The organism is Streptomyces sp. GL_141 (assembly GCF_057834385.1).
Map to the genome: position 1 here is coordinate 6,750,068 of NZ_CM174402.1, position 224,846 is coordinate 6,974,913.

At 72.4% G+C, this 224,846-nt stretch carries 210 protein-coding genes, 8 tRNA genes and 3 pseudogenes (2 of these 221 running past the window's edge); 135 read left to right on the plus strand and 86 right to left on the minus strand.

The window, feature by feature from the left end; all coding sequences use genetic code 11:
- Nucleotides 1–164, plus strand: the 3' portion of a protein-coding gene (adhE, locus tag AC3IX6_RS29985; protein WP_489366264.1) for a bifunctional acetaldehyde-CoA/alcohol dehydrogenase. The gene continues 2,473 nt to the left of window position 1, outside the view; 164 of the gene's 2,637 nt are visible here — the last part of the coding sequence; its start codon lies off the left edge, out of view; its stop codon occupies nt 162–164.
- Nucleotides 165–313: 149 nt separating this feature from the next.
- Here adhE and AC3IX6_RS29990 read toward each other — a convergent pair whose 3' ends face one another.
- On the minus strand, nt 314–871 hold the full coding sequence (locus AC3IX6_RS29990) for a TetR/AcrR family transcriptional regulator (RefSeq protein ID WP_489371602.1): 558 nt from the start codon (nt 869–871) through the stop codon (nt 314–316).
- Nucleotides 872–1,096: 225 nt separating this feature from the next.
- Between AC3IX6_RS29990 and AC3IX6_RS29995 the strand changes: the two genes are divergently transcribed.
- The 7 genes from AC3IX6_RS29995 (at nt 1,097) to AC3IX6_RS30025 (ending at nt 9,617) form a co-directional block, all read left to right on the plus strand.
- Nucleotides 1,097–2,494, plus strand: coding sequence for a purine-cytosine permease family protein (locus AC3IX6_RS29995; RefSeq protein WP_489366265.1), 1,398 nt, complete (start codon nt 1,097–1,099; stop codon nt 2,492–2,494).
- Nucleotides 2,495–2,757: 263 nt separating this feature from the next.
- Nucleotides 2,758–4,410: an amidohydrolase gene (locus AC3IX6_RS30000; protein WP_489366266.1), complete on the plus strand. Its 1,653-nt coding sequence runs from the start codon at nt 2,758–2,760 to the stop codon at nt 4,408–4,410.
- Nucleotides 4,411–4,457: 47 nt separating this feature from the next.
- Nucleotides 4,458–4,817 carry a hypothetical protein gene (locus tag AC3IX6_RS30005; RefSeq protein ID WP_489366268.1) on the plus strand — a complete coding sequence of 120 codons (360 nt, stop codon included), beginning with the start codon at nt 4,458–4,460 and terminating at the stop codon, nt 4,815–4,817.
- Between the two features lie 206 nt (nt 4,818–5,023).
- A complete protein-coding gene (locus AC3IX6_RS30010) occupies nt 5,024–5,467 on the plus strand; it encodes a phosphatase PAP2 family protein (RefSeq protein WP_489366269.1) in 444 nt (147 codons plus the stop codon).
- Between the two features lie 114 nt (nt 5,468–5,581).
- On the plus strand, nt 5,582–7,048 hold the full coding sequence (locus AC3IX6_RS30015; RefSeq protein WP_489366271.1) for a hypothetical protein: 1,467 nt from the start codon (nt 5,582–5,584) through the stop codon (nt 7,046–7,048).
- A gap of 59 nt (nt 7,049–7,107) precedes the next feature.
- Nucleotides 7,108–8,370, plus strand: coding sequence for an AAA family ATPase (locus AC3IX6_RS30020; RefSeq protein WP_489366272.1), 1,263 nt, complete (start codon nt 7,108–7,110; stop codon nt 8,368–8,370).
- Nucleotides 8,367–9,617: a vWA domain-containing protein gene (locus AC3IX6_RS30025; protein ID WP_489366274.1), complete on the plus strand. Its 1,251-nt coding sequence runs from the start codon at nt 8,367–8,369 to the stop codon at nt 9,615–9,617. Before AC3IX6_RS30020 ends, AC3IX6_RS30025 begins: the two co-directional genes overlap by 4 nt.
- A 97-nt stretch (nt 9,618–9,714) precedes the next feature.
- On the opposite strand, the gene AC3IX6_RS30030 is transcribed toward AC3IX6_RS30025, so the two are convergent.
- Genes AC3IX6_RS30030 through AC3IX6_RS30040 form a run of 3 tightly spaced genes read right to left on the minus strand, consistent with a single transcriptional unit; the run spans nt 9,715 to nt 12,675 of the window.
- On the minus strand, nt 9,715–10,899 hold the full coding sequence (locus AC3IX6_RS30030) for an AAA family ATPase (RefSeq protein WP_489366276.1): 1,185 nt from the start codon (nt 10,897–10,899) through the stop codon (nt 9,715–9,717).
- Between the two features lie 10 nt (nt 10,900–10,909).
- Nucleotides 10,910–11,575 carry an acetate uptake transporter gene (locus AC3IX6_RS30035; RefSeq protein WP_489366278.1) on the minus strand — a complete coding sequence of 222 codons (666 nt, stop codon included), beginning with the start codon at nt 11,573–11,575 and terminating at the stop codon, nt 10,910–10,912.
- Nucleotides 11,572–12,675, minus strand: a complete 1,104-nt coding sequence (locus AC3IX6_RS30040) for an ABC-2 transporter permease (RefSeq protein WP_489366279.1) — start codon at nt 12,673–12,675, stop codon at nt 11,572–11,574. Before AC3IX6_RS30040 ends, AC3IX6_RS30035 begins: the two co-directional genes overlap by 4 nt.
- A gap of 267 nt (nt 12,676–12,942) precedes the next feature.
- Here AC3IX6_RS30040 and AC3IX6_RS30045 point away from each other — a divergent pair, with 267 nt between their 5' ends.
- Nucleotides 12,943–13,803, plus strand: a complete 861-nt coding sequence (locus tag AC3IX6_RS30045) for an esterase/lipase family protein (protein ID WP_489366281.1) — start codon at nt 12,943–12,945, stop codon at nt 13,801–13,803.
- Between the two features lie 42 nt (nt 13,804–13,845).
- Here the strand turns inward: AC3IX6_RS30045 and AC3IX6_RS30050 are convergent, their stop codons facing one another.
- From AC3IX6_RS30050 to AC3IX6_RS30060, 3 genes are all read right to left on the minus strand, one after another.
- The gene (locus AC3IX6_RS30050) at nt 13,846–14,874 is read right to left on the minus strand and encodes a lytic polysaccharide monooxygenase auxiliary activity family 9 protein (protein WP_489366283.1); all 1,029 of its coding nucleotides are present in this window, start codon (nt 14,872–14,874) and stop codon (nt 13,846–13,848) included.
- A 240-nt stretch (nt 14,875–15,114) separates the two neighbouring features.
- Nucleotides 15,115–15,597 (minus strand): ribonuclease FAU-1 family protein, encoded by a 483-nt coding sequence (locus tag AC3IX6_RS30055; protein ID WP_489366285.1) that lies wholly within the window; start codon nt 15,595–15,597, stop codon nt 15,115–15,117.
- A gap of 36 nt (nt 15,598–15,633) precedes the next feature.
- Entirely contained in the window at nt 15,634–16,581 is a 948-nt protein-coding gene (locus AC3IX6_RS30060) for a GNAT family N-acetyltransferase (RefSeq protein WP_489366287.1), read from the minus strand.
- A 72-nt stretch (nt 16,582–16,653) separates the two neighbouring features.
- Here AC3IX6_RS30060 and AC3IX6_RS30065 point away from each other — a divergent pair, with 72 nt between their 5' ends.
- Entirely contained in the window at nt 16,654–17,046 is a 393-nt protein-coding gene (locus tag AC3IX6_RS30065; RefSeq protein ID WP_489366289.1) for a GntR family transcriptional regulator, read from the plus strand.
- 257 nt (nt 17,047–17,303) lie between these two features.
- Here the strand turns inward: AC3IX6_RS30065 and AC3IX6_RS30070 are convergent, their stop codons facing one another.
- Together AC3IX6_RS30070 and AC3IX6_RS30075 are read right to left on the minus strand one after the other, a co-directional pair.
- Nucleotides 17,304–17,846, minus strand: coding sequence for a heme-binding beta-barrel domain-containing protein (locus AC3IX6_RS30070; RefSeq protein WP_489366291.1), 543 nt, complete (start codon nt 17,844–17,846; stop codon nt 17,304–17,306).
- 150 nt (nt 17,847–17,996) lie between these two features.
- Nucleotides 17,997–19,097 carry a DUF5925 domain-containing protein gene (locus tag AC3IX6_RS30075; protein ID WP_489366293.1) on the minus strand — a complete coding sequence of 367 codons (1,101 nt, stop codon included), beginning with the start codon at nt 19,095–19,097 and terminating at the stop codon, nt 17,997–17,999.
- Nucleotides 19,098–19,315: 218 nt separating this feature from the next.
- Here AC3IX6_RS30075 and AC3IX6_RS30080 point away from each other — a divergent pair, with 218 nt between their 5' ends.
- Nucleotides 19,316–20,116 carry an SGNH/GDSL hydrolase family protein gene (locus AC3IX6_RS30080; RefSeq protein WP_489371603.1) on the plus strand — a complete coding sequence of 267 codons (801 nt, stop codon included), beginning with the start codon at nt 19,316–19,318 and terminating at the stop codon, nt 20,114–20,116.
- Between the two features lie 64 nt (nt 20,117–20,180).
- Here the strand turns inward: AC3IX6_RS30080 and AC3IX6_RS30085 are convergent, their stop codons facing one another.
- Nucleotides 20,181–21,878: a serine/threonine-protein kinase gene (locus AC3IX6_RS30085; RefSeq protein ID WP_489366295.1), complete on the minus strand. Its 1,698-nt coding sequence runs from the start codon at nt 21,876–21,878 to the stop codon at nt 20,181–20,183.
- 287 nt (nt 21,879–22,165) lie between these two features.
- On the opposite strand from AC3IX6_RS30085, the gene AC3IX6_RS30090 reads away from it, so the two are divergent.
- Nucleotides 22,166–22,435, plus strand: coding sequence for a hypothetical protein (locus tag AC3IX6_RS30090; RefSeq protein ID WP_030720225.1), 270 nt, complete (start codon nt 22,166–22,168; stop codon nt 22,433–22,435).
- 75 nt (nt 22,436–22,510) lie between these two features.
- On the opposite strand, the gene AC3IX6_RS30095 is transcribed toward AC3IX6_RS30090, so the two are convergent.
- On the minus strand, nt 22,511–23,722 hold the full coding sequence (locus AC3IX6_RS30095) for a CaiB/BaiF CoA transferase family protein (protein ID WP_489366297.1): 1,212 nt from the start codon (nt 23,720–23,722) through the stop codon (nt 22,511–22,513).
- Nucleotides 23,723–23,848: 126 nt separating this feature from the next.
- Here AC3IX6_RS30095 and AC3IX6_RS30100 point away from each other — a divergent pair, with 126 nt between their 5' ends.
- Nucleotides 23,849–24,799, plus strand: a complete 951-nt coding sequence (locus AC3IX6_RS30100; protein ID WP_489366298.1) for a hypothetical protein — start codon at nt 23,849–23,851, stop codon at nt 24,797–24,799.
- 121 nt (nt 24,800–24,920) lie between these two features.
- Here the strand turns inward: AC3IX6_RS30100 and AC3IX6_RS30105 are convergent.
- Together AC3IX6_RS30105 and AC3IX6_RS30110 are read right to left on the minus strand one after the other, a co-directional pair.
- Nucleotides 24,921–26,019, minus strand: a pseudogene (locus tag AC3IX6_RS30105) (barstar family protein).
- 156 nt (nt 26,020–26,175) lie between these two features.
- Entirely contained in the window at nt 26,176–27,312 is a 1,137-nt protein-coding gene (locus AC3IX6_RS30110; protein WP_489371604.1) for a type ISP restriction/modification enzyme, read from the minus strand.
- Between the two features lie 170 nt (nt 27,313–27,482).
- Between AC3IX6_RS30110 and AC3IX6_RS30115 the strand changes: the two genes are divergently transcribed.
- Complete coding sequence (locus AC3IX6_RS30115) at nt 27,483–27,644, plus strand: hypothetical protein (RefSeq protein ID WP_385373620.1); 162 nt, start codon at nt 27,483–27,485, stop codon at nt 27,642–27,644.
- A 27-nt stretch (nt 27,645–27,671) separates the two neighbouring features.
- On the opposite strand, the gene AC3IX6_RS30120 is transcribed toward AC3IX6_RS30115, so the two are convergent.
- Both AC3IX6_RS30120 and hmgA read right to left on the minus strand, forming a co-directional pair.
- Entirely contained in the window at nt 27,672–28,472 is an 801-nt protein-coding gene (locus tag AC3IX6_RS30120) for a GntR family transcriptional regulator (protein WP_489366299.1), read from the minus strand.
- A gap of 10 nt (nt 28,473–28,482) precedes the next feature.
- The gene (gene hmgA, locus AC3IX6_RS30125; protein WP_489366301.1) at nt 28,483–29,805 is read right to left on the minus strand and encodes a homogentisate 1,2-dioxygenase; all 1,323 of its coding nucleotides are present in this window, start codon (nt 29,803–29,805) and stop codon (nt 28,483–28,485) included.
- Nucleotides 29,806–30,089: 284 nt separating this feature from the next.
- Between hmgA and AC3IX6_RS30130 the strand changes: the two genes are divergently transcribed.
- The 4 genes from AC3IX6_RS30130 (at nt 30,090) to AC3IX6_RS30145 (ending at nt 35,385) form a co-directional block, all read left to right on the plus strand.
- Nucleotides 30,090–32,231 carry a right-handed parallel beta-helix repeat-containing protein gene (locus AC3IX6_RS30130; RefSeq protein ID WP_489366303.1) on the plus strand — a complete coding sequence of 714 codons (2,142 nt, stop codon included), beginning with the start codon at nt 30,090–30,092 and terminating at the stop codon, nt 32,229–32,231.
- 92 nt (nt 32,232–32,323) lie between these two features.
- A complete protein-coding gene (locus AC3IX6_RS30135) occupies nt 32,324–33,166 on the plus strand; it encodes a cupredoxin domain-containing protein (protein ID WP_489371605.1) in 843 nt (280 codons plus the stop codon).
- Nucleotides 33,167–33,329: 163 nt separating this feature from the next.
- A complete protein-coding gene (locus AC3IX6_RS30140; RefSeq protein ID WP_489371606.1) occupies nt 33,330–34,715 on the plus strand; it encodes a hypothetical protein in 1,386 nt (461 codons plus the stop codon).
- 49 nt (nt 34,716–34,764) lie between these two features.
- Entirely contained in the window at nt 34,765–35,385 is a 621-nt protein-coding gene (locus tag AC3IX6_RS30145; protein WP_489371607.1) for a TetR/AcrR family transcriptional regulator, read from the plus strand.
- 85 nt (nt 35,386–35,470) lie between these two features.
- Here the strand turns inward: AC3IX6_RS30145 and AC3IX6_RS30150 are convergent, their stop codons facing one another.
- Nucleotides 35,471–36,904 (minus strand): AMP-binding protein, encoded by a 1,434-nt coding sequence (locus AC3IX6_RS30150; RefSeq protein WP_489366304.1) that lies wholly within the window; start codon nt 36,902–36,904, stop codon nt 35,471–35,473.
- A gap of 387 nt (nt 36,905–37,291) precedes the next feature.
- On the opposite strand from AC3IX6_RS30150, the gene AC3IX6_RS30155 reads away from it, so the two are divergent.
- From AC3IX6_RS30155 to AC3IX6_RS30170, 4 genes are all read left to right on the plus strand, one after another.
- A complete protein-coding gene (locus tag AC3IX6_RS30155; RefSeq protein ID WP_489366306.1) occupies nt 37,292–39,622 on the plus strand; it encodes a molybdopterin oxidoreductase family protein in 2,331 nt (776 codons plus the stop codon).
- Nucleotides 39,623–39,695: 73 nt separating this feature from the next.
- The gene (locus AC3IX6_RS30160) at nt 39,696–41,126 is read left to right on the plus strand and encodes a CitMHS family transporter (RefSeq protein ID WP_489366307.1); all 1,431 of its coding nucleotides are present in this window, start codon (nt 39,696–39,698) and stop codon (nt 41,124–41,126) included.
- A gap of 135 nt (nt 41,127–41,261) precedes the next feature.
- Nucleotides 41,262–42,674 (plus strand): aldehyde dehydrogenase family protein, encoded by a 1,413-nt coding sequence (locus AC3IX6_RS30165; protein ID WP_489366308.1) that lies wholly within the window; start codon nt 41,262–41,264, stop codon nt 42,672–42,674.
- Between the two features lie 76 nt (nt 42,675–42,750).
- A complete protein-coding gene (locus tag AC3IX6_RS30170; protein WP_489366310.1) occupies nt 42,751–43,830 on the plus strand; it encodes a zinc-binding dehydrogenase in 1,080 nt (359 codons plus the stop codon).
- A gap of 153 nt (nt 43,831–43,983) precedes the next feature.
- Here AC3IX6_RS30170 and AC3IX6_RS30175 read toward each other — a convergent pair whose 3' ends face one another.
- Entirely contained in the window at nt 43,984–44,631 is a 648-nt protein-coding gene (locus tag AC3IX6_RS30175) for a TetR/AcrR family transcriptional regulator (RefSeq protein ID WP_489366311.1), read from the minus strand.
- A gap of 80 nt (nt 44,632–44,711) precedes the next feature.
- Here AC3IX6_RS30175 and AC3IX6_RS30180 point away from each other — a divergent pair, with 80 nt between their 5' ends.
- From AC3IX6_RS30180 to AC3IX6_RS30190, 3 genes are all read left to right on the plus strand, one after another.
- On the plus strand, nt 44,712–45,863 hold the full coding sequence (locus AC3IX6_RS30180) for an acyl-CoA dehydrogenase family protein (RefSeq protein WP_489366312.1): 1,152 nt from the start codon (nt 44,712–44,714) through the stop codon (nt 45,861–45,863).
- Nucleotides 45,864–45,955: 92 nt separating this feature from the next.
- Nucleotides 45,956–46,267 carry a YiaA/YiaB family inner membrane protein gene (locus tag AC3IX6_RS30185; RefSeq protein ID WP_243333905.1) on the plus strand — a complete coding sequence of 104 codons (312 nt, stop codon included), beginning with the start codon at nt 45,956–45,958 and terminating at the stop codon, nt 46,265–46,267.
- 63 nt (nt 46,268–46,330) lie between these two features.
- A complete protein-coding gene (locus tag AC3IX6_RS30190) occupies nt 46,331–46,978 on the plus strand; it encodes a TetR/AcrR family transcriptional regulator (RefSeq protein WP_489366313.1) in 648 nt (215 codons plus the stop codon).
- Here the strand turns inward: AC3IX6_RS30190 and AC3IX6_RS30195 are convergent.
- Complete coding sequence (locus AC3IX6_RS30195; RefSeq protein ID WP_250740308.1) at nt 46,969–47,430, minus strand: MaoC family dehydratase; 462 nt, start codon at nt 47,428–47,430, stop codon at nt 46,969–46,971. The genes AC3IX6_RS30190 and AC3IX6_RS30195 overlap by 10 nt on opposite strands.
- 123 nt (nt 47,431–47,553) lie before the next feature.
- Here AC3IX6_RS30195 and soxR point away from each other — a divergent pair, with 123 nt between their 5' ends.
- The gene (soxR, locus tag AC3IX6_RS30200) at nt 47,554–48,000 is read left to right on the plus strand and encodes a redox-sensitive transcriptional activator SoxR (protein WP_450908440.1); all 447 of its coding nucleotides are present in this window, start codon (nt 47,554–47,556) and stop codon (nt 47,998–48,000) included.
- Here soxR and AC3IX6_RS30205 read toward each other — a convergent pair.
- The 4 genes from AC3IX6_RS30205 to AC3IX6_RS30220 form a co-directional block, all read right to left on the minus strand.
- Complete coding sequence (locus AC3IX6_RS30205) at nt 47,978–48,856, minus strand: 3-keto-5-aminohexanoate cleavage protein (protein ID WP_489366316.1); 879 nt, start codon at nt 48,854–48,856, stop codon at nt 47,978–47,980. The genes soxR and AC3IX6_RS30205 overlap by 23 nt on opposite strands.
- Before the next feature lie 35 nt (nt 48,857–48,891).
- Nucleotides 48,892–49,560 carry a hypothetical protein gene (locus tag AC3IX6_RS30210; RefSeq protein ID WP_489366318.1) on the minus strand — a complete coding sequence of 223 codons (669 nt, stop codon included), beginning with the start codon at nt 49,558–49,560 and terminating at the stop codon, nt 48,892–48,894.
- Nucleotides 49,561–49,712: 152 nt separating this feature from the next.
- Nucleotides 49,713–51,071 (minus strand): serine-threonine protein kinase, encoded by a 1,359-nt coding sequence (locus AC3IX6_RS30215; RefSeq protein ID WP_489366320.1) that lies wholly within the window; start codon nt 51,069–51,071, stop codon nt 49,713–49,715.
- A gap of 81 nt (nt 51,072–51,152) precedes the next feature.
- Nucleotides 51,153–52,517 (minus strand): exo-beta-N-acetylmuramidase NamZ family protein, encoded by a 1,365-nt coding sequence (locus AC3IX6_RS30220; protein ID WP_489366322.1) that lies wholly within the window; start codon nt 52,515–52,517, stop codon nt 51,153–51,155.
- A gap of 132 nt (nt 52,518–52,649) precedes the next feature.
- Between AC3IX6_RS30220 and AC3IX6_RS30225 the strand changes: the two genes are divergently transcribed.
- The 3 genes from AC3IX6_RS30225 to AC3IX6_RS30235 all read left to right on the plus strand — a co-directional run bounded on the left by AC3IX6_RS30225 (nt 52,650) and on the right by AC3IX6_RS30235 (nt 55,810).
- Nucleotides 52,650–53,414, plus strand: a complete 765-nt coding sequence (locus tag AC3IX6_RS30225) for an SDR family oxidoreductase (protein WP_489366324.1) — start codon at nt 52,650–52,652, stop codon at nt 53,412–53,414.
- Between the two features lie 101 nt (nt 53,415–53,515).
- A complete protein-coding gene (locus AC3IX6_RS30230) occupies nt 53,516–55,138 on the plus strand; it encodes a class I adenylate-forming enzyme family protein (RefSeq protein ID WP_489371608.1) in 1,623 nt (540 codons plus the stop codon).
- Nucleotides 55,139–55,201: 63 nt separating this feature from the next.
- Complete coding sequence (locus AC3IX6_RS30235; protein ID WP_250740316.1) at nt 55,202–55,810, plus strand: TetR/AcrR family transcriptional regulator; 609 nt, start codon at nt 55,202–55,204, stop codon at nt 55,808–55,810.
- Here the strand turns inward: AC3IX6_RS30235 and AC3IX6_RS30240 are convergent.
- Nucleotides 55,749–56,921 (minus strand): alkene reductase, encoded by a 1,173-nt coding sequence (locus tag AC3IX6_RS30240; RefSeq protein ID WP_489366326.1) that lies wholly within the window; start codon nt 56,919–56,921, stop codon nt 55,749–55,751. The genes AC3IX6_RS30235 and AC3IX6_RS30240 overlap by 62 nt on opposite strands.
- Nucleotides 56,922–56,983: 62 nt before the next feature.
- Here AC3IX6_RS30240 and AC3IX6_RS30245 point away from each other — a divergent pair, with 62 nt between their 5' ends.
- Nucleotides 56,984–57,382 (plus strand): MerR family transcriptional regulator, encoded by a 399-nt coding sequence (locus AC3IX6_RS30245; protein ID WP_489366328.1) that lies wholly within the window; start codon nt 56,984–56,986, stop codon nt 57,380–57,382.
- On the opposite strand, the gene AC3IX6_RS30250 is transcribed toward AC3IX6_RS30245, so the two are convergent.
- The 8 genes from AC3IX6_RS30250 to AC3IX6_RS30285 all read right to left on the minus strand — a co-directional run bounded on the left by AC3IX6_RS30250 (nt 57,379) and on the right by AC3IX6_RS30285 (nt 63,341).
- Nucleotides 57,379–58,002: an acetate uptake transporter gene (locus AC3IX6_RS30250; protein ID WP_489366329.1), complete on the minus strand. Its 624-nt coding sequence runs from the start codon at nt 58,000–58,002 to the stop codon at nt 57,379–57,381. The genes AC3IX6_RS30245 and AC3IX6_RS30250 overlap by 4 nt on opposite strands.
- A 143-nt stretch (nt 58,003–58,145) precedes the next feature.
- On the minus strand, nt 58,146–59,384 hold the full coding sequence (locus AC3IX6_RS30255; protein ID WP_489366330.1) for an acyl-CoA dehydrogenase family protein: 1,239 nt from the start codon (nt 59,382–59,384) through the stop codon (nt 58,146–58,148).
- Between the two features lie 10 nt (nt 59,385–59,394).
- Nucleotides 59,395–60,492, minus strand: a complete 1,098-nt coding sequence (locus AC3IX6_RS30260; RefSeq protein ID WP_489366332.1) for a phosphotransferase family protein — start codon at nt 60,490–60,492, stop codon at nt 59,395–59,397.
- Nucleotides 60,493–60,632: 140 nt separating this feature from the next.
- Nucleotides 60,633–61,544 carry an MBL fold metallo-hydrolase gene (locus AC3IX6_RS30265; RefSeq protein WP_489366334.1) on the minus strand — a complete coding sequence of 304 codons (912 nt, stop codon included), beginning with the start codon at nt 61,542–61,544 and terminating at the stop codon, nt 60,633–60,635.
- Between the two features lie 110 nt (nt 61,545–61,654).
- Complete coding sequence (locus AC3IX6_RS30270; protein WP_489366336.1) at nt 61,655–61,957, minus strand: hypothetical protein; 303 nt, start codon at nt 61,955–61,957, stop codon at nt 61,655–61,657.
- A gap of 92 nt (nt 61,958–62,049) precedes the next feature.
- Nucleotides 62,050–62,391 (minus strand): DUF202 domain-containing protein, encoded by a 342-nt coding sequence (locus AC3IX6_RS30275; RefSeq protein ID WP_489366338.1) that lies wholly within the window; start codon nt 62,389–62,391, stop codon nt 62,050–62,052.
- Entirely contained in the window at nt 62,388–62,786 is a 399-nt protein-coding gene (locus AC3IX6_RS30280) for a YidH family protein (RefSeq protein WP_489366340.1), read from the minus strand. The genes AC3IX6_RS30275 and AC3IX6_RS30280 overlap by 4 nt, the downstream gene beginning before the upstream one ends.
- Before the next feature lie 9 nt (nt 62,787–62,795).
- Nucleotides 62,796–63,341 carry an NUDIX hydrolase gene (locus tag AC3IX6_RS30285; RefSeq protein WP_489366341.1) on the minus strand — a complete coding sequence of 182 codons (546 nt, stop codon included), beginning with the start codon at nt 63,339–63,341 and terminating at the stop codon, nt 62,796–62,798.
- An 82-nt stretch (nt 63,342–63,423) separates the two neighbouring features.
- Between AC3IX6_RS30285 and AC3IX6_RS30290 the strand changes: the two genes are divergently transcribed.
- Nucleotides 63,424–65,079, plus strand: coding sequence for an FAD-binding dehydrogenase (locus tag AC3IX6_RS30290; RefSeq protein ID WP_489366343.1), 1,656 nt, complete (start codon nt 63,424–63,426; stop codon nt 65,077–65,079).
- 19 nt (nt 65,080–65,098) lie between these two features.
- Here AC3IX6_RS30290 and AC3IX6_RS30295 read toward each other — a convergent pair whose 3' ends face one another.
- Nucleotides 65,099–65,524 (minus strand): ASCH domain-containing protein, encoded by a 426-nt coding sequence (locus AC3IX6_RS30295; RefSeq protein ID WP_489366345.1) that lies wholly within the window; start codon nt 65,522–65,524, stop codon nt 65,099–65,101.
- Between the two features lie 228 nt (nt 65,525–65,752).
- Here AC3IX6_RS30295 and AC3IX6_RS30300 point away from each other — a divergent pair, with 228 nt between their 5' ends.
- Both AC3IX6_RS30300 and AC3IX6_RS30305 read left to right on the plus strand, forming a co-directional pair.
- Nucleotides 65,753–66,700, plus strand: a complete 948-nt coding sequence (locus tag AC3IX6_RS30300; RefSeq protein ID WP_489366346.1) for a hypothetical protein — start codon at nt 65,753–65,755, stop codon at nt 66,698–66,700.
- 136 nt (nt 66,701–66,836) lie between these two features.
- Complete coding sequence (locus AC3IX6_RS30305; protein ID WP_489366348.1) at nt 66,837–68,408, plus strand: APC family permease; 1,572 nt, start codon at nt 66,837–66,839, stop codon at nt 68,406–68,408.
- 66 nt (nt 68,409–68,474) lie between these two features.
- Here AC3IX6_RS30305 and AC3IX6_RS30310 read toward each other — a convergent pair whose 3' ends face one another.
- Both AC3IX6_RS30310 and AC3IX6_RS30315 read right to left on the minus strand, forming a co-directional pair.
- Nucleotides 68,475–68,834 (minus strand): zinc ribbon domain-containing protein YjdM, encoded by a 360-nt coding sequence (locus AC3IX6_RS30310; RefSeq protein WP_489366350.1) that lies wholly within the window; start codon nt 68,832–68,834, stop codon nt 68,475–68,477.
- 91 nt (nt 68,835–68,925) lie between these two features.
- Nucleotides 68,926–69,013: transfer RNA gene (locus tag AC3IX6_RS30315), tRNA-Leu, on the minus strand.
- A gap of 168 nt (nt 69,014–69,181) precedes the next feature.
- Between AC3IX6_RS30315 and AC3IX6_RS30320 the strand changes: the two genes are divergently transcribed.
- The 4 genes and pseudogenes from AC3IX6_RS30320 (at nt 69,182) to AC3IX6_RS30335 (ending at nt 71,912) form a co-directional block, all read left to right on the plus strand.
- Nucleotides 69,182–70,507, plus strand: coding sequence for a M20/M25/M40 family metallo-hydrolase (locus AC3IX6_RS30320; protein WP_489366351.1), 1,326 nt, complete (start codon nt 69,182–69,184; stop codon nt 70,505–70,507).
- 169 nt (nt 70,508–70,676) lie between these two features.
- Nucleotides 70,677–70,910 carry a chaplin ChpH gene (chpH, locus tag AC3IX6_RS30325; RefSeq protein ID WP_243333973.1) on the plus strand — a complete coding sequence of 78 codons (234 nt, stop codon included), beginning with the start codon at nt 70,677–70,679 and terminating at the stop codon, nt 70,908–70,910.
- A gap of 222 nt (nt 70,911–71,132) precedes the next feature.
- Nucleotides 71,133–71,324: pseudogene (locus AC3IX6_RS30330) on the plus strand (chaplin); the annotation flags it as partial.
- A 417-nt stretch (nt 71,325–71,741) separates the two neighbouring features.
- Nucleotides 71,742–71,912, plus strand: a complete 171-nt coding sequence (locus AC3IX6_RS30335; protein WP_489371727.1) for a hypothetical protein — start codon at nt 71,742–71,744, stop codon at nt 71,910–71,912.
- Nucleotides 71,913–71,950: 38 nt separating this feature from the next.
- Here the strand turns inward: AC3IX6_RS30335 and AC3IX6_RS30340 are convergent, their stop codons facing one another.
- A complete protein-coding gene (locus AC3IX6_RS30340) occupies nt 71,951–72,139 on the minus strand; it encodes a DUF5703 family protein (RefSeq protein ID WP_243333977.1) in 189 nt (62 codons plus the stop codon).
- A 47-nt stretch (nt 72,140–72,186) separates the two neighbouring features.
- Here AC3IX6_RS30340 and AC3IX6_RS30345 point away from each other — a divergent pair, with 47 nt between their 5' ends.
- The gene (locus AC3IX6_RS30345) at nt 72,187–72,882 is read left to right on the plus strand and encodes a hypothetical protein (protein ID WP_489366354.1); all 696 of its coding nucleotides are present in this window, start codon (nt 72,187–72,189) and stop codon (nt 72,880–72,882) included.
- Nucleotides 72,883–72,960: 78 nt separating this feature from the next.
- On the opposite strand, the gene AC3IX6_RS30350 is transcribed toward AC3IX6_RS30345, so the two are convergent.
- A complete protein-coding gene (locus AC3IX6_RS30350; RefSeq protein WP_489366356.1) occupies nt 72,961–75,315 on the minus strand; it encodes a helix-hairpin-helix domain-containing protein in 2,355 nt (784 codons plus the stop codon).
- Nucleotides 75,312–76,304 (minus strand): aldo/keto reductase, encoded by a 993-nt coding sequence (locus tag AC3IX6_RS30355; protein ID WP_489366357.1) that lies wholly within the window; start codon nt 76,302–76,304, stop codon nt 75,312–75,314. Before AC3IX6_RS30355 ends, AC3IX6_RS30350 begins: the two co-directional genes overlap by 4 nt.
- Before the next feature lie 100 nt (nt 76,305–76,404).
- Between AC3IX6_RS30355 and AC3IX6_RS30360 the strand changes: the two genes are divergently transcribed.
- Nucleotides 76,405–77,454 carry an LLM class F420-dependent oxidoreductase gene (locus tag AC3IX6_RS30360; protein ID WP_489366359.1) on the plus strand — a complete coding sequence of 350 codons (1,050 nt, stop codon included), beginning with the start codon at nt 76,405–76,407 and terminating at the stop codon, nt 77,452–77,454.
- 248 nt (nt 77,455–77,702) lie between these two features.
- Complete coding sequence (locus tag AC3IX6_RS30365) at nt 77,703–78,491, plus strand: ferritin-like domain-containing protein (protein ID WP_489366361.1); 789 nt, start codon at nt 77,703–77,705, stop codon at nt 78,489–78,491.
- Nucleotides 78,492–78,507: 16 nt separating this feature from the next.
- Here AC3IX6_RS30365 and AC3IX6_RS30370 read toward each other — a convergent pair whose 3' ends face one another.
- Both AC3IX6_RS30370 and corA read right to left on the minus strand, forming a co-directional pair.
- Nucleotides 78,508–79,422: an IS982 family transposase gene (locus tag AC3IX6_RS30370; protein ID WP_489366363.1), complete on the minus strand. Its 915-nt coding sequence runs from the start codon at nt 79,420–79,422 to the stop codon at nt 78,508–78,510.
- Nucleotides 79,423–79,534: 112 nt separating this feature from the next.
- Entirely contained in the window at nt 79,535–80,518 is a 984-nt protein-coding gene (gene corA / locus AC3IX6_RS30375; RefSeq protein ID WP_489366365.1) for a magnesium/cobalt transporter CorA, read from the minus strand.
- A gap of 62 nt (nt 80,519–80,580) precedes the next feature.
- Between corA and AC3IX6_RS30380 the strand changes: the two genes are divergently transcribed.
- The 4 genes from AC3IX6_RS30380 (at nt 80,581) to mshC (ending at nt 84,129) form a co-directional block, all read left to right on the plus strand.
- The gene (locus AC3IX6_RS30380) at nt 80,581–81,303 is read left to right on the plus strand and encodes a histidine phosphatase family protein (RefSeq protein ID WP_489366367.1); all 723 of its coding nucleotides are present in this window, start codon (nt 80,581–80,583) and stop codon (nt 81,301–81,303) included.
- 77 nt (nt 81,304–81,380) lie between these two features.
- Nucleotides 81,381–81,971, plus strand: a complete 591-nt coding sequence (locus tag AC3IX6_RS30385) for a DUF3090 domain-containing protein (RefSeq protein WP_243333987.1) — start codon at nt 81,381–81,383, stop codon at nt 81,969–81,971.
- Nucleotides 81,968–82,780, plus strand: a complete 813-nt coding sequence (locus AC3IX6_RS30390; RefSeq protein WP_489366369.1) for an SCO1664 family protein — start codon at nt 81,968–81,970, stop codon at nt 82,778–82,780. Before AC3IX6_RS30385 ends, AC3IX6_RS30390 begins: the two co-directional genes overlap by 4 nt.
- A gap of 119 nt (nt 82,781–82,899) precedes the next feature.
- Nucleotides 82,900–84,129: a cysteine--1-D-myo-inosityl 2-amino-2-deoxy-alpha-D-glucopyranoside ligase gene (gene mshC / locus AC3IX6_RS30395; RefSeq protein WP_489366371.1), complete on the plus strand. Its 1,230-nt coding sequence runs from the start codon at nt 82,900–82,902 to the stop codon at nt 84,127–84,129.
- 140 nt (nt 84,130–84,269) lie between these two features.
- Here mshC and AC3IX6_RS30400 read toward each other — a convergent pair whose 3' ends face one another.
- The 5 genes from AC3IX6_RS30400 to AC3IX6_RS30420 form a co-directional block, all read right to left on the minus strand.
- Nucleotides 84,270–85,277, minus strand: coding sequence for a PAC2 family protein (locus AC3IX6_RS30400; protein ID WP_489366373.1), 1,008 nt, complete (start codon nt 85,275–85,277; stop codon nt 84,270–84,272).
- Nucleotides 85,278–85,404: 127 nt separating this feature from the next.
- A complete protein-coding gene (locus AC3IX6_RS30405; RefSeq protein ID WP_389688273.1) occupies nt 85,405–87,012 on the minus strand; it encodes a glycerol-3-phosphate dehydrogenase/oxidase in 1,608 nt (535 codons plus the stop codon).
- Nucleotides 87,013–87,057: 45 nt separating this feature from the next.
- Complete coding sequence (gene glpK, locus AC3IX6_RS30410) at nt 87,058–88,584, minus strand: glycerol kinase GlpK (RefSeq protein ID WP_489366375.1); 1,527 nt, start codon at nt 88,582–88,584, stop codon at nt 87,058–87,060.
- A gap of 78 nt (nt 88,585–88,662) precedes the next feature.
- The gene (locus AC3IX6_RS30415) at nt 88,663–89,445 is read right to left on the minus strand and encodes an MIP/aquaporin family protein (protein ID WP_266910116.1); all 783 of its coding nucleotides are present in this window, start codon (nt 89,443–89,445) and stop codon (nt 88,663–88,665) included.
- Between the two features lie 352 nt (nt 89,446–89,797).
- Nucleotides 89,798–90,565: an IclR family transcriptional regulator gene (locus tag AC3IX6_RS30420; RefSeq protein WP_489366378.1), complete on the minus strand. Its 768-nt coding sequence runs from the start codon at nt 90,563–90,565 to the stop codon at nt 89,798–89,800.
- A 263-nt stretch (nt 90,566–90,828) separates the two neighbouring features.
- On the opposite strand from AC3IX6_RS30420, the gene metH reads away from it, so the two are divergent.
- The 4 genes from metH (at nt 90,829) to AC3IX6_RS30440 (ending at nt 98,949) form a co-directional block, all read left to right on the plus strand.
- Nucleotides 90,829–94,338, plus strand: a complete 3,510-nt coding sequence (metH, locus tag AC3IX6_RS30425) for a methionine synthase (RefSeq protein WP_489366380.1) — start codon at nt 90,829–90,831, stop codon at nt 94,336–94,338.
- Nucleotides 94,339–94,502: 164 nt separating this feature from the next.
- Nucleotides 94,503–95,204 (plus strand): HAD family hydrolase, encoded by a 702-nt coding sequence (locus AC3IX6_RS30430; protein ID WP_489366382.1) that lies wholly within the window; start codon nt 94,503–94,505, stop codon nt 95,202–95,204.
- A 482-nt stretch (nt 95,205–95,686) separates the two neighbouring features.
- Nucleotides 95,687–97,291: an ABC transporter substrate-binding protein gene (locus AC3IX6_RS30435; RefSeq protein WP_489366384.1), complete on the plus strand. Its 1,605-nt coding sequence runs from the start codon at nt 95,687–95,689 to the stop codon at nt 97,289–97,291.
- Nucleotides 97,292–97,368: 77 nt separating this feature from the next.
- On the plus strand, nt 97,369–98,949 hold the full coding sequence (locus tag AC3IX6_RS30440) for an ABC transporter substrate-binding protein (RefSeq protein ID WP_489366386.1): 1,581 nt from the start codon (nt 97,369–97,371) through the stop codon (nt 98,947–98,949).
- A 92-nt stretch (nt 98,950–99,041) separates the two neighbouring features.
- Here the strand turns inward: AC3IX6_RS30440 and AC3IX6_RS30445 are convergent, their stop codons facing one another.
- On the minus strand, nt 99,042–99,716 hold the full coding sequence (locus AC3IX6_RS30445) for a response regulator (protein WP_254384765.1): 675 nt from the start codon (nt 99,714–99,716) through the stop codon (nt 99,042–99,044).
- 75 nt (nt 99,717–99,791) lie between these two features.
- The gene (locus tag AC3IX6_RS30450) at nt 99,792–100,721 is read right to left on the minus strand and encodes a RecB family exonuclease (protein WP_489366388.1); all 930 of its coding nucleotides are present in this window, start codon (nt 100,719–100,721) and stop codon (nt 99,792–99,794) included.
- 176 nt (nt 100,722–100,897) lie between these two features.
- On the opposite strand from AC3IX6_RS30450, the gene AC3IX6_RS30455 reads away from it, so the two are divergent.
- The 3 genes from AC3IX6_RS30455 (at nt 100,898) to AC3IX6_RS30465 (ending at nt 103,950) form a co-directional block, all read left to right on the plus strand.
- On the plus strand, nt 100,898–102,097 hold the full coding sequence (locus AC3IX6_RS30455; RefSeq protein ID WP_489366390.1) for a site-2 protease family protein: 1,200 nt from the start codon (nt 100,898–100,900) through the stop codon (nt 102,095–102,097).
- 18 nt (nt 102,098–102,115) lie between these two features.
- Nucleotides 102,116–103,075, plus strand: coding sequence for a tRNA (adenine-N1)-methyltransferase (locus AC3IX6_RS30460; RefSeq protein WP_489366392.1), 960 nt, complete (start codon nt 102,116–102,118; stop codon nt 103,073–103,075).
- A gap of 248 nt (nt 103,076–103,323) precedes the next feature.
- Nucleotides 103,324–103,950 carry a hypothetical protein gene (locus AC3IX6_RS30465; RefSeq protein ID WP_489366394.1) on the plus strand — a complete coding sequence of 209 codons (627 nt, stop codon included), beginning with the start codon at nt 103,324–103,326 and terminating at the stop codon, nt 103,948–103,950.
- A gap of 4 nt (nt 103,951–103,954) precedes the next feature.
- Here AC3IX6_RS30465 and AC3IX6_RS30470 read toward each other — a convergent pair whose 3' ends face one another.
- Nucleotides 103,955–104,287, minus strand: coding sequence for a ferredoxin (locus AC3IX6_RS30470; protein ID WP_489366396.1), 333 nt, complete (start codon nt 104,285–104,287; stop codon nt 103,955–103,957).
- A gap of 264 nt (nt 104,288–104,551) precedes the next feature.
- Here AC3IX6_RS30470 and arc point away from each other — a divergent pair, with 264 nt between their 5' ends.
- The 6 genes from arc (at nt 104,552) to prcA (ending at nt 110,723) form a co-directional block, all read left to right on the plus strand.
- Complete coding sequence (gene arc / locus AC3IX6_RS30475; RefSeq protein ID WP_250740357.1) at nt 104,552–106,318, plus strand: proteasome ATPase; 1,767 nt, start codon at nt 104,552–104,554, stop codon at nt 106,316–106,318.
- A gap of 251 nt (nt 106,319–106,569) precedes the next feature.
- Nucleotides 106,570–108,081 (plus strand): depupylase/deamidase Dop, encoded by a 1,512-nt coding sequence (gene dop / locus AC3IX6_RS30480; RefSeq protein ID WP_250740358.1) that lies wholly within the window; start codon nt 106,570–106,572, stop codon nt 108,079–108,081.
- 193 nt (nt 108,082–108,274) lie between these two features.
- Nucleotides 108,275–108,487, plus strand: coding sequence for a ubiquitin-like protein Pup (locus AC3IX6_RS30485; protein WP_489366398.1), 213 nt, complete (start codon nt 108,275–108,277; stop codon nt 108,485–108,487).
- A 37-nt stretch (nt 108,488–108,524) separates the two neighbouring features.
- The gene (locus AC3IX6_RS30490) at nt 108,525–109,124 is read left to right on the plus strand and encodes an endonuclease VII domain-containing protein (protein WP_489366400.1); all 600 of its coding nucleotides are present in this window, start codon (nt 108,525–108,527) and stop codon (nt 109,122–109,124) included.
- The gene (gene prcB / locus AC3IX6_RS30495; protein ID WP_489366402.1) at nt 109,076–109,915 is read left to right on the plus strand and encodes a proteasome subunit beta; all 840 of its coding nucleotides are present in this window, start codon (nt 109,076–109,078) and stop codon (nt 109,913–109,915) included. Before AC3IX6_RS30490 ends, prcB begins: the two co-directional genes overlap by 49 nt.
- 43 nt (nt 109,916–109,958) lie before the next feature.
- Nucleotides 109,959–110,723, plus strand: a complete 765-nt coding sequence (prcA, locus tag AC3IX6_RS30500; protein WP_254384775.1) for a proteasome subunit alpha — start codon at nt 109,959–109,961, stop codon at nt 110,721–110,723.
- A 67-nt stretch (nt 110,724–110,790) separates the two neighbouring features.
- Here prcA and AC3IX6_RS30505 read toward each other — a convergent pair whose 3' ends face one another.
- On the minus strand, nt 110,791–111,792 hold the full coding sequence (locus AC3IX6_RS30505; RefSeq protein ID WP_489366404.1) for a LacI family DNA-binding transcriptional regulator: 1,002 nt from the start codon (nt 111,790–111,792) through the stop codon (nt 110,791–110,793).
- 149 nt (nt 111,793–111,941) lie between these two features.
- On the opposite strand from AC3IX6_RS30505, the gene AC3IX6_RS30510 reads away from it, so the two are divergent.
- From AC3IX6_RS30510 to AC3IX6_RS30570, 13 genes are all read left to right on the plus strand, one after another.
- The gene (locus AC3IX6_RS30510) at nt 111,942–113,240 is read left to right on the plus strand and encodes an MFS transporter (RefSeq protein ID WP_489366406.1); all 1,299 of its coding nucleotides are present in this window, start codon (nt 111,942–111,944) and stop codon (nt 113,238–113,240) included.
- A 136-nt stretch (nt 113,241–113,376) separates the two neighbouring features.
- The gene (gene pafA, locus AC3IX6_RS30515; RefSeq protein WP_250740364.1) at nt 113,377–114,738 is read left to right on the plus strand and encodes a Pup--protein ligase; all 1,362 of its coding nucleotides are present in this window, start codon (nt 113,377–113,379) and stop codon (nt 114,736–114,738) included.
- Nucleotides 114,739–114,864: 126 nt separating this feature from the next.
- Complete coding sequence (locus AC3IX6_RS30520) at nt 114,865–115,806, plus strand: FKBP-type peptidyl-prolyl cis-trans isomerase (RefSeq protein WP_489366408.1); 942 nt, start codon at nt 114,865–114,867, stop codon at nt 115,804–115,806.
- A 48-nt stretch (nt 115,807–115,854) separates the two neighbouring features.
- Complete coding sequence (locus tag AC3IX6_RS30525) at nt 115,855–116,241, plus strand: FKBP-type peptidyl-prolyl cis-trans isomerase (protein ID WP_489366410.1); 387 nt, start codon at nt 115,855–115,857, stop codon at nt 116,239–116,241.
- Nucleotides 116,242–116,400: 159 nt separating this feature from the next.
- On the plus strand, nt 116,401–117,363 hold the full coding sequence (locus AC3IX6_RS30530; protein WP_489366412.1) for a helix-turn-helix transcriptional regulator: 963 nt from the start codon (nt 116,401–116,403) through the stop codon (nt 117,361–117,363).
- Nucleotides 117,364–117,432: 69 nt separating this feature from the next.
- Nucleotides 117,433–118,440 carry a helix-turn-helix transcriptional regulator gene (locus AC3IX6_RS30535; protein ID WP_489366414.1) on the plus strand — a complete coding sequence of 336 codons (1,008 nt, stop codon included), beginning with the start codon at nt 117,433–117,435 and terminating at the stop codon, nt 118,438–118,440.
- Nucleotides 118,437–118,676: a hypothetical protein gene (locus tag AC3IX6_RS30540; protein ID WP_489371609.1), complete on the plus strand. Its 240-nt coding sequence runs from the start codon at nt 118,437–118,439 to the stop codon at nt 118,674–118,676. The genes AC3IX6_RS30535 and AC3IX6_RS30540 overlap by 4 nt, the downstream gene beginning before the upstream one ends.
- Before the next feature lie 26 nt (nt 118,677–118,702).
- Complete coding sequence (locus tag AC3IX6_RS30545; protein ID WP_489366415.1) at nt 118,703–118,903, plus strand: hypothetical protein; 201 nt, start codon at nt 118,703–118,705, stop codon at nt 118,901–118,903.
- A 170-nt stretch (nt 118,904–119,073) separates the two neighbouring features.
- On the plus strand, nt 119,074–119,373 hold the full coding sequence (tatA, locus tag AC3IX6_RS30550) for a Sec-independent protein translocase subunit TatA (protein ID WP_266910162.1): 300 nt from the start codon (nt 119,074–119,076) through the stop codon (nt 119,371–119,373).
- A 61-nt stretch (nt 119,374–119,434) separates the two neighbouring features.
- A complete protein-coding gene (gene tatC, locus AC3IX6_RS30555) occupies nt 119,435–120,400 on the plus strand; it encodes a twin-arginine translocase subunit TatC (protein WP_489366416.1) in 966 nt (321 codons plus the stop codon).
- A gap of 37 nt (nt 120,401–120,437) precedes the next feature.
- Nucleotides 120,438–121,352: a diacylglycerol kinase gene (locus tag AC3IX6_RS30560; protein ID WP_489366418.1), complete on the plus strand. Its 915-nt coding sequence runs from the start codon at nt 120,438–120,440 to the stop codon at nt 121,350–121,352.
- A 65-nt stretch (nt 121,353–121,417) separates the two neighbouring features.
- Nucleotides 121,418–124,258 carry a DEAD/DEAH box helicase gene (locus AC3IX6_RS30565; RefSeq protein WP_489366420.1) on the plus strand — a complete coding sequence of 947 codons (2,841 nt, stop codon included), beginning with the start codon at nt 121,418–121,420 and terminating at the stop codon, nt 124,256–124,258.
- A gap of 90 nt (nt 124,259–124,348) precedes the next feature.
- Nucleotides 124,349–125,002, plus strand: coding sequence for a TetR/AcrR family transcriptional regulator (locus tag AC3IX6_RS30570; protein ID WP_489366422.1), 654 nt, complete (start codon nt 124,349–124,351; stop codon nt 125,000–125,002).
- Here AC3IX6_RS30570 and AC3IX6_RS30575 read toward each other — a convergent pair.
- From AC3IX6_RS30575 to AC3IX6_RS30590, 4 genes are all read right to left on the minus strand, one after another.
- Nucleotides 124,999–125,970 (minus strand): RluA family pseudouridine synthase, encoded by a 972-nt coding sequence (locus AC3IX6_RS30575; RefSeq protein WP_489366424.1) that lies wholly within the window; start codon nt 125,968–125,970, stop codon nt 124,999–125,001. The genes AC3IX6_RS30570 and AC3IX6_RS30575 overlap by 4 nt on opposite strands.
- Before the next feature lie 69 nt (nt 125,971–126,039).
- Complete coding sequence (locus AC3IX6_RS30580; RefSeq protein ID WP_489366426.1) at nt 126,040–127,602, minus strand: serine hydrolase; 1,563 nt, start codon at nt 127,600–127,602, stop codon at nt 126,040–126,042.
- Between the two features lie 157 nt (nt 127,603–127,759).
- The gene (locus AC3IX6_RS30585) at nt 127,760–128,608 is read right to left on the minus strand and encodes a siderophore-interacting protein (RefSeq protein WP_489366427.1); all 849 of its coding nucleotides are present in this window, start codon (nt 128,606–128,608) and stop codon (nt 127,760–127,762) included.
- A 61-nt stretch (nt 128,609–128,669) separates the two neighbouring features.
- Complete coding sequence (locus AC3IX6_RS30590; RefSeq protein WP_489371610.1) at nt 128,670–129,575, minus strand: 5'-3' exonuclease; 906 nt, start codon at nt 129,573–129,575, stop codon at nt 128,670–128,672.
- A 193-nt stretch (nt 129,576–129,768) separates the two neighbouring features.
- Between AC3IX6_RS30590 and AC3IX6_RS30595 the strand changes: the two genes are divergently transcribed.
- Together AC3IX6_RS30595 and AC3IX6_RS30600 are read left to right on the plus strand one after the other, a co-directional pair.
- Complete coding sequence (locus AC3IX6_RS30595) at nt 129,769–130,434, plus strand: helix-turn-helix domain-containing protein (protein ID WP_489366429.1); 666 nt, start codon at nt 129,769–129,771, stop codon at nt 130,432–130,434.
- Between the two features lie 4 nt (nt 130,435–130,438).
- Entirely contained in the window at nt 130,439–131,158 is a 720-nt protein-coding gene (locus tag AC3IX6_RS30600) for a helical backbone metal receptor (RefSeq protein ID WP_489366431.1), read from the plus strand.
- Nucleotides 131,159–131,184: 26 nt separating this feature from the next.
- Here the strand turns inward: AC3IX6_RS30600 and AC3IX6_RS30605 are convergent, their stop codons facing one another.
- Complete coding sequence (locus tag AC3IX6_RS30605) at nt 131,185–132,330, minus strand: TDT family transporter (protein ID WP_489366433.1); 1,146 nt, start codon at nt 132,328–132,330, stop codon at nt 131,185–131,187.
- A gap of 70 nt (nt 132,331–132,400) precedes the next feature.
- On the opposite strand from AC3IX6_RS30605, the gene AC3IX6_RS30610 reads away from it, so the two are divergent.
- The gene (locus AC3IX6_RS30610) at nt 132,401–133,342 is read left to right on the plus strand and encodes a LysR family transcriptional regulator (RefSeq protein WP_489366435.1); all 942 of its coding nucleotides are present in this window, start codon (nt 132,401–132,403) and stop codon (nt 133,340–133,342) included.
- Nucleotides 133,343–134,303: 961 nt separating this feature from the next.
- On the opposite strand, the gene AC3IX6_RS30615 is transcribed toward AC3IX6_RS30610, so the two are convergent.
- The 3 genes from AC3IX6_RS30615 to AC3IX6_RS30625 form a co-directional block, all read right to left on the minus strand.
- The gene (locus AC3IX6_RS30615) at nt 134,304–134,999 is read right to left on the minus strand and encodes a gamma-glutamyl-gamma-aminobutyrate hydrolase family protein (protein WP_489366437.1); all 696 of its coding nucleotides are present in this window, start codon (nt 134,997–134,999) and stop codon (nt 134,304–134,306) included.
- A 38-nt stretch (nt 135,000–135,037) separates the two neighbouring features.
- On the minus strand, nt 135,038–136,522 hold the full coding sequence (eat, locus tag AC3IX6_RS30620) for an ethanolamine permease (protein WP_489366438.1): 1,485 nt from the start codon (nt 136,520–136,522) through the stop codon (nt 135,038–135,040).
- Between the two features lie 137 nt (nt 136,523–136,659).
- Nucleotides 136,660–137,406, minus strand: coding sequence for a FadR/GntR family transcriptional regulator (locus AC3IX6_RS30625; protein WP_489366440.1), 747 nt, complete (start codon nt 137,404–137,406; stop codon nt 136,660–136,662).
- 77 nt (nt 137,407–137,483) lie between these two features.
- Between AC3IX6_RS30625 and AC3IX6_RS30630 the strand changes: the two genes are divergently transcribed.
- From AC3IX6_RS30630 to AC3IX6_RS30650, 5 genes are all read left to right on the plus strand, one after another.
- Nucleotides 137,484–138,863: a glutamine synthetase family protein gene (locus AC3IX6_RS30630; protein ID WP_489366442.1), complete on the plus strand. Its 1,380-nt coding sequence runs from the start codon at nt 137,484–137,486 to the stop codon at nt 138,861–138,863.
- Between the two features lie 139 nt (nt 138,864–139,002).
- Entirely contained in the window at nt 139,003–140,367 is a 1,365-nt protein-coding gene (locus tag AC3IX6_RS30635) for an aldehyde dehydrogenase family protein (RefSeq protein ID WP_489366444.1), read from the plus strand.
- 5 nt (nt 140,368–140,372) lie between these two features.
- Nucleotides 140,373–141,167 (plus strand): 3-oxoacyl-ACP reductase, encoded by a 795-nt coding sequence (locus tag AC3IX6_RS30640; protein ID WP_243334068.1) that lies wholly within the window; start codon nt 140,373–140,375, stop codon nt 141,165–141,167.
- Between the two features lie 124 nt (nt 141,168–141,291).
- The gene (locus tag AC3IX6_RS30645; RefSeq protein WP_489366446.1) at nt 141,292–142,596 is read left to right on the plus strand and encodes a haloacid dehalogenase-like hydrolase; all 1,305 of its coding nucleotides are present in this window, start codon (nt 141,292–141,294) and stop codon (nt 142,594–142,596) included.
- A gap of 104 nt (nt 142,597–142,700) precedes the next feature.
- Nucleotides 142,701–143,615, plus strand: coding sequence for an IS982 family transposase (locus AC3IX6_RS30650; protein WP_489363493.1), 915 nt, complete (start codon nt 142,701–142,703; stop codon nt 143,613–143,615).
- 18 nt (nt 143,616–143,633) lie between these two features.
- On the opposite strand, the gene AC3IX6_RS30655 is transcribed toward AC3IX6_RS30650, so the two are convergent.
- A complete protein-coding gene (locus AC3IX6_RS30655; protein ID WP_489366448.1) occupies nt 143,634–144,836 on the minus strand; it encodes an amino acid deaminase/aldolase in 1,203 nt (400 codons plus the stop codon).
- 251 nt (nt 144,837–145,087) lie between these two features.
- Between AC3IX6_RS30655 and AC3IX6_RS30660 the strand changes: the two genes are divergently transcribed.
- The 3 genes from AC3IX6_RS30660 to AC3IX6_RS30670 are packed head-to-tail and all read left to right on the plus strand — an operon-like array spanning nt 145,088 to nt 147,918.
- A complete protein-coding gene (locus tag AC3IX6_RS30660) occupies nt 145,088–145,984 on the plus strand; it encodes a hypothetical protein (RefSeq protein ID WP_489366449.1) in 897 nt (298 codons plus the stop codon).
- The gene (mycP, locus tag AC3IX6_RS30665) at nt 145,981–147,165 is read left to right on the plus strand and encodes a type VII secretion-associated serine protease mycosin (protein WP_489366450.1); all 1,185 of its coding nucleotides are present in this window, start codon (nt 145,981–145,983) and stop codon (nt 147,163–147,165) included. Before AC3IX6_RS30660 ends, mycP begins: the two co-directional genes overlap by 4 nt.
- 12 nt (nt 147,166–147,177) lie before the next feature.
- Nucleotides 147,178–147,918, plus strand: a complete 741-nt coding sequence (locus tag AC3IX6_RS30670; protein ID WP_250740390.1) for an SseB family protein — start codon at nt 147,178–147,180, stop codon at nt 147,916–147,918.
- Between the two features lie 78 nt (nt 147,919–147,996).
- On the opposite strand, the gene AC3IX6_RS30675 is transcribed toward AC3IX6_RS30670, so the two are convergent.
- Entirely contained in the window at nt 147,997–148,389 is a 393-nt protein-coding gene (locus tag AC3IX6_RS30675) for a DUF1844 domain-containing protein (protein WP_489366452.1), read from the minus strand.
- Nucleotides 148,390–148,712: 323 nt separating this feature from the next.
- On the opposite strand from AC3IX6_RS30675, the gene infC reads away from it, so the two are divergent.
- The 9 genes from infC (at nt 148,713) to AC3IX6_RS30720 (ending at nt 158,997) form a co-directional block, all read left to right on the plus strand.
- The gene (gene infC, locus AC3IX6_RS30680; RefSeq protein ID WP_489371611.1) at nt 148,713–149,495 is read left to right on the plus strand and encodes a translation initiation factor IF-3; all 783 of its coding nucleotides are present in this window, start codon (nt 148,713–148,715) and stop codon (nt 149,493–149,495) included.
- Nucleotides 149,496–149,599: 104 nt separating this feature from the next.
- Nucleotides 149,600–149,794: a 50S ribosomal protein L35 gene (gene rpmI, locus AC3IX6_RS30685; RefSeq protein WP_030157249.1), complete on the plus strand. Its 195-nt coding sequence runs from the start codon at nt 149,600–149,602 to the stop codon at nt 149,792–149,794.
- 103 nt (nt 149,795–149,897) lie between these two features.
- Entirely contained in the window at nt 149,898–150,284 is a 387-nt protein-coding gene (rplT, locus tag AC3IX6_RS30690; RefSeq protein ID WP_214948116.1) for a 50S ribosomal protein L20, read from the plus strand.
- A gap of 118 nt (nt 150,285–150,402) precedes the next feature.
- Nucleotides 150,403–151,263 carry a TrmH family RNA methyltransferase gene (locus AC3IX6_RS30695; RefSeq protein ID WP_489366455.1) on the plus strand — a complete coding sequence of 287 codons (861 nt, stop codon included), beginning with the start codon at nt 150,403–150,405 and terminating at the stop codon, nt 151,261–151,263.
- A 56-nt stretch (nt 151,264–151,319) separates the two neighbouring features.
- Nucleotides 151,320–152,609: a sensor histidine kinase gene (locus AC3IX6_RS30700; protein ID WP_489366457.1), complete on the plus strand. Its 1,290-nt coding sequence runs from the start codon at nt 151,320–151,322 to the stop codon at nt 152,607–152,609.
- A gap of 151 nt (nt 152,610–152,760) precedes the next feature.
- Nucleotides 152,761–153,888 (plus strand): phenylalanine--tRNA ligase subunit alpha, encoded by a 1,128-nt coding sequence (gene pheS, locus AC3IX6_RS30705; protein ID WP_266959094.1) that lies wholly within the window; start codon nt 152,761–152,763, stop codon nt 153,886–153,888.
- On the plus strand, nt 153,888–156,416 hold the full coding sequence (gene pheT / locus AC3IX6_RS30710; protein WP_489366458.1) for a phenylalanine--tRNA ligase subunit beta: 2,529 nt from the start codon (nt 153,888–153,890) through the stop codon (nt 156,414–156,416). Before pheS ends, pheT begins: the two co-directional genes overlap by 1 nt.
- A 612-nt stretch (nt 156,417–157,028) precedes the next feature.
- Nucleotides 157,029–158,366, plus strand: a complete 1,338-nt coding sequence (locus AC3IX6_RS30715) for an NsdA family TPR-like regulatory protein (protein ID WP_489366460.1) — start codon at nt 157,029–157,031, stop codon at nt 158,364–158,366.
- A gap of 109 nt (nt 158,367–158,475) precedes the next feature.
- Complete coding sequence (locus AC3IX6_RS30720) at nt 158,476–158,997, plus strand: NUDIX hydrolase (protein WP_383944901.1); 522 nt, start codon at nt 158,476–158,478, stop codon at nt 158,995–158,997.
- A gap of 24 nt (nt 158,998–159,021) precedes the next feature.
- Here AC3IX6_RS30720 and AC3IX6_RS30725 read toward each other — a convergent pair whose 3' ends face one another.
- Entirely contained in the window at nt 159,022–159,918 is an 897-nt protein-coding gene (locus AC3IX6_RS30725) for a 3-hydroxybutyryl-CoA dehydrogenase (RefSeq protein WP_243334100.1), read from the minus strand.
- A gap of 151 nt (nt 159,919–160,069) precedes the next feature.
- Here AC3IX6_RS30725 and AC3IX6_RS30730 point away from each other — a divergent pair, with 151 nt between their 5' ends.
- Nucleotides 160,070–161,326 carry a glycoside hydrolase family 10-like protein gene (locus tag AC3IX6_RS30730; protein ID WP_489366462.1) on the plus strand — a complete coding sequence of 419 codons (1,257 nt, stop codon included), beginning with the start codon at nt 160,070–160,072 and terminating at the stop codon, nt 161,324–161,326.
- Between the two features lie 36 nt (nt 161,327–161,362).
- Here AC3IX6_RS30730 and AC3IX6_RS30735 read toward each other — a convergent pair whose 3' ends face one another.
- Nucleotides 161,363–161,560 (minus strand): DUF1918 domain-containing protein, encoded by a 198-nt coding sequence (locus AC3IX6_RS30735; RefSeq protein ID WP_250744647.1) that lies wholly within the window; start codon nt 161,558–161,560, stop codon nt 161,363–161,365.
- Nucleotides 161,561–161,600: 40 nt separating this feature from the next.
- Complete coding sequence (locus AC3IX6_RS30740) at nt 161,601–162,545, minus strand: DMT family transporter (protein ID WP_489366464.1); 945 nt, start codon at nt 162,543–162,545, stop codon at nt 161,601–161,603.
- Between AC3IX6_RS30740 and AC3IX6_RS30745 the strand changes: the two genes are divergently transcribed.
- The 3 genes from AC3IX6_RS30745 to AC3IX6_RS30755 are packed head-to-tail and all read left to right on the plus strand — an operon-like array spanning nt 162,544 to nt 165,407.
- Nucleotides 162,544–163,977, plus strand: coding sequence for an aminotransferase-like domain-containing protein (locus AC3IX6_RS30745; protein ID WP_489366466.1), 1,434 nt, complete (start codon nt 162,544–162,546; stop codon nt 163,975–163,977). The genes AC3IX6_RS30740 and AC3IX6_RS30745 overlap by 2 nt on opposite strands.
- Before the next feature lie 31 nt (nt 163,978–164,008).
- Complete coding sequence (locus AC3IX6_RS30750) at nt 164,009–164,584, plus strand: histidine phosphatase family protein (RefSeq protein ID WP_382974388.1); 576 nt, start codon at nt 164,009–164,011, stop codon at nt 164,582–164,584.
- 49 nt (nt 164,585–164,633) lie between these two features.
- Nucleotides 164,634–165,407: an N-acetyltransferase gene (locus tag AC3IX6_RS30755; RefSeq protein ID WP_489366468.1), complete on the plus strand. Its 774-nt coding sequence runs from the start codon at nt 164,634–164,636 to the stop codon at nt 165,405–165,407.
- On the opposite strand, the gene AC3IX6_RS30760 is transcribed toward AC3IX6_RS30755, so the two are convergent.
- Nucleotides 165,404–165,985, minus strand: coding sequence for a chitin binding peritrophin-A domain-containing protein (locus tag AC3IX6_RS30760; RefSeq protein WP_489366470.1), 582 nt, complete (start codon nt 165,983–165,985; stop codon nt 165,404–165,406). The two genes, AC3IX6_RS30755 and AC3IX6_RS30760, sit on opposite strands and share 4 nt — an antisense overlap.
- Nucleotides 165,986–166,138: 153 nt before the next feature.
- On the opposite strand from AC3IX6_RS30760, the gene AC3IX6_RS30765 reads away from it, so the two are divergent.
- Nucleotides 166,139–166,597 (plus strand): hypothetical protein, encoded by a 459-nt coding sequence (locus AC3IX6_RS30765; protein ID WP_489366472.1) that lies wholly within the window; start codon nt 166,139–166,141, stop codon nt 166,595–166,597.
- Nucleotides 166,598–166,779: 182 nt separating this feature from the next.
- Here the strand turns inward: AC3IX6_RS30765 and AC3IX6_RS30770 are convergent, their stop codons facing one another.
- Nucleotides 166,780–167,559, minus strand: coding sequence for a LysR family substrate-binding domain-containing protein (locus AC3IX6_RS30770; RefSeq protein WP_489366474.1), 780 nt, complete (start codon nt 167,557–167,559; stop codon nt 166,780–166,782).
- A 37-nt stretch (nt 167,560–167,596) separates the two neighbouring features.
- Here AC3IX6_RS30770 and AC3IX6_RS30775 point away from each other — a divergent pair, with 37 nt between their 5' ends.
- The 3 genes from AC3IX6_RS30775 (at nt 167,597) to AC3IX6_RS30785 (ending at nt 168,975) form a co-directional block, all read left to right on the plus strand.
- Nucleotides 167,597–168,031 (plus strand): DUF5997 family protein, encoded by a 435-nt coding sequence (locus tag AC3IX6_RS30775; protein WP_489366476.1) that lies wholly within the window; start codon nt 167,597–167,599, stop codon nt 168,029–168,031.
- 86 nt (nt 168,032–168,117) lie between these two features.
- Nucleotides 168,118–168,549: a helix-turn-helix domain-containing protein gene (locus AC3IX6_RS30780; protein ID WP_250744656.1), complete on the plus strand. Its 432-nt coding sequence runs from the start codon at nt 168,118–168,120 to the stop codon at nt 168,547–168,549.
- A 9-nt stretch (nt 168,550–168,558) separates the two neighbouring features.
- Nucleotides 168,559–168,975 carry a VOC family protein gene (locus AC3IX6_RS30785; protein ID WP_489366478.1) on the plus strand — a complete coding sequence of 139 codons (417 nt, stop codon included), beginning with the start codon at nt 168,559–168,561 and terminating at the stop codon, nt 168,973–168,975.
- An 83-nt stretch (nt 168,976–169,058) separates the two neighbouring features.
- On the opposite strand, the gene AC3IX6_RS30790 is transcribed toward AC3IX6_RS30785, so the two are convergent.
- Complete coding sequence (locus tag AC3IX6_RS30790; protein ID WP_489366480.1) at nt 169,059–169,778, minus strand: DUF6215 domain-containing protein; 720 nt, start codon at nt 169,776–169,778, stop codon at nt 169,059–169,061.
- A 158-nt stretch (nt 169,779–169,936) separates the two neighbouring features.
- Between AC3IX6_RS30790 and argC the strand changes: the two genes are divergently transcribed.
- The 5 genes from argC (at nt 169,937) to AC3IX6_RS30815 (ending at nt 174,931) form a co-directional block, all read left to right on the plus strand.
- Complete coding sequence (gene argC / locus AC3IX6_RS30795; protein WP_382974406.1) at nt 169,937–170,965, plus strand: N-acetyl-gamma-glutamyl-phosphate reductase; 1,029 nt, start codon at nt 169,937–169,939, stop codon at nt 170,963–170,965.
- 88 nt (nt 170,966–171,053) lie between these two features.
- Nucleotides 171,054–172,226, plus strand: a complete 1,173-nt coding sequence (gene argJ, locus AC3IX6_RS30800; protein ID WP_489366482.1) for a bifunctional glutamate N-acetyltransferase/amino-acid acetyltransferase ArgJ — start codon at nt 171,054–171,056, stop codon at nt 172,224–172,226.
- Nucleotides 172,223–173,176 carry an acetylglutamate kinase gene (argB, locus tag AC3IX6_RS30805; protein WP_489366484.1) on the plus strand — a complete coding sequence of 318 codons (954 nt, stop codon included), beginning with the start codon at nt 172,223–172,225 and terminating at the stop codon, nt 173,174–173,176. Before argJ ends, argB begins: the two co-directional genes overlap by 4 nt.
- Nucleotides 173,173–174,372: an acetylornithine transaminase gene (locus AC3IX6_RS30810; RefSeq protein ID WP_489366486.1), complete on the plus strand. Its 1,200-nt coding sequence runs from the start codon at nt 173,173–173,175 to the stop codon at nt 174,370–174,372. The genes argB and AC3IX6_RS30810 overlap by 4 nt, the downstream gene beginning before the upstream one ends.
- Nucleotides 174,373–174,394: 22 nt before the next feature.
- On the plus strand, nt 174,395–174,931 hold the full coding sequence (locus tag AC3IX6_RS30815; protein WP_489366487.1) for an arginine repressor: 537 nt from the start codon (nt 174,395–174,397) through the stop codon (nt 174,929–174,931).
- A 7-nt stretch (nt 174,932–174,938) separates the two neighbouring features.
- Here AC3IX6_RS30815 and AC3IX6_RS30820 read toward each other — a convergent pair whose 3' ends face one another.
- The 3 genes from AC3IX6_RS30820 to AC3IX6_RS30830 are packed head-to-tail and all read right to left on the minus strand — an operon-like array spanning nt 174,939 to nt 177,857.
- Entirely contained in the window at nt 174,939–175,634 is a 696-nt protein-coding gene (locus tag AC3IX6_RS30820) for a L,D-transpeptidase family protein (protein WP_489371612.1), read from the minus strand.
- A gap of 6 nt (nt 175,635–175,640) precedes the next feature.
- Entirely contained in the window at nt 175,641–176,222 is a 582-nt protein-coding gene (locus tag AC3IX6_RS30825; protein ID WP_489366489.1) for a pyridoxamine 5'-phosphate oxidase family protein, read from the minus strand.
- A 54-nt stretch (nt 176,223–176,276) separates the two neighbouring features.
- On the minus strand, nt 176,277–177,857 hold the full coding sequence (locus tag AC3IX6_RS30830) for a hypothetical protein (protein ID WP_489366491.1): 1,581 nt from the start codon (nt 177,855–177,857) through the stop codon (nt 176,277–176,279).
- 174 nt (nt 177,858–178,031) lie between these two features.
- On the opposite strand from AC3IX6_RS30830, the gene AC3IX6_RS30835 reads away from it, so the two are divergent.
- Nucleotides 178,032–179,225 carry an argininosuccinate synthase gene (locus AC3IX6_RS30835; protein WP_489366492.1) on the plus strand — a complete coding sequence of 398 codons (1,194 nt, stop codon included), beginning with the start codon at nt 178,032–178,034 and terminating at the stop codon, nt 179,223–179,225.
- Between the two features lie 123 nt (nt 179,226–179,348).
- The gene (gene argH, locus AC3IX6_RS30840) at nt 179,349–180,779 is read left to right on the plus strand and encodes an argininosuccinate lyase (protein ID WP_489366494.1); all 1,431 of its coding nucleotides are present in this window, start codon (nt 179,349–179,351) and stop codon (nt 180,777–180,779) included.
- A 62-nt stretch (nt 180,780–180,841) separates the two neighbouring features.
- Here the strand turns inward: argH and AC3IX6_RS30845 are convergent, their stop codons facing one another.
- The 3 genes from AC3IX6_RS30845 to AC3IX6_RS30855 form a co-directional block, all read right to left on the minus strand.
- Nucleotides 180,842–181,264: a hypothetical protein gene (locus AC3IX6_RS30845; protein WP_489366496.1), complete on the minus strand. Its 423-nt coding sequence runs from the start codon at nt 181,262–181,264 to the stop codon at nt 180,842–180,844.
- Between the two features lie 696 nt (nt 181,265–181,960).
- A complete protein-coding gene (locus AC3IX6_RS30850) occupies nt 181,961–182,425 on the minus strand; it encodes a YxiG-like protein (RefSeq protein ID WP_489366497.1) in 465 nt (154 codons plus the stop codon).
- Between the two features lie 89 nt (nt 182,426–182,514).
- The gene (locus tag AC3IX6_RS30855; protein ID WP_489366499.1) at nt 182,515–183,030 is read right to left on the minus strand and encodes an HAD domain-containing protein; all 516 of its coding nucleotides are present in this window, start codon (nt 183,028–183,030) and stop codon (nt 182,515–182,517) included.
- Nucleotides 183,031–183,127: 97 nt separating this feature from the next.
- Between AC3IX6_RS30855 and AC3IX6_RS30860 the strand changes: the two genes are divergently transcribed.
- The 3 genes from AC3IX6_RS30860 (at nt 183,128) to AC3IX6_RS30870 (ending at nt 186,768) form a co-directional block, all read left to right on the plus strand.
- Nucleotides 183,128–183,679: a TetR/AcrR family transcriptional regulator gene (locus AC3IX6_RS30860; RefSeq protein WP_489366501.1), complete on the plus strand. Its 552-nt coding sequence runs from the start codon at nt 183,128–183,130 to the stop codon at nt 183,677–183,679.
- Entirely contained in the window at nt 183,676–185,220 is a 1,545-nt protein-coding gene (locus AC3IX6_RS30865; protein ID WP_489366502.1) for an MFS transporter, read from the plus strand. Before AC3IX6_RS30860 ends, AC3IX6_RS30865 begins: the two co-directional genes overlap by 4 nt.
- A gap of 69 nt (nt 185,221–185,289) precedes the next feature.
- Complete coding sequence (locus AC3IX6_RS30870) at nt 185,290–186,768, plus strand: membrane-associated oxidoreductase (protein WP_489366503.1); 1,479 nt, start codon at nt 185,290–185,292, stop codon at nt 186,766–186,768.
- Between the two features lie 8 nt (nt 186,769–186,776).
- Here AC3IX6_RS30870 and AC3IX6_RS30875 read toward each other — a convergent pair whose 3' ends face one another.
- Nucleotides 186,777–187,406 carry a lysophospholipid acyltransferase family protein gene (locus AC3IX6_RS30875; protein ID WP_250744673.1) on the minus strand — a complete coding sequence of 210 codons (630 nt, stop codon included), beginning with the start codon at nt 187,404–187,406 and terminating at the stop codon, nt 186,777–186,779.
- Nucleotides 187,407–187,711: 305 nt separating this feature from the next.
- On the opposite strand from AC3IX6_RS30875, the gene AC3IX6_RS30880 reads away from it, so the two are divergent.
- From AC3IX6_RS30880 to AC3IX6_RS30890, 3 genes are all read left to right on the plus strand, one after another.
- Nucleotides 187,712–188,899, plus strand: coding sequence for a glycerophosphodiester phosphodiesterase (locus AC3IX6_RS30880; protein ID WP_489366505.1), 1,188 nt, complete (start codon nt 187,712–187,714; stop codon nt 188,897–188,899).
- An 87-nt stretch (nt 188,900–188,986) separates the two neighbouring features.
- Nucleotides 188,987–189,544, plus strand: a complete 558-nt coding sequence (locus AC3IX6_RS30885) for a sigma-70 family RNA polymerase sigma factor (RefSeq protein ID WP_489371613.1) — start codon at nt 188,987–188,989, stop codon at nt 189,542–189,544.
- A 37-nt stretch (nt 189,545–189,581) separates the two neighbouring features.
- Entirely contained in the window at nt 189,582–190,088 is a 507-nt protein-coding gene (locus AC3IX6_RS30890; RefSeq protein WP_489366506.1) for a GNAT family N-acetyltransferase, read from the plus strand.
- 69 nt (nt 190,089–190,157) lie between these two features.
- Here the strand turns inward: AC3IX6_RS30890 and AC3IX6_RS30895 are convergent, their stop codons facing one another.
- Entirely contained in the window at nt 190,158–190,592 is a 435-nt protein-coding gene (locus AC3IX6_RS30895) for a hypothetical protein (RefSeq protein ID WP_489366508.1), read from the minus strand.
- A complete protein-coding gene (locus AC3IX6_RS30900) occupies nt 190,585–190,953 on the minus strand; it encodes a hypothetical protein (protein WP_489366509.1) in 369 nt (122 codons plus the stop codon). Before AC3IX6_RS30900 ends, AC3IX6_RS30895 begins: the two co-directional genes overlap by 8 nt.
- 68 nt (nt 190,954–191,021) lie before the next feature.
- Here AC3IX6_RS30900 and AC3IX6_RS30905 point away from each other — a divergent pair, with 68 nt between their 5' ends.
- The 9 genes and pseudogenes from AC3IX6_RS30905 to AC3IX6_RS30945 all read left to right on the plus strand — a co-directional run bounded on the left by AC3IX6_RS30905 (nt 191,022) and on the right by AC3IX6_RS30945 (nt 203,324).
- Nucleotides 191,022–191,696 (plus strand): HAD-IA family hydrolase, encoded by a 675-nt coding sequence (locus tag AC3IX6_RS30905; protein ID WP_489366511.1) that lies wholly within the window; start codon nt 191,022–191,024, stop codon nt 191,694–191,696.
- 374 nt (nt 191,697–192,070) lie between these two features.
- Nucleotides 192,071–193,168 (plus strand): methionine ABC transporter ATP-binding protein, encoded by a 1,098-nt coding sequence (locus AC3IX6_RS30910; RefSeq protein WP_489366513.1) that lies wholly within the window; start codon nt 192,071–192,073, stop codon nt 193,166–193,168.
- Nucleotides 193,165–193,833: a methionine ABC transporter permease gene (locus AC3IX6_RS30915; protein ID WP_489366514.1), complete on the plus strand. Its 669-nt coding sequence runs from the start codon at nt 193,165–193,167 to the stop codon at nt 193,831–193,833. Before AC3IX6_RS30910 ends, AC3IX6_RS30915 begins: the two co-directional genes overlap by 4 nt.
- Before the next feature lie 102 nt (nt 193,834–193,935).
- Entirely contained in the window at nt 193,936–194,799 is an 864-nt protein-coding gene (locus AC3IX6_RS30920) for a MetQ/NlpA family ABC transporter substrate-binding protein (RefSeq protein WP_489366515.1), read from the plus strand.
- Between the two features lie 242 nt (nt 194,800–195,041).
- Nucleotides 195,042–195,677 (plus strand): annotated as a pseudogene (locus AC3IX6_RS30925) (GNAT family N-acetyltransferase); the annotation flags it as partial.
- 283 nt (nt 195,678–195,960) lie between these two features.
- Complete coding sequence (gene cbiE / locus AC3IX6_RS30930) at nt 195,961–197,178, plus strand: precorrin-6y C5,15-methyltransferase (decarboxylating) subunit CbiE (protein ID WP_489366517.1); 1,218 nt, start codon at nt 195,961–195,963, stop codon at nt 197,176–197,178.
- A 228-nt stretch (nt 197,179–197,406) separates the two neighbouring features.
- Complete coding sequence (gene cobT / locus AC3IX6_RS30935) at nt 197,407–200,682, plus strand: nicotinate-nucleotide--dimethylbenzimidazole phosphoribosyltransferase (RefSeq protein WP_489366519.1); 3,276 nt, start codon at nt 197,407–197,409, stop codon at nt 200,680–200,682.
- A 541-nt stretch (nt 200,683–201,223) separates the two neighbouring features.
- Nucleotides 201,224–202,444 (plus strand): uroporphyrinogen-III C-methyltransferase, encoded by a 1,221-nt coding sequence (gene cobA, locus AC3IX6_RS30940; protein ID WP_489366521.1) that lies wholly within the window; start codon nt 201,224–201,226, stop codon nt 202,442–202,444.
- Between the two features lie 67 nt (nt 202,445–202,511).
- Nucleotides 202,512–203,324 carry a TrmH family RNA methyltransferase gene (locus AC3IX6_RS30945; protein WP_489366523.1) on the plus strand — a complete coding sequence of 271 codons (813 nt, stop codon included), beginning with the start codon at nt 202,512–202,514 and terminating at the stop codon, nt 203,322–203,324.
- A gap of 8 nt (nt 203,325–203,332) precedes the next feature.
- Here the strand turns inward: AC3IX6_RS30945 and AC3IX6_RS30950 are convergent, their stop codons facing one another.
- Entirely contained in the window at nt 203,333–204,571 is a 1,239-nt protein-coding gene (locus tag AC3IX6_RS30950) for a serine/threonine-protein kinase (RefSeq protein WP_489366525.1), read from the minus strand.
- Between the two features lie 552 nt (nt 204,572–205,123).
- Here AC3IX6_RS30950 and AC3IX6_RS30955 point away from each other — a divergent pair.
- The 3 genes from AC3IX6_RS30955 to AC3IX6_RS30965 all read left to right on the plus strand — a co-directional run bounded on the left by AC3IX6_RS30955 (nt 205,124) and on the right by AC3IX6_RS30965 (nt 207,347).
- Nucleotides 205,124–205,309: a hypothetical protein gene (locus AC3IX6_RS30955; protein WP_489366527.1), complete on the plus strand. Its 186-nt coding sequence runs from the start codon at nt 205,124–205,126 to the stop codon at nt 205,307–205,309.
- A gap of 377 nt (nt 205,310–205,686) precedes the next feature.
- The gene (locus AC3IX6_RS30960; RefSeq protein ID WP_489366529.1) at nt 205,687–206,967 is read left to right on the plus strand and encodes a phosphotransferase family protein; all 1,281 of its coding nucleotides are present in this window, start codon (nt 205,687–205,689) and stop codon (nt 206,965–206,967) included.
- 65 nt (nt 206,968–207,032) lie between these two features.
- A complete protein-coding gene (locus AC3IX6_RS30965; protein ID WP_389688447.1) occupies nt 207,033–207,347 on the plus strand; it encodes a TFIIB-type zinc ribbon-containing protein in 315 nt (104 codons plus the stop codon).
- Between the two features lie 124 nt (nt 207,348–207,471).
- Here AC3IX6_RS30965 and AC3IX6_RS30970 read toward each other — a convergent pair.
- The 5 genes from AC3IX6_RS30970 to AC3IX6_RS30990 all read right to left on the minus strand — a co-directional run bounded on the left by AC3IX6_RS30970 (nt 207,472) and on the right by AC3IX6_RS30990 (nt 207,956).
- Nucleotides 207,472–207,546, minus strand: a tRNA-Val gene (locus tag AC3IX6_RS30970).
- A gap of 54 nt (nt 207,547–207,600) precedes the next feature.
- A tRNA-Val gene (locus AC3IX6_RS30975) sits at nt 207,601–207,672 on the minus strand.
- 19 nt (nt 207,673–207,691) lie between these two features.
- Nucleotides 207,692–207,763: transfer RNA gene (locus tag AC3IX6_RS30980), tRNA-Val, on the minus strand.
- Nucleotide 207,764: 1 nt separating this feature from the next.
- Nucleotides 207,765–207,838: transfer RNA gene (locus AC3IX6_RS30985), tRNA-Cys, on the minus strand.
- A gap of 45 nt (nt 207,839–207,883) precedes the next feature.
- Nucleotides 207,884–207,956: transfer RNA gene (locus AC3IX6_RS30990), tRNA-Gly, on the minus strand.
- Between the two features lie 180 nt (nt 207,957–208,136).
- On the opposite strand from AC3IX6_RS30990, the gene AC3IX6_RS30995 reads away from it, so the two are divergent.
- The 3 genes from AC3IX6_RS30995 to AC3IX6_RS31005 are packed head-to-tail and all read left to right on the plus strand — an operon-like array spanning nt 208,137 to nt 211,008.
- Complete coding sequence (locus tag AC3IX6_RS30995; RefSeq protein ID WP_489366531.1) at nt 208,137–209,303, plus strand: chorismate-binding protein; 1,167 nt, start codon at nt 208,137–208,139, stop codon at nt 209,301–209,303.
- Nucleotides 209,300–210,127 carry an aminotransferase class IV gene (locus tag AC3IX6_RS31000; RefSeq protein ID WP_489366533.1) on the plus strand — a complete coding sequence of 276 codons (828 nt, stop codon included), beginning with the start codon at nt 209,300–209,302 and terminating at the stop codon, nt 210,125–210,127. Before AC3IX6_RS30995 ends, AC3IX6_RS31000 begins: the two co-directional genes overlap by 4 nt.
- 56 nt (nt 210,128–210,183) lie before the next feature.
- Complete coding sequence (locus AC3IX6_RS31005) at nt 210,184–211,008, plus strand: GNAT family N-acetyltransferase (RefSeq protein ID WP_489366534.1); 825 nt, start codon at nt 210,184–210,186, stop codon at nt 211,006–211,008.
- A gap of 175 nt (nt 211,009–211,183) precedes the next feature.
- Here AC3IX6_RS31005 and AC3IX6_RS31010 read toward each other — a convergent pair whose 3' ends face one another.
- Entirely contained in the window at nt 211,184–211,684 is a 501-nt protein-coding gene (locus AC3IX6_RS31010) for a DsbA family protein (RefSeq protein ID WP_489366536.1), read from the minus strand.
- A 200-nt stretch (nt 211,685–211,884) separates the two neighbouring features.
- Here AC3IX6_RS31010 and AC3IX6_RS31015 point away from each other — a divergent pair, with 200 nt between their 5' ends.
- Nucleotides 211,885–212,328: a hypothetical protein gene (locus AC3IX6_RS31015; protein WP_489366538.1), complete on the plus strand. Its 444-nt coding sequence runs from the start codon at nt 211,885–211,887 to the stop codon at nt 212,326–212,328.
- 286 nt (nt 212,329–212,614) lie between these two features.
- Here AC3IX6_RS31015 and AC3IX6_RS31020 read toward each other — a convergent pair whose 3' ends face one another.
- Together AC3IX6_RS31020 and AC3IX6_RS31025 are read right to left on the minus strand one after the other, a co-directional pair.
- The gene (locus AC3IX6_RS31020; RefSeq protein ID WP_489366539.1) at nt 212,615–213,241 is read right to left on the minus strand and encodes a CGNR zinc finger domain-containing protein; all 627 of its coding nucleotides are present in this window, start codon (nt 213,239–213,241) and stop codon (nt 212,615–212,617) included.
- A 230-nt stretch (nt 213,242–213,471) separates the two neighbouring features.
- Nucleotides 213,472–213,885 carry an SsgA family sporulation/cell division regulator gene (locus AC3IX6_RS31025; protein ID WP_030011909.1) on the minus strand — a complete coding sequence of 138 codons (414 nt, stop codon included), beginning with the start codon at nt 213,883–213,885 and terminating at the stop codon, nt 213,472–213,474.
- A 177-nt stretch (nt 213,886–214,062) separates the two neighbouring features.
- Between AC3IX6_RS31025 and AC3IX6_RS31030 the strand changes: the two genes are divergently transcribed.
- Both AC3IX6_RS31030 and AC3IX6_RS31035 read left to right on the plus strand, forming a co-directional pair.
- A complete protein-coding gene (locus AC3IX6_RS31030; protein WP_489366543.1) occupies nt 214,063–214,572 on the plus strand; it encodes a TIGR02611 family protein in 510 nt (169 codons plus the stop codon).
- Between the two features lie 58 nt (nt 214,573–214,630).
- Nucleotides 214,631–214,702: transfer RNA gene (locus AC3IX6_RS31035), tRNA-Val, on the plus strand.
- Between the two features lie 84 nt (nt 214,703–214,786).
- On the opposite strand, the gene AC3IX6_RS31040 is transcribed toward AC3IX6_RS31035, so the two are convergent.
- The gene (locus AC3IX6_RS31040; RefSeq protein WP_489366545.1) at nt 214,787–217,273 is read right to left on the minus strand and encodes an SCO7613 C-terminal domain-containing membrane protein; all 2,487 of its coding nucleotides are present in this window, start codon (nt 217,271–217,273) and stop codon (nt 214,787–214,789) included.
- Between the two features lie 113 nt (nt 217,274–217,386).
- Between AC3IX6_RS31040 and AC3IX6_RS31045 the strand changes: the two genes are divergently transcribed.
- Both AC3IX6_RS31045 and AC3IX6_RS31050 read left to right on the plus strand, forming a co-directional pair.
- A complete protein-coding gene (locus AC3IX6_RS31045) occupies nt 217,387–217,932 on the plus strand; it encodes an SRPBCC family protein (protein ID WP_489366547.1) in 546 nt (181 codons plus the stop codon).
- Nucleotides 217,933–217,970: 38 nt separating this feature from the next.
- Nucleotides 217,971–218,042: transfer RNA gene (locus AC3IX6_RS31050), tRNA-Val, on the plus strand.
- A 115-nt stretch (nt 218,043–218,157) separates the two neighbouring features.
- Here AC3IX6_RS31050 and AC3IX6_RS31055 read toward each other — a convergent pair.
- The gene (locus AC3IX6_RS31055) at nt 218,158–218,883 is read right to left on the minus strand and encodes a 3'-5' exonuclease (RefSeq protein ID WP_489366548.1); all 726 of its coding nucleotides are present in this window, start codon (nt 218,881–218,883) and stop codon (nt 218,158–218,160) included.
- Nucleotides 218,884–219,139: 256 nt separating this feature from the next.
- On the opposite strand from AC3IX6_RS31055, the gene AC3IX6_RS31060 reads away from it, so the two are divergent.
- Together AC3IX6_RS31060 and AC3IX6_RS31065 are read left to right on the plus strand one after the other, a co-directional pair.
- Complete coding sequence (locus AC3IX6_RS31060) at nt 219,140–219,730, plus strand: DUF4365 domain-containing protein (RefSeq protein WP_489366549.1); 591 nt, start codon at nt 219,140–219,142, stop codon at nt 219,728–219,730.
- On the plus strand, nt 219,730–220,956 hold the full coding sequence (locus AC3IX6_RS31065; protein ID WP_489366551.1) for a hypothetical protein: 1,227 nt from the start codon (nt 219,730–219,732) through the stop codon (nt 220,954–220,956). Before AC3IX6_RS31060 ends, AC3IX6_RS31065 begins: the two co-directional genes overlap by 1 nt.
- A gap of 51 nt (nt 220,957–221,007) precedes the next feature.
- On the opposite strand, the gene AC3IX6_RS31070 is transcribed toward AC3IX6_RS31065, so the two are convergent.
- Nucleotides 221,008–221,481, minus strand: coding sequence for a GNAT family N-acetyltransferase (locus tag AC3IX6_RS31070; RefSeq protein WP_489366552.1), 474 nt, complete (start codon nt 221,479–221,481; stop codon nt 221,008–221,010).
- Between the two features lie 173 nt (nt 221,482–221,654).
- On the opposite strand from AC3IX6_RS31070, the gene thrS reads away from it, so the two are divergent.
- On the plus strand, nt 221,655–223,631 hold the full coding sequence (gene thrS / locus AC3IX6_RS31075) for a threonine--tRNA ligase (protein WP_327307667.1): 1,977 nt from the start codon (nt 221,655–221,657) through the stop codon (nt 223,629–223,631).
- A 64-nt stretch (nt 223,632–223,695) separates the two neighbouring features.
- Here thrS and AC3IX6_RS31080 read toward each other — a convergent pair whose 3' ends face one another.
- Nucleotides 223,696–224,361: a potassium channel family protein gene (locus AC3IX6_RS31080; protein WP_489366554.1), complete on the minus strand. Its 666-nt coding sequence runs from the start codon at nt 224,359–224,361 to the stop codon at nt 223,696–223,698.
- A 67-nt stretch (nt 224,362–224,428) separates the two neighbouring features.
- Between AC3IX6_RS31080 and AC3IX6_RS31085 the strand changes: the two genes are divergently transcribed.
- Nucleotides 224,429–224,846 carry the 5' portion of an HIT family protein gene (locus AC3IX6_RS31085; protein ID WP_489366555.1) on the plus strand. 143 nt of this gene lie beyond the right edge of the window, so the window shows 418 of its 561 coding nt (coding positions 1–418); it begins with the start codon at nt 224,429–224,431; its stop codon lies off the right edge, out of view.

The following is a 224,846-nucleotide window of genomic DNA, read 5'->3' on the forward strand; positions in this document are numbered from 1 at the left end:
TCGAGGCCCTGCCGACCCAGGCCATGAACGCCTACGCCGACCAGTGCGCCCCCGCCAACCCGCGGATGCCGATGATCGACGACCTGAAGCAGCTGATGCGCCAGGCGTACTACGGCAACGCCGAGGGCGCCCCGGCCAAGAAGGCCGCCGCCAAGAAGAAGTGACCCTGAGGGGAGCAACCCTTCTTCTTCCTGAGAACCTCCGCTAAGGAGCGGAAAAGCCCGCCCGGGACGCTAAGGCCCGGGCGGGCTTTCCACATGTCCGGGCGGGCCCGGGCGTGGGGGATCAGGTGTGCGGGATCAGGCGTGCGGGATCAGGTGTGCGGGATCAGCAGGGCCGCGGCCGAGCGGGCGCGCTCCAGGGAGGTGGCCCGGTCGGCACCGCGCTCGCCCAGCACCACCCGGGTGCTCAGCCCGTCCAGCAGCGCCAGCAGCTCCGAGGCCCGGGCGGGGACGTCCAGGCCGGCGGCGAAGCGGCCCTGTTCCACCCCCTTGGCGAGGAGCGCCTCCAGGTCCCGCTGCCAGCCGTCGTCGATCTCCTGCTGGGCGGCGCGCAGCGGCTCGTTCGAGGGGATGCGGGCCCACAGCTCGATCCAGAGCGTCCAGCGCGGATCGCGCGGGCCGCGGGGCAGGTAGAGCTCCAGGAAGAGCGCGAGCTTGCGGTGTGCGGTGACCCGGCGGCCCAGCAATCGGGCGCGCTCCGCGGCCAGTTGCTGCTCGCTCCAGTTCAGGGCGGCCAGCAGCAGCCGGTCCTTGCTGCCGAAGTAGTACAGGATGTGGCCGCCGCTGGTGCCGAGCCGTTCGGCGAGCGCGGACATGGTGAGCGTCGCCAGCCCGTCCTCGGCGATCGCCGTCATGGCCTCTTCCAGCATCCGCTCCTGGGCGATCTGCCCGTCGCGCCGCCGTGCCGCTCCCGCCGCTCCTGCCACCCGTGCCGCCTTCCCGATCTTCGTGGGCCGACCTTATCCCGGACAGGGTCTTGACGGGGTCCGGGTCGGGAGCGCATCTTGAATGCCATTCAAGAACTTAGAACGCCGTTCAAGGTCCGTTCACGGTTCGTGGTTCACGGCTCACCGCCGAAGGTCAGGGGCAGACGCATGGCACAGCAGGAGACGACGGCCGACGTCGACGAGGTCTTCAGAGTCGAGACGCACGGCATCGACCCCATCCCCGACGCCGAGCGGCACGGCGGGGCCAAGGACCTGTTCTGGCTCTGGTTCGGTTCGAACCTGACCTTCACCTACGTGATCAACGGAGCCCTCGCCGTCGCCTTCGGCCTCAGCTTCTGGCAGGCCACCGCCGTGGTCGTGATCAGCGGACTGTCCTTCTTCGCGATCAGCGCCGCCGGCCTCAGCGGCATCCGCACCGGCACCGCCACCCTGGTCATCTCCCGGGCCGCCTTCGGCGTACGGGGCAACTGGCCGGCGGGCGTCCTCAACTGGGTGGTGAGCATCGGCTACACCATCGTCAACACCGTCGTCGGCACCCTGGCGCTGGAGGTCTTCTTCGCCGAGATCGGCCTCGGCGAGGGCACCCTGGTCCGGGCCGCCGCGCTCGGCATCACCCTCGCGCTCACCTTCGCCGTCGCCATGTGGGGGCACGCCACGGTGCAGTTCGCCGAGCGCTGGATGGCCTACGTCCTGGCCGTCGGCTTCGGCGCCCTGCTGGTCTTCGTCCTGCCCGGCACCGAGACCACCGCCCCGGCCGACGCCCTGGCCCCGGGCCTGTCCGGCTGGAGCCTGGCCTTCGTCGTGATGCTCGCCGGGCCGTTCTCGTACCTGCCGATGCCCGCCGACTACACCCGCTACCTGCCCCGCACCACCTCGCTGAAGTCGATCACCTGGATGGGTGCGCTCGGCGGGTTCGTCTCCTCCGTCGCCCTCGGGATCGCCGGCGTGGCCGCCGCAACCCAGACCGACATGACCGACGCCGTCGCCGGGGCCGAGAGCCTGCTGCCCGGCTGGTTCCAGCCGCTGTTCCTGGCCCTGGTCCTCGGCGGCTCCGTCACCAACTCGATCATCACGCTCTACTCCTCCAGCCTGAACCTCCAGGTCCTCGGCATCCCGTGGAGCCGGGCCCGGGCCATCGTGGTCAGCGCCGCCGTGACCGCCGCCGGATCGCTCGCCGCGCTCTTCCTCACCGACTTCACCACCTCGCTGCTCTCCTTCCTCTCCCTCCTGATCATCGTGTTCGCCCCCTGGGGCGGCGTCTTCCTCGCCGACATGCTGCTGCGCCGCTGTCGCTACGACTCCGACGCGCTGCACGCCGGGAGCGAGGGCGCCTACTGGTACCGCTCCGGCTACCACCCGGCCGGCATGACCGCCCTGCTCGCCGGCATGGCCTTCGCCGCCCTGACCTGCGACTCCGCGCTCTGGACCGGGCCGCTCGTGGCCCCGCTCGGCGGCGCCGACCTCACCCTGCTCGGCTCGGTCGTCGCCGGGCTCACGTACTGGGCCCTCGCCCGGCGGACGCCCGCCTACGTCCCGGCCGCCTGAGGGCTGCCTGAGGTCGCCTGAGGGCCGGCTCGGGCACCTCCCTGCGTCCCTCGGGCACCTCCCGGCCTCTCCCGGGTTCTGCCGGCACCTCCCCGGCCTCTCCCGGGGCCTGCCGGCACCTACCACGGTCCCTCCCGGGGCCTCCCGCCTCTCCTCCGGTCCTCCCCGGCTCCTCCGGTCCTCCCCGGCTCCTCCGGCCGCCCGAGGCTCCGCCTCCCGGCCGACCGTCTCCCCGTATCCCCTCTGCACAGGAGCACCACCCCATGTCGTACGCCGCCCCCGCCGATCTGCTCCTCACCGGAGCCCGCATCCACACCGTCGACCCCGAGCTGCCCGAGGCCGAAGCCCTCGCCGTGCGGGGCGGGCGGATCGTCTGGGTCGGCCCGGACGCGGAGGCCGCCGACTGGGCGGGCCCGGACACCGAGCGGATCGACGCGGGCGGCCGGCTCGTCCTGCCGGGATTCATCGACGCACACAACCACGTCCGGCTCGGCTCCGACGACGCGTGCGTGCAGCTCGCCGGGGTGCGGACGCTCGAAGCGATCCTCGACCGGATCGGCGCGTGGCGGGAGGCCAACCCCGAGGCCGAGTGGATCGAGGCCGAGGCCTTCGACTACTCCGCGATCCCCGGCGGCCGCATGCCCACCGCCGCCGACCTGGACCCGGTCACCGGGGACACCCCCGCGATCGTGCTCTCGTACGACGTCCACACGGCCTGGCTGAACACGGCGGCCATGCACCGGCTCGGCGTCGCGAAGGACCGTACCGACCTGCCCTTCGGGACGGCCGCCGTGGACCCGGAGACCGGTGAACCCACCGGGTTCGTCAAGGACTTCGCCATCAAGGGGCTCTCCCGCGACGGCCACCGCGCGCTGCGCGACCTGGGCGTGCCGTGGGCCTCCCCGGACCGCCAGTACGGGCGCCTCGCCAAGAGCCTCGACGACGCGATCCGCTTCGGCATCACCACCGTCGTGGAACCGCAGAACTCCCTCGACGACCTGGAACTGTACGACCGGGCGCGCGCCGAGGGCCGGCTGCGCTCGCGGATCGTCGCCGCGCTGTTCCACCCGCGCGGTACGACCGAGGAGGACCTCGACCTCTTCGAGGCGGCGGCCAAGGTGCACGCCGGAGACCGCTTCCGGGTGGGCCCCCTCAAGCTCTACATCGACGACGTGGTGGAACCGCGCACGGCCGCGCTGCTGGAGCCGTACACCGGCTGCGGAGCGCACCGGGGCGAGACCTTCTACCCCGCGGAGGAGTTCGCGGAGCTCCTCGCCCGGCTGGACGCGCGCGGGTTCCAGTGCTTCGTCCACGCCACCGGCGACCGGGGCATTCGTACGGTCCTCGACGCCGTCGAGCACGCACGGGCGGTGAACGGCCCGCGCGACGCCCGCCACCAGGTGGTGCACGTGGAATGCCTGGACCCCGAGGACGTACCGCGCTTCGCGGAGCTCGGCGTGGTCGCCTGCATGCAGCCCCGGCACTGCGCCCCGGAGATCGCCGGGCCGGGCCAGGACTGGGCGGAGAACGTGGGGGAGGACCGCTGGCACAAGGCGTGGCCGATGCGGAGCCTCGCCGAGGCGGGCGCCGTCCTGGCCTTCTCCAGCGACTGGAACGTCGCCGAGATGGACCCGATGGTCGGCATCTACACGGCCCTGACCCGGCGCCCGCTGGCCGGCGGCGAGCCCTGGCAGGAGCAGGAGACGGTGGACGCCCGGACGGCGGTGTACGGCTACACGATGGGCTCCGCGTACGCCAACTTCCTTGAAGAGGACCGGGGTTCCCTCACGGTCGGCAAGGCGGCCGACTTCGTGATCCTCTCCCGGGACATCCTCGCGGTGGCCCCGGAACAGATCCCCGGCACGGTGGCCGAAACCGTGGTGGTCGCGGGCGAGGTGGTCCACCGGGCCGGGTAGGTTGGCGGAACTTTTCGCCGTGGGCCCGGGAGACCGTATGGACGTACGTGCGCAGGGCCGTGAGCCGCGGGGTGGAGCGGCGGGCGGCGGCGGCCGACGCCGGCGCCGCGGTGGCCGTCCCCTGCCAGGCCCGCTGGCGGCAGGGGGCGCGTCGGCGGTTCTTCGGGGGCGGGAAGCTCGTCACCGGCGCGGACGGCGTCGGCGCGAGCTTCAAAGCGCCGCTGCGCCCGGCGGTCGTGCTGGCCGTTGGGGGCCCGGCGGTTGTTCGGGAGAGCTGGCGGCCGGGGCTGCGGGTGCTGGAGTACCGGGCCCCGGACGGGCGGCGGATCGACTTCCAGGTGTACGAAGGCGAGGCCGGCCGGGCTGCCCGGATCCTCGGAATCCCCGACCCGGCGGACTGGGTCTGACGGCTCGGGTCGCCGCCGGCCCAGCCCCGCCCCCGGCCGTCGTGCGTAACGCGATCATGACGGGCGCACTACAGGCCTGTGGCTGAACAGGCCTTACGGACAACGGGTGTCGTGGGGTGCGGCGACCGGTGGCCAGCTTCGGTGCATGGCCATGAGAGCTCCCGGGCCGACCAAGCGGCGTGCGATCGACTTCATGCACGTCGCCGGTGCGCTGTGTCGGTGAGGGCCCCGTCCGGCCCGTCCGGTCCTTCCGCCCCGAAGTCGTCGGCTACGCGTACACCCGCTGGCGCCCGGTCACCGCGATCCGCACCGGCGCCATCGCCCCCGACCGGACCTGGACCCCGCTCCACGCGACCCCGGCCCACCCGGACTACCCCAGCGGCCACACCACCTCCTCCGGCGCCGCCGAGGTGATCCTGGACGCCCTCGCGGACCCCCGTACGGCCCCCTTCGCCCTCACCAGCCCGACGGCTCCCGGCGTCCAGCGGACCTGCACCAGCTGGGAGCAGCTGACCCGCGAGAACGTCGACGCCCGCATCTTCTCGGGCATCCACACCCGCTCCGCCGACGAGGCGGGCGTGACCCTCGGCAAGGCGGTCGGCCGCCATGCCCTGCACCGCGCGGGCACCCTGCTCGCCCCGCTGGGCTGAGCCGACCGGTCATGAAATACCTGGCGGGCCCGGGGGAGGGGGCGTTAGTCTCGCCGCGATGACGACTTCCCGTACACAGAGATCGGGGGTCCCGTCCGCGCAAGGTGAGTGCTGATGCTCACTCAGACCGCGAACGGGGCTCCTTCCCGCCCTTCCTACTGGCTGCGCGTGCGCGAGTTCGCCGTGCCGCCCTCCATGATCGAGACCGCGACCGCCCGCCGCTCCGCCGGAGACTGGGCGGGGGCGTGCGCCGCGGCCGCCGTCGACGTGGACTTCGACCTGCGCGTCCTGGCGCGCACCCACGGCCGCGACCTCGCGGCCCGGATCCGGGCCGACCTCCGCCACCTGGCTCCCGACCTGCTGCGCTGGCACCTGCCGAGGATCGCCCCGGACGGACTGCTGCGCCCCGGGCTGACCATCGCGCTGGCCCGGTACGGGGACGCGGGGCCCGGCGGGGCACGCCCGGTCCACCTCGTGGCCCGTACTCCACCGGCCTGGGCGGAGTACGGGCAGCGGATCAGCCTCGCCCTGTGGGACGCGGCCCGCTCCGAGGACGCCGCCCGCCGCCGTCCGGGGGCCGGTCGGCATCCCCATCCCCATGCGCACCCGCATCCGCGGTTCCGCCTCGATCTGCACCGCCACCTGTGGGACGCCCGCCGTAGCGACGAGCTCCGCTCCAGGTCCGGGGCCGACCGGCCGCCCGCCGGTGCGGGGCCCGCGGTGGATCCCGCGGTGGATCCCGTCCTGCCGGGAGCGCTGCCCCCGGTGCCCGGCTGCGCCGTCGACCGGTGGGTGGCCGAAGCGGGCCTCGTGCTCCGTGCCGAGGGACGCTCCGGCGGCACGGTCACCGTGCGACTCGGGTCCCGGCACCGGCTGTACGTGCACCTGCGCGGGGACGGAGGCGGAGACGGGGACGGCGTCGGCGATGGTGCCGGGCGGATCTCCGCAGCCGCGTCCGTGGTTGCGGGCGCCCCCGCCCCGCCGGCGCTGCCCGACGCGGCGACGTGGGTGCTGCCCGACCTGGAGCTGCTCCGTACCGGGGCGATCGACGCCGACCGGCTGCACCCCCTGGTCGGCCGGGCCCTCGTACCGGACTGGTCGCCGCCGCGGCCCGCCGGAGCCGCGGACCGGGCGGGGGGACCGCGCCTGGTGGACTGCCGGGGTGCCCGGCACCGGATCGGCCTGGTCGACGGGGTGCTGGCCCCGCTGGACCACGACCCGGCCGAGATCCGCCGCGAGGAGCTGCTGGTCGCGCTGACCGGTACGCCGCTGCCCTGTCTGCGGGCCATCGACGAGGCGCACCGCCGCCCGGACTCCCTCTCCGGCGTCCGTGAACGCCTCGACCACGGCGACACCGCCGGCGCCCTGGCCGTCGTAGAGGGACTGCTCGGTCCCGGAGCGCTGCTGCGCGACGGCCCGCTGCGGGACGAACTGGAGGCGGCCGCGCTCCGGCGGGTCACCTACGGACTCTTCCGGGCGGGCCTGGCCGAACCGGCCGCCGTTCGCGCCCAGGCCGGCTACCGCTCTCCCCGTCCGCGCCGCACCGAGCGCTCGCATCCGCGGCAGGCCACCCGCCGCTGACCCGGCGCCCTGTAGTACCCCCTTCCCCCTTCCCGCCACACACCCAAAGGTGATTCCGCATGCGCTCCTACGCCCAGACCGCCCCGCCCGCCACCGCCACCGCCCCCGCCGGTACCGGCCAACTCGACGTCGCCGCAGGTCTGCTGGCCCTGCTGCGCGATACGGCGACCGAACCGCGCCCCGACGTCCAGCTGGAGGCCCTGACCCTGGCCGTGGCCGCCGACCTGCCCGTCCTCCTGTGGGGTGAGCCGGGGATCGGCAAGACCGCGGCCCTGACGCAGCTCGCCGCATCCCTGGACCTGCCGCTGACCACCGTCATCGCCAGCGTGCACGAGCCGTCCGACTTCTCCGGCCTGCCCATCGTCGGGGACGACCCCGCGGAGCAGGGCGTGCCGATGGCCCCGCCGGACTGGGCGGTGCGCCTCGTACGGGCCGGCCGGGGGCTGCTGTTCCTCGACGAGCTGTCCACCGCACCGCCGGCCGTGCAGGCGGCCCTGCTCCGCCTGGTACTGGAGCGGAGGATCGGCTCCCTGCGGCTGCCGCCCGAGGTCCGGATCGTGGCCGCCGCCAACCCCCGGTCCTCCGCGGCGGACGGCTGGGAGCTGAGCCCGCCGCTGGCCAACCGCTTCGTCCACCTCCAGTGGACGCACGACCAGGACGTGGTGGTACGCGGCCTCGGCGGGACCTGGCCCCGCGCCACCCTGCCCCGGCTCGACCCCGAACGGCTCCCGGAAGCCGTGGACTTCGCCCGCCGAGCGGTGTGCGGGCTGCTCGCCGCCCGGCCCAAGCTCGTCCACCTGCTGCCCTCGGGCGAAACCCGCCGGGGCGGCCCCTGGCCCTCCCCCCGGAGCTGGGAGATGACGCTCTGCCTGATCGCCTTCGCGACCGCGGCCGGCTCCTCCCGGGAGGTACTGTCCCTGCTGGTCAGGGGAACCGTGGGAGACGGTCCCGGACTGGAACTGCTGGCGAGCCTGGACCGGTTGGACCTCCCGGACCCGGAGTCCCTGCTCGCCGACCCGGCGGGAGCCGTCCTGCCCGAGCGCGGGGACCTGCGCCAAGCCGTCCTCGACGGTGTGGTCGAGGCGGTGCGGGGGCGCCCGGAGAAGTCCCGCTGGGACGCGGCGTGGGCGCTCCTGGCCCGGGCACTGGAAACCGGCGCACCGGATCTGGTGGTCGTCCCCGCGAGCACGCTCGCCGCGCTGCGCCGCGCGGACTGGGAGGTCCCGGAGGCGATCGACCGGCTCGCCGGAGCCGTGGCCCTGTCCCGGCGCGCCGACCGGGCGGCCGCCCGGTCGGGCGCACCCGTCAAGGCCGGCCGATGACGCCCGTGACCCCCGCACCGCCGGTGGCCCTGGACCTGGACAAGCTGTACGCCGCCCGGCTGCACGCCGTACGCGTGCGGCCGTACCTGGCCACGGCGCTGTTCGCGCTGCGCGTCGTGGAATCGCGCCGGGTGCCGACGATGGCCGTGGACCCGCACTGGCGGTGCTACGCCTCGCCGGGCTTCGTCGAGCGGACCTCCGTGGAGGAACTCGCAGCGGTCTGGGTGCACGAGGTGTCCCACCTGCTGCGCGACCACCACGGGCGCGGGGACCGGGTCGCGCGGGAGCGCGGGCTGACCGGCCCGGGGGAGCGGCTGCGGATGAACATCGCGGCCGACTTCGAGATCAACGACGACGCGTACGGCGACGGGCTGCTCCGGCCCGAGGGCGCTGTCCAGCCGGCGGCCGTGGGGCTGCCGGAGGGGCAGCTCATGGAGGAGTACCTGACGCAGTTCGGGCTCGGGCCGCACACGCAGCACATGGCCTGGCTGGACTGCGGGAGCGGCGCCGACGGGCTGGAACGGGAGTGGGACCTCGGCGCGGACGGCGCGGACGGTCTCAGCGAGCAGGAACGGGACGCGGTCCGGTTCCGGGTGGCGCAGGGCATCACCGGCCGGCCGGGAAGCGGGTCGCGGGGATGGAAACGCTGGGCGGAGGAGGCGTTCCACCCGCCGCAACCGTGGCGGGCGCTGTTGGGGGCGGCCGTCCGGTCGGCGACCTCCGGCTCCGGCGCGGGCGACGACTACACGTACAGCCGGCCCTCGCGGCGTTCGGCCGGGGTGCCGGGAGCCGTGCTGCCGAGCCTGCGGCGCAGGCCGCCCCGCGTCAGCGTGGTCATCGACACCTCCGGCTCCGTCAGCGACACCGAACTGGGCAGCGCGCTCCTGGAAGTCACCGCGATCTCCCGCGCGGTGGGCGGCCGCCGGGACCTGGTCACGGTGGTGCCGTGCGACGCGTCCGCCCGGATCGCCCACCCCCTGTGCCGCGCCGAGGGGATCCCCCTGCTGGGCGGCGGGGGCACGGATCTGCGGACGGGCTTCGCCACGGCGCTGCGGTCGACGCCCCGTCCGGACGTGATCGTGGTCCTGACCGACGGCCAGACGCCCTGGCCGGACGAGCGGCCGCCGTGCCGCACGGTGGTGGGGCTGTTCGCCCGGGTCGGGTCGGGCGGATCGTGGGACGAGGAGGACCCCGACTACGTGCCGGACCTGCCGCCCGAATGGGCCCGGGTGGTGGACATCGGCTGAGGTCGGGGACGTGTCCGGACGCCGGGGACAGGCCCTAGGCCGTCTCTTTCGGATCTTGCCGGGCGGCGCGGGCCAGGCAAGATCCGAAAGAGACGGCCTAGCGCTTGGGCCAGTACCAGAGGGGTTCGTCCAGGGGGCCCTCGCGGTCCGCCACCTCGGTCTGGCCGAAGTCCTTGAGCAGGGTGATGGTCCGCAGGTCCACGCGGTGGCGGTGGACGCCCGACGCCAGCGCCTGCGCCAGGGGAGCGGCGTGGGTGACCACCACCGTCTGGGTGGTCCGGGCCACCGTCAGGATCAGGTCCGCGAGCGGGCCCAGCAGGTCGGGGTGGAGGCTGGTCTCCGGCTCGTTGAGCACCATCAGGGCGGGCGGGCGCGGGGTCAGCAGGGCGGCCGTCCACAGCAGGTAGCGCAGCGTCCCGTCGGAGAGTTCCGCCGCGCCCAGCGGGCGCAGCAACCCGTGCTGGTGCAGCTCCAGTTCGAAGCGGCCGTCCCGTTCCGCGACCGCCACGCCGCTGCCCGGGAAGGCCGCCTCGACGGCCGCGTCCAGCGCCGCGTGGTCGCCGGTCTCCCGGATCGTCTGGAGCGCGGCCGGCAGGTCGGAGCCGTCCGCGGCGAGTACCGGCGTACGGGTTCCGACGCGCGGGGTGCGGGCCGGCGCCTCGGCGTCCGTGCGGACGTGGTCGTAGAACCGCCAGGAGCGGATCAGTTCGCGCAGGGCCAGCAGGTCGGGGGCCAGTTGCGGGTCCGCGAGCTCGCTGAGCATGGAGTCGTACGGGCGCAGGGCGCCCTGGGTGCGGTGCCAGCCGCCGTCCGCGGTACGGGTGCGCACGGCGGGCCCGGCGCGGTCCGAGAGCAGGGCGGCGGGGCGCAGCACCGGCCCGGCCCAGGTGCACTCCCGTTTGATCTCGGGGTCCAGTCCGAAGAGCGAGCCGGCGACCGGCGCGGGGTGGCCGAAGTCCACCGCGTAGCCGAACTCGTCCCCGGCGAAGCCGAGCCGCAGGCTCACCGGTTCCGAGCGCACGGTCGGCTCGACCGCGTACCGGCCCTCGCGCACCGCCCGCCCGATCTTCTCCGGGCCGGCCCACAGGGTGGAGGGCAGACCGCCCTCCCGGGCCAGCGCCGCGATGGCGCCGCCCCGTGCGGAGTCCGCCAGCAGCCGCAGGGACCGGTACAGGCTGGACTTGCCCGTGCCGTTGGCGCCCGTCACCACGGTGAGCCGGCCGAGGGGGACGATGAGCTTGCGCAGGGAGCGGTAGTTCTCCACCGCGAGCGTCGTGATCACGGGGTGTGCCTCATGCCTCCGGGTGCTCCTCGGGGGCGAGGAAGCGGCCCATCGGCAGCACCTGGCGGCCCCAGGTGCTCGCCATGATCTGTCCGGCGAGCAGGTACGTGGCTCCGAGCGCGGCCAGCAGTCCGCTCCAGCCGGTGATCCGGTTCCAGATCACCGAGCCGGTGAACCCGCTGACCGTCATGGCCACGAAGACCACCAGCACGCACGTGAAGGTGGACAGCAGCACCAGGTGGATCCGCCAGCTGCCGATCCACAGCACGAACACCACGAACACCCACGGCAGCGTGAACAGCCCGCTCACGTCCCCGCGCAGCGCCGGATCGGTGGCCGGCAGCACCCACTGGAGCAGACAGGCCTTCGCCATCCAGAACAGGCCGAAGCCGCCGAAGACGGTGGCGTGCCAGGTGTCGCCGCGCTGCGCCTGGAAGAGCCCGGCCAGCAGCTGGGCGAGCCCGCCGATGAAGAAGCCCACCAGCGGCAGCACGGAGTGGCCGAGCTTCTCGGGGAAGATGCCCGCGTCGATGCCGGTGGCGATGGTGGTGACGACGATGAAGCCGGTGAGGCCGAGGGCGCCCAGCTGCGCCTGCGCGCTGGGCTCCATCCGCTTGACGGAGACGGCCTGTTCGGCCGGGCCCTGGCGGTTGCGGACGTGGATGGGATTGTTCATCGCACGGCTTCCCGTTCCGGCAGGGCGTCCGGACCCTCGGGGAGCCCGCTGCCCACCGCGGCTCCCGCCTTGCCCTTGCGGCCCGCCGCACAGGCCAGCGTGATCGCGGAGCCGAGCACCGCCCAGCCGCTCAGGACCAGCAGCGGCCCGGTGATGTCATTGCCCTTGAAGTACGCGATCGAGCGCGCGGCGTACGTGCCCGCGCCCGGCGGCAGCCACGGGCCGATGGCCTTCCAGAACGGCGGCAGCAGCGGGTACGGGTACGCGCCGCCGGCGCTCGGGTTGCCGAGCACCACCACCAGCAGGATCGCCAGGCCGATGCCGACCACGCCCGCGAGGCCCTGGAAGGCCAGGGTGATCGCGCCGACGGCGAAGACGACGAGGGTGCCGAGCCCCCACAGGGCCCAGATGCTGCCGGGCAGCGCCCCCAGGATCGGGTCGGCGATCACCGCGCCGAGCAGCCCGGCCGCGATGGAGTACGCCAGCAGGGCGCCGAGCCGGATGATGGCGCGGTGGACGTTCGCGGGCCGGGCGCCCGCGCTGATCGCGAGGATCGCGGCGCACAGGTAGCCGCCCACGCACCAGCCGACGACCAGGTAGAACGAGCTCAGCCCGCGCCCGTCCTGGGCGGCCGCCGGAGCCACGTCCACGACGCGGACGGTGCGCCCCTGGGTCTTCTCGACGACGCCGACGACCTCTTCGATGGCCTGCGAGAGGGAGGCTCCGGCGCCGCTCGCGACCAGCAGCCTGTCGGTCGTGCCGGCCGGGTCGATGATCAGCGCGCCGTCCACGTCCCGGTTCTGGATCTGCCGCAGCGCCGTCGCCTCGTCCTGCACGGCACGGGGGTCGAGCGGCTTGCCGGGCAGCGCGGAGAGCTGTTTCGCCGTCTGCTCGGCGATCGGCCGGGCGGGCGCGGCCACGGCGATCGGGATCTCGCTGGGCTTGGGGTGATGGAAGGCCCCGACGTACGAGGTGATGAAGGCGAGCTGGAGCGCCAGTACGCCCAGGACCAGGAGAGCGGCCCGGGTGGTGACGGCGTCCTTGATCTCGGCGAGGAAACCGCCGGACTGCCCTGGGTCTGCGTGGGTGGGCTGGGTCATGTCTCACACGCTCGGCGTACCGGGCGTCCGGCGCAGCAGGGGAGGGCCGAATGGATGACGGCCATCGGGGTGGGCCACCAGGACGCCGCGAGGACGCCACCAGGGCGCGCCGCGGATTTTTTACCGCCGCGTAACTTCCCAGTTTTGCTACTCGCCCGTAATTTAGCGGCTGCAGCACCACCTTGTGATCCGGATCACGGGATGCACCCCCACGTACTTCCCGCGCCATCCCTCGTTACTCCCCTTGAGTCGCAAGGAGATCACACGATGCTGCCCTGGAGACGCCTGCTCCGCCCGCTGGCCGTCCTCACCCTGACCGCCGCCGCGCTCGTCGCCCCCACCCAAGCGGCCCAGGCCGCCTCGGCGCCGAGCAGCGGCTGGAACAACTGGTCGTGCAAACCGTCCGCCGCCCACCCCCGGCCCGTCGTCCTGGTCCACGGAACCTTCGGGAACTCCGTCGACAACTGGCTCGGCTTCGCCCCGTACCTCGTCCACCGGGGCTACTGCGTCTACTCCCTCGACTACGGGCAACTGCCCGGCGTCCCCTTCTTCAACGGGCTCGGCCCCATCGAGCAGTCCGCCGGACAGCTCGACACCTTCGTGGACAAGGTCCTCGCCTCCACCGGTGCCGCCGAGACCGACATCGTCGGCCACTCCCAGGGCGGCATGATGCCGCGCTACTACCTGAAGTTCCTCGGCGGCGCCGCCAAGGTCAACGCCCTGGTCGGACTCGCCCCCGACAACCACGGGACGACCCTGCTCGGCCTCACCAAGCTCCTCCCGTACTTCCCCGGGGCCGGGGACCTGATCAGCGAGGCCACCCCGGGCCTCGCCGACCAGATCGCCGGATCGCCCTTCCTGAACAAGCTGAACGAGGGCGGGGACACCGTCCCCGGAGTCGCGTACACGGTGATCGCCACCCGCTACGACGAGGTGGTGACCCCGTACCGGAGCCAGTTCCTCAGCGGGCCGAACGTCCGCAACGTGCTGCTCCAGGACCTGTGCCCCGTGGACCTCTCGGAGCACGTGGCCATCGGGCTCACCGACCGGATCGCCTGGCACGAGGCGGAGAACGCCCTCGACCCGGCGCACGCCGACCGGACCACCTGCGCGTCGGTCTTCTCCTGACGGCAGGGGCGGGCGGCCCCGGAGGGCCGCCCGCCCGGTTCATCAGCGGCCGTGGCGGCCCGGGGTCGCACGGCGGCGGGCCAGCCCGAACAGCACGGCCGCGCCGACGGCCAGGACACCGGCTCCGGCGATCGCGATCGCCGGAGTGGCGGCGCTGCCGCCCGTCTCGGCGAGGTTGTTCCCGCTCTTCGAGGGGATCGGGGACGGGGCGCCGCCGTTCGTCTTCGGGTCGTTGTCCCCGTGCCCGTGGTGCTCCACCGTGGACTTGTCGGCGCCTTCGGAGATCTGCTGGTCGGTGGGGGCCGAAGGCCGCTGCGAGGGCTCCTGCGAGGGCTCCTGCGACGGCTGCTGCGAGGGCGTGGCACCCGGCTTCGCACTCGGCTTGGAGCTCGGCTTCGTGCTCGGCGTGGTGCCCGGCTTGCCGCCCGTACCGCCGTTGTCCTTCCCGAAGACCACGTCCGAGCAGGTGTAGAAGGCCTCGGGGCTGTCCGAACGCTGCCAGACGCTGTAGATCAGGTGCCGGCCGGTCTTGTTCGGGACGGTGCCGGAGAAGACGTAGTCGCCGCTCTGCATCCCCGGGTCGGTGACCTTCGCGAAGGGCGCCGCCTCCAGGTCGGACCACTTCAGCGGCTTCGACGGGTCGTAGCCGTCCTTCGTCACGTACAGCTCGAAGGAGCCCTTGTGCGGGGCGGTCCCCTTGTAGCGGAAGGTGTGCGCGCCCGCCGCCATCGGGCTCGCCGGCCAGTCGGCGCGCGCCAGGTCCAGCCCCCTGTACTTGTCGTTGCCCGCCGAGCAGAGCTGTCCGTCCGGGATCAGCGCCTTGCTCTGACCGGCCGCGTTGGCGATGTTGACCGCGTTCCAGTCGTAGAACGCCTGCGCCCCGCTCGCCGCTACCGCCGCCTTGCAGGCCGCGGACTTCGGGGACTCCGGACCCTCCGCGTAGCACGCCGCCACCCGGCTGACCGGGTCCGTCATCGAACCGTGGGCGGCCGCCGGGGCGACGGCGTACGCGGCCACCGCGAGCGGGGCGATTCCGGCTGCGATGCGGGCGGCGGTACGGCGTGCGGGCATGGTGGATCTCCTCTGGGCACGGCACAGGGCTGCGCGAGTCGTGGGTGCGCCGGAGGACCGGGGCTGTGCGGCGCCGCCCCTCACGGGTTCGCGGCGCCGCCTCCGGCCCTCCCTGGCCCAGCCAAACTAACCGCCCGGAAGCCGGGTTCCACCGGGTTCGGGGCCCAGGAGGCGATCCTTAGGGCCCCGTTAAGGAGCCACTAAGCGGGGCCTACAGAAAGCACCCCGGCGGGCCCGGGGTCAGGCCAGCAGGGCGGACAGGCCGGCCGTCGAACGGGCCTGGGCGTCCAGGGCGTCGAGGGCCAGGAGTGCCTGGGCGGCCGCTTCGGGATCGGTGTCGGCGAGCCCGCTCTCGGCGAACTCGTCCTCGTCGAGCCGGAGCACCGCGCTCCCGTCGGCCGATACCCACAGGTCGAGGTCCAGGTCCTCGATCAGGATCACCCCGTCCCGCACCGACGCCGGGCGGGTGACGTCGCAGTACCAGCCCTTGAGGACGCCCTCGCCCGTCCGCACCTCCTTGACCGCGTACCAGCGGTCGCGCCAGAAGTGCTCGGTGAACACGTCGCCCGGCTCGAAGCGGACGAAGCCGAAGTCGCGCACCCCGGGGGCCGCCCAGGGGGCCCGTACGGTGATCCGGGTGCCCGTGTCGGCCACCAGGTCGGCCGGGTAACGGATCTTCGTACGGCCCGCCTTCGTGAGGGTGACGGTCAACTGCTCGGTCATCGGGGTGTCTCCGGTTCCTTGTTTCTCTGGTTTCGTTCAATGGTCCGATGTCGGGAGCCGCTTGGCGAAGCGGGTCTCCGTCGCGCAGACCTCGTACCCGAGCCGGCTGTTGATCGCGAGCATCGGGGCGTTGGCGGTGTCGTTCCCGGTGAAGGCCTCCGTGTAGCCCGCCGCGCGGGCCCGCAGCAGCGAGTCGACCTTGGCGAGCCGGGCCAGTCCCAGGCCGCGGAACGCGCGCAGGGTGCCCGTCATCGCGGAGGAGTAGCGGGTGGCTCCGTCGGTGTGGGCGGCGGTGAAGGCCGCCACCTTGCCGTCGACCAGGACCACGGTGGTGAGGTCCGGATCGAGGTAGGGGTGGTTCCAGGTGTGCCGCAGCCAGTCCTCGTAGTCGTCGAAGTCCTGCGGTACGTCGCCCGGTTCGTCGGAGCTCGCCGCCGCGTCGGCCTCGAAGAGCGGCCGCGGATCGGCGGCGAAGTCCGAAGCCGTGCGCAGTTCGGTCCCGGCCGGCAGGCTCCCGGGGAGGGCGGGGATCGCGGTCGCGACGAGGTCCAGGCGCAGGAAGTGCGCGGAGCGGGAGGCGCGGTAGCCGCGGCGTTCGGCGAAGGCGCGGTGCGGGGGCTCGTCGAGGACCCAGGCGTACGCGTCCTTCGCGCGCTCGGCCCCCAGGTGCTCCTCGGCCGCGCCGAGCAGGGCGGCCCCGGCGCCGAGGCCGCGGTGGGCGGGGTCGACGTAGGCGTTGACGAAGCCCTGGCCCGGTTCGGGGCTGTCGTAGACGATGCCGACCTGGGCGGTGCCGACGACGAGGCCGTCGGCGTTCTCGGCGACGAGGAGCCGGTAGCGCTTGTCGGGGTGGGCGGAGGCCACCTCGAAGGCCACTCCGAGGGCGGTGCTGATCATGAAGGGGAGGGCTGAGCGGCGCACCCGTACGACGGACTCGGCGTCGGTCGGGTCGGTGGGGCGCAGATCCCGGATGGTTGTGATCACGTGGGCGACGGTAGGGGCGCAGGGAGGTCCCGCGCCTGCGAATTTCCCGGCGGATGGGGGACAATCGGCCGCGTGACCTCGACTTCTCCGCACCTGAAGATCCGCATCGACGGCGCGGCGGGCGCCGCCGCCCCCTACGAGCAGCTGCGCTCCCAGATCGCCTCCGGGGCGCGGACGGGCCGGCTGCCGGCCGGGTTCAAACTGCCCACGGTCCGCGGGCTCGCGGAGGACCTGGGGCTGGCGGCGAACACGGTCGCGAAGGCGTACCGGGCGCTGGAGTCGGACGGCGTGATCGAGACGCGCGGCCGCAACGGCACGTTCGTCGCGGCGTCCGGTGACGCTCCCGCCCGGGAGGCGGCCACCGCCGCGCAGGCCTACGCGGAGCGGGCGCGGCGCCTCGGCCTCACCTTCGACGAGGCGACCGCGGCGGCGCTGGACGCGCTGCGCGCGCGGTACGCGGACTGACGCACCCGGACCCGCTCGGCCACGGTCGGCCCGCTCTGCCGCGGTCGGCCCGGTCGGCACCACCGGCCGGCGGCCCTGTCAGGCGGCGTCCCTGTCCGACGCCGCCCCTGTCCGACGCGGCCCTTGTCCGACGCCGCCCCTGTCCGACGCGGCCCTTGTCCGACGCCGCCCCTGTCCGACGCGGCCCTTGTCCGGGGCCGCACCTGTTCGACGCGGCCCTTGTCCGGGGCCGCACCTGTTCGAAGTCGCCCCGCCGGTCAGTCCTTGCGCGGGAACAGCCGGGCCTGCAGGTGGTGCTGCATGGGCTGGCCCACCGCGGCCATCTCCTGCACGATCGTCAGCCCGCCCTCCTGGAGCGCGTACCGGCGCCGCATGCCGGTGACCTCCTTGGCCCGCGGGGTCAGCCCCACCGTGTCGGTGGCCATCTCGATCTCCGTACCGGAGATCCGGCCGACGTACGTCTCGACGATGCCCGTCGGGTGGGCGAGGGTGACCTCGACGGAGGCGTCCGGGAGGATGCGCCACCATCCGGTCTCGCGGCCCGCGGGGCGCACGGCCGTACCGGAGTCGTCGATCAGCCACGCGCGGGACTCGTAGACGAGGAAGGGCCGGCCGTCGTGGCTGAAGCTGATCTCCTGCTCGTACCGGAACCCGTGCTCCAGGGTCGGGTACTCGCCGCTGCCCCGGCCGTGCCAGCGTCCGATGAGGCCGAGCACCGGCTGGAGCTGCGGGTGCGGCTCGGGGCCCTCGCCGAGGACGTGGCTGTCGGGGAAGGGATTCTCCTGCGCCGGTTCGAGCACGGTGCGTTCTCCTGTTCGTGGGTCCCCCGGAGGTGCGGACGGCCGGTGGGGGCCTTCGGCCGCGCCCCATTGTCCTCGCCGTGCGCGGCGGACCCGTGCGCGCCCCGCGCGGTGGGACCCGCGGGTCGGGGGCCGACGAACGGGCCGCGGCTACAGGTACATCCCCGCCTCCGTGTCGTGGCCCTGCGGCGGCAGCAGCGCGGCGGGTCCGGACGCGCCGCGGCGCAGCGCGTAGAGCTCCGCCAGCGTCGCGCCCTCGCGGGAGATGCCCTCGTCGGTGCCGAGCCAGTCCACCGCCTCGCGGTGCGTCAGCCGGCCGATCTCGATGCGGGCCAGGCACCGCCCCGGCCGGACCACCGCCGGGTGGAGCCGCTCCAGATCCTCGTTGGTCGTGACGCCCACCAGGACGTTGCGGCCCTGGCCGAGGAGGCCGTCGGTGAGGTTCAGCAGCCGTGACAGCGCCTGCCCGGCGGTGTGCCGGGCCTCGCCGCGGATCAACTCGTCGCAGTCCTCCAGCAGCAGCAGCCGCCAGCGGCTCTTCGCCGTGCCCTCGTCCTCGCCGATCGCGATGTCCATCAGGTAGCCGATGTCGTTGAACAGCCGCTCCGGGTCCAGTACGCAGTCCACCTGGCACCAGTCCCGCCAGGACCGGGCGAGCGTGCGCAGGGCGGAGGTCTTCCCGGTGCCCGGAGGGCCGTGCAGCAGGAGCAGCCGGCCGGCGATGTCGTCGGGGGTGACCTTCATCAGCCGGTCCATCGCCCCGGCCACCGGCGCCGTGTAGTTGGGCCGCACCTCCTCCCAGGTGCCGGCCGCGATCTGACGGGTCGTGCGGTAGGGGCCGCGGCGCGGGGAGACGTACCAGAAGCCCATCGCGACGTTCTCGGGCTGCGGTTCGGGCTCGTCCTGCGCGCCCTCCGTGGCCTCGCCGAGCACCCCGGCGGCGAGTTCCTCGCTGACCGCCGTCACCGTGACGTCCGCACCCCGGCTCCAGCGGGAGACGAGCATGGTCCAGCCCTCGCCCTCGGCGAGCGTCGCGCTGCGGTCGCTGTCGCGGGCGGAGCGCAACACCGTGGCCCCGGACGGCAGCAGGGTCACGCCCGGCTTGACCCGGTCGATCGACACGCTGTGCGAGTGGGGCTGCTCGCCGGACGCGAAGCGGCCGAGGAACAGCGCGTCGACGACGTCCGACGGGGAGTCGCTGTCGTCGACGTTGAGCCGGATCGGCAGCGCGTCCTGAGGGTTGGCTGGCATGGCGCCCATGATCCGGCACGAACTGGCCTCATGCACCCGTGTTTCGCTGGATCGGGTGGCGGGATTCCCTCTTCAAACGCCGTGCGGGTGAAGATTCGCGCCGCATGTCCGCCCCGAACATTCTTGGCATGGACACTTCCAGCCGACCTCGGTTCCTTGTACCACGGACTCAGGAGTAACTCCGGAGTAACCCCCCACAAGGAGCCGCACACATGAGCATGAGAATGCCTCGTTTCGCCGCCTTGGCCTCTGCCCTGTTACTCGCCGCGGGCGCGGCCCTGTTCGGAGCCGGTCAGGCGACCGCCGCCGCCGACTTCGGCTACGTCGCCCTCGGCGACTCCTACTCCTCCGGCGTCGGCGCCGGCAACTACGACAGCGCCAGCGGGAACTGCAAGCGCACCACCCGCGCCTACCCGGCCCTCTGGGCCGCCGCACACGCCCCCCAGACCTTCTCCTTCGCCGCCTGCTCGGGCGCTCGTACGGGTGATGTGATGAGCGGCCAGCTCACACCGCTGAACGCGGGCACCGACCTCGTCAGCATCACCATCGGCGGCAACGACGCGGGATTCTCCGACGTCATGACCACCTGTGTGCTCCAGTCCGAAGCCACGTGCGTCAGCCGGGTCAACCAGGCCAAGGCGTACGTCGACTCCACCCTCCCCGGCCAGCTCGACCAGGTCTACAACGCGATCCACAGCCGGTCCCCGGGCGCCCGCGTGGTCGTCCTCGGCTATCCCCGCTTCTACAAGCTGAACGGCACCTGCGTGGCCGGGCTGTCGGAGGGCGAGCGCACGGCCATCAACGGCGCCTCCGACTACCTCAACGCCGCCATCGCCAAACGCGCCGCCAACCACGGCTTCGCCTTCGCCTCGGTCGCCGGCGCCTTCACCGGGCACGAGATCTGCTCCAGCAGTTCGTGGCTGCACAGCGTCAACTGGCTGAACATCGGCGAGTCCTACCACCCGACCGCCGCCGGACAGTCCGGCGGCTACCTGCCCGTCTTCACCAACGCGGCCTGACGCGTCACCGGCCGACACGTCGCGGCCTGACGCGTCACGGGCTGGCGCGTCGCGGACCGGTGCGTCACGGGCTGGCCGTCGGACCCGGGTTCGGTGACGGGGAAGCGGTCGGTCCGGACGTGCCACCGGACGTCCCGGGGGAGGAGGCCCCGCCCGTCGGGGTCTCCTCCTCGCACGTCACCGAGAACTCCAGCCAGGCCGAAGCCGTCTCCGACGGCGCCCGGATCTCCAGCCGCACCGCGTCCTCGAAGGTCGCGTCCGGGTCGTGCGTCAGCTCCGTGTGGTCCAGCCGTACGCTCCCCGGCCCGCCCGCCGGGTACGCGAGGGTCCGCCAGCCGGGGCCCGAGGTCTGCCCGCTGCGCGTGGCCCACCGGTACTCCACCACCGCCGGGGTCCGGTCCACCGCCACGGTGGCGGTGAAGGCGGGCGCCTCGGTGGCGGGCGCCGGGCACTCGCCGCGATAGGAGTCCCGGACGGCCTGGACGGCGGACAGGGTGATCCCCGGCGGCGGCGTCGCCGAAGGGGAGGGCGAGGGGGAGGCGGAGGGTGACGGGGACGCGCTCGGCGAAGGGGTCGGAGAAGGCGGAGCGCTCTGCGTGAGGGTCGGGGCCGTCGTCGCTCCGGCACCGCCGTCCCCGCCCGTGCCGCGGTCCTTCAGCAGCAGCCATCCCAGCAGGATCACCACCGCGAGCAGCACCACGATCCCGCCGCCCAGCACCAGCCCGGCCCCGTTCCCGCCGGTCCCCCCGTCCTCCGGGGGAAGCGTCCGCGCCGACCCGGTACCGGGTGCGGGCAGCGGCGGGGTGGGGTGGCCGAACCGGTGCTGCACCACGGAGGTCGGGTCGTCCGGCCCCGCCGTCGGAGCCGTCGCGGGGCCGGACACCGGCCCGCCGGAGGCGCGTACGGTCCCTCCCGCGCCGATGATGCGCAGCATCCGGGCCGCCTCGGCCGCGGACAGCCGCCGCTCGGGATCCTTGACCAGCAGCCCCTCCAGGACGGGCGTCAGCGGCCCGGCCCGCCGCGGCGCCGGGAACTCCTCGTCCACGACCGCCCGCAGCGTGGCCACCGGGGACTCCCGGTGGAAGGGCGAGACCCCCTCCACGGCCAGGTACAGCATCACGCCGAGCGCCCACAGGTCCGAGCCGGGACCCGGCTCGCACCCCAACGCCCGCTCGGGCGGCAGGAATTCGGGAGACCCGACCACCTCGCCCGTCATGGTGATGGCGGTGGAGCCCTCCAGGCTCGCGATCCCGAAGTCGCCGAGCACCACCCGGCCGTCGTTGGCGATCAGCACGTTGCCCGGTTTGACGTCCCGGTGCAGCACCCCCGCCTCGTGTGCGGAGCGCAGCGCCGCCAGGACCTGTTCGCCGATGTGCGCGGTCCGCTGCGGGGTGAGCGGCCCGTCGCCCTCCAGGACCTCCGCGAGCGAGAGTCCCCGTACGATCTCCATCACGATCCAGGGCCGGCCGTCCTCGGTGGCCACGTCGTAGACGGTGACCACGCCCCGGTGCGAGACGCGGGCCGCGGCCCAGGCCTCCCGCTCCAGGCGCCGGTACATCCGGGCCACCTCGGCCTCGTCCATCCCGGCCGGAGCGCGCACTTCCTTGACGGCGACCTCGCGGCCCAGGACCTCGTCCCGGGCCCGCCACACCATGCCCATCCCGCCGCGGCCGAGCGGGCCCAGCAGGCGGTAGCGTCCGGCGATGACACGGTCGCCGGCGCCGTCCCCGTTCGCCGTGGACTCAGTCACCGAAAGCCTCATTCACGCGCGCCCCCAAGAGCGTTACCGGACGATCACTCCAAGTTAGCGCAGAGCGCGCGCCGTGGCTCCGGTCGCGACAGGAGTCACGCAGTTGGTGCCGATGCGGTTCCAGGTCCCCCGAACCGCGCCGGATTTCGCGGAGAGTGACGATCGACTCCGCTGAGTAATCGTCAACTCCCGCTCGCCACACGGGCAATTCACACCACCGGGATACCCGCGCACGACGTGGGGACGATAGGGTTACCCTGCCCGGTGGGCCGGGTGCCCTCATACGGGTGGGGAGAGACATGGAACAGATAGCAATGCGCAGCAGGCCGCCTCGCGTGCCTGCCATCACATGCGGCAGTGGTGCGACCAGTTCGCGCCTCGACCGCCACCTCGCCGTGCTGGGCGGTCCCGCCGTCCCGCACCGCGAGACCGCCGAGGCGACGCTGCTCATGCGCGAGCTCACCTCGCGCGACCACACGCACCGGCTGCGGAGCCGGAGCGCGCGCGTCTCGCTCTTCGCGCCACTGCGGAGACTGCGGCGCACCCTCTTCGGCAGCCGCCGTTCGTAACCGTCCGGTCTCCAGGGGGCGTTACCGCCCCCGCAGTGCCGCCGCTTCGTACCCGGCCTGATCAACCCTGCCCAGTCAGCGAACCACACCGTCCCGGCGCAATGCCGTGATCTGTTCGCCCGTCATCCCCAGGGCGTGCAGAAGGGCTTCGGTGTGTTCGCCGAGCGCGGGCACCGCACCCATGTGCGGTGCCGCGCCGCCGGGCAGCCCGATCGGCGGCAGCAGGGCCCGCAGCGGGCCCGCGGGCGAGCCCACCTCCCGCCAGCGGTCCCGGGCCTCCAGCTGCGGGTGCGCGGCGAGCTGCGCCACCGAGTTCAGCCGTGCGCAGGCGATGCCCGCGGCCTCCAGCCGCTCGATCGCCGCGTCCGCGCCGAGCCGGCCCAGCGCTTCGGCGACCACCGCGTCGGTCTTCTCCCGGTTCGCGGTCCGCGCGGAGTTCGTCGCGAACCCCGGATCCTCGGCCAACTCCGGCCGCTCCAGCAGCTGTTCGGCCAGCCGCCGCCATTCCCGGTCGTTCTGCACCGACAGCAGCACCCGGTCCCCGTCCGCCGTCGTGTAGGCGTCGTAGGGCGCGATCACCGCGTGCGCGAGGCCCGTCCGCACCGGCTGTTCCCCGCCGTGCATCGTGTGGTGCAGCGGATGCCCCATCCACTCGGCGAGCGCGTCGAGCATCGACACCTCCACCCTGCCGCCGCGCCCGGTGATCCCGCGCCGCAGCAGGGCGGCGAGCACGCCCGAGAAGGCGTACATGGCGGCCGCGATGTCCGCCGCCGGGATCCCCGCCTTGACCGGCTGCTCCGGGGTGCCGGTCACCGAGACCAGGCCGGCCTCGCACTGGACGAGCATGTCGTAGGCGCGCTTGTGGGCGTACGGACCTTCGGGCCCGTAGCCGGACACGTCCACCGCGACCAGCCGGGGGTAGCGGGCGCACAGCGCGGCCGAGTCCAGCCCGAGCCGGGCGGCGGCCCCCTGGGCGAGGTTCTGCACGAACACGTCGGCGCCGTCGAGCAGCCGGTGCAGGACCTCCCGGCCGCGCGGGTCCTTGAGGTCGAGCGCGATCGACTCCTTCCCCCGGTTGGCCCACACGAAATGCGAGGCGAGCCCGTGCGCGGCCGTGTCGTAGCCGCGGGCGAAGTCCCCGCCGTCGGGCCGCTCGACCTTGATCACCCGGGCGCCGAGGTCGGCGAGCTGACGGGTGGCGAAGGGCGCGGAGACGGCCTGCTCGACGGAGACGACAGTGATGCCGTCGAGGGGGAGCGGGTCGCTGGGGTGCGTGTCGGGTTCCATGACCGTCTGCCTACCGGCCCGGAGGGGGATCTGTCATCACACAGGGTGTCGACATCCCACATTTGTGATGGTTCGTCTGCATATGGTGTGGCGCGTCGTTCACCGACTCGCACCGAAGGGTTGCCCATGAGACGCCCGACCGCCCTCGATACCCGTTCCCCGATCCGGCGGGCGGCGGTCGTGGTGATAGCTCTGGTCGCCGGCCTCGCGCTGGGGGCCGCTCCGGCGCCCGCCGCGGGCCTCGCCCCGACGCCGCTGAACGTGTCCGTCTCCCACACCAACGGGAACGTGACGAGCCTCGCGGCGGACTGCACGAGCGGACCGCTCACCGAGACGCGGCGCGTCACCGGCAGCCAGTCGGTGTCCGCCGGGCAGTTCTCCTCGCTGCCCGGCCAGCTCGCCTTCGACCTCCCGGTCAGCGTCGGAGGCACCCAGGCGGCGCTGCGGGGCGACGACGGACGGGTCACGCTGACCAACGCGCGCGGCACCCTGACCCTGGCCCTGAGCAGTGGAAGCTGCGCCGCGCCGACCATGACCTACTCCGGGACCACCATCAGCGGGGCCGGCACCTGGACGGTCGTCTCCGACACCACGCCGGGCAACTCCTACCGCCAGGCCACCGCTTCGGGCACGTTCAGCATCGGCGCGGGGATCTCCGTCGGCGCCGGCCGGCCGTGGACGCTGACCCTGACGGGCTCGGTCGACCCCCTCCAGCCCGCGATCGCGGTGACCCACCGTGCCTTCTGGGGAGGCCCGTTCAACTACCTCTCCCGGACCCTGAGCGTGGAGTACCGGATCCGGAACACGGGACCCGGGGACGCCTTCGGGGTGGTCCTGAACGACGCGGCCACCAGCTCCCCCGGGGTGACCCGGACCGGCCCGGTGCCGCAAGCGGTGGGCGCGGTGCCCGCGGGCTCCGAGCGGAGCGTCGTGGTCCGCTACCGGGTGTGCGGCATCGCCGCGATCGGCTGCCGGTTCGCCGCCGACGTCCAGCTGACCGTGGCGGACGCCCTCGACGCCGGCGGCCCCGCGGCGTTCCCGCGGACCGTCCAGGTGCCGGTCGTCCCGGTTCCGTGACGGTGTGGGCCCGCTGCCCTGCCGACACCCCACCCCGTCCCCGACCCGGGCGCAGCCTGTTCAGCCGTCCGGCGGTCGGGGGCGGGGGGTGGGGCCGGGTGACCGGGTGACCGGGTGGAGCTCACGCCGGCGTGACGTGCATGCCGCCCCCGGACAGGACGTCGAGGACCTCGGAGAACAGGTCGTAGGGCCGGCCGTCCGGGGTCAGGGTCTGGGACAGGTGCTCGCGTGCGGTTGCGGCGTTCCGCCAGAGCAGGGTGGCGGGGGCGGTGAAGCCGAACGTGTCGCCAAGGCAGTCGTCCAGGGCGTCCAGGCCGCCGCCGAAATAGCCGCCCGGCCCGTTCACGGCCTCGCCGAGCGCCAGGTAGAGGCCCGCTTCATCGGTGATGTGGTGGCCGTCGAGTTCGTATGCGTGCCCGGCCGGCCGGGCATGGTGTGTGCGTAGGCAGGCTCGCTCTCGTACGAGTTCGAGCCAGGCCCCGCGGAGTCGGGTGTCGAGGTCGCTCCAGGTGCCCTGGGTGTCCGGCGGTCCGGGAAGCCATCGCTCCCAGACGGGCCGGGCGTGGTCGGAAAGCGGCGTGAAGAGCTCTCCGTCGAGCTCCAGGTCGATCAGATCCGCCCCGTAGAGAGGAGGGGTGCCAGGCGCTGACTCGGGTCCACAGCAGGCGTTGGGAGAGCGGCTCGCCCTGGTCGTCTCGTATCTCGAGGGCGGTTTCCCCCAGGTCCAGCGCCCGCCGGGTGCCCTTCATCAGCGCCGCCCGCAGCTGATCACCCGGCTCGAATCCCCGCAGGACGAGCGGGGGCGCCGCCTGCTCATGCGGCAGGACGCGGGCGAAGTCCTGGCACGAGCCCAGCCACCGGTGCCCGTCGTGCACGCGGACGTGACCCGTATGCCCCTCCGGCGGACCTTCGTAGTCGTCCAGACCCGTGAGTACGAGACCGTCCGCCCCGGCGAGCTGCCCCAGGCTCTCCGCGTCCTCCAGCAGCCAGGGCCCGAGTGCCTCGTCGTCCGGTACCAGCCAGACCCGGCTGCCGACCCAGCCACGTACTTCAGCTCGGTCCGGTACCCAGTCGAGCATTCCGTACGTCCCGCGCCGGGGGGTCCCGAACAGGCCCTCCGCCTCGACGCAGACGCCCCAGGCGTGGCCGTGCTCTGTTCCGGTCAGCGTGTACCGCATGCGCCCGCGATGGTTCTCGTCCTCATGCACGGGGGGAATCATGCCCCGACCATGCTCCGACGCCGAAGTCGGGCGTTCCCCCGTCTCGCCGCCGTTGAGGTGTGGGTCCGGGCAGAGCCCGGGGAACGGTGGAAGGGCGGGGGGACTTTGCCCCGCAGGGCTGCCCGCCCACTGCACCGCACGTGAGGGATCCGGGGGTCAGAGGAGGGCGAACTGGCCGCCCGGGCCCTCCTCCTGGTGGTCCAGGACCGAGGCCGGTCGGCGGGTCCAGTCCGGGGGCGGCAGCACGCCGCCCGCGCGCAGCTCGGTGGTGGTCAGCGCCGGGCCCAGTTCGAACGCCGCCCGCTCCGGCTCCAGTTCGGCCAGCAGGGCCAGGGTCGTCACCAGGGCCAGTAGCTCCGAGGTCCAGCCCTGCGGCCACTCCGCCGGACCCACCGCGTCCAGCCCCTCGGCCTCCGGGTCCCGGTGCGCGAGCCGGGCGGCGAACCAGGACTCCAGGACGCGGACGCCCTGGACCTCGTACTCCCACGCCCCGGCCGGTACGGGCGACACGGCCCCGGTGTCCCCGACGGTCAGCGTCTCGCTCTCAGGGTCGTACGAGAGCCCGCGCGGCCACGCCGGCAGCGCCGAGCGGACGTACGGCCGGCGCCCGCCGGGCAGCCGGGGCGCCTCGCCGCCGCGGGCCCCGCGCAGCCGGACGGAGAGCAGCCGGTGGCCCAGCTCCAGCCCGGCCCGCCAGCGCGTGGCGTCGGCGGTGAGGGGGACCTCGTACCCCCGGGGGCCGGGGCGGCCGGCGGCGAGGATCCAGCAGAGCACGTCCTCGGGGGTGACCCAGGTGCCGTACCGCTCGCCGAGCAGGTGCTGCAGCCCGGGGGCGAGATTGGGCTCGGCGCCGCCCGGGCGGCGGTGGAGCGGGCGGATCCGGCCGAGCCGGCCGGCCGGGAGGTGCGCGGTGACCAGCAGCGCCCCCGGCTGCGCGGGCTCCACGGCGAACAGCTGGTGCTCGTCCAGCACCCGCCACAGCTCCGGGCGGGCCAGGTCGATGAGCCGCTGGTCGGGCAGCAGCCACTGTTCGTCGAACGGCTCGCGCAGGATCCGTACGGGGTCGGGGCGGGGTCCGGGTGTGTCCGCGAAGCGGGCCGTGGAACCGGCGCGCTGACCCGGCAGCGCCGCCGCACCGGCGCCGGTGGTCCGCGCCCGGGTCGGGCGGAACAACCGCTCGCGCTCGGAGCCCTCGGCGGCGGCCAGGGCGGCCCACCGGGCGCGCAGGGTCGCCGGATCGGGGGCCGCGACCCAGGCCCGGCCCAGGCGCAGGGAGCCCACGGCCCAGGGCATCAGATCGTTCAGCAGCGGGTCCCGCGGGGATGCGTCAGCGCTCACCCGGCCGATGGTAGCGACGCCACCCGGTGACCGGGCCGCGTCCAGGCCGGAGAGTTAGGCTCCCTATGTAGGGATCTGCCCGGATCCGGACGGAGCCGGGCCCGCCAGACGACCCGGAGGCGGACATGAGCCAGTACGACGAGTACTCGACCCCGTCGCAGGCCGAGGGGGAGCGGCTCGACGAGGACCTGGACGAGAAGCAGAAGAAGCTCCGCCACGTCCAGACGCAGCGGACCACGCCGTCCCAGGCGGAGGGCGAGCGCGGAACGGAGGACGATCAGAAGTAGACGCGACCGGGGCGGTCAGTGTGCGGGTCAGTGTGCGTCGACGGTCACCGTGAAGGAGAAGCGGTCCCCGCGGTACCGGATCCGCGCCACGTCGACCACCCGGCCGGAGCCGTCGTAGGTGACGCCCGTGTAGTGCAGGATCGGGCTCAGCAACGGCACTTGGAGCAGTTCGGCCGTGAGGGGGTCGGCGAGCCGTGCCTCCACGGTGTCGGTGATCCGGCTGATGTCCACCTTCACGATGTCCCGCAGCACCTTCGTCATCGGCCAACGCTCCAGGTCCGCAAGGTCGATGGAGTCGGCCAGCTCCGGACGCACCGCGTTCTCCGCCCAGTTGGTCGGCTCACCGCTCTCGCTGTCGTGCCGCAGCCTGCGGTACGTGACCACCTCGGCGGTGTCCGGGAAGTGCTCCAGCAGCTCCCCGGGCACCGCCGTCCGCTCGTGCCCGAGGATCGTCGTACGGTCGCCCGACTGCTGCGCCACGATCGCGTCGACCGAGCCGAGCAGCTGGACCGGCGCCCCGCGCAGCGCCGTCGGCTCGATGAAGGTCCCGCGCCGCCGGTGGCGGCTGATGAGCCCCTCGGTCTCCAGTTCCTTGAGCGCCTGCCGCATGGTCAGCACGCTCACCCCGTAGTGCTCGGCGAGCTGCTCCTCGGTGGGCAGGCGCAGCGAGGCGTCCGCCGTGCGCCCGAGTATCGAGGCGCGCAGCGACTGGGAGACCTGGTACCAGAGCGGCAGCTTCCGGTTCAGTACCAGCGAGTCGGGGGCGAAGGCGGTCACGGGTGGTTCTCCGTAGGACGGTGTGGGCGCGGCGGCGGCGCCGCGCGGCATGCTCGTGATGTTAGGCGCGGAAGTGGCGCTCCAGCCCCTGCCAGACGTCGTCGTATCCGCCCTGGAGGTGGTCCGCGCCGGCCGCCTGGGCGGTGGCGGTGATCGGCCAGCGGGTCTCGAACATGAAGGCCAGGCCGTCGTCGATCTTCTGCGGCTTCAGCTCGGCGGCGCTCGCCCGGTCGAAGGTCTCCCGGTCGGGGCCGTGCGCGGACATCATGTTGTGCAGCGAGCCGCCGCCGGGCACGAACCCTTCCGCCTTGGCGTCGTAGGCGCCGTCGATCAGCCCCATGTACTCGCTCATGACGTTGCGGTGGAAGTACGGCGGGCGGAAGGTGTCCTCGCCGACCAGCCAGCGCGGCGCGAAGACCACGAAGTCCACGCCCGCCAGGCCCGCCGTGTCGGAGGGCGAGGTCAGCACCGTGAAGATGGACGGGTCGGGGTGGTCGTAGCTGATGGAGCCGAGGACGTTGAAGCTGCGCAGGTCGTAGACGTACGGGACGTGCGTGCCGTGCCAGGCGACCACGTCGAGCGGGGAGTGGTCGTAGGTGGCGGTCCAGAGGTTGCCGCAGAACTTGTTCACCACCTCGGTCGGACGCTCGGCGTCCTCGTACGAGGCCACCGGCGCACGGAAATCGCGGGCGGCGGCGAGCCCGTTGGCGCCGATGGGGCCCAGGTCGGGGAGCTCGAAGGGGCGGCCGTAGTTCTCGCAGACGTACCCGCGGGCGGTCTCGTCCTGGAGCTCCACGCGGAAGCGGACCCCGCGCGGGATCAGCGCCATCTCGCCCGGTCGGGCGCTCAGCAGGCCGAACTCGGTGCGCAGCAGCAGACCGCCGCGCTCGGGGACGATCAGCAGCTCGCCGTCGGAGTCGCTGAACACCCGGTCGGTCATGGAGGCGTTCGCGGAGTAGAGGTGGATGGCCATGCCGGAGCGCTGGGTGGCGTCGCCGTTGCCGCCAAGGGTCCACAGGCCCGCCAGGAAGTCCGTACCCGGGGCCGGGTCGGGCAGCGGGTTCCAGCGGAGCCGGTTCGGGTCGGCCGGGGCCTCCGTGAAGGGCGCGGAGCGCAGGGCGCCGTTGCCGGTCCGGGTGAAGGGCGGGTGCGCGGCCGAGGGGCGGATCCGGTAGAGCCAGGAGCGGCGGTTGTGGGAGCGCGGCTCGGTGAACGCGCTGCCGCTGAGCTGCTCCGCGTAGAGGCCGAGGGGGGAGCGCTGGGGCGAGTTCCGCCCGATGGGGAGCGCGCCGGGCACGGCCTCGGAGCTGTGCTCGTTGCCGAAGCCGGTGAGGTACTCCAGCCCCTCCGCCGTCTTCCTGGCCTGCTCGCTGCCGCCGCTCATTGCACGCTCCCGGTCTGCCGTAGGAATCCTATGCCTGACAGTAGGATTCCTGGGCTCGTGCGTCAACGGAGGATTCCGATCAGTCGGCCGGTAGGCCGCCGACGGGTGGCTGACAGATGGCTGACAGGTGGCCGATCGTCGGGTGCGGGGTGGGGTGGGAGGGGGGCTGGTGTGGGGGTTCGGGGTACGCGTGGCGCGTGGGGCGGGTCACGAATTGGCTTGTCGCGGTCCTATTCCTGCGCGAGGGGATCCGAAAAGGTGAACATTCCTCTACTCTCACGCGCATGTCGTGGACCCGCAGGTTTCCTGCCGTGCCGGCGGCGCTCCTCGCCGCCCTCCTAGCGCTTCTGTCCCTCCTCGTCGCCGCGCCCGTCGCGAGCGCGCACGAGGAACGCCCCGTCGAGTTCCCCGACGGCACCGGCTCCGTCCCCGCCTACCGTGCGGGCGAGCCCGACCTGATCGTCTGCAAGACCGACCGGCCCGCCTTCGAGCGCCGGATATCCGCCTTCCCCGACACCCTCAAGCAGCGCAACCTCGCCCTCTACGAACGCTGCGAGAAGAGCGGCTTCCGCGACCTCCAGGCGGCGGTCGACGCCGTGGACCGCCCGGGCATGAACATCGCGATCCTCCCCGGCCTCTACGAGGAGGAGCCCTCGCTCTCCGAGCCGACCGGGGAGTGCGCCTCGCTCAAGGCGCCCAACTCCTCGCTCGGCTACCAGATCCTGACGTACGAGCAGCAGGTGGCTTGCCGCCACAACCAGAACCTCGTCGCCATCCTCGGCAAGACCGGCCTCCAGATCGAAGGCACGGGGGCCTCCCGCCAGGACGTGGTCATCGACGCCAAGTACCACAAGCTGAACGCGATCCGCGCGGACAAGTCCAACGGCATCTACTTCCGCAACTTCACCGCCCAGCGCACCACCTTCAACTCGCTGTACGTCCTGGCGGCCGACGGCTTCGTCATCGACGACGTGCTGACCCGCTGGAACGACGAGTACGGCTTCCTGACCTTCGCCAGTGACCACGGGCTGTACAAGAACTGCGAGTCCTACGGCAACGGCGACTCCGGCATCTACCCCGGCAGCGCCTCCGACATCAACGAGGGCCGCGGCTACGACGTCCCCCGCTACTCCATCGAGATCACCGGCTGCCGCAGCCACCACAACATGGTCGGCTACTCCGGCACCGCGGGCGACTCGGTGTGGGTGCACGACAACGAGTTCGACCAGAACATGGGCGGCGCCTCGATGGACAGCGCCTTCCCCGGCCACCCCGGCCTCCCGCAGAACCATGCCTTCTTCGAACGCAACCTGATCCACGACAACAATGCCGACTACTACCACTACGTCGCGGACGGCACCTGCGCCAAACCGCCCGCCGAGCGCGGCTACGAGCAGGGGGTGGTCTGCCCGCAGATCTCCATGCCCCCCGGCACCGGCATCATCACCGCCGGCGGCAACTGGAACCTCTACGAGAACAACTGGGTGTACGGGCACCAGCGCGCGGGCTTCTTCCTCTCGGCCGTGCCCGCCTTCATCCGCGGCGAGGAGGAGCTGTCCAAGCAGACCGACACCTCCCACCACAACCGCTACGCCGGCAACATCCTGGGCAAGGACAAGTCCGGCGCCTCCCGCCCCAACGGCATGGACGTGTGGTGGGACGGCCAGGGCCGGGGCAACTGCTGGCAGCAGGGCCCGGACGGCTCCACCCCGGGCACGCTCCCGCAGTGCGGTGAGCGCCGCGGCGCGGTCTCCGGTGCCTCGGCCCGGCTGGCCGGCGAACCGGTGAAGCTGGCCCAGCTCCTGGTCTGCGCCGACTACAGCGTCCAGGCGCGCAAGCTTCCGGCCGGCTGCGACTGGTATGGATCCCGGGGCCTCCAGCGGGTGGAGACCCAGCTCGCCCTCGCCGTCGCGGCGGTCCTCCTCCTGGTCGGCGGCCTGCTGTGGTGGCGCCGCCTGCGCGGCTCACGCCTCGCCGGGGTGGCCGCCCTGCTCGGCCTCGCGGGCCTGGCCCTGGACGTGGCCGGCTCCACGATGGGCCTGATCGGCACCTTCGTCCCGGCGCTGGCCCTGCTCTGCCTCGGCCTGTGGTGGACCGGCACCGGCCTCGCCCTGCGCCCCACCCGGCCCTGGCTGGCCCGCCTGACCCTGCTGCTGGGCGCGCTCACCCTCCTCGACGCCTTCGACAAGGCCGTCCTGATGATCCCGTGGATCCCGCTCAGCCCCGCCTGGATACGGTCCCTCGCCGCGGTGGTCTGGATCCTCTGGGCCGTCATCGCCGCCGCCCGCCCGGGCGGCACCCCGGCCCGCCCGGCAGGCCCGGGCGAAGACCCGGCAGGCGACCGGGTCCCCGTCCCCGCGGGCCCGGCCCCGACCCGCAGCGCGGAAGCCGAGGGCGGCGCCGCGGCCGGGGGAGACCAGCCGTGACGGGCCACCCGGGCGACCCGGGCGACTCGGGCGACCGCCCCGAACGGCGGACCTGGTGCGACGTCTGCGGTACGCCGCCGCGCCGGTCCCGCCTGTCCCGCCGGACGGGCCGCACGGCGGCACTGCTCGCCCTGGCCCTGCTCCTGGCCGGTGGCGCGGCGACGGGCTGCGGGGGACGGGCCACCACCCACCACAAGCCCGGCACCACCCACGAGCAGGCCTCCGGGAAGGTCGGCACCCTGCTCACCGCGGACGACGGCGCGGGCCACCGGCTCCGCGAGGTCCCGGCCGAGGGCGCGCCGGAGGTCCGGCTCACCGCCCGGCCGGACTCCGAGGACGGCTGGAACCTCCAACTGGCCCTGACGAACTTCCACTTCACCCCCGACAGCGCCGGCGGCGCCGCCCTCCCGGGTGCCGGCCACGCCCATCTGGAGCTGGACGGCCGCAAACTGGCGCGCCTGTACGGCCCTTGGTTCCACCTGCCCGCCGCGCAGGTACCGGCGGGCGGCCCGCACACCCTGACCGTCCGCCTCTACGCGGACGACCACACGGCCTGGGCGGTGGCGGGCAAGCCGGTCGAAGCGACCCTCCAACTCGCCTCCGGATCAGGCCAGTCCACCCACCCGCACTCCCCGGCCGCGCCGTCTCCCACACCACCGGAGGCGGAGCAGGCCGACCGTACGGTGACCATCGCCGTACGGGACGGCAAGGTCAGCCCGGCCCCGGGCCGGGTGGAGGTCACGCGCGGCGAACGCGTGGCCCTACGGGTCACCAGCGACCGCGCCGACACCCTGCACGTCCACGGCTTCGACAAGGAACTCACCCTGCCGGCAGGCCAGGAGGCCACCCTGATCCTGACGGCCGACCGCACGGGCCTCTTCGAGGTCGAGACCCACGAGTCCGACCTCGTCCTGACCCAACTCCTCGTCCGATGACCCCCTCACCCTCCCCCTCACCGCGCCTCGCGGCGCCGACCCCGGTCCTGACCCCGGCGGGCCCGCGGTGACCGGGCTCGTCCCGGCGGCGCTCGTGGTGCGGGCGGCCGTGTCCGCGGACGCGGCCCCGTACGGGGCCGCCGGTGGCGGGTCCGGCCGGGGCGTGGTCCTTCGCCCGGCCGATCCGCTCACCGCGCTCGCGCACGGCATCGGCTCGCAGCACGATCTGCCGATCTCTCCCTTCTACGCCTTCGCCGGTGCCTTCACCGCGCTCTTCGTCTCCTTCCTCGCGCTGGGTCTCCTCTGGTCGGCCTCCCGCTTCCGCGGCGACCGCTCCGGTCTGGCCCTGCCCGCCGGGCTCCAGCGGGTCGCCGACGCGCCGGCCACCCGCACCGCCCTGCGCGGGCTCGGCCTCGCGGCCGCGCTCGCCGTCCTCCTGTACCTCCTCCTCGGCCCCGACGGCCCCGCCCGCAACCCCGCTCCCGGCGCCGTCTACGTGCTGCTCTGGGTCGGCCTCGTCCCCGCCTCCCTCCTCCTCGGTCCCGTCTGGCGCCTCCTCAACCCGCTCCGTGCCGTGCACCGGCTGCTCGCCCGGCTGTGGGTCAAGCTCCGTACGGCCCGCCCCCAGGCCGCAGTCGCCGCCGGCGCCGTCGCGTCCGCCGCGCGCTCCTCCCGGAGCCCGCGCCCCGCCCCCCGGCCGCCCCGTCCGCTCCCCGCCCGGCTGGGGCAATGGCCGGCCGCCGCCGGGCTCTTCGCCTTCACCTGGCTCGAACTCGTCTCTCCCGATCCCGCCTCCACCACCACCCTCCTGATCGCCCTGACCGGCTACGCCGCCGTCCAGCTCCTGCTCGCCGCCCGCTACGGCGAACGCTGGTTCGCCGACGGAGACGCCTTCGAGGTGTACTCCGCCCTCCTGGCCCGGCTCTCCCCCCTCGGCCGCCGCAGCGACGGCCGCCTCGTCCTCCGTAACCCCTTCCACGGACTCGACGCGACGCCCGAGCGGCCCGGACTCGTCGCCACCGTCTGCGTCCTGCTCGGATCCACCGCTTACGACGGCTTCTCCGACAACCCCTCGTGGATCAACGCGATCCAGACCTCCCCCCTCGGCCGCACCCCGGCCGCCACCCTCGGACTCGTCGGCGCCATCGCCCTCGTCGCCGCCCTCTACTGCCTCTGCGCGGCGGTCACCCGCCTGGTCTGCGGCCCGCACCCCCGCCCGCTGACCGCCTTCGCGCACTCACTCGTACCGATCGCCCTCGGCTATCTCATCGCCCACTACTTCTCACTCCTTGTCATCGAAGGACCACGCACGGTCATCATGGCATTGGGCACTGACAACGCCCCGGAACCCTTGTCCCCCTTGGGTCCCGGCGGTCTCGCAGCCCTTCAGGTGATCGCCGTCGTGACCGGCCACGTCCTCGGAGTGATCGCCGCGCACGACCGCTCCGTACGCCTCTTCCCGCCCGCGAAAGCCATCGCCGGGCAACTGCCGCTGCTCGCGCTGATGATCACGTACACGGTGGGCGGCCTCAGCCTGCTGCTGAACTGAGGCGGCCGAACCGGTACCGCCGCCCACCCGTGACCCCAGGAGCGGCATGATGGACCCCGTGCCCCCAGCCCACCCCCTGCGCCGGACGCCGATCCAGCAGCGCAGCGCCGACCGCCTCGCCCGGATCCTCGACGCCTGCGCGGAGCTCCTTGACGAGACCGGGTACGAGAACCTCAGCACCCGGGCCGTGGCCCTGCGGGCCGGCGTGCCGATCGGTTCGGTCTACCGGTTCTTCGGCAACAAGCGGGCCATGGCCATCGCCCTGGCCCACCGCAACCTCGACCGTTACGCCGACGGCATCGAGCAGCGCCTCGCGGACCTCCCGGACACCGACTGGCGTCCCGTCGTCGACGCGGTGCTGGACGAGTACCTGGTCATGAAGCGCAGCGTGCCCGGCTTCGCCCTCGTCGACTTCGGGGTGCCCGCGCCCCCGTCCGAGGGGCCGGCCTCCGACCCCAACCACCTGGTCGCCGTCCGCCTCACCGAACTGCTCGGCGCCCACCTCGCCCTCACTCCGGACGCCGCCCTGGAACGGGCCGTCCTGGTCGCGGTCGAGGCCACCGACGCCCTGATCCAGCTGGCCTTCCGCAACGACCCGGCCGGCGACCCCGACATCGTCGCCGAGACCCGCGCGATGATGCAGGCCTACCTCGCGCGCGTCCTGGACTGACGAGGCGGGACGGGGCGGGACGCGGCGGGGCGGATCCGCGCTCGTCGGACGAGGCCACGGCGGCGGCCCCGTACCGCCCCGCCCGTCACGGCCCGGCCGGGGACGGGGATTCCTCCTGGCCGAGCGCCCGCGCGGCGTCTTCGAGGCGGCCGGTCACCACGAGGTTGCCGTCCGGCGTGCGCCGTGCGAGGACGCCGGTGCGCAGGTAGCCGTCGGGGGTGAAGGAGCGCGCGTTGAGGCCGGGGGACCGGAAGTAGCCGCGGGCGGTGTAGGGGCCGCGGGCCAGGAGTTCGCCCGGTTCGCCGTCCGGGAGCTCCTTGCCGTCGGCGTCGACGACACGGACCTGATCGTCGGGGGAGAGCGGGCGGCCCTGCGTCGTGAGCGCGGTCGCGTCCGGATCGTCGGGCCGGGTGAGGGTGAGCAACCCCTCGGACGCGGCGAAGACCTGCTGGAGGCGGCAGTCCCACGCGGCGGCCACCCGTTCGGCGGTCGCGCGGTCCAGGGGCGGGGTGCTGCCGCCGATCTGTACGAGGCGCAGGCTGCTCACGTCGGCCCCTGCCCCTGCCCCTGCCCCGTCCCCGTCCCCCACCGCGGGACGCGCGTCGAGCCAGAGCCGGGCCGCGGCCGGCGTCAGCGCCGCGACGGTGACCCGCTCGCGCTCGACGGCCGCCAGGCACGCGGCGGGTTCCTGGTCCTCGACCAGGACGACGGTGCCGCCGACGGTCAGCGTGCCGATGATGCCGGGGCCGCCGAAGGCGAGGTTGAGGTCGGACGGCAGCGCGCCGAGGTACACGTCGTCCTGGGTGAGCGACACCAGCTCGGCCGCGGCCCGCGCCTGGTAGGCGTAGTCGTTGTGGGTGCGCGGAACCAGCCGGGGCGCCTCGCCGGGGCCGCCGGCGAGCAGGAAGAACGCCACCTGGCCGGCGCTCAGCGCGAGCGCCGGTTCGGCCGGCGAGTCGAGGGAGTGCAGCGGGAAGTAGTGGCAGCCCGCCGTGTCGGTGGTGAAACCGCCGTACGGGTCCGAGGTGCCCGGCGGCTCGAAGGTGAACACCCGGCGCAGGAAGGGTCCCCGGGCCGCGATGCCGGCGGCCATCGCCGTGTGGTCGAAGCCCTGGTAGGTCGCGGGGCCGACGTAGCCGGTGGCCTCGGAGACCTGGACCACGTGGGACACCTCGGCCGCCCGGTGCGAGATCGGGCAGAGCACGGGAACCGCACCGGCACGCATCAGGGCGAACACGGTGACGACGAGCTCGGGAATGGCGGGCAGCTGGACGAGGACCCGCTGCCCGGGCCGCAGGCCGCGCAGCCGGAGCCCGGCGGCCATCCGGCCTACGCGGCGGTTCAGGGCCGCGTACGTGAGGCGGGTGTCGCCGTGGGCGAGCGCGGTCCGCGGTCCGTACTGAACGGCCCAGCCGCGCAACAGGTTGTCCAGCGTATTGCCCCGCCAGTGGCCGGACGCCCAGTAGTAGTCGACGAATTCCTCGGGCCAGGGCGTACAACCGTCGAGCGTGGATGTCATCCGGCAATCCAAACCGCCCCTCCCCACAGGGGCAATGTGCTTTCCCGACCAAGGGCGCCGAAATGCGTCAGCAGAAGGACCAATGGGCGCCGCTGACCAGGCAGAACGGTCGCGGCGGCCGGGGTCGGCGCGCATGTGCCGCGGGGTGGCGGGGGCATTCACGGCGTGTCCGGCTTCGTGCGGCGCGCCCCGGTGCGCACCGGCCCGCGCATTCCTCGAAGGCGGCCCCGGGCCCGGCCTTGCCCCGCGCGAGCGGCCCCGGCCCCCGATTCCGTGTGCCGCGGACCCTCCCCAGCGTGCCTACCGGTCGGTATGCTCGGTGCCGCTCGCGCGGGTCCGGCGCCCGCGCCCGCGTCCGTGCCGCAGCCTGCTGCCCCTGGAGGGCCCATGCCCCGCACCGCCCTGCGCATCTGCCCCCTCTGTGAAGCCACTTGCGGCCTCACCCTCACCATCGAAGGCACCACCGTCACCGGGGCCAGAGGGGACCGCGACGACGTGTTCAGTCGTGGGTTCATCTGCCCCAAGGGCGCCGCCTTCGGCGGCCTCGATGCCGACCCCGACCGGCTGCGCACCCCCCTCGTGCGACGCGACGGCCGGCTCCGCGAGGCCACCTGGGAGGAGGCCTTCCAGGCCATCGCCGACGCGGTCCCCGCCCTCGTGCGGGCGTACGGTCCCCAGTCCGTCGGCGTCGTCCTCGGCAACCCGAACGTCCACACCATGGCCGGCCAGCTCTACCCGCCCCTGCTCCTCAAGGCCCTCGGCACCCGCAACCTCTTCACCGCCAGCACCCTCGACCAGATGCCCAAACACGTCTCCAGCGGCCTGCTCTTCGGGGATCCCTTCGCCATCCCCGTCCCGGACCTCGACCGCACGGACTTCCTGCTGCTCCTGGGGGCGAACCCGGTCGAGTCCAACGGCTCCCTGTGCACCGCACCCGACTTCCCCGGCAGGCTCAAGGCGCTGCGCGCCCGGGGCGGCACCCTCGTCGTCGTCGACCCGCGCCGCACCCGCACCGCCAAGCTCGCCGACCGCCACCTCGCGCCGCGCCCCGGCAGCGACGCGCTGCTGCTCGCCGCCCTGGCCCACACCCTGCTCGCCGAGGAGCTGACCGATCCGGGCGTGCTCGCGGAACACACGCAGGGAATCGGGGAACTCACCGAAGCGCTCGGGAGTTTCACCCCCGAGGCCGTGGCCCCCGCATGCGACCTCACGGCCGAGGAGATCCGCACGCTCGCCCGCGATCTCGCGGCCGCGCCGACCGCTGCCGTCTACGGGCGGATCGGCAGCTGCACCGTGGAGTACGGCACGCTCGCCAGCTGGCTCGTCGACGTGCTGAACATCCTCACCGGCAATCTCGACCGCCCGGGCGGAGCCCTGTTCCCGCTGTCCGCGACCGACCGCGCACCCCGGCCGGCCGGACCCGGCAAGGGCTTCAGCCTCGGCCGCTGGCACAGCCGGGTCAGCGGCCACCCCGAGGCCAAGGCCGAACTCCCGCTGTCCGCGCTGGCGGAGGAGATCGACACCCCCGGGGAGGGCCGGATCCGGGCCCTCGTCTCCATCGCGGCGAACCCCGTGCTGTCCGCCCCCGACGGCCGGCGCCTCGACGCGGCCCTGGCCGGGCTCGACTTCATGGTCAGCATCGACCCCTACCTCAACGAGACCTCGCGCCACGCCCACGTCGTCCTGCCGCCCGCACCGCCCTCGCAGAGCGCCCACTTCGACTTCTCCTTCAACACCTTCGCCATCCGCAACCAGGTCCGCTACTCACCGCCCGCCGTCCCGCTCGAAGACGGGCGCATGGACGAGTGCGAGATCCAGGCCCGTCTCGTGCTCGCCGTCTCCGGCATGCACGGAACCGACCCGGTCGCCGTCGACGACCTGGCCATCGGGGCCACCCTCGCCCGGGAGTGCGCCGACCCGGACTCCCCCCTGCGCGGACAGGATCCGGCGCACCTCGCCGGGCTGCTCGCGGGCGGCAACGGCCCCGAGCGCCGCCTCGACCTGATGCTCCGGCTCGGACCCTACGGAGACCGGTTCGCCGCGGCCGCGGACCTCCCCGGGAGCGCCGCTACGGGAACCCGCGCGGGCGCGCCCGACGGCGCGGCCGCCCCCGGCCCGGCCCCTGCCGCACCCACGACCGCCGCGACGCCCGGCGGCGGCCTCGGGCTGGAGCGACTGCGCGCCCATCCGCACGGAATCGACCTGGGCCCCCTGCGCCCCCGGCTCCCCGGGTTGCTGAGGACGCGCAGCGGCAGGATCGAGCTCCTCCCGGACCCGATCGCGGCCGAACTCCCCAGGCTGCGCGGGACGCTCACCGACCGCCCCGCCGCCCTGGTGCTCGTGGGCCGCCGCCACCTGCGGTCCAACAACAGCTGGCTGCACAACGTCCCGGCCCTCGCCGGAGGTTCCAACCGCTGCACCCTCCAGGTCCACCCGGACGACGCCGCCCGGCTCGGCCTCACCGACGGCCGACCGGCCCGGATCACCGCCGACGGCGGCAGCCTGGAGGTTCCCGTGGAGATCACCGACACCCTCCGTACCGGAGTCGTGAGCCTCCCGCACGGCTGGGGCCACGACCGCCCCGGCACCCGGATGTCGGTGGCCGCGGCGGAGCCCGGAGTCAACGTCAACCAGCTCCTCGACGGCAGCCGGCTCGACCCGCTCTCCGGCACGGCCGTGCTCAACGGCTTCCCCGTCGAACTGACACCCATCCCCTGAGCTGGGGTTTTGCTCGTATTGCTCACGCTCGGACGTCTTGTTGGCCCCAGGAGGAGGCACCTAGGTTCCCCCCATGCTGACCTTCCTCGGCTTCGCCATGATCGCGACCTTCCTGGTCCTCATCATGCTGAAGAAAATGTCGCCCATCGCGGCGCTCGTCCTCATCCCCGCGCTCTTCTGCGTGTTCGCCGGACAGGGCGCGCAGCTCGGCGGCTACGTCATCGACGGAGTCGGCAAGCTCGCGCCGACCGCCGCCATGCTGATGTTCGCCATCGTCTACTTCGGCGTGATGATCGACGTCGGCCTCTTCGACCCGATCGTCCGCGGCATCCTGCGCTTCTGCAGGGCCGACCCGATGCGCGTCGTGGTCGGCACCGCCGTCCTCGCCGCCATCGTCTCGCTCGACGGCGACGGCTCGACCACCTTCATGATCACCGTTTCGGCGATGTACCCGCTCTACAAGCGCCTCGGGATGAGCCTGGTGGTCATGACCGGAGTCGCGGCCACCGCCAACGGCGTCATGAACACCCTGCCCTGGGGCGGCCCCACGGCCCGCGCCGCCACCGCGCTCAAGCTCGACGCCGCCGACATCTTCGTACCGATGATCCCCGCCCTCGCGGTGGGCCTGCTCTTCGTCTTCGTCCTGGCCTACGTCCTCGGCCTCAAGGAACGCCGCCGCCTCGGCCTGCTGACCCTCCCCGGCGACACCCAGCGCTCGGCGGAGCCGGCCGAGGAACTCCTGGTCACGGCCGGTACCGGCCCGGCCGCTGCCGGGAGCACCGAGACTTCCGTCCCCTCCGCCCGCTCCACGGGAACCGCCCCGCAGGCCTCCGCCGGGGACACCACCCCCGCCGAGGGCGGCTTCCAGGGCCTCGACCCGCACCGTCCGACCCTGCGTCCCCGCCTCTACTGGTTCAACGCGGGCCTCACCGTCGCCCTGCTCACCGCCATGATCATGGAACTGCTCCCGATCCCGGTGCTGTTCCTCCTCGGCGCCGCCCTCGCCCTCACCGTCAACTTCCCCCACATGCCCGACCAGAAGGCCCGGATCGCCGCCCACGCCGAGAACGTCCTGAACGTCGCCGGCATGGTCTTCGCCGCCGCCGTCTTCACCGGCGTCCTCACCGGCACCGGCATGGTCAAGCACATGGCCGACTGGCTCGTCGGCGCCATCCCCGAAGGCATGGGCCCGCACATGGCCCTGGTCACCGGCCTGCTCAGCCTCCCCCTCACCTACTTCATGTCCAACGACGGCTTCTACTTCGGCGTCCTGCCGGTCCTCGCCGAGGCCGGCGCCGCCCACGGGGTCTCCCCGCTCGAAATCGCCCGCGCTTCCCTGGTCGGGCAGGCCCTGCACATGTCGAGCCCGCTCGTTCCGGCCGTCTACGTCCTCGTGGGCATGGCCAAGGTCGAGTTCGGCGACCACACCCGGTTCACCGTGAAATGGGCGGCCCTGACCTCCCTGGTGGTCCTGGCGGCAGGGATGCTTTTCGGCATCATCTGACCCCGTCCGCCCCTGGCGACACAAAACTACCGGCGCTAGTTTGTAGGGTGTTGGCGACGCCAGATCCACAGCGGCTCCACAACAGGTCGACAGGTCTACAGGTCCACGCGCCCGCGCGTGCTCGGGAGGATTGCCATGAAGGCCCATGACGGGATGTACATCGGCGGCGAGTGGCGGGCCGCCCTCGGCCACGGCCGCATCGAGGTCCTGAACCCGGCCGACGAGCGGCCCATCGCCTCGGTCCCGGCCGGAACGCCCGAGGACGTGGACGCGGCCGTACGCGCGGCCCGCGCGGCCTTCCCGGCCTGGGCGGCCACGGCTCCGGCCGAGCGGGCGGCCCTCATCGGGGCCCTGCGCGACGTGCTGGTCGCCCGCAAGGGGGAGATAGCCGAGACCATCACCGCCGAGCTCGGCTCGCCGCTCGGCTTCTCGGAGATGGTCCACGTCGGGGCGCCGATCGCCGTGGCCTCTTCCTACGCCGAACTCGGGGCCTCGTACGCCTTCGAGGAGCGGATCGGGAACTCGACCGTGCTGCTGGAGCCGGTCGGCGTCGTCGGGGCGATCACTCCCTGGAACTACCCCCTGCACCAGATCGTTGCCAAGGTGGCACCCGCTCTCGCCGCAGGCTGCACCATCGTCCTCAAGCCCGCCGAGGACACCCCGCTGACCGCACAGCTCTTCGCCGAAGCCGTGCACGAGGCGGGGATCCCCGCCGGGGTCTTCAACCTGGTGACCGGCACCGGCCCGGTCACCGGCCAGGCCCTCGCCGCGCACGAGGGGGTCGACCTCGTCTCCTTCACCGGTTCCACCGCCGTCGGCAAGCAGATCGGCGCCACGGCCGGCGCCGCCGTCAAGCGGGTCGCCCTGGAACTGGGCGGCAAATCGGCCAATGTCATCCTGCCCGGCGCCGACCTCGCCAAGGCCGTCGCCGCGGGCGTGGGCCACGTCATGAACAACGCCGGCCAGAGCTGCAACGCCCTCACCCGCATGCTCGTCCACCGCGACGAGTACGAGGAGGCGGTCTCGCTCGCGGCCGCCGCCGCGGCCAAGTACGCCTCCGGCGACCCCCTCGACCCGGGCACCCGCCTCGGCCCGGTCGTCAGCGCCAAGCAGCGCGACCGCGTCCGCGGCTTCATCACCAAGGGCGTGGAGGAGGGCGCGCGCCTCGTCGCGGGCGGGCCCGAGGCGCCGCACGAGCAGGGGTACTTCATCGCCCCGACCGTGTTCGCCGACGTCACGCCCGACATGACCATCGCCCAGGAGGAGATCTTCGGCCCGGTGCTGTCGATCCTTCCCTACGGAGACCAGGACGAGGCCCTGGCCATCGCGAACGGCACGGACTACGGGCTGGGCGGGGCGGTCTGGGCGGCGGACGAGGCGACGGCCGTGGCCTTCGCCCGCCAGATGGACACCGGCCAGGTGGACATCAACGGCGGCCGCTTCAACCCGCTCGCGCCCTTCGGCGGGTACAAGAAGTCGGGCGTGGGACGCGAGCTGGGCCCGCACGGCCTCGCCGAGTACCTCCAGACCAAGTCCCTGCAGTTCTAGAGCCCTGCAGTTCTAGAGCCCGGTAGCCCCGCAGCCCCGTAGCCCCACGCCCCCCGCACACACGGAGACGACGATCATGGTCCGCGCCGCCATTCTGCCCGCCGTCGGAGCCCCCCTGGAGATACGGGACATCGTGCTGCCCGAACCCGGCCCCGGCCAGGTCCGGGTGCGGCTCGCCGCCGCCGGGGTCTGCCACTCCGACCTCTCCCTCACCAACGGCACCATGCGGGTCCCCGTACCCGCCGTCCTCGGCCACGAGGGCGCGGGTACGGTCCTCGCCGTCGGCGAAGGGGTCACCCACGTCGCGCCCGGCGACGGGGTGGTGCTCAACTGGGCCCCGTCCTGCGGGGAGTGCCACCACTGCTCGATCGGCGAGGTCTGGCTCTGCGCCAAGGCGCTCACCGGGGTCGGCGCGGTGTACGCCCACGACGCCCTGGGCGCCGAGCTGCACCCCGGGCTGAACGTGGCCGCCTTCGCCGAGGAGACGGTCGTCGCGGCCAACTGCGTCCTGCCCGCCCCCGCCGGGATCCCGCTCGCCGAGGCCGCACTGCTCGGCTGCGCGGTCCTCACCGGCTACGGAGCCGTCCACCACAGCGCCCAGGTCCGCCCCGGCGAGTCGGTGGCCGTCTTCGGAGTCGGCGGCGTGGGCCTGGCCGCCCTCCAGGCGGCCCGGATCGCGATGGCGGGCCCGATCGTGGCCGTGGACGTCTCCCCGGACAAGGAGGAACTGGCCCGGGCGGCCGGGGCCACGGAGTTCCTGCTCGCCTCCGAGACGACCGCCAAGGACATCCGCGCACTCACCGGCGGCCACGGCGCGGACGCGGCCGTCGAGTGCGCCGGCCGGGCCGCGAGCATCCGGGCCGCCTGGGAATCCACCCGGCGCGGCGGCCGTACGACGGTGGTCGGCATCGGCGGCAAGGAGCAGCAGGTCACCTTCAACGCCCTGGAGATCTTCCACTTCGCCCGCACCCTCACCGGCTGCGTCTACGGCAACAGCGACCCCGCCCGCGACCTCCCGGTGATCGCCGCCCACGTCCGCGCGGGCCGCATCGACCTCGGCGCCCTGGTCACCGACCGGATCACCCTCGACGGGATCCCGGCGGCCTTCGACGCGATGCTGGCGGGCAAGGGCGGCCGCTCACTGGTGGTCTTCTAGCGGCCAGGGGCGGCCGGTACGGAGCGGAGCCGGCCTGCCCCGGGAGGCCGCGGGGCGGAGTTCCCCTACCCGCCCTTCGCCCGTTCCCCGGGCTCCGCCCGGACCCCCTGGGGCTCCGCCCCAGACCCCGACCCTCGGCGCCCCGGGCTCCCGTCAGGCCGTCTCCCGCAGCGCCGCGTACTGGAGGGCCAGGCCGTCCAGCAGCGCTGCCAGGCCCGTCTCGAAGGCGCCCTCGTCCACCTCGCGCTGGCGCTCCGCCAGCAGGTGGGCCTGGCCCAGGTGCGGATAGTCCGACGGGTCGTATGCCGTCTCGTCGTCCACGAAACCCCGGGCGAAGGAACCCACGGCCGAGCCGAGGATGAAGTACCGCATCAGCGCACCGATCCGGGTCGCCTGGGCCGGCGGCCAGCCGGCCGCGGTCATGGCCCCGAAGACGGCGTCCGCCACCCGCAGTCCGGCCGGCCTGCGGCCCGGCCCGCGCGCCAGCACGGGCACGATGTTCGGATGGTCGGACAGGGCGGCCCGGTACGAGTGCGCCCAGTCGCGCAGCGCGACCTGCCACTCCCGGCCGTCCCCGGCGTCGAACATCGACAGGTCGACCCGCGCGCTCACCGCGTCCGCGACCGCGTCCAGGATCTCGTCCTTCGTGCGGAAGTGGTTGTACAGCGAGGGCCCGCTGACTCCCAGCGCCGCCGCCAGCCGCCGTGTGGAGACGGCTTCCAGCCCCTCGCCGTCCACCAGAGCGCCGGCCGCCTCGACGATGCGGGATCTGCTGAGCAGGGGCTTGCGCGGTCTGGCCATGCGCCACATAGTAAGGCCTGCCGCACTTAAACTAGCGGTGGTAATTAACGGCCGATCCCGTCCCCACCCGGAGGTGCCCGGTGAATCTGGAGCTCAGCGAGGAGCAGTCCGCCGTCCGCGATCTCGCCCGCGCGTTCACCGAGCGCGAGATCGTCCCGTACGCCGCCGAGTGGGACCGCGCCGAGAGCGTGGACCGGGCCATCGTGAAGAAGCTCGGCTCCGTCGGCTTCCTCGGCCTGACCGTCCCCGAGGAGTACGGCGGCTCCGGCGGCGACCACCTCTCCTACGTCCTGGTCACCGAGGAGCTCGGCCGCGGCGACTCCGCCGTGCGCGGCATCGTCTCCGTCTCCCTGGGGCTGGTTGCCAAGACCGTCGCCGCCTGGGGGAGCGAGGAGCAGAAGCGCGCCTGGCTGCCCCGCCTGTGCTCGGGCGAAGCCCTCGGCTGCTTCGGGCTGACCGAGCCCGGCACCGGCTCCGACGCCGCCGCCCTCACCACCCGCGCCCGGCGCGAGGGTGACGCGTACGTGATCAGCGGCAGCAAGATGTTCATCACCAACGGCACCTGGGCCGACGTGGTCCTGCTCTTCGCCCGCACGAACGAGGACCCCGGCCACCGCGGAATCTCCGCGTTCCTCGTGCCCGCCGACACCCCGGGCCTGACCCGCCGCGAGATCCACGGCAAGCTGGGCCTGCGCGGCCAGGCCACCGCCGAACTCGCCCTCGACGGTGTGCGCGTGCCCGCCTCCGCCCTGCTCGGCCCCGAGGGGAAGGGCTTCTCCGTCGCGATGTCGGCCCTCGCCAAGGGCCGGATGTCCGTGGCCGCGGGCTGCGTCGGCATCGCGCAGGCCGCGCTGGACGCGGCCGTCTCCTACGCTGCCCAGCGCGAGCAGTTCGGCAAGCCGATCGCCCACCACCAACTGGTCCAGGAGCTGATCGCCGACATCTCCGTGGACGTGGACGCCGCCCGGCTGCTGACCTGGCGGGTCGCCGATCTGATCGACCGCGGACTGCCCTTCGCCACCGAGTCCTCCACCGCCAAGCTCTTCGCCTCCGAGGCCGCCGTCCGTGCCGCGAGCAACGCCCTCCAGGTGCACGGCGGCTACGGCTACATCGACGAGTACCCGGCCGGCAAGCTGCTGCGCGACGCCCGCGTGATGACCCTGTACGAGGGCACCAGCCAGATCCAGAAGCTCCTCATCGGCCGTGCCCGCACAGGGGTTTCGGCTTTCTGAGGCCCCGAAGTTCTGAGGCCCCGAAGTTTCTGAGTACGTACGTGAGTACGCGCACGGATGTGCCGGTGCCCGGCCCGCCCGAAGCTGGACCCATGAACGAGACACAGGTCAAGCAGCAGAACACGGGGGCCTACTACGGCCAGGCCGTCGCCTCCTTCGGCGTCGCCATCGGCGCGGTCTCCCTGGGGATCTACAACATGGAGGCCGACGGCTGGGTCCGCGCCTTCCTCGGCATCGCCGTCCTCTACCTCACCACCTCGGCCTTCACCCTCGCCAAGGTGATCCGCGACCGCCAGGAGGTCACCCAGATCGTCAGCCGGGTCGACCAGGCCCGGATGGAGAAGATCATGACGAGCTACGACCCCTTCGCCACCCCGAAGCAGCCCGCTCCCCAGGATCGCTAAGCGCTTGCTCACCACCCTCCGGTAGGCTGTTCCTTCCTACAGGCCGAAGAGGGTGAGCGAGCGATGGACAGCGTGGAGGAGATCGGCGGCTACCGACCGTGGTCGGAGGTCACTCCCGACGCCGCGCGGCGACTGCTCGTCGCCGCCGTGGAGGCCTTCGCGGAGCGCGGGTACCACGCCACCACGACGCGGGACATCGCGGGGCGGGCCGGCATGAGCCCGGCCGCGCTCTACATCCACTACAAGACCAAGGAAGAGCTGCTCCACCGGATCAGCCGGATCGGCCACGACAAGGCCCTGGAGATCCTGGACACCGCGGCCGCCGGCCCCGGCGGCGCCGCCGAGCGGCTCGACGCGGCCGTACGCTCCTTCGTGCGGTGGCACGCGGCCCATCACACCACCGCGCGCGTGGTCCAGTACGAGCTCGATGCTCTCGCTCCGGAGCACCGCTCCGACATCGTGGCCCTGCGCCGGCAGAGCGACGCGGCCATCCGCCGCATCCTCGCCGACGGGGTCGCGGCCGGTGAGTTCTTCGTCCCGGACGTCCCCGGCACCACCCTCGCCGTGCTGTCGCTCTGCATCGACGTCGCCCGCTGGTTCAGCGCGGACGGCCGCCGCACGCCCGACGAGGTCGGCGCGCTCTACGCCGGCCTCGTGCTCCGCATGGTGGGCGCGGGCCCCGGCGAGGCCGACGGCGCGTCTCAGAAGTAGTAGCGGGACACCGACTCGGCCACGCACACGGGCTTGTCGCCGCCCTCGCGCTCGACGGTCACGGTGGCCGACACCTGCACGCCGCCGCCCGCCTCCACGACCTCGGTGATCAGCGCGGTCGCGCGCAGCCGCGAACCGACCGGCACCGGCGCGGGGAAACGCACCTTGTTGACCCCGTAGTTGATGCCCATCCGCATGCCCTCGACCCGCATGATCTGCGGGACCAGGCTCGGGAGCAGCGACAGCGTGAGGTATCCGTGCGCGATCGTGGAGCCGAAGGGTCCGGACGCCGCCCGCTCCGGGTCCACGTGGATCCACTGGTGGTCCCCGGTGGCGTCCGCGAAGAGGTCGATCCGCTTCTGGTCCACCTCCAGCCAGTCGCTCGGGCCGAGCGGTGCGCCGATCCCGGCGGTGAGCTCCTCGGCGGACGTGAAGATCCTCGGCTCGGACATACCCGTACCTCTCCCTGGCGAATAAGCGCTTGCTCAGCATGCTGGGGCCGTCGTGGATCTGTCAACGACTGCCGGCGACGTACCCGGCTCCGAATCGAGGCCCGGCCGATTACCCTCGGCGGTGTGCCGCAGATTCCCGAGAAGGTCCATGAACTCACCGTCGGCCAGCTGTCCGCCCGCAGCGGCGCGGCCGTCTCCGCACTGCACTTCTACGAGGCCAAGGGCCTGATCAGCAGCCGCCGCACCTCCGGCAACCAGCGCCGCTACACCCGTGACGCCCTGCGCCGCGTGGCGTTCGTGCGGGCCGCCCAGCGCGTCGGCATCCCCCTCGCCAGCATCCGCGACGCGCTCGCGCAGCTCCCCGAAGGCCGCACGCCCAACCGCGAGGACTGGGCCCGGCTCTCCGAGAGCTGGCGCACCGAGCTCGATCAGCGGATAGCCCAACTCGGCCGTCTGCGCGACCATTTGACCGACTGTATCGGCTGCGGATGCCTCTCCCTGGAGAACTGTGCGCTCTCCAACCCCGACGACGTATTCGGCGAACGCCTCACCGGTTCCCGGCTGTTGTGACCGCACGTGCGCGGGCGGCCGCCGCGACCAGCTCGGCGTTCGACCGCGCCGCCCGCCCGTCCGGCAGGTGCAGCACGTCTCCTACGCCGATCCGCGCCCCGGTGCCGTACCGCGCGGCCAGCCGCAGCACCGGCCAGGCCGCCGCTCCCCGCCCGAACAGCAGCACCGGCACCGGGGGCAGCCGGCGCAGCAGCTCTACCACCGGCCCCGGGTCGGTGGAGGTCAGCTCGGCCACGAGCCGGACCCGCGCGGGGTCCCGTACCGGCCAGCCGAGGAACCGCTCCGCCGGTCCGGGCGCCCCGCCCACCGGGACCTCCGCGTCCACCGCCACCCCGCGCTCCAGCAGCGCTTCGGCGAGCTCGCGGGCCCCCGGCTCCGCGAACCGCACCACCGCCCGGTCGGGCAGCACCGTCCAGCTCCGCACCCGCGCCAGCCGCCCCGCGTGATCCGGCTCGGCCCCCACGCTCACGGCCACGGCAACGGCCACGCCGCCGGTCCCCGCACTGCCGGCCCCCGCCCCACGGCCAGGCCCCGCCCCCGCCCCACTGTCGGGCCCCGCACGGCCGGCTCCCGCCCCACGGCCAGGCTCCGCCCCACCGCCGGGCCCCGGAACGCTGCGGACCCCGCTCCCGGCCCCGAGCCCCGCCTCGCGCAGGGCCTCCAGCAGTGGCCCGACCACCCGGGGCGAGAGGCTCTCGCGGCCGCACGGGGTGCGTGCGTGGACCAGCACCTCCCGGCCCCCGGCGGCCACCGCCGCCCGTGCGGCGTCCACCAGGTCCCCGGGGCTCATCGGGACGGCCGCACCGTCGCCGGCGCCCCGGGATCCGTTCAGCGACACCACCAGAGTCGGTTCCACCCCCGGCCCCGGCCCCGTCCCCGCCCCCGCCGGGCTCACGCCGCCCCCGCCAGATCGGCCCCCTGGAGCGCCGTGTCCGCGAGCGCCGGTCTCGGCACCACGATTCCGCAGCCCGCGCACACCGGCCCGTCCCACGCCCATCCGGCGTGGGACGGGGCGCCGGCCGGCCCGCCGGGCCCGCCGCCCGTGGCGGGGCCCGACGCCCGGACCACGGCCTTCGCCGCCACCGCCGGAGGCACCCGCACCGGCCAGTGCAGCTCCCGTGCCCCGCACACCGGACACCCCGTCCCCGGCTCCGACTCCAGCGCCTCCACCAGCCGTCTGAGCACCTCGCCCAGCGCCCCCTGCGGCCGCACGCCCGGATCGGCGCACCGCACCACCGCGTCCCCGCTGCCGCTCCACGCCCACTCGGGCCGCCGTAGCCCGTCGTGCTTCTCGCGCCGCCGGCGCTCCGCGAACTGGCGTTCGTACTCCAGCCAGACCGCCCGCGCCTCCTCCAGCTCCTCCAGCGCGGCCACCAGCCGCGAGGGGTCCGCCGCCCGGTCCTCGGGGCCGATCCCGTGCCGGTCGCACAGGTGCCACCAGGTCGCGCGGTGCCCGTACGGGGCGAACCGCTCCAGGCAGCGCCGCAGCGAATGGCGCCGCAGGGCCCTGTCGTTGCGTGCGTCGCGCACCTGATGGGCCAGACTCCGGAATCCCGCCATCACACCTTCACCTCCGCCGGGCGCCCAGCACCGGGCGCCGTGCCCGACGCGCTGTGTTCGCCACAGGACCGGCGCCGTGTGCCCAACATGCCCGGCCCGGTGCGGGCGCATGCGGGGGCGGTCGAGGCGTGCGGGTGGCACATGGCCGGAACTCAGCGCCCCATGCGCCCCGCGGCCACCACCAGCCGGGCCAGCTCCTCGTGGCAGATGTCGCTGTGCGCCCCCGACGGGGCTCCGCCGCGCCGGACCACGGAGCCCGCGTCCACGCTCACGCAGCCCGTCGCGGGCAGGCCGTCCCGCAGCGCCGCGTCGAGCGTCAGCCGCGGGGTTCCGGGCACCCCCTGCACCCCGTCGTGCCCGATCGCGCCCCACCGCTCGTCGAAACCGAGCAGACCGGCCGAATCGCCGGCCATCCGGGAGGCCAGCGGGTAGAACACCTTGAGGGAGGAGTCGTAGGAGGAGTGGCAGGCCGTCAGTGGCCCGTCGACCCTGCCCTGGAGCCCGCGCAGGGCGCCCCCGCGCCCCCGGTCGTGCGGCAGGCTGTCGGCGAACGCGTAGTGGGAGAAGGCTCCTTGGAGGACGGTGAGGGACTTCACGTTCCGCGCCCCGGACGGCAGCGCGCGCAGTGCGAAGGAGACCACCCGGCCGCCGAAGCTGTGCCCGATGAGGTGCACCCGCAGGGCCGGGCGGCGGCCGGCCAGCTCCGCCAGCAGCGGCCCGAGCCCGTGCTCGCCGACCACCCCGGCCCTGGCCTTCATCTGGTAGTACGTGGCCTGGCGCAGCACCTCCTTGGCGCCGTTCCACAGCGTCCGCATCCCGCCGCCGGCCGAGAAGCCGTGATCGGGGGAGTCCCCGGGGAACGTGGCACCCGCCTCGGCCAGCGCGTCGGTGAACTCCCGGCACACCCGCAGGACGTCCCCGCTGAGGAAGTCCGGCACCTCCCGCGGGGCGAAGGCCGCCGCCAGATCGTCGCCCGTGCCCACCCCGTCCACCCCGGCCAGCTCCCGTACGAGCGCACCGAACTCGGTGAAGTCGCCCTCGCGCGTGGGCCGTTCCTCCAGCAGCTCGGCGATCCGGTCCAGCTCCGCCGCCCGCCCCGGCCAGAACGCACCGAGGGCCCGCCGGGTGACCGGGTCCAGGGCCGTCCCGTGGCCCGGCTCCGCGGCGCCGCCCGGCACGGCGGCCCGGGGATCGAAGTCGGGTATCGGCTCGTCCGCGAACCGGATCGAGGGCCACACGACCCCCACGTACCCCAGCCGCACCCCGGTCCCCACCAGATCCGCGAAGGGGGCGTAGAACCGGTCGAAGAGCCGGATCGCCGTGGACCGGTCGGAGTTCCAGCCGTGGGCGAAGACCAGCAGGTCCGTGGCCTCGATCCCGAAGACCGCCTCCCGCGCGCCCGGGCCCGCGTCACCCTGCGCGTCGAAGGTCAGCTCCACGTACGGGCGGGCCCCGATGCCCCCCGCCGCCCCCGTCGCCCCCGCAGGCACCGCCCCGCCGATGTGCACCATGACGCCCCCCTCCACGCCGTGTCCCTGCCCGCAGCATCCTGCGGAACGGGCCGCCCGGCCAGCCCCTGCGCGCCCACCGGTTCACGGATACAGCAGGTACTCCTCCCGTACCGCCGCGAACCCCGCCAGCCCCGCCGCCCAGTCGCCCGCGATCTCCTCCACGCCCGCCCCCGCGTCGACCATCCGCCGGACCCGGTCCGAGCCCGTCAGCCGGTCGATCCACTGGTCGGAGCGCCAGGCGAAGCCGCTCCACGCCCGCCGCGCGGTGACCAGCAGCCCGATGCCGGCCCGGACCGGATCGAAGGCCTCCCGGTCGTGGACGAGCAGCCGGACCCCGCCGCAGGTCTTCCCGGCGTACTTGGAGAAGGAAGGCGTGAAATAGGCCTCCCGGAACCAGACACCGGGCAGCTCCAGCGCGTTCGCCGCCTCCGCCCACCGCCGGTCCACGCCCTCCGCGCCGACCAGCTCGAAGGGGGTGGTGGTACCGCGCCCCTCCGACAGGTTCGTCCCCTCGAACAGGCAGGTCCCGGCGTACGCCAGGGCCGTGCCCGGCGTCGGCATGTTCGGGCTCGGCGGCACCCAGGGCAGGCCGGTCTCCTCGAAGAAGGACTCCCGCCGCCAGCCGGCCATCCGCACCACCTCCAGCCGCGGGGCGGCGCCGGCTCCCCGGAGGAACTCGCCCGCGAAGAGCCCGGCCAGCTCGCCCGCCGTCATCCCGTGCGCCAGCGCGATCGGCTCCCGGCCCACGAAGCTCGCGTACGGGCGCTGCAGGACGGGCCCGGCCGCCCGCCGGGCACCGACCGGGTTGGGGCGGTCCAGCACCACCACCGCCTTGCCGGCGAGGGCGGCCGCGCGCATGCAGTCGTAGAGGGTCCAGATGTAGGTGTAGAAGCGGGCGCCGACGTCCTGGATGTCGAAGACGACGGTGTCGATCCCGGCCGCCGTGAAGACGTCCGCGAGCCGCTGCCCGCTCGTGTCGTACGTGTCGTACACGGGCAGCCCGGTCGCCGGATCCCGCCCGGCCCCCTCCGAACCGCCCGCCTGGGCCGTGCCCCGGAAACCGTGCTCGGGGCCGAACACCGCGACCAGGTCCACGCGCGGGTCCGCGTGCAGGACGTCGACGAGGTGGCGGGCGTCCGCGGTGATCCCCGTCGGGTTGGTGACCACCCCGACCCGCTGCCCGGCCAGTACGGCGTACCCGCCCGCGGCGAGCCCCTCGAACCCGGTCCGCACCCGTCCGGCGGGCGCGCCCGGCGCCTGCACCCCCGGAGCCCCAGCCCCCGGAGCCCCAGCCCCCGGAGCCCCAGCCCCTGGAGCTCCAGCCCCCGGCCCGGCCCCGAGAGCCCCGGCCCCCGGAGCTCCGGCCCCCCGGACTCCCGCCCCCAGGGCGCCCGCGGCTCCCGCCGCCCCGGCCAGACCCAGCAACCCGCGTCGCGACAGCGTCATCGCGCCAAAGTAGGGCTCCGCGCCCTTCCACGCGGACATACCGACTGGTTAGTCTGCCCGTGACCCGGCCGGCGGCGCAGCCATCCAGGGCGCCAGGGCAACCAGGGCACCACCACACGAAGGGCGGACCCCGTGAACGCGTTCCAGGACCAGCGAGTCGTCGTCACCGGCGCGGGCGGCGGCATCGGAGCCGCCCTCGCCCACCGCTTCGCCGCCGCGGGGGCGACCGTCGCGGTCAACGACCTCGACCCCGCCAAGGCGGCCTCCGTCGCGGAGGCGATCGGCGCCCGCGCCGTCGCGGTGCCCGGCGACGCCTCGGCCGTGGCCGCGCAGGCCCGCGAGGCGCTCGGCGGCGCCGTGGACGTCTACTGCGCCAACGCGGGCCTCGCCTCCGGCGGCGACGCCTTCGCCGAGGAGGCGGTCTGGGAGGCGGCCTGGGACACCAACGTCATGGCCCACGTCCGCGCCGCCCGGCTGCTGCTGCCCGACTGGCTGGAGCGCGGGAGCGGCCGGTTCGTGTCCACCGTCTCGGCCGCCGGACTGCTGACCATGATCGGAGCGGCCCCGTACAGTGTCACCAAGCACGGCGCGCTCGCCTTCGCGGAATGGCTCTCGCTGACCTACCGCCACCGCGGGCTCCAGGTCCACGCCATCTGCCCCCAGGGGGTCCGGACCGACATGCTCACCGCCGCCGGATCGGCGGGCGAGCTGGTCCTCGCGCCGACCGCGATCGAGCCGGAAGCGGTCGCGGACGCACTGTTCGACGGCATGGAGAAGGGCCGGTTCTTGATCCTCCCGCACCCCGAGGTCGCGGACTTCTACGCGGCCCGGGCCACCGAGCCGGACCGCTGGCTGAGCGGCATGAACCACCTCCAGCGCAAGTGGGAGACCCGGTGACCGCAGACACCCCGGCCCCCCACCCGTCGCCGGCCCCGCCGCCGGACCCGCACGCCCCGGCCGCCCCCGCCTCCCGCTACGCCGCCAAGCCCTGGCTCGGCCTGCTCAGCCCGGTCCAGCGGGCCCCGATCGCGCCCCCGCCCAGCGTGCTGCACGCCTTCCGCGCCGCCGTCGCCCGCGCACCCGGGCACACCGCCCTCGCCTACTTCGACGGCCGCCTGAGCTACGCCGAGGCCGACGCGCTCTCCGATTCCCTCGCCGGCCACCTCGCCGCCGACGGCATCCGCCGCGGGGACCGGGTCGCGGTCATGCTCCAGAACACCCCGCACTTCGTGCTCGCCGTCCTGGCCGCCTGGAAGGCCGGGGCGGTCGTGGTCCCGCTCAACCCCATGTACAAGTCCGGCGAGGTCGGCCACATCCTGCGCGACTCCGGCGCCACCGCCCTGGTCTGCGAGGCCCGCGCCTGGTCCGCGTACCTGCGCGGGGCCGCGCACGAGACCGCCGTACGCACCGTCCTGACCGCCTGCGACCTGGACTTCCAGACCCGCGACGACGTACGGGTCCTCGCGCCGAGCCGCCCGGAGCAGCCGGCCGACACCGCCGATCTCGCCACAGTGGCCCGCCAGGGCCGCCCCGCCCCGCCCGACCCGGACCTCGCGGCCGCCGACACCGCCCTCATCAGCTACACCTCCGGCACCAGCGGCACCCCCAAGGGCGCCATGAACCCGCACGGCGCGCTCACCCACAACGCCGTCCGCCAGGTGACCGGCCATCCCCTCCCCGAAGGCGCCGGCTACTTCGCGCTCGCCCCGCTCTTCCACATCACCGGCATGGTGTGCGAGCTCGCCGCCTGCTTCACCAACGCCGGCACCCTGGTCCTCGCCCACCGCTTCGACGCCGGAGCCGTCCTCGACGCCTTCCTCGAACACCGCCCCGCCTACACGGTGGGCCCGGCCACCGCCTTCATGGCGCTCGCCGCCCACCCCGGGGCCACCCCGGACCACTTCGCCTCCTTCCGGGTGCTCTCCTCCGGCGGCGCCCCGCTGCCGCCCGCCCTGGTCGAACGGCTGCGCGCCGCCTACGGCTTCTACCTGCGCAACGGCTACGGCCTCACCGAATGCACCGCCCCCTGCGCCTCCGTACCCGTCCACCTCGAAGCCCCGGTCGACCCGGCCTCGGGCACCCTCTCCGTGGGCGTCCCCGGCGCCGACACCCTCGTCCGGATCCTCGACGAGAGCGGCGCCGAGGTCCCCTTCGGCGAGACCGGGGAGATCGCCGTACGCGGCCCCCAGGTCGTCCCCGGCTACTGGGGCCTGCCCGCCGACACCGCCAAGGCCTTCCCGGACGGCGAACTGCGCACCGGAGACGTCGGGTTCATGGACCCGGCGGGCTGGCTCTACGTGGTCGACCGCAAGAAGGACATGATCAACGCCTCCGGCTTCAAGGTCTGGCCGCGCGAGGTGGAGGACGTGCTCTACACCCACCCCGCCGTGCGCGAGGCGGCCGTCGTCGGCATCCCCGACCCCTACCGCGGGGAGAGCGTGATGGCCTACGTCAGCCTGCGCCCCGGGGCCGGGGCGGACCCCGCGGAACTGTCCGCGTACTGCGCCGAGCGCCTGGCCGCGTACAAATACCCGCGCCGGGTGGAGATCCTGCCTGTTCTTCCGAAGACGACCAGTGGCAAGATCCTGCGACGGGAACTGCGCGACCGCGACCACGGCTGAAAACCGCCGGACCGCGTCCGTACGGCCCGTACACGCGAGGACCACGAAAGGGAGGCGACAGCCATGGCCGCCAAGACCACGACGGAGACCGTCGGGGCGCACGAGGCCCCGGTACCGCGGCGCCTGCTCGCCGTCGCGACCAGGCTGTTCGCCGAGCGCGGGTACGACCGGACCTCGGTCCAGGAGATCGTCGAGGCGGCCGGGGTCACCAAGGGCGCGCTCTACCACTACTTCGGATCCAAGGACGATCTGCTGCACGAGGTGTACGCGCGCATGCTGCGGCTCCAGCAGCAGCGGCTCGACGCGGTGGCCGATTCCGACGCGCCGGTGGAGGAGCGGCTGCGCGCCGCGGCCGCCGACGTGGTGGTCACCACGATCGAGAACCTGGACGACGCGGCGATCTTCTTCCGCTCCATGCACCAGCTGAGCCCGGAGAAGTCCAAGCAGGTCCGGGCGGAGCGCCGGCGCTACCACGAGCGCTTCCGCGCGCTGGTCGAGGAGGGGCAGCGCACCGGGGTCTTCTCCGACGCAACCCCGGCCGACCTGGTGGTGGACTACCACTTCGGCTCCGTCCACCACCTGTCGACCTGGTACCACGAGGACGGCCCGCTCACGCCGCAGCAGGTTGCCGACCACCTCGCGGACCTGCTGATGCGGGCGCTGCGCCCGTAGCGGGCACGGGCGGGAGCGCGGGGTAGTCGGTGTAGCCCTCCGGCCCGGACACGTACATCAGGAACTCCGGCCGGAGCTCGTTGAGCGGGGCGCCGGTGCGCAGCCGCTCCACGAAGTCGGGGTTGGCGAGGAACCCCCGCCCGAGCGCGACCAGGTCGGCGCCGCCGGCCAGGAGCGCCTCGGCCCGCGGCCCGCCGCCGTCGGAGGCGACCTCCTCGTGGGACAGCCGGGGGTTGGCGATCAGGGTGCCGGGCCAGGCCGCGCGGATCGTCCGGAAGAGGGGCTGGTCCGGGTCGGCGTGGACCAGGTGCAGGTAGACGGGCCCGACCTCCGCCAGGGCCTCGACCAGCGCCGGGTAGATCTCCTCGGTGTCGCCCTCCTCGACGCCGTTGACGTTCACCCCGGGGGAGATCCGTACGCCGACCCGCTCGGGTCCGACCGCCTCGGCCACGGCCCGTACCACCTGGGTGGTGAACCGGATCCGGCCCGCCACCGCCCCGCCCCACCCGTCGGTGCGCAGGTTGGTGTTCCGCGCCAGGAACTGGTGGAGCAGGTGCCCGTTGGCGGAGTGCACCTCCACCCCGGCGAAGCCCGCCTCGACGGCGTTGCGGGCGGCGGTCGCGAAGTCCGCGATGGTCGCCTCGATGTCCTCGGGCGTCATCTCCCGCGGGGCGACGGCGTCCTGGAGACCGCCGGGGGTCTGCAGCGGTTCCGGGAACCGCACCGACGAGGGGGCGAGCGGGACGTGCCCGCTGGTGTCGGGGTGCCCGACCCGGCCGCCGTGCTGCAGCTGGAGGAACATCCGCCCGCCGGCGGCGTGCACGGCGTCGGTGACGCGGCGCCAGCCGGCGACCTGGGCCGCGCTGTGGATGCCGGGGATGTTCGGGTAGGTCTGCCCGACGGCGCTCGGGGTGGTGCCCTCGGCGATGATCAGACCGGCCGAGGCGCGCTGGGCGTAGTAGGCGGCCATGAGCGCCCCGGGGACCCCGTCGGCCCCTGCCCGGTTGCGGGTCAGCGGCGCCATGACCAGGCGGCTGGGGAGCTCCAGGCCGCCGAGGCGGGCGGATTCGAAGAGACGGGATGCGGCGGGGACCTGCTGTGTCTGCGTCATGCCGGTACCGTAAAACCTGACACTGATGTCAGATTCAAGTCGGGACTCGGGGCGGAGCGCACATGCGGATCGGGGAGTTGGCGGCGCGCACCGGGGTCAGCGAGCGTTCGCTGCGTTACTACGAGACCCAGGGGCTGCTGGTCTCCGACCGGACGCCCGGCGGCCACCGCGCCTACCCGGAGCGGGCGGTGGACCGGGTCATCCGGATCCAGGAGCTCTACGCGGCCGGGCTGCACAGCGCGAAGATCGGGCAGATCCTGCCCTGCATGCGCGACGCGGACGGTGGGCCGAACGTACGGGCCACGCCCGCGCTCGTCGCCGAGCTGACAACGGAACGGGACCGGATAGACCGGCTGATCGCCGATCTGCTCCGGTCCCGTGAGGTGCTGGACGAGGTCATCGAGGCGGCGGCGGGCAACACCGTGCCGGTCGCCCCGCCGATGGCCGTGGAGACGTCCTAGCCGAGCGGTGCGACCTCGCGGCCCCAGGTCTCCTTGGCGACCACGGCGAAGGAGATGTACCAGGCGACGCCCGCGGTGAAGAGGCCGAGGAAGCCGCCGGTGTGGCCCAGTGCCGTGCTCTGCGCCAGGTCGCCGAGGGCGAGGAACAGGAAGGTCAGCGCCAGCGAGACGAACAGCACGCGGTGCGCGACGTCCAGCTTCATGGCGGCGATCGACATGTACGCGGTGAAGATGAACCAGCCCACGAGGAACCAGCCGGTCGCCACGTGCGCCTGGTCGGCCGGCAGCGTCGGGACGACGAACTTCACGTAGCCGGCGAAGGACATCCAGAACGCGCCGTACGAGACGAACGCCGTGGTCCCGAAGGTGTTGCCGCGGCGGAACTCCAGCACGCCCGCGACGAACTGCGCGAGGCCGCCGTAGAACAGCGCCAGCGGCAGCACGACGGCGCTGAGCGCGGCGTTCGAGATCAGCCCCGAGTTGAAGAGGCTGAGCACGAAGGTGGTGAGGGCGAACGCCGCCAGGCCGAGCGGGCCGGGGTTGGCCATGACCTGCGGCGCGGTGACGGGGGAGGCCGTGGCGTGCGGCGCGGCGGCGGGGGCCAGGGTGGAGCTGGGCATGGCGAAGGGCACTTTCACTGGGGGAAATACCGAATATATCGGACTTCCCGAGTGGTCTGGACCATTAAAGGTCCGCTCCCGCGGGACCGAAGTCCCCCCGCACCCCGCCCTCCGCCACCCGCCCCCCGCCATGCCCGCCGGGGCTACCGGTACCGCTTCAGCTCCCGGTGCGCCAGCGAACGCTGGTGCACCTCGTCCGGCCCGTCCGCCAGCCGCAGCGTCCGCGCCGCCGCCCACAGCTCGGCCAGCGGGAAGTCCTGGCTCACCCCGCCCGCACCGTGCAGCTGCACCGCGTCGTCCAGGATCCGCACCACCGCCCGCGGGGTCGCGATCTTGATGGCCTGGATCTCGGTGTGCGCCCCCCGGTTGCCGGCCGTGTCCATCAGCCAGGCCGTCTTCAGCACCAGCAGCCGCAGCTGCTCCACGGTGACCCGGGCGTCCGCGATCCAGTTCTGTACGACGCCCTGCGCGGCCAGCTCCTTGCCGAAGGCGGTACGTCCCACCGCGCGCCGGCACATCAGCTCGATGGCCCGCTCCGCCATGCCGATGAGCCGCATGCAGTGGTGGATCCGCCCCGGCCCGAGGCGGGCCTGCGCGATGGCGAAGCCGCCGCCCTCCTCGCCGATCAGGTTCCCCGCCGGGACCCGGGCCCCGTCGAAGACGACCTCGGCGTGGCCGCCGTGGTCGTGGTCCTCGTACCCGTACACGGTCATCGCGCGCCGGATCTCGACCCCCGGAGTGTCCCGGGGCACCAGGATCATGGACTGCTGGCGGCGCGGGTCGGCGCCCCCGGGGTCGGTCTTGCCCATGACGATGAAGATCTTGCAGTCCGGGTTCATCGCCCCGGAGATGAACCACTTGCGACCCGTGATCACGTACTCGTCGCCGCTCGCGGAACGCTCGATCCGCGTCTCGATGTTCGTGGCGTCCGAGGAGGCCACCTCCGGCTCGGTCATTGCGAACGCGGACCGGATCTCCCCGGCCAGCAGCGGCTCCAGCCACTGCTTCTTCTGCTCCTCGTTCCCGAACTGCGCGAGCAGCTCCATGTTCCCGGTGTCCGGAGCCGCGCAGTTCGTCGCCGTCGGCGCCAGGTGCGGGCTGCGCCCGGTGATCTCGGCGAGCGGGGCGTACTGGAGGTTGGTCAGCCCGGCGCCGTACTCCGCATCGGGCAGGCTGTGCTGGTTGACGAAGAAGAGGTTCCAGAGCCCCTGACGGCGCGCCTCGGCCTTCAGTTCACCGAACACGGCCGGGGTGTCCCAGGGCGAGGCCAGCCGCGCGCGCTGCTCGGCGGCGACGGGTTCCGCCGGGTAGACGTACTCCTCCATGAACGCGAGGAGCCGTCCGCGGAGTTCCTCGGTGCGGGCGTCGAATGAGAATTCCATCGGGGGTTCCTCAACCTTCGTGTGGTTGCCGGAGCGTGGTCAGACCGTGCTCGATGAAGACCGGGACCAGCTCGCCGATCCGGTCGAAGCCCGCGCCGACGGTCTGCCCGAGCGTGAAGCGGTAGTGGATGCCTTCGAGGATCACGGCGAGCTTGAACCAGGCGAAGGCCGTGTACCAGGCGACCTGCGAGACGTCCCGGCCCGAGCGGGCCGCGTACCGCTCGATCAGCTCGGCGGGAGCCGGGTGGCCGGGCGCCGCGCTGGTCGTACTGACCGGGGAGTCGGTCAGCCCCAGGTCGGAGCTGTACATCACCAGCAGACCGAGGTCCGTCAGCGGATCGCCGAGCGTGGACATCTCCCAGTCCAGCACCGCCCGGATCTCGTCGGTGCCGGACGGGGCCGCGCCGATCAGCACGTTGTCCAGCCGGAAGTCCCCGTGCACCACCGTGGGCGCGGGGGAGTCGGGCAGCGCCCGCCCGAGTGCCCCGTGCAGCTCGTCGATCCCGGCGAGCTCCCGCCCCCGGGAGGCCGCGAGCTGTTTGCCCCAGCGGCGCAGCTGCCGGTCCAGGAAGCCCTCGGGCCGCCCGAAGTCGCCCAGGCCCACCGCCTCCGGGTCCACGGCGTGCAGGTCGACCAGGGTGTCCACCAGGCCCAGCACCGCCCGCCGGGTCCGCTCGGGGCCGAGCGCGGCGAGTTGGCCGGCCGTCCGGTACGGCACCCCGTCCACGTACTCCATCACGTAGAACGGCGCACCCAGCACGGAGTCGTCCTCGCACAGCAGCAGCGGCTCGGGCACCGGCACCGCGGTGCCGTGCAGCGCCGCGATGACCCGGTGCTCGCGCCGCATGTCGTGCGCGGTGGCCAGTACGTGCCCCAGCGGCGGCCGGCGCACCACCCACCGGGAGCTCCCGTCGCCCACCTCGTACGTGAGGTTCGAGCGGCCGCCTTCGATCAGCCGGCCGGTCAGCGGCCCGGCCGCGAGGCCCGGCAGCGCCCGGTCGAGATGACCGCGCAGCCGCTCCAGATCGAGGCCCCGCGGGCCGGAGGGGGCCGCGGAGGGGGCCGCGGGGCGATCCGGGGCGGGGGCCGGGCCCGGGGCTGAGGTCATGGTGCGCGCCTCCGTACGGGGTTGACGACGACGGAACGATCGCGACCCATGATGCCGACCAGTCGGTATGTCGTCCAGTGCCCGAGCCGACGGGATCTCCGGCCCGGCTCCCTCCGGCTCCCCCCGGCCCCGCCCGTCGGTCAGGCGTGGCAGAGGATCGGCGTGCCGCCGTTCATCACCGTCATGTCCCGCAGCACCGCCAGGATGTCCAGCGGGACCCCTTCGGGCTCCCCGGCCAGCTCCGCGTACGCCCGGTGCAGGTTGGCCACCAGCCGCTCGCTCTCCCGCCAGCCGGCGAACTCCCCGAGATCGGCCTGCCGGGCCGTCTCCAGCGGGGCCAGCCCCTTCTCGCGCCCCTCCCGGGCCAGCTCGGCCACGTACCGCAGATAGCGCTCGGTGGCCTCGTACGCGCCGGGATCCGTCAGCGGGCCGTGGCCCGGTACGACCGTCTCCGCGCCCAGCGAGCGCAGCAGCTCCAGCGCCCGCAGCGAACCGGCCAGCGAGCCCATCGCCAGGAACGGCGTGCCCTCCGCGAAGACCAGGTCGCCGGTGAAGACGACCCGCTGCTCGGGCAGCCACACGATCGAGTCGCCGGTGGTGTGCGCCACGCCCGGGTGGAGGACCCGTACCTCGGTCTCCCCGACGTGCAGGGTCATCCGGTCGCCGTACGTCAGATCGGGCGCGGTGATGTCCGGTGCGCCGAAGTCGGTCGCCGGCCAGATCAGCTCCAGCTGGCGCCCGGCGGCGAGCTGCTCGGAGCGCGAGTTCTCGTGCCCCAGGACCAGCGCCTCCGGGGCGAACGCGGCGTTGCCGTAGGTGTGGTCGCCGTGGTGGTGGGTGTTGACCACCGTGCGGGGGAGCGGCGCCCCCGCGGCCAGCACCGCCGCGCGCAGGGCCAGCGCCCGCCGCTCGGTGGCCGCCGTGTCGACGAGCAGCGTCCGGCCGCCGCCGGTCACGAAGCCGGCGTTGTTGAGGCACCAGCCGCCGTCCGGCTGCACGTAGGCGTGGACCCCGGGCGCGGGCTGGACGACGTACGGCTCTTCGGCGGGCATCCGCGCTCTCCCCGGGTCGCTGTTACGGGCCTTCGGCATCCTGCCAGTCACGGCGCCCCGGGGGAGGGGGAGTTCGGACGTCGGCGTCCGTCAGCGGCCGTCAGTGGTCGTCAGTGGTCGTCGTAGTGTCCGTCGTGCTCCGCGTGCCGGTGCCCGTCGTGCACGTAGTCGACGTGGTCCCCGTGCGGGACCGAGTCGTGACCGCAGTCCGAGCCGTGGGTGTGCTCGTGCGCGGTGTGCGGGGCGTGCCCGGCGGGCTCGCATTCGTCCCAGTGCCCGGAGTGCTCGCGGTGCAGATGGCCGTCGTGCGCGTAGTCGACGTGGTCGCCGTGCTCGACCGCCTGGTGGCCGCAGTCGGGCCCGTGGGCGTGGGCGTGCTCCTGCGCGGGGTGTTCCTGGTGCAGAGTCGTCATGACGCCGACGCTAGTGCGGAACAACCGGGTTCGCCCCTTGTGTCCGCTGCGCACCGGAGTGGCGTCACAAGGCTGACCATCGGTTCGTCGGCTCACACGATGACCGCCATCGCGAACACGGCCAGGCCCACCGTGCACGCCGTCGCGGCCAGCGCCGCACCCACCGCGAGCCCGGCCGGCCGCGCCGCCGCCAGCTCCCGCACCCGCCGGTGCGCCACCCCCATGAAGGCCAGCCAGAGCAGCGCGATCACCGCGACCCCGGCGACCGCCACCAGGGAGCCGGCCCCGTGCAGGGCCTGGCGCAGCGCCAGGACGGCCACCACCGTGCAGGACAGGGTCGTACGCCGCCACGCGAGCCGGGTCCGCTCGGGCTGCAGCCCCGCGTCGCGGCCGCCGGGCCCCTCGCGGTCGGCGGCGTCGGCCCGGGCGCTCACCGCCCCTTCGTCCAGCCGAGCAGGACGACCACCACCATCGCCACCGCGACCAGCCCGACCCCCAGGCTCAGCACCACCGGGAACCGGGACATCGGCAGGTCCTCGCCGTGCCGCATCGCCCGCTCGCACCGCACCCAGTGGTTCACCGCGCGCAGGGAGCAGGCCGCGCCCACCGCGAGCAGCGCGAAGGCCATCGCCACGCGGACCCCCCACCGCAGGTCGGGCAGGAACTGGTCCACGGCGAACCCGCCGCCGATCAGGGCCAGGGCGGTCCTGATCCAGGCCAGGAAGGTCCGCTCGTTGGCCAGCGAGAAGCGGTAGTCGGGGGTCTCGCCCTCGTCCCTCACCCGAGCCGGCGCGAACCACAGCCGCACGTCCTTGACGAAGTCGATCACCCGCCCAATCTACTGGCGTCCCGCCCCGGCGGCGCCCGGAGCCCGGCCGCGGAACTCCAGCAGCCTGCGGTACGCCTCCAGCCCGTCCGGCACCCACGGCCAGGAGCCGTCCGCGACCCGCCGCCCCACCTCCTCCTCGGGCAGCCACGCGTGCCAGGCCACCTCCGAGCCCTGCGGCCGGACCGGCAGCTCGCAGCGCACCTCGTGCACGTAGCTCCACCAGGCCCCGCCCGGGCCCTCGTACAAAAACTTGAACAGCGGCTCGGGCTGCCCCAGCCCCGCCACCCCCAGCTCCTCCTCGGCCTCCCGCAGGGCCGCCCCGGCGTAGCTCTCGCCGGCGCCGACCACCCCGCCCACGAACATGTCGTAGAACGAGGGGAAGACCAGCTTCGAATCCGTCCGCCGGTGCGTGAAGATCCGCCCCTGCCCGTCCCGGGCCAGCACGAACACGCAGCGGTGGATCAGCCCGGCCGCGTACACCTCGCCCCGCGGCGCGCGCCCCGTCACCCGGTCCTCCCGGTCCACCACGTCCAGTACCTCGTCGGCCGCGCTCATGCCGTGATCCCTCCGCTCCTGTTGACTGGTTACCGCTCCGTAGCAAAGGATCGCCCCACCATCGACGGAGGACGGGTTCCACATGACGTACGACGCAGACGTGATCGTGATCGGGGCCGGGCTCGCGGGCCTCGTGGCCACCGCCGAGCTCGTCGACGCCGGCCGCAAGGTCATCCTGCTCGACCAGGAGCCCGAACAGTCCCTGGGAGGCCAGGCCCACTGGTCCTTCGGCGGCCTGTTCTTCGTCGACTCGCCCGAACAGCGCCGCATGCGGATCAAGGACACCCGCGAGCTGGCCCTCCAGGACTGGTCCGGCACCGCCGGCTTCGACCGCGAGGAGGACGCCTGGCCGCGCCGCTGGGCCGAGGCCTACGTGGACTTCGCGGCCGGCGAGAAGCGCCCCTGGCTGCACGCCCAGGGCGTCCGCTTCTTCCCCGTCGTCGGCTGGGCGGAGCGCGGCGGCTACGACGCGAACGGCCACGGTAACTCCGTCCCCCGCTTCCACATCACCTGGGGCACCGGCCCCGGCCTCGTGGAGCCCTTCGAGCGCCGGGTACGGGCCGGGGTGGCCCGCGGGCTGGTCCAGCTGAAGTTCCGCCACCGGGTCACCGGGCTCTCCCGCACGGCGGGCACCCTCGACACCGTGACCGGCGAGGTCCTGGCCCCCTCCGACGCCGTGCGCGGCACCGCGAGCGGCCGCGAGGCCACCGGGGAGTTCTCCCTGCGCGCCCAGGCCGTGATCGTGACCAGCGGCGGCATCGGCGGCAACCACGACCTCGTACGGGCCCAGTGGCCCGCCCGCCTGGGCACCCCGCCCGCGCGGCTGCTCTCCGGGGTCCCGGCCCACGTGGACGGCCTGATGCTGGGCATCGCGGAAGGGGCGGGCGCCAGCCACATCAACAAGGACCGGATGTGGCACTACACCGAGGGCATCGAGAACTGGAACCCGATCTGGGCCAAGCACGGCATCCGCATCCTGCCCGGCCCGTCCTCGCTCTGGCTGGACGCCACCGGCAAGCGGCTGCCCGTACCGCTGTTCCCGGGCTTCGACACCCTCGGCACGCTCGACCACATCATGAAGACCGGGCACGACCACACGTGGTTCGTCCTCAACCAGCGCATCATCGGCAAGGAGTTCGGGCTCTCCGGGTCCGAGCAGAACCCCGACCTGACCGGCAAGTCGGTCCGCGGGGTCATCGACCGGGCGCGCCAGGCCGTCCCCGGCCCCGTGAAGGCCTTCATGGACAACGGCGCCGACTTCGTCGTGGAGAAGGACCTCTCCGCACTGGTGCGCGGCATGAACGCGATCACCAAGGACGGGCTCCTCGACGAGGAGACGGTCCGGCGCGAAATCGTCTCCCGCGACCGGGAGATCGCCAACCCCTTCACCAAGGACCTCCAGGTCACGGCGATCCACGGCGCCCGCAAGTACCTCGGCGACAAGCTGATCCGCACCGCCGCCCCGCACCGGATCCTGGACCCCGCGGCCGGCCCGCTGATCGCCGTCAGGCTCTCGATCCTGACCCGCAAGTCGCTGGGCGGCCTGGAGACCGACCTCTCCTCCCGCGTCCTGACCGCCACGGGAGAACCCCTCCCCGGCCTCTACGCGGCGGGCGAGGCCGCCGGCTTCGGCGGCGGCGGCGTCCACGGCTACCGGGCCCTGGAGGGCACCTTCCTCGGCGGCTGCATCTTCTCGGGCCGCGCGGCCGGCCGCGCGGCGGCCGAGGCCGTCTCCTAGTCCGACAGACCCGCCTGCCCTAGGGCAGGCGGGTCACCAGGCGGAACCGCTCCGCCACGACCGGGGTGTCGTCGTCGACCGTGAAGTCCGGGTCGCCGACGGCCTCCCGCATCTGCGGGCCGTGCCAGAACTCCTCGTGGCCCGAGCGCCATTCGGCCACTGACGTGAACCCCTCGCCCTCGTCCAGCGCGTGCCGCAGGTCCACGTCCGCCAGCCGCAGGACCCGTACGTCCGTCATCTCCAGGACACCCACCGGACGCTCGGCGGAGTCCACGATCACCATCCGCTCGCCCGCCACGGGCAGCGGATCCCCCGCCGCCTCGTAGTCGGCCAGGACGGCCGTGGTCGTGGTCTTGGCGCCGCTCAGCACGGCCGCCACCAGGCTGTCGCGCAGCGGCCCCGGGAAGGCGAACTCGATGGGCGGGAGGTCTGCGTAGGCCGTCATGGACCCAGCCTACGGCCCTGCGGGCGGCCCGGACCGAACCGGGAGGCGCCCTGCCGGAAACTTGCCGCGAACCGGAACAACCCGCGTCAACTCACCCGGTCGGAACACCAGTTGAAACTAGCCACCCGGTGGACTGGACCTTGACGCGGAGCTGTGCGTACCGCTTTGCTGTGCGTGATCTTCCGGCCACACCGCCCAACCGCCCGCGTCCTGGAGGGAAACCCGCGGATGCCGCCCCCTCCGCCGCCCCTCGGCCGCGCCCGCAAGCGGGACGCCCAGCTCTTCGACTCCGCCCTCTGCGACGTGGAACTCGTCGACGTGCGCGCACAGTTCACCCAGGGCCGGTGGGCCAAGGCCCGCTCCCTTCTCGTCGCCACGGGGGACGACTGGGACCGCCGGGGACACCGTCTCGTGGTCCTCGCCGAAACCCCGGCCGCCACCGCGTGGGCGCGCGAATGGCTCCTCGCCGAACCGGAGAGCGCCGACGCCGTCACCCTCCTCGCCTGCGCGGCCGTCTTCGGCGCCCTGCGCCGCAAGGGCACCCCCGAGGCCGCCGAGGAGGCCTGCCGCCGCGCCGCGGCCCTGCTCCCGGCCGACCCCACCCCCTGGCTCGGCCTGCTGCTCCTCACCCGCGCCTTCGGCACCGAGGAGGAGTTCAGCCGCCACTTCGACCAGGTCCGGGCCCGCCACCGCGAACACCACCACGCCCACCACCTGATGGTCTCCCGACTGGCCGAGCGGGCCCCCGCCGCCGGCCGCGACCCGCTCCACGAGGTCTACGACTTCGCCGCCTGGGCCGCCGAGGAGTCCCCGGCCGACTCCCCGCTCGCCGTCCTCCCCGTCATCGCCCACGCCGAGCGCTACCGCGTCCTCGCCGCCGGGCAGGGCCACGGCCCCGACGCCGGAGCCGAGCACTGGTCGGGCCGCCGCGCCCGCCAGGTGCTGCGCTCCGCCTTCGACTGGTGGCTGGAGTGGGAGCGCGAGGACCACCCCCGCAACCGGGTGGACCTCAACTTCCTCGCCCACGCCAAGCTCTGCGAGGGCCGCCCCGCCGAGGCCGCCGCCCTCTTCCAGCGCATCGGCAGCCACGCCACCCAGGCCCCCTGGTCCTACCCGGACCGCGACCCGCACAAGGCCTTCCTCGCCGCACGCAGCGCCGCGCTCGGCACCGCCTGACCTCAGCCCGGCCCGTACCGCCCAGCACGAAGAGCTTCAGTCAGTACCGCTCCGCCAGTACCGCTCCGCCAGTACCGCTCCGCCAGTACCGCTCCGCAAGTGCCGCTCAGTCCCCACCCCGAAAGGACACCCCGCCATGCCGACGGGCAGATCCACCACGCTCACCGACCCGGCCGGCCAGGCCGAGATACGTACCTACAAGGGCCAGGACCGCGCCCTGCGCGCCGACCGCCTCGGCACCGCGGGCCTGCTGCTCTCGGTGCTCGCCGCGAGCGCGCCCCTGATGGTCGTCGCGGGCGTCATGCCCACCACCTTCGGGGTCATGGGCATCGTCGGACAGCCCCTGCTGTTCGTGATCCTCGGCGCCGTCCTCGCCCTCTTCAGCGTCGGCTACGCCGAGATGAGCCGGCACGTCCACAACGCCGGCGCCTTCTACGCCTACATCGCCCGCGGGCTCGGCCCCACCGCGGGCGCAGGTGCCTCGTTCGTCGCCCTCGTCGCCTACAGCGCCATGCAGGTCGGCGTCTACGGCATCCTCGGCTTCGAGATCTCCGGCCTCTTCGCCACCTACCTCGACACCGAACTCGCCTGGTGGATACCGGCCCTGGCCGCCGTCGCCCTCACCGGCGCGCTCGGCTGGCTCAAGATCGACCTCAACGCCAAGGTCCTCGGCGTCCTCCTGCTCATCGAGGTGCTCCTCGTCGTCGTCTTCGACGTCGCCGCCCTCGGCAAGCCCGGCCCCGAAGGCCTCTCCCTCCACGCCTTCAACCCCGAGACCCTCACCGGCGCGGGCCTCGGCACCGCCCTGTGCTTCTGCATCGCCGCCTTCGTCGGCTTCGAGCAGTCCCCGGTGTACGCCGAGGAGACCAGCAAGCCGCACATCGTCGTCTCCCGGGTGATGTTCCTCGCCGTCGGCTTCGTCGCCCTCTTCTTCGCCCTCAGCGCCTGGGCCCTCTCCGTGGCCACCGGCCCCGGCGAAGTCGTCAAGGCCTCCGCCGAGGCCGGCCCCGGCCTGCTCTTCCAGCTCACCGAGAGCCGCCTGGGCGCCACCTTCACCGACGTCCTGCACGTCCTGTTCGTGACCGGCATGTTCGCGGCGATGCTCAGCTTCCACAACGTCGTCTCCCGCTACGCCTTCGCCATGGGCCGCGAAGGCCTGCTCCCGGCGGCCTTCGGCCGCACCAACGCCGGCACCGGCGCCCCCGCCACCGGATCGCTCCTGCAGACCGTGATCTCCGTCGTGGTCGTGCTGGCCTTCGCGTTCACCGACGACACCCCGGCCGGCGACCCCACCGTGCCCGTCCTGCACCTGTTCACCTGGATGGGCAGCGTCGGCGCCCTCGGCGTGACCCTCCTCATGGCCACCGCCTCCTTCGCGGTCATCGCCTTCTTCGTCCGCCGCGGTACCGCCGGCGCCCAGCTCTGGCGGCTCGGTGCGGCGGGCCTCGCCGGCCTCGCGCTGCTCGCCATCGCCGTCTACACGGTCAAGGACTTCGGCGTCCTGGTCGGCGCCCAGGAGGGCTCCGCGCTGAACTGGGCCCTGCCCGGCATCATCGCCGCCGCCGCCCTCGTGGGCCTGGCGTACGGCCTCTTCCTGCGCTCCGGCCGCCCCGCGGTGCACGCCCGCATCGGCCTGGGCAACGAGGCCTTCCGCCTCGACCAGGCCGCGGAGTCCGCCGAGGCCGCGGTCCCGGCCCCGCGCGGCTGACCCGTACCGGACGTACGAAGAGGGGCCCCGCCACGGCGGGGCCCCTCTTCGTACGTCCGGTACGGGTCAGGCCTTCTTGACCACGCTGGACTTCAGCTGCATGGCGCCGAAGCCGTCGATCTTGCAGTCGATGTCGTGTCCGTCGACCCCGTCGATGAGCCGGATGTTGCGCACCTTGGTCCCGGCCTTGATCCCCGAGGGGCTGCCCTTGACCTTGAGCGCCTTGACGACGGTCACGGTGTCGCCGTCGTTCAGCACGTTCCCGACGGCGTCCTTCACGACCTGCTCGCCGGAGTCCGCGCCGGTCTCGTCGCCGCCCTCGGCGGGCACCCACTCGTGGCCGCACTCGGGGCACACCACGAGCGCGTTCATCTCGTAGGTGTACTCACAGGAACATTTCGGGCAAGGAGGAAGATTCTCATTCACGCGGACAGAATATCCCGACCATCCACCGGGACGCTCTGCGCCGAAGCTGCCGTCAAACGCAGAGAACCCCACGTGAAGTGGGGTTCTCGCTTGGTGTCCGAGGGGGGACTTGAACCCCCACGCCCGATAAAGGGCACTAGCACCTCAAGCTAGCGCGTCTGCCATTCCGCCACCCGGACAAGGTGTCTGTCTCGCGTCCCTCGCGGGCCGTTCCGACGTGGAAAACATTACCAAACATTCCGGGGTCCTCGATCACACCCCCCGGCGGCCGGGGATCGCCCTTGGGAGAAGCGGCCCGGGGCGCGAGGATGGAGCCAGTTCGGAACTGAGCAGTGGGAGGAAGCAGCGTGAGCGAATCGGGCGCGGGCAGGACCGTCACCGGCGAGGACGAGGTCGTCGACCTCTGCCGGGACCTCATCCGGATCGACACCAGCAACTACGGGGACCACTCCGGGCCCGGCGAGCGCAAGGCGGCCGAGTGGGTCGCCGAGCAGCTCGCCGAGGTCGGGCTGGAGCCGAAGATCTTCGAATCGCACAAGGGGCGCGCCTCGACCGTGGCGCGCATCGAGGGCGAGGACCCCTCGCGGCCGGCGCTGCTGATCCACGGGCACACCGACGTGGTCCCGGCCAACGCCGCCGACTGGACCTACGACCCCTTCGCGGGCGAGATCGCCGACGGCTGCGTGTGGGGGCGCGGAGCGGTCGACATGAAGGACATGGACGCGATGACGCTGGCCGTCGTGCGCGACCGCATGCGCAGCGGCCGCAAGCCCCCGCGCGACATCGTGCTGGCCTTCCTCGCCGACGAGGAGGCGGGCGGCACCTACGGCGCCCGGTACCTCGTCGACAAGCACCCCGACCTCTTCGAGGGGGTCACGGAGGCGATCGGCGAGGTCGGCGGCTTCTCCTTCACCGTGAACGAGAACCTGCGGCTGTACCTGGTGGAGACCGCCCAGAAGGGCATGCACTGGATGCGCCTGACGGTCGAGGGCACCGCCGGCCACGGATCCATGACCAACAACGACAACGCCATCACGGAGCTCTGCGAGGCCGTCGGGCGCCTGGGCCGCCACACCTGGCCGGTACGGGTCACCAAGACCGTCCGGCACTTCCTGGACGAGCTCTCGGACGCGCTGGGCACCCCGCTGGACCCGGACGACATGGACGCCACGCTCGCCAAGCTCGGCGGCATCGCCAAGATGGTCGGCGCGACCCTGCGCAACTCCGCCGCCCCGACCATGCTCGGCGCCGGCTACAAGGTCAACGTCATCCCCGGCCAGGCCACCGCCCACGTCGACGGCCGCTTCCTGCCGGGCTACGAGGACGAGTTCTTCGCCGACCTCGACCGGATCCTCGGCCCGCGCGTGAAGCGCGAGGACGTCCACGCGGACAAGGCGCTGGAGACGGGCTTCGACGGCAAGCTCGTGGACGCCATGCAGACCGCCCTGAAGGCGCACGACCCGATCGCCCGCGCGGTCCCGTACATGCTCTCCGGCGGTACGGACGCGAAGTCCTTCGACGACCTCGGCATCCGCTGCTTCGGCTTCGCCCCGCTCCAGCTTCCGCCGGAGCTGGACTTCGCCGGGATGTTCCACGGCGTGGACGAGCGGGTGCCGGTGGAGGGTCTGAAGTTCGGCGTGCGGGTGCTCGACCGGTTCATCGACGAGTCCTGAGGCGCGCCGGCGACGGAGCGGGGCGTAGCTAACGCCCGGGAATCGGGAAGGTGTGCGGAAACCACTGAGAAGAGTGAATGCGCTCATACGCTCGTAGCCCCGGTGATCCCTCCTCGTTACAGGTGGTGCGGTCCGCGGCTGGGACCGCGCTTGCCTACTAGGAGGAACAATGTTCAAGAAGGTTGCCGCCGCTGCGGCTGTCACCGGTGGTCTGGTTCTCGCGGGTGCGGGTCTGGCTGTCGCCGACGCGGGTGCCCAGGGTGCGGCCATCGGCTCCCCCGGCGTCCTGTCCGGCAACGTCGTCCAGGTTCCGGTCCACGTTCCCGTGAACGTCTGCGGTAACACGATCTCCGTGATCGGCCTGCTGAACCCGGCTTTCGGCAACACCTGCGTCAACGCCTGACGTTTCTGAAGTTCTCGGCCCCGGAGCGCATTCCAGCGCTCCGGGGCTGCCGGGCTTTACGGGCCCGATGACGATCTTTTCGGCGCACCAGGCGGGGGAGCCTGTGCTGCCAGTGCGCCGATCGGGCGTGCACGTGCGTGCGCGTGCACGACGCACACACCAGGGGACGACGTACAGATGCGACGACAGGTACAGGTCACCGGCAGGAAGACCTTGATCACCATGGCGGCCGCGGGGGGTCTGCTCGCGCTCGGAGGGGGTTACGCACACGCGGACTCCGGCGCTTCCGGCCGTGCCGCACACTCACCGGGACTGCTGTCCGGGAACGCCCTCGAGGCACCCGTGGACGCACCGCTGAACGCCTGCGGGAACACGGTGACGGTGGTGGGGGCCCTGAACCCGGCCTTCGGAAACCACTGCACGAACCTCCCGGGCCGAACCGGACACCCACAACATCCGCAGCACCCCGAGCATCCCCAGCACCCGGACCACCCGGGCAATCCGGATGAACCGTGCGACGAGGACACCGGCCCGGGGCACCCGGAACACCCGGACGGCCCCGGGGGCCACGGCAATCCGGAGGAGCCCGGGGGCAACGAGAACCCCGGCGGTTCCGGCGGCGGTGGCAACCCCGGCGGTCCTGGGGGTGACGGAAGTCCGGGCGGCCCTGGCGGCGATGGCAACCCCGGCGGTCCCGGCGGTGACGGAAGTCCGGCCGGTCCCGGCGGCGGTGGCAACCCCGGCGGTCCGGGCGTCGGGCATCAGCCCGGAGCTCCCGGCGGCCCCGGCGGGGATACCGGTACGGCTCCCGGCACCGGATCGGTGACGCCGGTGACGCACCCCGCTCAGGGGGCCGGCACCGGTGGCAGTACCGGTTCAACCCCGGCCAGGGGACTCGCCGCCACCGGCTCCGGTGACGTCCTCACCGCCGGACTGCCCCTGGCCGCAGGCATGCTGCTGGCCGGCGCCGTGCTCTACCGCCGGGCACGCAACGCGGCCTGACGGTTCCTCACGACGCGGGTCCCGCCCAGGGGCCCGCGTCACCAGGTCGCGCGGACCTGACGGATGATCCGGCGGCGCAGTCGCACGCGGCGACTGCCGTCCCGAAGCAGGGTCAGCCGGTCGAGCTCCCAATGCCCGTACTCGGCGTGTTCGGTCAGCAGGCGGGTCGTTTCCTGACGTGGAACCCCGCGGGGCACGTACAAGTCGACAAATTCGTATTCCGGCATCGCATCTATTGTGCCGCGAGAGCCCCGCTACGGATAGCGTCTGCACTATGTCTGATGCCGCTCTGCCCACTGTTGCCGAGGTACGCGCCGCCGCCGAGGCGGTCAAGGCCGCGCTCGACCGTCACCTCGCCGCGGTCGAGAGCAGGATCGGGGACGATGATCCGGACGTCTACGCCGCGTTCAACGAACTCGCCGCCGCCGCCGAGGAGTACGACGAGCTCCTCTACGACCGCTACGACGAGGTCACCCCGTTCGAGATCCCCACTCCCGAGGACGGGCTCCCGTACACCGGCCCCGCCGAACCCGCCGCCTTCAGTGTGCTCATCCGCCGCGACTACGCCGTCGTCGAGCCGGCGCGCCTGATCGCCCAGGCCGAACGCGTCGTCGCGCACGACCGCGAGGCCGAACTCGCCCACGACGGCGGCACCGCCGACGCGCTCGGCGTGCTCTTCGGCGAGTACGAGCCGGATGAAATCGCCTCCCGCGCCAAGGACTTCGGGCTGGAGGAGGGTGACTCCACGCTGTGGATCGCCGCTTCGGAGGAGGTCGCGGAACCGGGGGAGTGGCTCGGTTCGCCCTTCACGCACATCGATCCGCAGGACGTGATGCACCGGTTCGACGTCAGCTCGGTCTTCGACGAGGAAGACGATGAAGACGACGAAGACGCTGGAGAGGGCGACGAGGGCGACGGCGAGGAGGCCGGGGACGGCGCGCCGGCCGAGCGGGGCCTGACCACGGCCTGACCCGCCCGCGCGACACCCCGTACGGAACGCACAGCGGCCCCCGTCCCACCCGGGACGGGGGCCGCTGTGCGTCCGCTGCTACTCGGGCGGCGCCGACGCCGAGTCGACGAGTGCCCGCAGCAGAGCCGACAGGCGGGTCGTACGGGGCTTCGCCGGCACCTCCGCGACCGCGCGCGGCAGGGCCTGGTCCACCCCGTGCACCACCGACAGGTGCCGCTCGGCCCGGCCGAAGGCCGTGTACACCCAGTCCCGGGACAGGGCCTGAGCCGCGTCCCCGGGCAGCACGACGACCGCCGCGGGCCAGCGCGAACCGACGGCCTGGTGCGCCGTCACGGCCCAGCCGTGCCGCACCTGCGACTCCACCCGCTCCTTCGGTACGACGATCCGCGTGCCCGCGGTTCCGGCCAGGTGCAGCCCCTGCGCGTCGGCCGACACCACCCGGGCCGGCAGCGCCCGCCCGGCGGAGGGCACGTGGACCACCCGGTCGCCGGGGTCGAAGCCGAGGAACCGGCCGGGGCCCGGGTTCAGCCGCTCCTTGAGGGCCGCGTTGAGCGCGCGGGTGCCCGCAGGGCCGCCGTGGCCCGGGGTGATCACCTGGACGGCGTCCGCCGGGATCCCGAACGCGCGGGGCACCGACTCGGCCACCAGCTGCACGGTGCGGTGCACCGCCTCCCCGGCGTCGCGGACCGGGACGATGACGACCTCCTTGCCGGGGGCGTCGACCTGGTTCAGCTCCCCGACTCCGACTCCGGAGACCAGCTCGCCGATCGGGCCCGGGTCAGGGATCCGCGAGACGAGCTGCGGGCAGGCCCGGGCCGCGAGCACATCGGCGAAGACCCGGCCGGGACCGGCGGAGCCGAGCACCGCGGGGTCGCCGGACAGCACCAGGCGGGCCCCGTCGGGCACGGACTCCACCAGCAGGGCGGCCGTCTCCACGTCCAGCTGGGGGGCGTCCAGCACGATGAGCAGGTCCAGCGCGAACTGCCCGTCCGCGTCCCGGCCCGGGCCCTCGGCGCCGGACAGCAGACCCGCCACGGTGACGGCCCCCTCGGCCGGGGCGTGCGCGGCCAGGCAGACCCGCAGGCCGAACTCCCGGGCCGCCGCGAACAGGGCGCGGGGCTCGGCGCGGGCGGCCTCCCCGCCGGTGTGCGTGACCAGGCCGTGCCCGGCGGCGGCGCGGATCAGCTCCGCGCCGGTACCGGCGGCGGCCTTGTCCCAGTCGGCGGGGTCCGTGAAGGTGTTGGCGAGCCGGGCCAGGCCCTCGGCGAGGCTCTCCTCGGCCATGGCGGAGCCCTCCAGGCCCACGAGGATCCGTACGGGCTGCTCTGCGTCCTCGGTGGACTCGCCGACGGGCGGACCGACCGGCTCTTCGAAGGCCAGCGCGGCCCCGTCGGCGACGGCCGCCTCCAGGGCCTCCGCGGGGTCCGGTACGCCGTACTGGGCCAGGGCCGACTCCAGGGTGGGGGCCTCCAGCACGGTGTGGCCCTTGGCGGCGGCCTGCGCCAGCAGCCAGCCCACCAGGGCGGCGGCCCGCCGCTCGTCCCCGGGACCGGTCGCCTCGGCGCCGAGCAGGGCGCGGGCGAACCCGTCGGCCTGGGTCGGCCGGACCCCGGCGACGGCCAGCAGCCGCCAGGGGGACTCGGCGAGCTGCGCGGCGGCGTCCTCGCCGAGGGCGGCGGCGGTCTGCGGGGCCAGGGCCTCGGGGGCTCCGCCCCTGGCCAGCACGGCGCGGATCGCCTGGACGGCGTCGGGGGAGGGGGCGTCCGCCCGCGGCGCGGGGGCGGGTGCGGGGGTGCGCGCCGGGGCGGGCGCGGGGGCGGGCTCCGGCCGGCGGGGCGCCGGGGGCGCGTCGAACACGGCGGGGGGTTTGCCGCCGCTCTCCACGGCCCGTACGGCGGCCAGCAGGTCGGCGGCCGTGCCGCTGAGCTTGGCGCCGGCCTCCACGGGGGCTTCGCGCTCCGCCTTGCGGCGCGCGATGCGCTCCCGCTCGATCTTCTGGGCGGCCAGCTCCGCCGCGGCTTCGCTGAGCTGCGGCTTGGCCTCGGCGGCCGCTTCCGCACCGGCATCCCCGCCGGTCCCGTCGGCCGCTTCCACGCCCGCTTCCGCTTCCGCTTCCGCTTCCGCTTCGGCTTCCGCTTCGGCGTCTGCCTCCGTGTCGCCGGTGGTGGGCCCTGCGGGGCTTTCTCCCACCCCGCCCCTTCCCGAAACCGGGGGCTCCGTCCCCGGCCCCCCGTCCCCGGCTGCGCCGGACGGTGGGGCCTGCGCGTCACCCTCCCCGGCTTCGCCGGACGGCGCCGGCTCCGGGGCGTCCGACTGGGGGGCGTCCGTGGCTTCGGGGCCGCCGGGCTCCGGGGCCGGGTCGGCTTCCGCGGCGGCGGGGGTGTGCTCCCGGGCCGGGTCGGCCGGTTCTGCCGCGGCGGCGGTGTCGCTCACAAGGTGCTCCAGTCCTGATCGGGGTAGCGGTGGACGGGCGCCGAGACGTCGTCCAGCGCTTGGCGGATCTCCTCCGGAAGACTAAGGGCCTCCACCGACAGGGCTGCCCCGAGCTGCGCCGACGTGCGCGCGCCGACGATCGGCGCGGCCACCCCGGGGCGGTCCCGGACCCAGGCCAGGGCCACCTGGAGCGGGGTCACCGCGAGGCCGTGGGCGGCCGTCGCCACCGCGTCCACGATCCGGCTCGCCGCCTCGTCCAGGTAGGGATCCACGAACGCGGCCAGGGTCTCCGAGGCGCCCCGGGAGTCCACCGGGGTGCCCGCCCGGTACTTGCCCGTCAGGACGCCCCGGCCGAGGGGGGAGGAGGGCAGGAGGGACAGGCCCAGGTCCAGGGCGGCCGGGACCACCTCCCGTTCCACGCCGCGCTGGAGCAGGGAGTACTCCATCTGCGTCGATGCCAGCCGGGTCCGTACCCCGGGCGCCGCGAGCTGCCAGGTCGCCGCCTTCGCGAGCTGCCAGCCGCTGAAGTTCGACACGCCCGCGTACCGGGCGCGGCCGCTGCTCACGGCGATGTCCAGCGCCTGGAGGGTCTCCTCCAGCGGGGTCCACGGGTCGAAGGCGTGGACCTGCCAGAGGTCGACGTAGTCCGTGTCCAGACGGGCCAGGGAATCGTCCAGGGCGGCCAGGAGGTGGCCGCGCGAGGCGTCGAAACGGCGGTCCGGATCCGCGACCCCGCCCGCCTTCGTCGCGATCACCACATCCCGCCGCGGGACGACGGAACCGATCAACTGCCCGAGGAGGTACTCCGCTTCACCGCCCCCGTACACGTCGGCGGTGTCCACGAGCGTGCCGCCCGCGTTCCAGAACGTCTTCAACTGCGCGGCCGCTTCCGCCTCGTCCGGTCCGTCCGCCGACCGGCCCCAGGTCAGTGTGCCGAGACCGATCCGGGAGACGCGCAGTCCGGTGCGGCCGAGATGCCTCTGCTCCATGAGGGCTGAGACTACTGCGGCGCTGACGCGGGGCACCCGGGCGCGCTACAGTCCCCGCAGACCCACGTTACTGATCGGTAAACAGGCAAGGGGACCACACATGCGGCTCGGCATCAATCTCGGCTACTGGGGCGCTGGCATGGACGCCGACAACCTGGCCGTCGCGCAGGAGGCCGACCGCCTCGGCTACGACGTCTGCTGGGCCGCGGAGGCCTACGGCTCCGACGCGCCGACCGTGCTCGCCTGGGTCGCCGCCCAGACCGAGCGCATCGACGTCGGCTCCGCGATCCTGCAGATCCCGGCCCGCCAGCCCGCCATGACGGCCATGACGGCCGCCACCCTCGACTCCCTCACCAAGGGCCGCTTCCGGCTCGGCCTCGGCGTCTCCGGACCGCAGGTGTCCGAGGGCTGGTACGGCGTGAAGTTCGACAAGCCGCTCGCGCGGACCCGCGAGTACGTGGAGATCGTCCGCAAGGCGATGACCCGCGAGCGCCTGTCGTACGAGGGCGAGCACTGGACGCTGCCGCTGCCCGGCGGGCCGGGCAAGCCGCTCAAGCTGACCGTGCACCCCGAGCGCGAGCACATTCCGCTCTACATCGCCGCCATCGGGCCGAAGAACCTGGAGCAGACCGGCGAGATCGCCGACGGCGCCCTGCTGATCTTCCCGGCCGCCGAGCACCTGGAGGCCACCGCGCTCACCCACATCCGGGCGGGCCGCGAGAAGGCCGGGCTGACGATGGACGGCTTCGACGTCTGCCCGACCGTGCCGCTGGCCCTCGGCGATGACGTGGCCGGTCTCGCGGACATGTTCCGCCCGTACACCGCGCTGTACGTGGGCGGCATGGGCAGCCGCAAGCAGAACTTCTACAACCAGCTGGCCCAGCGCATGGGCTACGAGAAGGAAGCCGCCGAGATCCAGGACAAGTACCTGGCCGGCGACAAGCAGGGCGCGGCCGCCGCCGTCCCGCACTCGCTGATCGACTCCACCACCCTGCTGGGTTCGGTGGAGCGCATCGCCGACGGCATGCGGGCCTACGCGGAGGCCGGGGTCACCACCCTGACGCTCGCCCCGGCCGGCTTCACCCTGGAGGAGCGGACCGCCGCCCTGCGGGCCGGCGTGGAGGCCATGGAGCTCGCCGGCCTGGCCTGAGCGGTGGCCGGACGGAGTCCGGCGCAGCCGCCCGAAGCCTGCTGAGCGGTGCGAGGGCGGCGTGGAGAAAGGTTCTGCGGCCGTGGTGGGGGCTCGGGGGGTCTTCCCCGCCACGGCCGACACAGCCAACAACGCGTGGGGCGGCCGTGGGGTTACGCCCCCGGAGCCACGGGTCGTAGGTCGTTCATTCGGCCGAGCCCCGGGCGCATCCGGTTGCCCGGCCGGTGAATCGGCTTTTGACTCGACGCATGCTCTCTGCGCGCAGTCTGTTCCGGGAGATCGTCGACCACGACGACTCCTTCCAGCTGTTCTGCTCCATCGCCGCCGGCGGCGAGTCCCAGGGCGGCTGGGAGAACGCCCGGATCGCGGCCCTGGTGCCCGATTCCATGCGCGACCTCGCGCCCAAGATCACCCGGCACGGCGCCGACGAGGACAAGCACGGCCGGATCTTCAACGCCCTGCTCCGCAAACGCCGCCTCGATCCCGTCCCGGTCCCGCCGGAGACGGACTACACGATGCTGCTGGAGCGGCGCGGCATCGGCCTGAGCCACGAGAAGCTGCGCGGTGAGCGGTCCCTGACCGAGGAGGACATCGTCGTCTACCTCGCGCACAGCAGGGTCACCGAACAGCGCGCCGCCGACCAGATGATCATGCTCGTCCGGCACTTCGGAGACGACCCCGAGCTCGGCAAGGCCATCCGCATGATCGGCGCGGACGAGGACAACCACCTGGCCTACTGCCACGAGGAGCTGCTCCGCCTCGCCCGCGCCGGCCACGGCCGCACCATCCACCGGGTCCTGCGCGAGTGCGCGCTCGCCGAGATCGTCGTCTACCGGGACGTGAGCCTCGCCGTCATGGGCCACATGGGGCGGCTGCTGGGCTGGCCCGCACCGAAGGCGGCCGCGCTGGCCGCCGGGATCCGCGGGATGTACGCGTACGAGCGGTTCAGCGGCTGGCACCGGATGGTCGACCTGCGCCCGCCGGAGCGGAGCAACCCGCTGGGCGGGACGCCGACCACGGCGCCCGAGTTCGCCTAGATGATTGATTCCAAGGTCAGTGGTCGTAGGCGGTCAGTGAGCGGATGACCGGTCCGCCCGTTTTGTGGTTGTGCCAGATCGCGGCGGTCAGGGCAAGGAGTCGTTGCAGGACGCGGATGGTGACCCCGGCGGGCGTGCGGCCGCCGTGTCGTTCGAGGTCGAGCTGGCCTTTCAGGGTCTGGTTGACCGATTCGATCAGCTGACGCAGTGGTTTGAAGAGTTCGGCTCCGGCCCGCTCGGGTTCACCCTTGCGGGCCGGCCTCAGCAGCGTGACGCCCGACTCGGCGAGCTGAGTTTCGAAGTCACGGCCGTAGTAGTTCCGGTCTGCCAGCAGCGTGGGCGCCGGACGGCCGGCCAGCAGACCGGGATCGACGGCGAGGATGTCGAGCAGCACCTCGCGTTCGGCGGCTTTGGCGCCGGTCAGGGCGAAGGCGATGGGCAGGCCGTGCAGGGTGCAGACCAGATGGAGGCGTAGGCCCCAGAAGAACCGTGAGTGGCTGGCGCAGTAGCCGTACTCGGCCCATCCGGCCAGGTCGGAGCGTTTCGCGGTCTCGCGGGAACGCCCGCACTCCACTGGCGTGGAGTCCACGATCCACACGTCGTCCGTCCACAGGGCGGTGTCGGTGGCCAGCTCCCGCAAGACCGCTTTGACCAGGCCCGATGCCCGCCGCAGGCGCTTGTTCCAGCCCGGCTGCTGGGGCAGGTAAGGGAAGAGGTGCCGCAGGTGAGCGTGGGCGTGGCGCAGCCAGCGGGCCTCGGAGACAAAGCCCAACAGGGCCTGCATCACCGCGAGGGTGACCAGTTCCGCGTCGCTGAGCTTCGGCTCCAGGCCCACGCGCGGCCGCCACGGAGAGAGATGCGGCGAAGCCTTCAAAAGGTCATCGACCCGCACGTACAGTGCAGTTGCGAGGGTGTCTATCTCGGTCGTCACAAACTGAGAGTGGGCACCCTCGCGTCCGTGCAGCTACCCCTTGGAATCAATCATCTAGGGCCGGGGCCGGGGCCGGGGCCGGCCGGGCCCGCGTCCGCGCGGACCTCTCCCGCTAGAGCCAGCCGCGGCGCTTGAACATCCGGTGCAGGCCCAGACACATGGCCACCATCACCAGGACCACCAGCGGATAGCCCCACCGGTGCTTGAGCTCGGGCATGTGCTCGAAGTTCATCCCGTAGATGCCCGCCACCATCGTCGGGACCGCCGCCATGGCCGCCCAGGCCGAGATCTTGCGCATGTCGTCGTTCTGCCGGACGCCCATCTGCGCCAGGTGCGCGGCCAGCGCGTCCGAGAGCAGCCGGTCCAGGCCCTCGACGTACTCGTTCGCCTTCGTCAGGTGGTCGGCCACGTCGCGGAAGAACGGCTGGGCGCGCTCGTGCACGAAGGGCACGTTCCCGAAGGCGAGCCGGTCCATCGGCTGGAGCAGCGGACTCGTGGCCCGGCGGAACTCCAGGACCTGCCGCTTGAACCCGTAGATCCGCGCGGCGGTGTTCTTGCTGTCCGCGGGATTCGGCGAGAAGACCTCCGCCTCCAGCTCCTCCAGATCCGCCTGGAGCTCGGCGGCCACCTCGATGTAGTGGTCCACCACCGCGTCCGAGACCGCGTACAGCACCGCCGTCGGGCCGTGCTTGAGCACCTCGGGATCCTGCTCCAGCCGATGGCGCACGGCGGCCAGCGCGGCCCCCTCGCCGTGCCGGACCGTGACGACGAAGGAGTCGCCGATGAACACCATCAGCTCGCCCGTGCTCACCGTGTCCGAGGAGTCGTCGTACATCACCGGCTTGAGGACCACGAACAGCGAATCGTCGTAGACCTCCATCTTCGGCCGCTGGTGCGCGGTCAGCGCGTCCTCCACCGCCAGCGGGTGCAGCCCGAACTCCTGGCTGACGTGCTCGAATTCCTTCTCCGTCGGCTCGTGCATGCCCACCCAGAGGAAGGCGTCACCGGTGGCCCGCGCCTCGTCGAGGGCATCGGAGAAGTCGTCGGGCGCCGCGGAGCGGCGGCCTTCGCGGTACATGGCGCAGTCCACAATCACTCGCGCATTGTTCCCTGCCCGGGCCCCGTCCGCACGCCGGCGTCACCGCATACCCTTCTGCCATGGCCACGCTGATCCTCGTACGACACGGGCGGTCCACCGCCAACACCGCAGGGCTGCTCGCCGGATGGACCCCGGGGGTGACCCTCGACGAGCACGGAGCCGCACAGGCCGCCGCGCTGCCCGGGCGGCTCGCCGCCGTGCCCCTCGCGGCCGCCGTCACCAGCCCGCTGGAGCGGTGCGCCGAAACCCTGGCCCCGCTGCTGGCCGCCCGGCCCGGTCTCGCGCTGCACACCGACGAGCGGATCGGCGAGTGCCACTACGGCGACTGGTCGGGCCGCAAACTCTCCGAACTGTCCGAAGAACCGCTGATGCGCATCGTCCAGCAGCACCCCTCGGCCGCCGCCTTCCCCGGCGGCGAGTCCATGCGCGCCATGCAGGCCCGCGCCGTGGACGCCGTCCGCGACTGGAACGCGCGGATCGAGGAGGAACACGGCACCGACGCCGTGTTCCTGATGTGCTCGCACGGCGACATCATCAAGTCCCTTGTCGCGGACGCCCTGGGCATGCACCTGGACCTCTTCCAGCGCATCCACGTCGACCCCTGCTCGGTCACCGCGATCCGCTACACGCCGACCCGCCCCTTCCTGCTCCGGCTCGGCGACACCGGCGACTTCGCCTCCTTCGCCCCCCGCGAAACCGCCTCGCCGGACGCCGCGGCGGCCCGCGGCGACGCGGAAGCGGGCGGCGAGGCGGTCGTAGGGGGTGGTGCGGGCGCGGTGTGATCGAACGGCGCAGTAGGGTGGACGGGCCAACCCATGGGCGCAGCCCTGCCCCTGCCGCCGACGCTTGGAGACTGGACGTGCCCCGTCAGGTGTTCCTCTACGACCCACCGGACCGTTTCGTGGCCGGCACGGTCGGCCTGCCTGGACGCCGTACGTTCTTCCTGCAGGCCTCCACCGGCCCCCGCGTCACCTCCGTCTCCCTGGAGAAGACCCAGGTGGCGGCGCTCGCGGAGCGGATGGAAGAACTGCTGGACGAGGTCGTGCGGCGCACCGGGGGCAATGCCCCCGTCCCGGCCGTGGCCCCCGCCGAAGCGACCGACACCGCCCCCCTCGACGTCCCCGTCGAGGAGGAGTTCCGCGTCGGCACCATGGCCCTGGCCTGGGACGGCGAGGACCAGCGCATGATCGTCGAGGCGCAGGCCCTCGTCGAGCTCGACGCCGACTCGGAGGAGGACCTCGCCGAGGCGGAGGAGCGGCTGCTCCAGGACGAGGAGAACGGCCCGCCGATGCTGCGCGTCCGCCTCACCGGCGCCCAGGCCCGGGCCTTCACCAAGCGGGCCCTGGACGTGGTCAACGCGGGCCGCCCGCCCTGCCCGCTGTGCAGCCTCCCGCTGGACCCCGAAGGGCACGTCTGCCCGCGCCAGAACGGCTACCGGCGCCAGGCGTGAACACAACGGGGGGAACGGCGGAACGGGAAGCACTGCTGGCCCACGGGGAACTCACCGTCGTCGGCCGGATCCGGGAGGCGTCCAACGCCGTCCTGCTGTGCACCGTCACGCACGGGGGCGTGAGCACCGACTGCGTGTACAAACCGGTCAAGGGCGAGCGCCCGCTGTGGGACTTCCCCGACGGCAACCTCGCCCAGCGCGAGGTCGCCGCCTACCTGGTCTCCGAGGCCACCGGCTGGGGGCTGGTGCCCCCGACCGTGCTGCGCGACGGACCGTACGGCGAGGGCATGGTCCAGCAGTGGATCGAGACCGGGGAGTCCCCGGAGGCGGAGCTGCTCGCGCTCGTGGACGGCGAGGAGGCGGGGGAGGGCTGGAGGCCCGTTGCCTTCGCCGAGGTCGGCGAGGGCCGCACCGCGCTCCTCGTGCACGCCGACGACGAACGGCTGCGCCGGATGTCCGTCCTCGACGCCGTGATCAACAACGGCGACCGCAAGGGCGGCCACCTGCTGCCCGCCCCCGACGGACGCCTCTACGGCATCGACCACGGCGTGACCTTCCACACCGAGGACAAACTGCGCACCCTGCTCTGGGGCTGGGCGGGGGAGCCGCTGACGGAGGAGGCGGGGTCCGTCCTGACCTCCCTGGACGCCGCCCTGGCCGCAGGGCAGCCCCTCGCCACCCGACTGGCCGAACTGGTCACCACCGCCGAGCTGGCCGCCGTACGGGCCCGCGTGGCCCTGCTGCTGCGCACCGGGAAGCACCCGCAGCCCTCGGGACAGTGGCCCGCGATCCCCTGGCCGCCCGTCTGACCGGGCCGGGGCCCGCGGCGGGTGGCAGCACAGAAGCAGCCATGGCGCAAGAGCGCCGATCAAGACAACAGTGCAGGTCCGGTTAGTTTTCGGAACACCCGTCCGGTTAGTCTCGAGACATGCATGCCTGGCCCGCTTCTGAGGTCCCCGCCCTGCCTGGCAAGGGCCGCGACCTCCAGATCCACGACACCGCGACCCAAGGGGCGATCACCCTCGCCCCCGGTCCCGTCGCCCGTATCTACGTCTGCGGGATCACCCCGTACGACGCGACGCACATCGGTCACGCGGCGACCTACAACGCGTTCGACCTCGTGCAGCGCGTGTGGCTCGACACCAAGCGGCAGGTCATCTACGTCCAGAACGTCACGGACGTCGACGATCCACTGCTGGAGCGGGCCCTGCGCGACAACCAGGACTGGACCGAGCTCGCCGAACGCGAGACGGCTCTCTTCCGTGAGGACATGACCGCCCTGCGGATGCTGCCGCCGCAGCACTACATCGGCGCCGTCGAGGCCATACCCGGCATCGTGCCGCTGGTCGAGCGGCTGCGGGACGCGGGCGCCGCCTACGAGCTGGACGGCGACGTCTACTTCTCGGTGGAGTCCGACCCGAACTTCGGCAAGGTGTCCAACCTGGACGCCGAGGCGATGCGGCTGCTGTCGGCCGAGCGGGGCGGCGACCCGGACCGGGCGGGCAAGAAGAACCCGCTCGACCCGATGCTGTGGATGGCGGCCCGCCCGGGCGAGCCGAGCTGGGACGGCGGCTCGCTGGGCCGCGGCCGGCCCGGCTGGCACATCGAGTGCGTGGCCATCGCCCTGGACCACCTGGGGATGACCTTCGACATCCAGGGCGGCGGCTCCGACCTGGCCTTCCCGCACCACGAGATGGGCGCCTCGCACGCCCAGGTCCTGACGGGCGAGTTCCCGATGGCCAAGGCGTACGTACACGCCGGGATGGTCGCCCTGCACGGCGAGAAGATGTCGAAGTCCAAGGGCAACCTGGTCTTCGTATCGGCGCTGCGCCGGGCCGGCGTGGACCCGGCGGCGATCCGCCTGGCCCTGCTCTCGCACCACTACCGCGCGGACTGGGAGTGGACCGACGAGGTCCTCGCGGAGGCGGTGGCCCGCCTGGAGCGCTGGCGCGCGGCCGTCTCCCGCCCCGACGGCGTCCCGGCCGACGACCTGGTCGAGGAGGTCCGCGAGGCCCTCTCCGACGACCTGAACGCCCCTGCCGCTCTCGCGGCGGTGGACCGCTGGGTCGAGCTCCAGATCGCCACCGACGGCGACGACGAGTCGGCCCCGGGTCTCGTGTCCCGCACGGTCGACGCGCTGCTGGGCGTGGCCCTGTAAGCAACTCCCGGAGGGGCTGGACTGCCGTCAGGCGATTCCAGCCCCTCCGGCGTTTGAGGAGCGGGGTCCGGGGCGGAGCCCCGGGATACGGAGAAAGGGCGGGGCGGGGAGAAAACTCCCCGCCCCGCCCCCTCACATGGCTACGCCTCCGGAGGCGTCTCGTCCTCGTCCGGCGAGGCCGCCGGGGGAGCCGGGGGCTCGTCCCCGGGCCCGGCAGGATCCGGCTTCCGCTTCGGCGCGCGCGGCAGCCCGCCGGAGGTGTCCCGCAGATACGACCCGTCCCCCGGCTCCGAGCCCGCGCCGGCGGACGGATCCCGCCGCCGCAGGTACCGCTCGAACTCCCGGGCAATCGCATCGCCCGAAGCCTCCGGCAGATCCGCGGTGTCCCGCGCCTCCTCCAGCGTCTGGACGTACTCCGCCACCTCGCTGTCCTCGGCGGCCAGTTGGTCCACACCCAGCTGCCACGCCCGCGCGTCCTCGGGGAGTTCGCCCAGCGGGATCCGGATGTCGATCAGATCCTCCAGCCGGTTGAGCAGCGCGAGGGTCGCCTTCGGGTTCGGCGGCTGGGACACGTAGTGCGGCACCGCCGCCCACAGGGACACCGCCGGCACTCCGGCATGGGTGCAGGCCTCCTGGAGGATGCCCACGATCCCGGTGGGACCCTCGTACTTGGTCTCCTCCAGGTCCATCGTCCGCGCCAGATCCGCGTCCGAGGTCACCCCGCTGACCGGCACCGGGCGGGTGTGCGGGGTATCGCCCAGCAGCGCCCCCAGGATGACGACCATCTCCACGCCCAGCTCGTGGGCGAAGCCCAGGATCTCGTTGCAGAACGAACGCCACCGCATGGACGGTTCGATGCCCCGCACCAGCACCAGATCGCGCGGTTTGGTCCCGCCGATCCGGACCACCGACAGCCGGGTCGTCGGCCACGTGATCTTCCGCACCCCGTTGTCCAGCCACACCGTCGGCCGGTTGACCTGGAAGTCGTAGTAGTCCTCGGCATCCAGAGCCGCGAAGACCTCGCCCTTCCACTCCCGGTCCAGGTGTGCGACCGCACCGGAGGCCGCGTCACCCGCGTCGTTCCAGCCCTCGAACGCGGCCACCATGACCGGGTCGATCAGCTCGGGCACGCCCTCAAGCTCGATCACCCAGGTCTCCTTCCGAAGTTCCCTTGTGTACGTGGGTCAGCCTAAGCCTTGATGAGGCACCGGCCACAGCCCACGACAGAGGGGCGGTTCCCCCTGGAACCGCCCCTCTGCCCGTTCACGGCACTGCTTATGCCTTGCGGGCCAGCATCTCCTCGACCCGGCCGCGCACTTCGGCGCTGTCCAGACCGCGGACCGTCACCGTCGTACGGCGGCGCAGCACGTCGTCCGCCGTCTCGGCCCACTCGTTGTCCCGGGCGTAGGCGACCTGCGCCCAGATCTCCGGCCCGTCCGGGTGGATCCGCTCGGCGAGTGCCGGGTCCTCGTTGGCGAGGCGCGCGATGTCGAAGGCCAGCGAACCGTAGTGCGAGGCCAGGTGGCGCGCGGTCAGCGGGTCCATCCGGGAGCCCGGCTCGCGGTCCACGAGCAGCCGGTGCGCCACCGCGTTCGGGTTGGCGACACCGGGCAGCGCGATCCGTCGTACGAGGGACTTCACCGGCTCCATGTCCTCGGTCAGCGGGCTGCCCGGCAGCTTCGCCAGCTTGTCCATGACCACGCGGCCGATGTGCCGGTACGTGGTCCACTTGCCGCCGGCCACCGACAGCATGCCGCCCGCACCCTCGGAGACGACCGTCTCGCGCTTGGCCTTCTCCACCCCGCCGGGGCCGCCGGGCAGCACGCGCAGGCCCGCGAAGGCGTACGTCATCAGCGAGCGGTCCAGGTCCGCGTCCTTCACCGAGAAGGCCGCCTCGTCCAGGATCTGCTGGATGTCGCCCTCGGTGGCGCGCACGTCCGCCGGGTCGCCCTCGTACACCTCGTCCGTGGTGCCCAGCAGCAACTGGTCCTCCCACGGCAGGGCGAAGGTGATGCGGTACTTGTCGATCGGGGTGGCCATGGCGGCCTTCCACGGCGACTTGCGCTTCATCACGATGTGCGCGCCCTTGGAGAGGCGGATGGACGGCATCGAGTGCTTGTCCTCCATGCGCCGCAGGTGGTCCACCCACGGGCCGGTGGCGTTCAGCACGACACGGGCGTCCACACCGAACTCGGTGCCGTCCAGGCGGTCCTTGAGCTCGGCGCCCGAGACCCGGCCGCGCGTCATGCGCAGACCGGTGACCTCGGCGTGGTTCAGGACGACCGCGCCCGACTCGACGGCCGCGCGGACCGTCATCACGGCGACGCGCGAGTCGTTCATCTGGTGGTCGTAGTAGACCGCGACGGCCTTGAGGTTGTCCGTCTTCAGGCCCGGGTTGTCGGCGGCGGCACGGGCCGGAGAAATGATCTTGCCCATGCCGTCGCCGAAGGCCGACAGCGCCGAGTACGCGAACACGCCCGCGCCCAGCTTCGCCGCGCCCACCGGACCGCCCTTGTACACCGGGAGGTAGAAGGTGAGCGGGTTGACCAGGTGCGGGGCCACGTCCTTGGCCAGTACCCGGCGCTCGTGGTGGTTCTCGGCGACCAGCTTGACCGAACCGGTCTGCAGGTAGCGCAGGCCGCCGTGGACGAGCTTGGAGGAGGCCGAGGAAGTGGCGCCGGCGAAGTCGCCGGCGTCCACCATGGCGACCCGCAGACCCGACTGCGCGGCATGCCAGGCCACCGAGGTGCCCAGGATCCCACCGCCGATGACCAGCAGGTCGTACGTGGCCTTCGCCAGCTGCTCACGGGTCTCGGCGCGGCTCGCGTTCGAACCGGCGGTCGGGTGCGTACCCAGGGTGGGAACGCTCTGCAGGGTGCTCATATCCGTTGACTCCTACTTACTCGTCGCAGTGCGCCGGCCGTGCGGTCAGCTGGCGTCTTCGTCGTCGACCCAGCCCATGGACCGCTCGACGGCCTTGAGCCAGCTCTTGTATTCGCGATCCCGCTGCTCGGCGGGCATCCGCGGGGTCCACTCCGCCGCGCGGCGCCAGTTGGCGCGCAGGGCGTCGGTGTCGGGCCAGAAGCCGACGGCCAGGCCGGCGGCGTAGGCGGCGCCGAGGCAGGTGGTCTCGGCGACCATCGGGCGCACCACGGGGGCGTCCACGAAGTCGGAGAGGGTCTGCATCAGCAGGTTGTTGGAGGTCATGCCGCCGTCGACCTTGAGGGCGGCGAGCTCGACGCCCGAGTCCTTGGTCATGGCGTCGGTGATCTCGCGGGTCTGCCAGGCGGTGGCTTCCAGGACGGCACGGGCGATGTGCGCCTTGGTGACGTACCGGGTGAGGCCGGCGATCACGCCGCGGGCGTCGGAGCGCCAGTACGGGGCGAACAGGCCGGAGAAGGCGGGCACGAAGTACGCGCCGCCGTTGTCCTCGACGGAGGAGGCCAGGGTCTCGATCTCGGCCGCGGTCTTGATCATGCCCATCTGGTCGCGCATCCACTGGACGAGCGAGCCGGTGACGGCGATGGAGCCTTCCAGCGCGTAGACCGGCTTCTGGTCGCCGATCTGGTAGCCGACGGTGGTCAGCAGGCCGCTGTAGGAGTTGATGATCTTGTCGCCGGTGTTCATCAGCATGAACGTTCCGGTGCCGTACGTGGACTTCGCCTCGCCCTCGGCGAAACAGGTCTGGCCGAACAGCGCGGCCTGCTGGTCGCCGAGCGCCGAGGCGACCGGGACGCCGGCGAGGACGCCCTCCTTGACGTGGCCGTAGACCTCGGCGGAGGACTTGATCTCCGGGAGGACGTTGAGGGGCACGTCCATGGACTCGGCGATCTTCTCGTCCCAGGCCAGGGTGTGCAGGTTCATCAGCATGGTGCGCGAGGCGTTGGTGACGTCGGTGACGTGCACACCGCCCTGGGCGCCGCCGGTCAGGTTCCAGATGACCCAGGAGTCCATCGTGCCGAAGAGGATGTCCCCGGCCGCGGCGCGCTCGCGCAGGCCCTCGACGTTGTCGAGCAGCCAGCGCACCTTGGGGCCGGCGAAGTAGCTCGCCAGCGGCAGGCCGGTCTCGCGGCGGAAGCGGTCCTGGCCGACGTTGCGGCCGAGCTCCTTGCACAGGGCGTCGGTGCGGGTGTCCTGCCAGACCAGCGCGTTGTGGACCGGCTCGCCGGTGTGGCGGTCCCACAGCAGGGTGGTCTCGCGCTGGTTGGTGATGCCGACGGCCTTGACGTCGGCGGAGGTGATCTCAGCCTTGGCCATGGCCCCGGCGACGACCTCCTGGACGTTGGTCCAGATCTCGGCGGCGTCGTGCTCGACCCAGCCGGGCTTCGGGAAGATCTGCTCGTGCTCCTTCTGGTCGACGGCGACGATGCGGCCGTCACGGTCGAAGACGATGCAGCGGGAGGAGGTGGTGCCCTGGTCGATCGCGGCGATGAAGGGGCCGGTGCTGGTGGTCATGGTGGCTGCTCCTGGCAGGTGTCGAAGTAGGCGGAATCAGAATGGCGGTGCGGATGGTGCCGTGGTGCCGATTGCTGATCAGGCGAACGCGATGTTGTACAGACCGCCGGCGAGCGCGGCGCCCGCGAGGGGGCCGAGCACCGGGATCCAGGAGTAGCTCCAGTCCGAGCCGCCCTTGTTGGGCAGCGGCAGCAGGGAGTGGACGATGCGCGGGCCGAGGTCGCGGACCGGGTTGATGGCGTAGCCGGTCGGGCCGCCCAGCGAGAGGCCGATGCCGACGACGACGAACGAGGTGATCAGGACGCCGATGACGCCGAGGCCCTTGCCGTCGTCCTGGAGGCCCTGGGTCAGGATGGCCAGGACCAGGACGGCGGTGCCGATGATCTCGGTCGTCAGGTTCTGGACGACGTTGCGGATCTCGGGGCCCGTGGCGAAGATCCCGAGCACCGGGCCGGCCACGTCGTGCGGGTGCGGGTCCTCGGGGCCGAGCTTGGCGTCGCGGATGTGCTCCGGGTCGGCCAGGTGCGCCCGGAACTGTCCGTAGTAGGCGAGCCACATCAGGACCGCGCCGATCATGGCGCCGAGCAGCTGGCCGGCGAAGTAGACCGGCACGTCGCCCCAGGCGCCGTCCTTGATGGCGATGCCGACGGTGACCGCCGGGTTGAGGTGCGCACCGGAGAGCGGCGCGGAGACGTAGGCGGCGATCAGGACGGCGAAACCCCAGCCGAAGGTGATCGCGAGCCAGCCGGCGCCCCGGGCCTTGGAGCTCTTGAGCGTCAGTGCGGCGCACACGCCGCCACCGAGCAGGGTGAGCAGGGCGGTACCGATGGTCTCGCCGATGAAGATGTCGGAGCTGGACACCCGCGACTCCTTTGTCGTTCAGGGGTGGTGGCCGCCGGGTCCCTCCGGCGATCCACGCACTCGGTGAGTGCTGCACCGGTCCTTGGCCTTGCCACACCCTAACGCGTATTGCCGGTAGGTGTTCGGCAATGCCGACCGATGAACGGCAGTTTTCCGCCCAGGTGAAGCGGGCGTCAAGGGTTGGCCAGGCCAATGAGCCGGATTGTTACCGGTCGGTGTGATCGAACAAATCGCGCCAATAAGTGATCATCAAACGCCAAAAACCACCCAAATGCCACTTTAGCGTGGCTCTTGGGTGGCTCTTGGGTGGCTCTTGGGTGGTCAAGGCAGACCGATGGGCGTCAGGCCAAGGTCAGAACCGGCCCGCCCCGAGATCGCGCGAAACCGACCGCGCGCAGTCCCGTACGGACGCCACCAGGGACGCCCGCGGCTCCCCGGACTCCCCGCACACCCGCTCCACGGCGCCCGCGACGGCCACCGCGCCGACCGGCATCCTGCGCCGGTCGTGGATGGGGGCCGCGATCGAGGCGATCCCGTCCCAGGTCTCCTCGACGTCGTCCGCCCAGCCCCGGGCCCGGATCAGCCCCAGCACCTCCTCGAAGGCGGTGCCGTCGGTGACCGTACGGGGGGTGAAGGCCTCCCGCTCCACCTCCAGGACCTGGGTGTGCGCCACCGGGTCGTACGCGGACAGCACCTTGCCCAGGGCCGTGGAGTGCAGCGGCTGCATGGCCCCCACCTCCAGCACCTGACGGCTGTCGTCGGGCCGGAACACGTGGTGCATGATCAGCACCCCGCTCTTGTGCAGCACCCCCACGTACACGCTCTCCCCGCTCGCGCGGGCCAGATCGTCCGTCCACACCAGGGCGCGCGCCCGCAGCTCGTGGACGTCCAGATAGCTGTTGCCCAGGCGCAGCAGTTCCGCACCGAGCTGGTAGCGGCCCGAAGCCGGGTCCTGCTCCACGAAGCCCTCGGCCTGCAGCGTGCGCAGGATCCCGTGGGCCGTGCCCTTGGCCAGCCCCAGGGAAGAGGCCACGTCCGAGAGCCCCAGCCGGCGCTCGCCGCCCGCCAGGAGCCGCAGCATCGCAGCGGCTCGTTCGAGCGACTGGATGTTCCGTGCCATCGCGCAGCCTCCTGCTGACGTAGTTCGACAATGCTGAACACTATCGGTCGATGCCGACTTCGTGCATGGCGAGTGACGAGTGTCCGGGGCCGAACCGTCCAAGACACCCCGGCCGAAAGCCGCCATCCCCCGGGCACAGAATGCAGTCCGCCACGTGGGACGCCCTCACCGGGGCCGGGTGTGCACCGTTACCCTGGCCGCGTGCACCCTTGACACAGAGGGGGTGCAAAGCCGACAGCCGTCGCATCCCAGGGAGCTCAACCATGGCCTCGTTGCCGAACCCGCCCGCAGACACCCAGACCCGGGCCGATGCCCTCCGCCAGGCACTGGCGACCCGCGTGGTCGTCGCCGACGGAGCCATGGGAACCATGCTCCAGGCCCAGGACCCCACCCTGGACGACTTCGAACAGCTCGAAGGCTGCAACGAGGTCCTCAACGTCACCCGCCCCGACATCGTGGCCAACGTGCACCGCGAGTACTTCGAGGCCGGCGTCGACTGCGTCGAGACCAACACCTTCGGCACCAACTACGCCGCCCTCGCCGAGTACGACATCGCCGACCGCAACCACGAGCTGTCGGTCGCCGGCGCCCGGATCGCCCGCGAGATCGCCGACGAGTTCACCGCCTCCACCGGACAGCAGCGCTGGGTCCTCGGCTCGATGGGCCCCGGCACCAAGCTGCCCACCCTGGGCCACATCGACTACGGCACCATCCGCGACGCCTACCAGATCAACGCCGAAGGCCTGATCACCGGCGGCGCCGACGCGCTCCTCGTGGAAACCACCCAGGACCTCCTGCAGACCAAGTCCTCCATCGTCGGCGCCCGCCGCGCCATGGAAGCCCTCGGCGTGTCCGTCCCGCTGATCTGCTCCGTGACCGTGGAGACCACCGGCACGATGCTCCTCGGCTCGGAGATCGGTGCCGCGCTCACCGCGCTGGAGCCCCTGGGCATCGACATGATCGGCCTGAACTGCGCCACCGGCCCCGCCGAGATGAGCGAGCACCTGCGCTACCTCGCGCGGAACTCCCGTATCCCGTTGTCCTGCATGCCCAACGCGGGCTTGCCGGTCCTCGGCAAGAACGGCGCGCATTACCCGCTGTCCGCGAGCGAGCTCGCCGATGCCCAGGAGACCTTCGTCCGCGAGTACGGACTCTCCCTGGTCGGCGGCTGCTGCGGCACCACCCCCGAGCATCTGCGCCAGGTCGTCGAACGCGTCCGCGGCCTGAACCCGGCCGTCCGCGACCCGCGCCCCGAGCCCGGTGCCTCCTCGCTCTACCAGACCGTCCCGTTCCGCCAGGACATCTCGTACATGGCGATCGGCGAGCGCACCAACGCGAACGGGTCGAAGAAGTTCCGCGAGGCCATGCTCGAAGCCCGCTGGGACGACTGCGTGGAGATGGTCCGCGACCAGATCCGCGAAGGCGCGCACATGCTCGACCTGTGCGTGGACTACGTCGGCCGCGACGGCGTCGCCGACATGCAGGAGCTCGCCGGCCGCTTCGCGACCGCCTCCACCCTGCCCATCGTCCTGGACTCCACCGAGGTCCCCGTCCTGCGGGCCGGCCTGGAGAAGCTCGGCGGCCGCGCCGTCATCAACTCCGTGAACTACGAGGACGGCGACGGCCCCGAGTCCCGCTTCGCCAAGGTCACCCAGCTGGCCCAGGAGCACGGCGCCGCGCTGATCGCCCTGACCATCGACGAGGAGGGCCAGGCCCGCACCGTCGAGCACAAGGTCGCCATCGCCGAGCGCCTCATCGAGGACCTCACCGGGAACTGGGGGATCCTCGAGTCGGACATCCTCATCGACACCCTGACCTTCACCATCTGCACCGGCCAGGAAGAGTCCCGCAAGGACGGCATCGCCACGATCGAGTCGATCCGCGAGCTCAAGCGCCGCCACCCCGACGTCCAGACCACGCTCGGCCTCTCCAACATCTCCTTCGGCCTCAACCCGGCCGCCCGCGTCCTGCTGAACTCGGTCTTCCTCGACGAGTGCGTCAAGGCCGGCCTGGACTCCGCGATCGTCCACGCGTCCAAGATCCTGCCGATCGCCCGGTTCGACGACGAGCAGGTCACCACCGCCCTCGACCTGATCTACGACCGGCGCGCCGAGGGCTACGACCCCCTGCAGAAGCTGATGGCCCTCTTCGAAGGCGTCAACACCAAGTCGATGAAGGCCGGCCGCGCCGAGGAACTCCTCGCCCTGCCGCTCGACGAGCGCCTGCAGCGCCGCATCATCGACGGCGAGAAGAACGGCCTGGACGCCGACCTCGACGAGGCCCTGCAGACCCGCCCCGCCCTCGACATCGTCAACGACACCCTCCTGGAGGGCATGAAGGTCGTCGGCGAGCTGTTCGGCTCCGGCCAGATGCAGCTCCCCTTCGTCCTCCAGTCCGCCGAGGTCATGAAGACCGCGGTGGCCCACCTGGAACCGCACATGGAGAAGAGCGACGACGAGGGCAAGGGCACCATCGTGCTGGCCACCGTCCGCGGCGACGTCCACGACATCGGCAAGAACCTCGTCGACATCATCCTGACCAACAACGGCTACAACGTGGTCAACATCGGCATCAAGCAGCCGGTCTCCGCGATCCTCGAAGCCGCGCAGGAACACAAGGCCGACGTCATCGGCATGTCCGGCCTGCTGGTCAAGTCCACGGTGATCATGAAGGAGAACCTGGAGGAGCTCAACCAGCGCAAGCTGGCAGCCGACTACCCGGTCATCCTCGGCGGCGCCGCCCTCACCCGCGCCTACGTCGAACAGGACCTCCACGAAATCTACGAGGGCGAAGTCCGCTACGCCCGCGACGCCTTCGAAGGCCTGCGCCTCATGGACGCCCTCATCGCCGTCAAGCGCGGAGTCCCCGGCGCCAGCCTCCCCGAACTCAAGCAGCGCCGCGTCGCCAAGCGCGACACTCCCGCACTCGTCGAGGAGGCCGAAGAGCCCGGCGGCCGCTCCGACACCTCCACCGACAACCCCGTCCCCACCCCGCCGTTCTGGGGCACCCGCGTCGTCAAGGGCATCCCGCTCAAGGACTACGCCTCCTGGCTCGACGAAGGCGCCCTCTTCAAGGGCCAGTGGGGCCTCAAGCAGGCCCGCGCCGGCGGCGCCACCTACGAGGAACTCGTCGAGAGCGAGGGACGCCCCCGGCTGCGCGGCCTCCTCGACAAGCTGCACACCGAAAACCTCCTCGAAGCCGCCGTCGTCTACGGCTACTTCCCCTGCGTCTCCAAGGGCGAGGACCTGATCATCCTCGACGAAGCCGGCAACGAGCGGACCCGCTTCACCTTCCCGCGCCAGCGCCGCGGCCGCCGCCTGTGCCTCGCCGACTTCTTCCGCCCCGAAGAGTCCGGCGAGACCGACGTCGTCGGCCTCCAGGTCGTCACCGTCGGCTCCAAGATCGGCGAGGCCACGGCCAAGCTGTTCGAGTCCGACTCCTACCGCGACTACCTGGAGCTCCACGGCCTCTCCGTCCAGCTCGCCGAGGCCATGGCCGAGTACTGGCACGCCCGCGTCCGCGCCGAGCTCGGCTTCGGCGGCGAGGACCCCGCCCAGGTCGAGGACATGTTCGACCTGAAGTACCGCGGCGCCCGCTTCTCCCTCGGCTACGGCGCCTGCCCCGACCTGGAGGACCGCGCCAAGATCGCCGACCTCCTCCAGCCGGAGCGCATCGGCGTCCACCTCTCGGAGGAGTTCCAGCTCCACCCCGAGCAGTCCACCGACGCCATCGTCATCCACCACCCCGAAGCGAAGTACTTCAACGCACGCTGAGACCCACCTCAGCGCACGCCGAGACGTAATTCGACGCACATCGAGACGGACCGGCGTACACTAGTCGGTCCCATACAGGCCGGTCACCTGTTCCCCCGGGCACGCCCCCGGAGGCGAGGTGACCGGCCTTCTCGTCCCCAACGGACCCCCGGAAAGGTGCGCGCATGACGAGCACAGTCCCCGCCCCCGTCGCCCGTACGGCCGACGGACACGCCCTGCAGGCGGTGCTGCTCGACATGGACGGCACCCTCGTCGACACCGAGGGATTCTGGTGGGAGATCGAGGTCGGAGTCTTCGGCGAACTCGGCCACCGCCTCGACGAATCCTGGCGCGACGTCGTCGTCGGCGGCCCCATGACCCGCAGCGCCGGCTTCCTCATCGAATCCACCGGCGCCGACATCGGCCTCGCCGAACTCACCGTCCTGCTCAACGAGCGCTTCGAAGCCCGCATCGCCGACCGCGTGCCCCTCATGCCCGGCGCCGAACGCCTCCTGAGCGAACTGGCCCGGCACAACGTCCCCACCGCCCTGGTCTCCGCCTCCCACCGGCGCGTCATCGACCAGGTCCTCCTCACCCTCGGCCGCGACCGCTTCACCATGACCGTCGCCGGCGACGAGGTCACCCGCACCAAGCCGCACCCCGACCCCTACCTCCTCGCCGCCCACACCCTCGGCGCCCACCCCTCCCGCTGCGCCGTCATCGAGGACACCGCCACCGGCGTCGCCGCCGCCGAAGCCGCCGGATGCAGGGTCGTCGCCATCCCCTCCGTCGGCCGGATCGCACCCGCCCCCGGCCGCACCATCGTCAGCTCCCTCGAAGACGTCGACCTGCCCTTCCTGCGCTCCCTCATCACTCCGCTGAACTGACCGCGCACGCTCCGTACCGGGAGATCCGCCCCCAGGACCAAGGTCCCGCGGGCAGATCTCCCGCGCACTTCCCCGGAGGCCGAAATTCCATCCCTACCGGGTGAGTTGTCCCAGGTGACCTTTGTCACCCGCAAAGACCCCTTCGCACCACTGCGCGCCCTCCCGCACCACCCCTTGTGTCCCCATTGATCAGCACCTGACCGAATCTGCGCACCACCCCGCGCACACCCCCCGGTCAACTCCCGCAACAGAGCGACAACACCCCCGCGCCACACGGTTCAAGCCACCCCTCCGCAGGCCACTAATGTCGATCCGGGCACTGCGCCGCACCTCAGCCGTCCCGGACACACACCCCTGTCTCCGGAACCGCGTGGACCGATCGTCACACCACCGGCCCGATCGTTCCGCCCAGAACGGGCGACCGCCGCGATGCCCTCCACGCCAGCTTTGAACAAGTGCCGGGTCGAGGGAGTACTTCCAGCATGAACCGCAAGACCATGGTGCTGACGGCAGCCGCCGGACTGCTCACCCCCGCGCTGACCGCCTGCGGCAGCACCAGCGGCGCAGGAGCGGGATCCGGAACGATCGTCGTCGGCACCACCGACCGGTTCGAGGCAGCCGAATACGCCCCCGCCCCGCTCGACCCCGCCTACGCCTACGACGCCGGCACCTGGAACATCCTCCGCCAGACCGTCCAGACGCTGATGCACACCCCGCGCGGCGGCGGCCAGCCCGTCCCCGAAGCAGCGCACAACTGCCGCTTCACCGACACCGGCAACGAGAGCTACCGCTGCGTCCTGCGCCCCGGCCTCACCTTCGCCGACGGCAGCCCCCTCACCGCGCAGGACGTCAAGTTCTCCATCGAACGCGTCCTCGCCATCAAGGACGAGAACGGCCCCTCCTCGCTGCTCTCCACCATCGACACCGTCGAGACCAAGGGCGCCGACACCGTCGTCTTCCACCTCAAGACCGCCGACGCCACCTTCCCGCAGAAGCTCTCCACCCCCGCCGCGGGCATCGTCAGCGCCAAGAAGTACGACGCCAAGAAGCTCCGCACCGGCTTCACCGTCGACGGCTCCGGCCCCTACACGATGAAGGCCGAGGTCAAGGACAACCGCCTCGTCCGCGCCGTCTTCACCAAGAACCCGCACTACAAGGGCGACCTGAAGCTCCAGAACGACAAGGCCGAACTGCGCGCCTTCGACGACTCCGACGCCATGGGCAAGGCCCTGGAGCGCGGCACCGTCCACATGGTCTCCCGCACCCTGTCGCCCGCCCAGATCGCCGAGCTCTCCGCCAAGCCCCCCAAGGGCATCAAGCTCGTCCCCATGCCCGGCCTGGAGATCCGCTACATCGGCTTCAACACCGACGCCCCCGGAGTCAAGGACAAGGCCGTACGCCAGGCCCTCGCCGCAGCCGTCGACCGTAACGCCCTCATCACCAAGGTCTACGGCAAGTCCGCGCAGCCCCTGTACTCACTGGTCCCCACCACCGTGAGCGGCCACGTCAACTCCTTCTTCAACAAGTACGGCGAAGCCAACACCGCCAAGGCCGCCGACCTGCTGAAGGCCGCCGGGATCAAAACCCCGGTCAAGCTCACCCTCAACTACACCAACGACCACTACGGCGACGGCACCGCGGCCGAGTTCGAAGCCCTCAAGACCCAGCTGAACTCCACCCAGCTCTTCGACATCACCGTCCAGGGCGCCGACTGGGCCGCCTTCAGGCCCGCCCAGAAGAAGGGCGACTACGCCGCCTACGGGCTCGGCTGGTTCCCCGACTACCCCGACGCCGACAACTTCCTCGCCCCCTTCCTGGAGCAGGACAACTTCCTCGGCACGCCGTACGCCAACACCACGGTGCGCACCAAGCTCATCCCCGAATCGCGCCGCGCCGTCGACCGCGGCGTCGCCGGACCCGCGATCGCGGAGATGCAGGACATCGTCGCCGAGGACGTACCCGTCCTGCCCCTGTGGCAGGGCAAGCAGTACGTCGCCGCACGCGACGGGATCACCGGAGTGGAGTGGTCGGTCAACGCCATCTCCGACCTCCAGCTGTGGGAACTCGGCCGCGGCGTCAGCGGCTGACACCCCGGCACCAGGCCCCTGTGCCACCTCCCGGCACCAGAACCAGACGAGCCAGTAAGACTGAGAAGGATGTTCGCGTGAAGACCAGGAACCAGTGGTTGGCAGCCCCCCTCGGAGCGGCCACCGCCGCCGCGCTGCTGAGCGGTTGCGGTGCGACCGACGGCTCCACCGCCGGCAGCGGCAAGGGCGTCGTCATGGGCATATCCGACAAGGTGAAGGCCACCGACCCCGCCTCGGGCTACGACCCCGGCTCCTGGCTGCTCTTCAACAACGTCTTCCAGTCCTTGCTCAGCTTCCCCAAGGGCGGCACCAACCCCGAACCCGACGCCGCACAGTCCTGCGGCTTCGAGGGCGGCGAGAGCAAGACCTACGTGTGCAACCTGCGCGGCGGCCTGAAGTTCAGCAACGGCAACAGCCTCACCGCCAAGGACGTCAAGTACTCCTTCGAGCGCACCCTCAAGATCAACGACGAGAACGGCCCCGCTGTCATGCTCGCGTCGATCGGCACCATCGACACCCCCGACGACAAGACCGTCGTCTTCCACCTCAAGGCCCCCGACGCGACCTTCCCCAGCAAGATCGCATCCGGCGCCGGCTCCATCGTCGACCACACCCAGTACCCCGCGGACAAGCTCCGCACCGACGGCAAGGCCTTCGGCTCCGGCGTCTACAAGCTGGACTCCATCAACGACAAGAGCGCCGCCTTCTCCGTCAACGACAGCTACAGCGGCAAGGCCAAGCCGAAGAACAGCGGCGTCACCATGAAGTTCTTCAACGAGGACCAGGCCGCCCTCAAGAAGGTCCTCGAAAGCGGAGACGTCGACTTCGCCTTCCGCGGCCTCGCCGCCAAGGACATCGCCGGCCTCGCCACCCAGACCGGCGACCAGAAGGTCGAAGTCGTCCAGGGCGCCGGCGCCGAAGTCGAACACCTCGTCTTCAACACGGCCGACCCCGTGGCCGGAAAGCTCCCCGTCCGCAAGGCCATCGCCTACCTCGTCGACCGCGAAGCCCTCGTCCGCGAGGTCTACGACGGCACCGCCACCCCGCTCTACTCCATCGTCCCGGCCGGCATCGCCTCCCACACCACCGCCTTCTTCGACCGCTACGGCGGCACCCCCCAGCCCGAGAAGGCCAAGGCCACCCTCCGCGCAGCCGGCATCAAGGACAAGGTCAAGATCACCCTGTACTCGACGCCCACCCGCTACGGCCCCTCGACCGACCAGGAATTCCAGCTCATCGCCAAGCAGCTCAACGACAGCGGCCTCTTCGAAGCCGACGTCAAATCCGTCGAGTTCGAGCAGTACGAAAAGGACATCCAGGAAGGCAAGTACGGCGTCTACGTCAAGGGCTGGGTCCCCGACTACCCCGACGCCGACAACTTCACGCAGCCCTTCTTCGGCCCCGACAACGTCCTGCACAACAACTACGACAACAAGGAGATCACCGGGACGATCATCCCGTCGACCTCCGCCAAGTCCGACCGCTCCTCCGCCAGCGGCGACTACGCCCGCCTCCAGGACATCGTCGCCGACGAGATCCCGCTGCTCCCGCTCTGGCAGAGCAAGCAGTACGCCGTCACCCGCCCGAACGTGACCGGCCTGCAGTGGTCCCTCGACGCCTCCACCGTCTTCCGCTTCTGGGAGATCAGCAAGGGCTGACCCACCCCTCCACGGCAACGGCAACGGGCCCGCCTCCGCACCAAGCGGAAGCGGGCCCGTACCCGTACCTGCGAAACAGCGAACCGAGCAGCCTACTGACCGGCCCCCGGACGCACCAGACCACTCTCGTACGCGTACACCGCCGCCTGCACCCGGTCACGCAGACCCAGCTTCGTCAGCACATGACCCACATGCGTCTTCACCGTCGTCTCGCTCACGAACAGATCCGCCGCGATCTCCGCATTCGACAACCCCCGGGCCACCAGCTTCAACACCTCGACCTCACGCTCCGTCAACGAAGCGATCATGTCCGGAACGCTGTCCTCACCCGACGGCAGATGGCCCGCGTACTTGTCCAGCAACCGCCGCGTGATGCTCGGCGCCAGCATCGCCTCGCCACCCGCCACCACCCGGATCGCCTGCACCAGCTCCGCCGCCGGCGCGTCCTTCAGCAAGAACCCGCTGGCCCCCGCCCGCAGCGCCTCCACCACGTACTCATCCAGATCGAACGTCGTCAGCACCAGCACCTTCGCCGGACCGTCCCGCCCCGGACCCGTGATCTGCCGCGTCGCCTCCACCCCGTCCATCCGCGGCATCCGGATGTCCATCAGCACCACATCGGGCTGCAACGCCCGCACCTGGTCCAACGCCTGCAGACCGTCCCCGGCCTCACCGACCACCGCCAAATCCTGCTCGGCCTCCAGAATCATCCGGAAACCGGTGCGCAGAAGCGGCTGATCGTCGACCAGCAGTACGCGGATCGCCACGTGGTCTACCTCGAATCCATAGGGTTCATTCGGACAGCAACGGGGAACCCCGCCCATTCTGCCCTGCCACCAAGATCAGGCTTCGCCCCGCCCGGCGGACGGCAGCGCCAGCGGATAGACCGGGGGAGTACCACCGAACTCCGGACACACCGCCTGATGATCACACCAACCGCACAGCTTCGACTGCCGCGGCCGCCAGTCACCCGTCTCCGTCGCCTCCCGGATCGCCTCCCACAACGCCAGCAGCTTGCGCTCCATCCGCTCCAGATCCTCGATCACCGGGTCGTACGTCACCACGTCCCCACTGCCCAGATACACCAGCTGCAGCCGCCGCGGCACCACCCGCTTCAACCGCCACACCACCAGCGCGTAGAACTTCATCTGGAACAGCGCACCCTCGGCATACTCCGGCCGCGGCGCCTTCCCCGTCTTGTAATCGACGATCCGCACCTCACCCGTCGGCGCCACGTCCACCCGGTCGATGATCCCCCGCAGCCGAAGCCCCGACTCCAGCTCCGTCTCCACGAAGAACTCCCGCTCCACCGGCTCCAGCCGCGTCGGGTCCTCCAACGTGAACCACCGGTCCACCAACGCCTCGGCCTCCGTCAGCCAGCGCGCCAGCCCCGCCCCCTCGTCACCCTCCGGGAACAGCTCCAGCAACTCCGGCTTCGACTCCACCAGCCGGTCCCACTGCCCCGGAATCAACGCCTTCGCCCGCGGCGCCGTCCGCTCCGGCGCCGGATGATCGAAAAGCCGCTCCAGCACCGCGTGCACCAACGTCCCCCGCGTCGCCGCCGCACTCGGCTTCTCCGGCAACTTGTCGATCACCCGGAACCGGTACAGCAGCGGACACCGCATGAAATCGCTCGCCCGCGAAGGCGACAGCGAAGAAGGCGCCACGGCCACCGCCCGCACGGGCGCCGGAACCTGCGCTTGCGCGGGCACCGAACCGGGCACGGGACTGGTCACTGCATCGTCCGGACCGCTGCCGGGGCTCGTCGTCATAGACAAAACCCTACGACCCGCCACCGACAGCACGCGCATACCATCGACGCCGACCCCCCTCGCACTGCATGATCGGAGCATCACACCGCGCAACGGCGCACCCCGACACCACGGGAAAATGACACCAGAACCACCGGCGCACCACCGCACCGGACAGCAGCGAACGAAGGACAACCGTGGCAGACACCGACGAAACCGGCGAGCGCGCGGGCCGGCGCTCAGGACCGGGCGGCGGACTCCTCATGGGCCGCCCCTTCGGCGTGCCCGTCTACGTCTCGCCCAGCTGGTTCCTCGTCGCCGCCCTCATCACCTGGGTCTTCGGCGACCAGCTCGACCGGATCCTGCCCGACCTCGGCATCCTGCGCTACCTCGTGGCCCTCTTCTTCGCCGTCGCCTTCTACGCCTCGGTCCTCGTCCACGAACTCGCCCACACCATCGCCGCCCTCCGCTTCAAACTCCCCGTACGCCGCATCCAGCTCCAGTTCTTCGGCGGCGTCTCCGAGATCGAGAAGGAATCCGAAACCCCCGGCCGCGAATTCGTCCTCGCCTTCGTCGGCCCTCTCCTCTCCCTCCTCCTCGCCGGCGCCTTCTACCTCGGCATGAAAACCGTCGAACCCGCCAGCGTCCCCGGCGTCCTCCTCGCCGGCCTCATGATCTCCAACCTCCTCGTCGCCGCCTTCAACCTCCTCCCCGGCCTCCCCCTCGACGGAGGCCGCATGCTCCGCGCCGTCATCTGGGGCATCACCGGCAAACCCATGACCGGCACCATCGCCGCCGCCTGGGCCGGCCGCGCCCTCGCCGTCGCCGTCCTCCTCGGCCTGCCCCTCCTGAACTACACCGGGACCCTCGGCAACCCCACCGACGACATCGGCGGCATGGACACCGTCATGGACGCCCTCCTCGCCGCGATCCTCGCCGCCATCATCTGGACCGGCGCCGGCAACAGCCTCCGCGTCGCCCGCCTGCGCGAACACCTCCCGGAACTCCACGCCCGCAAACTCACCCGCCGCGCCATCCCCGTGGAGAACGCCACCCCCCTCTCCGAAGCCCTCCGCCGCGCCAACGAAGCCGGCGCCCGCGCCCTCGTCATCGTCGACGGACTCGGAGACCCCACCGGCATCGTCCGCGAGAGCGCCATCGCCTCCGTCCCCGAACACCGCCGCCCCTGGGTCGCCGCCGGCACCCTCGCCCAAGACCTCACCGACGGCATGAAGGTTTCAGCGGACCTCACCGGCGAAGAACTCCTCGACCACCTCCGCACCACCCCCGCCACCGAATACCTCGTCCTCCAGAGCGACGGCGCCATCTACGGCGTCCTGTCCACCCTCGACGTGGAAAAGGCCTTCGTGAAGGCCATGGCGCGGCCCCAGTCCTGAAGCCAATACACTGGTCACATGTCCGAACCGACCGGTGCCGCCCGCCGACGCGGGCCCTTCGAGGTCGGGGACCAGGTACAGCTCACCGACCCCAAGGGCCGCCACTACACGTTCACGCTCGAAGCCGGGAAGAATTTCCACACCCACAAGGGTTCCTTCCCGCACGACGAGCTGATCGGCTCCCCCGAGGGAAGCGTTGTCCGTACCACGGGCAACGTCGCCTACCTCGCGCTGCGACCCCTGCTCCCCGACTATGTCCTGTCCATGCCCCGCGGTGCCGCCGTGGTCTACCCCAAGGACGCAGGCCAGATCCTGGCCTTCGCCGACATCTTCCCCGGCGCCCGCGTCGTCGAAGCAGGCGTCGGCTCCGGCTCCCTGAGCAGCTTCCTGCTGCGCGCCATCGGCGACCAGGGCATGCTCCACAGCTACGAGCGCCGCCCGGACTTCGCCGAGATCGCCACGGCCAACGTCGAGCGCTACTTCGGCGGCCCGCACCCCGCGTGGCAGCTGACCGTCGGCGACCTCCAGGACAACCTGTCCGACACGGACGTCGACCGCGTGATCCTCGACATGCTCGCCCCCTGGGAGTGCCTGGAGGCCGTCTCCAAGGCGCTGGTCCCCGGCGGCATCCTCTGCTGCTACGTGGCCACCACCACCCAGCTCTCCCGGACCGTCGAATCCATCCGCGAGTTCGGCTGCTACGCCGAACCGCAGCCCTGGGAATCGATGATCCGCAACTGGCACGTCGAAGGCCTGGCCGTCCGCCCGGACCACCGCATGATCGGCCACACCGGCTTCCTCGTCACCGCCCGCCGCCTCGCGGACGGCGTCGAGCCGCCCATGCGCCGCCGCCGCCCCTCCAAGGGCGCCTACGGCGAGGACTACGACGGTCCCGGCAGCCAGTCGGCCGCCAAGACCGCGGAGACGGCCGCCACGGCCGCGGCCGAGACCATCGCCGACACCGGCGAAGGCGCCTGAGCCGCTGAAGGCCTGAAGGCCTGAGGACCGCCCGGCCACCCGGCAGGGCGACCCGCACCACCAACACGAAGACGCCGTGCCGCAGTTCCCCCGGACCATCCGGGAACTGCGGCACGGCGTCTTTTCGTTGCCCTACGGGCCGGTCCCGCGCGAGCGGCCCGACCGGTCCGGACCCACCCGTTCCACCCCGATGTGAGGTGTGGCACGATGCTGGCTCCCCGTCACCCTTCGCACAGGAGACACCCCGCGTGCCGCACAGCCCCGCCGAGCCGGCGCCGAGCACCCCCACCCCCGCGCACCACCGGACCCGGCCCGTCCACTGGCTGGCCACCGCCTCGGCCCTGGCCGCCGTCATAGCCGGCGCCGGACTCCTGCAACCCGCCCCGGCCACCGGAGCCTCCGCGGACCCGGTACGCCCCACGGGCCCCACGAGCCCGGACCACGGCCAACAGGCCGCCACCGCGGCCGCTCCCGACGCACACGCGGCCACGTACCCCCTGGACTGCAAAGGCGCCCCGCAAGCCGTCACGGACACCGCCGAAGGCGACCTCGACGGCGACGGCCGCCCCGAAACCGTCGCGGCCGTCCGCTGCGACGCCGGCTCGGGCACCCCGCCGCACGCCCTCTACGTCCTCGCCCAGGACCCGGCGAAGAACGCGAAGCCCCGCGTCGTCGCCACACTCCTCGAAGCCGGCCGCAAGCAGACCGCGACCGACCTCACCGTCCGCGAGGGCCTCGTCACCGCGAGCCTCCTCGGGTACTCCTCGCCCGAAGTGCCCCGCTACAGCCCCGACACCAAGCAGCTCGCCAAGTGGCGCTGGACCGGCGGAAAATTCCGCCAGGAGCTTACGGACTCGACCCCCACAGGTGTTTGAACCGTCACACCGCGTCTGGACCGAAAATTTCGACCCTGTCCGAAACCCGCCTTACATGGATGCAATCCCCGGGACATTCCTTCGCGGAATCCACCACGTCCTGGAGCAGCACCAGCGGAACCGGAGTGGTCGCCCCCGCCTCCACGAGCAACTCGTCGGCAGGGCTCTTCACGTACGCCAGACCATCGATGTCCAGCTCGAACACCTCCGGTGCGTACTGCACACAGATGCCGTCGCCAGTGCAGAGGTCCTGGTCGATCCAGACCTCGAGCGGCTCTCCGGCCACGCCGGCGACACCCTCGTTCCGGTCGATGGCCACCTCCTGCTGCACGGTCATATCTCCTGCCGTTCCCTGCTCCGAGTGATCCATCCCGCTCACAACGCGCGGCAAGTCGCACGAGCTCTGACGGGTGTTGAACAGTTCGACCTTACAACCGGCTGCTTTCCGATGTTGAAGGGTGGGTATTTCCTTGACGGGAGGGAGTACGCAAGGGTGAAGATCGGACACACCCCTACCGTCTTTGTGATCTAGGGGTTTCAATCACCACCAGCCCAGGTAGGGTCAGAAAGCGTCCAGCTCCCCTTGGAGGAGGTGAGGACCGTGGCAGCCCACGACGACGACATCAACCGCGGCATCCGGCCCGGGCGAGGGTCTGAGGACCCCGCCGGCCAGGTTGCCTATCTCGAGCAGGAAATCGCCGTCCTGCGACGTAAGCTCGCCGACTCTCCGCGACACACGAGGATTCTCGAAGAGCGGATCGTCGAGCTCCAGACAAACCTGGCAGGCGTCTCCGCACAGAACGAGCGGCTGGCGAACACCCTGCGCGAGGCCCGCGACCAGATCGTGGCCCTCAAGGAAGAAGTCGACCGGCTCGCACAGCCGCCGGCCGGCTTCGGAGTCTTCCTGCAGTCGAACGAAGACGGAACCGTCGACATCTTCACCGGCGGCCGAAAGCTCCGAGTGAACGTGAGCCCCAGCGTCGAACCGGAAGACCTCCGGCGCGGCCAGGAGGTCATGCTCAACGAGGCCCTCAACGTGGTCGAGGCCATGGAGTTCGAACGGGCCGGGGACATCGTCACCCTCAAGGAAATCCTCGAGGACGGCGAGCGCGCCCTGGTGGTCGGGCACACCGACGAGGAAAGGGTGGTGAGGCTCGCCGAGCCGCTCCTGGACGTCACCATCCGCCCCGGCGACTCCCTGCTGCTCGAACCCCGCTCCGGCTACGTCTACGAGATCGTCCCCAAGAGCGAGGTCGAGGACCTCGTCCTCGAAGAGGTCCCGGACATCGACTACGACAAGATCGGCGGCCTGGGCGACCAGATCGAACTGATCCGCGACGCCGTCGAGCTCCCCTACCTCTACCCCGACCTCTTCAAGGAACACGAACTGCGGCCCCCGAAGGGCATCCTGCTCTACGGCCCCCCCGGCTGTGGCAAGACGCTCATCGCCAAGGCCGTGGCCAACTCCCTTGCCAAGAAGGTCGCCGAAGTCACCGGCCAGCCCACCGGGAAGTCCTACTTCCTGAACATCAAGGGCCCCGAACTCCTCAACAAGTACGTCGGCGAGACCGAGCGGCACATCCGCCTCGTCTTCCAGCGTGCGAGGGAGAAGGCGAGCGAGGGCACCCCCGTCATCGTCTTCTTCGACGAGATGGAATCCCTCTTCCGCACCCGCGGATCCGGAGTCAGCTCGGACGTGGAGAACACCATCGTCCCCCAGCTGCTCGCCGAGATCGACGGCGTGGAAGGCCTGGAGAACGTCATCGTCATCGGCGCCTCCAACCGCGAGGACATGATCGACCCGGCCATCCTGCGCCCCGGCCGGCTCGACGTGAAGATCAAGATCGAGCGCCCCGGCGCCGAGGCCGCCAAGGACATCTTCGCGAAGTACCTCAAGGCCACCCTGCCCCTGCACACCGACGACCTCGGCGAGCACCAGGGCTCCACCGCCGAAACCGTCCACAGCATGATCCAGACCGTCGTCGAGCAGATGTACGCCGAAACCGAGGAGAACCGCTTCCTCGAGGTCACGTACGCCAACGGCGACAAGGAAGTCCTCTACTTCAAGGACTTCAACTCGGGCGCGATGATCCAGAACATCGTGGACCGTGCGAAGAAGATGGCCATCAAGGCCTTCCTCGAGCACAACCAGAAGGGCCTTCGCGTCGCCCATCTCCTCCAGGCTTGCGTGGACGAGTTCAAGGAGAACGAAGACCTGCCCAACACCACCAACCCCGACGACTGGGCCCGAATCTCCGGAAAGAAGGGCGAGCGGATCGTATTCATCCGCACCCTCGTCACCGGAAAGCAAGGCGCGGACACCGGACGCTCCATCGACACGGTGGCCAACACCGGTCAGTACCTCTGACAAAGCGGGCCGGCTGCGGGTGCCCGGCAAGGGCACCCGCAGCCGACTGCTTTACCAAACGCTCTTTTCAGCCGGTGACAGGGCAAAGTCAATGACTGAAATGATCTCCCCACCAGCGCGGAGTGGTTCTAGGCTCTTCCATACCGCAGGTCGCGCAGTGCGGGGACGGGCACCGCACACGACGCACCGGAGCACCAGCGGTACTTGAGCGCCGCTCCCGAACGGGAGCGCCGCCGGGCAAGGAGGGCCGCATGACCGTACGGCGAGTAATGGGGATCGAGACGGAGTACGGGATCTCCGTCCCGGGGCACCCGAACGCCAATGCCATGCTCACCTCGTCCCAGATCGTCAACGCCTACGCGGCGGCGATGCACCGGGCGCGACGCGCCCGCTGGGACTTCGAGGAAGAGAACCCGCTGCGGGACGCCCGCGGCTTCGACCTCGCCCGCGAGGCCGCCGACAACAGCCAGCTCACCGACGAGGACATCGGCCTCGCCAACGTCATCCTCACCAACGGCGCACGCCTCTACGTCGACCACGCACACCCCGAATACAGCTCCCCGGAGATCACCAACCCGCTCGACGCCGTCCTCTGGGACAAGGCCGGCGAGCGGATCATGGCCGAGGCCGCCGTCCGGGCCGCCCAGCTCCCCGGGGCCCAGCCCATCCACCTCTACAAGAACAACACCGACAACAAGGGCGCCTCCTACGGCACGCACGAGAACTACCTGATGAAGCGGGAAACCCCCTTCTCGGACATCGTGCGCCACCTCACCCCCTTCTTCGTCTCCCGCCTCGTCTTCACCGGCGCCGGCCGCGTAGGCATCGGCCAGGACGGCCGCGAACACGGCTTCCAGATCAGCCAGCGCGCCGACTACTTCGAAGTCGAGGTTGGCCTGGAGACGACGCTCAAGCGCCCGATCATCAACACGAGGGACGAGCCGCACTCGGACGCGGAGAAGTACCGCCGCCTCCACGTGATCATCGGCGACGCCAACCTCTCCGAGATCTCCACCTACCTCAAGCTCGGCACCACCGCCCTCGTCCTGTCCATGATCGAAGACGGCTACATCAACGTCGACCTCGCCGTGGACCAGCCCGTACGCACCCTCCACCAGGTCTCCCACGACCCCGACCTCCAGCACCTCATCACGCTGCGCAGCGGGCGGACGCTGACCGCCGTACAGCTCCAGATGGAGTACTACGAGCTGGCCAGGAAGTACGTGGAGGAGCGTTTCGGCTCCGACGCGGACGAGCAGACCAAGGATGTGCTGGCCCGCTGGGAGGACGTACTGGGCCGGCTGGAAACCGACCCGATGAGCCTGTCGGGGGAGCTCGACTGGATCGCCAAGCGGGAGATCCTCGAGGGCTACCGGCGCCGGGACGGCCTCGGCTGGGACGCGGCCCGGCTCCACCTGGTGGACCTCCAGTACGCGGACGTACGGCCCGAGAAGGGGCTGTACAACCGCCTGGTGGCCCGCGGCAAGATGAAGCGGCTGCTGGAGGAGCCGGCGGTGGAGCGCGCGCAGAGCAAGCCGCCGGAGGACACCCGGGCGTACTTCCGGGGCCGGTGCCTGGAGCAGTACGCGGACGACGTGGCGGCGGCCTCGTGGGACTCGGTGATCTTCGACCTGCCGGGCCACGACTCCCTCCAGCGGGTCCCGACCCTGGAACCCCTGCGGGGCACCCGTGCCCACGTGAAGGAGCTCCTGGACCGCTGCCGCACGGCGGAGGACCTGGTCCGGGTGCTCTCGGGGCGTTGAGCCCTTTCCGGTCCCCGGGCAGGGGCTGAAAGGCCACCGGCCCGGGAATCATGAAGACATCCGGACGTTATGAAAGTACCGGGACGGATGTCGGGCCCTCCTTGTAGGGTCCGACGTAGAGTCTGATCTTGAGGGATCCCGAATTCGCGGGGTCTTTCACGTGAGCGTGCGAACCGAGCGGGGTGAGCTAGACATGGCGACCAAGGACACCGGCGGCGGACAGCAGAAGGCGCAGCGCTCGACCGAGGAGGTCGAGGAGGCGGCGGTCGAGGAGGCCACTGACCTCAAGGAACGTCAGGAAAAACTCTCCGACGACGTCGACTCTGTACTTGACGAGATTGACGATGTACTTGAAGAGAACGCAGAGGATTTTGTTCGGAGCTTCGTACAAAAAGGCGGCGAATAACCTTCGAATCTAAGGTGAATCCGCCAGTGTGTGCTCCATGTCCAATGGAACGAAGTGGTGTCGCGGGTGTGCCTGTGACATACCACTGAGCGGATTCGCTTCAGATCGAAATCGAAGCGACGGGCTGCAGCCCAGATGTCGCCAATGTGTGGCGGCGTACGGCGCCGAGCACTATCGGCGCCGTCAGGCAGCCAAAGGCAAAGCAGTCAAAGAGCACGTAGATGTGCCGGCGGGGCACAAGCTCTGCCGGCTGTGCGGTGAGGTCAAGCCGCACAGTGAATGGCACAAGAACGCAAGTGCTTCTGACGGGCTGTCTACTCGCTGCAAGACCTGCAGAGCTGCCCTGGGGCGGGCAGGCCATCTCAAGCGGGCCTACGGCATCACGGAGGCCGAGCGTGACGAGATGATCGCCGCCCAGGGCGGGGTCTGCGTGATCTGCCAAGAGGCTCCGGCGGAGCATGTTGATCACGATCATCAGACGGGTAAGGTCCGAGGCGTACTTTGCTTCGGCTGCAACGCAGGAATCGGGCAACTCAAGGATCGGCCGGACGTCTTGAGGCGTGCAGCCGCCTACGTGGAAGGAAACCTGTGGAACCCAACACTCGTAGCACAGGGCGTCTACCGGCAGCCTTCCTGACGCCGGGGTCGTCGTCCTTCATGGACTTCTTGGGCGCGCACCAGCCCGAGATGCTCCCGGGCAACCGGAAGCTGCCCGACGGGGTCATCGAGGCGCCGCACGGGACGACCATCGTGGCCGCCACCTTCCCCGGCGGGGTGGTCCTCGCCGGTGACCGGCGGGCGACCATGGGGAACATGATCGCGCAGCGGGACATCGAGAAGGTGTTCCCGGCGGACGAGTTCTCCGCCGTCGGCATCGCCGGCACCGCGGGTCTGGCCGTGGAGATGGTGAAGCTGTTCCAGCTGGAGCTGGAGCACTTCGAGAAGGTGGAGGGCGCGACCCTCTCCCTCGAAGGCAAGGCGAACCGGCTCTCCACCATGATCCGGAGCAACCTGGGCATGGCGATGCAGGGTCTGGCCGTGGTCCCGCTCTTCGCGGGCTACGACGAGGCCAAGGAGCGGGGCCGGATCTTCTCCTACGACGTGACCGGCGGCCGCTCCGAGGAGCACGGCTTCGCCGCGACCGGGTCGGGCTCGATCTTCGCCCGCGGCTCGATGAAGAAGCTGTACCACTCCAAGCTGACGGAGGAGGAGGCCACGACGCTCGTCGTGCAGGCGTTGTACGACGCTGCCGACGACGACTCGGCCACCGGCGGTCCGGACCTCTACCGCCACATCTACCCCATCGTCACCGTCATGACCGACGAGGGATTCCGCAGGCTGACCGACGAGGAGTCCTCGGAGCTGGCCCGCAAGATCACGAACCGTCGGCTGGAGCAGCCCGACGGTCCGCGCGCCGCCCTGCTCTGACCTCTGACCTCCTCGTCGTCCAGAAGAAAGGGACGGAAAGCCGGTGTCGACTCCGTTCTATGTGTCACCCCAGCAGGCCATGGCCGACCGGGCGGAATACGCCCGCAAGGGCATCGCCCGTGGTCGCAGCCTTGTTGTGATCCAGTACGCCGACGGCATCGTGTTCGTCGGCGAGAACCCGTCCCGCGCGCTGCACAAGTTCAGCGAGATCTACGACCGGATCGGCTTCGCGGCCGCCGGCAAGTACAACGAGTACGAGAACCTGCGCATCGGCGGTGTGCGGTACGCGGATCTGCGCGGATACACGTACGACCGCGACGATGTGACGGCCCGTGGGCTGGCGAACGTCTATGCGCAGACGCTCGGCACGATCTTCTCCAGTGCGGGGGAGAAGCCGTACGAGGTGGAGCTGGTCGTGGCCGAGGTCGGTGCGACGGCTGCCGGGGACCAGATCTACCGGCTGCCGCACGACGGGTCGATCGTCGACGAGCACGGGTCCGTGGCCGTGGGCGGCAACGCCGAGCAGATCAGTACCTACCTCGATCAGCGGCACCAGGACGGGATGACCCTGTCCGAGGCGTTGAAGCTGGCGGTGCAGGCGCTGTCGAGCCAGGCGAACGGTACGGACAAGTCGATTCCGGCGGAGCGGCTGGAGGTGGCGGTGCTGGACCGTACGCGGGCCCAGCAGCGCAAGTTCAAGCGGATCCGTGGCCGGCAGCTGTCGCGGCTGCTGGAGGCGGACGTTCCGGCGGCCGCTCAGGCGGATGCGGTGTCGAACGACGAGGCTCCCGAAGAGGAAGCCGAGTAGAGCGGTAGAGCCGTGTGTGAGCGCCCCTGGCCTTCGGGTCGGGGGCGCTTTCGCGTTTCCGGGGTGCTCAGGCGCGGGGTGCGGGGCCCGTGGAGTCGCGGACGACGAGGTGGACCGGGAGGTCGACCGGGGTCCAGGGGGTGCCTTCGAGGACGGCGAGGAGGGCGGTCATGCCCTGTTCGCCGACGCGTTCGGCGGGGAGGTGGACGGTGGTGAGTTCCGGTTCGACGGCGGTGGCGAGGGCGAGGTCGTCGAAGCCGGTGACGGAGAGGTCTTCGGGGATGCGCAGGCCGAGGCGGCGGGCGGCTTTGCAGGCGCCGGCGGCGAGGATGTCGTCGTCGCAGACGACGGCGGTGGGGCGGCGGTCCGCGGGGGCGTTCAGGGCGGTCTCCATGGCCGTACGGGCGGCTTCCACGCTGAGGTGGGCCCGTACGGTGCGCAGCTCGGCGGGGGGTGGCAGGAGGGCGGCCAGGGTGCCCGCGCGGACGTCGAAGGTCCAGGAGTCGATGGCGGAGGCGAGGTGGAGGAAGCGGTGGTGGCCGTGGGCGAGGAGGTGTTCGGCGGTTTGGCGCATGCCGTCGGCGATGGCGAGGTTGACGTGGGCGTCGGCGGTGTCGGCGGTGGGGTCGCTGTCGAGCATGACGAGGGGGAGTGTGTCGCCGCCGAGGGCGTGGAGGGCGTCGGCGGCCATGGAGGAGGCGATGACTCCGTCGAGGGCGGCGCGGGCGGAGGCGAAGGGGTCGCGGGCGGGGCCGGTGCCGTCGGGGGAGGGGTAGAGGACGACGCCGAAGCCGTGTTCGGCGGCGATGCGGGCGGCGCCGGTGTAGACGCGGGCGAAGAATTCGTTGGTGAGGGCGGGGACGACGAGGAGGGCGGTGCGGGTGGAGCCGAGGCGGAGGTTGCGGGCGGCGAGGTTGGGGCGGTAGCCGATTTCGGTGGCGGTGTGGCGGACGTGGTCGGCGGTGCGTTCGGAGACGCGGCCGCGCCATTTGTCGCCGAGGACGAGGGAGACGGTGGCCTGGGAGACCCCGGCGGCGGTGGCCACGTCGCGGCTGGTGGGTCTCGTCACACGGTGCTCCTGTAGTGCGAGGTCAGTGGGGGTGTGGGGGTCGGGTGGGTGGACCGTCCGACTGTGGTCATGGTACGTATGACCCGGCTCGTTATACGTATTACTTGGTGTGGTGACTCCCGGCTGGGTCCGGGCAGAAGGGGGCGGACATGGCCGCGGGTTACGCGGAGCTGCTCAGGACCCGGCATGCCGCGAGGCTGCTGGTGGGCACGCTCATAGGCCGGCTGCCGAACGGGACGGGGCCGATCGCGATCGTGCTGTTCACCCGGGCGGAGGGGGGCAGCTACAGCCTGGCGGGTGCGCTCGCGGCCGTGTACGGGGTGTCGAACGCGGTGGGGCAGCCGTTGCTGGGGCGGGCGGTGGACCTGTTCGGGCAGCCGCGGGTGCAGTTGCCGGCGGCGGTGGTGTCGGCGCTGGGCATGGTGTGGCTGGCGCTGGCCGGTACGGGGTCGGTGGTGGTGGCGTACGCGGCGGTGGTGGTCGCGGGGCTGTTCACGCCGCCGCTGGAGGGCGGGCTGCGGGCGCTGTGGCCGAGCGTGCTGGGCGGCAAGGAGGAGCGGGTCCACGCGGCGTACGCGATGGACGCGGTGGCCCAGGAGGTCATGTTCACGGTGGGGCCGCTGCTGGTGACGCTGTGCGTGGCGCTGTGGGATCCGGCGGTGGCGCTGCTGGTGCTCAACGGGATCGGGGTGCTGGGGGCGCTGTCGGTCGTGGTGTCGGAGCCTTCGCGTACGTGGCGTTCGGAGCCGCGGGAGGCGCACTGGCTGGGGGCGCTGCGTTCGAAGGGTCTGCTGGCGTTGCTGGGGGCGTTCTTCTTCGTGGGGACGGCGCTGGGGTCGATCACGGTGGCGGGTGTGGCGTACGCGGACGAGCACGGTGGTCAGGCGGTGTACGGCTGGCTGATGGCGGCGCTGGGTCTGGGTGCGCTGTTCGGCGGTGTGCTGTACGGGGCGCGGCAGTGGGCGGGTGCGCCGGAGCGGCGGCTGCGTTTGCTGGTGGCGTTGCTGGCGGTGTGTTATCTGCCGTTGATGCTGGTGCCGGGTGTGGTGGCGATGACGGGGTTCGCGGCGCTGGCGGGTGTGTTCCTGGCTCCGGCTCTGGCGTGTGCGTTCATCGTCGTGGACCGGCATGCTCCGGCGGGGACGGTGACGGAGGCGTTCTCGTGGCTGGTGACGTTCTTCGGGGTGGGTGCGGCGATCGGTACGGCGGCGGCGGGTCCTTCGGTGGAGGCGGGGGGTACGGCGGCGGGGTTCGCGGTGGCGAGTGTGGCGGGGGCCGCGGCGTTGCTGGTGTTGACGGTCACTCAGCGGGTGCTGGCGCGTCCGGGTGCGAGCCGTGCGGTGGCGGGTTCCGTGCCGGGGTCGGTGGCGGTGCCGGAGGCTGGGTCGGCGGTGGGTTCGGCGGGGCCGTTGGAGGGCTCTGCGGGGGCGTCGGTGACGGGGTCTTAGGCGGGCCCGTGGGTGCCCGGTGGGCGGGCCCGTGGGCGTGTGACGGGCGAGCGGCGGGGTGGTCTCTCGGGAAAATGATCGAAACGGCGGCTGCGAACTCGGTTTCAGAACAGAGCAGAAGGCGTAATGTTCAGTCATGGACCGCCGCATTTTCGGGCTGGAGAACGAGTACGGCGTCACGTGCACGTTCAGGGGACAGCGCCGACTGTCTCCTGACGAAGTGGCGCGCTACCTCTTCCGCCGTGTTGTGTCATGGGGCCGCAGTAGCAATGTCTTCCTGCGGAACGGCGCCCGCCTCTACCTCGACGTGGGTTCGCATCCGGAGTATGCAACTCCCGAATGCGACAACCTGATCGAACTGGTCACCCACGACAAGGCCGGCGAGCGCATTCTCGAAGGCCTGCTCGTCGACGCCGAACGCCGCCTGCACGAGGAGGGAATCGCGGGCGACGTCTATCTGTTCAAGAACAACACCGACTCGGCGGGAAACTCGTACGGCTGCCATGAGAACTACCTGGTGGCCCGGCACGGGGAATTCTCCCGGCTGGCGGACATTCTGATCCCGTTCCTCGTCACGCGGCAGCTGATCTGTGGTGCGGGCAAGGTGCTGCAGACGCCCCGGGGTGCGGTCTACTGCGTGAGTCAGCGGGCCGAGCACATCTGGGAGGGTGTCAGTTCGGCCACGACGCGTTCGCGGCCGATCATCAACACGCGGGACGAGCCGCACGCGGACGCGGAGCGTTACCGGCGTCTGCACGTGATCGTGGGCGACTCGAACATGTCCGAGACGACCATGCTGCTGAAGGTCGGGGCGACCGATCTGGTGCTGCGCATGATCGAGGCGGGCACGGTGATGCGGGACCTGACGCTGGAGAACCCGATCCGGGCGATCCGGGAGGTCAGCCACGACATCACGGGTCAGCGCAAGGTGCGGCTCGCGAGCGGTCGGGAGGCTTCCGCGCTGGAGATCCAGCGGGAGTACTACGACAAGGCGGTGGACTTCGCCGAGCGCCGGGGCATCCGTGAGGGTGTCGTGGACCAGGTGCTGGAGCTGTGGGGCCGGACGCTGGACGCGATCGACGCGGAGGACCTGGACCGGATCGGGACCGAGATCGACTGGGTGATGAAGTACCAGCTGATCGAGCGGTACCGGGCGAAGCACAACATGACGATGTCGAATCCGCGGGTGGCTCAGATAGACCTCGCGTATCACGACATCCACCGCAGGCGCGGGCTGTACTACCTGCTGGAGCGCAAGGGGCAGGCGGCGCGGATCTGCAACGACCTCAAGATCTTCGAGGGCAAGTCGGTGCCTCCGCAGACGACGAGGGCGCGGTTGCGGGGTGACTTCATCCGTCGTGCGCAGGAGCAGCGGCGGGACTTCACGGTCGACTGGGTGCATCTGAAGCTGAACGACCAGGCGCAGCGCACGGTGCTGTGCAAGGACCCGTTCCGGTCGGTGGACGACCGGGTGGAGAAGCTGATCGCGGGGATGTAGGGCGCCGCTCGGCGTCGTGTGACGTAGCACTGATCTTGGCCAGGGCCTCGTGCGGATCTCGTACGGGGCCCTGTCCACGCCTTAGAGTGGCGACGACCTATGTGCCGTCTGAGATCTGAGGAACACGTGCGCCGACTTGCCGGCCTGCTTGTCGTACCCCTTCTGCTGCTGTCGACAGCGGCCTGTGGCGACAGCGGCTCCGATTCCGCCGAGATGAAGAACGGGGCGCCCGCGATCACCAAGGGTGCCAAGTTCGGTGAGACCCCCACCCTGGCGAAGGGGTCGGGTACCCCGCCGAAGGAACTGAAGGTGGTGACCGTCAGCGAGGGTGATGGCCCGGCGCTGAAGAAGGGCGACATCGCCCAGGTCAACTACCTCGGTCAGGTCTGGGACGGCAAGGAGCCGTTCGACCAGAGCTTCGGCAAGGGCAAGCCGTTCGACGTGACCATCGGCGCGGGCCAGGTCATCAAGGGCTGGGACCAGGGCCTCGAGGGCAAGAAGGTCGGCAGCCGGCTGGAGCTCGTGATTCCGCCGGACCTCGGTTACGGCGAGCAGGGCTCGGGCGACAAGATCAAGGCGAACGCCACGCTGGTCTTCGTCGTGGACATCGTCAAGGCCACCACCGTGCCGGTTTCGGCCACGGGCAAGGAGGTCCCGCAGACGGACGCCGCCCTGCCGAAGGTCGGTACGAACACGGACGGCAAGGAGGTCTCCGTGACCGTCCCGAAGGACGGCGCGGCGCCGACGAAGCTCGTGTCGAACTACGTGCTGGAGAGCGGCGACGGCGCGGTCGTGAAGGACACCGACAGCGTGGTGGTCAAGTTCCACGGCAAGACGTGGAAGGACGACAAGACCTTCGAGAGCACGTACACCTCCGACCAGTCGGTGACGTGGCCGCTGGCGGAGCTCTCGGTCAAGGGTCTGAAGGACGGGATCGTCGGCAAGAAGGTCGGCAGCCGCATCCTGCTGGTCATCCCGCCGGACCAGGGCTTCGGCGACAAGGAGCAGGGCACCATCCCGGCCAACTCGACGCTGGTCTTCAGCCTCGACATCCTGGCCGTGGTGTAAGACTGTCCGGGTTGTACCCCTGTTCGTAAGTTTTTGAGGAGCAGTTCCGTGAGCAACAAGCCCGAGAAGATCGAGAAGCCCGAGATCGACTTCCCCGAGGGCCCTGTCCCGGCCGACCTCGTCATCGAGGACATCTGGGAGGGCGACGGCGCCGAGGCCAAGGCCGGTTCCCGCGTCTCCGTCCACTACGTGGGCGTGGCCTTCTCCACCGGTGAGGAGTTCGACGCTTCCTGGGGCCGCGGCGCGCCGCTGCAGTTCCAGCTCGGTGTCGGCCAGGTCATCTCCGGATGGGACGAGGGCGTCCAGGGCATGAAGGTCGGCGGCCGTCGCAAGCTGACGATCCCGGCCCACAAGGCGTACGGCGACCGTGGCGCCGGCGGCGCGATCAAGCCGGGCGAGACGCTGATCTTCGTGTGCGACCTGATGGGCGCCTGATCGGTCCGCTGTGAAGTGACGCTGTGAAGCGTGTGGGGCCCCTGTCTTCGAGGCAGGGGCCCCTCGCTTTTGCCCAGGACCGTCGGGGCGGTACGGTCAGCGGTCACGAGGGTGTACCGGGGACACGACTCGAAGGTCTGGAAGGGCGGATGGGCGTCGATGGCGATTGCCAAGGCCGAGCGGCTGATGAATCTGGCGCTGTGTCTGCTGGGGACGCGTCGGCCGCTCAGCAAGCGGGAACTGCGCGGTTCCATCGAGGCCTACATGGAAGCCGGGAACGACGAGTCCTTCAACCGCATGTTCGAGCGGGACAAGGACGATCTGCGGGAGCTCGGGCTGGTCATCGAGACCGTCGAGAACCTGGAGGGCGACACGGGCTATCTGGCACGCCGTGACTCCAACCGGCTGCCGCCCGTGGCGCTGGACGCCGAGGAGGCCGCGGCCCTGGGGCTCGCCGCCAAGGTCTGGCAGCAGGCGCGGCTCGCGGGGGCGGCCAGTGGCGCCCTGCAGAAGCTGCGCGCCGGCGGGATGCCGGAGGCCTCGGACCCGTACGAGGGCCAGCACAGTGCCATCGAGCCGCGGATCCCGGTGCACGAGGCGGCCTTCGAGCCGCTGATGCTGGCCTGCCGTGATCGCCGTCCGGTCGTCTTCGACTACCGCAAGTCCACCGCGGCCCGTCCCGAGACCCGGCAGGTGGAGCCGTGGGCCCTGGAGTGCTGGCGCGGCCACTGGTACCTGGCGGGCTTCGACCGCGACCGCGGGGCGGAGCGGGTGTTCCGGCTCTCGCGGATCACGGGCAAGGTCCGCTCGCGGGCGGCGAAGTACACCGCCGAGGTCCCGGACGTGGTGACCGTGCGGGAGGCCGTGGCGCGCTGGGCGGGGGAGAGCGCGGAGCGCTCCGCGCTGATCCGGCTGCGGGCGGGGGCGGGCTATCCGCTGCGGTCCAAGGCCACGGCGGTGCGCGAGGGGGCCGGCGGAGCGGGCTGGGACGAGCTGGAGATCCCGTACGGGCACGGGCTGGACGCCTGGCTGGTGGAGTTCGGTCCGGATGTCGTGGTGCTGGAGCCGGCCGATCTGCGGGCCGACGTGGTGGACCGGCTGCGGGCCGTGGCCAAGGGCTGATCCGACCGCGCGGAGCGGGTGGACCGGGCAAGATCATTGAGCAACGCCCTGAGGGGGAGACGTACCAGCATGGCTGCCAACGCCATCGACCAGACGCGCCGGATGCTGTCCCTGGTGACGTACCTGCGCGAGCGCCCGGGTGCGCACGTCGCGGACGTGGCCCGGGCCTTCGGGATCACCGAGGACGAGCTGATTTCGGACCTCGACGTGCTGCCCATGTGCGGGACCAGTTTCCGGGGCGGTGACCTGCTCGACATCGACACCGACGGGGAGCGCATCTGGTGGCGCAACCCCGACGCGTCGGGGGAGTCCACCGCCGAGCCGCTGCGGCTGGCCGCCGACGAGGCGACGGCGCTGCTGGTGGCCGCCCGGGCCGTGGCCACGCTGCCGGGGCTGCGCGAGGGGGACCGTCAGGCCCTGCTGCGGGCCACCGCGAAGCTGGAGGCGGCCGCGGGCGAGGTGGCCGGGGCCAGTTCCCGGCTCTCGGTGACCTTCGAGTCCGAGGGCGGGGTCTTCGCCGACGTGGACCGGGCCATCGCCGAGCGGCGCCGGCTGTGGCTGCGCTACTACTCGCCCGCGCGCGACGAGCTCACCGAGCGCAAGGTCGACCCGATCCGGCTGTTCGCCGTCGGGCACACGTACATGGAGGGGTGGTGCCACCTCTCGGAGGCCCGGCGGACCTTCCGGCTGGACCGGGTGGCCGAGATCCGGCTGCTCGACGAGCGGGCCGATCCGCCCGCCATCGAGCCCCGTGACCTGTCCGAGGGGCTGGTCCAGCCGGCCGCCGAGGACCCGGAGGTCGTGGTCGAGGTCGGTCCCGGCGGGCGCTGGGTGGCCGAGTACTACCCGCACGACAGTGCCGAGGAGCTGCCCGAGGGGGGCCTGCGGATCACCCTGCGCAGCCCCGACCCGGCTTCGCTGCGCCGTCTCGCGCTGCGGCTGGGCCGCGAGGGGCGGATCGTGGCGCCCGTGGAGCTGGCGGACAGCGCCCGCCGGGCGGCCCGGGAGGCGCTCGCCGCGTACGAGGGCGGCGCGGCCGGGGACGCGGCCGGCGGCACGGACGGGGAACAGGGCTGAGGGGCCGAGGGGGGATCCGCGCGATGTCGGTCGCGTTCAAGGCGTCCTGTCCCGACTGCCGGGCCCGCTTCGAGCTGGACGCGGGCGCGCTGCGCCTGGCCATCGGCGGCAGCCGGCGTACGACCTTCTACTCCTTCACCTGTCCCGAGTGCGCGGCTCCGGTCCGCAAGCCGGCCGGTGAGCGCATCGTGGAACTGCTGACCGGTGGCGGAGTGAGCACCCTGCGCAGCGTGTGAGGCGGGCGGTGGCCTAGGCTCGTCGCATGCTGTGGCCGATGTTCGCAATCGCTCTGGGCTTCCTCGGGGTCGCCGTCCTCGCCGTGCTCGCCGTGCGGGTCTTCGTGGAGGTGCGCAGGCTCTCCGTCCAGGTCGCGGACGCCGGGCGCCGGATCGCGGACGCCTCCGCCGACCTGGAGCGGGCCGCTACGGGCCTGGCCAGGGCCGGGCGCTCCGTGCGGCCATAGCCATCGTCGGGCAACCGTCGTACTGTCTGACCACGCAGGCGGTGATGCCCCGGGGCATTGCCTCGCGTTAACCCCCGGGGGTTACGATCCTTGTCAGAACGGCTTACCGATCTCGGTCAGAGCCGTCTTGACTACCACAACCAGCCGTTTCGGTGAGAAGGAAGACACACATGATCGGCAACCTGAAGCCCCTCGAGATCCTCCTGATCGTCGCCGTGATCTTCCTGCTGTTCGGTGCCAAGAAGCTTCCCGACATGGCCCGCTCGCTCGGCAAGTCCGCCCGCATCCTCAAGAGCGAGGCGAAGGCGATGAAGAAGGAGGGGGAGGCGGAGGACGCCGCCACCGCTTCTTCCGTCGCCGACCCGGCCCCCCAGCAGCAGGCCACGGCCCCGCGCACGATCCAGGCCTCGCCCGGCGACGTCACCAGCGCCCGCCCCGTGAACGAGCCCAACCACACCACGCAGGGCTGACGGCGGCCGGTTCGCCGGTCGCGCTCGCACCAGTCAACTGCAACGAGACAAGGGACGTGGGTTGCTCAAGTCTGCCCGCAAGCAGGAGAAGCAGGACCAGAAGGCAAAGGACGCCGAAGGGCGGATGCCTCTCGTCGAGCACCTGCGTGAGCTGAGAAACCGGCTGATGAAGGCCGTCCTTGGGATCCTCGTGATCACGATCGTGGCCGCGTTCTTCTACAAGGACCTCATCGACTTCATGATGAAGCCGATCCTGGACTCCGTCGGCTGTACCAACGGCGTGGTCGCGCAGCGCAACGGGAAGCCCTGTGCCGCCATGACGGTCAACGGCCTCATCGCGCCGTTCTCCATCGCCCTGAAGGTCTCCCTCACCGCCGGTGTGGTGCTCTCCGCGCCGGTATGGCTGTACCAGCTGTGGGCCTTCGTGGCCCCGGGGCTGCACAACCACGAGCGCAGGTACGCCGTGGGCTTCGTGGCGATCGGTGCTCCGCTGTTCGGCGCCGGCGCGGTCCTCGCGTACAAGGTGCTGCCGCAGACCGCGGTGATCCTGCTGGAGTTCACGCCCGAGAACGCGAGCAACCTGCTGCCGGTCGACGACTACCTCGACCTGATCACGCGCATGATCGTGGTCTTCGGCCTGGCCTTCGAGCTGCCGCTGCTGCTGATCCTGCTCAACGTCACCGGGGTGCTGACCGCGAAGCGGCTGGCGGGCTGGTGGCGGGCGATGGTGCTGGGCATCACGGTCTTCGCGGCGTTCGCGACGCCCACCGGTGACCCGCTGACGATGCTGGCGCTGGCGTTGCCGATCGTCTCCCTGTACTTCGTCGCGCTGCTGGTCTGTTACCTCAACGACCGCCGGCGGGCGCGGAACAACCCCGACGCGGGCCTGGACGACGACGAGGCCTCCGCGGTGGACCTGACCCCGGCGACCGTGGGTGCGGTCGAGCCCGTGGCGGCTCCGGGCGCCCTGCCCGAGCAGGCCGACGGCGGACGCCAGCGGATCAACGGCTACGACGACGCCACCTGATCGACGCGGGTCCGCATCGGCGGGTACATTCCCGCGGGTGAGTGCTGAGATCACCCTCTTCGTCAATCCCACCGCCGGAAGCGGCCGGGCCGCGCACGCAGCGCAGCCGGCCGCTTCCGCGCTTCGCGAGGCCGGTTTCTCGGTGCGGACCGTCGTCGGCGGCGATGCCCCCGACGCCCTGGCCCGGCTGCGCACCGCGGTGCGCGAGGGCACCGGAGCGGTGATCGCGGTCGGCGGGGACGGGATGGTCTCCCTCGCGCTGCAGGCGCTCGCGGGCACGCTGGTGCCGCTCGGGGTGGTCGCGGTGGGCACCGGGAACGATTTCGCGCGCACGATGGGACTGCCCGTACGGGAACCCGCGCGGGCGGGCCGGCTGGCCGCCGAGGCGCTCAAGGAGGGCCGGGTCCGCGAGATCGACCTCGGCCGGGTGGCCGGGGAGGGCGCCGGCACCGGCACTGGCGGCACCTGGTACGGGACCGTGCTGTGCTCGGGCTTCGACTCGCGGGTCAACGACCGGGGCAACCGGATGCGGCTGCCGGCCGGCCGGTTCAAGTACGACCTGGCGATGGCCCTGGAGCTCGCCGCGTTCCGGCCCTTCCCGTACCGGATCACCCTGGACGGCGGGCCGGTCCTGGACATCGAGGCCACACTGGTGGCCGTCGGCAACGGCTCCTCCTACGGCGGCGGGATGCGCATATGCGCGGACGCGGTCCCCGACGACGGGCTCTTCGACGTCACGGTCGTCGGCGACTGCAGCCGCACCACGCTGCTGAAGGTCTTCCCGCGGGTCTACAAGGGCACCCACCTCGACCATCCCAAGGTCACCGTGCACCGGGCCTCGAAGGTGACCCTGGAGGCGGCCGGCATCACCGCCTACGCGGACGGCGAGCCGCTGGGTCCCCTGCCGGTGACCGCGGAATGCGTCCCGGCGGCCCTGCGGCTCCTGGCGTAGGACGTCCGGGCCCGCGCAAAAGATCGCGACTGTTGTCAGAGGCGGCGGGTAGGCTCGAAGACAAGATGACCGAAGAACTTTCTCCCGCCGAGCGGTACGCCGCTGCCCGGATCCGCGCCGCCGAAGAGGCCACGGCCCTGGCGCCTTTCCGTGAGATGTACGAATTCGACCTGGATCCCTACCAGATCGAGGCCTGCAAGGCACTGGAGGCCGGCAAGGGCGTCCTCGTCGCCGCGCCGACCGGCTCGGGCAAGACCATCGTCGGCGAGTTCGCCGTGCACCTGGCCCTCCAGCAGGGCCGCAAGTGCTTCTACACCACGCCCATCAAGGCCCTGTCGAACCAGAAGTACGCCGACCTCGCCAAGCGCTACGGCGCCGCCAAGGTCGGCCTGCTCACCGGTGACAACAGCGTCAACGCCGATGCTCCGGTGGTCGTCATGACCACCGAGGTGCTCCGCAACATGCTGTACGCGGGCTCGCAGGCGCTGACCGGTCTGGGCTACGTGGTGATGGACGAGGTGCACTACCTCTCCGACCGGTTCCGCGGAGCCGTCTGGGAGGAAGTCATCATCCACCTCCCCGAGTCGGTGACCCTGGTCTCGCTGTCCGCCACCGTCTCCAACGCCGAGGAGTTCGGCGACTGGCTCGACACCGTGCGCGGCGACACCCAGGTGATCGTCTCCGAGGAGCGGCCCGTACCGCTGTGGCAGCACGTCATGGCCGGCCGGCGGATCTACGACCTCTTCGAGGAGGGGTCCGACCACGGCGGCCGCGGCTCCGCGCGCCGCGAGGTCAACCCCGACCTGCTGCGGATGGCGCGCGAGGAGAACAGCAGCCGGTACAGCCCGAAGGACCGGCGGCGCGGAAAGATGGTCCGCGAGGCCGACCGCGAGCGCGAGCGGCGCTCCCGCGGCCGGATCTGGACCCCTTCCCGGCCCGAGGTCATCGCCCGGCTGGACGGCGACGGGCTGCTGCCCGCCATCAACTTCATCTTCAGCCGGGCCGGATGCGAGGCCGCCGTCCAGCAGTGCCTGTACGCGGGCCTGCGGCTGAACGACGACACCGCGCGGCTCAAGGTGCGCGAGATCGTGGAGGAGCGGACCGCTTCCATCCCCACCGAGGACCTGCACGTCCTGGGCTACTACGAATGGCTCGAAGGCCTGGAGCGGGGCATCGCCGCGCACCACGCGGGCATGCTGCCCACCTTCAAGGAGGTCGTCGAGGAGCTGTTCGTACGGGGTCTGGTGAAGGCCGTGTTCGCCACCGAGACCCTGGCGCTGGGCATCAACATGCCGGCGCGCACGGTCATCCTGGAGAAGCTCGTCAAGTGGAACGGCGAGCAGCACGCCGACATCACCCCCGGCGAGTACACGCAGCTCACCGGCCGGGCCGGGCGGCGCGGCATCGACGTCGAGGGCCACGCGGTGGTGCTGTGGCAGCGGGGCATGGACCCGGCGGGCCTGGCCGGGCTCGCGGGTACCCGTACGTATCCGCTGCGCTCCAGCTTCAAGCCCTCGTACAACATGGCCGTCAACCTGGTCCAGCAGTTCGGGCGGCACCGTTCGCGCGAGCTGCTGGAGACCTCCTTCGCGCAGTTCCAGGCGGACCGCTCGGTCGTCGGGATCTCCCGGCAGGTGCAGCGCAACGAGGAGGGCCTGGACGGCTACCGGGAGGGCATGACCTGCCACCTGGGGGACTTCGAGGAGTACGCGCGGCTGCGCCGCGACCTCAAGGACCGTGAGAACGACCTGGCCAAGCAGGGCGCCGCCCAGCGGCGGGCGCAGGCGGCCAGCTCGCTGGAGAAGCTCAAGCCGGGCGACATCATCCACGTGCCGACGGGCAAGTTCGCCGGGCTGGCGCTGGTGCTGGATCCGGGGGTGCCCGCCGGGCGTTCCAACGGGCACCGCGGACACGAGTACACCGAGGGTCCGCGCCCGCTGGTGCTCACCGTGGAGCGGCAGGTGAAGCGGCTCGCCGGGATCGACTTCCCGGTCCCGGTCGAGGCCATCGAGCGGATGCGGATCCCCAAGACGTTCAACGCCCGTTCCCCGCAGTCCCGTCGGGACCTGGCGTCCCAGCTGCGGACCAAGGCCGGGCACATCACCGTGGAGCGGCACCGGGGCGGGCGGGCGGCCGCGGCCGACGACCGGGAGATCACGCGGCTGCGCACGGCGCTGCGGGCGCACCCGTGTCACGGCTGCGACGAGCGCGAGGACCACGCCCGTTGGGCGGAGCGCTACCACCGGCTGCAGCGGGACACGCGGCAGCTGGAGCAGCGCATCGAGGGGCGGACGAACACCATCGCCCGCACCTTCGACCGGATCCACGCACTGCTGACGGATCTGGACTACCTGCGCGAGGACGAGGTGACCCCGCACGGGCGGCGGCTCGCGCGGCTCTACGGAGAGCTCGACCTGCTGGCGTCGGAATGCCTGCGGGCCGGTGTGTGGGAGGGGCTGAGCCCGGCCGAACTGGCCGCCTGCATCTCGGCGCTGGTCTTCGAGGCACGGCAGTCCGACGACGCGGTGGCGCCGAAGGTGCCGGGTGGCGCGGCGAAGGCCGCGCTCGGCGAGATGGTCCACATCTGGGGCCGGCTCGACGCGCTGGAGGAGGAGCACGGCATCAACCAGGCGGAGGGCGTGGGCCAGCGCGAGCCGGACCTCGGCTTCGCGTGGGCGGTGTACCAGTGGGCCTCCGACAAGAGCCTGGACGAGGTGCTGCGCGAGGCGGAGATGCCGGCCGGTGATTTCGTGCGCTGGTGCAAGCAGGTCATCGACGTCCTGGGGCAGGTGGCCGCCGCGGCGCCCTCCTCCTCTGCGGAGGGCGGCAGCACGGTGGCGCGCAACGCCCGCAAGGCGGTGGACGCGCTGCTGCGTGGTGTGGTGGCCTACAGTTCGGTGGGATAGCCGGACTTGTAGGTTCCTCCAGACGTGGTCCTGGCCGGATCTCACCTCTTGCCATGATCGGTTCGGTGTGTCCCGTGGGAAAATCGAGCCATGACTGGTGGAGCGGACGATGGGCCGAGACGGGTCGGTCGGCCACGCGCCGATCAGCTGAGACCTGCGAGCGGACGGCCGCCGCGCGAGGAACTCCTCTACGCGGCGGCCGAGTTGTTCACGGTCAAGGGGTACGCGGCCACCACCACGCGGGCGGTGGCCGAACGGGCCGGAATGCGCCAGGCCACGATGTACCACTACTTCGGCGGCAAGGAGGAACTCCTCGCCGAACTCCTGGAGTCCACGGTCGCGCCCTCCCTGGAGCTGGCCCGCCGACTGGCCCGGGAGACGGGACGGCCCGCCGGACGCCGGCTCTGGGAGCTGTGCCGCTCCGACGTGATGCTGCTGTGCGGGGGGCCCTACAACCTGGGCGCGCTCTACCTGTTGCCGGAGGTCGCCGGTGCCCGCTTCGCCCGCTTCCGCCGGATGCGCCAGGAACTCAAGGACATCTACCGGGAGCTGCTCGACGGCGCGCACGCCGGAACCGAACTCGCCGCTGACGGGGCCGGACTGGTGCTCCGCAACGACCTCGTCTTCGGCCTCATCGAAGGCGTCATGCTGATCCACCGCTCCGATCCCGGACGCCCGGTGGCCGCCTTCGCGGAGGCCACCGCCGACGCGGCGCTGCGGATCGCTGGCGTGGACACCCCCTAGGCGCGGTCCTCGGATCCCTCTTCCCAGCCGGGCCGGTCCTCCCAGGCCCGCAGGGTGCGGCCGCTCTCGATGCGGTGCGCGATCCCGGTGACGGGATCGGTGAACTCCAGGGTGCGGGCCAGGAGCTGGAGCGGACGCCGGTAGTCGTCGGGCGCCGGATCGCGGACCGCCGGATAGACCGGGTCGCCCAGGATGGGCAGGCCCAGGCTGTTCATGTGCACCCGCAGCTGGTGGGTGCGCCCGGTGTGCGGGGTCAGCCGGTAGCGCCCGGTGTCCCCCTTGACCGCGAGGAGTTCGGCCAGGGTCTCGGCGTTCGGCTCGGCGCCCGCGACCTCGGTCGCCGCCATCACCCCGCGGACCTTCTCGATGTGGCTGCGCAGGGTCCGGGGGAACTCCACCGCCGGGTCGTGGGGCGCGAGCGCCTCGTACTCCTTGCGGATCCGCCGCTCCTGGAACATCAGCTGGTAGGCGCCCCGGTCCTCGGGCCGGATGCTGAACAGCACCAGCCCGGCGGTCATCCGGTCCAGCCGGTGCGCGGGGCTCAGCGCGGGCAGGCCGAGCTCCACCCGGAGCCGGGCCAGGGCCGTCTGGAAGACGTGGCTGCCGCGCGGGGTGGTGGCCAGGAAGTGCGGTTTGTCGGCGACCAGCAGGTGCTCGTCGCGGTACACGACCCCGATGGGGAAGGGCACGACGGGCTCGGGCGGCATGTCCCGGTGGAACCACAGGAAGCCGCCGGGCTCGTACGGGTCCTGCGGCCGCAGCACCCGGCCGCCGGCGCCCAGCACCCGGCCGTCCCGCAGCAGGCGGGCCATGGACTCCTCCCCGCGCGTGCCCTCGTAGCGTGCCGCGAGGTACGAGCCGAGGTCCGGCCAGGTCCCGTCCGGGTCGGGGGGCAGCCGCATGCGGACCGGGTCGATGCCGGAGACCTGGGGCAGGGGCGCGTCGGGGATGTGGGATCTGCGCTTCACCGGGTACAGGCTATGCGGCGAGGTGCGGTGCCGGGCGGCGCGGGCCGGGCAGGATCCGAAAGAGACGGCCTAGCCCTTGGTGAAGGTCCCCAGGTGGTCGGCGTCCAGGTACTCGATGCGGACCGTGCGGTCGGCGGGGGAGAAGAACACCCCGGTGCGGCCGACGGCGTTCTCCCCGGCGGTCTCGTAGCTGAAGGTGTCCCCGTCGTAGTGGGTCAGGGGGAACACCATCGGCTCGGGGCCGAGGGACAGGGTCAGCTTGCCCTCGCTCGTGGCCGCCACCGTCGCCTTGCCGTAGTAGGGGTTGTCGTAGGTGCCGGTGTACGCGGAGTCCTCCTGGGCCGGCTTCGCGCCCGTGGGCGGGCGGGCGTAGTCGGTGGGGGAGCGGCCCTCCGCGTTGATCTGCGCGTAGAGGGCGCCGGTCAGGGCCAGCCAGTCGGTGGTGGCCTTCCCGTGTTCGGCGGTGTCGAAGAAGTCGGCGGCGACGGCGTCGGGCAGGCCGATGGGGGCGCCGTTGGTGAGGACGACGATGCCGAGCTTCTCCAGCGGGAGCATGCTGACGCTGGTGTTGGCGCCGAGCTCGAAGGCGCCGGAGTGGCTCAGGCGCAGGCGGCCGGCGTCGTCGTAGTTGACGTTCCAGCCCAGCCCGTAGAAGCCGGTGCGGCCGGTGGGGGAGGCGGGCGGCTGCGACACGATCTCGGGGAGGTGGGTCCGGGCGAGGGTGTCGGCGGGGATGATCCGCTTGCCGTCGAGGGTGCCGCCGGAGAGCTGGAGTCGCAGCCAGCGGGACATGTCGCGGGCGGTGCTGCTCACCCCGCCGGCCGGGGACTGGGCCTCGGGGTCGCGGACGTAGCGGGGGATCCAGGTGGCGTCCCCCGTCTTGTCGTCGGGCACGGCCTTGACATGGGTGGCGGCGTGGTTGGGGGCGTCGACGAAGGCCTGGAACTCGGTGCTGGTGCGCGTCATGCCGGCGGGCTTGAAGAGGGTGTCGGCGCTGAGCTTCTGCCAGGTGGCGCCGCGGGAGCGGGCGAGCGCCTCGGCGCCGGCGGTGAACCCGAAGTTGGTGTAGGCGTAGCTCGCGCGGAACGGGCTCAGGGGCGCCAGGCGCAGGTGGTCGAGGATGTACGCCTGGTCGTAGCCGAGGTCCTCCAGGAGGTCGCCGGCGTGGTCGGGCAGACCGCTGCGGTGGGAGAGCAGGTCGGCGGTGGTGAGGTGGGAGGTCACCCACGGGTCCTTGAGGCCGAAGCCGGGGAGTTCCGTGTGCCGGTCGAAGTCGGCGGGGTCCTTGAGGACCCCGGCGGCGACGGTGGAGGAGATCGGCTTGGAGAGCGAGGCGATCTGGAAGACGGTGTCGGGGTTCACCGTGGCCGGGTCGCCGACGCGGCGCAGACCGAAGCCCTTGAGGTAGACCACCTTGTCGTCGTGGACGACGGCGACGGAGACACCGGGGACCCCGGTGCGGCGCATCATCTCGGCGACGGTGGCGTCGAGGCGTCGCACGGCCGTGTCGACCTGTGCGTCGGTGAGCTGGGCGGTGGGCGCGGGCGGCGGGCTCGGCGCGGCGGTCGCGGTCCCGGTCGTGGCCAGGACGGCGGCTGCTCCGGCTGCCGTGAGTGCGCGGAGCGTACGCATGGGCCCATTGTGCGGCCGAACGGGCGACACCGCTCGCCGCGGGCGCGGGATCCGGCGCGGTCAGGGCTCCACCGCTGCGGGGGCCCGTGCGGGATCCCGGGTTCCGGGGCCCGGCGGTGTGCCCGGGGCCGGGCCGCCGCCCCCCGGATCCGGCGGGTCAGGACGCGGCGGTGGCCAGGGTGCGTTCCTGCTCGGCTTCGACTTCCGCGTTCCAGTCCCGCTTGATCGCGCGCCAGCCCTCGTCGGTCTGGCCCAGGCGCCAGTAGCCGGAGATGGACAGGCGTTCGCGCGGGATGCCGCGCTCGATGCGCAGGTGGTGGCGCAGGGATCTGACGAAGCCGGCCTCGCCGTGCACGAACGCGTGCACGTCGGAGGAGGGGAAGGCCAGGGCCTGGACGGCCTCGGTCAGCGCCTCCCCGATCGGGCGCGAACCGCGGTGGATCCAGACCGGGACGATGCCGTCGGGGGTGGCGATACTCAGCTCGTCGTCCGGTCCCTGGACCTCCACGAGCGCGTGGACCCGTGCCCCGGCGGGCATCCGCTCCATCGCCGCGCCGATCGCCGGCAGGGCGCTCTCGTCGCCGACCAGGAGGTGCCAGCCGGCGACCGGGTCCGGGGCGTAGGCCCCGCCCGGACCGAGGAAGCGTACGAGTTCACCCGGCTGGACGCGTGCGGCCCAGGGGCCGGCCAGTCCTTCGTCGCCGTGGACCACGAAGTCGAGGGTCAGTTCCAGGTGGGCCGGGTCCCAGGCGCGCACCGTGTACGCGCGCTGGCGCGGCCACTCCTCGCGGGGGTGGGCCGCCTTGATCCGGTCCAGGTCCCAGGGGGTGGTGTAGGTGACGCCGGCAGGTGCGAAGAGCAGTTTCACGTAGTGGTCGGTGTAACTGCCCGCACCGAATCCGGCCAGCCCCGCACCGCCCAGCACGATCCGCACCATGTGCGGACTCAACCGCTCGGTCCGCACGACGACTGCGGTGCCGACCTTGCGGGCGCGTCCTTCTGCCACGACGTCTCCCTGACTCTCCGACCCTGACTCCGTGAAGCTTAGGATTACCTAAGTTAGCACCTCAGGGGCGAAGTGCGCTGCCCAGACGTTCAACGGCTCCACTCAGGCCCCACCGGTGAGCGAGCGCCGCGACCAGATCCGGCTGTGCCGCGGTGGCCGGCAGCGCCGGGTCGAACGGCGGAAGCGGAACGTCCGAAGCGACCTGGACCACCTTCGGGGCCACCGCCAGATAAGGCCTCGATTCGTCCAGCCGCTTGCGCTGGGTGGGGGTCAGCTTCGACTTCGGGTCCTCGATCGCCGCGATGATTCCGGCCAGGTTCCCGTAGGCGTCCAGCAGCTTCGCCGCCGTCTTCTCGCCGATGCCGGGGACGCCCGGCAGACCGTCGCTCGGGTCCCCGCGCAGCAGCGCCAGGTCGGCGTATCCGGGGCCGTCCACCCCGTACTTCTCGCGGAGCCACGCCTCGTCGGTCACCTGGAGGGTGCCCACGCCCTTCAGCGGGTACAGCACCCGGCGCTGCTTGGCGTCGTCGACCAGCTGGTACAGGTCCCGGTCGCCCGTGACGATGTCCACGGGGCCGGTCGCGCGGCCGGTCAGGGTGCCGATCACGTCGTCGGCCTCGTACCCGGCGACCCCCACCCGGGCGATGCCGAAGGCGTCCAGGGCCGCCTCGATGATCGGGACCTGCGGGGCCAGGGTGTCCGGGGTCTCCTCGACGTCCGGGCCGCTTTCCGTCTCCTGCGCGACCCGGTGGGCCTTGTAGGACGGGATCAGTTCCACCCGCCAGTGGGGCCGCCAGTCGGCGTCCATGCAGGCCACGAGATCGTCGGGCCGGTGGTCCTGCACGAGGCGGCCGATGAAGTCGAGCAGGCCGCGGACGGCGTTGACCGGAGTGCCGTCGGGGGCCTTCACGGAGTCCGGCACGCCGAAGTACGCGCGGTAGTAGAGGGAAGCGGTGTCCAGGAGCATCAGGCGTCGTGTCGTCGTCACGGTCACGATGATGCACTGAGGGCAAACGGAAAGTGGCGCAGGTACGGCCTGCTCTGCCCGTGAGCGCGAAACCGGGGCCGGTTGCTGCGTAAGGTGCTTACAGCACACCGATGTGCGGTGAGCGATGTGCGACGGACCGGACCAAACGAAACAAGGGGAGGGCAGCCCCGCCATGGACGACAGGGACGGCACCGACGGCAAGAACGGCACCAGCGCGACGACCGGCGCGACGACCGGCGCGGACGACAAGGAGCGGGACCGGGACAAGGATTCCAAGGAACCGCTCCGGGTGGGCGTGGCCGTGCGCAAGAGACGCCGGGCCCTGCACCTGACCCTTGCCGCGGTGTCCGCGCGCAGCGGGCTGTCGGTCCCCTTCCTGAGCCAGATAGAGAACGAGCGGGCCCGGCCCAGCATGCGGTCCCTCGAACGGGTCGCCGACGCGCTGGAGACCACGGCCGTCGATCTGCTGGCCGCTTCCGACACCGCGCGCACCGTGGACCTCGTACGGGCCGGCGACGATTCGGCGCTGACCCCCGTCCCCGGCGTACGGCCCCTCGTGCGCGGGCACCACCAGTTGCACGCGCTGGAGTTCACCGGGGACCAGGACGCGGGCCGCGAGTACCAGCACCGCAACGACGAGCTGATGTACGTGGTCTCGGGCGCCTGCCAGGTGGAGGCCGAAGGGCGGGCGTACCGGCTGGAGAACGGCGACGCGCTGTTCCTGTCCGGCGGGGTGCGCCACCGCTGGCGGGCCGTCACCGAGGACACCCGGATCCTGATCGTCGCGGTCGGCGAACACATCCACGCGACCTCCGAGCCGCCCTCGCCGGGACACTGACCGGATGCGGGTCGTGTCGCTGGTGCCCTCCCTGACCGAGGCGGTGGCCGTGAGCGCGCCCGGGGCGCTGGTCGGGGTGACCGACTGGTGCACGCACCCGGCCGCTCCGGGGGACGTGGTGCGCATCGGGGGGACGAAGAACCCCGACGTACGGGCGATCGCGCGGCTGCGCCCGGATCTGGTCCTCGCCAACGAGGAGGAGAACCGGGCTCCGGACCTGGCGGCGCTGCGGGAGGCCGGACTGGAGGTCCTGGTCACCGAGGTACGGGACCTCCCGCAGGCGTTCACCGAACTGGACCGGGTGCTGGTGGGGGCCATGGGGCTGGCGCGGCCCCGGTGGCTGGCGGAAGCGGAGGCCGCGTGGGCCCGCGCGGAGCCGGCCGGAGAGCAGCGGACGGCCTTCGTGCCGGTCTGGCGCCGGCCCTGGATGGTGCTGGGCCGCGACACCTTCGCGGGGGACCTGCTGGCCCGCCTCGGCGTGCGCAACGCCTACGCCGGGCACGCGGAGCGGTACCCGAGGATCCCGGCGGCCGAACTGGCCGCCGCCGGCTGCGAGCTCGTGGTGTTCCCGGACGAGCCGTACCGCTTCACGGCCGGGGACGGGCCCGAGGCCTTCCCCGGGATCCCGGCGGCGTTCGTCGACGGCCGTCACCTGACCTGGTACGGCCCCTCGCTGGCCGGAGCCCCGGAGGTGCTGGGGGCGGCCCTGCGGGGGGCGCTCTAGCGGGCCCTGTTCGCGCGGTCCCTGCTCTAGCGGGGTGCGGCCAGCAGGCGGCCGGACCACAGGCCGCGCAGGGTGTTCGCGGCGGCCAGGACCCAGGCGGTCAGCAGGGCCAGGAAGAGGGCCGCGGCCAGCCAGGAGAAGGCGGTGAGGCCGGTGTGCCGGGCCAGTCCGGCGGCTCCGGTGACGCAGGTGCCGACGGGGAAGGTCAGCGCCCACCAGGTCATGGCGAACCCCATGCCGCCCCGGCCGGCCCGCAGCAGCATCGCCGCGGCCAGTGCCAGCCACAGCAGGGCGAATCCCATCACGGGGACCCCGTAGACGACCGCGAAGGCGGAGAAGGCGCCGGAGTAGGGGCCGACCATCGACAGGGGAGCCATGTCCGCGAGGGAGTTCACGGCGGTGGTGGACTGGCCGAGGGGGCCCAGGACCAGGAACAGGGTCGGGGTGAGGACCAGGGGGAGGGGGCCGCTGACGATCAGCCGGCCGAAGATCAGGGGGAGCAGCAGCAGGGTGGCGAGCAGGCTGAGGCCGAACATCGCGTAGCAGCCGAGCAGCATGGCCTCGCGGGCCTGGCCGGCGGGGAGGTGGGGGATCAGCAGGGGGCCGAGCGCGGCGGAGACCATGGGGGCGACCACGGGAAGCAGCCAGACGGGGGTGGCCTGGTGGGCCTCGACCTTGTGGCGGACCACCATCAGGTAGGGGACGGCCACGGCCGCGAGGAGGCCTATCGCGGTGCCGGCGGTGAACAGGACGGTGTCCACGGCGATGGCGGCGGGGAGACCGATGAGGTCCTTGCCGACGATGAGCGCGCCGCCGCCGACGGCCAGCAGGGCCATCGAGAGACAGCCGTAGAAGGGGGCCACGGCGGGGTCCAGGAGGTGGGCTCGGGCCTGGTCGCGGTGGTGGAGCCAGTGGCCGGCCCGGGCGGTCAGCAGGACCGCGAGGGCGGTGGCGGCCAGCACCCAGAAGATCTGGCAGACCACGCGCTGGCCGGGGAGCTGGTACGGGAGGGTCGCGCCGGCGTTGGCGATGATCGCCGTGCCCATGACGGAGGCGTACCAGTTGGGGCCGAGGTGCCGCAGGGAGGGAACCTTGTGGGTTCCGGTGGTGGGGGCCGCGGCGGGGGAAGTCCCGGGGGTGGTGGGAGCGGGGCGTACGAGGGTGGTGGCCATGGGTCCAGCGTCCCGCCGGGCGGGGCCGGACGGCAGAGGGTCTCTTCCTATGAGGGCATAAACTGAAGTTATGGGTAATGGGAGCGGTAATGAGGAGTGGGTCGAGGGGCAGGTTCCGCTGGCGCACCGGGTCCCGGACCTGGGGGCCATGGAGCTGCTGCTCGCGGTCGCGCGCGTGGGCAGTCTGAGCGCCGCCGCACGACGGCTCGGGATCACCCAGCCCGCGGCCAGCAGCCGGATCCGGGCGATGGAGACCCGCCTCGGGGTCGCGCTCGTGGACCGCTCCCCGCGCGGATCGACGCTGACCGCGGAGGGCGCCCTGGTCACCGACTGGGCCCGGCGGGTGGTGGAGGCGGCCGAGGCCTTCGACGCGGGCGCGCAGGCGCTGCGGGGCCGCCGCGACTCCCGGCTGCGGGTCGCCGCCAGCATGACCATCGCGGAGTACCTGCTGCCCGGCTGGCTGATCGCCCTGCGCGGGCAGCGGCCGGACACGGCGGTGTCGCTGCACGCGGGGAACTCGGCGGTGGTGGCGGAACGGGTGCTCGCGCACGAAGCGGACCTCGGCTTCGTGGAGGGGCTGAGCGTGCCCGAGGGACTGGACTCTGTGGTCATCGCGCAGGACCGCCTCGTGGTGGCGGTGGCCCCCGGGCACCCCTGGGCCCGGCGCACGCGCGGGGTGGAGCCGGCGGAGCTGGCGGCGACACCGCTGATCCTGCGGGAGCGGGGGTCGGGGACCCGGCAGGTCCTCGACGCGGCGCTGGCCGGGTGCGGGGGGCTGGCGGAGCCGCTGCTGGAACTGGCCTCCACCACCGCGGTGAAGGCGGCGGCGGTGAGCGGGGCCGGGCCGTGCGTGCTGTCGGAACTGGCGGTCGGGGACGAGATGGCGGGGCGGCGGCTGGTGTCCGTGCCCGTGCTCGGGGCGGGGCTGGAGCGGGAGCTCCGCGCGGTGTGGCCCGCGGGGGCGCGGCCGGCGGGCCCCGCGCGGGACCTGCTGGCGCTGACCCGTCGCTGACCCCGCCCCCGGCCGCCCCCGGGGTCCCGCGCACGCCCGGCCGACGCTGCCCCGCCCCGGGCCGACCCGGGCCGACCCCGGCTGACCCTGGCCGACCCGGCCGGGCCCGACCGACCCCGGCTGACCCTGGCCGACCCGACCGACCCGGCCTGGCCCGACCGACCCGGCCGGGGCCGGGGCCCGCGCGGGATCTGCTGACCCGGCCCCGGCCGGGTGCCGGCCTCGTGTGGACGGGGGTGCCGGCACGGGCCCTGCACGTGTGGGGTCCGGGGTGGAGCCCCGGGGAACGGTGGAAGGGCGGGTAGGGGACAGCTCCCCCCGGCCCCTGCGGCCGGATCCCGCTTCCGGGGGTGGCGGGGGCCCTGCGGGGCGAAGTCCCCGCTGCGACCCTTGCCGCTGCGCGGGGCGAAGTTCCCCTACCCGCCCTTCGCCCGTTCCCAGGGCTCTGCCCTGACCCGGTCCTCAAGCGCCGGACGGGCTGGGAGGGGGTGCCGGGCTGCGCCCGGACCCCCTGGGGCTCCGCCCCGGACCCCGGTCCTTGAGCGCCGGACGGCTGAGAGGGCCAGGACCCCGGTCCTTGAGCGCCGGACGGGCTGGGAGGGGTGCCGGGCTGCGCCCGGACCCCCTGGGGCTCCGCCCCGGACCCCGGTCCTCAAGCGCCGGACGGCTGAGAGGGCCAGGACCCCGGTCCTTGAGCGCCGGACGGGCTGGGAGGGGGTACCGGGCTGCGCCCGGACCCCCTGGGGCTCCGCCCCGGACCCCGGTCCTCAAACGCCGGACGGCTGAGAGGGCTCGGGCCCCGGTTGTCAGGCGTCGGGCGGTTGGGAGGGCTCGGGCCCCGGTTGTCAGGCGTCGGGCGGTTGGGAGGGCTCGGGCCCCGGTTGTCAGGCGTCGGGCGGTTGGGAGGGCTCGGGCTCCGGTTGTCAGGCTTCGGGTGGCTGACGTGGTTGCTCGTTGCGCGTCAGACGGCGGACGGACCGGAGGCCGCTGTGATCAGGGCCGACATGACGCGGGTGTCCTTGTCGAGTTCCGGGTGCCATTGGACGCCCAGGGTCCAGGGGGCGCCCGGGAGTTCGATGGATTCCACCGTGCCGTCGGCGGCGTGGGAGGAGGCGATCAGGCCGCGGCCCAGGCGGTCGACGGCCTGGTGGTGGTAGGTGGGGACCTCTGAGTCTTCCGGGACCAGGGTCGCGTACAGGGTGCCGGGGACCGGGCGGACCGGGTGCCAGGAGACCACGCCGGGGCTCAGCACGTGGCCGTCGATGTGCTGGATCAGGGTGCCGCCCAGGGCCACGTTCAGCGCCTGCATGCCGCGGCAGATGCCGAGGAGGGGGGTGCGGGAGGCCAGGGCGGCCGAGATCAGGGAGAGTTCCCACGCGTCGCGCACGCTCGCCGCCGGTCCGGTACGGGGATCGCGCGGAGCCCCGTACCGATCCGGGTCCACGTCCGGGCCGCCCGCGACGACCAGGCCGTCCAGCCGGCTCAACACCTCCGCCGCCGCCTCCGGTTCGTCCGGCGGGAGCAGGACGGCGGTACCGCCCGAGGCCTGGACGAGCTCGTAGTACCCGGTGGGGATGAGGGCGGTCGGGACGTCCCACACCCCGTAGCGGGTGGATTTCTCGACGTAGGTGGTGATGCCGATGAGCGGCCTGGGCACGGGAATACCTCCGGGAGGAGCGAGGGGGGACGGGCGGGTCAGTCGCGGGAGAGCTCGGCCTCCGCTTCCGCGAGCGCCGCGAACTCCTCCTCCGGAGCGGAGGCCACCAGGTGGTGCCGACTGTAGAACGCGAAGTAGGCGAGGGCGACGGCGTACACGGCCAGCGCGATGAATGCCGCGTCCTTGTCCACCAGGAAGGTGGCGACCAGGGCCGAGAGGGCGAGGACGAAGGCCACCGAGGAGGTCACGATGCCGCCGGGCGTGCGGTACGGGCGCTCCAGGCCGGGCTCGCGGCGCCGCAGCACGATGTGGGAGAGGGCCATGAGGGCGTACGAGATGGTCGCGCCGAAGACCGCCATGTTCAGCATGCGCGGGCCGTTGCCGGTGGCGGCGGCCAGGGCGAAGCCGATGGCGCCGGGGATGAGCAGGCCCAGGTACGGGGCCTTGCGCTTCGAGGTCAGGGAGAGGAAGCGGGGCAGGTAGCCCGCCCGGGAGAGCGCGAACAGCTGGCGGGAGCCGGCGTAGATGAGGGAGAAGAAGGAGGCCACCAGCCCGGCCAGGCCCGCGTAGTTGACGAAGGTCTTCAGCCAGGAGAGTCCGGGGTCGCCCTCCAGGGCGACGACCAGCGGATTGCCCGCGTCCTTGATGGCGTCGGCTCCGCGCGCACCGGTCGAGGCCAGGAAGGTGACCAGGGCGAGCAGGACCAGGATGCCCATGGAGATCGACAGGGCGCGCGGTACCGAGCGGACCGGGTCCTTGGCCTCCTCGGCGGCCAGCGGCACGCCCTCGACGCCGAGGAAGAACCACATGCCGAAGGGGAAGGCGGCCCAGATCCCGAGGATGCCCAGCGGCAGCCAGGAGCTGGCTCCGGCGGCGGTGGTGTCGACGGCGATGTTGTCGAGGTTGGCGGGGTCGAACTGGGTGAACGCGCCGACGGCGAAGACGACCAGCGCGATCACGGCGATGGCGGTGACGATCAGGGAGAAGCTGAGGGCCTCGCCCACGCCCCAGAGGTGGATGCCTATGAAGACGACGAAGCAGGCGAGGTAGACGGGCCAGCCCGAGGTGAGGCCGAAGAGGTTGAGGGACTCCACGTAGTCGCCGATGAAGATGGCGATGGCGGCCGGGGCGAGGATGTACTCGATGAGGATCGCGGTGCCGGTGAGGAAGCCGCCCCAGGTGCCGAGCGCCCGGCGGGCGAAACCGTACCCGCCGCCCGCGGTGGGCAGGATCGCCGACAGCTCGGCGAGGGAGTAGACCAGGCACGCGTACATCGCGCCCATCAGGACGGTGGCGATGGCCAGGCCGCCGAAACCGCCCTGGGCGAGGCCGATGTTCCAGCCGGAGAAGTCGCCGGAGACCACGTACGCGACGCCGAGACCGGTCAGCAGCAGCCAGCCGGCGCTGCCGCGGCGCAGGGTGCGGCGCTCCAGGTAGCCGTCGGTGCCGTTCCCGGCGGCGTTCTCGGGGGACGGGGTGGGTTCGGGCACGGCTGCCAGCCGTGCGCCGGTGTCGTCGGCCATGTGCGCTCCTGCCTAGGGCAATGGTTGTGGGGCGTACCTTTGCCGCTCGGGCGTGGCGGGCGCAAGACCCCTGCGTTAAACAGGGGTTACGAAAGGCTCTCGGCCCGGGTCGGGCCGGCCCGGATCGGGAACCGCGGTCAGGTCAGGAACCCCCGCAGCAGCGCGGCCGTGCCGCAGCAGTGCTCGCGCATCACCTCGCGGGCCGCCTCCGGATCCCGGTCCAGCACCGCCTCCACCAGCGTGCTGTGCTGCTGCTGCGAGTGCTCCAGGTTGCGCACCAGCAGCGGGATGCAGTCCAGCAGGTCGTTCACGGTGGCCCGGACGGCCGCGTACTGGGCCGTCAGGGTGGCGGATCCGGCGAGTTCGCACAGGGTGAGGTGGAAGAGCGTGTCCTGGCGGCGGTAGTCGGGCAGCGGGGCGTCGTGGGTGGCGGCCAGCGCGCCGAGCAACCGGTCGGTGTCCCGCTCGGACAGGCCCTGGGAGGCGCACAGGCCGGCCGCTCCCACCTCCAGGACCTCGCGGAAGCGCAGGACGTCCTCGATGTCCACGCCCGCGACCCGGCGCCGCAGCTCCTCCTCGGTGCCCCCGGCCGGGGTGTCGGGGCGGGGCAGGACAAACGTTCCGCCGTACCGCCCGCGCCGGGCCTCCACCAGGCCCTGGTCCTGGAGTACCTTCAGCACCTCGCGGAGCGTCACCCGGCTGATCCCCATCCGCTCGGCCAACTCGCGCTCCGGCGGAAGCCGTTCCCCGCCCGGCACCAGTCCGAGCCGGACCACCTGGAGGATCTGCTCCAGCGCCTCCTCGAAACCGTTGCCCGCCCGCACCTGTCGCAGTACGGGATTGAGCCGCCGGGCGGCCTCGTCCTCGCTCGTCGTATCGGTCATCTCGCCTCCTCCCCTTCCCAAGCAATGGTTCTATTCAATACCTTAGGCCCCCTCGGCTCACCGAAGGAGAGAATCCCGTGGTAGACCGCAAGCCGCCGCTTTCGCCCGAGGAGCTCCGTGCTCTCGTCGCCAGCGGTGAAATCGACACAGTGGTCCTGGCCTTCCCCGACATGCAGGGGCGCCTCCAGGGCAAGCGGTTCGCCGCACAGTTCTTCCTCGACGAGGTCCTCGCGCACGGCACCGAGGGCTGCAACTACCTCCTCGCCGTCGACACGGACATGAACACCGTGGACGGCTACGAGATGTCCTCCTGGGACCGGGGCTACGGCGACTTCGCCATGCACCCCGACCTCGCCACCCTGCGCCGGATCCCCTGGAACCCGGGCAGCGCCTTCGTCCTCGCCGACCTCGCCTGGAACGACGGCTCGCCCGTGGTCGCCGCACCCCGGCAGATCCTGCGCCGCCAGCTCGAACGCCTCGGCGAGCACGGGTACACCGCGATGGTGGGCACCGAGCTGGAGTTCATGGTCTTCCTGGACACCTACGAGCAGGCCTGGAACTCCGACTACCGCGGCCTGACCCCCGCCAACCAGTACAACACCGACTACTCCATCCTCGGGACCGGCCGCGTCGAGCCCCTGCTGCGCCGCATCCGCAACGAGATGCAGGCCGCCGGCCTGGTCGTGGAGTCGGCCAAGGGCGAGTGCAACCTCGGCCAGCACGAGATCGTCTTCCGCTACGACGAGGCGCTGACCACCTGTGACCAGCACTCCGTCTACAAGACGGGGGCCAAGGAGATCGCCGCCCAGGAGGGCGTCTCGCTCACCTTCATGGCCAAGTACGACGAGCGCGAGGGCAACTCCTGTCACATTCACCTCTCGCTCAACGATGCCGACGGACGCAGTGCGATGGCCGGTGAGGGGCCGGACGCGCACGACCAGGGCGGTATGTCACCCGTGATGCGCCACTTCCTGGCCGGCCAGCTCGCCGCGCTGCGCGACTTCTCCCTTCTCTACGCCCCCAACATCAACTCCTACAAGCGTTTCCGGCCGGGATCCTTCGCACCGACCGCCGTCGCCTGGGGCGTGGACAACCGGACCTGCGCGCTCCGGGTGGTCGGCCACGGCCGCTCCATGCGCTTCGAGAACCGCCTGCCCGGCGGCGACGTCAACCCGTACCTCGCCGTCGCCGGCCTGGTCGCGGCCGGGATCTACGGCATCGAGAACCGCCTGGAGCTGCCCGAGCCCTGCGCCGGCAACGCCTACACGGCCGACTTCGCACACGTTCCCACCACCTTGCGCGAGGCCGCCGAGCTCTGGGAGAACAGCGAGATCGCCAAGGCCGCCTTCGGCCCCGAGGTCGTCGCCCACTACCGGAACATGGCCCGCGTCGAACTGGACGCGTACGACTCCGCCGTGACCGACTGGGAACTGCGCCGCTCCTTCGAACGCCTCTAGGGCCGAAGCAGTCCCGGAGCAGTCCCGGAGCAGTCCCGGAGCTGTTCCCGAGCCGTTCCCGAGCCGTCCCGCAGTCCCCGCACACCGCATTACCGGATCCACCGCACGCCCCGCACCCGAACGTCTGAAAGGCCACCACGTGTCCGATGCGCTGGAAGTCTTGAATCCGGCCACCGAGGAACTCGTCGCCGTCGTCCCGGCCGCCACACGGGACGACGTCGACGCCGCCGTCGCGCGGGCCACCGCCGCCCAGCGGGCCTGGGCGGCGGCCGCGCCCGCCGACCGGGCCAGACTGCTGCGCCGCTTCGCCGCGGTCGTCGACGGGCACATCGAGGAACTGGCGCAGCTGGAGGTCCGGGAGGCGGGCCACACCATCGGAAACGCCCGTTGGGAAGCCGGCAACGTCCGTGACGTGCTCGACTTCGCCGCCGGGGGAGTGGAACGGCTCTCCGGCCGCCAGATCCCCGTCGCCGGCGGCATCGACGTCACGTTCCTCGAACCCCTCGGCGTCATCGGCGTGATCGCGCCGTGGAACTTCCCCATGCCGATCGCCGCCTGGGGCCTGGCCCCGGCACTGGCCGCGGGCAACGCGGTCATCCTCAAGCCCGCCGAGACCACCCCGCTCACCGCGCTGCGCCTCGCCGAGCTCGCCCTGGAGGCCGGACTCCCCGAGCACCTGTTCCAGGTGCTGCCCGGCCGGGGCGAGGTGGCGGGCGACGCCCTCGTCGAGCACCCGGGGGTGGCCAAGATCGTGTTCACCGGCTCCACCCGGATCGGCAAGCGGATCATGGCCAAGTGCGCCGACCGGGTGAAGCGCCTCACCCTCGAACTCGGCGGCAAGAACCCCAACATCGTCTTCGCCGACGCGGACCTGGAGGCGGCGGCGGCCTCGGCCCCGATGTCCTTCCTGGACAACACCGGGCAGGACTGTTGCGCCCGTACGCGGATCCTCGTACAGCGCTCCGCCTACGACCGGTTCATGGAGCTGCTCGCCCCGGCCGTCGAGAAGGTGGTCGTCGGGGACCCGTACGACGAGAACACGCAGATCGGGCCGCTGATCTCGCGGGTGCAGCTGGACCGCGTACGGTCCTACGTCACCGATGACCTCACCGTCATCCGCGGCACCGCCCCCGAGGGCCCCGGCTTCTGGTACCCCCCGACCCTCGTCACCGGCGTCGACCCCACCGCCGCCATCGCCACCGAGGAGGTCTTCGGACCGGTCGCCGTCGTCCTGCCCTTCGAGGACGAGGAGGACGCCGTACGCCTGGCCAACGCCACCGACTACGGCCTCGCCGGCTCCCTGTGGACCCGCGACGTGGGCCGCGCGCTGCGCGTCTCGCGCGCCGTCGCCGCGGGCAACCTGTCGGTCAACTCCCACAGCAGCGTCCGCTACTGGACCCCCTTCGGCGGCTACAAGCAGTCCGGACTCGGGCGCGAGCTCGGACCCGACTCCCTCACCGCTTTCACCGAGACCAAGAACGTCTTCATCAGCACGGAGGCCTGAACCACATGAGCATCGAGCCCACCGAAGAGATCGTCTGCCGCCGCCTGGTCGGACGGACCGCCGTCATCACCGGAGCCGGCAGCGGCATCGGCCTCGCCACCGCCCGCCGACTGGCCTCGGAAGGCGCCAACGTCGTCTGCGGGGACATCGACGAGACCGCGGGCAAGGCCGCCGCGGAGGAGGTCGGCGGCACCTTCGTCAAGGTCGACGTCACCAGCCCGGAGGAGGTCGAGGCCCTGTTCAAGACCGCCTTCGACACCTACGGCTCCGTGGACATCGCCTTCAACAACGCCGGCATCTCGCCCCCGGACGACGACTCGATCCTCACCACCGGCCTGGAGGCCTGGAAGCGGGTCCAGGACGTCAACCTGACCTCCGTCTACCTCTGCTGCAAGGCCGCCCTGCCCTACATGCAGCGCCAGGGCCGCGGCTCCATCATCAACACCGCCTCCTTCGTGGCCCGGATGGGCGCCGCCACCTCACAGATCTCCTACACCGCCTCCAAGGGCGGCGTGCTCGCCATGTCCCGCGAGCTCGGCGTGCAGTTCGCCCGCGAGGGGATCCGCGTCAACGCGCTCTGCCCGGGGCCCGTCAACACCCCGCTCCTGCAGGAGCTGTTCGCCAAGGACCCGGAGCGCGCCGCCCGCCGGATCGTGCACATCCCGCTGGGCCGGTTCGCCGAGCCCACCGAGATCGCCGCCGCCGTCGCCTTCCTCGCGAGCGACGACTCCTCCTTCATCAACGCCACCGACTTCCTGGTCGACGGCGGCATCTCCGGCGCGTACGTCACCCCGCTCTAAACGGTCACCTCCCCACCACCCACCCGGCAGCCGGGCGTCGTACGACGCCCGGCTGCCGTGCTCCACCGTCCGCGACGATCGAGCAAGTGATGATCTTGAGAGAGAACCAGGAGAACCCACCTCAGTGACCCGAATCAGCTCCGTGCGCCGGCTCCAGGCCGTCGGCGCCGCCGCCGCGATAGCCGCCGGCACCCTCGTGGCCGCCGCCCCCGCCGCCCCCGCCGCCCAGGCCCACCCCGGCGGCCACTGCACCGCCCCGCAGCTCAAGGCGAGCTGGTACGGCGACAACCAGGCCCGGCTCCAGCAGCTCATCGACGACTACGGCACCTGCAACCCGTACCGGCCCCACCGCAACAAGCCCGTCGCGGTCTTCGACTGGGACAACACCGTCGTCAAGAACGACGTCGGCGACGCCCAGATGTTCTGGCTGCTGCGCAACGGCAAGATCCGCCAGCCCGCCGGGGGCGACTGGACCGCCACCAGCCGCTTCCTGACCCCGGCCGCCGCCCGGGCCCTGGCCGAGGCCTGCGGCGCCCTGGCGAAGCCAGGCGCCCCGCTGCCCACCGGAACCCCCGAGGGCGCCGGCTGCGCCGACGAGATCAACGCCGTCTACGGCACCGCCGCCACCCGCACGGCCGCCCCCGCCTTCGCCGGCTGGGACCGCCGTACGACCGAGCCCTCCTACGCCTGGCTGCCGCAGCTCATGCAGGGCTGGACCGCGCGCGAGATCCGCGGCTTCACGGCCGCCGCGCGGGCCGAGAACCTGGCCGCCCCGGTCGACGCCAAGCAGCAGGTCGGCTCCACCACCGCCACCGGCTGGGTGCGCTACTACGACCAGCAGAAGGAGCTCGTCTCCGGTCTGCAGAAGGCCGGCTTCGACGTCTGGATCAGCTCGGCCTCGCCGCAGCCGGTCGTCGAGGTGTGGGCCGAGGGCGTGGGCATCGACGCCCGGCACGTCATCGGCATCCGCAACACCACCACGTACGGCGGGAAGTTCACCTCCCACCTCCAGGGCTGCGGGTCCGTCGCGGACGGCGCCGACACGATGATCACCTACATCGACGGCAAGCGCTGCTGGATCAACAAGGAGATCTTCGGGGTGCGCGGCGCCGCGGCCGAGAAGGTCCAGCCGGCCGCCCGCCGCCAGGTGTTCGCCGCGGGCGACTCCGACACCGACATCTCGTTCCTGCGCGACGCGACCGTGCTGCGGCTCGTCGTCAACCGCAACAAGAACGAGCTGATGTGCCGCGCCTACGACAACAGCGACGGCAAGTGGATCGTGAACCCGATGTTCATCCAGCCCAAGAAGCAGAAGGCCGCGCCGTACCCGTGCGCGACCACCGGCTTCACCGGCCGTGACGGCACCCCGGGGCCCGTGCTCCGGGGGGACACCAGCGTCATCCCGGACCAGACGGACTCCGTCTTCTAGCCGGGCCCGGGCCCGGGTCGGGGCCCGGGCCCGCGGGCCGCGGGGCCTAGATGATTGATTCCAAGGGGTAGCCGTACGGACGCGAGGGTGCCCAATCTCAGTTTGTGACGACCGAGATAGACACCCTCGCAACTGCACTGTACGTGCGGGTCGATGACCTTTTGAAGGCTTCGCCGCATCTTGCTCCGTGGCGCCCGCGGGTCGGCCTGGAGCCGAAGCTCAGCGATGCGGAACTGGTCACCCTCGCGGTGATGCAGGCCCTGCTGGGCTTCGTCTCCGAGGCCCGTTGGCTGCGCCACGCCCACGCTCACCTGCGGCACCTCTTCCCGTACCTGCCCCAGCAGCCAGGCTGGAACAAGCGCCTGCGACGGGCGTCGGGCCTGGTCAGGCAGGTCCTGCGTGAGCTGGCCACCGACACCGCCCTGTGGACCGATGACGTGTGGATCGTGGACTCCACACCCGTGGAGTGCGGACGCTCCCGCGAGACCTCGAAACGCTCCGACCTGGCCGGATGGGCCGAGTACGGCTACTGCTCCAGCCACTCACGGTTCTTCTGGGGCCTGCGCCTGCACCTGGTCTGCACTCCGCACGGCCTGCCCATCGCCTTCGCGCTGACCGGAGCGAAGGCCGTCGAACGCGAAGTGCTGCTGGACATCTTCCACGTCGACCCGGGCCTGCTCGCAAACCGGCCACCACCGACGCTGCTGGCGGACAGGAACTACTACGGCCGTGCCTTCGAGAGGGACCTCGCCGACCTGGGCGTCCGGCTGCTGAGGCCGGCCCGCAAGGGTGAACCCGAGCGGGCCGGAGCCGAGCTGTTCAAGCCACTGCGCCAGCTGATCGAGTCGGTCAACCAGACCCTCAAGGGACAACTCGACCTCGAACGGCACGGCGGCCGCACGCCCGCCGGGGTCACCGTGCGCGTCCTACAGCGACTCCTCGCCCTAACCGCCGCGATCTGGCACAACCACAAGACCGGTGGACCAGTCATCCGATCACTGACCGCCTACGACCACTAAGGCCTTGGAATCAATCATCTAGAGGAAGGTGCGGCCCTCGCCCCGGTAGGTCGGGGCGGTGGCCGTCACCCGGTCGCCCTCGACCAGGTGCAAGGTGTCGAAGCGCTCGCACAGTTCACCGGCCTTCGCGTGCCGGAACCAGACCCGGTCGCCGATCAGCAGATCGTCGGCCGGGCTGCCGAGCAGCGGGGTCTGCACCTCGCCGGCCCCCTCCTGCGGGTCGTAGCGCAGCCCTTCGGGGAGGTACGGGACCGGCAGCCGGTCCGGGCCGGGCGCGCCGGAGGCGGGGTAGCCGCCGCCGAGCACCGTGACCACCCCGACCCCGGGCCGGCGGACCACCGGCTGGGCGAAGAGCGCCGCGGGGCGGCCGCTGAACGAGGTGTAGTTGTCGAACAGCCGCGGCACGTAGAGCCCCGACCCGGCGGCGATCTCCGTGACCGCGTCCTCGGCGGCGGTCTGCTGGACGCTGCCGGTGCCGCCGCCGTTGACGAACTCCAGGTCCGGCACCACCGCGCGCACGGCCCGTACGGCCTCGGCCCGGCGGGCGGCCAGCTCCTTGCGGGCCGCGCCCTGCATCAGCCGGATGGCGCGCGACCTCAGCGGACGGCCCGCGAGCGCGTCGCCGACCCCGGCCACGTGGCCCTCGTAGCCCATCAGTCCGACCACCCGGAAGCCGGGCCGGGCGCTCACCGCGCGGGCCAGCTCGGCGAGCTGGGCGGGCTCGCGCAGCGGGGAGCGGCGGGCTCCGACGCGCACCCTGCCGCCGAAGAGCTGCAGGGCGGTGTCCAGTTCCAGGCAGACCCGGATCTCCTGGGTGCCGCCGTCGCGGGCCCGGTCCACGAGCTCCAGCTGCGCGAGGTCGTCGACCATCACGGTGACCGCGCCGGCCAGCTTCGGATCCGCGGCGAGCTCGGCGAAGCCGGCCCGGTCGGCGGACGGGTAGGCGAGCAGCACGTCCTCGAAGCCCGAGCGGGCCAGCCAGATCGATTCGGCGAGGGTGTAGGACATGATTCCGGCGAACCCGGGCCGCGCGAGGACCCGCTCGAGCAGCGCGCGGCACCGTACGGACTTGCTCGCCACCCGGACCGGCTTCCCGCCGGCGCGACGCACGAGATCGTCGGCGTTCGCGTCGAACGCCTCCAGATCCACGAGGGCGAGCGGAGCGTCGAGATGGGCGGTGGCCCGGTCGTAACGGGCCCGGTCGGCGGCGGGGGAGTTCATGGGCGGCAGCCTGCCAGACGGTTGTACTCGTGGGTAGGGGGTTCGCACAGGCCGCGGGACGCCCGGCCAGGTCAGGGGCCCGCAAGCGCGCCGCGGTCACATCTCGGTCTCGACCGCCCGATGCCCCTTTCGGATGTGGAGACAGCCGTTCGCCTGTGTGTAGCGTCGCTCTCCCCGGTCGGCATTGCGGCACTGACGGGCGCGTAAAGTAAGGGCAGGCAGCCGACGGGAACGGGGGGCTGAGCCGCCGGATGAGTACGTCCACACCGCACGGCGGGGTCCTGACCGCGCCCGACCTGGACCCGGTGCCGCCACGGCGGCGCCGCGGAACGGTCCTCGCCGCCGCCCTGTGCGGCCTCCTCGGCCTCGGTCTCACCGGTGCGGCCGGCTATCAGGCCGTCTCCGACCACCGGGCCGCGAACCGGGCGCTGACCCCCGAAGCCGCCTACCGCAAGGCCGCGTCCCTCTGGCACAGCACCCCCGTGGACACCCTGTTCCCGCCCGTCCTCGACGGCCAGGACGCCGGGCCGGGCGGCGCCGACCGCACGTGGACCCGTATCGCGCCCGCCGCCGACGCCCCCTGCACGGAGGCGCTCGCCGCCGACTGGCAGGTGCTGTTCGCCGGGACCGGGTGCACCCGCGTGCTCCGCGCGACCTACACGGACGCCACCCGCAGCTCCCTCGTCACCGTCGGCATGGTCTTCACGCCCGCCGACGCCGCCGCCATGGACTCCCTGCGCGGGCGCCTGACCGCCCCGACCGGCTACGGATTCCCCGACAACCGCCGCGCCGCCTGGACCGCCTCCGTGCTCGCCGAGGCCCCGGTCGTCGTCTACGCCGTCTCCGCCTTCGCCGACGGCCGCCGCCTCGGCGCCCCCAGCCCCGCCGAGGACAAGATGGCCGAGGACGCCAGGGGACGCGTGGCCAAGGCGGGCCTCGGCCACGAGGCCAAGGCCGTCGCCGGCCTGATGGAACGGACCCTGCGCGGCCTCGCCGCCCCGGGCCGGCCGGTCCCGCAGACGTCGCAGGCGTCGGAGGACCCGCAGACACCGGATCCGCAGGCATCGGACCCGCAGGCGTCGGATCCGCAGGCGTCCGGTCCGCAGACACCGCAGGCCCCGACGGCGACCCCGGAGGCCGCTCGATGACCCGCCGCACCGTGCTCCCGGCCGCCCTCGCGCTCGGAGCCCTGTTCGTCGTCACCGCCGCGCCACCGGCCGCCGCCGACGCCATCCGCGACCGCCAGTGGGGGCTGACGGCCCTGCGCGCCGAGGAGGCCTGGGGCACCACCCGGGGCGACGGGGTCACCGTGGCCGTCCTCGACACCGGGGTCGACCCGACCCACCCCGACCTGGTCGGCCAGGTCCTGGAGGGCGTCGACCTCGTCGGGATGGGTGCCGCGAGCGGCGACCGGGCGTGGGCCCGCCACGGCACCGCCATGGCCGGGATCATCGCCGGGCACGGCCACGGCTCCCTCGGCCTCGGAGGCGTCCTCGGCATCGCCCCCCAGGCGAAGATCCTCCCGATCCGGGTGATCCTGGAGGAGAAGGACCCCGCGCGGGACCAGGCCCGGGCGAACAAGGGCGGCGCCCTCGCCGAGGGCATCCGCTGGGCCGCCGACCACGGCGCCGACGTGATCAACCTCTCGCTCGGCGACGACAGCAGCTCCGCCCACCACGAGGCCGCCGAGGACGAGGCCGTCCAGTACGCCCTCGGCAAGGGCGCCGTCGTCGTCGCCTCCGCCGGCAACGGCGGCAAGGACGGCGACCGCATCTCGTACCCGGCCGCCTACCCCGGGGTCATCGCCGTCACGGCCGTCGACCGCAAGAACAAGAAGGCGTCCTTCTCCACCCGCAACTGGTACGCCACCGTCAGCGCCCCCGGCGTCGGCGTGGTCATCGCCGACCCCGACCGCTCCTACTACGAGGGCTGGGGCACCAGCGCCGCCTCCGCCTTCGTCTCCGGCGCCGTCGCCCTGGTCAAGGCCGCCCACCCCGACCTGTCCCCGGCGCAGATCAAGAACCTGCTGGAGGACACCGCCTCCAGCTCCCCGCCCGGCGGCCGCGACGACTCCCGCGGCTTCGGGCTGGTGGACCCGGTCGCCGCCCTCCAGGCCGCGGACGGGATGGCCCCCGAACCGGTGCTGCCCGCACCCGTCGCGGCCGCGAGCCCCTACTTCGGCGCCGGCCCCGACCCGGTGCCCGACCCCGGGCCCTGGGCCCGCTTCGGAGTCCCGGCGGGCGGGGTCGGGGGGCTGACCCTGCTCGTGATGGCCGGCGTACTGGCCCGGCGGCCCCGGCCCGAACGGTGGGGTCCCGACGGGGGATAGGCTCGGGGAACTGTGGCGAACAAAAACATTCCCGACCCCGGCTTCTCCGACGACGACGGCTCCGCCGACCCCCGGCTGAGCGCGGCCCTGGCCGCCTGGGCCGTGGACAGAGCCAAGGAGCCGGAGGTGCTGGCGGCCCTCCGGGACGCCCGCCTGCTGGTTCCCGTCGTCGCGGTCCTCGGCGAGGTCGAGACCGACCCCGAGACCGGACTCAAGCGCGAGAAGACCAGCGACATGGCCGTCCCGACCCTGCGGGCTGGGGACCGGCGGGCGCTGCCCGCCTTCACCTCCATCGCCTCGCTGGCCCTGTGGGACCCGGCCGCCCGGCCGGTGGCGGTGCCGCTGCACCAGGCGCTGGCCGCCGCCGCGCACGAGAAGGCCGACACCATCGTCCTCGACCTGTCCGGACCGGTCCCGTACCAGCTCGCGGGCCCCGCGCTGCTCGCGCTCGCCGAGGGCCGCACGGACGCCGGTCCGCTCGCCGACCCGGCCGTGCGCGAGGCCGTACGGGCCGTCGTGACGGCAGAGCCGGCCGTACTCGGCGCCCACCTGGGCCCGGGCGGCGCGGACGCCGACGGAACCCTGGCGATCGTGCTGGCGGCCGGACCGCAGGCCGCGGCGGCGGCCCGCCGGGTGGCCGAGGCCCTGGCGGCCGACGAGACCCTGCGCGCACGCCTCGTGGGCGGACTGGACCTGGCGCTGCTCCCGGAGGGGGCCCCGGTCCCGCCGGGAGAGCCGCTCTTCACGCGCTGACCCGCCGGAACACACAAGCTGGAACACGAAAGGGCGCCTCCCGGCATCGGGAGGCGCCCTTTCCCGCTGCTCCGGGAGTTACGCGTACACGGGACCCGTGAACTTCTCGCCCGGGCCCTGCCCCGGCTCGTCCTGCACCAGCGAGGCCTCGCGGAAGGCCAGCTGGAGGGACTTCAGGCCGTCGCGCAGCGGGGCGGCGTGGAAGGAGCTGATCTCGGTGGCGCTCGCGGTGACCAGGCCGGCCAGGGCGGTGATCAGCTTGCGGGCCTCGTCGAGGTCCTTGTACTCGGAGTCCGGCTTGTCCAGGCCCAGGTTGACCGCGGCAGCGCTGAGCAGGTGGACGGCCACCGTGGTGATGACCTCGACGGCCGGCACGTCCGCGATGTCGCGGGTCAGGTCGTCGTAGTCGGGGGAGGCCGGGGATTCGGTGGGGGCTCCGGAGGGGGAACCGGAGGGCGTCGCGTCAGTCATGTGCCACACGATATGCCGTGCGGCGGGCTTGCAAGGCGGGTGCTAGTATGTACTTCGACCGGCCGGACACTTATGTGCCCGGCCCACAAGTGGAGGCTCCGATTCTCCCACCCAGCCGCCCTCACGGGAGGCGGGTCACCGGTCAGGTGGTATCCATCGTTCCGTACGGACGATGGAAAGCTGCCCGATTTTGCGCCCCGCGGTTCGCACGCGACGGTGCTCCGGTTGTATTGGAGCCCTCGTCTGTGCCCGGCGGGGCTTTTTTCATTCTCCGCCGCGGTCGGTCTGACGGAAAAACGTCAGCGGCTGTCCTCCAGGCAGCCGTGTGGTGCTACCGAGGAGGATCCATCAGCACCGAGCCCCGCATCAACGACCGGATTCGCGTTCCCGAGGTACGACTCGTCGGCCCGAGTGGCGAGCAGGTCGGCATCGTGCCGCTTGCCAAGGCGCTTGAGCTCGCGCAGGAGTACGACCTCGACCTGGTCGAGGTCGCGGCGTCCGCACGCCCGCCGGTCTGCAAGCTCATGGACTACGGCAAGTTCAAGTACGAGTCGGCCATGAAGGCCCGTGAGGCGCGCAAGAACCAGGCGCACACGGTCATCAAGGAAATGAAGCTCCGGCCGAAGATCGACCCGCACGACTATGACACCAAGAAGGGTCACGTCGTTCGGTTCCTCAAGCAGGGCGACAAGGTCAAGATCACGATCATGTTCCGTGGTCGCGAGCAGTCCAGGCCGGAACTCGGCTACCGACTGCTGCAGCGTCTGGCTTCGGACGTCGAGGACCTCGGGTTCATCGAGTCGAACCCGAAGCAGGACGGCCGAAACATGATCATGGTTCTCGGTCCGCACAAGAAGAAGACCGAGGCGATGGCCGAAGCCCGCGAGGCGCAGGCCGCCCGCAAGGCCGAGCGCCAGGGTGTTGCGCACAGCGACGAGAGTGGTGACGAGGCCCTGGCCGCCGACGCCGCGCTCGAGGCGGAGAACGCCGCACTCGAAGCCGAGGACGTGGACGCCGAGGACGCTTCCGACGAAGCGACCGACGCGGCGGCCGAAGCCGGCACCGACGAGGCAGCCGCCTCGGACGAGGCCTCTGCCCAGGCCTGATTCCGAGGCAGCCCGTCTCGGATCACCGATACAACATGACGCTCCCGCGAGCCGGCCCCCACCAGGGCCGGTGGGGGCGCCACCGACGAGGAGATAACGGCGCCATGCCGAAGAACAAGACGCACTCCGGGACCAAGAAGCGCTTCAAGATCACCGGCTCCGGCAAGGTGCTCCGTGAGCGCGCCGGCAAGCGCCACCTGCTCGAGCACAAGTCGTCCCGTGTCACCCGCCGCCTGACCGGCACCGCGGAGATGGCCCCCGGCGACGCCGCGAAGATCAAGAAGCTTCTCGGCAAGTGACGTCCTCCGCTCCCCTTCCGGGAGCGGGAGCACGTCAAGACCGGGACCCCATCGAATTCGGGTCGTGTGAAGTCATCCACGGCCCCGCTACAAGGAGTACAAAGTGGCACGCGTCAAGCGGGCAGTAAACGCGCACAAGAAGCGCCGGGCAATCCTCGAGGCGGCCAAGGGCTACCGCGGTCAGCGTTCGCGCCTGTACCGCAAGGCCAAGGAGCAGGTCACCCACTCCCTGGTCTACAACTTCAACGACCGCAAGAAGCGCAAGGGCGACTTCCGTCGCCTCTGGATCCAGCGCATCAACGCGGCTGCCCGCCAGAACGGCATGACGTACAACCGCCTCATCCAGGGTCTGAACGCCGCCAACATCGAGGTGGACCGCAAGATCCTCGCCGAGCTGGCCGTCAACGACGCCAACGCGTTCGCCGCGCTGGTCGAGGTCGCGCAGAAGGCCCTCCCGGCCGATGTCAACGCCCCGAAGGTCGCTGCCTAAGCAGCACGCCCTCAAGGCTGCAGTAATGTGCCCGGACCCGCAGGCCTCGCGCCTGCGGGTCCGGTGCGTTGACCCACCAGTTCCACCCTTGTGTACGCACGGAAGCGAGCCGACCGCCATGGGCACCCCCGCCGAGCTGATCTCCCCCCGGTCCACCCGGGTGGCCGCCGCCAGGCGGCTGGCGCGACGCAATTTCCGCACCAAGGAGCGCCGCTTCATCGCCGAGGGCCCGCAGGCCGTGCGCGAGGCCGTGGAACACCGCGGCGCCGGCGGCGAGTCCACGCTGATCGAGCTGTTCGCGACCGTGGAGGCCGCCGAGCGCTACGCCGACATCGTCGACGCCGCCCACGCCGCCGGAGCCCGCGTCCACTACGCCTCCGACGAGGTGCTCGCGGAGGTCTCGCAGACCGTCACCCCGCAGGGCCTGGTCGGTGTCTGCCACTTCCTGGACTCCCCGTTCGAGGAGATCCTGAAGGCCCGGCCCAAGCTCGTCGCCGTCCTCGCGCACGTCCGCGACCCCGGCAACGCCGGTACGGTGCTGCGCTGCGCGGACGCCGCCGGAGCCGACGCGGTCGTGCTGACCGACGCCTCCGTGGACCTGTACAACCCCAAGTCGGTACGCGCCTCCGTGGGCTCCCTCTTCCACCTCCCGGTGGCCGTCGGCGTGCCCGTGGAGCAGGCCGTCGAGGGGCTGCGCGCGGCCGGCGTACGGATCCTCGCCGCCGACGGGGCCGGTACGGACGACCTCGACGCCGAGCTCGACGCGGGCACCATGGGCACCCCCTCGGCCTGGATCTTCGGCAACGAGGCCTGGGGCCTGCCCGAGGAGACCAGGGCGCTCGCCGACGCGGTCGTACGGGTCCCGATCCACGGAAAGGCCGAGAGCCTGAACCTCGCCACGGCCGCCGCCGTGTGCCTGTACGCCTCCGCGCGTGCACAGCGGGCGCCCGGAGGGTGCCGCTCCGTGACCCCCAGCTAGTAATGTGGCGGCCCGGGGGGCCCACTGTGGTACTCGGAGATGTGGGGTACGGGGACATGACCGTCGGTACGAACAGCTCGCCAGGCGCCGCCAAGGCGGCCGGCGCACCGGTCCTGGCGACCGTGCCCCAGCTGACCGCCCCCGCCGCCCGGGTGCCCGTGCAGCAGCCCCAGGGGGTCTGCGCCCCGCCCCCGAAGGCCCGGACCGCGCCCGTAGGCCCCGTAGGCCCCGCCGCGGCGGAGGCTTCGGACGGGGACGACGCGTACGGCGAGTACGCCGCGCTCGGGATCGACCCCGACGACCTGCCCGACGGGCTGGTCGTCGCCGACGCCACCGGCCGGGTCATCTGCTTCAACTCCGCCGCCGCCCGGATCACCGCCCTCGTGGCGGGCGAGGCCCTGGGCCTGGGCATCGAGCGCGCCCTCCCGCTGGAGGACCTCGAAGGCCGCCGCTGGTGGGCGCTGACCGACCCCTACGGAGGCCTCGCCACCCGGCGCGGACAGCCCGAGCGCAACCTGCTGCTCCCCGGCGGCCGCGAGGTGCTCGTCTCCGCCCGGTACGTGCGCACCCACCCCAAGGGTCCGGTGCGCCGGCTCGTGGTCACCCTGCGGGGCACCGAGGCCCGGCGGCGCACCGAGCGCAGCCACGCCGAGCTGATCGCCACCGTCGCGCACGAGCTCCGCTCCCCGCTCACCTCCGTGAAGGGGTTCACGGCGACCCTGCTCGCCAAGTGGGAGCGGTTCACCGACGACCAGAAGCGGTTGATGCTGGAGACCGTCGACGCCGACGCGAACCGTGTCACCCGGCTCATCACCGAGCTCCTGGACATCTCCCGCATCGACTCGGGCCGCCTGGAGGTGCGCCGCCAGCCGGTCGACATCTCCACGGCCGTGGGACGCCACGTCCAGGCGCTCACCGCGAACGGGCAGGCCCCGGAGCGGTTCCTGGTCAGCGTCAGCCGGCCGCTGCCCGACTTGTGGGCGGACCCGGACAAAATCGACCAGATCCTCGGCAACCTGCTCGAAAATGCGGTGCGCCACGGTGAGGGAACCGTCACCATCGACGTGACGCCGACCAGCTTCGCGAACGCCGCGGGGAAGACCGAGAAGGGAACCGCCGTCACCGTGACCGACGAGGGCCCCGGAATCCCCGAAGAGTCGATGAAGCGCGTCTTCACCCGTTTCTGGCGGGGCAGCAAGCGCGGCGGCACCGGCCTGGGCCTCTACATCGTCAAGGGCATCGTGGAAGCCCACGGCGGCACCATCACGGTCGGCCGCGGCCCCGGCGGCGGCGCCGAGTTCCGATTTATCCTGCCCGTCGGCGCCCCGGCGTACCTCACGCAGTAACCCTGCGGAGCGTCTCGCCAGGCGGCCCACGGGCCCCTTCACCCCCAGCGACCTTTAGACTCGACCTTTGGCACCTTTGTGTCCTAGTGCCGAGCGCGTCCTGCGCGTCGCGCGGGGGACCACCAGCCAGCCATCGGAAGTACGGGAAGAGATGTCGGCACCGAACAAGTCGTACGACCCTGTCGAGGTCGAGGCACTGAAACCGGAAGAGATCGAGCGCATGCGGGACGAGGCGCTCGCCGCCTTCGCCGCCGCCGGCGACCTCGACGAACTTCGCGAGGCGAAGACCGCGCACATGGGCGACCGCTCGCCCCTGGCGCTCGCCAACCGCGAGATCGGCGCGCTGCCCCCGCAGGCCAAGGCCACGGCGGGCAAGCTCGTGGGCCAGGCCCGCGGCGCCGTGAACAAGGCGTTCGGGGCCCGCACGGTCGCGCTCGAAGCCGAGCGCGACGAGCGGGTGCTGGTCGAGGAGGCGGTGGACGTCACGCTGCCCTACGACCGCGTGCCCGCCGGCGCCCGGCACCCCCTGACCACGCTGATGGACCGCATCGCGGACATCTTCGTGGCCATGGGGTACGAGGTCGCGGAGGGTCCCGAGGTCGAGGCGGAGTGGTTCAACTTCGACGCCCTCAACTTCACGCCCGACCACCCCGCGCGCCAGATGCAGGACACCTTCTTCGTCAAGGGCCCCGAGGGCACCGAAGGCGACGAGTCCGGTGTCGTGCTGCGCACCCACACCTCGCCGGTGCAGGCGCGCTCGCTGCTGGAGCGCAAGCCCCCCGTCTACATCGTGTGCCCGGGGCGGGTGTACCGCACCGACGAGCTCGATGCCACGCACACCCCGGTCTTCCACCAGGTCGAGCTGCTCGCCGTGGACGAGGGCCTGACCATGGCGGATCTCAAGGGCACCATGGACCACATGGTCCAGGAGCTGTTCGGCGAGGGCACCACCACGCGCCTGCGCCCGCACTTCTTCCCCTTCACCGAGCCGTCCGCCGAGATGGACATGCAGTGCTACGTGTGCCGCGGCGAGTCGGTGGGCAACCCCGACCGCCCGTGCCGTACCTGCTCCAGCGAGGGCTGGATCGAGCTCGGCGGCTGCGGCATGGTCAACCCGAAGGTGCTCATCGCCTGCGGCGTGGACCCGGAGAAGTACAGCGGGTTCGCCTTCGGCTTCGGCATCGAGCGGATGCTGATGTTCCGCCACAACGTAGAAGACATGCGAGACATGGTCGAGGGTGACATCCGTTTCACCCGGCCGTTCGGGATGGAGATCTGATGCGGGTCCCGCTTTCTTGGCTGCGGGAGTACGTCGACCTCCCCGCGGGTGAAACCGGTCGCGACGTGGCCCACAAGCTCGTCGACGCCGGCCTCGAGGTCGAAACCGTCGAGCAGCTCGGCGGCGGGCTCAAGGGCCCGCTCGTCGTCGGCCAGGTGCTGACCATCGAGGAGCTCGAAGGCTTCCGCAAGCCGATCCGCTTCTGCACGGTGGACGTCGGCTCGGCCAACGGCACCGGCGAGCCGCAGGAGATCGTCTGCGGCGCCCGGAACTTCTCCGTCGGCGACAAGGTCGTCGTGGTCCTGCCCGGCGCGGTGCTGCCCGGCGACTTCGCGATCGCCGCGCGCGAGACGTACGGCCGCACCTCCCACGGCATGATCTGCTCCGGCGACGAGCTGGGCATGGGCGACGACGGCACGCACGGCATCATCGTGCTGCCGCACGAGCACGAGGTCGGCACCGACGCGATCAAGCTCCTGGAGCTGGTCGACGAGGTCCTCGACATCGACATCACCCCGGACCGCGGCTACTGCATGTCCATGCGCGGTGTGGCCCGCGAGGCCGCCACCGCGTACGGCCTGCCGCTGCGCGACCCGGCGCTGCTCGACGTGCCCCAGCCGAACTCGTACGGCTACGCCGTCAACATCGAGGACGCGCAGGGCTGCGACCGCTTCACCGCGCGCACGGTGACCGGCCTCGACCCCGAGGCGCGTTCCCCGATCTGGCTCACGCGCCGCCTCCAGAAGGCGGGCATGCGCCCGATCTCGCTCGCCGTCGACATCACCAACTACGTGATGCTCGAACTCGGCCAGCCGCTGCACGCCTACGACCGCTCGCGGATCGACGGCGCCATCGGCGTCCGCCGGGCCGAGCAGGGCGAGAAGTTCACCACCCTGGACGGGGTCAAGCGCACGCTCGACGCCGAGGACCTGGTGATCACCGACAACAGCGGCCCGATCGGGCTCGCCGGTGTCATGGGCGGCGCCAACACCGAGATCGCCGACTCCGTGACGGACCCCGAGACCGGCCAGGTCACGGGCACCACGGACGTCGTCGTCGAGGCCGCGCACTTCGACTCCGTGTCGATCTCGCGCACCGCCCGCCGTCTCAAGCTGTCCTCCGAGGCGTCCAAGCGCTTCGAGCGCGGCGTCGACCCGCAGGCCGCCGCCGCCGCCGCGCAGCGCACCGTCGACCTGCTCGTGCTGCTCGCGGGCGGCACGGCCGAGGCCGGCGTCACCGAGCTCACCGGCCCGGGCGCCCCGCGCACCATCGCGATGAGCGCGGACCACCCCGACAAGGTCGCGGGCATGGACTACGGCCGGGAGACCGTCGTACGCCGCCTGCAGGAGGTCGGCTGCGACGTCTACGGCCAGGACGAGCTCGTCGTCACGGCCCCCTCGTGGCGGCCCGACCTCGCCGAGCCCAACGACCTCGCCGAGGAAGTCATCCGGCTGGAGGGCTACGGGAACCTTCCCTCCACCCTCCCGCAGGTGCCCTCCGGCCGCGGTCTGACCGCCCGGCAGCAGCTGCACCGCCGGGTGGGCCGCGCGCTGGCCGGCGCGGGCTACGTCGAGGCGCTCAGCTACCCGTTCCTGGGCGAGGGCGTCTTCGACCAGCTCCAGCTGCCCGCGCACGACGCCTCCCGCCAGGTCGTCAAGCTGGTCAACCCGATCTCCGACGAGGAGCCGGCGCTGCGCACCACGCTGCTGCCGGGTCTGCTCGGCGCGCTGCGCCGCAACGACAGCCGGGGCAGCCACGACCTCGCCCTCTTCGAGACCGGCTCGGTCTTCCGGGCCGCCGCGCAGCCGGGCGTCGCCGTACGCCTCGGCGTCGACCGGCGTCCCACCGACGAGGAGATCGCCACCCTGAACGCGGCCCTGCCCGCGCAGCCGCGCTACGCCGCGGTCGTGCTCGCCGGTGCCCGCGAGCAGGCCGGCTGGTGGGGCAAGGGCCGTCCGGCCGACTGGGCCGACGCGGTCCAGGCGGCGCGCTCGCTGGCCGTCGAGGCCGGTGCGGAGCTCGTCGTGCGCCAGGGCCAGTACGGTCCCTGGCACCCGGGCCGCTGCGCCGAGCTGCTCGTCACCCTGGACGGGGTGGAGACGGTCATCGGCCACGCCGGTGAGCTGCACCCGCGCGTGGTCAAGGCGATGGGCCTGCCGGCCCGCACCAGTGCCATGGAGCTCGACCTGGACCGCCTCGCGGCGGCCGGCGGCGAGGCCCTCCAGGCGCCCAGGATCTCCTCCTTCCCGGTGGCGACCCAGGACGTCGCGCTGATCGTGGACGCGTCGGTGCCGGCTTCGGCCGTCGAGGACGCGCTGCACAAGGGCGCCGGCGAACTGCTGGAGTCCCTGCGGCTGTTCGACGTCTTCGAGGGCGAGCAGGTGGGCGAGGGCAAGAAGTCCCTCGCGTACGCGCTGCGCTTCCGTGCGGCGGACCGGACGCTGACCGCCGAGGAGTCCACGGCGGCCCGTGACGCGGCGGTCGCCCTCGCGGGCGAGCGTACGGGTGCGGTGCTGCGCGGCGCGTAGCCGCTGCCGCTGCTGTGCCGAGGGGGTGCATCCCGGTTCCGGGGTGTGCCCCCTCACCCGTACCCGGGCTGCGCAGTGTGATGGCCCGGCCCTGCGGGGCTGTCCCCTACCCGCCCTTCGCCCGTTCCCCGGGCTGCGCCCGGACCCCCTCGGGGCTCCGCCCCGGACCCCGCGCCTCAAACGCCGGCGGGGCTGGATTGGGCGCGGACGTCCGTGCGGCTGGGGCGCGGACGTCCGGGCCGGAATGGGGGACCACGCGGGCCGGGCCCGGTGGGTGGGCCCGGCGCGCGCTCGGTCCGGCCCGGCCGGGTCCCGGCGACCAACCAGGACCCGGCGGAGCCGAAGCGCGCCGCCCGCCTGCCGTGGAGTGTCGGGCAGACAACAGGACGGGCGGCGCGGTTGACGGGTCGTCGCACTGTACGAGGGGGAGCCGACGACCCGAGCCACCTCTTGGCGAGGCCCTTAAGTGAAGCGCTCCGGGCGACCCCGGCGGCAGGGTGCGTATCGCATTTATGCGCGTACTGGCTTCACACCCTGTGTGAATTGGACGCAGTACACCCCGTGTGAACCCCGCACCCACTAGCCTGGATGCGACGAGCCCTTGGAGGGGCCATGCAGCCCAATGCCCTGCTCGACGCCCTCCTCGCCGAGGCGGGCATGTCCCATGCCGGACTCGCCGCGTACGTGAACCAGGCGGGCCGGTCCCGCGGACTGGCCCTGCGCTACGAACACACCGCCGTGGCACGCTGGTTGAAGGGCCAGCGCCCGCGCGGTCAGGTCCCGGACCTGATCTGCGAGGTGATCGGGGGCCGGCTGCGGCGGCCGCTCTCCCTCGACGATGTCGGGTTCGGTCTGCCCGGGCAGGCCGCCGATCCCAGCGGGTCGCCGCTCAGCGGCTTCGTCGACCGGGCGGCCGCCCTGTGGCGCTCCGACGGCAACGGCCGGCAGCCCCTCGATGCCGGGGCCCTGACCGGCACCCCCGCGGTGATGCCCGTGTGGGAATGGGAGAACCCGCCGGAGGACTCCGACGTGTCCCGCGAGGGGCCGATCCGCGTCGGACCCGAGCACGTGGAGATCCTCAAGGCCGCCCGCGCGCACTACGAGCTGATGTACCGCAGGGCCGGCGGCGTGGCCACCCGCGACCGGGTCGTCCGCTTCCTCGGCACCGAGACCGCCCCCATGCTGCGCGGCAGTTACTCCGACGGGCTCGGTCGAGGCCTGCACCGGGCGGGGGGTTCCCTGGTGGCCGTGGCGGGGATCTGCGCGTACGACTCGGACGCGCACGGGCTGGCCCAGCGCTACTTCCACCAGGCGCTGAGGCTGGCCAAGGCGAGCGGGGACCGGGGGCTCGGGGCCTACGTGATCGCGCTGATCGTCAACCAGTGCCTGCACCTACGGGAGTTCCGCCAGGCCGTGGCCTTCGCCGAGGCGGCCCTGCGCGCCGCGGGCCGCCACACCACCCCGGCCCTGGCCGCGGACCTGTACGCCATGCAGGCCAAGGCGTACGCCCAACTCGGCGACACGGCGGCCGCGTTGGCCTGCATCCGCAAGGCCGAGGCGGCGGCGGAGCGGATCCGGCCCGGCACGGAGCCGGACGAGACGGGGTACGTACAGCCCGGGCTGGTCAACGTACAGGTGGCGGAGGCTCTGCTCGGCATGGGCGATCTGCGGGCGGCCCGGGAGCAGGCTTCGGCGGCGGTCGGGACCCCCGCGCACGACCGGGGCCGGGTGCACCGGCTCGCGATGCTGTGCGAGATCCAGCTGCGCCAGGGCGAGGCCGATCAGGCGGTGGCTTCGGCGGCCGAAATGGCCGAGCGGGCCAAGGGGATGGAGTCGCTGCGCCTGCGCGACCGGCTGCGGGCGGTCCGGGAGCAGCTGCTGACCAGCGGTTGTTCGGGGGCCGGGGACACGGCCGAGCTCATCGACGGGGCGCTGCGCGTTCCGCTGTGACATCCCCGTGGCGTTCTCTGCGCCGCCCTTTGCGCGTTCCCCTGGGCGGGGGTGAACTGCTGCCATGTTGCCACCTACTCGATCGGAAGGTGGCAGAACCGTGCAGTGGATGAACCTGAGTGAGCAAACCGTGTACACGAACCGCTGGTTCGACGTGAATCTCGCCGATGTGGAGCTCCCCGACGGCCGGCACCTGGACCACTTCGTCATCCGGCTGCGCCCGGTCGCCGTCGCCACGGCCGTCAACGAGGCCAACGAGGTGCTGCTGCTGTGGCGCCACCGCTTCATCACCGACAGCTGGGGCTGGGAACTGCCCGCCGGGGTCGTCGAGGACGGGGAGTCCGTGGAGCGGGCGGCCGCCCGCGAGATGGAGGAGGAGTCGGGCTGGCGGCCCGGCCCCCTGCACCACCTGATGACCGTCGAGCCGTCCAACGGGCTGACCGACGCCCGCCACCACCTCTACTGGGCGGACGGGGCCACGTACACGGGCCACCCCGAGGACGACTTCGAGTCCTCGCGCCGCGAGTGGGTACCGCTCAAGCTGGTCCCCGACATGATCGCGCGCGGCGAGATCCCGGCCGCCAACATGGCGGCCGGGCTGTTGCTGCTGCACCACCTGCGGCTCGGCTGAGCCGCAGGTGGCCGCCCGTACGGGTCAGCCGTACGGGTAGAAGCCCGAGCCGGTCTTGCGGCCGAGGCGGCCGGCGTCGACCATGCGCTGGAGCAGCGGGGGAGCCGCGTACAGGGGCTCCTTGAACTCCGCGTACATCGAGTCGGCCACCGAGGCCACCGTGTCCAGACCGATGAGGTCCGCGAGCTTCAGCGGGCCCATCGGGTGGGCGCAGCCCAGCTCCATGCCGTTGTCGATGTCCTCGCGGCTCGCGATGCCCGACTCGAACATCCGGATCGCGGACAGCAGGTACGGGATGAGGAGGGCGTTGACCACGAAGCCGGAGCGGTCCTGGGCGCGGATGGCGTGCTTGCCCAGCGCCTGACCGACCAGCGCCTCGGCGCGCTTGATGGTCTCGTCGCTCGTCGTCAGCGCCGGGATCAGCTCGACGAGCTGCTGCACCGGGGCCGGGTTGAAGAAGTGGATGCCGATGACCTGGTCGGGACGCGAGGTCGCGACGGCCAGCTTCACCAGCGGGATCGAGGAGGTGTTGGAGGCGAGGATCGCGTCCGGGCGGGTGACCACCTGGTCGAGGACCTGGAAGATCTCCGTCTTGACCTGCTCGTTCTCGACGACCGCCTCGATCACGAGGTCGCGGTCGGCGAACTCGCCGAGATCGGTGGTGAACGACAGGCGGGCCAGGGTCGCGTCCCGCTCCTCCTCGCTGATCTTGCCGCGTTCGGCGGCCCTGGTCAGAGAGGTGTGCAGCCGGGTCCGCCCGAGTTCGAGTGCCTCGCCGGTGGTTTCGGCGACCATCACCTCGAGCCCGCTCCGGGCGAACACCTCCGCGATGCCCGCGCCCATCTGGCCACAGCCCACTACGCCGACGCGTGCGATGTCGTCTGGGAGGTCCGTCACATCGTGCCTTTCGCTGCTCTCCATCGCGGGTCCCCCGTACTCGTGCAGTGGTAACTGCGTTCCGGCGCCCGCCACGCCCCCCGACGTTACCCCCGTCCTTGCCCGGCGTGTCGGGCCGGGGCGGGCATGCTGGGCGGACAGTAAGCAATGTCACGCAGCGGAACGGAGTCGTCACATGACGTCCATCGGGAGGCGAGGGGTGTTGGCCGCGGCGGCGGGGGTGCTGGCCGCCGTGGCGGCCGCACCCGCGCGAGCGGTCGGGCCGGCGGAGGCGGGCGGGGCGGGGCGGCGCGCAGCGGGCGAGCCGGCGTTCCGCGGGATGTGGGTGGCCTCCGTACAGAACGTGGACTGGCCCTCGCGGAGCGGGCTTTCCGCGCGGGAGCAGCGCGCCGAGCTGCTGGACCTCCTCGACACCGCCGTGGCCCGCCGCCTCAACGCGGTGATCCTCCAGGTCCGGCCGACCGCCGACGCGATGTGGCCCTCGGCGCGCGAGCCCTGGTCGCAGTGGCTCACCGGCGAGCAGGGGGTCGACCCCGGCTGGGACCCGCTCGGCACGGCGGTCGCCGAAGCGCACGCCCGGGGGCTGGAACTGCACGCCTGGTTCAACCCGTACCGGGTGGCCAACCACACCGACCGGAGCCTGCTCGTCCCGGAGCACCCGGCCCGCCGCAACCGGGGCTGGACCGTGCCCTACGGCGGCAAGCTGTACTACAACCCCGGGCTGCCGGAAGTCCGCCGCTTCGTGCAGGACGCCATGCTCGACGCCGTCGCCCGCTACCCCCTGGACGGGGTGCACTGGGACGACTACTTCTACCCGTACCCCGTCGAGGGCCGGGATTTCGACGACGACGCCGCCTACGAGCAGTACGGCCGGGCCTTCGCGACCCGCGCCGACTGGCGCCGCCACAACACCGACACCCTGGTCCGCGAGATGTCCGAGCGGCTGCGGGCGCTGCGCCCCGCCACCCGCTTCGGCATCAGCCCCTTCGCCGTCTGGCGCAACTCCGACCGCGATCCGCTCGGTTCGCCGACCCAGGCGGGCGTCGGCACGTACGACGACCTGTACGCGGACACCCGCAAGTGGGTGCGCGAGGGCTGGATCGACTACATCGTGCCCCAGGCGTACTGGCAGATCGGCCACCCGGCCGCCGACTACGCCGCCCTCGTCCCCTGGTGGGCGCGGACCGTCGCCGGCACCCGCGTCCAGCTCTACGTGGGCGAGGCGCTGTACCGCTGCGACGCGCAGAGCTCCACCGCCGCCTGGCGCGATCCGCGCGAGCTGTCCCGGCACCTGCGGTTCGCCGCCGGATACCCGGAGGTCCGCGGCCACGTCTACTTCTCCGCGAAGCAGGTGGTCGCGGACCCCAACGGGGCGATGGCACGGGTGGTCGCCGATCACTACCCGACACCGGTGGCCGTGCCGCCGCGCTGACCAGGCCGTCTTCGGGAGGCCCTCAAGGGCACCCCGTCAGTGGTCGTGGTCGGCGGGGTGCTTCACCACGCAGTCGGGGCCGGGAGACATGACGGCCTCGTGTCCGTCCGTGAAGCGGACGCGGTAGGGAGGGGTGCCGTTCTCTCCCAGGACCTGGGTGATCTCACCGACCTTGTCGTGCTGGCCCACGATCCTGCCGTGCTGAACCAGCTGGTCGCCCTCGGTCGCGCGCATGCTGACCTCCTCGGTGGCGGTCCGATCCGGTGCTAGCAGTTTAGGTCGTCCGGCCCCTTTTTGGCCCATCGGGTCGCTGCGTCACCGCGATGCAGACGAGCACCGCGCAGGCGGCGACGGGCGCGGCCGGGGACAGGTGCTCGCCGAGCAGCAGCACCGACCACAGCAAGGTCAGCAGCGGCTGCGCGAGCTGGAGCTGGCTCGCGCGGGCCGCACCGATCTCGGCCATGCCCCGGTACCAGACGAAGAGGCCGAGGAAGGAGGAGCCGACCGCCACCCAGACCAGCCCGGCCACCCCGCGGCCGGTCAACTCGACCGGCTCGTACGCGAGCCCGAGCGCGGAACCGGCCAGGCCGATGGGCAGGCACAGCACCAGCGCCCAGGCGATCACCTGCCAGCCGGGCAGCAGCCGGGCCAGCCGTCCGCCCTCGGTGTACCCGGCCGCGCACACCAGCAGCGCGGCGAAGAGGAAGGCGTCCCCGGCCGAGAGGGCGCCGCCGCTCTGGGCCACGGTGAAGCCGAGGACGACGACCGCTCCGGCGACGGCCGCGGCCCAGAACCGCCGCGAGGGCCGGGCTCCGGTGCGCAGCGAGGAGACGACCGCCGTGGTGAGCGGGAGCAGGCCGACCACCACGGCGGCGTGCGAGGTGGTGGAGGTCCGCAGGGCCAGGGTGGTCAGCAGGGGAAAGCCGACGACCACGCCGCCGGCGACCACGGCCAGCCCCGCCCAGTGGGCACGGGCCGGTACCGGGACGCGCAGGGCCAGCAGGAAGGCGCCGGCCGTCAGGCCCGCGAGCAGACAGCGCAGGCCGAAGAGGGACCACGGGCCGAAGCTCTCCAGGCCCCAGGCGGTGCCGGGGAAGGTCAGCGAGAAGGTGACGACTCCGGCCGCCGCGAGGGTGCTGCCCCCGAGGGCCGGCCGACGGGTGCCGGTTCCTCGAACTGCTATCGCGTTGGGGAGAGTAGCGCTATTCTGTGCTGTCATGTATGAGCGTAGCAGTGTGGTGGAGCTGGCGGAATCCCTTCGAGTCGAGCTGAACCGCTACTCGGTGGGTGGAAAGCTCCCGTCGAGCAGGTCCCTGGTCGAGCAGTACCGGGTCAGTCCCGTCACCGTCTCCCGGGCCCTCGCCCAGCTCGCCGCCGAAGGCCTGGTGGTCACCCGTCCCGGAGCCGGGGTCTACCGCGCGCAGCCCCGTACGCAGGCCCCCGCGCCCGGCGACACCTCCTGGCAGGCCGTGGCCCTGAGCGCCGAGGAATCCGGCGAGGTGGTCCCGCGCTCCGTGGACGCCTCCGGGGTGCTCGTCACCCTGGCCGCCCCGCCGGCCGGGGTCATCGAACTGCACAGCGGCTACCTGCACTCGGCGCTCCAGCCCGAGCGGGCCATGGCGGCCGCCCTCGCCCGGGCCGGCCGGCGGCCCGGAGTGTGGGGGCGGCCGCCCGTGGAGGGACTGCCGGAGCTGCGGGACTGGTTCGCGCGGGAGATCGGCGGGGCGGTCGCGGCCGGGGACGTGCTGGTGACCGCGGGCGGCCAGAGCGCGCTCGCCACCGCGCTGCGGGCGCTCGCCCCGCCCGGGGCGCCGATCCTCGTCGAATCCCCGACCTATCCGGGGCTGCTGGCCCTCGCGCGGGCCGCCGGCTGCCGGCCGGTACCCGTCCCGGTGGACGCGGACGGGGTCCGGCCGGAGCTGCTGGCCGCCGCCTTCGAAGCGACCGGGGCGCGGGTGTTCGTATGCCAGCCACTGTTCCAGAACCCGACCGGGGCCGTGCTGTCCGGCGAGCGGCGCGGAGAGGTGCTGCGGATCGCGCGCGCCGCCGGGGCGTTCGTGCTGGAGGACGACTACGCGCGGTCCCTGGCCCACGAGGACGCGGGCCCGCTGCCCGCGCCGCTCGCCGCCGGGGATCCGGACGGGGTGGTCGTCCACGTGCGGTCCCTGACCAAGGTCACCTCGCCCAGCCTGCGGGTGGGCGCGCTGGCGGCCCGGGGCCCGGTCTTCGACCGGCTGCGCGCCATCCAGGTCGTGGACAGCTTCTTCGTGCCCCGGCCCCTCCAGGAGGCCGCCCTGGAGCTGGTGGGCGCACCCGCCTGGCCGCGCCACCTCAAGACCGTGGCCGCCGAACTGCGCCACCGCCGGGACGTGCTCACGGGGGCGCTGCGCCGGGAGCTGCCGGAGCTGGAGGTGCCCCATCCGCCGCGCGGCGGCTACCAGTTGTGGGCGCGGCCCGGCGGGGGCGGCGACGACGCGGCCTTCGTGGCGGCCGCCCTGCGCGCCGGGGTCGCGGTCGCGCCGGGACGGCCGTACTTCTGCGCGGAACCGCCCGGTCCGTTCGTCCGGCTGAGCTTCGCCGGGGTGTCCGGCGCGGGCGAACTGACCGAGGCCGTCCGGCGGCTGCGGTCCGGGCTTCGTCTCGACGCTTGACCTCCCGCGGCACGCGGATCACCATCGCCGCATGCATGTTCGGGTTTCGCTAGTCGCAGCAGCCCGTAGTACCTCGCTGCTCGCCGAGCGCTTCGACGACGACCGCCCCCTCGACGTGGACGGCTGGCGCGCGGTGGAATCCGCCGCGCGCGGGCTCGTACCGCTGGGCTCGGCCGAGCTCCGCTACTGTTCGCCGACCTCGCGCAGCCGGGCCACCGGGACCGCCCTCGGCTACGCCCCGATGGCACAACCCGCCCTGCGGGAGTGCGACATGGGCTACTGGCGCGGGCTGACCCTGGCCGAGGTTGCGGCCCGGGACCCGGCGGCCGTGGACCTCTGGCTCACCGATCCGCACGCCGCGCCGCACGGCGGGGAGTCCCTGCTCGCCTTCATCGCCCGGATCGGCGGCTGGCTCGACACCCGGCCGGCCGACGACGGGGGAGCGATCGTGGCGGTGGCGGAGCCGTCGGTGGTCCGGGCCGCACTCGTGTACGCCCTGAACGCGCCACCGCTGACCTACTGGAACGTGGACGTCCGCCCCCTGTCCACGCTGACCCTCGCCGGCCGGCCGCGGAGCTGGCACCTCTCCCTCCAGGCTCCCGTCTGAACCGGCTAAACCGGTTGAGCCGCAGGTGGGGCGTGTTTAGCCTGCGGACATGGACGACATCACAGACACCGCCGGCGCGGGCATCCGGATCACCAACCTCGCGGAGCGGCCCGAACTGGCGGCCCGGCTCTGGGACATGAAGGACTCGTGGCCCGAGTTCGCCCAGCACGACGCGCTGGCCTGGCTGCTGTACCCGCGGATGGTGGCCGAGTTCCCGGAGTACGTACTGATCGCCACGGACGGCGACGCGGTGGTCGCCCGGGGCTTCGGCGTGCCCTTCGCACAGCACGCGCCGGGCCGCGCCGGGGTGCTGCCCGCGCAGGGCTGGGACCGGATCCTGATGTGGGCCTTCTCCGACCTGCGGCGCGGGGTCGGGCCCGACACCGTGAGCGCGATCGAGATCAGCGTCGCCACCGACCGGCAGGGCGAGGGCCTGTCCGGCCGAATGCTCGCCGCGATGCGCGAGAACGCCCGCGCGCGCGGCTTCGCCGAGGTGGTGGCCCCGGTCCGGCCCAGCGGAAAGCCGGCCGAGCCGGACACCTCGATCCACGCGTACGCGTACCGCACCCGCGAGGACGGTCTCCCGCACGACCCGTGGCTACGGGTCCACGTGCGGGCGGGCGGCGTCATCGACTCGGTGGCCCCGCTGTCGATGACGATCACGGGCTCGGTCGCCGAGTGGCGGGAGTGGACGGGGCTCCCCTTCGACACGGCGGGCCCGGTCCGGGTGCCGGGTGCCCTGTCCCCGGTCCACTGTGAACCGGAGCAGGGCTTCGCCGTCTACGTGGAGCCGAACGTCTGGGTCCGGCACGCCCTCTCCTAGAGCAGCGCGACGGGAGCGGTGGCGGAGGAGGAGAGGTAGATCCCGCCGATGCCCGCGTAGGTGGCCCGGTAGCCGCGCAGGAGCTCGTCCAGCGGGATCGTGAGGCGGGCCGGGGTGTCGCAGCGGGCGGCTCCGAACTGGTCGGTGACCGCGGTGCACAGGGTCCGGCCGCCGAGGGTGGTGAAGGTGACCGGTACGCCGTCCAGTCCGGCCGGAGCGTCCGCGATCCGCACGGTGGTGCTGAGGTTCCTGACCCCGAAGAGCAGCCCGTTCAGCTTCGCGGGACCGGCCGTGGTGAGCGTGGCCACGGCGGGCCGGACCAGCTCGGGCGCCGCGCAGAGCTGGGTTGCGGGAGCGTAGACCTGCCCGGTGGGGCAGGCCACGACGGTGGCGACCCCGCCCGCGCACTGGACGTAGAACCGCTGGTCCTGCAGTCGTGGCAGCCGCCCGGTGGCGCCGCCCGCACACGAGCCCTCGGCGGCGCTCGCGGGTACGGCCCCCACCCCCAGCGCGAGGACCGCCCCGGCGGCCAGCGCGGCGAGGCCCTTGGAGACCAGTCCCTTGCCGATACGTAACACCCTTGCCCCCAGCTCACTCACTGTGACGAAATGAATACGAAGTGACTATAGGGACGGGTGAGCGACGGGCGCAACGCCCTCAGGGCATCGCCAGGGAGTGCGAATATGTATTAGGTTGAACGCGTTCAAGTGGGCGGGGCCGGAGGGGCGGGCATGGCGGAGATCTCATCGCCCGACCGGGTGGAGCCGGGCGGCGTCCTCGGGGCGCGCCGGACGCGGGCCGCCCACCCCTGGCAGCAGCGGATCGCGCTGCTCGCGCTGATCCTCCCGGTGCCGCCCGTGGTGGAGCTGCTCAAGGCGGGGCTGTCGCCGCTCGTGCTGGTCGCCCCGCTCCTCCTGCTGGCGGCGCCCGTGGCCCTGCGCGCGCACCGGGCCCGCTTCATGACCTCGTGCGCGGCCCTCGCGGTCGTGCTGCCCGGGTGGTCGCTCCTCGGCGTCCGGGAGGGGGCGTGGATCTTCCTGCCGTCGGCGCTCCTCCTGCTGTGCGCGAACTTCGCCGACCCGCGCGCGTACCCGACCCCGGCCACGGTCTTCAGTTTCGCCGCCGTGGCCATCGCGGTGCTGCCCGCGGTCGGCTCGCTGGCCGCCCTGGCCCACCTGCTCGGAGGCTGAGCCGGGAGGTGCAGGCCCGGTCTAGTGCTGTGACCGGAAAGGTTCACCGGGTCGCGACGCCCGGCACGGCACCTCGCCGCGTTGTCGGACCACGCCGGTACGTCCAGTACGAGGCGTGGTCCTCCGCCTTGCGATGCACCGCACCGAACGCCGCGACCCGGCAAACCTTTCCGGTCACAGCACTAGCGGCCCCGGGGCTTTCCGCGCTTGCCGGTGGACTTGGCCGTGGCCTTGCCGCCCTTGGGGGCGCCGGAGCGCGGGTTCCGGGCGGCCGGCTTGCCGCCCGACTTGGGCGCGGGCTTACGGGCCGGCTTCGCCTTCTTCTGCTCGGGCTCGGGCTGCGTACGGCCGCGTCCGCGCGAGCTGTTCACGGTCCGCCCGCGCACGATCCCGATGAACTCCTCGACCAGCTCGGGCGTCTCGTCCGCCTCGGGCCACGACAGCGCGACGCGCGACTCGGGGGCGTCCAGCAGGGTCCGGTACGTGAGGTCCTTGCGGTGGTGCAGCCGCGCGAGCGACTGGGGCACGACCAGGACCCCGATGCCCGCGGCCACCAGCTCGATCGCGTCGGCCGTGGTCTCCGGGCGCTGGAGCGCGGCCTTGCCCGGCAGCTGCTCCCACTCGAGGGTGTCGTCCAGCGGGTGGAGCACGATGTCGTCGGCCAGCTCCGCGATCGACAGCTCCTCGGCCGCGGCCATGAAGTGGTCCTTGGGGATCACGACGACCGTGGTCTCGGTGTAGAGCGGGATCGCGCTGAGGTCCGTACGGTCGATCGGCAGCCGGACGAACCCGGCGTCGGCGCCGCCACCGCGCAGCAGGGCCGGCGCTTCGGCCGGAGTGACCTGGACGAGGGTCAGCGGAACGTCGGGCAGACGCTCCTTCCAGATCCGGACCCACTTCGTGGGAGTCACCCCGGGGACGTATGCGAGCTGGAACGAGGGGGGTGTCCGGGAGTCTGTCACCCGGCCAGATTACCGGCCGTGGTCGGAGGTGGCGCACATGCTCGATACCCTTGACCCCATGACGTCGCACCAGACCACCCAGACCATGAAGCCCGCTACTGCGGCGAAGAAGCTGGGTGTGTACCTCGAGGCCACCCCCGCAGAGTTCCAGGAGGGTGTCGTCTCGCGCACCGAGCTGACCGCCCTCCAGGCCGAGCCGCCCCAGTGGCTGCAGGACCTCCGGAACAACGGCCCGCACCCCCGTCCGGTGGTCGCGGCGAAGCTCGGCATCTCCATCTCCGGTCTGGCGCGCGGCGGTGTCACCGAGGCGCTCACCACGGAGCAGATCGAGGCTCTGAAGCAGGAGATGCCGGAGTGGCTCGAGAAGGAGCGCGCCACCCAGGCCGACGTCCGCAAGGAGACCGTCCGCATCAAGCAGATGCAGGCGGAGAAGGCCGAAAAGACCGAGAAGACCGAGAAGACCGGCAAGTAGTCGCCGCCTGGGCGGCCCCCTGGGCCCGCCTGGGCCCGCGCCCCAGCCCCGCCCGGGCCCGCACCGGCCGTGAGATGCTGGTGCGCGTGACGATCGAGGACCTGGTACGGCTGCGGCGCGCCCGGGACGTGATGGACCGCGACTACGCCGAGCCGCTGGACGTACCGGCGCTGGCGTCCGTCGCCCTCATGTCGCCCGGGCACTTCTCCCGCAGCTTCCGGGCGGCCTTCGGGGAGACTCCGTACAGCTATCTGATGACCCGCCGCGTCGAGCGGGCCAAGGCGCTGCTGCGCCGGGGCGACCTGAGCGTGACCGAGGTCTGCTTCGCCGTGGGGTGTACGTCGCTGGGGTCCTTCAGCTCGCGCTTCACGGAGCTGGTCGGCGAGACCCCCAGCGCCTACCGGGCCCGTCGGCACGAGGCCGGCGCCGCCATCCCGGCGTGCGTCGCCAAGGTCTTCACCCGGCCCGTACGGAACTCCGCCGGCAACAGGGGAGCGGGATCCGCGGCCGCGTCGTAGCGTCGGGGCATGACCATCAAGCTCTCGCAGTGCTTCATCGCCGTCGACGACCACGACAAGGCGCTCGCCTTCTACCGTGACGCCCTCGGCATGGAAGTGCGCAACGACGTCGCCTTCGAGGGGATGCGCTGGGTAACCGTCGGTTCGCCCGAGCAGCCCGACGTGGAGATCGTGCTCGAACCGCCGCTCGCCGACCCCGGCGCCTCGCCGGCCGATCGGCAGGCGATGGCGGAACTGCTGGCCAAGGGCGTGCTCCGCGGGGTGATCTTCGCGACGGACGACGTGGACGCCACCTTCGAGCGCATCCGGGCGGCCGGCGCCGAGGTGCTCCAGGAGCCCGTCGACCAGCCGTACGGGGTCCGCGACTGCGCCTTCCGCGACCCGGCCGGCAACATGCTCCGCTTCAACCAGCCCCGCAGCAGCTGACCCCGCAGGCCGCCGATCCGCGCAGGCCGCCGATCCGCGCTGCCGCCGCCCCCGGCGTCGCCGACCGGCGCCCCTGCGTCCCCTCACCCGGCTGCGGCCCACCCCGGGATGGTCGGCAGCACCTTCTCGGCGACGCGCAGCACCACAGCGTCGTCGGGCACCCCGCCGTCGGAGCGCCACACGTTCACCTCGTAGGAGCCGCCGCCGTCCTGCGGGTCCAGGGCCACCACGAGGGCGCGGGTGGGCACGCCGGAGCCGCTGCTCGCATTGCTGCCGTCCAGGTTGAAGCTGATGCTCATGGTCCGGTCCGAGTAGAAGGTGGCCGGGCGGCCCAGGACGGTCCGCGGCGGTGTGCCGCTCCCCAGGAGCTCGGCCACGGTGGCGACGGTCAGCCGGCCGTAGGTGGCCCTCAGGTGCACGGTGTAGGTCTCGAACTCGACCTCGGCCGTGGGGGTGTGGACCTCCTCGTCGCCACCGGCGGGCTTGAAGGTGCTGCCGCTGCCGTTCGCGCTCTTCGCGGTCTCCCCGGGAGTGCCCAGCAGATCGGGGAGATCGGGGCGGTGCAGCGCCGCGCAGAGCTGGGCCCCGGAGACGTGTCCCGCCTCGGCCGCGCTCTCCTCCGGCTTCGCCGGCGTCTTCTCGGGCCGTCCGTGCGAGCAGGTGGCGGGCTTCGGCCCACTGCTCGAATTCACCGACTCCCCGGCCGCCCAGAGGCCGATTCCCATGGCCCCGATCAGGGCCACGGCCGTGAGGCCCTGACCTATCGCGGCGCCCTTCGTGATCGTCGCGGCGTCCTCGCTCATGTCCCCCACCTGCTGTGATCCCCCGATATGCGCCCGGGGACCGTAACCCGTGATCATCGGGCGTACAAGCGAGTGACACTGGGGGAGTAAGGCCGGATGACTGCTTTGCATAAACGTGCGGTCGTACGTATAGTCATGCCATCGAGGAGGAGGGTCCGATGGTGGTACGTGTAGCGGTGGCCGGTGCGAGCGGATACGCGGGCGGGGAAGTGCTGCGCCTGCTGCTGGCCCACCCCGAGGTCGAGATCGGCGCGCTGACCGCCAACTCCAACGCCGGGCAGCCGCTCGGTGCGCTCCAGCCGCACCTGGTGCCACTGGCCGGACGCGTTCTGGAGGCGACCACGCCCGAGGTGCTCTCCGGTCATGATGTCGTCTTTCTGGCCCTGCCGCACGGGCAGTCCGCCGCCGTGGCCGCCCAGCTCGGCGAAGAGGTCCTCGTCGTCGACATGGGCGCCGACCACCGGCTCCAGGACTCCGCCGACTGGGACAAGTTCTACGGCGCCCCGCACGCCGGGACCTGGCCCTACGGCCTCCCCGAGCTGCCGGGCGCCCGCGCCGCCCTGGCCGGCTCCAAGCGCATCGCCGTCCCCGGCTGCTACCCGACCGCCGTCTCGCTCGCGCTGTTCCCGGCCTACGCCGCGCAGCTCGCCGAGCCCGAGGCCGTGATCGTCGCCGCCTCCGGCACCTCCGGCGCCGGCAAGGCGCTCAAGCCGAACCTGCTGGGCTCCGAGGTCATGGGCTCCATGAGCCCCTACGGGGTCGGCGGCGGCCACCGCCACACGCCCGAGATGGTGCAGAACCTCAGCCCCGTGGCCGGCCAGCGGGTCTCCGTCTCCTTCACGCCCACGCTGGCGCCGATGCCCCGCGGCATCCTGGCCACGTGCAGCGCCAAGGCCCTGCCGGGCACCACGGCCGACGCGGTCCGCGCCGCGTACGAGAAGGCGTACGCCGACGAGCCCTTCGTGCACCTGCTGCCCGAGGGCCAGTGGCCGGCGACGGCGTCCGTCTACGGTTCCAACGCCGTTCAGATCCAGGTCGCGTACGACGAGGCCGCGCAGAGGATCATCGCGATCAGCGCCATCGACAACCTGACCAAGGGCACCGCCGGCGGCGCGGTCCAGAGCATGAACATCGCCCTCGGCCTCCCTGAGGCGCTGGGTCTTTCCACGATCGGAGTCGCACCGTGAGCGACGCACGGGCAGCCACCGGGCTGCAGATGACGACGATGGCCGCAGGGGCGCGCTGCTCGGGCGGAGAAGCGAACGAGGAGATGCAGTGAGCGTCACGGCAGCACAGGGGTTCACGGCTGCGGGCATCGCCGCCGGGATCAAGGCGAACGGCAATCCCGACCTGGCCCTCGTGGTCAACAACGGGCCGCGCCTGGCCGCGGCGGGCGTCTTCACCTCCAACCGGGTCAAGGCCGCGCCCGTCCACTGGTCCGAGCAGGTCCTGCGGGGCGCCACCGTCAGCGCGGTGGTCCTCAACTCCGGCGGCGCCAACGCGTGCACCGGCCCCAAGGGCTTCCAGGACACCCACGCCACCGCCGAGAAGGTCGCCGAGGTCCTGGGCGGGCACGGCCCGGGCGGTCAGGTCAACGCCGGCGAGGTCGCCGTCGCGTCCACCGGCCTGATCGGCGTCCTGCTCCCCATGGACAAGCTGCTGCCCGGCATCGAGACCGCGGCCGCCGCGCTCTCCGCCGACGGCGGCGAGGCCGCCGCCATCGCCATCAAGACGACCGACACCGTGCACAAGACGGCCACGGCCGGTCAGGACGGCTGGACCGTCGGCGGCATGGCCAAGGGCGCCGGCATGCTCGCCCCGGGCCTGGCCACCATGCTCGTCGTCCTCACCACCGACGCCGACCTGGACAGCGCCACCCTCGACAAGGCGCTGCGCGCCGCGACCCGCACCACCTTCGACCGGGTCGACTCCGACGGCTGCATGTCCACCAACGACACGGTGCTGCTGCTCGCCTCCGGCGCGTCCGGTCAGGTGCCGGCGTACGAGGCGTTCGCGGAAGCCGTGCGCACGGTCTGCGACGACCTGGCCCGCCAGCTGATCGGCGACGCCGAGGGCGCCAGCAAGGACATCCGCATCGAGGTCATCGGCGCGGCCAGCGAGGAGGACGCGGTCGAGGTCGGCCGGTCCATCGCCCGGAACAACCTGCTCAAGTGCGCCATCCACGGCGAGGACCCGAACTGGGGCCGCGTCCTGTCCGCGATCGGCACCACGAAGGCCGCCTTCGACCCGGACCGGCTGAACGTCGCCATCAACGACGTCTGGGTCTGCAAGAACGGCTCGGTCGGCGAGGACCGCGACCTGGTGAGCATGAAGGGCCGCGAGGTCCGCATCACCGCGGACCTGTCCACCGGTGCGCAGTCCGCGGTCATCTGGGCCAACGACCTGACCGCCGAGTACGTCCACGAGAACAGCGCGTACTCCTCATGAGCACGGCAGGCAAGCACACCGCACGCAGGCACACCGCCCTGCCCAAGGCCGAGATCCTCATCGAGGCCCTGCCCTGGCTGACCCGGCACAACGGCAAGGTCGTCGTCATCAAGTTCGGCGGCAACGCCATGATCGACGAGGACCTGAAGGCCGCCTTCGCCCAGGACGTCGTCTTCCTGCGCCAGGCCGGCCTGAAGCCGGTCGTCGTGCACGGCGGCGGTCCGCAGATCAATGCCCAGCTCGACAAGCAGGGCCTGGTCAGCGAGTTCAAGGCGGGTCTGCGCGTCACCACGCCCGAGGCGATGGACGTCGTACGGATGGTCCTGGCCGGGCAGGTCCAGCGCGAGCTGGTCGGGCTGCTCAACCAGCACGGGCCGCTGGCCGTCGGCATGACCGGCGAGGACGCGCACACCATCACCGCCACCAAGCACCTGCCCGAGATCGACGGCGAGAGCGTCGACATCGGGCGGGTCGGCGAGATCACCGCCATCGACACCGGCGCGATCGAAGCGCTGCTGGCGGACGGCCGGATCCCGGTCATCTCCTCCATCGCGCGCAGCGCCGACGACCACCACGTGTACAACGTGAACGCCGACACGGCCGCCGCGGCGCTCGCCGCCGCGCTCGGCGCCGAGACGCTGATGGTCCTCACCGACGTGGAGGGGCTCTACGCGGACTGGCCCAACAGCGACGAGGTCATCAGCAGGCTCACCGTCAGCCAGCTCGAGAAGCTGCTGCCGGAGCTGTCCAGCGGCATGGTCCCGAAGATGGAGGGCTGTCTGCACGCCGTCCGCAACGGGGTGACCACCGCCAGGGTGATCGACGGGCGGGTCCAGCACTCGATCCTGCTGGAGATCTTCACGGACGAGGGAATCGGCACGATGGTCGTGCCCGACGCACAGGCAGTCGACACACAGGCAGTCGATACACAGGGAGGGGACCCCGCATGACCGGCAACCAGGAGTTCGCCGCCCGCTGGCAGGGCGCGCTGACCAACAACTACGGCACCCCCGCGCTGGCGCTCGTACGCGGCGAAGGCGCGCAGGTCTGGGACGCGGACGGCAAGCAGTACACCGACTTCGTCGGCGGCATCGCGGTCAACGCCCTCGGCCACGCGCACCCGGCCGTCGTCACCGCGGTGACCGAGCAGATCTCCACCCTGGGCCACGTCTCCAACCTGTACGCCTCCGAGCCGGTCCTCGCGCTCGGCGAGCGGTTGCTCCAGCTCTTCGGCCGCCCCGGCAAGGTTTTCTTCTGCAACTCCGGCGCCGAGGCCACCGAGGCCGCCTTCAAGATCGGCCGACTGACCGGGCGGACCCACATGGTCGCCACCGACGGCGGCTTCCACGGCCGCACCATGGGCGCCCTGGCGCTTACCGGCCAGCCGAAGAAGCAGGTCCCGTTCCTGCCGCTCCCCGGCGATGTCACGCACGTCCCGTACGGCGATGTGGAGGCCCTGCGGGCCGCCGTCACCGAGGAGACGGCGCTCGTGATCATCGAGCCGATCCAGGGCGAGAACGGCGTGATCGTCCCGCCGGCCGGATACCTGACGGCCGCCCGTGAGATCACCCGGGCCACCGGCACCCTGCTCGTCCTCGACGAGGTGCAGACAGGCATCGGGCGCTGCGGCCAGTGGTTCGAGCACCAGGCCCACGAGGGCGTCGAGCCCGATGTCGTCACACTCGCGAAGGGCCTCGGCGGCGGTCTGCCGATCGGCGCGGTCGCCGCCTTCGGCCCCGTGGCCGACCTGCTCCAGCCCGGCCAGCACGGCACCACCTTCGGCGGCAACCCGATCGCGTGCGCCGCCGGCCTCGCCGTGATCGACACCATCGCCGCCGACGGGCTCCTCGACCAGGTCAAGGAGCGCGGCGAGCGCTTGCGGGGCGGAATCGAAGGATTCGCACACCCGCTCGTCTCGCACGTCCGCGGTGCGGGCCTTCTGCTGGGTATCGTGCTGACCGAGCCGCTCGCACCGCAGGTCCAGCGGGCGGCTCAGGACGCCGGCTTCCTGGTCAACGCGCCCGCCCCCGACGTCGTACGGCTCATGCCTCCGTACGTACTCTCCGAGGCCGAGGTGGACGTGTTCCTGCAGGCCCTGCCCGGCGTGCTGGACGCGGCGAAGTCCGCCGCGGACGTGGACGGATGATCAATCGGGGAATGGGACGACGATGAGTCACGCGCAGGACCACGAATCGAACGGCCAGTCCGTCCCGCAGACCCGCACCGCCCGCCACCGCAGGATCGTGGACATCCTCAACCGGCAGCCGGTCCGCTCCCAGAGCCAGCTGGCCAAGCTGCTCGCCGACGACGGGCTGAGCGTCACCCAGGCGACGCTCAGCCGCGACCTCGACGAGCTCGGCGCGGTGAAGATCCGCAACACCGGCGGCGAGCTGATCTACGCGGTCCCCAGCGAGGGCGGCTTCCGCACCCCGCAGGCGCCGCTCGGCGAGTCGGCGAAGGAGGAGCGCATGCGGCGCCTCTCCGGCGAACTGCTGATCTCGGCGGAGGCCTCCGCGAACCTCGTGGTCCTGCGCACCCCGCCGGGTGCGGCCCAGTTCCTCGCCTCCGCGATCGACCAGGCAGAACTCCAGGCCATCCTCGGCACGATCGCGGGCGACGACACCCTGATGCTGATCAGCCGCGACCCGGCGGGCGGCCAGGCCCTCGCCGACCACCTGCTGAGGCTGGCCCAGAAGGAAGGCTGACCCTTCCTCAGAACCGGGTGACGGCCAGTTCGCCCGACTCCGTGCCGATCGCGATGTGCGGCTGCCTGCGCGGGTCCGCCCAGCGCAGCACCGCGCGCATCGCCTCCTCGGGGACCGAGACGCAGCCGGCCGTCGCGCCCTTGCCGTTCACGTGCAGGAAGATGCCCGCGCCCCGGTTCCGTACCGGGTGCTCGTAGTTGAAGGCGATGACCAGGGCGTGCGCGTACTGCGTCGTGTACGTGGTCAGGTGCTCCGCCTCGCCGGGCGCGCAGTCCGCGGGCAGCGGCTCCACCCAGCGGTTGTAGCTCTGCGAGGCATTGTCCTGGCACCACCAGGAGTCGGGGGTCACCCGCCGGTAGCGGTACGCCGTACCGGCCGGGGCCTGCGCGATGCCGAAGGCGTAGGGAAGTGCGTACAGGCCGGCCGGGGTGGTGTTCGTGCCCTGGGTCCGGGCCGTGCCCTCGGTCAGCCCGTTCGCTCCGAAGCGGGCGGGCGCGCTCCCCGCCGCGTACCAGCGCCCGGCCCAGCGGTCCCACCAGGTCAGGCGCCCGGTCGTGGAGCCGGGTGCCGGGGCGACGGCGGTGATGAGCTGGCTGCCGCCGCCGGTGTCGGCGAGCCGGGCGGGCAGCGGCGGGCCGCCGTGGGGGCCCGGTACCAGCAGGCTGGTGACGATCAGTGAGGCGGCGAGGAACGCGGTACGCAGCACATGTCAGACGGTACGGGGCGGAAGGGGCAGCGGCAGCGCAGGCAGGCCGTCGACGCTCACTCCGATGAACTCCTTCTTCTCGCAGTAGGCGTTGAACTCCTCGTCCGTCTTGCGGCCGAAGTACTCCGCGTGGAGCGTGCGCTCGCCCTGGTACTCCATGAAGGGGATGGCGTACCCGCACACGTCCGCGATCCGGCGGGCCTTGACCAGGATGACCGCCCGCGCCGAGGGCCCGTCGGCCTCCCCGAACAGCTCGACGAGCCCGTCCCAGCGGGGGTCGTCGCGGAAGACGGCCTCGCCCTCGCCGTGGATGCGCACGATGTTCGGCGGCCCGCTGAACGCGCACCACATCAGCGTGATGCGGCCGTTCTCGCGGACGTGCGCGATGGTCTCGGCGCCGCTGCCGCCGAAGTCCAGGTAGGCGAGGGTCTGCTCGTCGATGACGACGAGCGTCCCGGCGCGGCCCTTGGGGGAGAGGTTGATGTGCCCGTCGCCGGACAGCGGGGCGGTGGCGGTGAAGAAGATCGGCTGTTCTTCGATGAAGGTGCGGAGCCTGCCGTCAATACGATCGTAGAGCTTTCCCATGGTCGGATTATCGCCCTGCGGGTGTACGGCCCGTGCGGTGGGCTCCGGCGGATGTCACCGGGTGAGACCGAGGCGCTTGCGGCGCTGCCACAGGCCGTACTCGGGGAACAGGTGCGCCGACCGGGTGAGCAGCCCGTCCAGTTCGGGCAGGTCCGCGTCCCCCGCGCGCAAGGTGGACTGCCAGTTCCAGCCGGTCACGATCGCCCCGGCGGTCGAGCGCAGCCTGGGGTCGGGGTCCTGCGACAGGGCCACCGCGGCCCGGAGTTCGTGGATCCCTCCCCGTGCGCGCAGCAGCCGGAAGGCGGCCCGGCGCACGTGCGGGGGGTGGACGAGCCCGAGGAGCTCGGCGAGGCGGCGGTGGTCCAGCCGTTCCGCCACCCCGAGCAGGCTCAGCGAGGCCTCGCGGCTCACCGCGGCCGACCGGTCGTCCAGCAGGGGGAGCAGGAACGCGTCGTCGGTGGCGTCGTCCAGCCGGCGCAGCCCGGCCACGGCGGCGGCCCGTACCGCACTGGCGGGATGGTCCAGCAAGGGCCACAGCAGCGGCGCGTCCGCCCGCTTCGCGCATTCGGAGAAGCCGGTCACCGCGTACGGGGAGATCGCGCGCTCGGGGCCGCCGAGCAGGGCGCGGTAGCGGACGGACGGGTCGGAGCCGTCCTGGGCGAAGAGCCATCGCGCGCAGGCCCGTACGAGGCCCGAGCGGTCGGCGAGGAACAGGGCGGCCTCGGACGCCCGCCCGGCGCGGCGCAGCGCGGTGACCCCAGCGGCCCGGACCATGGGGCCGTGTCCGCCGAGCAGGGTGTCGATCGCGGCGTCGTCCGGACCGTCGTCGGCCATGGCGCGCAGCGCGGCATCGGTCCACAGCCGTGCAGTGGTCGGGTCCGGCTCCTCGGCGGCCCGCAGCGCGAGCTCCCGTACGCCGGTCCCGCCGGTCTCCAGGGACAGCCGGGCGGCGAACCGGCGGGTCGGCACGTCGGCGTGCCGGCGCAGGCGGCCCAGGATGCCTTCGCGCTGCGCGGGGGTCAGCGAGTTCCAGCTCCATGTGGCCGAGGCCAGGCCGGGGCGCCACCACGCGGCGAGCAGGGAGTACCGGCCGGTCAGGGCGGCCTCCAGCTGCTCCGCCGCCCAGGCGCCGTGCTCGCGCCGGCCCAGCCGCAGGGCGAGGGGGGTGATCCGGACCAGCGCGTCGGCGGGGTTGCGGGCCACCATCCGGCCGAGTACCCGCCGGGCGCGCCCGCGGACGGGCGGCGCCCAGTCGGCGCACCGGATCAGTACGAGTTCGAGCGGCGGGTACAGGGCCGCGGCCCGGTTGGACGCGCGCCGGTAGCGCCCCCGCAGCGGCGGGAACCAGGAGACGAAGTTGAGCAGGATGAATTCGAGCGGAGGGGTCGGCGACGCGCGGAGGGCGGAGGCGCGGATCCGTCCGTCCGGGTCGCAGAGCCGGGCCTCGATCCGCTTGCTGCGCATGGGCTCGTAGGTGCGGCGGCCGATGCGGCGCACCTCCTCGTCGAAGGCCGTCCAGGCATCGGGCCCGCTCCCGGCGAGCATGCCGGTGACCGGCGCGGGCAGGCGTCCCCACAGCACATCCAGCGCCGCCCCCTGGCCCGCCCATACGTCCTGCCGTGCACTGGCTCTCATAGGCCCTCCCCGAGTCGTCCGCCGATGGTAAGCGGTCGCCTGTGGTCGATGCCTTCGATATTCGTGCTGGTCAGAGAGGTCGGACAGCCACTCGATTGACGAAACATACGGAGCAGTGCATAGTTATGCCTAGCTGTTGGAAGTGACGGCGGATGCACCTGTAAGGAGAAACCCGTGGCCGAGCGCGTCGTACTCGCCTATTCAGGCGGTCTGGACACCTCCGTCGCCATCGGCTGGATCGCCGAGGAGACGGGCGCCGAGGTCATCGCCGTCGCGGTGGACGTCGGCCAGGGCGGCGAGGACCTGGACGTCATCCGCAAGCGGGCGCTCGCCTGCGGTGCGGTCGAGGCCGAGGTCGCCGACGCCAAGGACGAGTTCGCCGACGAGTACTGCCTCCCGGCGATCAAGGCGAACGCCCTCTACATGGACCGCTACCCGCTGGTCTCGGCCCTCTCGCGGCCCGCCATCGTGAAGCACCTCGTCGCCGCCGCCCGCAAGCACGGTGCCACCACCGTCGCCCACGGCTGCACCGGCAAGGGCAACGACCAGGTCCGCTTCGAGGCCGGCATCGCCGCCCTCGGCCCCGACCTCACGTGCATCGCCCCGGTCCGCGACTACGCGATGACCCGCGACAAGGCCATCGCCTTCGCCGAGAAGGCGGACCTGCCGATCGCGACCACCAAGAAGTCCCCGTACTCCATCGACCAGAACGTCTTCGGGCGCGCCGTCGAGACGGGGTTCCTGGAGGACATCTGGAACGCGCCGATCGAGGACATCTACGAGTACACCGCGGACCCCGCCCTCCCGCGCGAGGCCGACGAGGTCGTCATCTCCTTCAAGGAGGGCGTCCCGGTCGCCATCGACGGCAAGCCCGTCACCGTCCTCCAGGCCATCCAGCAGCTCAACGAGCGCGCCGGGGCCCAGGGCATCGGCCGGATCGACATCGTCGAGGACCGGCTCGTGGGCATCAAGTCCCGCGAGGTGTACGAGGCCCCGGGCGCGATCGCGCTGATCACCGCCCACCAGGAGCTGGAGAACGTCACCGTCGAGCGCGAGCTGGCCCGCTACAAGCGGCAGGTCGAGCAGCGCTGGGGCGAGATGGTCTACGACGGCCTGTGGTTCTCCCCGCTGAAGCGGGCGCTGGACGGCTTCGTCAACGAGGCCAACCAGCACGTCACCGGCGACATCCGGATGACCCTGCACGGCGGCCGCGCGGTCGTCACCGGCCGGAAGTCGGACGAGTCGCTGTACGACTTCAACCTCGCGACCTACGACTCGGGCGACACCTTCGACCAGTCCAAGGCCCAGGGCTTCATCGAGATCTTCGGCCTGTCCTCGAAGATCGCGGCCCGTCGCGACCTCGCCTGATCCGGCACCCTGGAACCCAGACCGTAGACCGTAGACCGTAGTACGAACCGCCTCCCCGTTACCTCCGCGGCGGGGAGGCGGTTGCACATCCGAAGCCATGCACGTTCTTGAGGAGCAGTAGCTGTGAGCAGCAACAACGGTGGTGACGTCCGGCTCTGGGGCGCCCGGTTCGCCGACGGTCCCGCCGAGGCCCTCGCGAAGCTGTCCGCGTCGGTCCACTTCGACTGGCGCCTGGCCCCGTACGACATCGCGGGCTCCAAGGCCCACGCCCGTGTGCTCGCCAAGGCGGGCCTGCTCACGGCCGACGAGCTCGGCCGCATGCTCGACGGCCTGGACCAGCTCGCGGTCGACGTGGCGAACGGCTCCTTCACCGGCACCATCGCCGACGAGGACGTCCACACCGCGCTGGAGCGGGGCCTGCTGGAGCGCCTCGGCGCCGACCTCGGCGGCAAGCTCCGCGCCGGCCGGTCGCGCAACGACCAGATCGCCACCCTCTTCCGCATGTACCTGCGCGACCACGCCCGGATCATCGGCGGCCTCGTCGCCGACCTCCAGGACGCGCTGGTCGGCCTCGCCGAGGCGCACGCCGACGTGGCCATGCCGGGCCGGACCCACCTGCAGCACGCGCAGCCGGTGCTCTTCGCCCACCACGTACTGGCCCACGTGCAGGCCCTGTCCCGGGACGCGGAGCGGCTGCGCCAGTGGGACACCCGCACCGCGGTCTCCCCGTACGGCTCGGGCGCCCTCGCGGGCTCCTCGCTCGGCCTGGACCCGGAGGCGGTCGCCGCCGACCTGGGCTTCGAGCGCGGCTCGGTCGGCAACTCCATCGACGGCACGGCCTCGCGCGACTTCGTCGCCGAGTTCGCCTTCGTCACCGCGATGATCGGGATCAACCTGTCGCGGATCGCGGAGGAGATCATCATCTGGAACACGAAGGAGTTCTCCTTCGTGACCCTGCACGACGCCTTCTCCACCGGGTCGTCGATCATGCCGCAGAAGAAGAACCCGGACATCGCCGAGCTGGCGCGCGGCAAGTCGGGCCGCCTCATCGGCAACCTGACCGGCCTGCTGGCCACCCTGAAGGCCCTTCCCCTGGCCTACAACCGGGACCTCCAGGAGGACAAGGAGCCGGTCTTCGACTCCTGCGACACCCTCGAAGTCCTGCTGCCGGCCTTCACCGGGATGATGGCCACCCTCACGATCAACCGGGAGCGGATGGAGGCGCTGGCTCCGGCCGGCTTCTCGCTCGCCACCGACATCGCGGAGTGGCTGGTCAAGCAGGGCGTGCCGTTCCGGGTGGCGCACGAGGTGGCCGGCGAATGCGTCAAGGAGTGCGAGGGGCTCGGCATCGAGCTCGACGAGCTCACGGACGAGCAGTTCGCGAAGATCTCGGAGCACCTGACCCCGGAGGTCCGTACGGTCCTCAACGTCAAGGGTGCGCTGGCCTCCCGCGACGGCCGCGGCGGCACCGCCCCGTCGGCGGTCGCGATCCAGCTCACGGAGCTGAAGGCCGACCTGGTCATCCAGCACGCCTGGGCGGCGCACAAGAACTGACGGTCGTGCCCGGAGGGGCGGCCGGGGCCCGAGGCCCCGGCCGCCCCTCCGGCGTGTCCGGATCAGGCGCAGACGATGGTGACCGAGAAGGGCCGGTCGCTGTCCACGACGGCGTTGCCGGTGCTGGACGGCGTCGCGGTGCGGATGAAGAGGGTGTTCCCGTTCACCTGGCCGACCAGGATGGACGAGCTGCCCGGGCCGGGGTCGTTGCCGCCGTTGGTGTTGATGGTCCCCAGCAGGGCGCACCCGTTCAGGCCGGAGCTGGTGGTGATGTTGTAGCGGCCGATGCCGAACTTGTTGATCCCCGTGATGCCCTGCCCGCCGAGGATCTGTCCGTTCGCGGAGACCTTGGCCCAGCCGGTGGTGGTCACCGCGGCCGTGGCGGCCCGGTGCGGCTCGGCGGACGCGGACGACACGGCGACGGCGCCGCCGATCGTGAGGGCCATCGCCGCGGCCCCGAGGGCCAGCTTCTTGGACACGTTCATGGTTCTCTCCCTGTCGAAGACGGAATCGATGCAGGTGAACCCGCCCCGGGTAAGGGCTCACGAGAGAGGAGACTCCTCCCTACCGGGTCGCTCGGGGAAGGGATCGGAGGCCGGGTCACTCCAAATGATCAAGCCGTGCACCGTGAGCGCATTCGTTCGATGGGGGAGTCTTTCCCGAAGGCCGTTGACGCTTCCGCATCATGACGCCGATCACGGGTAGTGGTGATCGAATCACCTCGCGTGACTAGGACTTGTCCCCGCCGCGTGAACCTTTGCGTAGGCGGGCAGCTCGGCTGTCCATCTTTTCCGGAATCGTGTCCCGGATGCCCCGTTGCTGTAGGCCTTTGTCGGCGGCGACGCTGTCGGGCTTCTTGCCTGGCCTGCCTGGCCCGAGCTTCGGGACGCGGACCTTCTCCGGAACCGGTTCGCCCTGGTGTTCTGGAACTTCGCCCCCCTTTGAGGCAGGTACTGGCGGTGCGTCGGTGCGGGCGCCGGCCGCATGCTGATGAGCCCGCACGATGGTGACTGAACGCCGGTCCGCACCCGGTGCGGAATCCCGTCGATTACCGGCCGGTGGTCCCGCCGCCTGCCACAACGCCTGTTGCTGACCGGCAGGAACGGCCGTAGCCGTTCGCCCCATGTCCACATCAACGACCCGGACCCGCGCCCGTCCCGAGATCTCACGAATCCTGGCTCTCAGCCCGCGACGAAGGGTGCGTATCCGACCGGCACCTCGCTCACCTCAAGGTCTGAGAAGAGCAAGGTCAGATCGTGAGCGTTGGTCTCGATGTGAACCTCGTGGAAGTCGATCCCGACAGCCTTCGACCAGCGGAGGGCAGCCTCCGACTTGAGGCGAAGCTCGGCTCCGTACAGCTCGTGATGGTTCGCGCCCCAGACGTAACCGTCGAGGTCGATGGCGGTTTCGCTGTCGAGGAGCCGGGCGTCCAAGGAATCCCGCCATGTCTCCGTGGACAGGAACGTCTCGCATCGGGCCTCGACGCAGTACCGGAAGAGATACCGCAGGTAGGTCGACGGGCTCTGGGGGCCCTCCCACACGTTGATGATGACCTCATAGTCGCGCATGTAGGTGGTGTATCCGTGGTGCACGACAAGGGCTTCGATGGGCTCGTTCAGCGTCCGCTGAAGTTCTGCGGTGTCCATGCCGCCCTTCTACCTCACTTGGCAAGCCCTTCGACAGCGAGATTCACTGCGTTAGGCACGCGTCGGCTCAGAGGTCGCCCGGACAAGTCCTAGTCGGTCCACTCCGCCAGCGCGTCGAAGTCGGCCCGGACCAGCCCGATCCGTTCGTCGATCCGCAGCAGCAGTGCCTGCGCGGGGTGGTGCTGCTCCACGTATGCGCGGTCCATGTCCGTGATGTCGTCGTCGATCCAGGCGAAGGGCCGCTCGCCGGCGTACTCCAGGATGTACTGGGTCTTCCAGAACGTCCCGCGCGGCGCCCGCCCGTGCATCCGGGGCCAGTCGATCCAGGGGAGCTCGGGCAGGCCCAGGTGCGGGCCTATCCACTCGTTCGCCTCGCTCTTCCAGGTGGTCGCCCAGACGAGCTCGTACGACTCCGCGAGCGCGAGCAGCTCCGCCCCGTGGTCCGGATTCAGCCAGACCCGCAGCGGCTTCGCGCTCTCGGCGCCGGTCCAGCCCGTCGGGCGCATCCGGTGGGTGCGGTACCCCTCGGGGCGCCGCTGGGGCTTGGCCGCGTAGGGGTTCAGCGGGCCGTCCACGTCGATCAGCAGCAAGGGCTTCGGGTTCATCTCGGCATGCTTCCTTCCGGCGCCCGGAGGGGCACCTCATTTATCCGGGTCAGCCTTCGATGAGACACGGACGTCTCATTCGGGTTATGGTTGTCTCATGGCCATGGATCGTGATCAGGTGCTCCGCGCCGCCGCCGCCCTGCTCTCCCGCAAATCGACCGCCACGATGGACGAGGTCGCGAAGGCCGCGGGCATCGGCCGCGCGACCCTCCACCGGCACTTCGCCGGGCGCGACGCCCTCGTACGGGCGCTCGAAGAGCTCGGCATCCGGGAGTTCGAGGTGGCCTTCGACAACGCCCGCCTCGACGAGGGCACGGCGATCGACGCGCTCCGCAGGCTCGTCGCCGAAGCGGAACCCAACGCCGAGCTGCTGGCCTTCCTCGTCACCGAGAACCAGCTCTTCGAGGGAGACCAGGTCAACGAGGGGTGGGCCCGTCTCGACGCCCGCGTCGGCGCGCTCTTCCGGCGCGGTCAGCAGGAGGGCGACATCCGCATCGACCTGAGCCCCGCCTGGCTCACCGAGGCCCTCTACGGGCTCATCGGCACCTGCGCCTGGGCCGTCATGGACGGCCGGGTCGCGGCCAAGGACTTTCAGTACATGATCATCGAGTTGCTGCTCGGTGGCGCACGACGGAGTGTGGAGAAATGAGCCGTACCGAACAGCTGACCCGGACGAAGGGGGCGGAGGGCCGGAGCCCCGGGCGCTGGCTCGCGCTCTCCGTGCTCGTGCTGGCCGTCCTGCTGGTCGCCGTCGACGCCACCGTACTCGGTCTCGCCACGCCCGCCCTCAGCGAGGACCTGAAGCCCTCGGGCACCCAGCTCCTGTGGATCGGCGACATCTACTCCTTCGTCATCGCCGGCCTGCTCGTCTCCATGGGCTCCCTCGGCGACCGGATAGGCCGCAAGAAGCTCCTCCTCGTCGGCGCGACCGCCTTCGGCGCCGTCTCGGTCCTCAACGCCTACGCCACCAGCCCCGAGATGATGATCGTCGCCCGGGCCCTGCTCGGCGTGGCCGGCGCGACCCTGATGCCCTCCACCCTGGCGCTGATCCGCAACATCTTCCACGACCCCAAGGAGCGCAGCCTCGCCATCGGCATCTGGGGCGCCACCGCCTCGGCCGGCGCGGCCGTCGGCCCGGTGGTCGGCGGAGCCCTGCTCCAGCACTTCTGGTGGGGCTCGGTCTTCCTCATCAACCTCCCCGTGATGATCGTCCTGGTCATCGTCGGCATCAAGCTGCTGCCCGAATCCAAGAACCCGGTCGCCGGCCCCTGGGACCTGGTCAGCGTCGGCCTCTCCCTCGTCGGCATCATCGGCGTGGTCTACGCCGTCAAGCAGGTCGCCACCCACGGCATGGACTGGCAGGTGTGGGCGGCCGCCGCCATCGGAGCGGGCGCGCTCTACACCTTCGTACGCCGCCAGTTCACGCTGCCGGCCCCGCTCCTCGACATGCGCCTGTTCAAGCACCGCGGGTTCTCCGGCGCGGTCCTCGCCGACCTGCTCACCGTCTTCGGCCTGTCCGGACTGGTCTTCTTCCTCTCCCAGTTCCTCCAGCTCGTCCAGGGCCGCGACCCGCTCGAAGCGGGCCTCGCCGAGCTGCCCGCAGCCGTCGGCGCCGTGGTCACCGGCCTGATCGCGGGCAAGTACGCCCGCAGGTACGGGGTACGGGTCATCGTGACGGGAGGCCTCGCCGCCATCGGCATCGCGCTGGCCGCGCTGACCGTGATCCACAAGGAGACCGGCTACCCGCTGCTCGGCGCGGCCCTGCTCATCGTCGGCCTCGGCGCCGGCTTCTCCTTCACCGTCACCGCCGACGTCATCCTCTCCAGCGTCCCCAAGGAGCAGGCCGGTTCCGCCTCGGCCGTCTCCGAGACCGCCTACGAACTGGGCGCCGCCCTCGGCATCGCCCTGCTCGGCTCGGTCGTCACCGGCGTCTACCAGGGCTTCACCGCCCCGGCCTCCGTCGGCGGACCCGTCGCCGACGCCGCCCACGAATCCCTCGGCGGCGCCGTCGAAGCGGCCAAGTCGCTGGACCCGCAGACCGCCCAGCAGATGGTCGGCGCCGCCCAGGAGGCCTTCGTGGACGGCCTGCGGCTGGCCTCCGGGGTGGGCGCGGCCGTCCTGCTGGCCACCGCCGCGGCCGCCTGGTTCCTGCTCAGGGGACAGGAGCTCCAGGACGGCATCGAGCACTGACGCCACGCCAGCCGCTGGTGTCCCGCGCGGAGTTGACAGTCCGTCGACGCGCGGGACACCATCCCGGCGATGGAGATCAACGACCTGACCCCGGCGGAGCGCCGCGTATGGGACGCCTTCCCCCGCGGGGAAGGCGTCGATTTCCGGGAGGACCGCGGCGAGGAGGCCACCGACGGCGCCTCGTGGGGACCCGACCGGACCGTACGCGCCGAAGTCCTCGCCCACCTGCTGCTGCGCGGCGCGGTCCCGCTCGACGGACAAGTCCCCGGGCTCAACGTCCGGGGTGCCCGGATCACCGGCAAGCTCAACCTCAAGTACGCCGACATCGAGCACGCGATCCGGCTGCGGGCCTGCTGGTTCGAGCGCAAACCCCTCCTCTACGGGGCCCGGTTGAGGATCGTGTCCCTGAGCGACTCGGCCCTGCCCGGCCTGACGGCCTCCACCGTCACCGTCGACATCGCGCTGAAGCTGTCCTGCTGCCGCATCACCGGGCCGGTACGCCTCGCAGGTGCCCGGATAGCCGGCGGGCTCTTCCTCCGCAAGGCGGTCATCGGCACGGCGGGCCCGGCCGAGGAGGGCCAGGAGGCGGCGCTCCAGTTCAACCACGCCGACATCGGAACCGACGTCATCGCCATGGAGCTCACCGTCCACGGCCAGACCCGCATCAACGGCGCGACCGTCGGCGGCCAGATCAACTTCGACGACGCCCGGCTCCTCGCCCCCGGCGGGACCGCCCTGCACGCCGAAGTCCTGACCGTCGGCACGGACCTGCGCGCCATGCGGCTGGAGGCCCGCGGCCGGATCAACCTCACCGGCTCCCGGATACCCGGCCAGCTGAACTTCGCCTACGCCCGCTTCATCAACCCCGGCGGCGTCGCGCTCCGCGCCTCCAGCTGTGTCGCCGGCGAGGTGTGGCTGCGCAACTGCCCGGCCATCCAGGGCGGCGTGAACCTGCGGCGCTCCCAGTTCGACCTGCTCCACATCACGCCCGACACCTGGCCGCCGCAGATCCGCATCGCCGGACTCGTCTACCGGGCCCTCAGCCCGCACGTTCCCGCCGAGCAGCGACTGCCCGTTCTGGAGCGCGAGGAGTCGGGCTACCTCCCGCACGCCTACGAACAGCTCGCCACGGCCTACCGGACGGCGGGTGACGAGGCGGCGGCGCGGACCGTCCTGCTCGCAAAACTGCGGCGCCACCGCCACACCCTGCCCCGGGTCGCCAGGTTCTGGGGGCTGCTCCAGGACGCCACCGTGGGCTACGGGTTCCGGCCGCTGCGCGCCGCGGGCTGGCTGCTGGCGCTGCTGATCACGGGGACCGTCGCGTACGGGCTCCACCCGCCCCGGGAGCTGAAGCAGGGCGAGGCGCCGGACTTCAACCCGGTGTTCTACACGATCGACCTGATGCTGCCGATCATCGGCTTCGGCCAGGAGGCGCCGTTCGCGCCGGACGGCCTGTACCAGTGGCTGTCGTACCTGCTGATCGTGACCGGCTGGGTCCTCGCCACGACGACCGCGGCGGGCGTCAGCCGGTCACTGCAACGGCAGTAGCCCGGCCGTCAGGCAGCCTTGGCCTTGGTCGCGTACATGTCCACGTACTCCTGGCCGGAGAGCCGCATGACCTCGGCCATCACCGAGTCGGTGACGGCGCGCAGCACGTAGCGGTCGCGGTCCATGCCCTCGTACCGGGAGAACTCCATCGCCTCGCCGAAGCGGACGGTGACCCGGCCCGGGCGCGGCATGCCGGCGCCGCCGGGCTGCAGCTTGTCGGTGCCGATCATCGCGAAGGGGACGACGGGCGCGCCGGTCATCAGGGTCAGCCGGGCGATGCCGGTGCGGCCCCGGTAGAGGCGGCCGTCGGGGGAGCGGGTGCCCTCGGGGTAGATGCCGAAGATCTTGCCCTCTTCGAGGATCCGGCGGCCGGTCATCAGGGCGGCGACCCCGCCGTTCGCCCCGTCGCGGTCCACGGGGATCATGCCGGCGCCGGTGAAGAACCAGGCCATGGCACGGCCCTTGATGCCCTTGCCGGTCACGTACTCGTCCTTGCCGATGAAGTGGACCGTGCGGTCGCACACCAGCGGCAGGATCATCGAGTCGATGAAGGTGAGGTGGTTGCCCGCGAGGATCACCGGCCCGGTGCCCGGAATGTTCTCGATGCCCTCGACGCGGGTGCGGAACATCAGGCGCATGACGGGTCCGACAGTGGCTTTGATCAGGCGCGTACGGAACAACGTGGGCCCTCCGGCATCGAAAAGCTAGGGTTCTCGCACCCACCACGCGGCGGTAGTGCAGGTGAGGACGATACTCGCGGGTCCGCTCTGATCGCACATCGGGTTCACGAGGTGGATACGCAGTGTTGACGCACGTTTCCGCCGTGTTCCGCCCGTGCACCCCCGCCGGCCACCGGTGCTTGCCTACCATCGGCACGCGGATTCGGGCCCGAGGCCCCGGAGATCCCGGGACGCCCGGCCCTTGTCCGAGGGGGAGAGCACTCATGACGCAGGGTGGGGCAGCGCGGCGCACGGTACTGGGCGCGGCCGTCGTGGCGGCGGGCGGAGCCTTCGGCGGACTCGTGGCGGGCGGCGGTTCGGCCGCGGCGGCGGAGAGCGGCCACGGCGGAGGGCAGGGAGGCGGTCAGGGCGGCGGCCACCGCGACCTGCCGGTGCCCACGGTCATCGGACACCGGGGGGCCAGCGGCTACCGGCCCGAGCACACGCTCGGGTCCTACCAGCTCGCGCTCGACCTCGGCGCCGACGTCGTCGAACAGGACCTCGTGCCCACCAAGGACGGCCACCTGGTGTGCCGCCACGAGAACGAGATCGGCGGCACGACGGACGTTGGGGACCACCCCGGCTTCGCGTCCCGCAAGACCACCAAGACGATCGACGGGGTCGCGGTCACGGGCTGGTTCACCGAGGACTTCACCCTCGCCGAGCTGAAGACCCTGCGCGCGAAGGAACGCATCCCCGCCCTCCGCCAGCGCAACACCCTCTACGACGGCCGCTGGGACGTCCCCACCTTCGAAGAGGTGCTCCGCTGGGCCGACCGCGAGGGCCGGCGGCGCGGGAAGCGCGTGTGGCTGCACGTGGAGACCAAGCACCCCAGCTACTTCCGCGGCCTGGGCCTCGGACTGGAGGAGCCCCTCGCCAAGCTGCTGCGCCGCTACGGGCGCGACGGCCGGGGCGCCCCGCTCTTCCTGCAGTCCTTCGAACCCTCCAGCATCCAGCGGCTCTCCCGGCTGGTCTCCGCTCCGCGCGTGGTGCTCCTCTCCGCGGCGGGCACCCGCCCGTGGGACTTCGAGCTGGCCAAGGACCCCCGGACGGTCGCAGATCTGGTCAGGCCCGAGGGCCTCCGCTGGATCGCCGGGTTCGCCCAGGGCATCGGGCCGACCATGGACCTGATCCTGCCGCGCGACGCCGCGGGCAAGCTCGGCGCCCCGACCACCCTGGTCGCGGACGCCCACGCGCAGGGGCTGATCCTGCACCCCTACACCGCGCGCAACGAGAACAACTTCCTGCCGGCCGACTACCGCAAGGGCACCGACCCGACGGCCTACGGCGATGCCTTCGGCGCCTTCAAGACCTACTTCGAACAGGGCATCGACGGCATCTTCACCGACCACCCCGACACCGGACTGCTCGCGGCGGAGGCCTTCCGCCCCGGCCGCGGCGTCACGGGCTAGGCGTCAACGCCTGACCGGAGCTTCTCGTACGAGTGGGCCGTGCCCGGCGGGGAAACCGCCCGGCACGGCCTTCGCGTCCCGCCCGGCATGGACCTGCTGAAGGCTGACCTCCCCGACCTGTTCGAAAAGCTCCGCCCGCTGCTCTCGGCCGAGGCCGCCGCCGAGACCGCGGGCACCGGGGTGGACGCCGCCGACCTGGAACAAGCCGTCTGGGTCAGGCTGCTGGAACACCGGCGCATCCCCGCCGAACCCGCCGACTGGCTGCGCCGGGCGGTGCGCGGGGAGGCCCGCCGGGCGCGGCGCCGGGCCCGGCACGAAGTCCCGTACGGCCACCGCCAGCACTCGGCGGACGGCGGGTCCGGCGCGGGGACCCGTACCAGCACGGGCGGAGAACCGGAAGACGCCCTCCTGCACGGCGAGGAGAACCGGGCCCTCCGATCGGCGGTCGCCCGATTGCCCGGAAGGTGTCCGGAGCTCATGAGGGCACTTCTTTCGCCCAGGGACCTCACTTACCGTGAAATCGCAGGAGAGTTGGGTATCTCACAAGGAAGTTTGGGGCCCGTCCGTTCCCGTTGCCTGGGATGTCTGCGCAGAATGCTGGCCGTAGAGGTTGCGGCTCCCGCCCTGCGGGGAATGGAGCGGTAGACCAACAGGCCACCAGGTGAGCGGGAGGCATGCGCACATGGGCATGAGCGTGACCATTTCGGCGGCAGCTGCCGAGGATGCCGAGCAGATCATCAAACTGCAGTATCTGGCGTTCCAGAGCGAGGCCGAGCTGTACGGCAACTACCGCATCCAGCCGCTCACCCAGTCCCTGGACTCCCTCAAGGCCGAACTGGCCTCGGACACCGTTCTGGTGGCCCGGCTCGGCGAGGAGATCGTCGGCGCCGTGCGCGGAACCGTCGACGAGGAGGGCACCGGCAAGATCGCCAAGCTCTGCGTGCACCCCCGGCTCCAGGGCCACGGCCTCGGCGCCCGGCTGCTGAGCGCGGTCGAGGCGGCCCTGTCCGGCAACGACGCGACCACCCGCTTCCGGCTGTACACCGGCCACAAGAGCGAGTCGAACCTGCGGCTCTACCGCAAGGCCGGCTACACCCAGGTCGGCGGGCGCACCGCGTCCGACGGCGTCCGTCTGGTGATCCTGGAGAAGGAGGCCAAGGAGGCCACCGACTTCGCGGTCAGCGCCTGAGCGCCTGAGCGTCTGACCTTCATGCGCGTCTGCGCGTCTGCGCGCCTGAAGGTCTGAGCCGTCGGGCGCCTAGCGCTTCGCGCGGAGCCAGAGCATCCCGGTGATCGGCAGGATCACCGGGATGAACAGGTAGCCCATCCCGAAGTCCGACCACACGGTCGCGTCGGGGAAGGCCTCGGGCCGCGCCAGGGTCCAGGTGCCCACGACGAGCACGCCGGCCAGCTCGGCGGCGCAGCAGATCCGCGCCGCCTTGCGGGCCGTCTCCCCGCCGCGCACGAGCGAGTACGTGATGAAGGCGTAGACGAACGCGGCCACGGCCGACAGCGAGTACGCGAGCGGCGCCCGGTCGAACTCGGTGGAGATCTGGTAGATCGAGCGCGAGACCGCGCCGACGGTGATCACTCCGTAGAACCAGACCAGCAGCACCCCGGGCCCGGTCACCAGTCGCTTGCGCCCGCCGGGCGGGGTCGCGGTGGCCGTGGCGTCCGTGTCGGTATCAGGCACCGGTGTTTCCCCAGATGTCGTAGAGCCGTACTTCGAGCACGGCGAGGACGACCGCTCCCGCGGCCACCGTCACCGAACCCCATTTGGTCCGCTCGCTCAGCGAGAGCAGCCCCGCCGCCGGGATGGTCGCGAAGGCGCCCACCAGGTAGCTCAGGAAGAGCACCGTGCCCTGGCCGGGCTTCTCGCCGCGTGCGAGCTGGACCAGGCCGATCACCAGCTGGGCCAGGACCAGTACGGTCACCACGGCCATGCCGATGAAGTGCCAGTCCTTGGTCGGCTGGTCCCGCGAGGCGGCGAAACCGCACCAGGCGGCGAGGGCGAGTGCGGCCACGCCGATGGCGACCGTCAGGGCGTCGAGCATGCAGCGAGGGTATTACGGGCCGAAAGACCCGATGCGCTCACCCCTGCCCCGGGGCTTTCCTTGAAGGCATGAACCTGCTGCACGGGAAGCTCGGCCCGCAATTCGACGCGCTGCTGTTCGACAACGACGGCACGCTCATCTCCTCGATGGAGTCGGTGCACCGCTGCTGGACCCGCTGGGCCCGGGAGTGCGGGATCACCGAGGAGGCCTTCGCCGCGGTGGAACTCCACGGCCGCCCGGCCGCGGAGATCGTCGCCGACCTCCTGCCCGAGGACGTACGGGCCGCCGCGCTCGCCCGGATCGAGGCGCTGGAGACCGAGGACGTGGCGGGCGGCGTGGTCCTGCTCCCCGGCACCAAGGAGCTCCTCTCCGCCCTTCCCGCCGGCCGCTGGGCCGTGGTCACCTCCGCGACCCGGCCGCTGGCCGAGGCCCGGCTGCGGGAGGTGGGCATCACCTTCCCGGAGATGGTGGCCGCCGACGACATCACCCGCGGCAAGCCCGACCCGGAGCCCTTCCTGCTGGCGGCCGCCCGGCTCGGCGTGGACCCGGCCCGCTGTGCGGTCTTCGAGGACGCCCCGGCCGGCCTGGCCGCGGGCCGCGCCGCGGGGATGACCACCGTGGCCTTGACCACAACGCACCCGGCCGCCGAGCTCGACGCGGATGTGGTCGTACGGGACCTCTCGGCCGTGTCCGTGCTGGTCGGAGCCGATGGTGTGACGATCGAGACGGACGATCGGCCCTGACCGGTGTTGTCCGGTATGCGGCCGAAATCCGTCCGCTATTCGGACACCTTTGATCGGTGACGGGGAACGTCTGGTTTACTGGGCCCATGACCACGACGAGCAGCCGCACCCTTGCGACCGAGGCGACGATGACGCCCGGTGCTCGTTGTATGTGTCGAATGCGCGCCTTCTGAGGGCCCCTGCCCCAGGTCTCACGCCCCGAAGCGAGACCGGCCGAGCAGCTCCCGGCACCCCCGTGTGAACCCGGACCGCTCCTGCCCCGCGCATGCGCCGAAGCCGTCGATTTCCGATGCTTCGCCCCGTATCGCGTCCCCAGATGTATGCCCCGTGCCCGGCACCCGCTGCGCCGCGCACTCGACAGCGACGGAAATCCTGTGATCACCACATCGGGCCTCACGAAGGTCTACCAGTCCCGTGGCCGCGAGGTCACCGCCCTGGACGGCGTCGACCTGCACGTCCGCCAGGGCGAGGTCTACGGAGTCATCGGCCAGAGCGGCGCCGGAAAGTCCTCCCTGATCCGCTGCGTGAACCTGCTGGAGCGCCCCACCACCGGCACCGTCTCCGTGGACGGGGTCGACCTCACCGCCCTCGCCGGCCGCGGCCGCCGCGCCGGCAAGGAGCTCCGCGAGGCCCGCAGCCGCATCGGCATGGTCTTCCAGCACTTCAACCTGCTGTCCTCGCGCACCGTCCAGGGCAACATCGAACTGCCCCTGGAGATCCTCGGGGTCTCCGGCCGCGAGCGCTCCCGCAAGGCCGCCGAACTGCTCGACCTCGTCGGCCTCGCCGACAAGGCCAAGTCCTACCCCGGTCAGCTCTCCGGCGGCCAGAAGCAGCGCGTCGGCATCGCCCGCGCCCTGGCCGGCGACCCCAAGGTGCTGCTCTCCGACGAGGCCACCAGCGCCCTGGACCCCGAGACCACCCGCCAGATCCTTCAGCTGCTGCGCGACCTCAACCGCCAGCTGGGCCTGACCGTCCTGCTCATCACGCACGAGATGGACGTGGTCAAGTCCGTCTGCGACTCGGCCGCCCTCATGCGCCAGGGCCGGATCGTCGAGGCCGGCAAGGTCACCGAGCTGCTGGCCACCCCCGGCTCCGAGCTCGCCCACGAACTGTTCCCGCTGACCGGGTCCGCGACCACCGCGGAGCACACGGTCATCGACGTCACCTTCCACGGCGAGACCGCGACCCAGCCGGTCATCTCCCAGCTGGCGCGCACCTACAACATCGACATATCGATCCTCGGCGCCGCGATGGACACCGTCGCCGGCCGGCAGATCGGCCGCATGCGCATCGAGCTGCCCGGCCGCTACGAGGACAACGTCGTACCCGTCGGCTTCCTGCGCGAGCAGGGCCTGCAGGTGGACGTCGTGGAAGCGGACACGGACGCGGCCCCGGCCCCTTACACGGACGCAGCGGCGGGCGCCGACATCGACGGCGAACTGGCCGAGCTGGTCAAGGATGGTGCGAAGTGACCTGGTCCGAAATGCAGCCGCTGCTCACGCAGGGCACCTTCGACACCCTCTACATGGTGTTGTGGTCCGCCCTGGTGACCGTCCTGGGCGGACTGCCCATCGGCATCCTGCTCGTCCTGACCGACAAGGGCGGCCTGCTCCAGAACCGCGCGGTCAACAAGATCCTCGGCGTGATCGTGAACATGGGCCGCTCGCTGCCGTTCATCATCCTGCTGATCTTCCTGATCCCGGTCACCACGGCGATCGTCGGCACCTTCATCGGCCCCACCGCCATGATCGTCCCGCTCGCCATCGGCGCCATCCCCTTCTTCGCCCGGCTCGTCGAGACCGCCGTCCGCGAGGTGGACCACGGCCTGATCGAAGCCGTCGAGTCCATGGGCGGCGGCATCCCGACCCTGGTCGGCAAGGTGCTCCTCCCGCAGGCGCTGCCCTCGCTGATCGCGGCCGTCACCACCACCGTGATCACGCTGATCGGCTACTCGGCCATGGCCGGCGCGGTCGGCGGCGAAGGCCTCGGCTCCAAGGCCATCACGTACGGCTTCCAGCGCTTCGAGACCGGCTTCATGATCGCGACCGTCGTGGTGCTGATCGTGCTCGTCACGGTGATCCAGCTCATCGGCGACGGCGTGGTACGCCTCCTCGCGCGGCGCGGTCGGACAGCCTGAACCGGGCCTGAGCCGGACAGAAACCAACTTTTCCCCAGAAAGCCCGCACTTGTCGTGCTTGGGCCGTCATCCATAAAGCAAGACGCAAGAAAGGCACTCTTCGTGCGCAAGAACATCAAGCTCACCGCCCTCGCCGCCACCGTTTCGGCGCTCGCCCTCGGCCTCACCGCCTGCGGCAGCTCCTCGGACCCGTCCTCCACCAAGGCCGACGGCGGCAAGACCGATGAGAGCAAGCCCCTGGTCGTCGCGGCGTCCCCGTCCCCGCACGCCGACATCCTGAAGTTCGTCCAGGACAACCTCGCGTCCAAGGAAGGCCTCAAGCTGGAGGTGAAGGAGTTCACGGACTACGTCCTGCCGAACACCGCCACCCAGCAGGGCCAGGTCGACGCCAACTACTTCCAGCACGTGCCGTACCTCGACGACTTCAACAAGAAGAACGGCACCGACATCGTGCCCGTCGTGAACGTGCACCTGGAGCCCCTGGGCCTCTACTCCAAGAAGGTCAAGGCCCTCACCGACATCAAGGCCGGCCAGACCATCGCCGTCCCGAACGACCCCACCAACGAGGGCCGCGCGCTCCAGCTGCTCGCCGCGAACAACCTCATCACCCTCAAGGAGGGTGTCGGCACCGGCGCCAAGCTGTCCGACATCACCGACAAGAAGGGCCTGGAGTTCAAGGAGCTGGAGGCCGCCACGGTCCCGCGCGCCCTGAACGACGTGGACGCCGCCGTCATCAACGGCAACTACGCCATCGAGGCCAAGCTCGTTCCGGCCAAGGACGCGCTCGTCCTGGAGAAGGCCGAGGGCAACCCGTACGCCAACATCCTGGCCGTCAAGAACGGCAACCAGGACGACCCGCGGATCCAGAAGCTCGCCAAGCTCCTGAACTCCGACGAGGTCAAGAAGTTCATCGACGACAAGTACCAGGGCTCGGTCATCCCGGCCTTCGGCAAGCCGACCGCCTAGATCCGGCCAGTGACACCGGGCCGGCCCGATCCGGCCGGCCCGGCCGGCCCCGTACGCCCCACCGGTGTACGGGGCCCGGTGCTGCCCGCTTCCGGGCAGCCCGGCCCTGCACATCACCAGGTCGATGCTGCATGCTGTGGCCTACGACCCGCGGCCGCGGACCGTGTACCCCGTGTATGCCGTCCCGCGCCACGGTCGCCTCGCATCACGGTCGCACCACGGTCTCAGGCTTGGAGCTGCGCATGACTACCACCTTCCCGGACGTCACCATCAGCACGGACCGGCTGGTGCTGCGCCCCTTCGAGGAAGAAGACGTCACCGCGCTCGCCGAGATGATGAACGACGAACACGTCACCGCCTGGACCTCCGTCCCGCACCCCTACACCTACGCCGACGCGGTCACCTGGGCCACGAAGACCGCCCACACCGAACGCACCGAGGGCCGCGGCATCGTCTTCGCCGTCACCGAGTTCCTCACCCAGCGGCTCGTCGGCATCGTGCACCTGCAGGACACCGACTGGCGCACCCGCACCACCGAGGTCGGCTACGTCACCGCCCCCTGGGCCCGTGGCGAGGGCTACGCCAGCGAGTCCGTCCGCGCCGTGGCCCGCTGGCTCTTCACCGACCAGCGCTTCGAACGCCTCGAACTGCGCACGGCCGCCGACAACACGGCCTCGCAGCAAGTGGCCCAGAAGACCGGTTGCATCAGTGAAGGCGTCCTGCGCAACGCCTGCATAGTGCGCACCCAGAACCCCGACGGCTCCTGGGCCGACACCCGCAGCGACCTCATCGTCTGGGGCCTGGTCCCCGAGGACCTCGACGAGGACGCCGACGGCTACTCCGGCTACTCCGGCTACTCCGGCTACTCCGGCTACTCCGACGAATACTCCGGCGACTACGCGGACGGGTACGCGGACGGCTACTCCGTGGGCTACGCGGACCCCCGCGACGAGGCGCGCGACCACGCACGCGACGACGCGCGCGACGGCCACCGGATCCAGCACCTCCACGCGAACGACGCGAACGGCTACGCCCTCTTCTCGGACCGGAACTGACCGGATGACCGGGTAGTCTCACCAAGCCCGCCCCCCTCGACGAAGCTTCGCCCTGCCCCGGCCACCGCCGGGAAGGGCCCCCTCCCACATCAGGAGACTGACGACGATGGCCGACCGGGTCACGGTGATCGGCTGGGACGGCTCCCCCCTGACCGCGGCAGCCCGGTCCGCGCTCTCCGCCGCCACCCTGGTGGCCGGCGCCGCCCACCACCTCGCGCTCCCCGAAGTCCCGCCCGCCGCCGAACGCGTGCGCCTGGGCAGCCTGCCGCTGGCCGCCCGCCGGATCGCCGGCCACCGCGGCACCGCCGTCGTCCTCGCGGACGGGGACCCCGGCTTCTTCGGCGTCGTACGGGCCCTGCGCGCCCCGGAACACGGCCTGGAGGTGGAAGTCGTACCGGCCGTCTCCGCCGTCGCCGCCGCCTTCGCCCGCGCCGGAATGCCCTGGGACGACGCCCAGGTCGTCGTCGCCCACAGCCGCACCCTGCGCCGGGCCGTCAACGTCTGCCGCGCCCACTCCAAGGTCGCCGTCATCACCTCGCCCGGCGCCGGCCCCGCCGAACTCGCCCTGCTGCTCGAAGGAGTCCACCGCACCTTCGTCATCTGCGAGGAACTGGGCACCGACAAGGAACAGGTCACGGTCCTCACCTCCGACAAGGCCGCCGACCACAGCTGGCGCGACCCCAACGTGGTCATCGTCATCGGCGGTACGGGACCGGCCGCGACCGCTGCCGAACCGGCCTGGCTGCTCGGCCGGAGCGCGGGCCCGACCGCCGGACGCGGCTGGGCCCGCCCGCAGATCGACGTGGGAGAAGGGGAGTCCACCCAGCTGCGCGCCGCCCAGCTCGCCCGGCTCGGCCCGCGCACCGGGGACCTCGTCTGGGACATCGGCTCGGGCTCCGGAGCACTCGCCGTGGACGCCGCCGCCCTCGGCGCCGCCGTCATCGCCGTCGACGCCGACCGGCAGGCTTGCGATCGCACAACCGCCGCCGCCCGGGCCCGGGGCGTACAGCTCCAGGTCGTCAACGGCCGCGCCCCGCACGTACTGGAGACCCTGCCCGAACCCGACGTCGTCCGCGTCGGCGGCGGCGGAGCCCCGGTCGTCGCGGCCGTCGCCGACCGGCGCCCCGAACGGATCGTCAGCCACGCCTCCACGCGCGACGAGGCGGAGGCCATCGGCCGGGTCCTGACCGAGGGCGGGTACGCCGTCGAGTGCGCGCTGCTCCAGTCCGTCGGCCTGGACACCCGTACCTGGACCGAACAACAGCGCTCCGTGGTGTTCCTGCTGGCCGCCGAACGCCCCGTTCACCGCCCGGACCGTCCCTAGCCGCGAGCCCGGGGTAGGCTGGCCGATCGTCACACCGCCCGGACGATTCGGGCACGCGGCTCCGGCTGGGCGCGCGACGTGGCGCAGTCCACAGAGGACCGTGGCGGTTATGGCCGACACGGTGGCGAACGGGCAGGACAATACTTACTGGTTGTCGTGCGGGCGTACGTGAGGCCTCGTGGGCGACCGGGCAGTCGAAGAGGCAACACCGATGGGCGAGGGGTACGCATGACTGACACCGGCCAGGTTCCGGGCGAGGGTCTCCCGGACAGCACGGGCATGGTGGATCAGCAGGGCGTCCCCGCCCCGGTTCCCCCGTCCTCCCCGGCGACCGGGAGCTACGCCTTCCAGGACCTCGTGGACCATCCGGCCGAGCCGGAGGACGAGGAACTGCTGCTGATGCCGAGCAGCCAGGGCGCGTGGAGCGACCCCCAGGTCGTCCCGCCGGTGCCCGCCTTCCCCGAGTTCCCCGAGCCCTCCGCCTACACGGACGCTCCGTACGCGGACGGCCCCTACGCCGACTTCGCGGGGGCCCCGGAGTACCAGCAGCCCCACCAGCCCCAACAGCCCCACCCGGGCCTGCTTCCGGTCCCCGATGCGCCGCTCGGCTACGAGCCCGCGGGCTACCCGCAGCAGTCCTTCGACGGACAGCAGTTCGCCGAGCAGCCGTCCTTCGCCGACGCCTCCTTCCCCGACGCGTCCTACGCCGACGCCTCCTACGGCGCCGGTGCGCACGAGGCCGGCGGCCGTGATTCCGGCGCGCTGGACCTCGGCGGCCTCGTGACCCCGCAGCCCCTGTCGCAGCCCCAGTCCCCGGTGGCGCCCGTCGCCGCGGCCCCGGTGCGGCGGCCGCTGCACATGGGTCCGCCCGTGCCCGAGGCCACCGGCGGAGTCGTACGGTCCCTCGCGGACCGGGGCCCGGCCGCGGCGCCCGCGCAGGCACCCGTGCACGCCCCGGCGCCGGCCGCGCCCGTTGCCGTCCCGGTCGCCTCCGTGCCCTCGTCCCCCATCGGCTCCGAGCCCGTGGCCCCGGCCATGAGCACCCCGGCGATGCCCGTCCCGGTGCGCCAGTCCGGGCCGCCGACCACGGGACCCGAGTACCTGGACTTCACGCAGGCCGGGGCCGAGCACCTGCCGGGCCCGGCGCAGCAGCCGGTCGAGATCCCGGTGCAGGCCGGGACGCCGTGGACCGTGGAGCCCGCTCCGGAAGCCGCGGCCCAGCCCGTGGCACAGCCCGTCGCCGAGGCCGCGGCCGAGCCCGTGGCGCAGCCCGCCGCCGAGCCTGCGGGCGAGCCCGTCGCCGAGACCGGTGGCGCGCCCGTCGCCTTCGCCGAGCCCGTTCTCGTACAGGAGCCCGCGTCCGTGCCCGTGGCGGAGCCGGTGCCCGCCGCCGTGGCCGTCGCCGAGCCGGTGCTCGTGGAGCCCGCGCCGGAGGCCGTCGCCGAGCCCGTCGCCTTCGCTGAGCCCGAGGCCGCCGTCGTACCGGAACCCGAGCCCGTCGCGGTTCCGGAGCCCGTGGCCGAGGCGGCCGTTGCCGTTGCTGCCTCGCCGGAGCCCGTCGTGGCGGCGGAGCCCGAGCCGCAGCCCGCGGAAACGATGGTCCAGGCCGAGGAGCCGGAGCCCCTGCCCGAGCCCGAGGCCGCCGCGGTGGCCCCCGAGCCCGAACCGGTCGCCGTCGCGCAGGCCGACGTACCGCTGGAAGCCGGGCAGGCCCCCGAGGCCGGAACCGACCCGCAGCCCGAGCCGGAAGCCGAGCCCGAGGCCCCGGTCACCGAGGCGGCCCCCGGATACGCCGACGCCGAGCGCGAGGCCGTCCTGCGCGTCATGCGCGAGCGCCGTGACATCCGCAAGGGCTTCCGCCGGGACCCCATCCCGCACGAGGTGCTGCTGCGCGTCCTGGAGGCGGCCCACACCGCGCCCAGCGTCGGCCACTCCCAGCCGTGGGACTTCGTCGTCATCAAGTCCGCCGAGACCCGCCGGACGATGCACGAGCTCGCCGAGCGCCAGCGCGAGGCCTACGCGAAGTCGCTGCCCAAGGGCCGTGCCAAGCAGTTCAAGGAAATCAAGATCGAGGCCATCCTCGACACCCCGGTGAACATCGTGGTCACCGCCGACCCCACCCGCGGCGGCCGCCACACCCTGGGCCGGCACACCCAGCCGCAGATGGCTCCGTACTCCTCGGCCCTCGCGGTGGAGAACCTCTGGCTCGCCGCGCGCGCCGAAGGTCTCGGCGTCGGCTGGGTCAGCTTCTTCGACGAGCGCGAGATGGTCCGCGAGCTCGGTCTGCCGGAGCACCTGGAGGTCGTCGCGTACCTGTGCATCGGGTACGTGGACGAGTTCCCCGACGAGCCCGAGCTCGCGCAGGCCGGCTGGTCGCAGCGGCGGCCCCTCGCCTGGGTCGTGCACGAGGAGACGTACGGGCGCCGCGCGCTGCCGGGCGAGGAGCCGCACGACCTGCTCTCCGAGACGGTCGCCAGCATCCGCCCGCTCGACGCGAAGGCGCTCGGCGAGGCGTGGGAGCGGCAGAAGCGCATGACCAAGCCCGCCGGGGCCCTGGGCATGCTCGAAATCATCTCCGCCCAGCTGTCCGGCCTCTCGCGGGTCTGCCCGCCGCCGATCCCGGAGCCCGCCGCGGTCGCGATCTTCGCGGGTGACCACGGCGTGCACGCCCAGGGGGTCACCCCGTGGCCCCAGGAGGTCACCATGCAGATGGTGGCCAACTTCCTGGGCGGCGGCGCGGTGTGCAACGCGTTCGCCAACCAGGTGGGCGCCGAGGTCTGCGTGATCGACGTCGGCGTCGCCGGCGACCTCCCGGCCACGCCGGGGCTGCTCCCGCGCAAGGTCCGCCCGGGCACGGCCGACCTCTCGGTCGGCCCGGCGATGACCCGCGAGGAGGCCGTCGCGGCCATCGAGGTGGGCATCGAGACGGCCCGCGACCTGGTCGCGGCGGGCAACAAGGCTCTCCTGACCGGAGAGATGGGCATCGCCAACACCACGGTGTCGGCGGCGCTGATCTCGGTCTTCACCGGGGTGGACCCGGGCGAGGTCACCGGGCGGGGCACGGGCATCAACGACGAGACGCACGCCCGCAAGGTCGAGGTCGTGCGCCGCGCGCTGGAACTCCACCAGCCGGACCCGGCGGACCCGATCGGCGTCCTGGCGGCCATCGGCGGCCTGGAGCACGCGGCGATCGTGGGCCTCCTCCTCGGCGGAGCCTCCCTGCGGACCCCGGTGATCCTGGACGGCGTCAGCGCCGGTGCGGCCGCGCTGGTGGCCCGTGCGATCGCTCCGGAGTCGCTGTCGGCGTGCATCGCGGGCCACCGCAGCGCGGAGCCGGGCCACGTGGCGGCCCTGAACAAGCTCGGCCTGCGCCCGCTGGTCGACCTGGACCTGCGCCTCGGCGAGGGTACGGGGGCGCTGCTGGCGCTGCCGCTGGTGCAGAGCGCTGCGCGGGCGATGCACGAGGTGGCTACGTTCGACTCGGCGGGTGTCACCGAGAAGTAGGGCTTGCTGCGGGGGGCCGGTGCCGGGGCCGGGGTGGGGTGTCGTCCGGGACTCATGATTTATGGCGCCCTGTGCCCGCTGCGCCCCGATGGCCTTGTTCTCGCGCCAACACATCACGTTTTACGTCCCGGACGACACCCCACCCCACCCCACCCCGTCCCCGCCCCCGGCAAGATCCAGCCCCTCCGGCGTTTGAGGAGCGGGGGCCCGGGGGCGGAGCCCCCGAAGGGGTCCGGGGCGGAGCCCCGGTTTCGGGAAGGGGCGGGGTGGGGAAAGCCCCGCAGGGCCCGGCGAGCCGCACCGGCCGCGCAGCCGACCCGGGGTCGGAGATCACGTACGAGCCGGTGATCATGGGGCGTGAGCCCCCTGGCCTGGGGCGGAGCGGGGCTCCGCAGGGCCGGGGGAGCGGCCCCCGAGGCGACCGCCGCGCAGGCGGGTCGTATCGTGGACCCCGGACGGGCCACCGCACGTCACCGCCCGATCAGCCGCTCCAGCGACGCAGCGGCCCGCCGTCACCGCCGCATCAGGAGCCGCAACCGCCATGGGACACCCGGCACACCCCGCCTACCCCGTCGGACTCCGCCTCACGGGCCGCCGTGTCGTCGTGATCGGTGGTGGCCAGGTCGCCCAGCGCCGGCTGCCCGCGCTCATCGCGGCCGGCGCCGACATCGTCCTGATCTCTCCTTCCGCGACCCCCTCCGTGGACGCCATGGCGGAGACCGGTGAGATCCGCTGGGAGCGCCGCCGCTACGAGGCCGGCGACCTGGCCGGCGCCTGGTACGCCCTGGTGGCCACCCGGGACCGTGCCGCCAACGACGCGGCCTCCGCCGAGGCCGAGCGCGAGCGGGTCTGGTGCGTCCGCGCCGACGACGCCGAGGCCGCGAGCGCCTGGACCCCGGCCACCGGCCGGGTGGAGGGCGTCACCGTCGCCGTACTGAGCGGCAACGACCCCCGCCGCTCCGCCGCCGTCCGCGACGCGGTCGTCGAGGGGCTGCGGGACGGCTCCCTGACCGCCGCCCGCCCGCACACCCCGGGCGTGTCCCTGGTCGGCGGCGGGCCCGGCGACCCGGACCTGATCACGGTCCGCGGCCGCCGCCTCCTCGCCGAGGCCGACGTGGTCATCGCGGACCGGCTCGGCCCCCGTGACCTGCTGGACGAGCTCCCGCCGCACGTCGAGGTCATCGACGCCGCGAAGATCCCGTACGGCCGTTTCATGGCCCAGGAGGCCATCAACGACGCCCTCATCACCCACGCCAAGGCCGGCAAGGCCGTGGTGCGGCTCAAGGGCGGGGACCCGTACGTCTTCGGCCGCGGCATGGAGGAGCTCCAGGCCCTCGCCGAGGCCGGCATCCCGTGCACCGTCGTGCCCGGCATCTCCAGCTCCATCTCGGTGCCCGGCGCGGCCGGCATCCCGGTCACCCACCGGGGCGTGGCCCACGAGTTCACCGTGGTCAGCGGCCACGTCGGCCCCGACGACCCGCGCTCGCTGGTGGACTGGGCCTCGCTGGCCAAGCTCACCGGCACCCTGGTCATCCTCATGGGCGTCGACAAGATCGGCCTGATCGCCGAGGCGCTGGTCCGGCACGGCCGCCCCGCCGACACCGCCGTCGCCGTCATCCAGGAGGGCACCACCGCCTCCCAGCGCCGGGTGGACGCCACCCTGGCCACGGTCGGCGAGACCGTCCGTGCCGAGGAGGTACGGCCGCCCGCCGTCATCGTGATCGGCGACGTGGTGAAGGTCCACCGGCCCGTGGCCGAGTGACGTCCCCGCAATCCCGCAACCCGGCAGAGCCGTTGGCACCGCACCCAGGACAAGGCAGTATCACCCTGTGGCTGATCTCATCACCGTCGAAGACCCCGACGACCCGCGCCTGCGCGACTACACGGGCCTGACCGACGTAGAACTCCGGCGCAGGCGCGAGCCCGCGGAAGGTCTCTTCATCGCCGAAGGCGAGAAGGTGATCAGACGCGCCAAGGACGCCGGGTACGAGATGCGCTCGATGCTGCTCTCCGCGAAGTGGGTCGACGTCATGCGCGACGTCATCGACGAGCTCCCGGCCCCGGTCTACGCCGTCAGCCCGGAGCTCGCCGAGCGCGTCACCGGCTACCACGTGCACCGCGGCGCCCTCGCCTCCATGCAGCGCAAGCCGCTGCCCACGGCCGAGGAACTGCTCGCCACCACCCGGCGCGTGGTCATCATGGAAGCGGTGAACGACCACACCAACATCGGCGCCATCTTCCGCAGCGCGGCCGCCCTCGGCATGGACGCGGTCCTGCTCTCGCCCGACTGCGCGGACCCGTTGTACCGGCGCTCCGTCAAGGTCTCCATGGGCGCCGTGTTCTCCGTCCCGTACGCCCGGCTGGAGGCCTGGCCCAAGGGGCTGGACTCGGTCCGCGAGGCCGGTTTCAAGCTGCTGGCCCTCACCCCGCACCAGAAGGCCTCGCCGATCGACGTGGCCGCCCCGCAGACGCTGGAGCGGGTCGCGCTGATGCTGGGCGCGGAGGGGGACGGACTGTCGACCCAGGCACTGGTCGCCGCCGACGAGTGGGTGCGGATCCCCATGGCACACGGGGTGGACTCGCTGAACGTGGGCGCGGCCGCGGCCGTCGCCTTCTACGCGGTGGCCAGCGGCCGCCCGTAGGGCCTTCCCTAGAGCTTCTGGGCCAGCGCGATGCCCAGCGCCACGAGCAGCGTCACCACGACGAAGACGATCAGGCGCTGGCGCATCAGCCTGGGGTCCGGCCGTGACGGCCGGCGCCCCGTGCCCGTCGTACGGGGAGCCGGGCGGCCGCCCGTACGCCCGGCGGTGGAGCCGGGGCCCCGCGAGCCGGTGCTCCGGGACGAGGAGGGTCGCGAGTCCGGCCCGCCGCGCGGTCCCTGCCCCTTGGTCTGCGCCTTCCCCTGACCCGCTCCGGTTCCCGTGCCCGGACGTCCCGGGGCGGGCGTGCCGGCGCTACGGCGCTCCGTGCGCTGGTCCGCGTACCCCTCGGCGTACTCCTCGGGCAGCCGCCCCGTGGGCCGCTCGGTCCGCGCCCGCTGCGCCGGCGGGCGGCTGTCGCCCATCCCGTGCGCCTCGCGGGCCGCGATCTCCTTGAGCCGCATCGACAGCTGGAGCGTGGTCGGCCGCTCGTCGGGGTCCTTCGCCAGGCAGGCCCGTACGAGGGGCGCGAGGGCGTCCGGAACACCCTGGAGGTGGGGCTCCTCGTGCACCACCCGGTACAGCATGACCTCGGAACTGCCGTGCCCGAAGGGCGAGTCGGCGGTGGCCGCGTAGGCGAGGGTGGCGCCGAGGGAGAACACGTCCGTGGCGGGGGTGACGGCGGCGCCGCGCACCTGCTCGGGTGCCAGGAAGCCGGGGGAGCCGACGGCCGTTCCCACGTGGGTGAGGGTGCTGGCCCCGGTGGCCCAGGCGATACCGAAGTCGATGATGCGCGGGCCCTTGGGCGACAGCAGGATGTTCGAGGGCTTGAGGTCGCGGTGGACCACCCCGGCCTCGTGTACGGCGACCAGTCCCTCGGAGAGCGCGGCGCCGATGGCGGCGATGGCCGAGGCCGTCAGGGGGCCTTCCTCGGCCACCTTGTCGTGCAGGGAGGGGCCGGGCACGTACTGCGTGGCGAACCAGGGGCGCTCCGCCTCCAGGTCCGCGGCCACCAGGCGCGCGGTGCACCCGCCCCGGATCCGCCGGGCGGCGGAGACCTCGCGTGCGAAGCGCGAACGGAACTCCTGGTCCTCGGCCAGGTCCGGCCGGATCACCTTGAGCGCGACGCGCTGTCCGCGCCGGTCGGAGCCCAGATAGACGACGCCCATGCCGCCGGCGCCGAGGCGCCGGTGCAGCCTGAACGAGCCGACGACACGCGGGTCCTCGCGCCGGAGCCGCATCATCGCCATGTCCACCCCGCTGACCGGTCGTCCTGTTGACGTGGCACAGCTTACGGACCATCCGGCATGCGCGCTCAGAGGCCGCGCCCTCGCCGGGGGATTCGATTGTCAGTACGGGGCAGTCCACTTGGGGAACCGCCGGACCACCGGTAGGACGCATGTACGGGGCAGGGCCGTTCGGTCAAGCCCGGCCGTCTTCAAGGGAATTGGGGTTCAAGGCGGGGGAGTGGGGGAGTGGCGGCCGCAGGTCGGACCGGGCCCGTCCGGTTGATCTTGGGAGTGCCTGGTCGGGGGCCGGACGTATGCGGTGAGTGACGGAAGTGAGCGAAGTCACTACGCTCCGGTGATCCCCTCCGGGAAGACCCTCAGGCCGGGGGGCGGGTCTCCACCCAGGGGAGTACGCGCGAGGTGGACTCGTCATCCTCCCGGAGGCCAGGCAATGGGTACGAAGGCATGAGGCCAGGAGCCTTTCCCGCGCCTAGTGTTGAAGACAAGCGGCGGGTGGAGCACTCGTCCCCCGAGGTCATAAACCCGCCGCTGCCAAACGACAGGGAGAGGACCATGGCGGACATCGCACGGCAGGGACGCAAGGCATTCGCGTTCAACAGCCATGAGTCCGGTCGTCGCCACCCACTGGTGGCCGCGGCCATGGTGCTCCCCCTGGCCGCCCTCCTGCTCTTCGTCTTCGGAGGCTTCGACCAGGTGGCGGCACAGGCGTCGTCCGTAAGCGTGATGCTGGGGCGCTGAGCGGCGCCCCGGGCCCAGGAGAGCGGCCTGGGCCGGGACTGTCACCGGCCGAACCCCGTGGGGACGGGGGAGCGGTCGACGGACGGCAGGTGAAGGGTGCTGCGCGTACGGCTGGGGAGCCGGACGCGCAGCACCCTTTTTCATGCCCGCGCACGCTCCTTTCCGACATGCCCCTCGTGTCCCTCGCACCGCTCGGCGCCGGCGCGCCTCCCGGGCTTCGGGCCGCTGCGCCGGACTCCGTCCGGCGGTGGCCGACGGCGTCCGTCCGGCGGTACGGCCACTGCCGCCCGGCCGCGCGCTGCGTACCCTCGTCCCGAGGAGCACCCGCCCGGGGTGCGGAGCACGGGGAGAGCCGAGGCGTGGTTCCGCTGGAGCGAGTGAGCGCGGCCGAGCTCGCCGCGTACGCGGGCGCGGCGGAGTACGTGCTCCTCGCGGACCGCGACGACGGCACCGTGGTCCGCTGCGGGAACGTCGTGGCCAAGGCGCACGCCGGCGACAGCGACCCCGACGCCCTGGCGGTACGGATCCGCGTGGCCGGGGACCCCGCGCTGGCCGGGGTCCTGCTGCCCCCGCTGCGCACCGGGCTCGGCCTGGTCGGCTCCCGGCCCGTCTCCCTGTGGCCCTACGGAGCTCCGGTCGCTCCGGACCGCCCCGAGGAGGCCCCCTGGGAGCCGGCCGCCGAGCTGCTGGCCGCCCTCCACCGGACCCCGCTCCACCACCTCCCGTACCCGCTCCCCCCGATGCGCGGCCCGGCGAAACTCGCCCGCGCCCTCCACCGTCTCGACGCGGCGCACCCGCCCTGGGCCCCGGGCGCCGCGGGGCGCGCCGTGCCGGGCTGTACCGCGGACGCGGACGCGGACGCGGCAGCCGGTGACCCGGGCGGCGCCCCGCGGGGGCGGTCGGCCGTGGAACGCCCCTCCGACCGGGACCGCGATCGTCTGCCCTCCGGCCGCGACGGGGACTTCGGCTGCGGCTGCGACCGCAGCCAGGACCGTGGCCGCGACGGCCGCCACGACGGCTGCTCCGGAGACGGGCCGACCCGGGCCGGGGCGGCTGCCGCCCTCGCCGCCGGGCCGTCCTCCGGCCGTGCGGACCGAGCCCGTCGCGCCGTTCTGGCCATCCCCGCCGGGCAGGCGGTCGCGGCCGGGCCGGCGGGCGCGGACGCCGACGCCGCGGAGTTGGCGCGGCTCGTACGGGCCGCCGCGGCCACGCTCCCCGGGTGGGCCCGGGGCGAGGGTCCGCCGCCGTCCGGCGGGGCGCTCTGCCACGGCGACCTGCACCTCGGGCAGCTGGTCCGGGGCCCGGCCGGGGGCTGGCGGCTGATCGACGTGGACGACCTGGGACTCGGCACGCCCGCCTGGGACCTCGCCCGGCCCGCGGCCTGGTATGCCGCCGGGCTGCTCGACACCGGGACCTGGCTGCGCTTCCTCGACGCCTACCGGGCCGCCGGCGGCCCCGCGGCCGGTCCACCCGGCAGCGACCCCTGGCCGGAACTCGACCTCGCGGCCCGCGCGCTCACCGTGCAGACGGCCGCGCTGGCCCTCGCCAAGGCAGCCCGCGAACGGCGCCGACTCGACGAAGTGGAGCGGCTGATGGTGGAGGCATGCGCCCGAATTGCCTCCCTCCCGCCCGACTTGGAGCCGAACCCTCCGTCGTAGGGTGAGCCCCACGCCACCGGGTACGCATCCGGTGTCGACGAGAACGGCGAGGAGTTGATCCGGTCATGCAGTGTCCGAAGTGTCACGCGATGATGCACACGTACAACCGCAACGGTGTCCAGATAGAGCAGTGCAGCGGCTGCCGCGGCATCTTCCTCGACTACGGCGAGCTGGAGGCGCTGACCCGCCTGGAGTCCCAGTACACCTCCCAGTACGGCCAGGTCCCGCCCCCGGCCGCCCCGCCGGCCCCCGCCCCCGCCGCGTACCCGCAGCAGCACGCGGCCCCCGCGCCCGCCTGGGGCGCCCCGCAGCACGGCGGCTACGGCCACGGTCACGGCCACCGCAAGGGCGGCTTCGGCCGGATGCTCTTCTCCTCCTGAGCCCGAGGGGGTGGGGTGGGGCCCGGAACCGACCGGCACCCACCCGCCCACCGGGCCCGCAGGGGACCGCGGCCCGCACACGCGAAAGCCCCGGCCGTGGGAACGGCCGGGGCTTTCGGACAACTGGTGCGCGATACTGGGATTGAACCAGTGACCTCTTCCGTGTCAGGGAAGCGCTCTCCCGCTGAGCTAATCGCGCGGGACCACGTTCACGGTGCGAGCACCGCGGGTGGCAGATCTGAAGCATACTGCGTGCGCGATACTGGGATTGAACCAGTGACCTCTTCCGTGTCAGGGAAGCGCTCTCCCGCTGAGCTAATCGCGCGGGGATCCTTGCGGACCAGTGGACGATACTGGGATTGAACCAGTGACCTCTTCCGTGTCAGGGAAGCGCTCTCCCGCTGAGCTAATCGTCCTTGGAGGTGGAGACGGGATTTGAACCCGTGTAGACGGCTTTGCAGGCCGTTGCCTCGCCTCTCGGCCACTCCACCATGGAGCAAGCAGGGGGTCCTCGGGAAGATGATCCCCCACCTTAGAGCGGACGACGAGACTCGAACTCGCGACATCCACCTTGGCAAGGTGGTGCTCTACCAACTGAGCTACGTCCGCAGGTCACCGTGTTCGCTCCGGGGTTTTCCCCCTTCGCTCCCTGGCGACGAGTTGAACTCTAGCGGATTCCCGGGCCAGCTCAAAAACGCGTTTCCGCAGCGTGCTGCCGCCCGATCACCGCCGGTCACCCGGCAGACGCCTCACCGGCGCGCGGGCGTCACCGGTCATAGACTCGCAGCCGTGCACGACCTGCCTCCCCTCGCCCGCTTCGGCGGCCTTCTCGCGACCGATCTCCGAGATGTCACCAGCGATCCCGCAGCCCTGGATTCCACCGGCTTCTGGGCGGTGACGGCCGATTTCGAAGGCCGTCTCGTCTGTGCGCGCTTCGGGGACATACGTCCCGACCCGGTGCCGGCCCCCGTCCCCGGGGCCTGGCACGGTCCCGAAGCCGACGCGTGGACCTCCTCCCTCGGCCGCGCCGCGTACACCGCGGGCGTACGCCGCATCCGCGCGCACATCGAGGCGGGGGAGGTCTACCAGGCCAACCTCTGCCGCGTGATGTCCGCGCCGCTCCCCGATCCGGCGGGCGCCGACGTGGACGCCCTCACGGCGCTGCTCGCGCGCGGCAACCCGGCCCCGTATGCAGGAACGATTCGGCTGCCGGCGCACGGCGTCGAGATCGCCACCGCGTCCCCCGAGCTCTACCTGCGCCGCACCGGCCGCCGCGTCGAGTCCGGCCCGATCAAGGGCACCGGCCGCACCGCCGCCGATCTGCTGCCCAAGGACCACGCCGAGAACGTGATGATCGTGGACCTCGTACGCAACGACCTCGGCCGGGTCTGCGCCACCGGCTCCGTGACCGTCCCCGAGCTGTGTGCGCTCGAAGAGCACCCGGGCCTCGTCCACCTCGTCTCCACCGTCGCCGGCGAACTCGCCGAGGGCGCCGGCTGGCCCGAGCTCTTCGCCGCGACCTTCCCGCCCGGCTCCGTCACCGGAGCCCCCAAATCCTCGGCCCTGCGGATCATCGAGGCCCTGGAGACCGCCCCGCGCGGCCCCTACTGCGGAGGCATCGGCTGGGTCGACGCCGACCGGGGCACGGCCGAGCTCGCCGTCGGCATCCGGACCTTCTGGATCGACCGCACGGCCCCCGGAGGTCCCCGGCTGCTCTTCGGCACCGGCGCCGGGATCACCTGGGGCTCCGACCCGGACCGCGAGTGGGCGGAGACCGAGCTGAAGGCCGCCCGGCTGCTGCGGGTAGCGTCGGGAGCCGTCGAGCCGATCGTGGCGAACGTGACACGTGATGCAGGTGAGACTGGCGTGATCGGCGCGGCGGGCAAGATCGCCACGACGGGCACGACGGGCACGACGGAAACACAGACGGACGAAAGCGGGAGGACCGTACGGTGAGGATCTGGCTCGACGGAGCACTGCGGGACGCCGACGAAGCGAAGGTGTCCGTGTTCGACCACGGCCTCACCGTCGGCGACGGGGTCTTCGAGACGCTCAAGGCGGAGCACGGCACGACCTTCGCGCTCACCCGGCACCTGGAGCGGCTGACCCGCTCCGCCCGGGGGCTCGGCCTCGCGGACCCGGATCCGGACGAGGTGCGCCGCGCCTGCGCCGCCGTACTGGAGGCCAACCCGGTGCCGCTCGGCCGGCTGCGCGTCACCTACACCGGGGGCGTCTCCCCGCTCGGCTCCGACCGCGGCGAGGCCGGCCCGACGCTGATCGTCGCGCTGGCCGGGGCCACCCGCCGCCCCGACACCACCGCCGTGGTCACCGTGCCGTGGGTGCGCAACGAGCGCTCCGCCGTGGTGGGCCTGAAGACCACCTCGTACGCCGAGAACGTGGTCGCGCTCGCCGCCGCCCACCGGGCCGGAGCCTCCGAGGCCCTCTTCGCCAATACCGTCGGGCGGCTCTGCGAGGGCACCGGCTCCAACGTGTTCGTCGTCCTCGACGGGCAGCTGCACACCCCGCCCGTGGGCTCCGGCTGCCTCGGGGGCATCACCCGGGCGCTCGTCGCCGCATGGTGCGGGGCCAAGGAGACCGATCTGCCCTTCGAGGCGCTGGAGCAGGCGGAGGAGGTCTTCCTGACCTCCTCCCTGCGCGACGTCCAGGCCGTCGTACGGATCGACGGGCGCGAGCTGGGCTCCGCCCCCGGTCCCGTCACGGCCGAGGCCATGCGGATCTTCGACGCCCGCTCCGCCGAGGACCCCGACCCCCGCTCCTGACCGGGACCGGACAATTCTGCTGTGCTTCGGGCCGCAGGGCGGGTAGAACTCGACTGATGACCACCACCCTGCGGCCGAGCGGGCCGCTTCAGCAGAGCACCGGCGGGGCGCGCTCGCGCCCGTACGAGATCCGCGTCAACAGCAGGCGCGTCGGCGCCCTGCTGCTCGCCTCGGACACCCCCTTCGGGCCGACGGTCGCCGAGATCCGCGACCTCGCCGTCGAGGAGCCCGACCGCCGGCGCGGCCGTGCCACGGTCGCGGCGCTCGCCGCCGAGGAAGTACTGCGCGCCTGGGGCTGCCGGCGGGTCCGCGTCTCGGTCCCGGCCGGCTCGGCGGGCGGGCTGCGGCTGGCCGGCTCCCTCGGGTACGCCGAGTACAGCCGCAACATGGCCAAGGAGCTCCCGGCCGGGCCGCCCGCCCTGTCCGAGGGGGTGGCCGGCCGCCCGATGACGGAGGCCGAGTTCGAGACCTGGCACGCGGACGCGCTGGAGAGCTACGCGCAGAACTGGGTCGGCCGCGGCATGCCGGCCGGGGCCGCGCGGACGAAGTCGGTGAACGACCACGCGTCCATGCTGCCGCTGGGCCTGGCCACCCCGGGTGTCAGCTTCTCCGTGCTGGAGGCGGCCGGTGTCCCGGTGGGCACCGTCTGGGTCGCGCCGAACGGCGGGGACTCGTACGTCTACGACGTCGCGGTCGCCGAGGAGCACCGGGGCCGCGGCCACGGCCGGGACCTGATGCTCCTCGCGGAAGGCACCGCCCTGGCCGCCGGCCACCGGGTGCTCGCGCTCCACGTCTTCACGGACAACGTCCCGGCCCTGCGGCTCTACGAGTCCCTCGGCTACCGGACGACGAACTTCAACTACGCCAAGGACCTGATCTGAGGCGTCGGGCCTGGGCCGTCTCTTTCGGATCTTGCCTGGCCCGCGCCGCCCGGCACCGCACCTCGCCGCACTGCCGAGGCACCCGAGTACGTCCAGTACGCGGGAGCCCCGGCAGCGCGGCGAGGTACGGCACCGGACGACGCGGGCCTGACCGGCAAGATCCGAAAGAGACGGCCTAGGCGTCCGCGGCGAGCAGGCGGTCGGCGATCTCCTCGATGCGCTCGCGCAGGCCCGCCTGGCTCTTGCCGCCGTCGAGGCGCTCCCCGTCGATGACGTACGTCGGGGTGCCGGTCACGCCGATCGCCTTGCCCTCGGCCTGGTCGGCGTCCACGATCAGGATGTGCCGGCCGTCGATCAGGGCGGTGTCGAACTCCTCGGCGTCCAGGCCCAGTTCACGCGCGACCTCGACGAGAACCGATTCGCCGGCCTTGCCGAGTTCCGCGGTGCGGGCGAGAACGGCCTCCACGTAGGGCCAGCCCTGCCCCTGCTCGGCGGCCTCCTCCGCGGCCTGCGCGGCGGCGAAGGCGTGCTTGTGCTTCTCCAGCGGGAAGTGGCGCAGCCGGATGTCCAGCCGGTCGCCGTAGCGGGCCCGCAGGGCGCGCACGTCGTCCAGGGCGCTGTGGCAGTCCGGGCACTGAAGTTCGCACCAGACGTCGAGGATCACGGAATCGGTCATACGGACAGTCTCCCAGCCCGCGGGGACGAGCACGGACCGGGACCTCGGGAGGAGACCGGACCCGGAGATGTCCCGGAGATCCGCCCGCGGGGGGCTCCGACCGTGGCCAGGGCGAGGGTGGCCGGTGCAGGATGGATGGGGACAGAACGCCCGGCCCGCCGGCCGGGTCCGACCGACAGAACCGCCCCTGGAGGCCCCGCATGCTCGCCGAGACCATTTGCTCCGCGGTGTCCGCGGCGGGCCTGGGCATCGCCGCGCTGACCGCCTACCGCAAGCGATTCCTCGCGGCCACACGGATCGCGGCGTACTCGCTGGTGCCCGTCGGCCTGGTGATGACGGGCGTCGTGGCGTGGGCGACCGGGATCGTCTTCAAGCCGACCGTCTGGGCCGGGTTCGCCGTGCTGGGGCTGGCCTGGCTCCTCTTCGTGACCACCCGCGCGATAGAGCGGCGCGGCGCGGGTGCGGGGGAGGGGAAGCAGAAGCAGCCGAAGGCCGCCAAGGGGCGCCCGGCCCAGGAGGCCGTCGCCCCGGCCGCCTCCGCGCCCTCGCTGGGCGACGGGGCCCGCCCGCGTCCCACCCCGGCGGCCGCCCCGGCCGAGGACTTCTCCGACATCGAGGCGATCCTCAAGAAGCACGGCATCTGACCCGGCCGTTCCCGGCCGCGCGGCCCCTGTCCGCGCGGCGGGTCTTCGCGGCGGGTCTTCGCGGTGATCCGGGGCGGGAACCACCTGATCTGACGGGATCCGGTGAACTCGTGCGCTCCGTCTGGCGTGTTGAGGGGCGCGCGGCGGTCCGCTGGGCCATCATCGCCCCGACATGCCCGACACATCATCGGGTGAGCCCGCCGTTCCCGCGCCGGCCACCGTTCCCGTCGCCGAGGAGCCGAGAGGCTGCCTCTTCGCGCTCTCCCAGCCGCCCCTGATGATCTTCCTAGGAGTGATCGGAGGCTTGCTGCTGCTCGCCGCCGTGCACGATCTCTTCCTGCTCTGAGCCCGGCTCCGTCCCCAGCTCGGATTTGCGCCGGGCCCGGTACGCCGCCACGTGCAGCCGGTTCCCGCAGGTGCGGCTGTCGCAGTAGCGCCGGGAGCGGTTGCGGGACAGGTCGACGAAAGCCCGGCGGCAGTCCGGGGCCTCGCAGCGGCGCAGCCGCTCCTGCTCGCCCGAGACCACGATGAAGGCCAGCGCCATGCCGCCGTCGGCCGCCAGGTGGTCGCCCACCGAGGCGCCCGGGGCGAAGTAGTGCACGTGCCAGTCATAGCCGTCGTGGTTGGTCAGCTGCGGGGTGGTGCCGGCCGTCGCGACCAGCTCGTTGATCAGTACGGAGGCGATGCGGGAGTTCGGCGCCGCGAAGACCTGGGCGAATTTGCCGCGCACCGTGCGCACGCCGGCGAGGTCGCGGGCGCTGAGCTCGCCGACGTCGCTGATCGCGTACTCGTGGACGAAGGCGCGCAGCGCGTTCACGTCCGCCAGCGCGTCGGGCTGCTCCGTCTCGGCAGAGGTGTTCACCAGCGCGACGACGACGTCGAGCGCGCGACGGGTGTCGTGGGGGATCTGCACGGGGTCTCCCTGAAGGGCCGGGCCTGCGGTGACGGTCTGCTGCCGCCGCCGCTGGCCGACTCTAGCGGGTCACCCCACAGCGCACCGGCGCCGTCCACGCGGGTGGCTTCCGCGTGAACAGCGCCGGCACTTCCGTATGTGGTTGTCCGCCGTGCACCGTCGCCCCGAGTCGGACGGTGTCGTACGGCCCCCGGGCTCAGCCGGGGGAGGGTTCCCTCTGTAGGCCTGGCTCAGGATTCGGCCAGGATGTGGGAGAGCTCCTTGTCGAGGTCGAAGTGCCGGTGTTCGGTCCCGGGTGGAACCGCGGCGTCCGTCCGCTTGAGGAACGACTCCAGTGCTCGGGCGGGTGCTTCGAGCAGTGCTTCTCCCTCCGGTGAGCTCAGGGCGATGCAGACGACCCCCTGACCGTGACTGCGGGACGGCCATACACGGACGTCGCCGGTACCGGTGGGCCGGTGAAGGCCCTCGGCGAGGAGGTCGCGGGCGAATACCCATTCGACCGTCTCCTCGGCGCCGGTGTGGAAGGTGGCGTGCACGGCGTAGGGGTCGGCCGTGTCATACCGCAGGCCCGCGGGAACAGGCAGTGAGGACTCGCTCGACACAACGAGGCGCAGGTGCAGCTCGCAGCTGACCGTGGTGTTCATAAGCGCCAGGGCCTTTCGCTCAGTGTGCGCTCGGGGATTCGCACGTCGGCGAAATCGACATGCCACCTACGGTGCCGTTGTAAACCCCTCTGACCGTTTTGCGGACCTCTGGGTCCCTCGGACGGCGGATCCAAACGACCATTCACGTGTGCTGGGACCTCCGGTAGATTCGTCCCCATGAACACGGGGAGTGACCGCGAGACCAACGAGTCCGCAGCCGAATCCACAGCCGAATCCACAGCCGGTCCCGCGGCCGACGCCGCGGTCGAGTCCGCGGCCGACGCCGCGGAGGGATCCGCCGCCGCCGAGGAGGCGCCGCACGTCTCCAAGGCGCCGGCCTTCGTCAAGGCCCGCCGGGGTCTGCACCTGAGCTGGCAGGTCGGCGTCTTCATCATCGGCCTCGCCGTCATCGGCGCCGGCGTCGCCATGCTGGTCCTGCCCGGACCGGGCTGGGTGGCGATCTTCGCGGGCCTCGCGATCTGGGCCACCGAATTCGCCTGGGCCCACCTCGCTCTGCGCTGGACGAAGCGCAAGGTCAGCGAGGCCGCCCAGAAGGCCCTGGACCCGAAGGTCCGCCGCCGCAACATCATCCTGACCAGCGTCGGGCTCGCGATCGCGGGCGTCCTGATCGGCTTCTACCTGTGGAAGTACGGGCTCGTGCTGCCCTGGAAGCGCGAGGTGGAGTGAGCCCGCCCGACCATGGCGGAGAGCACCGCTGACATGCGGTAATGTTTGCGGTGCGTCCGGGCGATTAGCTCAGTGGGAGAGCACTTCGTTCACACCGAAGGGGTCACTGGTTCGAACCCAGTATCGCCCACCCGGACCAGAGGCCCGGAGACTTTCACAGTCTCCGGGCCTCTGGCTTTTTCACCTGTCCGGCCCCGGCTCCGGCCCCGCCGGGCTACCTCAGCCGGCCGATGGCCTCCCGCAGCCGGCGGGCGTCGCGCAGCCGCTTCTCGTAGGTGGCCCCCACGGCCAGCAGCAGCACCCCCGCCAGCGCCGGCGGCAGCCAGCGCGGCAGCGCGTCCACCACCTGGATGACGTACGGGGTCAGCTCGTGCAGGGCCACCGCCGTCAGCGTCGCCCCACCCAGCAGCAGCGGTGCCCGCAGCCGGCCGCGGGCGCCGGCCAGGGTCACCCCGAGGGCGGCCGTCCCCAGCAGCAGCGGCCGCAGCCAGTGCGGATCGCCCCACACCGCGAGGGTGCTCGGCAGCAGGGTCGCCGCCAGGCCCGGCCCGTACGCCGTCCAGGACCCGGCCAGCGGATCACGGCGCCGCCGCAGGAACCCCACGGCCAGCGCCGCCGCCGTCACCGGCAGGGTGTACGCCTCGGGCACCGTCACCTCCGAAGCCGCCAGCCGTACCCAGGTCGCCGCGAGGAACAGCACCCCGGCCGGCCAGCCCGCCGCCGACCGGCGCTCGGGCCGCACCGCCGCCGCCGCGCACACCACCCCGGCCAGGGCCAGGACCAGCGCGAGCACCGGAGCGTCCCCGGTGGCCAGGGCCACCGCGAGGAGACCCGAGGCGGCCGCCGCGACCTCGGCCGGGACCCGTACGACGCCCAGCCGCGGCCCGAGCGCCGCCACCGCCGCCGGAACCACCAGCACCGGCGGCGCCCACCAGGCCACCGGCCGCTCCAGCAGCGCGCCCAGCGCCACCGCGAGCAGCGCCGCGTACCCGACGGCGAGCGCCGCGGCCCCCGCGCGGGCCCACACCGGCGCGGGCCGGTAGGCCGCTCCCGCCGCACAGGCGGCCGCCAGCAGGCCGAGCACCCCGAAGGTGGCCAGCCGGCCGTCCAGGGCCGCCACGGACACGCTCAGGGCCCCCGCCAGCGCGCAGACGCCCGCGGCCACCCCGGCGAGGCCGCGCACGGAGACCGCCGCGGACCCGGATCCCGTGGGGGTGCCGTCGCCTGCGGGCACGGTCCCGGAGCCCGCCGGGTCGCCGCCGGCCGCCGCCGTGGCGGCCTTCGCGGAGGCGCCGTCGGCCGCCACCGCCGTGGACCGCAGCGCGAACAGGCCCGCCGCCAGCGTCACCGCGACCTGGGCCGCGAAGACCGCGCCCGGAGCCACACCGAGCACCACCGGGGCCGTGAACAGCGCCGCCCAGCCCAGGACCACCGCCGCCACCGCCGGCTCCGGACGCCCCGGGAGCACCCGGACCAGCCACCCCGCGGCCCCGGCCGTCAGGAGCAGCGCCACCACCGGAGCGAGCCCCGGTCCGTCGGCGGCCGCCCCAGCGGGAGTCGCAGCGGGAGTCGTCACCGACCAGACCTCCTCCAGCACCCGCAGCCGGTCCACCAGCACCGTCGCCACCCACGCCACGCAGATCACCGCCTGCAGGACGGCCACCCCCGCCCCGGCCAGGGCGAGGCCGCGCCGGACCGGCTCCGGGAGCGCGGAGACCCGTAGGGCCCCCAGCAGGGGCAGGGCCGCCACCAGGTACCCGACCGCCGCCCAGGACGGGCTCAGCTCCGGCCGGAGCAAGCCGCCCAGGGCCGCCACCGCGGCGAGGGCGCCCGCCGCGGCGAACGCGGCCCGCAGACCGGAAGCGCGCCACGCCACCAGCAGCGCGAGCGCGGCCACCGCCGCCAGCCGGGCCGAAGGAGCCAGGGCCGCGCCCGTCGACTCCGCCGCCGCGGACTCCACCAGACCCGTCAGCAGCGCGGCCCCGCCCGCCACCGAGCCCGCCGCCCCCGCCCAGCGGGACCAGCGCCCCGGCCGCAGCAGCACGAGCCCCGCGTCCAGCGTGGCCGTCCCCAGCAGGGCCCAGGCCATGTCGAGCCCCGCCGCCCCGGCGGCCAGCGCCGCCAGGGGCAGCGGGAGCTGCGCCGTCAGCACCGCCGCGGGGACCGGGATCCGCAGCGCGGACAGGGAGAACCCGTACCCCGCCCACCCCGCCGCCAGCACCGCCGCGGCACCGGCCGCGTACGCGGTGCCGTCCACCTCGGGCATGCCGACGGCGTACAGCGCGTACGCGTCCAGCACCGTCAGCAGCAGACCGACGGCGGCCACCGCCTCGGCGGTCGAGCGCAGTCCCCGGCGCAGCAGCGCCACCGGGGCGCCGAGCGCCGCCGCCGTCACCACGGCGAGCACCGCGCTGCGCCCGGCGATCCCCAGGGAGCCCCAGCTGACCAGCGTGAACGCCAGCGCGGCGACGGCCAGCAGCACCGCGCCCAGCACCAGGAGCACGTTCTGTGCGCCGGGACCCGAGGCCTCCGCCCCCTGTGCGGGCACGGGCGGACGGGCCGGCGCACCCCACGCCTGGGGGGCCTGAGCGCCCAGCAGCCACGCACGGCGACTCAGCAGGAAGTGGCGCCGGGCGTCGAGTTGGATCAGTTCGCGGTCGATGAGCACGAGCTCCTCGGCCGGGGGCAGGGGGTTGTTCATGGTCGGAGTGTGGCGCCCGTCACCCCGTCAGGACATGGGTGCGCGTACTCAGATCCGGGTGAGTTCCGGCTGAGTACCGGGTGCGCGTCCCCGCCGCGCGCAAGACTGGAGGCATGGACCGAAGCAGCCGCACCGGCGGCCCCGGCGCCGCGCGGGGCGGCGGCCAGGCCGGCCGCGCCGTCCCCGCCAACCCCGCCGACCGGTGGACCCGTTACCGCTTCCGCAGCGTGTGGGACCTCGACGCCGCACCCGCCCGCGTCTACGCCGTCCTGGAGCGCCCCGAGTGCTACCCCCAGTGGTGGCCCCAGATCCGCGCCGTCGCCCCCGCCGCCGACGGGAGCAGCGGCACCGCCTTCATCCGCTCCGCCCTCCCGTACACCCTGCGCGTGGGCGCGGCCGAACTCCTGCGGGACCCCGTGCGCGGCATCCTGGAGGTCGCCCTGCTCGGTGACCTGGAGGGCTGGGCGCGCTGGACCGTACGGTCGCGGCCCGGCGGAACACGGGCCCTGTACGAGCAGGAGGTCGAGGTGCGCCGCCCCCTGATGCGCCTGCTCGCGTTCCCCGGGCGGCCGGTGTTCCGGCTCAACCACACCCTGATGATGCGGGCCGGGCGGCGCGGGCTCGCCGCACATCTGGCGGCCCGGCCGGAAGCGGTTTGAACCAGCCCCGAGCCTTCTGTATTGTTCACACCGTTCCCGGGCGATTAGCTCAGCGGGAGAGCACTTCGTTCACACCGAAGGGGTCACTGGTTCGATCCCAGTATCGCCCACCGGGACAGGCCGGTCCGTCTGATGACGGACCGGCCTTCCGCATGTACGGGCCCTTTTTCGGTACGGACCCCTGCCGTCCCGGCCCCTGCCGTCCGGACCCGTGCCGTCCGGACCTCACGCCGCCGCGGGCAGCTCCGGCCGCAGCGGCCAGTGCGGATCCACCGACTCCGGCGTGCCCTGCCGTGCGAACCACGCCTGAAGTCCCCGCGCCTGCGCCGCGTGCCACACCTGCTGGAGCGTGTGCAGCTCCGCCGGCGTCAGCCGCTCCAGCCGGCCCGCGAACCTGCGCCCCACGGCCCGTACGAGCTCCAGGGACGCCAGCGCGTCCGCGCCCGCGTCATGGGCCCCCTCCAGCTCTATCCCGTAGTGCGCGCACAGATCCGTCAGCGTCCGGCGCCCCTTGCGGTAGCGGTCCAGATGCTTGTCCAGCACCCGCGGATCCAGCACCGTCAGCGGCCGGTTGTCCAGGTACCGGGCCAGCGAGGACGCCCGGTGGCGGCGCAACTCCCGGTCCAGCAGCGTCAGATCGAACGGCGCGTTCATCACCACCACCGGCCTCCCCGCCGTCTGCTGCTCCCCGAGCGCGCGGGCTATCTCCTCCACCACCGGCGCGGGCCACCGCCCGTTGCGCTGGAGGTGGTCGTCGGTCAGACCGTGCACTTCCGTGGCCCCCGGGGGTACCGGGATGCCGGGATTGACCAGCCAGCGCGTCGAGCGGATCCGGCCGCCCGCGCACTCCTGCACGATGAGCGCGGCGGACACGATCCGGTCCCGTTCCACGTCCACCCCGGTCGTCTCCGTGTCGAATGCGGCCAGCGGGCCCTCGTACCAGCGTGTCATGGCGAACTCCTCGTCACCCGTCGGCAGATGGCCCCACCCGGGCACCGCGCCCCAGGCCCCGCCACCCTTGCCCGAAACGGTGATACCCGGGCTCTTTGCCCCGTACGCCGTTTGCGGGGCGCCGACTGCGGAGACAACTCAACTGGGGGACCGCACACATGACCGGTCGTCAACCCCGACACCCTGAAACGGACCTGACGCGACCTGCCACGGCCGCGTGCGAACGTGACAGCCCGGAAGGCATGGGGAGCCGGCCATGGCGCTCGCGCAGCCCGAACCGGGCGGGGTGCTCGCGGGGCAGATCGATCCGCGGACCGACCCGCGGAGCGGACCGCTGCGCGGCACACTCGCCACCACCGCCTGCATGGAGACCCTTCAGGTGGGATACCTGCACGCCGTCGTCGCAGCGGCCGGCTGCTCGCTGTCCCAGCCCTTTCCCGACAACGGCATCGACTGGCACGTCAGCCACGGAGCCCCCGAGCACGTCGTCGACGACGAGGTGACCATCAAGGTCCAGCTCAAGGCGACCTACCAGATACCGCCCAGACCGGCCGGGCCCACCTTCGGCTTCACCCTCGACAACGAGCACCTGGTGAAGCTGGCCCGCACCCCGGTCGCCGTGCACAAGATCCTCGTCGTGATGCTCGTCCCGCGGGAACGCGACCAATGGCTGAGCGCCGGTCAGGACCGGCTCGACCTGCGGCACTGCTGCTACTGGACCAATCTCGCCGGGCACCCCGTGACCGGCCGGCGCCGGACCACCGTACGGATCCCGACCACGCGGATCTTCGACGACCGGGCGCTCTGCGAGATCATGACCCGGGTCGGGTCGGGAGGGACACCTTGATGAACTGGCAGTCACCGCACCTGGAGCCGCTCTCCTCACCGGAGTTCGCCGCGGGAGCCCCCGATCCCGCGCAGGTCGATCCGCTCGTGCTCGGCGCCCTGCTGCACCGGCACGGCTGGCTGCGCCGCGGCGGCGCCGCCGGGCGGTACGGGCGCTGGACGCCGCCCGCCCCGTACGCCACGGGCAGCGGCGGCACCAGCCTCCTCGTCCCCGAGAGCCGGGCCTTCCCCGACTGCGCCGACCTGCTCGAAGAGGCGCTCACCGCCCTCTCGCGCAGCGCGCTGCCGTCGGCGCGCGAGGTGCTGTACGGGCTCAGCGTGCCGAGCGACGAGATCCGCTGGGAGCGCGAGATCCCGCGAGGGGCGTACGGACTCCAGGGCGAGGCCGACTGGACCGTCCAGGAACAGCTCCGCTCGGCCGCCCGCCAGCTGCTCCTCGCCGGGGCGCTGGCCGACCGGGCGCGGGCCGGGTACTACGGAGCCCGGCACCGCGGCCAGGCGGAGCGGGCGCTGGACGGGGTCCTGGTCGGGCCGGCTCCGGGCGGCCGGCGGCTGACCGCGTACGTCCCCGTCGACGGGGGACGGGGGACGGTGACCCGACTGCACCACGCGCTGCACGCCGCCCGCGAGGCCGTGGACTACCAGCGGGCCACCGGCGGCATGGAAGCCTTCGACGCGGCGGTCGAGGCCGGGGTCAGCCGGGAGCTCGCCGAGGCGCTCATCTCGCTGGTCCACGGCTCGGAGGGGGCCCGGGTGGCCCTCGCGTGGGCCCCGGCGGCGGGGGTCCCGGCGGGGTGCGCGGCCCGGCCGGAGCCGGTGGAGTTCTCGCCCGGCGACCTCCCGGTGCTCCGGGAGGCGGCCGCGCGGTACACGAGGGACGAGCCGGCGGTGCCGGTCCGGGTGGCCGGAGCGGTGGTCCGGATGCGGAGGTCGGCCCCGGGCGGCGGGGGAACGGTCCGGCTGCGGGTCCTGGCCGGGGCGGAGATCCCGTACGTCCGGGTCGTGCTCGACGAGGAGTCGTACCGGGTGGCGGGCCACGCGCACCTGGTCGGCCTGCCGATCCGGGTCAGCGGGCGCTTGCAGCGGCGGGGCGGGTTCCGCCGGCTGACGGACGCGGCGGACGTCCGTCCGGTCCCGCTGGACGAGGTCGAGCGGGACCGGCTGATGAAGTCCCTGGACGAGTCCCTCGACGCGGGGGACGTCCTGCCGTCGGACTCGGACGACTGACTCGGACGGCCGGCCCGACTGACTCGGCCGACTCGGGGCTTGAGGGCCGGCTCAGCTTGCGGCGCGGGTGAAGGACGCCATGCGCAGGCCCGGAGCCGGGGAGAAGTCCGCGCCGCGGGTGAAGCCGGAGCGTTCGTACAGGGTCACCGCGGGGGTGTTGTCCGCGCCCGTGGTGACCGTGACCGTGCGGTGCGGGAGCACGTCGGTCAGGACGTGGCGCAGCAGCAGCGAGGCGATCCCCCGGCGGAACCGGGCCGGGTCCACGCACAGCCGGTCCAGGTGGACCCCGCCGTCCGGCTCCTCCCCCCAGGCGAGGAAGCCGGCGATCTCGCCGCCCCCGGACACCGCGCCGATCCAGTTCAGGGGGCGCGCCCGCAGCTCCGCGAGGCTCTCGCGGAGCGCCGGGATGCCGCCGAAGCCGATCAGCTCCGCCTCCACCGCGTACGCGGCCCTGCCGATCCGGTGCACGGCGGACGCGGTGGAGTCGTCGGTCAGGTCCAGCGGGCACGGGTGTGCGCTCGGCATGTAAGGAGGCCCTTCGGGGTGCGGGATCGGGGTGCGGGAGGGGGAACCCCCACCGTACGGAGGTGCGGGGATCGGCTCCGGGCGGTAACCGTTTAGCGGCGCGGCCCATCCGCTCGGTACGATTCAGACGCGCAGTGATCCGCTCGCGCACCCCCTGAGTCAGGAGCAGACCGGTGTCAGACGTCCGTGTGATCATCCAACGCGATTCCGAGCGGGACGAGCGCGTGGTGGCCACGGGCACTACGGCGGCAGAGCTCTTCGCCGGCGAGCGCACCATCGTCGCCGCGCGCATCGCCGGTGAGCTGAAGGACCTCGCGTACGAGGTGAAGGACGGCGAGACCGTCGAGCCCGTGGAGATCTCCTCTCCCGACGGCCTCGACATCCTGCGCCACTCCACCGCGCACGTCATGGCGCAGGCCGTGCAGGAGCTCTTCCCCGAGGCCAAGCTGGGCATCGGCCCGCCGGTCCGGGACGGCTTCTACTACGACTTCGACGTCGCGAAGCCCTTCACCCCCGATGACCTCAAGGCCATCGAGAAGAAGATGCAGGAGATCCAGAAGCGCGGCCAGCGCTTCGCCCGCCGCGTCGTCACCGACGAGGCGGCCCGCGAGGAGCTCGGACACGAGCCCTACAAGCTGGAACTCATCGGCATCAAGGGTTCGGCCTCGACCGACGACGGCGCGAACGTCGAGGTGGGCGGCGGCGAGCTGACCATCTACGACAACTTCGACGCCAAGACCGGCGACCTGTGCTGGAAGGACCTCTGCCGCGGTCCCCACCTGCCCACCACCCGCAACATCCCCGCCTTCAAGCTGATGCGCAACGCCGCCGCCTACTGGCGCGGCAGCGAGAAGAACCCGATGCTCCAGCGCATCTACGGCACCGCGTGGCCGTCGAAGGAGGAGCTGAAGGCCCACCTCGACTTCCTCGTGGAGGCCGAGAAGCGCGACCACCGCAAGCTCGGCACCGAGCTCGACCTGTTCTCCGTACAGGACGAGATCGGCTCCGGCCTGGCCGTCTTCCACCCGCGGGGCGGCGTCATCCGCCGCACCATGGAGGACTACTCGCGCAAGCGGCACGAGGAAGAGGGCTACGAGTTCGTCTACACCCCGCACGCCACCAAGGGCACCCTCTTCGAGAAGAGCGGCCACCTGGACTGGTACGCGGAGGGCATGTACCCCCCCATGCAGCTCGACGGTGGTACCGACTACTACCTCAAGCCCATGAACTGCCCGATGCACAACCTGATCTTCGATGCGCGCGGCCGCTCCTACCGCGAACTGCCGCTGCGCCTCTTCGAGTTCGGCACCGTGTACCGGTACGAGAAGTCCGGCGTCGTGCACGGCCTGACCCGCTCGCGCGGTTTCACCCAGGACGACGCGCACATCTACTGCACCAAGGAGCAGATGGCGGAGGAGCTCGACCGCACGCTGACCTTCGTGCTGAACCTGCTCCGTGACTACGGTCTGACCGACTTCTACCTGGAGCTGTCGACCAAGGACCCGGAGAAGTTCGTCGGCTCGGACGAGATCTGGGAGGAGGCCACCGCCACCCTCCAGCAGGTCGCCGAGAAGCAGGGCCTGCCCCTGGTCCCGGACCCGGGCGGCGCCGCGTTCTACGGCCCGAAGATCTCCGTCCAGTGCCGTGACGCGATCGGCCGCACCTGGCAGATGTCGACCGTGCAGCTCGACTTCAACCTGCCGGAGCGCTTCAACCTGGAGTACACCGGCCCCGACGGCACCAAGCAGCGTCCGGTCATGATCCACCGCGCGCTGTTCGGTTCCATCGAGCGGTTCTTCGCCGTCCTGCTGGAGCACTACGCGGGCGTCATGCCGCCGTGGCTCGCCCCGGTCCAGGCGGTCGGCATCCCGATCGGCGACTCGCACATCGAGTACCTGCAGGAGTTCGCCGCCGAGGCGAAGAAGAAGGGCCTGCGCGTCGAGGTGGACGCCTCCTCCGACCGCATGCAGAAGAAGATCCGCAACCAGCAGAAGCTGAAGGTCCCCTTCATGATCATCGTCGGTGACGAGGACATGGCCGCGGGCACCGTCTCCTTCCGCTACCGCGACGGCTCGCAGGAGAACGGCGTCCCGCGCGACCAGGCGCTGGCGAAGCTCGTGGACGTCGTGGAGCGCCGCGTCCAGGTGTGACCGCGGGCGGCGGCCGTGACCGCCGCAGTGAGCGTCGTACGACGGCCCGGAGCCCCCGGGGACCTCAGGTCCCCGGGGGCTCCTCCTCGTCCCCGCGGCGGAACACGTGGAGCATCCAGGAGGAGAAGGAGCCCGTCACCGCGCCCAGCAGTGCGAGGCCGCCCGCCATCAGGAACGCCGCGATGATCCGGCCCGTCGGGGTGACCGGGGCCATGTCCCCGTAGCCCACCGTGGTCAGCGTCTCGCACACCCACCACACCGCGTCCCCGAAGGTGTGGATCGTGCCGTTCGGGGCCCGGCGCTCGAAGTGGTAGACGCCGAGGGCGCCCGCGAACCCGAGCAGCCCGGCCGACAGGCCGGCGTACGACATCACCCGCGCGTACAGCCCCTGGCGCGGGCGCTTCCGCCTGGCCTGGATCGCGTCGTGGACCTTGACCATGCGCAGCGGCCGCAGCATCGGCAGCAGCACGATCAGGGTGTCCAGCCAGTGCACGCGGACGAAGCGCAGCGGGCGCATGCGGCTCAGGTACAGCCGGGCCACGTAGTCCACGATGAAGCAGGCCCACATCAGTGCGACCACTCCGAGGGCGACGTCCCGCCACAGGGGATGGGCCCGGTAGGCCAGCACGGAGACCGCGTAGGCGGCCAGGAAGAGCAGGGAGGCGTAGAACAGCGGCAGCTCGGTCCGGCGCTCCCAGGCCTGGTCACCGGTCTCGGTCGCATCGTTCATGGGCTCAGCATCGCGTCCCGCACACCGGTGTTCGCCCCGGCGACACGCCGTTCGGGGCCAAGGTCATATGCTGCATCCCATGACGATTGAGCCGGAGCAGCAGATCGGTGTGGGCACGCAGGACGCGTTCCAGCGTCTGTGGACGCCCCACCGGATGGCCTACATCCAGGGGGAGAACAAGCCGACCGGGCCCGATGCCGGGGACGGCTGTCCCTTCTGCGGGATTCCGGAGATGTCGGACCAGGACGGCCTGGTCGTGGCCCGGGGCAGGCACGTCTACGCCGTGCTGAACCTCTACCCGTACAACGGCGGCCACCTGATGGTCGTGCCGTACCGGCACGTCGCCGATTACACGGACCTGGACGCCGCCGAGACCCTCGAACTCGCCGACCTCACGAAGCGGGCGATGGTCGCGCTGCGCAAGGCCTCCGGTGCGCACGGGTTCAACATCGGCATGAACCAGGGCCAGGCCGCCGGCGCCGGCA

Coding starts and splice junctions, on each gene's coding strand:
- AC3IX6_RS29990 (WP_489371602.1), bottom strand. CDS start 871: ATGCTGGAAGAGGCCATGACGGCGATCGCCGAGGACGGGCTGGCGACG.
- AC3IX6_RS29995 (WP_489366265.1), top strand. CDS start 1,097: ATGGCACAGCAGGAGACGACGGCCGACGTCGACGAGGTCTTCAGAGTC.
- AC3IX6_RS30000 (WP_489366266.1), top strand. CDS start 2,758: ATGTCGTACGCCGCCCCCGCCGATCTGCTCCTCACCGGAGCCCGCATC.
- AC3IX6_RS30015 (WP_489366271.1), top strand. CDS start 5,582: ATGCTCACTCAGACCGCGAACGGGGCTCCTTCCCGCCCTTCCTACTGG.
- AC3IX6_RS30020 (WP_489366272.1), top strand. CDS start 7,108: ATGCGCTCCTACGCCCAGACCGCCCCGCCCGCCACCGCCACCGCCCCC.
- AC3IX6_RS30025 (WP_489366274.1), top strand. CDS start 8,367: ATGACGCCCGTGACCCCCGCACCGCCGGTGGCCCTGGACCTGGACAAG.
- AC3IX6_RS30035 (WP_489366278.1), bottom strand. CDS start 11,575: ATGAACAATCCCATCCACGTCCGCAACCGCCAGGGCCCGGCCGAACAG.
- AC3IX6_RS30040 (WP_489366279.1), bottom strand. CDS start 12,675: ATGACCCAGCCCACCCACGCAGACCCAGGGCAGTCCGGCGGTTTCCTC.
- AC3IX6_RS30045 (WP_489366281.1), top strand. CDS start 12,943: ATGCTGCCCTGGAGACGCCTGCTCCGCCCGCTGGCCGTCCTCACCCTG.
- AC3IX6_RS30050 (WP_489366283.1), bottom strand. CDS start 14,874: ATGCCCGCACGCCGTACCGCCGCCCGCATCGCAGCCGGAATCGCCCCG.
- AC3IX6_RS30055 (WP_489366285.1), bottom strand. CDS start 15,597: ATGACCGAGCAGTTGACCGTCACCCTCACGAAGGCGGGCCGTACGAAG.
- AC3IX6_RS30075 (WP_489366293.1), bottom strand. CDS start 19,097: ATGCCAGCCAACCCTCAGGACGCGCTGCCGATCCGGCTCAACGTCGAC.
- AC3IX6_RS30080 (WP_489371603.1), top strand. CDS start 19,316: ATGAGAATGCCTCGTTTCGCCGCCTTGGCCTCTGCCCTGTTACTCGCC.
- AC3IX6_RS30085 (WP_489366295.1), bottom strand. CDS start 21,878: ATGAGGCTTTCGGTGACTGAGTCCACGGCGAACGGGGACGGCGCCGGC.
- AC3IX6_RS30090 (WP_030720225.1), top strand. CDS start 22,166: ATGGAACAGATAGCAATGCGCAGCAGGCCGCCTCGCGTGCCTGCCATC.
- AC3IX6_RS30095 (WP_489366297.1), bottom strand. CDS start 23,722: ATGGAACCCGACACGCACCCCAGCGACCCGCTCCCCCTCGACGGCATC.
- AC3IX6_RS30100 (WP_489366298.1), top strand. CDS start 23,849: ATGAGACGCCCGACCGCCCTCGATACCCGTTCCCCGATCCGGCGGGCG.
- AC3IX6_RS30110 (WP_489371604.1), bottom strand. CDS start 27,312: ATGCCCTGGGCCGTGGGCTCCCTGCGCCTGGGCCGGGCCTGGGTCGCG.
- AC3IX6_RS30115 (WP_385373620.1), top strand. CDS start 27,483: ATGAGCCAGTACGACGAGTACTCGACCCCGTCGCAGGCCGAGGGGGAG.
- AC3IX6_RS30120 (WP_489366299.1), bottom strand. CDS start 28,472: ATGCCGCGCGGCGCCGCCGCCGCGCCCACACCGTCCTACGGAGAACCA.
- hmgA (WP_489366301.1), bottom strand. CDS start 29,805: ATGAGCGGCGGCAGCGAGCAGGCCAGGAAGACGGCGGAGGGGCTGGAG.
- AC3IX6_RS30130 (WP_489366303.1), top strand. CDS start 30,090: ATGTCGTGGACCCGCAGGTTTCCTGCCGTGCCGGCGGCGCTCCTCGCC.
- AC3IX6_RS30145 (WP_489371607.1), top strand. CDS start 34,765: ATGGACCCCGTGCCCCCAGCCCACCCCCTGCGCCGGACGCCGATCCAG.
- AC3IX6_RS30150 (WP_489366304.1), bottom strand. CDS start 36,904: ATGACATCCACGCTCGACGGTTGTACGCCCTGGCCCGAGGAATTCGTC.
- AC3IX6_RS30155 (WP_489366306.1), top strand. CDS start 37,292: ATGCCCCGCACCGCCCTGCGCATCTGCCCCCTCTGTGAAGCCACTTGC.
- AC3IX6_RS30160 (WP_489366307.1), top strand. CDS start 39,696: ATGCTGACCTTCCTCGGCTTCGCCATGATCGCGACCTTCCTGGTCCTC.
- AC3IX6_RS30165 (WP_489366308.1), top strand. CDS start 41,262: ATGAAGGCCCATGACGGGATGTACATCGGCGGCGAGTGGCGGGCCGCC.
- AC3IX6_RS30170 (WP_489366310.1), top strand. CDS start 42,751: ATGGTCCGCGCCGCCATTCTGCCCGCCGTCGGAGCCCCCCTGGAGATA.
- AC3IX6_RS30175 (WP_489366311.1), bottom strand. CDS start 44,631: ATGGCCAGACCGCGCAAGCCCCTGCTCAGCAGATCCCGCATCGTCGAG.
- AC3IX6_RS30185 (WP_243333905.1), top strand. CDS start 45,956: ATGAACGAGACACAGGTCAAGCAGCAGAACACGGGGGCCTACTACGGC.
- AC3IX6_RS30190 (WP_489366313.1), top strand. CDS start 46,331: ATGGACAGCGTGGAGGAGATCGGCGGCTACCGACCGTGGTCGGAGGTC.
- AC3IX6_RS30195 (WP_250740308.1), bottom strand. CDS start 47,430: ATGTCCGAGCCGAGGATCTTCACGTCCGCCGAGGAGCTCACCGCCGGG.
- AC3IX6_RS30210 (WP_489366318.1), bottom strand. CDS start 49,560: ATGGCGGGATTCCGGAGTCTGGCCCATCAGGTGCGCGACGCACGCAAC.
- AC3IX6_RS30215 (WP_489366320.1), bottom strand. CDS start 51,071: ATGGTGCACATCGGCGGGGCGGTGCCTGCGGGGGCGACGGGGGCGGCG.
- AC3IX6_RS30220 (WP_489366322.1), bottom strand. CDS start 52,517: ATGACGCTGTCGCGACGCGGGTTGCTGGGTCTGGCCGGGGCGGCGGGA.
- AC3IX6_RS30235 (WP_250740316.1), top strand. CDS start 55,202: ATGGCCGCCAAGACCACGACGGAGACCGTCGGGGCGCACGAGGCCCCG.
- AC3IX6_RS30240 (WP_489366326.1), bottom strand. CDS start 56,921: ATGACGCAGACACAGCAGGTCCCCGCCGCATCCCGTCTCTTCGAATCC.
- AC3IX6_RS30245 (WP_489366328.1), top strand. CDS start 56,984: ATGCGGATCGGGGAGTTGGCGGCGCGCACCGGGGTCAGCGAGCGTTCG.
- AC3IX6_RS30250 (WP_489366329.1), bottom strand. CDS start 58,002: ATGCCCAGCTCCACCCTGGCCCCCGCCGCCGCGCCGCACGCCACGGCC.
- AC3IX6_RS30255 (WP_489366330.1), bottom strand. CDS start 59,384: ATGGAATTCTCATTCGACGCCCGCACCGAGGAACTCCGCGGACGGCTC.
- AC3IX6_RS30260 (WP_489366332.1), bottom strand. CDS start 60,492: ATGACCTCAGCCCCGGGCCCGGCCCCCGCCCCGGATCGCCCCGCGGCC.
- AC3IX6_RS30265 (WP_489366334.1), bottom strand. CDS start 61,544: ATGCCCGCCGAAGAGCCGTACGTCGTCCAGCCCGCGCCCGGGGTCCAC.
- AC3IX6_RS30270 (WP_489366336.1), bottom strand. CDS start 61,957: ATGACGACTCTGCACCAGGAACACCCCGCGCAGGAGCACGCCCACGCC.
- AC3IX6_RS30285 (WP_489366341.1), bottom strand. CDS start 63,341: ATGAGCGCGGCCGACGAGGTACTGGACGTGGTGGACCGGGAGGACCGG.
- AC3IX6_RS30290 (WP_489366343.1), top strand. CDS start 63,424: ATGACGTACGACGCAGACGTGATCGTGATCGGGGCCGGGCTCGCGGGC.
- AC3IX6_RS30295 (WP_489366345.1), bottom strand. CDS start 65,524: ATGACGGCCTACGCAGACCTCCCGCCCATCGAGTTCGCCTTCCCGGGG.
- AC3IX6_RS30300 (WP_489366346.1), top strand. CDS start 65,753: ATGCCGCCCCCTCCGCCGCCCCTCGGCCGCGCCCGCAAGCGGGACGCC.
- AC3IX6_RS30305 (WP_489366348.1), top strand. CDS start 66,837: ATGCCGACGGGCAGATCCACCACGCTCACCGACCCGGCCGGCCAGGCC.
- chpH (WP_243333973.1), top strand. CDS start 70,677: ATGTTCAAGAAGGTTGCCGCCGCTGCGGCTGTCACCGGTGGTCTGGTT.
- AC3IX6_RS30340 (WP_243333977.1), bottom strand. CDS start 72,139: ATGCCGGAATACGAATTTGTCGACTTGTACGTGCCCCGCGGGGTTCCA.
- AC3IX6_RS30345 (WP_489366354.1), top strand. CDS start 72,187: ATGTCTGATGCCGCTCTGCCCACTGTTGCCGAGGTACGCGCCGCCGCC.
- AC3IX6_RS30355 (WP_489366357.1), bottom strand. CDS start 76,304: ATGGAGCAGAGGCATCTCGGCCGCACCGGACTGCGCGTCTCCCGGATC.
- AC3IX6_RS30360 (WP_489366359.1), top strand. CDS start 76,405: ATGCGGCTCGGCATCAATCTCGGCTACTGGGGCGCTGGCATGGACGCC.
- AC3IX6_RS30365 (WP_489366361.1), top strand. CDS start 77,703: ATGCTCTCTGCGCGCAGTCTGTTCCGGGAGATCGTCGACCACGACGAC.
- AC3IX6_RS30380 (WP_489366367.1), top strand. CDS start 80,581: ATGGCCACGCTGATCCTCGTACGACACGGGCGGTCCACCGCCAACACC.
- mshC (WP_489366371.1), top strand. CDS start 82,900: ATGCATGCCTGGCCCGCTTCTGAGGTCCCCGCCCTGCCTGGCAAGGGC.
- AC3IX6_RS30405 (WP_389688273.1), bottom strand. CDS start 87,012: ATGAGCACCCTGCAGAGCGTTCCCACCCTGGGTACGCACCCGACCGCC.
- glpK (WP_489366375.1), bottom strand. CDS start 88,584: ATGACCACCAGCACCGGCCCCTTCATCGCCGCGATCGACCAGGGCACC.
- AC3IX6_RS30420 (WP_489366378.1), bottom strand. CDS start 90,565: ATGGCACGGAACATCCAGTCGCTCGAACGAGCCGCTGCGATGCTGCGG.
- metH (WP_489366380.1), top strand. CDS start 90,829: ATGGCCTCGTTGCCGAACCCGCCCGCAGACACCCAGACCCGGGCCGAT.
- AC3IX6_RS30430 (WP_489366382.1), top strand. CDS start 94,503: ATGACGAGCACAGTCCCCGCCCCCGTCGCCCGTACGGCCGACGGACAC.
- AC3IX6_RS30435 (WP_489366384.1), top strand. CDS start 95,687: ATGAACCGCAAGACCATGGTGCTGACGGCAGCCGCCGGACTGCTCACC.
- AC3IX6_RS30450 (WP_489366388.1), bottom strand. CDS start 100,721: ATGACGACGAGCCCCGGCAGCGGTCCGGACGATGCAGTGACCAGTCCC.
- AC3IX6_RS30460 (WP_489366392.1), top strand. CDS start 102,116: ATGTCCGAACCGACCGGTGCCGCCCGCCGACGCGGGCCCTTCGAGGTC.
- AC3IX6_RS30470 (WP_489366396.1), bottom strand. CDS start 104,287: ATGACCGTGCAGCAGGAGGTGGCCATCGACCGGAACGAGGGTGTCGCC.
- dop (WP_250740358.1), top strand. CDS start 106,570: ATGACCGTACGGCGAGTAATGGGGATCGAGACGGAGTACGGGATCTCC.
- AC3IX6_RS30485 (WP_489366398.1), top strand. CDS start 108,275: ATGGCGACCAAGGACACCGGCGGCGGACAGCAGAAGGCGCAGCGCTCG.
- AC3IX6_RS30490 (WP_489366400.1), top strand. CDS start 108,525: ATGTCCAATGGAACGAAGTGGTGTCGCGGGTGTGCCTGTGACATACCA.
- AC3IX6_RS30510 (WP_489366406.1), top strand. CDS start 111,942: ATGGCCGCGGGTTACGCGGAGCTGCTCAGGACCCGGCATGCCGCGAGG.
- pafA (WP_250740364.1), top strand. CDS start 113,377: ATGGACCGCCGCATTTTCGGGCTGGAGAACGAGTACGGCGTCACGTGC.
- AC3IX6_RS30530 (WP_489366412.1), top strand. CDS start 116,401: ATGGCGATTGCCAAGGCCGAGCGGCTGATGAATCTGGCGCTGTGTCTG.
- AC3IX6_RS30535 (WP_489366414.1), top strand. CDS start 117,433: ATGGCTGCCAACGCCATCGACCAGACGCGCCGGATGCTGTCCCTGGTG.
- AC3IX6_RS30545 (WP_489366415.1), top strand. CDS start 118,703: ATGCTGTGGCCGATGTTCGCAATCGCTCTGGGCTTCCTCGGGGTCGCC.
- tatA (WP_266910162.1), top strand. CDS start 119,074: ATGATCGGCAACCTGAAGCCCCTCGAGATCCTCCTGATCGTCGCCGTG.
- AC3IX6_RS30565 (WP_489366420.1), top strand. CDS start 121,418: ATGACCGAAGAACTTTCTCCCGCCGAGCGGTACGCCGCTGCCCGGATC.
- AC3IX6_RS30570 (WP_489366422.1), top strand. CDS start 124,349: ATGACTGGTGGAGCGGACGATGGGCCGAGACGGGTCGGTCGGCCACGC.
- AC3IX6_RS30580 (WP_489366426.1), bottom strand. CDS start 127,602: ATGCGTACGCTCCGCGCACTCACGGCAGCCGGAGCAGCCGCCGTCCTG.
- AC3IX6_RS30590 (WP_489371610.1), bottom strand. CDS start 129,575: ATGCTCCTGGACACCGCTTCCCTCTACTACCGCGCGTACTTCGGCGTG.
- AC3IX6_RS30595 (WP_489366429.1), top strand. CDS start 129,769: ATGGACGACAGGGACGGCACCGACGGCAAGAACGGCACCAGCGCGACG.
- AC3IX6_RS30600 (WP_489366431.1), top strand. CDS start 130,439: ATGCGGGTCGTGTCGCTGGTGCCCTCCCTGACCGAGGCGGTGGCCGTG.
- AC3IX6_RS30605 (WP_489366433.1), bottom strand. CDS start 132,330: ATGGCCACCACCCTCGTACGCCCCGCTCCCACCACCCCCGGGACTTCC.
- AC3IX6_RS30610 (WP_489366435.1), top strand. CDS start 132,401: ATGGGTAATGGGAGCGGTAATGAGGAGTGGGTCGAGGGGCAGGTTCCG.
- eat (WP_489366438.1), bottom strand. CDS start 136,522: ATGGCCGACGACACCGGCGCACGGCTGGCAGCCGTGCCCGAACCCACC.
- AC3IX6_RS30625 (WP_489366440.1), bottom strand. CDS start 137,406: ATGACCGATACGACGAGCGAGGACGAGGCCGCCCGGCGGCTCAATCCC.
- AC3IX6_RS30640 (WP_243334068.1), top strand. CDS start 140,373: ATGAGCATCGAGCCCACCGAAGAGATCGTCTGCCGCCGCCTGGTCGGA.
- AC3IX6_RS30655 (WP_489366448.1), bottom strand. CDS start 144,836: ATGAACTCCCCCGCCGCCGACCGGGCCCGTTACGACCGGGCCACCGCC.
- AC3IX6_RS30660 (WP_489366449.1), top strand. CDS start 145,088: ATGAGTACGTCCACACCGCACGGCGGGGTCCTGACCGCGCCCGACCTG.
- mycP (WP_489366450.1), top strand. CDS start 145,981: ATGACCCGCCGCACCGTGCTCCCGGCCGCCCTCGCGCTCGGAGCCCTG.
- AC3IX6_RS30675 (WP_489366452.1), bottom strand. CDS start 148,389: ATGACTGACGCGACGCCCTCCGGTTCCCCCTCCGGAGCCCCCACCGAA.
- rpmI (WP_030157249.1), top strand. CDS start 149,600: ATGCCGAAGAACAAGACGCACTCCGGGACCAAGAAGCGCTTCAAGATC.
- AC3IX6_RS30695 (WP_489366455.1), top strand. CDS start 150,403: ATGGGCACCCCCGCCGAGCTGATCTCCCCCCGGTCCACCCGGGTGGCC.
- AC3IX6_RS30700 (WP_489366457.1), top strand. CDS start 151,320: ATGACCGTCGGTACGAACAGCTCGCCAGGCGCCGCCAAGGCGGCCGGC.
- pheS (WP_266959094.1), top strand. CDS start 152,761: ATGTCGGCACCGAACAAGTCGTACGACCCTGTCGAGGTCGAGGCACTG.
- pheT (WP_489366458.1), top strand. CDS start 153,888: ATGCGGGTCCCGCTTTCTTGGCTGCGGGAGTACGTCGACCTCCCCGCG.
- AC3IX6_RS30715 (WP_489366460.1), top strand. CDS start 157,029: ATGCAGCCCAATGCCCTGCTCGACGCCCTCCTCGCCGAGGCGGGCATG.
- AC3IX6_RS30720 (WP_383944901.1), top strand. CDS start 158,476: ATGAACCTGAGTGAGCAAACCGTGTACACGAACCGCTGGTTCGACGTG.
- AC3IX6_RS30725 (WP_243334100.1), bottom strand. CDS start 159,918: ATGGAGAGCAGCGAAAGGCACGATGTGACGGACCTCCCAGACGACATC.
- AC3IX6_RS30730 (WP_489366462.1), top strand. CDS start 160,070: ATGACGTCCATCGGGAGGCGAGGGGTGTTGGCCGCGGCGGCGGGGGTG.
- AC3IX6_RS30735 (WP_250744647.1), bottom strand. CDS start 161,560: ATGCGCGCGACCGAGGGCGACCAGCTGGTTCAGCACGGCAGGATCGTG.
- AC3IX6_RS30745 (WP_489366466.1), top strand. CDS start 162,544: ATGTATGAGCGTAGCAGTGTGGTGGAGCTGGCGGAATCCCTTCGAGTC.
- AC3IX6_RS30740 (WP_489366464.1), bottom strand. CDS start 162,545: ATGACAGCACAGAATAGCGCTACTCTCCCCAACGCGATAGCAGTTCGA.
- AC3IX6_RS30750 (WP_382974388.1), top strand. CDS start 164,009: ATGCATGTTCGGGTTTCGCTAGTCGCAGCAGCCCGTAGTACCTCGCTG.
- AC3IX6_RS30755 (WP_489366468.1), top strand. CDS start 164,634: ATGGACGACATCACAGACACCGCCGGCGCGGGCATCCGGATCACCAAC.
- AC3IX6_RS30765 (WP_489366472.1), top strand. CDS start 166,139: ATGGCGGAGATCTCATCGCCCGACCGGGTGGAGCCGGGCGGCGTCCTC.
- AC3IX6_RS30775 (WP_489366476.1), top strand. CDS start 167,597: ATGCTCGATACCCTTGACCCCATGACGTCGCACCAGACCACCCAGACC.
- AC3IX6_RS30785 (WP_489366478.1), top strand. CDS start 168,559: ATGACCATCAAGCTCTCGCAGTGCTTCATCGCCGTCGACGACCACGAC.
- AC3IX6_RS30790 (WP_489366480.1), bottom strand. CDS start 169,778: ATGAGCGAGGACGCCGCGACGATCACGAAGGGCGCCGCGATAGGTCAG.
- argC (WP_382974406.1), top strand. CDS start 169,937: ATGGTGGTACGTGTAGCGGTGGCCGGTGCGAGCGGATACGCGGGCGGG.
- argB (WP_489366484.1), top strand. CDS start 172,223: ATGAGCACGGCAGGCAAGCACACCGCACGCAGGCACACCGCCCTGCCC.
- AC3IX6_RS30810 (WP_489366486.1), top strand. CDS start 173,173: ATGACCGGCAACCAGGAGTTCGCCGCCCGCTGGCAGGGCGCGCTGACC.
- AC3IX6_RS30815 (WP_489366487.1), top strand. CDS start 174,395: ATGAGTCACGCGCAGGACCACGAATCGAACGGCCAGTCCGTCCCGCAG.
- AC3IX6_RS30825 (WP_489366489.1), bottom strand. CDS start 176,222: ATGGGAAAGCTCTACGATCGTATTGACGGCAGGCTCCGCACCTTCATC.
- AC3IX6_RS30830 (WP_489366491.1), bottom strand. CDS start 177,857: ATGAGAGCCAGTGCACGGCAGGACGTATGGGCGGGCCAGGGGGCGGCG.
- AC3IX6_RS30845 (WP_489366496.1), bottom strand. CDS start 181,264: ATGAACGTGTCCAAGAAGCTGGCCCTCGGGGCCGCGGCGATGGCCCTC.
- AC3IX6_RS30850 (WP_489366497.1), bottom strand. CDS start 182,425: ATGGACACCGCAGAACTTCAGCGGACGCTGAACGAGCCCATCGAAGCC.
- AC3IX6_RS30855 (WP_489366499.1), bottom strand. CDS start 183,030: ATGAACCCGAAGCCCTTGCTGCTGATCGACGTGGACGGCCCGCTGAAC.
- AC3IX6_RS30860 (WP_489366501.1), top strand. CDS start 183,128: ATGGCCATGGATCGTGATCAGGTGCTCCGCGCCGCCGCCGCCCTGCTC.
- AC3IX6_RS30865 (WP_489366502.1), top strand. CDS start 183,676: ATGAGCCGTACCGAACAGCTGACCCGGACGAAGGGGGCGGAGGGCCGG.
- AC3IX6_RS30870 (WP_489366503.1), top strand. CDS start 185,290: ATGGAGATCAACGACCTGACCCCGGCGGAGCGCCGCGTATGGGACGCC.
- AC3IX6_RS30875 (WP_250744673.1), bottom strand. CDS start 187,406: ATGCGCCTGATGTTCCGCACCCGCGTCGAGGGCATCGAGAACATTCCG.
- AC3IX6_RS30880 (WP_489366505.1), top strand. CDS start 187,712: ATGACGCAGGGTGGGGCAGCGCGGCGCACGGTACTGGGCGCGGCCGTC.
- AC3IX6_RS30885 (WP_489371613.1), top strand. CDS start 188,987: ATGGACCTGCTGAAGGCTGACCTCCCCGACCTGTTCGAAAAGCTCCGC.
- AC3IX6_RS30890 (WP_489366506.1), top strand. CDS start 189,582: ATGGGCATGAGCGTGACCATTTCGGCGGCAGCTGCCGAGGATGCCGAG.
- AC3IX6_RS30900 (WP_489366509.1), bottom strand. CDS start 190,953: ATGCTCGACGCCCTGACGGTCGCCATCGGCGTGGCCGCACTCGCCCTC.
- AC3IX6_RS30905 (WP_489366511.1), top strand. CDS start 191,022: ATGAACCTGCTGCACGGGAAGCTCGGCCCGCAATTCGACGCGCTGCTG.
- cbiE (WP_489366517.1), top strand. CDS start 195,961: ATGGCCGACCGGGTCACGGTGATCGGCTGGGACGGCTCCCCCCTGACC.
- cobT (WP_489366519.1), top strand. CDS start 197,407: ATGACTGACACCGGCCAGGTTCCGGGCGAGGGTCTCCCGGACAGCACG.
- cobA (WP_489366521.1), top strand. CDS start 201,224: ATGGGACACCCGGCACACCCCGCCTACCCCGTCGGACTCCGCCTCACG.
- AC3IX6_RS30950 (WP_489366525.1), bottom strand. CDS start 204,571: ATGGCGATGATGCGGCTCCGGCGCGAGGACCCGCGTGTCGTCGGCTCG.
- AC3IX6_RS30955 (WP_489366527.1), top strand. CDS start 205,124: ATGGCGGACATCGCACGGCAGGGACGCAAGGCATTCGCGTTCAACAGC.
- AC3IX6_RS30965 (WP_389688447.1), top strand. CDS start 207,033: ATGCAGTGTCCGAAGTGTCACGCGATGATGCACACGTACAACCGCAAC.
- AC3IX6_RS31005 (WP_489366534.1), top strand. CDS start 210,184: ATGACCACCACCCTGCGGCCGAGCGGGCCGCTTCAGCAGAGCACCGGC.
- AC3IX6_RS31010 (WP_489366536.1), bottom strand. CDS start 211,684: ATGACCGATTCCGTGATCCTCGACGTCTGGTGCGAACTTCAGTGCCCG.
- AC3IX6_RS31015 (WP_489366538.1), top strand. CDS start 211,885: ATGCTCGCCGAGACCATTTGCTCCGCGGTGTCCGCGGCGGGCCTGGGC.
- AC3IX6_RS31025 (WP_030011909.1), bottom strand. CDS start 213,885: ATGAACACCACGGTCAGCTGCGAGCTGCACCTGCGCCTCGTTGTGTCG.
- AC3IX6_RS31030 (WP_489366543.1), top strand. CDS start 214,063: ATGAACACGGGGAGTGACCGCGAGACCAACGAGTCCGCAGCCGAATCC.
- AC3IX6_RS31040 (WP_489366545.1), bottom strand. CDS start 217,273: ATGAACAACCCCCTGCCCCCGGCCGAGGAGCTCGTGCTCATCGACCGC.
- AC3IX6_RS31045 (WP_489366547.1), top strand. CDS start 217,387: ATGGACCGAAGCAGCCGCACCGGCGGCCCCGGCGCCGCGCGGGGCGGC.
- AC3IX6_RS31055 (WP_489366548.1), bottom strand. CDS start 218,883: ATGACACGCTGGTACGAGGGCCCGCTGGCCGCATTCGACACGGAGACG.
- AC3IX6_RS31060 (WP_489366549.1), top strand. CDS start 219,140: ATGGCGCTCGCGCAGCCCGAACCGGGCGGGGTGCTCGCGGGGCAGATC.
- AC3IX6_RS31065 (WP_489366551.1), top strand. CDS start 219,730: ATGAACTGGCAGTCACCGCACCTGGAGCCGCTCTCCTCACCGGAGTTC.
- AC3IX6_RS31070 (WP_489366552.1), bottom strand. CDS start 221,481: ATGCCGAGCGCACACCCGTGCCCGCTGGACCTGACCGACGACTCCACC.
- AC3IX6_RS31080 (WP_489366554.1), bottom strand. CDS start 224,361: ATGAACGATGCGACCGAGACCGGTGACCAGGCCTGGGAGCGCCGGACC.